The sequence below is a fragment of the Thalassomonas sp. RHCl1 genome (assembly GCF_947387555.1).
Classification (GTDB): Bacteria; Pseudomonadota; Gammaproteobacteria; order Enterobacterales; family Alteromonadaceae; genus Thalassomonas.
In genome coordinates, this window is record NZ_CANDNZ010000002.1 from 173015 (window position 1) to 403700 (window position 230686).

At 47.1% G+C, this 230686-nt stretch carries 195 protein-coding genes, 4 tRNA genes and 1 riboswitch (2 of these 200 cut by a window edge); of the genes, 126 read left to right on the forward strand and 73 right to left on the reverse strand.

Going from position 1 to position 230686, the window contains the following annotated elements; translation table 11 throughout:
* A protein-coding gene (locus QL234_RS06830) for a GGDEF domain-containing protein (RefSeq protein WP_281557096.1) crosses the window boundary here: on the forward strand, positions 1-666 show its 3' portion. The gene continues 1152 nt to the left of window position 1, outside the view; only the last 666 of its 1818 coding nucleotides appear in the window; the start codon falls outside the window, past its left edge; the stop codon is at positions 664-666.
* Between the two features lie 105 nt (positions 667-771).
* On the opposite strand, the gene rne is transcribed toward QL234_RS06830, so the two are convergent.
* Positions 772-4470, reverse strand: coding sequence for a ribonuclease E (gene rne, locus QL234_RS06835; protein WP_281557097.1), 3699 nt, complete (start codon positions 4468-4470; stop codon positions 772-774).
* Positions 4471-5116: 646 nt separating this feature from the next.
* On the opposite strand from rne, the gene rluC reads away from it, so the two are divergent.
* Positions 5117-6079: a 23S rRNA pseudouridine(955/2504/2580) synthase RluC gene (gene rluC / locus QL234_RS06840; protein ID WP_281557098.1), complete on the forward strand. Its 963-nt coding sequence runs from the start codon at positions 5117-5119 to the stop codon at positions 6077-6079.
* Positions 6079-6729, forward strand: coding sequence for an HAD-IA family hydrolase (locus QL234_RS06845; RefSeq protein ID WP_281557099.1), 651 nt, complete (start codon positions 6079-6081; stop codon positions 6727-6729). Before rluC ends, QL234_RS06845 begins: the two co-directional genes overlap by 1 nt.
* A 75-nt stretch (positions 6730-6804) precedes the next feature.
* Here the strand turns inward: QL234_RS06845 and QL234_RS06850 are convergent, their stop codons facing one another.
* Positions 6805-7401: a nucleoside triphosphate pyrophosphatase gene (locus QL234_RS06850; protein ID WP_281557100.1), complete on the reverse strand. Its 597-nt coding sequence runs from the start codon at positions 7399-7401 to the stop codon at positions 6805-6807.
* Positions 7402-7519: 118 nt separating this feature from the next.
* Here QL234_RS06850 and yceD point away from each other — a divergent pair, with 118 nt between their 5' ends.
* The 30 genes from yceD to pyrD all read left to right on the forward strand — a co-directional run bounded on the left by yceD (position 7520) and on the right by pyrD (position 44937).
* Positions 7520-8032, forward strand: coding sequence for a 23S rRNA accumulation protein YceD (yceD, locus tag QL234_RS06855; protein ID WP_281557101.1), 513 nt, complete (start codon positions 7520-7522; stop codon positions 8030-8032).
* A 23-nt stretch (positions 8033-8055) separates the two neighbouring features.
* A complete protein-coding gene (rpmF, locus tag QL234_RS06860; protein ID WP_084692570.1) occupies positions 8056-8226 on the forward strand; it encodes a 50S ribosomal protein L32 in 171 nt (56 codons plus the stop codon).
* 11 nt (positions 8227-8237) lie between these two features.
* On the forward strand, positions 8238-9266 hold the full coding sequence (plsX, locus tag QL234_RS06865) for a phosphate acyltransferase PlsX (RefSeq protein WP_281557102.1): 1029 nt from the start codon (positions 8238-8240) through the stop codon (positions 9264-9266).
* Between the two features lie 190 nt (positions 9267-9456).
* Complete coding sequence (fabD, locus tag QL234_RS06870) at positions 9457-10398, forward strand: ACP S-malonyltransferase (protein ID WP_281557103.1); 942 nt, start codon at positions 9457-9459, stop codon at positions 10396-10398.
* A gap of 2 nt (positions 10399-10400) precedes the next feature.
* Entirely contained in the window at positions 10401-11135 is a 735-nt protein-coding gene (fabG, locus tag QL234_RS06875; RefSeq protein WP_281557104.1) for a 3-oxoacyl-ACP reductase FabG, read from the forward strand.
* Positions 11136-11312: 177 nt separating this feature from the next.
* Positions 11313-11546: an acyl carrier protein gene (gene acpP / locus QL234_RS06880; RefSeq protein WP_044831639.1), complete on the forward strand. Its 234-nt coding sequence runs from the start codon at positions 11313-11315 to the stop codon at positions 11544-11546.
* Between the two features lie 139 nt (positions 11547-11685).
* Positions 11686-12918 (forward strand): beta-ketoacyl-ACP synthase II, encoded by a 1233-nt coding sequence (gene fabF / locus QL234_RS06885; RefSeq protein ID WP_281557105.1) that lies wholly within the window; start codon positions 11686-11688, stop codon positions 12916-12918.
* Positions 12919-13008: 90 nt separating this feature from the next.
* Complete coding sequence (gene pabC, locus QL234_RS06890) at positions 13009-13800, forward strand: aminodeoxychorismate lyase (RefSeq protein ID WP_281557106.1); 792 nt, start codon at positions 13009-13011, stop codon at positions 13798-13800.
* Positions 13797-14795, forward strand: a complete 999-nt coding sequence (mltG, locus tag QL234_RS06895) for an endolytic transglycosylase MltG (RefSeq protein ID WP_281557107.1) — start codon at positions 13797-13799, stop codon at positions 14793-14795. Before pabC ends, mltG begins: the two co-directional genes overlap by 4 nt.
* A 141-nt stretch (positions 14796-14936) precedes the next feature.
* Complete coding sequence (tmk, locus tag QL234_RS06900; RefSeq protein ID WP_281557108.1) at positions 14937-15569, forward strand: dTMP kinase; 633 nt, start codon at positions 14937-14939, stop codon at positions 15567-15569.
* Positions 15569-16561, forward strand: coding sequence for a DNA polymerase III subunit (locus tag QL234_RS06905; protein WP_281557109.1), 993 nt, complete (start codon positions 15569-15571; stop codon positions 16559-16561). Before tmk ends, QL234_RS06905 begins: the two co-directional genes overlap by 1 nt.
* 10 nt (positions 16562-16571) lie before the next feature.
* Positions 16572-16898 carry a PilZ domain-containing protein gene (locus tag QL234_RS06910; protein WP_281557110.1) on the forward strand — a complete coding sequence of 109 codons (327 nt, stop codon included), beginning with the start codon at positions 16572-16574 and terminating at the stop codon, positions 16896-16898.
* A gap of 62 nt (positions 16899-16960) precedes the next feature.
* Positions 16961-17728 (forward strand): YchF/TatD family DNA exonuclease, encoded by a 768-nt coding sequence (locus QL234_RS06915; RefSeq protein ID WP_281557111.1) that lies wholly within the window; start codon positions 16961-16963, stop codon positions 17726-17728.
* Between the two features lie 397 nt (positions 17729-18125).
* A complete protein-coding gene (locus tag QL234_RS06920; RefSeq protein WP_281557772.1) occupies positions 18126-19355 on the forward strand; it encodes a spore maturation protein in 1230 nt (409 codons plus the stop codon).
* 573 nt (positions 19356-19928) lie between these two features.
* A complete protein-coding gene (locus QL234_RS06925; protein ID WP_281557112.1) occupies positions 19929-21545 on the forward strand; it encodes a HAMP domain-containing methyl-accepting chemotaxis protein in 1617 nt (538 codons plus the stop codon).
* A gap of 182 nt (positions 21546-21727) precedes the next feature.
* Positions 21728-22336, forward strand: coding sequence for a DUF2057 family protein (locus tag QL234_RS06930; RefSeq protein ID WP_281557113.1), 609 nt, complete (start codon positions 21728-21730; stop codon positions 22334-22336).
* Positions 22333-23094, forward strand: a complete 762-nt coding sequence (locus QL234_RS06935; protein WP_281557114.1) for an SIMPL domain-containing protein — start codon at positions 22333-22335, stop codon at positions 23092-23094. Before QL234_RS06930 ends, QL234_RS06935 begins: the two co-directional genes overlap by 4 nt.
* 90 nt (positions 23095-23184) lie before the next feature.
* Positions 23185-23643, forward strand: coding sequence for a GAF domain-containing protein (locus tag QL234_RS06940; RefSeq protein WP_281557115.1), 459 nt, complete (start codon positions 23185-23187; stop codon positions 23641-23643).
* Between the two features lie 2 nt (positions 23644-23645).
* Positions 23646-23927, forward strand: coding sequence for a hypothetical protein (locus QL234_RS06945; RefSeq protein WP_044831627.1), 282 nt, complete (start codon positions 23646-23648; stop codon positions 23925-23927).
* A 27-nt stretch (positions 23928-23954) separates the two neighbouring features.
* Complete coding sequence (proQ, locus tag QL234_RS06950) at positions 23955-24599, forward strand: RNA chaperone ProQ (RefSeq protein WP_044831626.1); 645 nt, start codon at positions 23955-23957, stop codon at positions 24597-24599.
* 15 nt (positions 24600-24614) lie between these two features.
* A complete protein-coding gene (gene prc / locus QL234_RS06955; RefSeq protein ID WP_281557116.1) occupies positions 24615-26648 on the forward strand; it encodes a carboxy terminal-processing peptidase in 2034 nt (677 codons plus the stop codon).
* Between the two features lie 285 nt (positions 26649-26933).
* Positions 26934-28385, forward strand: a complete 1452-nt coding sequence (gene nhaC, locus QL234_RS06960) for a Na+/H+ antiporter NhaC (RefSeq protein ID WP_281557117.1) — start codon at positions 26934-26936, stop codon at positions 28383-28385.
* A 123-nt stretch (positions 28386-28508) separates the two neighbouring features.
* Positions 28509-31079: an aminopeptidase N gene (gene pepN, locus QL234_RS06965; protein ID WP_281557118.1), complete on the forward strand. Its 2571-nt coding sequence runs from the start codon at positions 28509-28511 to the stop codon at positions 31077-31079.
* Positions 31080-31082: 3 nt separating this feature from the next.
* Complete coding sequence (locus QL234_RS06970; RefSeq protein ID WP_281557119.1) at positions 31083-31298, forward strand: DUF2835 domain-containing protein; 216 nt, start codon at positions 31083-31085, stop codon at positions 31296-31298.
* Positions 31299-31620: 322 nt separating this feature from the next.
* Entirely contained in the window at positions 31621-33696 is a 2076-nt protein-coding gene (locus QL234_RS06975) for a DUF1302 domain-containing protein (protein ID WP_281557120.1), read from the forward strand.
* Positions 33697-33708: 12 nt separating this feature from the next.
* A complete protein-coding gene (locus QL234_RS06980; protein ID WP_281557121.1) occupies positions 33709-35073 on the forward strand; it encodes a DUF1329 domain-containing protein in 1365 nt (454 codons plus the stop codon).
* An 87-nt stretch (positions 35074-35160) separates the two neighbouring features.
* Positions 35161-36171, forward strand: a complete 1011-nt coding sequence (locus QL234_RS06985) for a YCF48-related protein (protein ID WP_281557122.1) — start codon at positions 35161-35163, stop codon at positions 36169-36171.
* 4 nt (positions 36172-36175) lie between these two features.
* Positions 36176-38545, forward strand: a complete 2370-nt coding sequence (locus tag QL234_RS06990) for an MMPL family transporter (protein ID WP_281557123.1) — start codon at positions 36176-36178, stop codon at positions 38543-38545.
* A 304-nt stretch (positions 38546-38849) separates the two neighbouring features.
* A complete protein-coding gene (locus QL234_RS06995; protein WP_281557124.1) occupies positions 38850-43694 on the forward strand; it encodes an NAD-glutamate dehydrogenase in 4845 nt (1614 codons plus the stop codon).
* A 232-nt stretch (positions 43695-43926) separates the two neighbouring features.
* Positions 43927-44937 carry a quinone-dependent dihydroorotate dehydrogenase gene (gene pyrD / locus QL234_RS07000; RefSeq protein WP_281557125.1) on the forward strand — a complete coding sequence of 337 codons (1011 nt, stop codon included), beginning with the start codon at positions 43927-43929 and terminating at the stop codon, positions 44935-44937.
* 77 nt (positions 44938-45014) lie between these two features.
* Here the strand turns inward: pyrD and asnB are convergent, their stop codons facing one another.
* On the reverse strand, positions 45015-46679 hold the full coding sequence (gene asnB / locus QL234_RS07005) for an asparagine synthase B (protein WP_281557126.1): 1665 nt from the start codon (positions 46677-46679) through the stop codon (positions 45015-45017).
* A gap of 504 nt (positions 46680-47183) precedes the next feature.
* On the opposite strand from asnB, the gene QL234_RS07010 reads away from it, so the two are divergent.
* Complete coding sequence (locus QL234_RS07010) at positions 47184-47900, forward strand: transporter substrate-binding domain-containing protein (RefSeq protein ID WP_281557127.1); 717 nt, start codon at positions 47184-47186, stop codon at positions 47898-47900.
* 4 nt (positions 47901-47904) lie between these two features.
* On the opposite strand, the gene QL234_RS07015 is transcribed toward QL234_RS07010, so the two are convergent.
* The 5 genes from QL234_RS07015 to QL234_RS07035 all read right to left on the reverse strand — a co-directional run bounded on the left by QL234_RS07015 (position 47905) and on the right by QL234_RS07035 (position 52534).
* Positions 47905-48129 carry a hypothetical protein gene (locus tag QL234_RS07015; RefSeq protein WP_281557128.1) on the reverse strand — a complete coding sequence of 75 codons (225 nt, stop codon included), beginning with the start codon at positions 48127-48129 and terminating at the stop codon, positions 47905-47907.
* The gene (locus QL234_RS07020; protein WP_281557129.1) at positions 48122-48805 is read right to left on the reverse strand and encodes a M15 family metallopeptidase; all 684 of its coding nucleotides are present in this window, start codon (positions 48803-48805) and stop codon (positions 48122-48124) included. Before QL234_RS07020 ends, QL234_RS07015 begins: the two co-directional genes overlap by 8 nt.
* On the reverse strand, positions 48802-49971 hold the full coding sequence (gene dapE, locus QL234_RS07025) for a succinyl-diaminopimelate desuccinylase (RefSeq protein ID WP_281557130.1): 1170 nt from the start codon (positions 49969-49971) through the stop codon (positions 48802-48804). The genes QL234_RS07020 and dapE overlap by 4 nt, the downstream gene beginning before the upstream one ends.
* Complete coding sequence (locus QL234_RS07030; RefSeq protein ID WP_281557131.1) at positions 49964-50314, reverse strand: Spx/MgsR family RNA polymerase-binding regulatory protein; 351 nt, start codon at positions 50312-50314, stop codon at positions 49964-49966. The genes dapE and QL234_RS07030 overlap by 8 nt, the downstream gene beginning before the upstream one ends.
* Positions 50315-50908: 594 nt before the next feature.
* Positions 50909-52534 carry a M28 family metallopeptidase gene (locus QL234_RS07035; protein ID WP_281557132.1) on the reverse strand — a complete coding sequence of 542 codons (1626 nt, stop codon included), beginning with the start codon at positions 52532-52534 and terminating at the stop codon, positions 50909-50911.
* A 285-nt stretch (positions 52535-52819) separates the two neighbouring features.
* On the opposite strand from QL234_RS07035, the gene QL234_RS07040 reads away from it, so the two are divergent.
* From QL234_RS07040 to QL234_RS07050, 3 genes are all read left to right on the forward strand, one after another.
* Positions 52820-54622 carry a hypothetical protein gene (locus tag QL234_RS07040; RefSeq protein ID WP_281557133.1) on the forward strand — a complete coding sequence of 601 codons (1803 nt, stop codon included), beginning with the start codon at positions 52820-52822 and terminating at the stop codon, positions 54620-54622.
* A 198-nt stretch (positions 54623-54820) separates the two neighbouring features.
* A complete protein-coding gene (locus tag QL234_RS07045; RefSeq protein WP_281557134.1) occupies positions 54821-57022 on the forward strand; it encodes a nitrate reductase in 2202 nt (733 codons plus the stop codon).
* A 22-nt stretch (positions 57023-57044) separates the two neighbouring features.
* On the forward strand, positions 57045-59057 hold the full coding sequence (locus tag QL234_RS07050; protein WP_281557135.1) for a DmsC/YnfH family molybdoenzyme membrane anchor subunit: 2013 nt from the start codon (positions 57045-57047) through the stop codon (positions 59055-59057).
* Positions 59058-59298: 241 nt separating this feature from the next.
* Here QL234_RS07050 and QL234_RS07055 read toward each other — a convergent pair whose 3' ends face one another.
* The 4 genes from QL234_RS07055 to QL234_RS07070 form a co-directional block, all read right to left on the reverse strand.
* Positions 59299-60864 carry a hypothetical protein gene (locus QL234_RS07055; protein ID WP_281557136.1) on the reverse strand — a complete coding sequence of 522 codons (1566 nt, stop codon included), beginning with the start codon at positions 60862-60864 and terminating at the stop codon, positions 59299-59301.
* Between the two features lie 353 nt (positions 60865-61217).
* Positions 61218-61610 carry an ACT domain-containing protein gene (locus QL234_RS07060; protein WP_281557137.1) on the reverse strand — a complete coding sequence of 131 codons (393 nt, stop codon included), beginning with the start codon at positions 61608-61610 and terminating at the stop codon, positions 61218-61220.
* A gap of 598 nt (positions 61611-62208) precedes the next feature.
* Positions 62209-64320: a phosphate acetyltransferase gene (pta, locus tag QL234_RS07065; RefSeq protein ID WP_281557138.1), complete on the reverse strand. Its 2112-nt coding sequence runs from the start codon at positions 64318-64320 to the stop codon at positions 62209-62211.
* Positions 64320-65522, reverse strand: a complete 1203-nt coding sequence (locus QL234_RS07070) for an acetate kinase (protein WP_281557139.1) — start codon at positions 65520-65522, stop codon at positions 64320-64322. Before QL234_RS07070 ends, pta begins: the two co-directional genes overlap by 1 nt.
* 170 nt (positions 65523-65692) lie before the next feature.
* Here QL234_RS07070 and yfbV point away from each other — a divergent pair, with 170 nt between their 5' ends.
* Positions 65693-66112, forward strand: coding sequence for a terminus macrodomain insulation protein YfbV (yfbV, locus tag QL234_RS07075; protein ID WP_281557773.1), 420 nt, complete (start codon positions 65693-65695; stop codon positions 66110-66112).
* Positions 66113-66285: 173 nt separating this feature from the next.
* Here the strand turns inward: yfbV and rlmA are convergent, their stop codons facing one another.
* The 3 genes from rlmA to QL234_RS07090 all read right to left on the reverse strand — a co-directional run bounded on the left by rlmA (position 66286) and on the right by QL234_RS07090 (position 68307).
* On the reverse strand, positions 66286-67095 hold the full coding sequence (gene rlmA / locus QL234_RS07080; protein WP_281557140.1) for a 23S rRNA (guanine(745)-N(1))-methyltransferase: 810 nt from the start codon (positions 67093-67095) through the stop codon (positions 66286-66288).
* Positions 67096-67100: 5 nt separating this feature from the next.
* Positions 67101-67907, reverse strand: coding sequence for an exodeoxyribonuclease III (gene xthA, locus QL234_RS07085; protein WP_281557141.1), 807 nt, complete (start codon positions 67905-67907; stop codon positions 67101-67103).
* A gap of 223 nt (positions 67908-68130) precedes the next feature.
* A complete protein-coding gene (locus QL234_RS07090) occupies positions 68131-68307 on the reverse strand; it encodes a hypothetical protein (protein WP_160298245.1) in 177 nt (58 codons plus the stop codon).
* Between the two features lie 485 nt (positions 68308-68792).
* On the opposite strand from QL234_RS07090, the gene QL234_RS07095 reads away from it, so the two are divergent.
* The 6 genes from QL234_RS07095 (at position 68793) to QL234_RS07120 (ending at position 74765) form a co-directional block, all read left to right on the forward strand.
* Complete coding sequence (locus QL234_RS07095; protein WP_044831760.1) at positions 68793-69488, forward strand: response regulator; 696 nt, start codon at positions 68793-68795, stop codon at positions 69486-69488.
* 135 nt (positions 69489-69623) lie between these two features.
* Complete coding sequence (locus QL234_RS07100) at positions 69624-70913, forward strand: ATP-binding protein (protein ID WP_281557142.1); 1290 nt, start codon at positions 69624-69626, stop codon at positions 70911-70913.
* Between the two features lie 406 nt (positions 70914-71319).
* Positions 71320-72045, forward strand: coding sequence for a winged helix-turn-helix domain-containing protein (locus QL234_RS07105; protein ID WP_281557143.1), 726 nt, complete (start codon positions 71320-71322; stop codon positions 72043-72045).
* Positions 72046-72136: 91 nt separating this feature from the next.
* Positions 72137-72826 (forward strand): response regulator transcription factor, encoded by a 690-nt coding sequence (locus QL234_RS07110; protein ID WP_281557144.1) that lies wholly within the window; start codon positions 72137-72139, stop codon positions 72824-72826.
* Positions 72816-74111 (forward strand): HAMP domain-containing sensor histidine kinase, encoded by a 1296-nt coding sequence (locus QL234_RS07115; protein WP_281557145.1) that lies wholly within the window; start codon positions 72816-72818, stop codon positions 74109-74111. The genes QL234_RS07110 and QL234_RS07115 overlap by 11 nt, the downstream gene beginning before the upstream one ends.
* A 123-nt stretch (positions 74112-74234) precedes the next feature.
* Entirely contained in the window at positions 74235-74765 is a 531-nt protein-coding gene (locus tag QL234_RS07120) for a VC2046/SO_2500 family protein (protein WP_281557146.1), read from the forward strand.
* On the opposite strand, the gene QL234_RS07125 is transcribed toward QL234_RS07120, so the two are convergent.
* The 4 genes from QL234_RS07125 to QL234_RS07140 all read right to left on the reverse strand — a co-directional run bounded on the left by QL234_RS07125 (position 74743) and on the right by QL234_RS07140 (position 77710).
* Entirely contained in the window at positions 74743-75219 is a 477-nt protein-coding gene (locus tag QL234_RS07125; protein WP_281557147.1) for a YchJ family protein, read from the reverse strand. The two genes, QL234_RS07120 and QL234_RS07125, sit on opposite strands and share 23 nt — an antisense overlap.
* A 199-nt stretch (positions 75220-75418) precedes the next feature.
* The gene (locus tag QL234_RS07130; RefSeq protein WP_281557148.1) at positions 75419-76108 is read right to left on the reverse strand and encodes a thermostable hemolysin; all 690 of its coding nucleotides are present in this window, start codon (positions 76106-76108) and stop codon (positions 75419-75421) included.
* A gap of 117 nt (positions 76109-76225) precedes the next feature.
* Positions 76226-76636, reverse strand: coding sequence for a hypothetical protein (locus QL234_RS07135; protein ID WP_281557149.1), 411 nt, complete (start codon positions 76634-76636; stop codon positions 76226-76228).
* 279 nt (positions 76637-76915) lie between these two features.
* Positions 76916-77710 (reverse strand): PEP-CTERM sorting domain-containing protein, encoded by a 795-nt coding sequence (locus QL234_RS07140; protein WP_281557150.1) that lies wholly within the window; start codon positions 77708-77710, stop codon positions 76916-76918.
* A gap of 600 nt (positions 77711-78310) precedes the next feature.
* Between QL234_RS07140 and QL234_RS07145 the strand changes: the two genes are divergently transcribed.
* Positions 78311-80167: a DUF885 family protein gene (locus QL234_RS07145; protein WP_281557151.1), complete on the forward strand. Its 1857-nt coding sequence runs from the start codon at positions 78311-78313 to the stop codon at positions 80165-80167.
* A 167-nt stretch (positions 80168-80334) separates the two neighbouring features.
* On the opposite strand, the gene QL234_RS07150 is transcribed toward QL234_RS07145, so the two are convergent.
* The 6 genes from QL234_RS07150 to QL234_RS07175 all read right to left on the reverse strand — a co-directional run bounded on the left by QL234_RS07150 (position 80335) and on the right by QL234_RS07175 (position 91750).
* Complete coding sequence (locus tag QL234_RS07150; protein ID WP_281557152.1) at positions 80335-82167, reverse strand: hypothetical protein; 1833 nt, start codon at positions 82165-82167, stop codon at positions 80335-80337.
* Positions 82168-82171: 4 nt separating this feature from the next.
* Positions 82172-83380, reverse strand: coding sequence for an FAD-dependent oxidoreductase (locus tag QL234_RS07155; RefSeq protein WP_281557153.1), 1209 nt, complete (start codon positions 83378-83380; stop codon positions 82172-82174).
* 441 nt (positions 83381-83821) lie between these two features.
* A complete protein-coding gene (locus QL234_RS07160) occupies positions 83822-85039 on the reverse strand; it encodes a diguanylate cyclase (protein ID WP_281557154.1) in 1218 nt (405 codons plus the stop codon).
* Between the two features lie 537 nt (positions 85040-85576).
* Positions 85577-86776: a diguanylate cyclase gene (locus tag QL234_RS07165; RefSeq protein ID WP_281557155.1), complete on the reverse strand. Its 1200-nt coding sequence runs from the start codon at positions 86774-86776 to the stop codon at positions 85577-85579.
* A gap of 24 nt (positions 86777-86800) precedes the next feature.
* Positions 86801-88993 (reverse strand): ATP-binding protein, encoded by a 2193-nt coding sequence (locus QL234_RS07170; protein WP_281557156.1) that lies wholly within the window; start codon positions 88991-88993, stop codon positions 86801-86803.
* A 288-nt stretch (positions 88994-89281) separates the two neighbouring features.
* On the reverse strand, positions 89282-91750 hold the full coding sequence (locus tag QL234_RS07175) for a TonB-dependent receptor (protein ID WP_281557157.1): 2469 nt from the start codon (positions 91748-91750) through the stop codon (positions 89282-89284).
* A gap of 369 nt (positions 91751-92119) precedes the next feature.
* On the opposite strand from QL234_RS07175, the gene QL234_RS07180 reads away from it, so the two are divergent.
* From QL234_RS07180 to QL234_RS07215, 8 genes are all read left to right on the forward strand, one after another.
* The gene (locus tag QL234_RS07180) at positions 92120-92896 is read left to right on the forward strand and encodes a transporter substrate-binding domain-containing protein (RefSeq protein WP_281557158.1); all 777 of its coding nucleotides are present in this window, start codon (positions 92120-92122) and stop codon (positions 92894-92896) included.
* Between the two features lie 57 nt (positions 92897-92953).
* Positions 92954-93724 carry a transporter substrate-binding domain-containing protein gene (locus QL234_RS07185; RefSeq protein WP_281557159.1) on the forward strand — a complete coding sequence of 257 codons (771 nt, stop codon included), beginning with the start codon at positions 92954-92956 and terminating at the stop codon, positions 93722-93724.
* 44 nt (positions 93725-93768) lie between these two features.
* The gene (locus QL234_RS07190) at positions 93769-94542 is read left to right on the forward strand and encodes an ABC transporter substrate-binding protein (RefSeq protein ID WP_281557160.1); all 774 of its coding nucleotides are present in this window, start codon (positions 93769-93771) and stop codon (positions 94540-94542) included.
* Between the two features lie 144 nt (positions 94543-94686).
* Complete coding sequence (locus tag QL234_RS07195) at positions 94687-95460, forward strand: transporter substrate-binding domain-containing protein (protein ID WP_281557161.1); 774 nt, start codon at positions 94687-94689, stop codon at positions 95458-95460.
* Positions 95461-95500: 40 nt separating this feature from the next.
* Positions 95501-96277, forward strand: coding sequence for a transporter substrate-binding domain-containing protein (locus QL234_RS07200; RefSeq protein WP_281557162.1), 777 nt, complete (start codon positions 95501-95503; stop codon positions 96275-96277).
* A 592-nt stretch (positions 96278-96869) separates the two neighbouring features.
* Entirely contained in the window at positions 96870-97511 is a 642-nt protein-coding gene (locus QL234_RS07205; RefSeq protein ID WP_281557163.1) for a PEP-CTERM sorting domain-containing protein, read from the forward strand.
* 240 nt (positions 97512-97751) lie between these two features.
* Positions 97752-101750, forward strand: a complete 3999-nt coding sequence (locus QL234_RS07210; RefSeq protein WP_281557164.1) for an SdrD B-like domain-containing protein — start codon at positions 97752-97754, stop codon at positions 101748-101750.
* Between the two features lie 281 nt (positions 101751-102031).
* Positions 102032-102808 (forward strand): hypothetical protein, encoded by a 777-nt coding sequence (locus QL234_RS07215; RefSeq protein WP_281557165.1) that lies wholly within the window; start codon positions 102032-102034, stop codon positions 102806-102808.
* A gap of 86 nt (positions 102809-102894) precedes the next feature.
* Here QL234_RS07215 and QL234_RS07220 read toward each other — a convergent pair whose 3' ends face one another.
* Positions 102895-103317: a SulA-like leucine-rich domain-containing protein gene (locus tag QL234_RS07220; protein WP_281557166.1), complete on the reverse strand. Its 423-nt coding sequence runs from the start codon at positions 103315-103317 to the stop codon at positions 102895-102897.
* A gap of 216 nt (positions 103318-103533) precedes the next feature.
* Here QL234_RS07220 and QL234_RS07225 point away from each other — a divergent pair, with 216 nt between their 5' ends.
* The 10 genes from QL234_RS07225 (at position 103534) to QL234_RS07270 (ending at position 111610) form a co-directional block, all read left to right on the forward strand.
* The gene (locus QL234_RS07225) at positions 103534-103734 is read left to right on the forward strand and encodes a hypothetical protein (protein WP_281557167.1); all 201 of its coding nucleotides are present in this window, start codon (positions 103534-103536) and stop codon (positions 103732-103734) included.
* A gap of 126 nt (positions 103735-103860) precedes the next feature.
* On the forward strand, positions 103861-105447 hold the full coding sequence (locus QL234_RS07230) for an AMP-binding protein (protein WP_281557168.1): 1587 nt from the start codon (positions 103861-103863) through the stop codon (positions 105445-105447).
* A gap of 80 nt (positions 105448-105527) precedes the next feature.
* Complete coding sequence (locus QL234_RS07235; protein WP_281557774.1) at positions 105528-106202, forward strand: iron-containing redox enzyme family protein; 675 nt, start codon at positions 105528-105530, stop codon at positions 106200-106202.
* Between the two features lie 6 nt (positions 106203-106208).
* On the forward strand, positions 106209-107000 hold the full coding sequence (locus tag QL234_RS07240) for an SDR family oxidoreductase (RefSeq protein ID WP_281557169.1): 792 nt from the start codon (positions 106209-106211) through the stop codon (positions 106998-107000).
* A 9-nt stretch (positions 107001-107009) separates the two neighbouring features.
* Positions 107010-107678, forward strand: a complete 669-nt coding sequence (locus QL234_RS07245; protein WP_281557170.1) for a hypothetical protein — start codon at positions 107010-107012, stop codon at positions 107676-107678.
* Between the two features lie 2 nt (positions 107679-107680).
* Entirely contained in the window at positions 107681-108340 is a 660-nt protein-coding gene (locus QL234_RS07250; RefSeq protein ID WP_044835452.1) for a response regulator transcription factor, read from the forward strand.
* Entirely contained in the window at positions 108340-109761 is a 1422-nt protein-coding gene (locus tag QL234_RS07255; protein WP_281557171.1) for an ATP-binding protein, read from the forward strand. The genes QL234_RS07250 and QL234_RS07255 overlap by 1 nt, the downstream gene beginning before the upstream one ends.
* Positions 109754-110125: a cupredoxin domain-containing protein gene (locus QL234_RS07260; RefSeq protein WP_281557172.1), complete on the forward strand. Its 372-nt coding sequence runs from the start codon at positions 109754-109756 to the stop codon at positions 110123-110125. The genes QL234_RS07255 and QL234_RS07260 overlap by 8 nt, the downstream gene beginning before the upstream one ends.
* Complete coding sequence (locus QL234_RS07265) at positions 110115-110900, forward strand: hypothetical protein (RefSeq protein ID WP_281557173.1); 786 nt, start codon at positions 110115-110117, stop codon at positions 110898-110900. Before QL234_RS07260 ends, QL234_RS07265 begins: the two co-directional genes overlap by 11 nt.
* Positions 110897-111610: a hypothetical protein gene (locus QL234_RS07270; RefSeq protein ID WP_281557174.1), complete on the forward strand. Its 714-nt coding sequence runs from the start codon at positions 110897-110899 to the stop codon at positions 111608-111610. The genes QL234_RS07265 and QL234_RS07270 overlap by 4 nt, the downstream gene beginning before the upstream one ends.
* Before the next feature lie 20 nt (positions 111611-111630).
* On the opposite strand, the gene QL234_RS07275 is transcribed toward QL234_RS07270, so the two are convergent.
* Positions 111631-112569, reverse strand: a complete 939-nt coding sequence (locus QL234_RS07275) for a hypothetical protein (protein WP_281557175.1) — start codon at positions 112567-112569, stop codon at positions 111631-111633.
* 192 nt (positions 112570-112761) lie between these two features.
* Here QL234_RS07275 and QL234_RS07280 point away from each other — a divergent pair, with 192 nt between their 5' ends.
* The 8 genes from QL234_RS07280 to QL234_RS07315 all read left to right on the forward strand — a co-directional run bounded on the left by QL234_RS07280 (position 112762) and on the right by QL234_RS07315 (position 120031).
* Positions 112762-113616, forward strand: a complete 855-nt coding sequence (locus tag QL234_RS07280; protein ID WP_281557176.1) for a transporter substrate-binding domain-containing protein — start codon at positions 112762-112764, stop codon at positions 113614-113616.
* Between the two features lie 132 nt (positions 113617-113748).
* Positions 113749-114099, forward strand: a complete 351-nt coding sequence (gene hinT / locus QL234_RS07285; RefSeq protein WP_044835457.1) for a purine nucleoside phosphoramidase — start codon at positions 113749-113751, stop codon at positions 114097-114099.
* A 767-nt stretch (positions 114100-114866) separates the two neighbouring features.
* Positions 114867-115130 carry a SymE family type I addiction module toxin gene (locus QL234_RS07290; RefSeq protein WP_274055086.1) on the forward strand — a complete coding sequence of 88 codons (264 nt, stop codon included), beginning with the start codon at positions 114867-114869 and terminating at the stop codon, positions 115128-115130.
* Positions 115131-115634: 504 nt separating this feature from the next.
* Positions 115635-116579 carry a M48 family metalloprotease gene (locus QL234_RS07295; RefSeq protein ID WP_281557177.1) on the forward strand — a complete coding sequence of 315 codons (945 nt, stop codon included), beginning with the start codon at positions 115635-115637 and terminating at the stop codon, positions 116577-116579.
* Between the two features lie 408 nt (positions 116580-116987).
* Positions 116988-117773 carry a transporter substrate-binding domain-containing protein gene (locus QL234_RS07300; RefSeq protein ID WP_281557178.1) on the forward strand — a complete coding sequence of 262 codons (786 nt, stop codon included), beginning with the start codon at positions 116988-116990 and terminating at the stop codon, positions 117771-117773.
* A 255-nt stretch (positions 117774-118028) separates the two neighbouring features.
* Positions 118029-118196: a hypothetical protein gene (locus tag QL234_RS07305; RefSeq protein ID WP_281557179.1), complete on the forward strand. Its 168-nt coding sequence runs from the start codon at positions 118029-118031 to the stop codon at positions 118194-118196.
* A 159-nt stretch (positions 118197-118355) separates the two neighbouring features.
* Positions 118356-118760, forward strand: coding sequence for a S24 family peptidase (locus QL234_RS07310; protein WP_281557180.1), 405 nt, complete (start codon positions 118356-118358; stop codon positions 118758-118760).
* A complete protein-coding gene (locus QL234_RS07315; RefSeq protein WP_281557181.1) occupies positions 118760-120031 on the forward strand; it encodes a Y-family DNA polymerase in 1272 nt (423 codons plus the stop codon). The genes QL234_RS07310 and QL234_RS07315 overlap by 1 nt, the downstream gene beginning before the upstream one ends.
* A gap of 319 nt (positions 120032-120350) precedes the next feature.
* On the opposite strand, the gene QL234_RS07320 is transcribed toward QL234_RS07315, so the two are convergent.
* The 9 genes from QL234_RS07320 to QL234_RS07355 form a co-directional block, all read right to left on the reverse strand.
* Positions 120351-120590 (reverse strand): type II toxin-antitoxin system ParD family antitoxin, encoded by a 240-nt coding sequence (locus QL234_RS07320; protein ID WP_281557182.1) that lies wholly within the window; start codon positions 120588-120590, stop codon positions 120351-120353.
* Positions 120591-120747: 157 nt separating this feature from the next.
* The gene (locus QL234_RS07325) at positions 120748-121980 is read right to left on the reverse strand and encodes an ABC transporter permease (protein ID WP_281557183.1); all 1233 of its coding nucleotides are present in this window, start codon (positions 121978-121980) and stop codon (positions 120748-120750) included.
* A complete protein-coding gene (locus QL234_RS07330; RefSeq protein ID WP_281557184.1) occupies positions 121977-122720 on the reverse strand; it encodes an ABC transporter ATP-binding protein in 744 nt (247 codons plus the stop codon). Before QL234_RS07330 ends, QL234_RS07325 begins: the two co-directional genes overlap by 4 nt.
* Complete coding sequence (locus tag QL234_RS07335) at positions 122704-123942, reverse strand: efflux RND transporter periplasmic adaptor subunit (protein ID WP_281557185.1); 1239 nt, start codon at positions 123940-123942, stop codon at positions 122704-122706. The genes QL234_RS07330 and QL234_RS07335 overlap by 17 nt, the downstream gene beginning before the upstream one ends.
* 17 nt (positions 123943-123959) lie before the next feature.
* Positions 123960-124643: a YIP1 family protein gene (locus QL234_RS07340; protein ID WP_281557186.1), complete on the reverse strand. Its 684-nt coding sequence runs from the start codon at positions 124641-124643 to the stop codon at positions 123960-123962.
* Between the two features lie 94 nt (positions 124644-124737).
* Complete coding sequence (locus QL234_RS07345; RefSeq protein WP_281557187.1) at positions 124738-126174, reverse strand: HesA/MoeB/ThiF family protein; 1437 nt, start codon at positions 126172-126174, stop codon at positions 124738-124740.
* Positions 126171-127238: a hypothetical protein gene (locus QL234_RS07350; RefSeq protein WP_281557188.1), complete on the reverse strand. Its 1068-nt coding sequence runs from the start codon at positions 127236-127238 to the stop codon at positions 126171-126173. The genes QL234_RS07345 and QL234_RS07350 overlap by 4 nt, the downstream gene beginning before the upstream one ends.
* Before the next feature lie 260 nt (positions 127239-127498).
* A complete protein-coding gene (locus QL234_RS31890; protein WP_337993072.1) occupies positions 127499-127612 on the reverse strand; it encodes a daptide-type RiPP in 114 nt (37 codons plus the stop codon).
* A 551-nt stretch (positions 127613-128163) separates the two neighbouring features.
* Positions 128164-128529, reverse strand: a complete 366-nt coding sequence (locus tag QL234_RS07355) for a hypothetical protein (protein ID WP_281557189.1) — start codon at positions 128527-128529, stop codon at positions 128164-128166.
* Positions 128530-128650: 121 nt separating this feature from the next.
* On the opposite strand from QL234_RS07355, the gene QL234_RS07360 reads away from it, so the two are divergent.
* From QL234_RS07360 to QL234_RS07400, 9 genes are all read left to right on the forward strand, one after another.
* Positions 128651-129877, forward strand: coding sequence for a hypothetical protein (locus tag QL234_RS07360; protein ID WP_281557190.1), 1227 nt, complete (start codon positions 128651-128653; stop codon positions 129875-129877).
* An 84-nt stretch (positions 129878-129961) separates the two neighbouring features.
* A riboswitch (TPP riboswitch) is annotated at positions 129962-130106 on the forward strand.
* A gap of 72 nt (positions 130107-130178) precedes the next feature.
* Positions 130179-132326 carry a TonB-dependent receptor gene (locus QL234_RS07365; protein WP_281557191.1) on the forward strand — a complete coding sequence of 716 codons (2148 nt, stop codon included), beginning with the start codon at positions 130179-130181 and terminating at the stop codon, positions 132324-132326.
* Between the two features lie 157 nt (positions 132327-132483).
* Positions 132484-132750 (forward strand): hypothetical protein, encoded by a 267-nt coding sequence (locus tag QL234_RS07370; RefSeq protein WP_281557192.1) that lies wholly within the window; start codon positions 132484-132486, stop codon positions 132748-132750.
* Between the two features lie 14 nt (positions 132751-132764).
* Positions 132765-133415 (forward strand): nicotinamide riboside transporter PnuC, encoded by a 651-nt coding sequence (gene pnuC / locus QL234_RS07375; protein WP_281557193.1) that lies wholly within the window; start codon positions 132765-132767, stop codon positions 133413-133415.
* Between the two features lie 10 nt (positions 133416-133425).
* The gene (locus QL234_RS07380; RefSeq protein WP_281557194.1) at positions 133426-134430 is read left to right on the forward strand and encodes a phosphotransferase; all 1005 of its coding nucleotides are present in this window, start codon (positions 133426-133428) and stop codon (positions 134428-134430) included.
* A 78-nt stretch (positions 134431-134508) separates the two neighbouring features.
* Positions 134509-135576, forward strand: coding sequence for a histidine kinase (locus tag QL234_RS07385; protein WP_281557195.1), 1068 nt, complete (start codon positions 134509-134511; stop codon positions 135574-135576).
* Positions 135577-135578: 2 nt separating this feature from the next.
* A complete protein-coding gene (locus QL234_RS07390; RefSeq protein WP_281557196.1) occupies positions 135579-136415 on the forward strand; it encodes a LytTR family DNA-binding domain-containing protein in 837 nt (278 codons plus the stop codon).
* Between the two features lie 232 nt (positions 136416-136647).
* Positions 136648-138834 (forward strand): TonB-dependent receptor, encoded by a 2187-nt coding sequence (locus QL234_RS07395; RefSeq protein WP_281557197.1) that lies wholly within the window; start codon positions 136648-136650, stop codon positions 138832-138834.
* 73 nt (positions 138835-138907) lie between these two features.
* Positions 138908-139276, forward strand: coding sequence for a GFA family protein (locus QL234_RS07400; protein WP_281557198.1), 369 nt, complete (start codon positions 138908-138910; stop codon positions 139274-139276).
* A gap of 539 nt (positions 139277-139815) precedes the next feature.
* Here the strand turns inward: QL234_RS07400 and QL234_RS07405 are convergent.
* Complete coding sequence (locus QL234_RS07405; protein ID WP_281557199.1) at positions 139816-140217, reverse strand: helix-turn-helix domain-containing protein; 402 nt, start codon at positions 140215-140217, stop codon at positions 139816-139818.
* 100 nt (positions 140218-140317) lie between these two features.
* Here QL234_RS07405 and QL234_RS07410 point away from each other — a divergent pair, with 100 nt between their 5' ends.
* Positions 140318-140905 (forward strand): class I SAM-dependent methyltransferase, encoded by a 588-nt coding sequence (locus tag QL234_RS07410; RefSeq protein ID WP_281557200.1) that lies wholly within the window; start codon positions 140318-140320, stop codon positions 140903-140905.
* 35 nt (positions 140906-140940) lie between these two features.
* On the opposite strand, the gene QL234_RS07415 is transcribed toward QL234_RS07410, so the two are convergent.
* The 4 genes from QL234_RS07415 to QL234_RS07430 all read right to left on the reverse strand — a co-directional run bounded on the left by QL234_RS07415 (position 140941) and on the right by QL234_RS07430 (position 145343).
* Positions 140941-141960 (reverse strand): ATP-dependent 6-phosphofructokinase, encoded by a 1020-nt coding sequence (locus tag QL234_RS07415; protein WP_281557201.1) that lies wholly within the window; start codon positions 141958-141960, stop codon positions 140941-140943.
* A gap of 248 nt (positions 141961-142208) precedes the next feature.
* Positions 142209-142724 (reverse strand): YbaK/EbsC family protein, encoded by a 516-nt coding sequence (locus QL234_RS07420; RefSeq protein WP_281557202.1) that lies wholly within the window; start codon positions 142722-142724, stop codon positions 142209-142211.
* Positions 142725-142912: 188 nt separating this feature from the next.
* The gene (gene pyk / locus QL234_RS07425) at positions 142913-144364 is read right to left on the reverse strand and encodes a pyruvate kinase (protein WP_281557203.1); all 1452 of its coding nucleotides are present in this window, start codon (positions 144362-144364) and stop codon (positions 142913-142915) included.
* A 130-nt stretch (positions 144365-144494) separates the two neighbouring features.
* Positions 144495-145343 carry a MurR/RpiR family transcriptional regulator gene (locus QL234_RS07430; protein WP_044831399.1) on the reverse strand — a complete coding sequence of 283 codons (849 nt, stop codon included), beginning with the start codon at positions 145341-145343 and terminating at the stop codon, positions 144495-144497.
* Between the two features lie 282 nt (positions 145344-145625).
* Here QL234_RS07430 and zwf point away from each other — a divergent pair, with 282 nt between their 5' ends.
* From zwf to QL234_RS07460, 6 genes are all read left to right on the forward strand, one after another.
* On the forward strand, positions 145626-147095 hold the full coding sequence (gene zwf, locus QL234_RS07435) for a glucose-6-phosphate dehydrogenase (RefSeq protein WP_281557204.1): 1470 nt from the start codon (positions 145626-145628) through the stop codon (positions 147093-147095).
* Positions 147095-147790: a 6-phosphogluconolactonase gene (pgl, locus tag QL234_RS07440; protein ID WP_281557205.1), complete on the forward strand. Its 696-nt coding sequence runs from the start codon at positions 147095-147097 to the stop codon at positions 147788-147790. Before zwf ends, pgl begins: the two co-directional genes overlap by 1 nt.
* Positions 147791-147794: 4 nt before the next feature.
* On the forward strand, positions 147795-149621 hold the full coding sequence (edd, locus tag QL234_RS07445; protein ID WP_281557775.1) for a phosphogluconate dehydratase: 1827 nt from the start codon (positions 147795-147797) through the stop codon (positions 149619-149621).
* Complete coding sequence (locus QL234_RS07450) at positions 149621-150595, forward strand: glucokinase (RefSeq protein ID WP_281557206.1); 975 nt, start codon at positions 149621-149623, stop codon at positions 150593-150595. The genes edd and QL234_RS07450 overlap by 1 nt, the downstream gene beginning before the upstream one ends.
* The gene (locus QL234_RS07455; RefSeq protein WP_281557207.1) at positions 150592-151239 is read left to right on the forward strand and encodes a bifunctional 4-hydroxy-2-oxoglutarate aldolase/2-dehydro-3-deoxy-phosphogluconate aldolase; all 648 of its coding nucleotides are present in this window, start codon (positions 150592-150594) and stop codon (positions 151237-151239) included. Before QL234_RS07450 ends, QL234_RS07455 begins: the two co-directional genes overlap by 4 nt.
* Before the next feature lie 649 nt (positions 151240-151888).
* Complete coding sequence (locus tag QL234_RS07460) at positions 151889-152704, forward strand: trypsin-like serine protease (RefSeq protein ID WP_281557208.1); 816 nt, start codon at positions 151889-151891, stop codon at positions 152702-152704.
* Positions 152705-152915: 211 nt separating this feature from the next.
* Here QL234_RS07460 and gap read toward each other — a convergent pair whose 3' ends face one another.
* The gene (gene gap, locus QL234_RS07465; protein WP_044831404.1) at positions 152916-153938 is read right to left on the reverse strand and encodes a type I glyceraldehyde-3-phosphate dehydrogenase; all 1023 of its coding nucleotides are present in this window, start codon (positions 153936-153938) and stop codon (positions 152916-152918) included.
* Positions 153939-154187: 249 nt separating this feature from the next.
* Here gap and gndA point away from each other — a divergent pair, with 249 nt between their 5' ends.
* Positions 154188-155729, forward strand: coding sequence for an NADP-dependent phosphogluconate dehydrogenase (gene gndA / locus QL234_RS07470; RefSeq protein ID WP_281557209.1), 1542 nt, complete (start codon positions 154188-154190; stop codon positions 155727-155729).
* 228 nt (positions 155730-155957) lie between these two features.
* On the opposite strand, the gene QL234_RS07475 is transcribed toward gndA, so the two are convergent.
* Positions 155958-156764, reverse strand: a complete 807-nt coding sequence (locus QL234_RS07475) for a DUF2989 domain-containing protein (RefSeq protein ID WP_281557210.1) — start codon at positions 156762-156764, stop codon at positions 155958-155960.
* 190 nt (positions 156765-156954) lie between these two features.
* Here QL234_RS07475 and QL234_RS07480 point away from each other — a divergent pair, with 190 nt between their 5' ends.
* The 3 genes from QL234_RS07480 to QL234_RS07490 all read left to right on the forward strand — a co-directional run bounded on the left by QL234_RS07480 (position 156955) and on the right by QL234_RS07490 (position 160264).
* Positions 156955-158403: a glyceraldehyde-3-phosphate dehydrogenase gene (locus tag QL234_RS07480; RefSeq protein WP_281557211.1), complete on the forward strand. Its 1449-nt coding sequence runs from the start codon at positions 156955-156957 to the stop codon at positions 158401-158403.
* Positions 158404-158624: 221 nt separating this feature from the next.
* Positions 158625-158840, forward strand: coding sequence for a hypothetical protein (locus tag QL234_RS07485; protein ID WP_281557212.1), 216 nt, complete (start codon positions 158625-158627; stop codon positions 158838-158840).
* A 464-nt stretch (positions 158841-159304) separates the two neighbouring features.
* Positions 159305-160264, forward strand: coding sequence for a helix-turn-helix domain-containing protein (locus tag QL234_RS07490; protein ID WP_281557213.1), 960 nt, complete (start codon positions 159305-159307; stop codon positions 160262-160264).
* A gap of 71 nt (positions 160265-160335) precedes the next feature.
* Here the strand turns inward: QL234_RS07490 and QL234_RS07495 are convergent, their stop codons facing one another.
* The 6 genes from QL234_RS07495 to QL234_RS07520 form a co-directional block, all read right to left on the reverse strand.
* Entirely contained in the window at positions 160336-160668 is a 333-nt protein-coding gene (locus tag QL234_RS07495) for a TusE/DsrC/DsvC family sulfur relay protein (RefSeq protein ID WP_281557214.1), read from the reverse strand.
* Entirely contained in the window at positions 160665-160958 is a 294-nt protein-coding gene (gene tusB, locus QL234_RS07500) for a sulfurtransferase complex subunit TusB (protein ID WP_281557215.1), read from the reverse strand. Before tusB ends, QL234_RS07495 begins: the two co-directional genes overlap by 4 nt.
* A 13-nt stretch (positions 160959-160971) precedes the next feature.
* Positions 160972-161343 carry a sulfurtransferase complex subunit TusC gene (gene tusC / locus QL234_RS07505; protein WP_281557216.1) on the reverse strand — a complete coding sequence of 124 codons (372 nt, stop codon included), beginning with the start codon at positions 161341-161343 and terminating at the stop codon, positions 160972-160974.
* Positions 161340-161708, reverse strand: coding sequence for a sulfurtransferase complex subunit TusD (gene tusD, locus QL234_RS07510; RefSeq protein ID WP_281557217.1), 369 nt, complete (start codon positions 161706-161708; stop codon positions 161340-161342). The genes tusC and tusD overlap by 4 nt, the downstream gene beginning before the upstream one ends.
* A gap of 417 nt (positions 161709-162125) precedes the next feature.
* A complete protein-coding gene (locus QL234_RS07515; protein WP_281557218.1) occupies positions 162126-162791 on the reverse strand; it encodes a Bax inhibitor-1/YccA family protein in 666 nt (221 codons plus the stop codon).
* A gap of 185 nt (positions 162792-162976) precedes the next feature.
* Complete coding sequence (locus QL234_RS07520; protein WP_281557219.1) at positions 162977-163567, reverse strand: DNA-3-methyladenine glycosylase I; 591 nt, start codon at positions 163565-163567, stop codon at positions 162977-162979.
* A gap of 154 nt (positions 163568-163721) precedes the next feature.
* Between QL234_RS07520 and QL234_RS07525 the strand changes: the two genes are divergently transcribed.
* From QL234_RS07525 to QL234_RS07540, 4 genes are all read left to right on the forward strand, one after another.
* Positions 163722-163812, forward strand: a tRNA-Ser gene (locus QL234_RS07525).
* Between the two features lie 63 nt (positions 163813-163875).
* Positions 163876-163966 (forward strand) — tRNA-Ser (locus tag QL234_RS07530).
* Between the two features lie 104 nt (positions 163967-164070).
* A tRNA-Ser gene (locus QL234_RS07535) sits at positions 164071-164161 on the forward strand.
* A 104-nt stretch (positions 164162-164265) separates the two neighbouring features.
* Positions 164266-164356, forward strand: a tRNA-Ser gene (locus QL234_RS07540).
* Between the two features lie 277 nt (positions 164357-164633).
* Here QL234_RS07540 and QL234_RS07545 read toward each other — a convergent pair.
* From QL234_RS07545 to QL234_RS07555, 3 genes are read right to left on the reverse strand one after another with little or no spacing between them, the layout of a single operon-like run.
* Entirely contained in the window at positions 164634-165035 is a 402-nt protein-coding gene (locus QL234_RS07545; protein WP_281557220.1) for a lysozyme inhibitor LprI family protein, read from the reverse strand.
* Positions 165036-165068: 33 nt separating this feature from the next.
* Complete coding sequence (locus QL234_RS07550; RefSeq protein ID WP_281557221.1) at positions 165069-165371, reverse strand: YciI family protein; 303 nt, start codon at positions 165369-165371, stop codon at positions 165069-165071.
* Between the two features lie 14 nt (positions 165372-165385).
* A complete protein-coding gene (locus tag QL234_RS07555) occupies positions 165386-165976 on the reverse strand; it encodes a septation protein A (RefSeq protein ID WP_281557222.1) in 591 nt (196 codons plus the stop codon).
* Positions 165977-166229: 253 nt separating this feature from the next.
* Between QL234_RS07555 and QL234_RS07560 the strand changes: the two genes are divergently transcribed.
* The 17 genes from QL234_RS07560 (at position 166230) to QL234_RS07640 (ending at position 190290) form a co-directional block, all read left to right on the forward strand.
* The gene (locus QL234_RS07560; protein ID WP_281557223.1) at positions 166230-166526 is read left to right on the forward strand and encodes an STAS domain-containing protein; all 297 of its coding nucleotides are present in this window, start codon (positions 166230-166232) and stop codon (positions 166524-166526) included.
* A 51-nt stretch (positions 166527-166577) separates the two neighbouring features.
* The gene (locus QL234_RS07565; protein WP_044834797.1) at positions 166578-166940 is read left to right on the forward strand and encodes a response regulator; all 363 of its coding nucleotides are present in this window, start codon (positions 166578-166580) and stop codon (positions 166938-166940) included.
* Positions 166941-166946: 6 nt separating this feature from the next.
* Positions 166947-169046, forward strand: a complete 2100-nt coding sequence (locus tag QL234_RS07570) for a chemotaxis protein CheA (RefSeq protein WP_281557224.1) — start codon at positions 166947-166949, stop codon at positions 169044-169046.
* Positions 169046-169570: a chemotaxis protein CheW gene (locus tag QL234_RS07575; RefSeq protein WP_281557225.1), complete on the forward strand. Its 525-nt coding sequence runs from the start codon at positions 169046-169048 to the stop codon at positions 169568-169570. Before QL234_RS07570 ends, QL234_RS07575 begins: the two co-directional genes overlap by 1 nt.
* Positions 169571-169643: 73 nt before the next feature.
* Positions 169644-170132, forward strand: coding sequence for a chemotaxis protein CheW (locus tag QL234_RS07580; protein WP_281557226.1), 489 nt, complete (start codon positions 169644-169646; stop codon positions 170130-170132).
* An 85-nt stretch (positions 170133-170217) separates the two neighbouring features.
* Positions 170218-173571, forward strand: coding sequence for a methyl-accepting chemotaxis protein (locus QL234_RS07585; protein ID WP_281557227.1), 3354 nt, complete (start codon positions 170218-170220; stop codon positions 173569-173571).
* Positions 173572-173574: 3 nt separating this feature from the next.
* Positions 173575-174450 (forward strand): protein-glutamate O-methyltransferase CheR, encoded by an 876-nt coding sequence (locus QL234_RS07590; RefSeq protein WP_281557228.1) that lies wholly within the window; start codon positions 173575-173577, stop codon positions 174448-174450.
* Between the two features lie 2 nt (positions 174451-174452).
* Entirely contained in the window at positions 174453-175115 is a 663-nt protein-coding gene (cheD, locus tag QL234_RS07595) for a chemoreceptor glutamine deamidase CheD (protein WP_281557776.1), read from the forward strand.
* 51 nt (positions 175116-175166) lie between these two features.
* Positions 175167-176255 carry a chemotaxis response regulator protein-glutamate methylesterase gene (locus QL234_RS07600; RefSeq protein WP_281557229.1) on the forward strand — a complete coding sequence of 363 codons (1089 nt, stop codon included), beginning with the start codon at positions 175167-175169 and terminating at the stop codon, positions 176253-176255.
* Positions 176242-177516 (forward strand): methyl-accepting chemotaxis protein, encoded by a 1275-nt coding sequence (locus QL234_RS07605; RefSeq protein WP_281557230.1) that lies wholly within the window; start codon positions 176242-176244, stop codon positions 177514-177516. The genes QL234_RS07600 and QL234_RS07605 overlap by 14 nt, the downstream gene beginning before the upstream one ends.
* A 57-nt stretch (positions 177517-177573) precedes the next feature.
* On the forward strand, positions 177574-177882 hold the full coding sequence (locus tag QL234_RS07610) for an STAS domain-containing protein (protein WP_044834802.1): 309 nt from the start codon (positions 177574-177576) through the stop codon (positions 177880-177882).
* A gap of 3 nt (positions 177883-177885) precedes the next feature.
* The gene (locus tag QL234_RS07615; RefSeq protein WP_281557231.1) at positions 177886-179619 is read left to right on the forward strand and encodes a SpoIIE family protein phosphatase; all 1734 of its coding nucleotides are present in this window, start codon (positions 177886-177888) and stop codon (positions 179617-179619) included.
* A 72-nt stretch (positions 179620-179691) separates the two neighbouring features.
* Positions 179692-180630, forward strand: a complete 939-nt coding sequence (locus tag QL234_RS07620; protein WP_281557232.1) for a diguanylate cyclase — start codon at positions 179692-179694, stop codon at positions 180628-180630.
* Between the two features lie 34 nt (positions 180631-180664).
* The gene (locus QL234_RS07625; protein ID WP_281557233.1) at positions 180665-181828 is read left to right on the forward strand and encodes a response regulator; all 1164 of its coding nucleotides are present in this window, start codon (positions 180665-180667) and stop codon (positions 181826-181828) included.
* Between the two features lie 5 nt (positions 181829-181833).
* The gene (locus QL234_RS07630) at positions 181834-184437 is read left to right on the forward strand and encodes an ATP-binding protein (RefSeq protein ID WP_281557777.1); all 2604 of its coding nucleotides are present in this window, start codon (positions 181834-181836) and stop codon (positions 184435-184437) included.
* A 170-nt stretch (positions 184438-184607) separates the two neighbouring features.
* On the forward strand, positions 184608-188912 hold the full coding sequence (locus QL234_RS07635) for a response regulator (protein WP_281557234.1): 4305 nt from the start codon (positions 184608-184610) through the stop codon (positions 188910-188912).
* A gap of 28 nt (positions 188913-188940) precedes the next feature.
* Positions 188941-190290 carry a diguanylate cyclase gene (locus QL234_RS07640; RefSeq protein WP_281557235.1) on the forward strand — a complete coding sequence of 450 codons (1350 nt, stop codon included), beginning with the start codon at positions 188941-188943 and terminating at the stop codon, positions 190288-190290.
* 13 nt (positions 190291-190303) lie between these two features.
* Here QL234_RS07640 and yfaE read toward each other — a convergent pair whose 3' ends face one another.
* From yfaE to ubiG, 5 genes are all read right to left on the reverse strand, one after another.
* Positions 190304-190666 carry a class I ribonucleotide reductase maintenance protein YfaE gene (gene yfaE, locus QL234_RS07645; protein WP_281557236.1) on the reverse strand — a complete coding sequence of 121 codons (363 nt, stop codon included), beginning with the start codon at positions 190664-190666 and terminating at the stop codon, positions 190304-190306.
* Between the two features lie 44 nt (positions 190667-190710).
* Positions 190711-191841 (reverse strand): class Ia ribonucleoside-diphosphate reductase subunit beta, encoded by a 1131-nt coding sequence (gene nrdB / locus QL234_RS07650; RefSeq protein ID WP_281557237.1) that lies wholly within the window; start codon positions 191839-191841, stop codon positions 190711-190713.
* 121 nt (positions 191842-191962) lie between these two features.
* Positions 191963-194227 (reverse strand): class 1a ribonucleoside-diphosphate reductase subunit alpha, encoded by a 2265-nt coding sequence (gene nrdA / locus QL234_RS07655; protein ID WP_281557238.1) that lies wholly within the window; start codon positions 194225-194227, stop codon positions 191963-191965.
* A gap of 406 nt (positions 194228-194633) precedes the next feature.
* The gene (locus tag QL234_RS07660) at positions 194634-195299 is read right to left on the reverse strand and encodes an HAD-IA family hydrolase (RefSeq protein WP_281557239.1); all 666 of its coding nucleotides are present in this window, start codon (positions 195297-195299) and stop codon (positions 194634-194636) included.
* A gap of 2 nt (positions 195300-195301) precedes the next feature.
* On the reverse strand, positions 195302-196009 hold the full coding sequence (ubiG, locus tag QL234_RS07665) for a bifunctional 2-polyprenyl-6-hydroxyphenol methylase/3-demethylubiquinol 3-O-methyltransferase UbiG (protein WP_281557240.1): 708 nt from the start codon (positions 196007-196009) through the stop codon (positions 195302-195304).
* A gap of 227 nt (positions 196010-196236) precedes the next feature.
* Between ubiG and QL234_RS07670 the strand changes: the two genes are divergently transcribed.
* The 13 genes from QL234_RS07670 to QL234_RS07730 all read left to right on the forward strand — a co-directional run bounded on the left by QL234_RS07670 (position 196237) and on the right by QL234_RS07730 (position 210517).
* Positions 196237-196791 carry an Mpo1-like protein gene (locus tag QL234_RS07670; RefSeq protein ID WP_281557241.1) on the forward strand — a complete coding sequence of 185 codons (555 nt, stop codon included), beginning with the start codon at positions 196237-196239 and terminating at the stop codon, positions 196789-196791.
* Between the two features lie 343 nt (positions 196792-197134).
* Positions 197135-199810: a DNA topoisomerase (ATP-hydrolyzing) subunit A gene (gyrA, locus tag QL234_RS07675; protein WP_281557242.1), complete on the forward strand. Its 2676-nt coding sequence runs from the start codon at positions 197135-197137 to the stop codon at positions 199808-199810.
* A gap of 262 nt (positions 199811-200072) precedes the next feature.
* Complete coding sequence (gene serC, locus QL234_RS07680) at positions 200073-201158, forward strand: 3-phosphoserine/phosphohydroxythreonine transaminase (protein ID WP_281557243.1); 1086 nt, start codon at positions 200073-200075, stop codon at positions 201156-201158.
* Positions 201159-201240: 82 nt separating this feature from the next.
* A complete protein-coding gene (aroA, locus tag QL234_RS07685; RefSeq protein WP_281557244.1) occupies positions 201241-202572 on the forward strand; it encodes a 3-phosphoshikimate 1-carboxyvinyltransferase in 1332 nt (443 codons plus the stop codon).
* A 4-nt stretch (positions 202573-202576) separates the two neighbouring features.
* Positions 202577-203269, forward strand: coding sequence for a (d)CMP kinase (gene cmk / locus QL234_RS07690; protein ID WP_281557245.1), 693 nt, complete (start codon positions 202577-202579; stop codon positions 203267-203269).
* 120 nt (positions 203270-203389) lie between these two features.
* Positions 203390-205054, forward strand: coding sequence for a 30S ribosomal protein S1 (rpsA, locus tag QL234_RS07695; RefSeq protein ID WP_281557246.1), 1665 nt, complete (start codon positions 203390-203392; stop codon positions 205052-205054).
* 105 nt (positions 205055-205159) lie between these two features.
* A complete protein-coding gene (gene ihfB, locus QL234_RS07700; protein WP_281557247.1) occupies positions 205160-205447 on the forward strand; it encodes an integration host factor subunit beta in 288 nt (95 codons plus the stop codon).
* A 73-nt stretch (positions 205448-205520) separates the two neighbouring features.
* Complete coding sequence (locus QL234_RS07705; RefSeq protein WP_281557248.1) at positions 205521-205769, forward strand: DUF1049 domain-containing protein; 249 nt, start codon at positions 205521-205523, stop codon at positions 205767-205769.
* Positions 205770-205775: 6 nt separating this feature from the next.
* A complete protein-coding gene (gene lapB, locus QL234_RS07710; RefSeq protein WP_281557249.1) occupies positions 205776-206945 on the forward strand; it encodes a lipopolysaccharide assembly protein LapB in 1170 nt (389 codons plus the stop codon).
* A gap of 55 nt (positions 206946-207000) precedes the next feature.
* The gene (gene pyrF / locus QL234_RS07715; protein WP_281557250.1) at positions 207001-207702 is read left to right on the forward strand and encodes an orotidine-5'-phosphate decarboxylase; all 702 of its coding nucleotides are present in this window, start codon (positions 207001-207003) and stop codon (positions 207700-207702) included.
* A gap of 126 nt (positions 207703-207828) precedes the next feature.
* Entirely contained in the window at positions 207829-208128 is a 300-nt protein-coding gene (locus tag QL234_RS07720; RefSeq protein WP_281557251.1) for a ComEA family DNA-binding protein, read from the forward strand.
* Positions 208129-208348: 220 nt separating this feature from the next.
* Entirely contained in the window at positions 208349-208888 is a 540-nt protein-coding gene (locus tag QL234_RS07725) for a DUF1285 domain-containing protein (protein ID WP_281557252.1), read from the forward strand.
* A 189-nt stretch (positions 208889-209077) separates the two neighbouring features.
* A complete protein-coding gene (locus QL234_RS07730) occupies positions 209078-210517 on the forward strand; it encodes a sigma-54 dependent transcriptional regulator (RefSeq protein WP_281557253.1) in 1440 nt (479 codons plus the stop codon).
* A 9-nt stretch (positions 210518-210526) separates the two neighbouring features.
* Here QL234_RS07730 and QL234_RS07735 read toward each other — a convergent pair whose 3' ends face one another.
* The 16 genes from QL234_RS07735 to ybaK all read right to left on the reverse strand — a co-directional run bounded on the left by QL234_RS07735 (position 210527) and on the right by ybaK (position 230217).
* Entirely contained in the window at positions 210527-211237 is a 711-nt protein-coding gene (locus QL234_RS07735; RefSeq protein WP_281557254.1) for a hypothetical protein, read from the reverse strand.
* On the reverse strand, positions 211234-213492 hold the full coding sequence (locus QL234_RS07740; protein ID WP_281557255.1) for an SLBB domain-containing protein: 2259 nt from the start codon (positions 213490-213492) through the stop codon (positions 211234-211236). Before QL234_RS07740 ends, QL234_RS07735 begins: the two co-directional genes overlap by 4 nt.
* The gene (locus tag QL234_RS07745; RefSeq protein WP_281557256.1) at positions 213485-214297 is read right to left on the reverse strand and encodes an OmpA family protein; all 813 of its coding nucleotides are present in this window, start codon (positions 214295-214297) and stop codon (positions 213485-213487) included. The genes QL234_RS07740 and QL234_RS07745 overlap by 8 nt, the downstream gene beginning before the upstream one ends.
* Positions 214298-214551: 254 nt before the next feature.
* Positions 214552-215637, reverse strand: a complete 1086-nt coding sequence (locus QL234_RS07750) for a glycosyltransferase (protein WP_281557257.1) — start codon at positions 215635-215637, stop codon at positions 214552-214554.
* Complete coding sequence (locus QL234_RS07755; RefSeq protein ID WP_281557258.1) at positions 215634-217124, reverse strand: GNVR domain-containing protein; 1491 nt, start codon at positions 217122-217124, stop codon at positions 215634-215636. The genes QL234_RS07750 and QL234_RS07755 overlap by 4 nt, the downstream gene beginning before the upstream one ends.
* Positions 217121-218248, reverse strand: a complete 1128-nt coding sequence (locus QL234_RS07760; protein WP_281557259.1) for a glycosyltransferase — start codon at positions 218246-218248, stop codon at positions 217121-217123. Before QL234_RS07760 ends, QL234_RS07755 begins: the two co-directional genes overlap by 4 nt.
* A gap of 67 nt (positions 218249-218315) precedes the next feature.
* On the reverse strand, positions 218316-219038 hold the full coding sequence (locus QL234_RS07765; RefSeq protein ID WP_281557260.1) for an acyltransferase: 723 nt from the start codon (positions 219036-219038) through the stop codon (positions 218316-218318).
* 202 nt (positions 219039-219240) lie between these two features.
* On the reverse strand, positions 219241-220593 hold the full coding sequence (locus QL234_RS07770; protein WP_281557261.1) for an O-antigen ligase family protein: 1353 nt from the start codon (positions 220591-220593) through the stop codon (positions 219241-219243).
* A 30-nt stretch (positions 220594-220623) separates the two neighbouring features.
* On the reverse strand, positions 220624-222072 hold the full coding sequence (locus tag QL234_RS07775) for an oligosaccharide flippase family protein (protein WP_281557262.1): 1449 nt from the start codon (positions 222070-222072) through the stop codon (positions 220624-220626).
* Complete coding sequence (locus QL234_RS07780; RefSeq protein ID WP_281557263.1) at positions 222066-223217, reverse strand: glycosyltransferase family 4 protein; 1152 nt, start codon at positions 223215-223217, stop codon at positions 222066-222068. The genes QL234_RS07775 and QL234_RS07780 overlap by 7 nt, the downstream gene beginning before the upstream one ends.
* The gene (locus QL234_RS07785) at positions 223214-224521 is read right to left on the reverse strand and encodes a glycosyltransferase family 4 protein (protein WP_281557264.1); all 1308 of its coding nucleotides are present in this window, start codon (positions 224519-224521) and stop codon (positions 223214-223216) included. The genes QL234_RS07780 and QL234_RS07785 overlap by 4 nt, the downstream gene beginning before the upstream one ends.
* 129 nt (positions 224522-224650) lie before the next feature.
* Positions 224651-225718: a glycosyltransferase family 4 protein gene (locus QL234_RS07790; RefSeq protein ID WP_281557265.1), complete on the reverse strand. Its 1068-nt coding sequence runs from the start codon at positions 225716-225718 to the stop codon at positions 224651-224653.
* A gap of 251 nt (positions 225719-225969) precedes the next feature.
* Positions 225970-227826 (reverse strand): ATP-binding protein, encoded by a 1857-nt coding sequence (locus QL234_RS07795; protein WP_281557266.1) that lies wholly within the window; start codon positions 227824-227826, stop codon positions 225970-225972.
* A 17-nt stretch (positions 227827-227843) separates the two neighbouring features.
* Positions 227844-229097, reverse strand: coding sequence for an ABC transporter substrate-binding protein (locus tag QL234_RS07800; RefSeq protein WP_281557267.1), 1254 nt, complete (start codon positions 229095-229097; stop codon positions 227844-227846).
* 141 nt (positions 229098-229238) lie between these two features.
* Entirely contained in the window at positions 229239-229703 is a 465-nt protein-coding gene (locus QL234_RS07805) for a methylglyoxal synthase (RefSeq protein WP_281557778.1), read from the reverse strand.
* Between the two features lie 40 nt (positions 229704-229743).
* Positions 229744-230217: a Cys-tRNA(Pro) deacylase gene (gene ybaK / locus QL234_RS07810; protein WP_281557268.1), complete on the reverse strand. Its 474-nt coding sequence runs from the start codon at positions 230215-230217 to the stop codon at positions 229744-229746.
* Positions 230218-230513: 296 nt separating this feature from the next.
* Between ybaK and sbcD the strand changes: the two genes are divergently transcribed.
* Positions 230514-230686, forward strand: partial view of an exonuclease subunit SbcD gene (gene sbcD, locus QL234_RS07815; RefSeq protein ID WP_281557269.1) — the 5' portion only. Its footprint extends 1078 nt past the window's final position; 173 of the gene's 1251 nt are visible here — the first part of the coding sequence; its start codon is at positions 230514-230516; the stop codon falls past the right edge of the window.

Here is a 230686-nt window from a genome sequence, read left to right on the forward strand (position 1 = left end):
GAGCGTACCAGAGAAAAAGATCAGCTCTTGATCCTGTCGCTTATGCTGATTGTTGCGATCTTGGCTTATTGGACCTATAAGTCAAAACTCACCCAGCGAAGGCTGAAAAAAATGGCGGAATACGATGAACTGACCGGTATTCTCAATCGTCGCTGCTTTAATGAACTTTCCGATACCGCTATTAAGTATTGTCACCAAAGCGGCCAGCCTATTAGTTTGATTCTATTTGATTTAGATGAATTTAAAGCCATCAATGATACTTATGGCCATCAGGTAGGGGATTGGGTCCTGAAAAATACCATCATGACCTGCCAGAAACTTTGCCGTAAAAATGACATTTTTGGCCGTTTTGGCGGGGAAGAATTTACCATTCTCTTGCCTGGTTGTGATAATGACAAAGCTTATGAATTAGCGGAATCATGCCGCAGCGTGATCAGTGAAATTTCAACGGTTGAAACCGGCTATGATTTTAAGATTTCCGCCAGCTTTGGTATCTGCTCGTCGGAAAATGGCTCTTATAGTTTAAATGAAATTGTTAAAGCGGCAGATGAGGCCATGTATCACGCGAAAAGCTCGGGACGCAACCGGGTCAGTATTTATGGCATAGATATGCCTAATACCGTTGAAGAGCCTTGCTTGAGTGAAACGGCAACAACATTGGACTAGGAAGTCATCTCGCGCATATAAAAAATCCCTGACTGAATCAACAGTCAGGGATTTTAATTCTACCTTAAAACTTATTTGGCTGTTTGCCTGAGCTCCAAATGCTCTTTAAGGTTTAGTCGGGCCGGCAGCACTTCGGCTGGTGGCATCCGCAGCAATGGCGTTTTTACCCGAAGTTAATGCTCTTTTTCTGTCTTCGGCGGCGAAGAAGGCCGTGGGCAGCTCATTAACGGTATTAATGGTCACCGGTTTGGCCATGGGTGAAGAGGCTTTGCCTTTCAAACGAATGCCGCCATTGGCTTTAAGACGCTTTTTCTTCGCTTTGGCCGGTTTTTTCACTGCTTTCTGCTCGGCTGAGTCCGCTTTTTTCGCTTGTTGCTCGCTTGCTTGAGCTTCACTCGCTTGTGGCTGCTCAGTTGCGACTTCTTCAAGCGGCAGTTGCTGTTGTACTTCTTGACCGGCCGACTCTGGGCTTGCAGTATCTGCCTGGACTTCAACTACCGGTGCAGCATTGTCTGCGGCTTCATCTGCTTGAGCTTCAACTACCGGCGCAGTGTCTGCAGCTTCATCTGCTTGAGCTTCAACTACCGGTGCAGTGTCTGCGGCTTCATCTGCTTGAGCTTCAACTACCGGTGCAGTGTCTGCGGCTTCATCTGCTTGAGCTTCAACTGCTGGCGCGGTTTCTGTTGCTTCATCTGCTTGAGCTTCTACTTCCGGCGCAGTGTCTGCGGCTTCAATTGCTTGAGTTTCAACTACCGCTGCAGTTGCTGGTGTCTCATCTGTTTGAGCTTCAACTTCCGGCGCACTTTCTGCAGTTTCATCTGTTTGAGCTTCTACTTCTGGCGCCGTTTCTGTTGCGTCAACAGCTTGAGTTTCAACTACCGGCGTAGTTTCTGCTTCAGCTGGCTGAGCTTCAACATCCGGGGTAGTTTCTGTTGCTTCAACAGCTTGAGCTTCAACTTCCGGCGCAGTTTCTGTTGCTTCAACAGCTTGAGTTTCAACTACCGGGGTAGTTTCTGTTGCTTCAACAGCTTGAGCTTCAACTTCCGGCGCAGTTTCTGTTGCTTCAACAGCTTGAGTTTCAACTACCGGGGTAGTTTCTGTTGCTTCAACAGCTTGAGCTTCAACTTCCGGCGCAGTTTCTGTTGCTTCAACAGCTTGAGTTTCAACTACCGGGGTAGTTTCTGTTGCTTCAACAGCTTGAGCTTCAACTTCCGGCGCAGTTTCTGTTGCTTCAACAGCTTGAGTTTCAACTACCGGGGTAGTTTCTGTTGCTTCAACAGCTTGAGCTTCAACTTCCGGCGCAGTTTCTGTTGCTTCAACAGCTTGAGTTTCAACTACCGGTGTAGTTTCTGCTTCAACTGCTTGAGTTTCAACTTCCGGCGCAGTTTCTGCTGCTTTAACTACCGGAGCAGTATCAGTTGCTTCAGCTGTTTGCTCAGGGTAGCGGGAAACGACAGGATCTTCACTCACTTCATTGCTTGTTACGGCTTCGGCGTTGCCGGCTTGCTGCTCGTTATCGCTATTGGCACGACGACGACGTTGGCCATGGGAACGCAAATGCCTTGGAGAACGACGGTTTCTTGGTCTTTCTTCACGGCCGGCTTTTTCCACATTTTCTTCCGACTGAACCTCAACACCGGCTTGCGTTGTCACGACAGCTGAGCTCTCTTCACTTTTCGCTGCGGCTTTGTCCTTAGCTGTTACTGCCTCAGGAGCCGGGTGAGCGGTGAGATTTTCAGTGCTGGCCTCTGCAGCATTTTTGATGCGTATCTTTTTACGGTTACTGCGACGCTGACGGCGCTCGGCCACTTTTTCTTCTTTTGGCTTCTGCGTTTTGCTTTGCTCAGCCTTACGACCTTGTTGTTTTGCCCTGTTGCTGTCGCGGGAATCGCGGTTATCACGGCTTTCCCTGTTGTCACGGGTATCACGGTTATCGCGAGACTCTTTGCTATCAGCTCTGCTGTCGGCTTTATCGCCGCTGCGACGGTTCTTACGCTGTGACTGACGGTTACGGCGAGGGCGTCTTTCCTGTTGCTCTTGTGCCTTGGCCGGTTTTTTCTCTACCGGGGCAGGCTCTGCTACCGGTGTTTCAGGCGCAGAAAACAGGTTTTTCAGCCAGTTGAACAGGCCGGAAAAAACACCTTCCGATGCTTGTTCTTTGGCTTTTGCCGCTGGTGCTTTCTCTGCAGATGCCGGAGCCCGTTTCGGGGCAGAGAGTCCCTGAACAATAGGTTCATCTCTTTTACTGGCTTCTTTATTAAATTTAGGCATCACCGCTTCTTCGGTTTTCGCCTGTTGGATCGGCAGCTCATAGCTGGCATCATCAACGGATTCATCCTTACGGACCCTTAATACTTCGTATTGCGGCGTATCCATATGAGGATTAGGAATGATCAGCACATGCACGTTGTGGTGTTTTTCAATATGAAACACAGAACGTCGTTTTTCGTTTAACAGGTAGGTGGCAACCGGTACCGGTACCTGGGCCTGTACATGCAGGGTATTTTCCTTAATTGCCTCTTCTTCCATTAAGCGAAGAATAGACAGCGCCAGAGATTCTATGCCGCGCACATGTCCGGTACCGTTACAGCGCGGACAAATGCCCTGGCTGGTTTCGCCGATGGACGGGCGTAGACGCTGACGGGACATTTCCAGTAATCCGAAACGGGAAATGCGTCCCAGCTGGATACGGGCCCTGTCCTGATGCACGGCTTCGCGCATGCGATTTTCAACTTCCCGCTGATGGCGTACCGGTGTCATATCGATAAAGTCGATCACCACCAGGCCACCTAAATCCCGTAGTCTTAATTGACGGGCAATTTCTTCTGCCGCTTCTAAGTTGGTATTAAAGGCGGTTTCTTCGATATCGCCGCCTTTGGTTGCCCGGGCGGAGTTGATATCGATAGAGGTCATGGCTTCGGTGGGGTCAATCACGATGGAGCCGCCCGATGGCAGTCTCACTTCCCGTTGGAACGCCGATTCTATTTGCGTTTCAATTTGGTAGTGGGTAAATAACGGCACGTCGTTATTATAAAGTTTTACCTTGCTTAGAAAGTCGGGGCGCACCACTTCAATGTGCTTTTTCACGCTTTCATAAATTTTTGGACGGTCGATTAAGACCTCGCCGATATCGCGGCGCAGGTAATCGCGGATCGCCCGTAAGATCAGGTTGGTTTCCTGATGGATCAAGAACGGGGCAGGGCGGCTTTTGGCGGCATCGTCAATGGCTTTCCAGTGATGCAGCAGCACGCTTAAATCCCATTCCAGCTCTTCGTAGGATTTGCCTACGCCCGCGGTACGCACGATAAGGCCCATGCCTTTGGGCAGGTCAAGCTTGCTTAAAGAGGCTTTGAGTTCGGTACGCTCATCCCCTTCGATGCGGCGGGAGATGCCACCGGCTCTTGGGTTATTGGGCATGAGTACCAGGTAGCTGCCGGCGAGGCTGATAAAGGTGGTTAACGCCGCGCCTTTTTGGCCGCGTTCTTCTTTATCGATCTGAACAATGACTTCCTGGCCTTCACGTAAAACTTCTTTGATATTCGGGCGCCCCTGGAAGGTATAACCTTTAGGGAAGTAGTCGCGGGCAATTTCTTTCATCGGTAAGAAACCGTGCCTTTCGGCGCCGTAATCGACAAAAGCGGCTTCTAAGGAAGGCTCAATACGGGTGATTTTTGCCTTGTAGATATTGGATTTTTTTTGTTCATGGCCGGGGCTTTCGATATCAAGATCGTAAAGACGCTGACCATCAACTAGGGCTACACGTAATTCTTCCGACTGTGTAGCGTTAATTAACATACGTTTCATAGTGTGCGTGACTCTTTTTTTAGTCACAGCATGCTACTTGCTTAATACACAAAGCAATCTTTCGCCATGGTAACAGCAGCTTGTCAGCCTCACGGTTGTCAATCTTACCCGGCCCTTGTTGCCGGGTAAGCTGTTAGTATAAATTCTGATTGTATTTTCCCACGCTCACCGAATCTTGGGCGGGCGTGATTAATTGTCTTTATGCACTCAGCAAAGATAATATGCTGTGCCTGCTATTCAGCGGCGCTTGACTCGTTAAAGTGACTAACCTTGGCGGACACTGTTTTTATGTCGATAACTTTGCCAATAAATTACTCACCCGGGTAAAGATAAGTCTGTCTGCTGAATATGATTACAAAATTGCTTTCTTGCGCGGGACAAGCTGTTTATGCAGCTCATTCGACAGGTTACATACGTCGAACTTTGCAACAGGTCTGACTGTTAATATGTCGCAGATATTTCAATGGCGCATATTAATGTGACCGCATTTTGCCTCTTACGTTTCGCTAAAAGCTTCCTAAATTCATGTTACGGCGATACTTTTGCCTGTAACACCTTTATTATCCCATTATATTATTGTATATAGCAATGAATTCCCGGTTTTTATTCTCCTAAAAGTGAAATTAATTGTGTTAAACTGCCCGGCATGAATGAAATTAAAAAACCTCAGGTCAGATTTATCACCATTGACAGTGAAGATGCTGGCCAAAGAATCGACAACTTTTTATTGAAAACCCTTAAAGGGGTGCCCAAAAGCATGATTTACCGTCTGTTGCGTAAGGGGGAGATCAGGGTCAATAAAAAACGGACTAAACCTGAATATAAACTCGTAGATGAAGATGTGCTGCGCATTGCCCCAATCCGTGTCAGTGAAAAGACCAATGAGGTCTCTACTCAGCTTAATGTGGTGTCCAACCTGGAAGCACAGATCTTATATGAAGATGAGATCCTGATCGTCATCAATAAACCTTCCGGTATGGCGGTACATGGCGGCAGCGGTGTCAGTTTCGGCGTGATTGAAGCCTTGCGGGCACTGCGTCCGGAAGCGAGAATGCTGGAGCTGGTGCACAGGCTGGATCGGGATACCTCCGGCTGCCTGGTGGTTGCGAAAAAACGTTCGGCGTTGCGTAATTTACACGAGCAGTTACGCAATAAAAAAGTGCAGAAATTCTACCATGCGCTGGTCAAAGGGCGCTGGTCGCCGAAATTAACCCGGGTGACCGAGTCGCTGAAAAAAAATGACCTCAAATCCGGCGAGCGGGTGGTGGTGGTTGATAATATCAACGGTAAGGAATCGGAAACCCGCTATAAGGTGATCCAGCATTATAACAATGCCACCTTGGTACGGGCTTTTCCCGTGACCGGGCGTACGCACCAAATCAGGGTGCATTGCCAGGTTAAAGGGCACCCTATCGCCTGCGATCCCAAATACGGTAATGAAGACTTTGATGGCGATATGAAAGGTATTGGTGTGAAGCGGCTGTTTTTGCATGCCGCCAGCATAGAATTCACCCATCCCAGAACAGAGCAAAAGTTAAAAATTGAAGCGCCTTTGGACAAAACCCTTGCCAAGGCATTAAAACAACTGACTGTGGCTAATAACGGATAATGCAAGATTACCAGCTGATTATTTTTGACTGGGACGGTACCCTGATGGACTCCGTCGCCAGAATTGTGTCGAGTTTGCAGGGGGCGGCCAGGGCAGCTTCTTTGCAGGAGCCCTGCTTTGACAGTGCCAAACAGATCATAGGGTTAAGCCTGCCTAAAGCGATGCAAACTCTTTTTCCCGAAGATAACCATTTGCATGAGCATCTGATAGGACAATATAAGCATCACTACCGGGAGTTGGATAGGATACCCACCCCTTTGTTCGATCATGCCGATGAATTACTCAGTGGCTTGAAATCGGCGCAGAAACTTCTCGCAGTTGCAACGGGCAAAGGCCGTGCGGGACTGGAAAGGGTGTGGCAGCAAAGCAATAGCGGGCATTATTTCCATGCCTCACGCTGCGCCGATGAAAGTGAGTCAAAACCTCATCCCGATATGATACACAGTTTATTGTCTGAGCTGGCTATTGCGCCTGAGCAGGCACTTATGGTCGGAGACACCAGTTTTGACCTGGAAATGGCGCAACTTGCCGGGGTGGACAGCGTCGGGGTGACCCATGGCGTGCACCCAAGTGAAATACTGGCGCAGTATCAGCCTAAAGCCATCGTGAATTCTTTGCCTGAACTGGCTCAGCTGCTGTTGCCTCAGTAAGGTTTCACTGCAGCCGACTACCTGTTATCTGAGTCGGGCATTTTAATCGTTAAATGCCCGCCTTACTGTTGTTGACTATGATTGAACCTGGTTGGCCAGAACGTCCAGTCCCTGGGTCTTTAACATGGTCACCAGCTGGATCAGCGGCAGGCCTATTAAAGTATTGGGATCTTCCCCTTCGAGTTTTTTAAACAGGCAAATACCCAACCCTTCACTTTTAAAGCTGCCGGCGCAGTTATAAGGCCGTTCGGCATGCAGGTAATTTTCTATGTCCTGTTGGCTCAGGGGATTAAAATGTACGGTAAAAGGCACCACCCGGGTCTCGGTTTGCCCTGTGCTGCTATTATAGAGGGCCAGTCCGGTATAAAAAGTCACGGCCTTATTGCTGAACTGACTTAACTGTTTTACGCCGTTTTCAAAGGTATGGGGTTTACCCAGGATTTGTCCGTCGCAAACCGCGACCTGATCTGAGCCTATGATCAGGGCGTCGGGAAATTGCGCTGCAACCGCGCGGGCTTTTTCACCGGCCAGGCGCTCGACCAGGGCCTGAGGGCTTTCATCGGCCCCGGCGGTTTCATCGATATCGGGTTTACCGCATTCAAAGGGCAGGTTCAGTTTGGCCAGGATACTTTTACGAAAAGGAGAGGTGGATGCTAAAACCAGGGTTTTCATTCTTTATACTCAAAAAATAATCAGATAAATGCTAATATTGGGCCTATCATGCGTTTTTAAACAAATTTCTCTAATTTCTTTTGACACATGCCTTTGCTGGCTTTATGATGCGCGCCTTATGAAAAAACTTAAACTTCCGATCACGATAGACCCTTATAAAAGTGCCCAGCGTCGGCTGGAGTGCGAAGGCATCTTTGAAATGTCGGGGATGAACAGACTGCTTGCTGCATGTGAACCATGCGACGGGCAAGTTACAGTTAATGTAGATTTTAATGTGGATGAACTTGGACTGGTGGTTATATCAGGCAAAGGCTCGGCATCAGTTGCATTAACGTGTCAGCGGTGTACTGAGGTATATGAGCAGGCACTGGAGGTAGATTTTACTTTCAGTCCGGTGAAAAATGCCGAAGCGGCAGCTGAATTGCCGTCATATTATGACGCAATTGAATTAGATGAAAATGGTGAAGTCAACTTGCGTGAATTGGTGGAAGATGAGCTCCTGCTCGCCATTCCCCTGATTCCCAGGCATTCCCTTGAAGACTGTCAAGCGCCTGCAGACAGTGTTTGGGGAGAATTGCCGGAAGAGCTAGAGAAGCCGAATCCATTTGATGTATTAAAACAACTCAAGTAATTAACCGATTTTAGGAGTAGACTATGGCAGTTCAAAAGAGCAAAAAGTCTCGTTCAAGACGTGGCATGCGTCGTTCACATGATGCATTAACTGTAGAAAATTTATCAGTTGACGCGGTTTCCGGTGAGACTCACCGTCGTCACCACGTAACAGCTGATGGCTTTTACAAAGGCGTTAAAGTAATCGCTAGATAAGCGACTTTGCGTTGAAAAATCTAACCATAGCGTTAGATGTTATGGGGGGGGACAAAGGCCCCCTTATAACAATCTCTTCTGCGATCATGGCAATCGAGCAACAAGCCAATCTGCATTTGATCCTGTGCGGCGATGAAAATATCATTTTAGCCGAACTCAAAAAGCAAACCTTCAGCAAACACCCCAGACTCTCCATTTTCCCGACCACAGAAGTGGTGGAAATGACGGATAAACCTTCTTTAGCGTTAAGATATAAAAAAAATTCATCTATGCGCAAAGCCGTTGACCTGGTACATCAGGGCAAAGCCCAGGCCTGCGTCAGCGCCGGTAACACCGGGGCCCTGTTTGCCATCGCCCATTTTGTCCTGAAAACCTTGCCCGGGGTTGAGCGCCCGGCGCTGATTACTTCGCTGCCGACACACAGGCAAGACAAGCATGTGTTTATGCTGGATCTCGGGGCTAATGTTTTTTGTGATGCCACCGTGTTATATCAGTTCGCCGTGATGGGCTCTGTGCTGGCGGAGCAGGTGGACGGATTAAAGCATCCCAAGGTGGCTTTGCTTAATATGGGGGAAGAAGAGATCAAGGGCAGTGATCATATCAAGTTGGCCGCCTCTGAGTTGACCGCCAACCCCGAGGTGAATTATATCGGTTTTGTTGAAGGCAGTGATATTTTTACCAATAAAGCGGATGTGATTGTCTGTGACGGTTTTGTCGGTAATGTTGCCCTGAAAACCTGTGAAGGGGTCGCCCGATTAGTTTATGAAAAAGCAAAAGTTTTCTTTAATCAGAGTTTTTTTGCGCGATTATTGGGCAAACTGTTGACACCGGCCTTAAAAAAACTGCTTAAATCCCTGAACCCCGACCAGTACAACGGGGCAAGTTTGATAGGATTGCGGGGAATTGTTGTCAAGAGCCATGGTAATGCCAATGCCAAGGCCTTTTATACTGCGATTATGGAGGCAGTCAAAGAGGTTGAAAGGCAGGTACCGGAGAAGATAAAAGCTAAGCTCGAACAGGGGTTGTTACCCAAACCCTAGACCCTGCCCGGGGCAAGTATGTTGCGGGTATTTTTACGGGCAATAGAGAAGATAAGCACTATCGACCGGTTTGCTATTTTATATTTTTTTTATATATCATGGCCGTTTGTTTCTGAACAGATTCTTTATCACTGATCCCAAAGTTTATTTGCGGATTGGTTTTACTTTAAAATTCATTAGGTTTTAAAAAATGCAAAATAATTTAGCGTTTGTTTTTCCCGGACAGGGATCTCAGGCTGTTGGTATGCTTGCAGATTTTGCTGAAAACGATATCGTCCAGGCAACTTTTAGCCAGGCGTCACAAGCTTTAGGTTATGACTTATGGCAGCTGGCTGCCCAGGGACCTGCGGAAAAATTAAACCAAACCCAATTTACCCAGCCGGCGTTATTAACTGCCAGTGTCGCTTTATGGCGCTTATGGCAGTCACAAAGTTCAGCTACACCTGCTGTACTTGCCGGTCATAGTTTAGGTGAGTATTCTGCGCTGGTATGTGCGGGCGTGCTCTCACTTGAAGATGCGGTGAAACTGGTTGAAAAACGAGGCTTATTGATGCAGGCCTGTGTGCCTGAAGGTGTCGGGGCCATGGCCGCGATTATCGGCTTAGCCGATCAGGCCATTATTGATGCCTGCGCCGAGGCAGAGCAGGGAGAAGTGGTTGCTGCCGTAAACTTTAATTCTCCGGGGCAGGTGGTGATTGCCGGCCATAAAGAAGCCGTCGCCAGAGCCGGTGATTTATGTAAAACTGCCGGTGCCAAGCGGGTGATGCCTTTACCTGTGAGCGTGCCTTCTCATTGTGCCTTAATGAAAGATGCCGCAGATAAGCTGGCACTTGAATTTGAAAATATCACCTTCAATACGCCAAGTATCCCGGTGATCAATAACGTCGACGTTAAGGTTGAAGACGATGTTGACGCCATTAAGCTGGCCCTGGTTAAGCAGTTATATCATCCGGTACGCTGGACTGAAACCATAGAGAAAGTTGCCGCCCAGGGCGTCACGGATGTGGTTGAAGCTGGTCCGGGTAAAGTGTTGCAGGGGTTACTCAAACGTATTGATAAATCATTGACTTGTATTGCTGTCAATGATTCCGACACATTAACAAAAGCGTTAACGTCATTTAAACAGGATTAATTATGATTTCATTAGAAGGTAAGGTTGCCTTAGTCACAGGTGCCAGCCGCGGCATAGGTAAAGCCATTGCCAGTCAACTTAAAGCGCTTGGCGCTACGGTGATCGGCACGGCAACATCCCCTAAAGGCGCTGACAATATCAGCGAATATCTCGGCCAGGGCAACGGCCTGGTGCTTAATGTCACCGATGATAACTCCATCAGCGAGATGTTTACCACCATTAAAGAACAGCACGGCGGCATTGATATCCTGGTAAATAATGCCGGTATTACCCGCGATAACTTGTTTATGCGCATGAAAGATGAAGAATGGCAGGATATTATTGAAACCAACCTTTCTTCTGTCTTTAAGCTCAGCAAAGCGGTGATGCGTCCGATGATGAAAAATCGCCATGGCCGTATTATCAATATCGGCTCGGTTGTCGGTACTATGGGCAACGCCGGCCAGGTCAACTACGCCACTGCTAAAGCCGGCTTATTAGGTTTTACCAAGTCGCTGGCAAGAGAAGTGGCTTCACGCGGTATCACAGTCAACACCGTTGCCCCTGGCTTTATCGATACCGATATGACCCAGGAATTGACGGATGAGCAAAAAGAGGGCATTTTTGCCCAGGTACCTGCTAACCGCTTAGGTAAGCCGGAAGAAATTGCGACTACGGTGGCGTTTTTAGCCTCTGATGCCGCCGCCTATATCACAGGTGAAACTATTCATGTCAATGGCGGCATGTACATGGTTTAGTTATTTTATTTAAGGGCTTGTCTTTAACGCTTGCTCTTAACATAAAATAAGTATAAATATAAGACAGGCAACAGGTTAGACCAGCATAAAAAGTCAATTAGATGCTTGCATGGGGCGCTGTTGCCGAATACACTACACGCAATTTGTAAAATTGCATTTTCTAGCAAAGGAAGAAAAATGAGTACAATCGAAGAACGCGTAAAAAAAATAACTGTTGAACAACTGGGTGTGAGTGAAGCAGAAGTAAAAACTGAATCATCTTTTGTTGATGATTTAGGCGCCGACTCACTTGACACAGTTGAGTTAGTAATGGCGTTAGAAGAAGAATTCGACACAGAAATTCCTGATGAAGAAGCTGAAAAAATCACGACTGTTCAAGCTGCCATCGACTACGTTACTGCAAACCAGTAATGTGAATAGCCCGGTGATTATAGTCCTGTAAACAGGTGCTCGACCGGGGTTTATTTTCAATAATTTTATATGCTTTACCCTGAGGGTAAAGCATAGATCTCCATCCCGTTATTCAATTCTATCGGAGGCAACTCATCCTATGCGACGTGTTGTAGTTACCGGTCTTGGAATGCTTAGCCCTTTAGGCAATTCTCCAGAAACGACTTGGCAAAATTTACTGCTTGGCAAAAGCGGTATCGGTTCTATTGAGCATTTTGACACCTCGGAATATCCAACCCGTTTTGCCGGTTTGGTTAAGGGCTTTGATGCCCAGGATTATATGGCAAAAAAAGATGCCAAAAAAATGGATCTTTTTATTCAGTATGGTGTTGCTGCCGGGGTGCAGGCTGTAAAAAATTCCGGCCTCGAAATTAATGAGGAAAATGCTTCCCGTATCGGGGTTGCTGTTGGCTCAGGCATAGGTGGTTTAGGCTTAATCGAAGAAAACCACGAAAAAATGCTGAAAACCAGCCCGCGCAAATTATCACCGTTTTTTGTGCCTTCTACTATTATCAATATGATTTCCGGCCACTTGTCGATTATGTTCGGCTTAAAAGGCCCGAATATCTCAATCGTTACCGCCTGTACCAGCGGTGTGCATAATATCGGTCATGCCGCCCGTATGATCGCTTATGGCGATGCTGATGCCATGGTGGCCGGTGGTGCAGAAAAAGCCTCTACCACTTTAGGTATGGGAGGCTTTGGTGCCGCACGCGCCATGTCTACCCGCAACGATGAGCCGCAAATTGCTTCACGCCCCTGGGATAAAGACAGAGACGGTTTTGTCCTCGGAGACGGTGCCGGTGTCATGGTGCTGGAAGAATATGAGCATGCCAAGGCGCGCGGTGCGACAATTTACGCCGAATTAGTCGGTTTCGGCATGAGCGGCGACGCCTATCATATGACCTCGCCGCCGGCGGACGGTGAGGGCGCTGCCCTGGCGATGGCTAATGCCATCAAGGATGCCAAGCTGGATAAATCACAAATCGGTTATATCAATGCCCATGGTACCTCGACGCCGGCCGGCGATATCGCAGAAAGCAATGCGGTAAAATCGGTTTTTGGCGAACATGCCTATAAGCTCATGGTCGGCTCGACCAAATCCATGACCGGGCATTTATTGGGAGCCGCCGGTGCGGTGGAAGCCATTTTCTCTGTCCAGTCGCTGATGCATAATGCCGTGCCTCCTACCATCAACCTGGACAATCCGGGTGAAGGTTGTGATCTGGATTACATTGCCCATACTGCGCGTGATGTTAATTTAGATTATGTTTTATGCAACTCGTTCGGCTTTGGTGGCACCAATGGTTCATTGATCTTTAAGAAAGTTTAATTAATCAATAAATTGACTTGAAGTCATCAGCTTAAGCCTGAATACTAGTGCAGTATTCAGGCTTTTTTATTATCTTGGTATTCCAATTATATGCTTTATTGTCAGGTCAACGGCGAACAGACACCTGTTTTGTCAGTCAGCGACAGGGGATTTGCCTATGGTGACGGCATTTTTACCACGGGAAAAATCAATGCAGGCTGCCTTGAACTGCGTGCCGAACATCTCTCAAGGCTTAAGCTCGGCTGCAGTAAGCTGCAGATAACAGCGCCCGACTGGTCAGCCCTGGGTGACGAACTTAAGCAAATTGCTGCTCAATATCAAGAGGCGGTGATGAAAGTGATCATTACTGCCGGACAGGGGGGACGGGGCTATTCACGCCTTGGTGCCGGGGAGCCTAATGTGATCATCCAGGTACATGCTTTTCCCGGGCATTATGCTTTGTGGGCACGCCAGGGGATCACCCTGGGTATAGCTGAGCAAAAACTGGGCTTAAATCCTATGCTGGCGGGGATCAAGCATTTAAACCGCCTGGAGCAGGTGCTTATCCGTCAGGAGCTGGATCAGCGTAAAGAAGACGATCTCTTAGTGATGAACCTCAGGGATGAAATTGTCGAAACCAGCTGTTCAAATGTTTTTTGGCAACAGCATGGCCACTGGTATACCCCTGAGCTTAGTGATAGCGGGGTTGAAGGTCTGGCCCGGGCCGCTATGCTGGCAAAACTTGGTCAGGTAGAGATAATAAAAGCCGGTTTGTCGGCGCTTGATGATATTGAAGCCATGTTTATTTGTAATACGGTGATGGGGGTCGTGCCGGTGCGGGTATTTAACCGCCGTGAGCTTGATATCTCCCGGGTATTGACCCTTGAGAGTAGTTTTTCGTGATCAAAAAAGTTCTTTTATTTCTGCTATGTCCCTTATTGCTGGTGCTGGCTTTGGTTTACGCCTTAATTGAATATCAGGTCAGGCAACCCCTGGCGTTGGCAGAAGATACCTTGCTGACGGTTAAACCCGGTACCCATGCCGGTTCTTTTTCCCGCTCGCTGGTTAAAAAGGGCTGGCTTGATACCCGATTTTACCTTCGCAACTATATCCGTTTGCACCCCTCGCTTGCCGGGCTTAAAGCGGGTACCTACCAGGTAGAGGCAGGCATGAGTTCGCTGGCATTGGTCCACCGTTTGGTGCAGGGAAAAGAGCATCAGTTTAGCGTCACTTTTATCGAGGGTTCCACCTTTAAGCAGTGGCTTGAACTCTTGGCCAAACAGCCAAGGTTAAAGCAGACTTTAACAGGGCTTTCGCTAAAACAAATTGCAGCACGACTGTCGCTAGATGCTGAAAACCCCGAAGGCTGGTTTTTTCCGGAAACCTATGCCTATACCTCGGGAACCTCAGATTTGGTGATCCTGGCGCGAGCACATAAGAAAATGCGCAATACCCTGGATGAGTTATGGCAAAAAAGAGCTGAGCATTTACCTTATCGCTCGCCTTACCAGGCGTTGATCATGGCATCGATTATTGAAAAAGAAACCCGTCAGTTGGCGGAGCAGCCACTGATCGCCTCAGTGTTTGTTAACCGTCTGCACAAGGGCATGCGTTTACAAACCGATCCCACGGTGATTTACGGTCTTGGGGAAAGGTATAAGGGAGACATAAAACGCTCCCATTTACGGGAAAAAACCGCCTATAATACCTACCGCATTAATGGGTTGCCGCCAACGCCGATTGCCATGCCGGGTTATACCTCGCTCAAGGCGGCATTAAATCCGGCAAGCAGCGATTATTTTTATTTTGTCAGCAAAGGCGATGGTTTTCATGTCTTTTCAAAAACGCTGGCGCAGCATAATCGCGCCGTTAGCCGCTATCAATTGGGAAAACACTGATTGTTAAGGGCTGCAAGGTCAAGAAGTCTTCTGCTTTCCCATCCGGATTTATCCCGGATGGGAAAGCAGGGGCTGAAATTTTTAAAGAGTCGAGCGAAGCCAATGTGTTTCGTTGCTCATGCTAAGTTAGGTAAGAAGTAAATGAAGCGTGGAAAGTTTATTGTTGTCGAAGGCATGGAAGGTGCCGGAAAATCATCGGCGATAAAGGTCATTGAAGAGCTGCTTAAGCAGCACAAGATTGATTTTATTAATACCCGCGAGCCCGGCGGTACTCCCCTGGCGGAGTCGTTGCGGGACATGGTCAAATCTGCCGAGCATGAAGAAAAGTTAACCCAGGAAACTGAGCTGCTACTAATGTATGCCAGTCGCAGTCAGTTACTGGAAAATCGTATTTTACCCGCCCTTGAGCGCGGCCAGTGGGTCATTGGAGATCGCCATGATTTATCTTCCCGTGCCTACCAGGGAGGCGGCAGAGAATTTGATGATAAAGTGATCCAGGCGATTGCCGATGTCACCCTTAAAGGTTTTACCCCGGATCTGACCCTGTATCTGGATATTGACCCCAAACTCGGCTTATCCCGCGCCCAGGCCAGGGGAGCCCTTGACCGCATCGAGCAGGAAAAATTTGATTTTTTTACCCGGGTGCATGACAAGTACCTTGAACTGGTCAGCGGGGACAGCAGCATTAAAACTGTCGATGCCAGCCAGAGCATGACGGATGTGCATCAGCATATTGCAACGGTTGTTGGTGATTATCTGCAGGAAAATACTTAATGCAAACCTGGTTAGTACAGCATCAGCAATTATTGTCACAGCAGTTAGAACAAGGCAGGTTAGCTCATGCCATCTTGCTGGCGGGCGTCGCCGGTGCGGGAAAGTTATCTTTGGCAAACTGGCTGGTGCAGGTGGTTTTGTGTCGCCAGCCGCAAAAAAGTAAAGACCAGGGCATTCTATCGCCCTGTAACAACTGTAAATCCTGCCGCCTTTACCATCAGGGGAGTTACCCTGATTTTCTGAGCGTGACCAGCGAGTCGAAAAATATCGGTGTCGATGATATCAGGCGCATCAGTGCTTTTGTCGAAACTACAGCGCATATAGGCAAGAATAAAATTGTTTTGCTGCCTATGGCCGAAAAAATGACCACAGCAGCCGCTAATGCTTTATTAAAAACGCTGGAAGAGCCTGGGTTATCCTGCATACTGATCTTGGTTTCAGATGATCTGGATATGTTATTGCCCACCATCACCAGTCGTTGCCGTTTATACGATATCAGGCCTTTATCGGGGCAGGCTTTGCTTGAAAGCCTTAACCGGGGACAAACACAAGAGAATCTTTTTGCCAATGTCAGTCAGTTACCTGAGCTGACCGATGAGCAGGTTCATGAACAGTTTCGGCAATTTACCGGGTCTTTACTCGATTTTCTCATTAAAAGACAAAACCGGGGGGCGTTACTGGCCCTGTTAAATGAAAATACTTATGCTTTTCGCTGGCTGGAGTATATGCTTGTGACTATGGCCAGGAGCCAATATAATTGGCTTACTTGGTCTGCACTGACGGTCAATTTAGTCAGTGCAGAGGAAAAAAGCGCTGCAACAGGCACTGCACAGGGCGATGCTATCGGGCAGCTTCCCGATAGTGAGACGATTTGGCACATTTATCAGCTTGTTATTGGCTGCATTAAGCAGCTAAAGTCTATGGTGCAGGTAAATGCCGCTTACCTGAGCGAAAAGCTGCTGGTCGATATCGAGACCAGGCTAGATAAATAAGGAGGCTGATATGACAGAGATAAGTTTAGAGTTTGTTAACGACAAAGACTTGTACCTGGCCTATATGCCGTTTTTAAAAGCCGGCGGTTTGTTTGTCCGTACCACGGAGGCCTATGAATTGGGGGCCGATATCATGCTTGAAGTGGCCTTACCGGATTCACTGGAAAGTTCGCAGGTAAAAGGAAAGGTTTGCTGGATAACCCCGGTGGGAGCACAAAACGGCACGCCTCCCGGGATAGGGATCAGTTTTGTCGAGGATCCTGATAATTTACGCAACCAGATTGAAAAAGTCCTGGGGCGTCACTTGAATTCGTCCGAGCCCACCTTAACCATGTAAGTTTTTTGTCTGACTTACATCCATTTTTTATTTCTTAGTTTATTCACTTAAGGGGAATATTTTTGTTTATTGATTCTCATTGTCACTTAGATCGCCTGGATCTGGCTGAATTTGACAATAACCTGGACAATGTCGTTAAAGCCGCAGAACAAGCTCAGGTTAATGAGCTTTTATGTGTCAGTGTCACCCTGAAAGACTTTCCGGCCATGGTCGAAAAAACCCGGGATTATGCCAATGTACGTTTATCTTGTGGCGCACATCCCCTGAACCAGGAAGAAGCAATTGATGAGCAGGAGTTACTGGCATTAGCGCAACATGAGCGGGTTATTGCCGTAGGGGAAACCGGTCTTGACTATTTTTATGCGCCGGAGACCAAGGCATTACAGCTTGATGCTTTTAAAAAGCATATCCGGGTGGCGAGAAAAATAGCGAAACCCCTGATCATCCATACCCGGGATGCCCGTGAAGACACCTTAACCATTTTAAGGGAAGAGCAGGCGGAGCAAGTGGGGGGCATATTACACTGTTTTACCGAAAGCTGGGAAATGGCGGAGCAGGCGATGGCAATGGGGTTTTATATCTCTTTTTCCGGCATAGTGACCTTTAAAAATGCCAGTGCCCTTCGGGATGTCGCGAAAAAAGTGCCGGATGATAAATTCCTTATTGAAACCGATGCTCCTTATCTGGCGCCTGTTCCCCACAGAGGCAAACAAAACCAGCCGGCATATGTAGTCGAAGTGGCAAAACACCTGGCCAGTATCCGCGGTCAGTCGGTAGAAGACATTGCCCGGTTATCGAGTGAAAACTATAAGCGGCTTTTTTCCCTTTAACTTTTCCTGCATAGCAGATAAAAAAATGGCCCGAAACCATATCAGTTTCGGGCTCAGGGTAATGGCTCAATGGGGTTGAGCCTTGCGCTAATAAACTTGTATTAACAAAAGATATTAAATGATCCGGTAAAATTAAGTGTAGTGGAAACCTAAAGTATTGCGAACTTATTGCAAATAAATTTCATTTATATTTTTCAATGTTGTTAACTTTATGTTTTCCTTAGCTTTAATGGATAGGTTTTATCCTCGGCTTTTAGGTGTTATCAACAAGCTCTAACCGGGATATCTACGGTTAATCCACTAGTTATTCACATGTTTGGCAAATGTTTTTTGCTGGGCAGCCTACATCAGATATGGCATGATCATTTTCCTGACGTCACCACAGGTAACTTTGTTCGTGCTAAACCGGATCTGGATCAGCTTTTTTCTTATTGCTTTTATTTCTGCCCTTTATCAATGGCTTTTTGCCGGTAATGCCTTGGTATTTGAACAAATTATCAACGCTATTTTTGATATGGCCAAGTTGACGGTAGAAATCGCCATAGGTTTGCTCGGTATTCTCAGCTTTTGGCTAGGGATGATGAAGATAGCCGAACATGGCGGGATTGTGGCGAAATTAGCCGAGTGGATCTCCCCCTTGTTTAGCCGTTTAATGCCGGAAGTTCCCAAAGGACACCCTGCTATGGGCTCGATGACCATGAATTTGTCGGCAAATTTTTTAGGCCTGGATAATGCGGCAACCCCTTTAGGGTTAAAGGCAATGCAGGATCTGCAGCAACTAAATCCCAAAAAAGATACCGCCAGCAACGCACAAATTCTATTTATGGTGCTTAATACCTCATCGGTGACCCTTTTCCCGGTATCGGTTTTTGTTTACCGGGCCCAACAGGGGGCGGTCAATCCAACAGATGTGTTTGTGCCTATCTTGCTGGCAACCTTTGCTTCAACCATGACCGGCTTAATGGCGGTGGCTTTTGTACAACGTATTTCCTTAGTGAATCGTGTGGTGCTGGTTTATTTGTCTTGTGCCATGGCCTTGGTTGCTGCGCTGGCGGTTTATTTTGCCGGCTTAGGCTCGCAGGCATTGGCTGCGCAATCATCTTTGCTTGGCAATTTGCTGATCCTGTCCACTTTAGTGACTTTTATGCTGGTGGGGATAAAGCGTGGCATTAATGTCTATGACAGTTTCATCAGCGGGGCCAAGCAGGGCTTTGAAGTCAGTATTAAGTTGATCCCATACCTGCTGGCGATGTTATGTGCGATTGGCGTATTCAGGGCCAGTGGCGCCCTGGATCTGATTGTTGATGTTATCCGCAGCTTAGTTAACGGCCTGGGCTTTGACAGCCGCTTTGTTGATGCTTTGCCGACGGCTTTTATGAAGCCTTTAAGCGGTTCGGGGGCCCGGGCTATGATGGTTGAAACCATGAATAACTTTGGCGCGGACTCGTTTGCCGGGCGCTTATCTTCAATTATTCAGGGCTCTACCGAAACGACCTTTTATGTTCTGGCGGTTTATTTTGGTTCGGTTGGGATAAGACACAGCCGTCATGCCGTCAGTTGCGGATTAATCGCCGACCTTGGCGGTATTCTTGCCGCTATGTCTGTTTGTTATTGGTTTTTTGGTTAACAGCTCCTTCCTCTGCTTCGAGTATGAGAAAATGTGGATATTTCCCAATCCAGCCGGAGAATATTTCCGGGGCAGAATTTTGTTATAACAGGAAAATATTCTTATTTTATCTATACTAGAAAACACCGCTTTTTCTTAAAGCGATGTTTTTTGTTATTAGCTGTCGTCAATATTTGATCGAAGTGAGTTGAACATGGCCAGAAGCAGGTTTTTTATTCGCATCGGGCAGCAGGTATATCACCGGCCTTTGAAATTTTTGCTTTTACCTGTGGTGGGGAACATGGCTTTGATGATAACCGTTCGCCGCACTTTACCCGTCATAAGGAAATCCCTTTTCGTGTTTGCTTTTTGTGATGACTAATCCAAAAGGCTTATTCTTATTTTTCCTGCCAAAAGTTTTGCTCTGGCAGATTACTCCTTATTTTTGCTTGTTCAGACATAAGTTAGATATCAAATGTCCTGATTTGAGCCGTATAGCGGTTAATTAAGCCTTAGCCTGTGCATTGGCAATTATCTTAGTGGCTTGATTATCGTGAAAGTAGAATTAGTAAGATAGATCATTTGGAGGTGTGAATGCTGTTTTTCAAAAGGTTGCGGATATTTCATAAAATAATCGCCATTCTCGCTATCGCGGTATTAATTTTTGTGGTCAACCTGATCATAAATATCAATGCGATAGCAAAAAACCAGGTATTGCTTGAAAGGGTGGCCCAGGTATCCATTCATTTAGTTAATTTAACCAGTGAGAATGTTACCTTATGGCAAAGGCTGGATGAAATTTACACCCAGAGCGTTTCTTTTTCTGATGAAGACTTACTCACTGATGCCGGCACAACCTATCAGTTGCTCAGTGCAAATGTTAAAAAGATCAGCGAGCTGGCGCCTGAGTTAACGGCTTATCGGGGCATTAAAGACAATATGGGCAAATATAATGCGCTATCGGATGAAATAACCCGGGGTTTTATTGAAGGCAGTGCTGATTTTGAAGCCCTGACGCCAAAAATTGAAGTGAAGTCAACCTTGTTTAGCCAGGTGGAAAAAAAACTACAAGCAGAAAAAAAGGCAGCGTTATCTGATTTTCAAAAGAATATCCAAACCACTATCAATAACTCGGATCAGTCCCGGGATTTGAGCATCATTGTCGGGTTAATATTACTTATTTTGATGTCTGTGCTCGGTACTTATATTGCTAAAGCCATCAGCCATTCCGTGGTTTCTATTGAGGCATCATTAAAAGAACTGGCAGAAGGCGACGGTGATTTAACCAATCAGTTACATGTGACCAGTGAAGATGAGCTTGGCAGTGTGGTGAAGTATTTTAATAACTTTACCCAAATGCTGCGCGGCATAGTGCAGGAAATTGTGAATGTTGTTAATCCGCTTGCTAATAGCGCCCAGGAGCTTTCGGCGAAGGTACAGCAAGTTGAGTCAAATGTCGGTGAACAAACCAGTGTGGCCGAGACCACCAAGCAGTCCATGGAAGAAATGCAGTTAAGTGTGGCTGATATTACCAAGTCGGCTTCACAAGCCGCCGATGCCGCCAATGCAGGAGAAATTGAAGCCAATGAAAGTATGGCAAAAGTAGAGCAGTCTTTGGCTGTTTCTACCGAATTGACCAAGGACATAGAAACCGCCTCAGATGTCGTTAATCAGCTGGCGCAAGACTCACAAAATATGAACAAAATTCTTGATGTTATCAATGGTATTGCCGAACAAACCAATTTACTTGCCCTTAATGCCGCTATTGAAGCGGCAAGGGCGGGAGAGCAGGGACGGGGTTTTGCCGTGGTTGCCGATGAAGTCAGGAGCTTGGCATCAAGAACCGCTTTATCTACCACGGAAATTCGTGAACTGTTAGATAAATTAATCTCAGCAGCGAGTTTATCGGTAAAGTCCATGAATGAAGCCAGTGAAAAAGCCAATAACAATGAAGTGATTTCCCGTGAAATGGGGGAGTCGCTGGATAAAATAAAACATCAAATTGAACATATCAGCTCTATGAATGGTCAGATTGCCGCTGCAACCGAGCAGCAATCTGTGGTGGCTGATGTTGTGGTTAATAATATCGAAGAAATGTATTTGAAGTTTAGCCAGACCTCTGAAGCCGTGAATGAAATGCGTAATGTGGCATCCGGCCTGGATAATAATGCGGTGAAACTGGATCAGGCAACATCAAAATTTATTATTTAGGTGAACAGGTTAGGGAAAAACTTTAAACTAAAGATGTCGGTGATAAAATCAGCAAGCAAGCGCTTAAGTCTTTCTGAAACAGGGAAAATATTTTTCTTAGCGGGCGGGAATGGGTTTACAGTTTATGGTGAAAGGTTTATAACACAATAACTATCTGTCATTGAGCAATCAGGGAAATTGTTTTGCGCCTAAGTTTTTTATTTTTATTGTTTTTTTCTGGAACTGTTTTTGCCGGTAATTTGCACTTGCCCAAAGAAATCAGTATTGTCAGTATTAACGGGCAACCTTACCAAAATTCATTCTTTGCTTCTGATAGCAATATCCGGCTAACGCCGGGTCAGCAGCTGCTGGTGCTGGAATATAAAGATATTTTTGAAAACTATGAAGATGATGATCATACCAAGATAATCTCTGAGCCATATGTGGTTATTTTTACTGTTGGCGAACAGGATGAGCTTACCCTTAAGCTTCCCAGGATCGCAGATGAAGAGCAGGCCCGGGGGTTTGCCAATAAATTTAATGTCACTTTCCTTGATGCGTCAAACCGTGAGCACCCGGTATTTATTCAAGATTTAATGAAGTATAAAGCCGGGCTTATGGTTAATCACCCGGTATTTGAACCTCATGGTCAAGATCCGGAAAAACCGATAGCAGGACAGGGGGAAAATGCCTTAATTCACCTTAAGCACTGGTGGCTGCTTGCCAGTGAAAAGCAAAAAAGGCAATTTATGCAGTATTTGTTGTTAGAAGAGCAAATGGACTCGCTGGCACAGGGAGAAGTAAAACCATGAAATTCCTACTCTTGTCTCTCTGCTGCTTGATTTTCTTGCCGTCCTGGGCGGAAGAGCCCCAAAGAGAAAATATTATTGAGGTTATGGGGGATGGCGTAATAATGCTAAGCCCTGACAGGATGAAAGTGAACCTGGTGCTTAAAGAGGAAAGCCGTCATATCGGCAAGGCTAAAATGCTTATTGAGCAACAGAGCAAACAAATAGAGCAAATAGCAGCCGGTTTAGAGATAACAGGGGCTAGTATTCAGTGGCAGCCGGTGAATATCCGGCCAATATATAAAGATGATGCGGTGCAGGTTCATGCACTTGAAGTACCGCACACTTTATACCAGGGACAAGCTGCCCAGGTTTTCTTATCTGCGGCAGCGGGCAACAAGAACAGTGAATTTGAGAAATTTGAGTTGTCCCGAGAACTTAGCATTGACTTTTCTGATCCCGGCCTCTACCAGCAGTTTTTGCAAAGAGCTCTGAGTCACGGCATCAAGCATTTCTTTCCCGCCCCGATAAACCCCGATGAATACCGCCAGTACTATCAACAAGCTTTAGATAAAGCTGTGGTTAATGCCAAAACCAAGGCCGAACATCTGGCCCGGCAAACCGGTACTAAACTGGGAGCTTTGTTTTCACTTAGGGAAGTGATATTGCCGAATAGTATAGCCGGGCAAGGAAGTGCTTTATCAAAGGGGAGTACGGCTTCCGATGATCCCCGGCAAGAGATCCGGGCACGGGTTATCGTCTCTTTTAGAATAATTCCTTAATTTATTCTGTTCTCGTACCGGATAATGCTTTAATTTATAGCATGAACAGGGTATGTTATGCGCTTTTTGACTCTGACGGGGTTTTTATAGATGAGTAAAGCTGACTTTTATCAAACGCTCAACGCGCAAGTGAGCGCTATTATTGCCGGAGAAACCGACAGCATCGCCAATATGGCCAATATCTCCGCTTTATTGTTTGATGCCCTGGATGAGGTAAATTGGGTCGGTTTTTATCGCCGTTTCGATGAAGAATTAGTGCTGGGGCCATTCCAAGGCAAGGTCGCTTGTATTAGAATACCCTTAGGAACGGGGGTTTGTGGTACCGCGGCTAAAACCGGAGAGGTTCAGCGTATTGCCGATGTCCATCAATTTTCAGGTCATATTGCCTGTGATGCCGCCAGTAATGCTGAAATAGTACTGCCGGTGAGAAAAGAAGGTGAAGTAGTGGCAGTATTAGATATTGACAGTACCCGATTTGAACGTTTTGATGCTGACGACCAATCAGGCTTAGAAGCCCTGGTGAAGACCTTTGAGTCGAGCCTGGTATAACGATGAAAGAATTTGTTGTCATTCATGATTTTTTGGTCTCAGAAGCCGTTGTCGGGGATTGGGAAGGAAATGAAGAGCAGGTAGCAGAGAGGTTAAATGAAATTTATCATACCCTTTATGCATGTGCCGAAGAAGATATAGAACCTAATGTACTTACTCAGCTGTTAGAGCGAGTATGGGATACTTGGATCGGGCAGGAAGAATTGCCCGATTTAGAAACGGATGATATTTATGACTGGTGCCAACATGTTTTGGAAAACCGGGATCAGTATCTTCAGGATTAAATTTTTATTTTGAGTTAAATTGTATTTATGGAAACTAAACGTACTAGCAGTAAAGAATTAATTGCCTATTTAGCAGAAAAATTTCCCGCATGCTTTTCTGTAGAAGGGGCAGCGAAACCATTAAAAATTGGTATTTTTCAGGAATTGGCACAAAAGCTAGCTGATGACGAAACTGTCAGTAAAACCCGTCTTCGCCAGGCGCTTCGCCATTACACCAGCAGCTGGCGCTATCTAAAGTCGATTAAAAAAGGTAGCTTCCGTATTGACTTGGAAGGTAATCATGCTGAAGAAATCGATCAGGCTCAGGCAGATTATGCCAGCAAAACCTTAAAAGAAAGCCAGGAAAAATTTGGTAACAAAAACCGTAAAGACAAAGAAGGTAAAAAACCTTATAAAGGAAATAAGCCTGCTGCGAAGGAGTCTGCGTCTGAAAAGCATAAGGCTAAATTTAAAGCGGTGAAAGCGACTAAACGTGAACCTGTAAAAAAAGAAAAGGTTACGCTGAAACCGGTAGAATCGGCTACTATTAGTGTAGGTAAGAATGTAAAAGTGCAATTAGGCAATGCGCCGATGGATGCGACAATCACCGAAATTGCAGGTAATGACATCAGTGTACAACTCGGTTCAGGAATGGTCGTTAAAACACAAATCCAAAATATATATTCTGAATAATATGGAGTAACAGGCATGCAAAAATTTTGTCGTATCGCACTTGCCGTATCCTTGTCATTAACAAGCATGCATTTATTTGCTTTTGATAGCAAGAACCAGGCTGACTCACTTCCCGTTCTCGCACCAGAAAGTCAACATGCAACAGCTACCAAGCGGATAACGGCGCAATTTACGCGTGCCCATTATAAACCTGTTGAAATAAACGATAATTTATCCGAGCAGATTTTTGATCGTTATATCAAGCAACTCGATTATGCCCGTAATGTTTTTATAGCCTCTGATATTGCCGCGTTTGAAAAGAACCGGCATGACTTTGATACTATGATCACCCGCGGGCAACTTGATGTTGCCTATGATATTTATAACCTCAATATGCAGCGCCGCTTAGAGCGCTATGAATATGCATTAACCCAGCTGGAAAAACCGTTTGATTTCACTAAAGATGAAGTCTACAGCTTTGACCGGGAAGAGGCGCCTTGGCCGGTATCTGAAGCCGAATTAAATGAATTGTGGCGGTTAAAGGTCAAATACGATGCCCTTAACCTGACCCTGGCGGGGAAGGAATGGCCGAAAATTCAGGAAATTTTATCTAAGCGTTATAAATATGCCATTAAACGTTTGAAGCAAAGTGAAAGCGAAGATGTTTTTCAAATTGTGATGAACAGCTTTGCCCGCGTCGTTGAGCCTCATACTTCTTATCTTTCTCCCCGTAATGCCGAACGTTTCCAGATGGAAATGAACTTATCCCTTGAAGGCATAGGGGCGGTGCTTAGGGCTGAAGAAGACTATACCGTGATACAAAGCGTGGTCTCCGGTGGCCCTGCCGATAAATCCAATGAGTTAAAACCAAAAGATCGCATCGTGGGGGTTTCCCAGGATAATAAAGAATTTGTCGATGTTATCGGCTGGCGTCTTGATGATGTGGTTGAACTGATCAAGGGGCCTAAAGGCAGTAAAGTACGCTTGCAGGTATTACCCGGAGAATCAGATGACGATGCCAGTACCAAAATCGTTTCTATTATCCGCGATACCATTAAACTTGAAGACAGGGCGGCCAAGTCTGAAGTTTATTATGAAAAAGCCGGTGATGTGAACAGTAAAAAACTGGGGGTGATCACTATCCCAAGTTTTTATAATAACCTTTCCCGTGATGTTAAAAAAGAACTGGATTCACTAAAAGCCCAGCAAGTAGAAGGTATTATTGTTGATTTGCGTGGTAACGGTGGCGGTTCATTAACCGAAGCGACCTTGCTTACCGGTCTTTTTATTGATAAAGGACCTGTGGTTCAGGTAAGGGATGGCGCTAACCGGGTATCGGTAAACAGCGATAAAGACGGTTATAGCTATTATGACGGGCCGTTAACTGTAATGGTGGACCGTTACAGTGCATCGGCCTCAGAAATTTTTTCTGCCGCTATTCAAGATTACAGCCGCGGTGTGATTGTCGGTGAACATACCTTTGGTAAAGGAACCGTTCAGCAGCACAGGGGGCTGGGCCGGGTTTACGATCTTTATGATAAACCTTTTGGCAGCATCCAGTTTACTATTGCCAAGTTCTACCGTATCAATGGCGGCAGCACTCAACACCGGGGAGTCCTGCCTGATATTGAATATCCGTCAGCGGTTGACCCTGAGGATTGGGGAGAAAGCCGGGAAGAAAATGCACTGCCCTGGGATCAAATTGCTCAGGCCAAGTATACCAAGCTCAACGATCTCAGTTCGGACCTGGCTTACTTGAACTCCCTGCATAAAGAGCGGATTAAAAGCAATAAAGAGTTTAACTATCTGTTAGATGATATCTTGGTCTATCAGGCCGAAAAAGATGATAAAACAATCTCGTTAAACTTAGCCAAGCGTAAAGCGAAAAGGGAAGAGCGCAAGGTGAAGCAACTGGCGCGCACTAACGAAAGGTTAGTGGCGATGAAGATGGAAAAAGTGAAATCTTTAGATGATTTGCCGGATGAGCTTGATGAGTTGGATCCCTTCTTAGATGAAACCGCCAAAATCACTTTTGATCTGGTTTCGTTAGGGAAAGTTGCTAAAAAATAACGGGCGTAATAGCGTATAAAGCCGCCGGCCATGGCGGCTTTTGTTTATCTGCATCATAAGAAATATCCACAAAAGAAGAATAGTTATTTACCAAATCTTGCATTAACCACCTGAGCTGCGAAGTAAATAATAAAGAAAGCACTTGCACTCTTTAAAGAGACTAGGCATGTTAAGCAGGCTTTGATACCAACACATACAAGAAAAGGCTCACTGACAGAGCATTTCCTTATGTGTGCTTGCTATGACTTCAATAATAATTAAGTATAAGAAGGTTTCAATATAACCATGACAGACACTCCTTTGAAAAAATCTCCCAGTATGGTCGATACCTTGATCCCGGTATTAGCCTTGGTGGCCATGTTGGCTACTGCAGTAGGTTACTTTGGTGATAATTCATCTTATGGTCCCAACCAGATTGCCTTATTGATCAGTATGGGCCTGGCGATGGTTATAGGGATAAAGAACGGCCACAGCTGGCGTGAAATGGAAAAAGCCGTAGTGAACGGTATTTCATTGTCCCTGGGGGCTGTGCTGATTTTACTGTCCGTTGGAGCACTAATCGGCACCTGGTTATTATCCGGCACTGTCCCGACCATGATCTATTATGGTTTGAAAATCTTGGATCCCAGCTGGTTTTATGCTGCCGCCTGTATTATTTGTGGCATAGTGGCCATGAGTATCGGCAGCTCCTGGACGACGGCGGCTACCATAGGTGTTGCTTTGCTCGGCATAGCACAGGGCCTGGGATTATCACCGGCCATTACCGCGGGAGCCGTTATTTCCGGGGCGTATTTTGGCGATAAAATCTCGCCGCTTTCTGAAACCACCAACCTGGCCCCGGCTGTTGCCGGCAGCGAGTTATTTGCCCATATTCGCTATATGTTATGGACCACAGTGCCTTCGATTTCAACGGCAATTGTGATATTTCTCATTCTTGGTTTTTCTGAAACCTCCAGCGCCGATACCAATGCCATTGATATGATGAATACCCAACTGGCGCAGCAGTTCAACCTCAGTATTTTTAACCTTATTCCCCTGGTGGTGCTGTTGGCGATGGCGATTAAAAAAGTTCCGGCTTTTCCCGCGGTCTCTATCGGTGCGCTGTTGGGGGGGGTATGGGCGGTATTGTTCCAGCAAGACCTGATCATGCGCCTGGCCAGCGAGGGCACAGAAGCGTTTGCCGGGAATCTTATGGTGGTATGGACCGCTTTTTTTGACGGCGTAGCGATTGAAACCGGCGATGCCGAGCTTAACAAGCTGTTAAGTGGCGGCGGCATGTCAAGCATGTTGACGACCATTTGGTTGATCATGTGTGCTTTAAGTTTTGGCGCTGTGCTTGAGCATTTAGGCATGTTGCGTAAGCTGGTGGAGTCTATTCTTGCTGCTGCGAAATCAACCGGCAGCCTGATTGCCAGTACGGTTGCTACCTGTATCGGTACTAACCTGATCACCGCAGATCAATATATGGCGATTGTGATGCCCGGGCGTATGTATAAAGAAGAATACCAGCGCCGGGGACTGGATCCTGTGGTGTTAAGCCGTACCTTGGAAGACTCGGGCACTATTACTTCGCCGCTTATTCCCTGGAATACCTGTGGCGCCTATATGTCGAGCGTGTTGATGGTCAATCCGCTGGAATATATCTTCTATTGCTTCTTTAACCTGATCAACCCGATGCTGGCGATAGTTTATGGCATGATCGGATTTAAGATAAAAAAATTGGTGAAAGGCAGCTAATTTTTTTAAAGTAAATATTTATTCAAAAACCTGTGTTATGCAGGTTTTTTGTTTTTCAGCTTGTTTATTTATAAAATAATATTCATCAAGGCCAACTGACTGGCCGTATTCAGGGACCTATTTATGAGTGAATTTACCCCACGTTATCTGGCAGATTACCAAGTTTCAGCTTTTACCGTTGCCACTATCGATTTAACATTTGAATTAGATGATACCGCCACTAAAGTCACCAGTGTGATGTCGGTGAAACGCCAGGGCAGTGGTAAAGAGCCGCTTATCCTTGATGGCGAGCATCTGACTTTACTTTCGGTAAAACTCGATGATTGCTTGCTGTCAGCCAGCGATTATTATTTATCGGATACCGGGCTGGAAATTCCGGTACAGGCGGATGAATTCCAATTAACCATAGTCACTGAAATAAATCCACAGGATAATACTGCCCTGGAAGGGCTCTTTAAGTCAGGTGATGCCTTTTGCACCCAGTGTGAAGCAGAAGGCTTCAGGCGGATTACCTATTATCTGGACCGTCCGGATGTGATGGCTGTTTTTACCAGTAAAGTCATCGCCGATAAAACCAAGTATCCCTATTTACTTTCAAACGGCAATAAAATTGCCTCGGGAGAGCTGGATAACGGCAAACATTTTGTCCAGTGGCATGATCCTTTTCCCAAACCCAGTTATTTGTTTGCCCTGGTGGCCGGCGATTTCGATTTGCTGCAAGACAGTTATCTGACATCAGAAAACCGAGAAGTGGCGCTGGAAATATTTGTCGATAAAGGCAACCTGGCCAAAGCCGAGCATGCCATGGCCTCTTTAAAAAATGCCATGGCCTGGGACGAAGAAACCTTTTCCCTGGCCTACGATTTAGATATCTATATGATAGTGGCGGTCGACTTTTTCAATATGGGAGCGATGGAAAACAAAGGACTGAATGTTTTTAACAGTAAATACGTGCTGGCGGATACGGAAAGCGCCACCGACGTGGATTACTATAATATTGAAGCTGTGATCGCCCATGAATATTTCCATAACTGGACCGGTAATCGCGTGACTTGCCGGGACTGGTTTCAGCTGAGTTTAAAAGAAGGTTTAACGGTTTTTCGCGACCAGCAGTTCAGCGGGGATATGAATTCTAAAACGGTGAGCCGTATCCAGAACGTCAGGGTACTGAGATCGCAGCAGTTTGCCGAGGATGCCGGCCCCATGGCGCACCCGATCAGGCCGGAAAAAGTGATGGAAATGAATAATTTCTATACCTTAACCGTGTATGAAAAAGGCTCTGAAGTTATCCGCATGATCCACACCCTGCTCGGGGCAGAGGGCTTTGCCAAGGGCATGGCATTATATTTTGAACGTTTTGACGGTATGGCCGTGACCTGCGATGATTTTGTCAATGCTATGGCAGATGCCTCCAAGGTTGATTTAACTCAGTTCAAGCGCTGGTACAGCCAAAGTGGTACACCGCACCTGAAAGTCAGTGAAAGCTTCGACCCCGAAGCGAACTTATATCATTTGACCATCAGCCAGCATAACCAGGCGGGTGAATTGTCTTCACCGCTGAGTTGCTTGCACATTCCGGTGAAGATGGAGCTCATTGATGCCGATTCAGGCATTGGCCAGCGGCAGTTACTGGAATTAACCGAGCCGGAGCAAACCTGGACCTTTGAGCATTACCAGGCAAAACCTGTGGTGGCTTTGCTGGAAGACTTCTCTGCGCCGGTGAAAGTGGATTTTGAACAAACGGACCTGGCGCTGGAAGTGTTGATGCTGGCAGCCAGCGATGGCTTTTGTCGCTGGGATGCAGGACAAAAACTGTTAAGCCGTTATCTGCATAAGCTGGTGTTAGAGCCGGGTTATGCACTGCCGGCGAGCCTGATCACTATCTTCAGCAAAATCTTACAAAATGATTCAGATCCGGCTTTTACCGCCGAACAGTTGACTTTGCCCGCGTTTGGCGAGGTCGTCGACCAAATTCACCAGGTAGACCCGCTTGCCCTGGTCAATGCTTTGAAAACGTTAAAAAGCTTTTTAGCCAATGGCCTGCAGGAGCAATTAAGTGCCTGTTATCACAGCAGCGTAGAAAAAACGGGCCTGAGCCATCAACAAGCTATCGGTAATCGGGCACTGAAAAATATCTGCTTATCCTATCTGGCGGTATTACCCGGGGCCGATACCCTGGTCGAGGCTCAGCTGAGCAGTGCCGCCAATATGACAGATACCTTAGCGGCGCTTAATGCTTCGGCATATAACAACTTGCCGGCCTTTGACAGCCAGATGTCCGCTTTTGAAAGTAAATGGCACGATACGCCCCTGGTGGTGGATAAATGGTTTACCATCAATGCCAGCCTAAATAGTGACGATATCTTTGAACGGCTGGTGGCCTTGCTTAAACATCCGTTATTTAGCATTAAAAACCCGAACCGGGCGCGGGCCTTGATCGGTGCCTTTGTCAGCGCGAATCCGCAATATTTCCACTGTGAAAGCGGGCGGGGATACCAGTTCCTGGCAGAGCAAATAAAAAGGCTTAATGAAATCAATCCGCAGGTGGCATCACGTCTGATCACGCCGCTTATCCAGTATAAGGAATATGATCTCCCGCGCCAGCAGCTGATGCTGGAGCAGCTAAAAGTACTGCGCGCTTTGCCGCAATTATCCAAAGATCTGCTGGAAAAACTGGATGCGGCATTAAATTAAACAATGAAGTATTATTTTTCCATTAATATGACCAGCGAGGAGTTTCTGCCCTATTATCAGGGGCAGATCCACTCGCTGATCGTTACCAGCACACAAGGACAAAGAATCCAGTTTCCTGCGATGCATATCAGAAAATACCTGACCAGATCTGGGGTTCGGGGTTATTTCTGTATGGAAACCCAGAATAATAAGTTTTTATCTTTGACCAAACTGAGATAATTAGAGTATATGCTTTAAACGGTGGTCAGACCATCATAGAAATAATATCAGCCGTTGTTTCAGCAGAAATAGCGGCTAATTCCTTCACTTAATCGTCCTGAAACCAGTAAAAGCTATATTGTTTTAAACGGGTGTTTTAAACAGTGTTTTAGCTTTCCGATTAATTTCAATGCAAGTCATTAAAATACAGTGCCTTAACAAATGTGTTTTGGTCTTGCCTCATGACGCAAATGATGCAATTATTGTTTAATCCACAAAAGTGGGATAGAAAAATAAAAAGTAAGAACTAAGAATAATTGTTTCGGGACTGGGGAGAGAATGAATGAAACATCATCCGCGCGATAAGTTTTATAAAAAGCCATTGGCTTTGAGTATTACCGCCGCTTTAATGTCTTTCGCGGCGAGTCAAGCATCCGCGGCTAATTTCCAATTGGGCGACTTTGACATCAGTTTTGACTCTACCTTTACGGCAGGCTCAAGTTGGCGCGTAGAAGACAGGAATTGGTCAGACAATGTCGCTAAGTCAAACAACCTGAAAAATGGTTTTGATTTTAGCAGTTACAATGCCGCCTTTAATAACGAACCGGGCGGGCTGAGCCAAAGAGATATCTGGCTCGGATCAGGGAACTACTCCAACAACGGTGATAACGGTAACCTCAATTACGACTCCGGTGAAACCTTTTCAAAAATGATCAAAGGCAGCCACGAGCTGGATATCCGCAATGGTGATTTTGGCCTGTTCGTGCGCGGTATGTATTTTTATGATTTTGAGATGATGGATGAAAGCCGTGCCTGGGATAACCCTATTAACGGCAATACCAACGATCCTTGTCGTGACAAGGAAGCGCGTGAGCAAATCTGTCGCGATGTCCGTTTACTTGATGCCTTTGTTTACGGCGATTTTGAAATTGGCGAGATGCCGTTATCGGTGCGTCTGGGTCAGCAGGTGATCAGCTGGGGTGAAAGTGCCTTGATCTCCCACGGCTTAAGTGAAATAAACCCGGTAGATTTTGCCCGCCTGAAAGCGCCAGGGGCAGAGCTTAAGGAAGCCTTTATTCCTTTTGGTGCTTTATGGGCTTCACTTGGGGTCACGGAAAACTTCAATATTGAATTGTATTACCAGTATGAGTGGGAAAAAACCGTATTGCCTGCACCGGGCAGTTACTTCTCCACCAATGATTTTGCCGGTGACGGCGGTCAGTACAATAATATCCAGTTAGGCTTTGGCGGTCGCCCTGACTTAGATCTGGATTCTTTACTTGAAGGCTTAAATGAAATCGGCGATATGCTTCGCTCAGGTGATCCCGAGCAGATGGCGGCTGCACAAGCAGCTTATGTCCAGTATCCTACCAAGGTAACCTTACGGGCGCCGGGCTCAAAAGCTGAGTTAAAACCTAAAGACGGCGGCCAGTACGGTTTACGTTTATCCTGGTATCTGCCTGAATTTAACGATACCGAATTAAGCCTGTATTATGTTAACTATCACAGCCGCCGGCCGTTATTCTCCGGGATAACCGCAGATTTCTCCGCTGAAACCATGGGCGCAGATTTGGCGACCATTGCCAGCGGCCCTGTGACGATTGATAACTACAGTGATTTAAATACCTTCTCTCAGGTACTGTTATCCTATCCTGAAGACATCAATATGTATGCGTTAAGCTGGAACTCAACTTTAGGCACCACAGCCTTCTCCGGTGAGATCACTTATCGTCAAGACGAGCCGCTGCAAATCGATGATGTAGAACTGTTATACGCCGCTATGCCGCAACAACTCTACAATGCCGGTCTTAGAGACGATACTAACTATGTTTCACAAATGGTAGACAGCACAGGTAATCCATACGGCTCAGGCGTACAAGCCAATGGTTTTATTTTATCTGATACTATACAGGCGCAAATGACCTTTGCCCATTTGTTCGGGCCGACCTTAGGTGCCAGTCAGTTCACGACCTTATTAGAAGTTGGTGCTATCAGCATTGAAGATATGCCGGATAAAGATGAACTGCGTCTTAATGGTCCGGGCACCGGACGAAGTGGTGTGATTGCAGCGGCACCGGGGTTAAATGATGCCCTGCAGGGCGGCGTGGAAACCAATCCTTTCCCGGATGATTTTGCCTGGGGTTACCGCGTAGTAACTAAGCTTGAATATAACGATGTTTTTGCCGGGATTAATGTTTCGCCGAAAATGGTGTTCTCTCATGACGTTCAGGGGATCACACCCGATCCTATCTTCCTGTTTGTCGAAGATCGCAAGTCTGTATCCCTTGGGGTAACGCTTGACTATCAAAGCCGCTGGTCAGCGGATTTCAGCTACAACAGCTTCTTTGATGGCGTAGGCACCACCAACCAGATGGAAGATCGTGATTTTGTTTCTTTTAGTGTTAAATATTCTATTTAAGGGCATCCAACAATGAAAAATATTTCCCTTTTATCATTAGCCGTATCGCTTGCCTTTACCAGTGGCGCAGCCTTGGCCAAGATATCGCCTGAACAGGCGGCAAAGTTAAATAAAGAATTAACGGTTTTTGGTGCCGAGCGCGGCGCTAATGCCGACGGTTCGATTCCTGCCTGGGACGGTGGTATTAAATCAGCACCGGCCGGCTTTAAACCCGGCGACCACCACCCGGATCCGTATCCTGGGGATAAAGTACTTTATGCGGTAACTTCGAAAAACCTTGGCCAGTATAAAGATTTGCTGACTCCGGGACAGATCAAGTTATTTGAAACCTACCCTGATAGCTATAAAATGAATGTCTATCAGACACGTCGCTCAGCCTCGTATCCCGAGCATGTTTATAAGGCGACACTTGATAATGCCACCCGTGCCGAGCTGGTACAGGAAGGTAACGGTATCAAACAGGCGTCAGTCGGTATTCCTTTCCCGATCCCCGCCAACGGCTTAGAAGCCATCTGGAACCATATCCTGCGTTACCGCGGTGAAGCCATTACCCGTCAGGGTGGACAGGCGGCGCCAACGGCTTCGGGTGATTATACCTACATGGGCTTTGATGATCGTTTATTGGTGCCTTATGGCGTAAAAGATGCGTCACCGGAGCAGCTTGAACAAACCAATATCTTGTTTAAGTTTAAGCAAAAAGTGACCGAGCCTGCCCGTTTAGCCGGTACTGCCTTGCTGGTTCATGAAACCATGGATCAGATCAAAACCCCTCGTCAGGCCTGGACTTACAACACAGGTCAGCGCCGGGTACGTCGTGCGCCGAATGTTGCTTATGATGCACCGGGTACAGCGTCTGATGGCCTGCGCACCACAGATGACTTTGATATGTTTAACGGCGCGCCGGATCGTTATACCTGGACTTTAAAAGGGAAAAAGGAATTACTTATTCCTTATAACGACTACCGCCTGCACAGCGACCAAATCAAGTATGATGATGTGTTAAAAGCCGGTCATATCAATCCTGATCTGGTGCGTTATGAAAAGCACAGGGTTTGGGTGGTTGAAGCTGACTTGAAAGCCAATACCCGCCATACCTACAAAAAACGTGTGTTCTTCATCGATGAAGACAGCTGGCAAATTGCGGTAACGGATATTTACGATAACCGTGATGAGCTTTACCGCGTTGGTGTCGCCCATGGCATCAACTATTATGAAGTTCCGACCCAATGGTCTACACTGGAAGTCTTCCATGACTTGCAATCTCGTCGTTATATCGCGATGGGCTTAGATAATGAAGCCAATATGTATGACTTCTCTGCAGAAATGAAAGAGAAATCCTTCACACCGGCGGCATTAAGAAGAGAAGGGCGCCGCTAAAATCGCGCCCGATGGAAACGGTTGGCAACTGCCAACCGTTTTTTTACCTTTTTTATTAATCGTTTATTATTTTTATTCTGGATTTTCATGAAGCGTTTTTTAGCCCTTTCCCTGTTTTGTCTTAGCAGCTTTTTATCCCAAGCTTCTGCTGCGCCTATCGCCTCGGAGCCGGCGCCTTTGGCCAGCCAATCGCTATTACTTGATATTGTCAGTGCCGGAGCTGATAAACTGGTGGCCGTGGGTGAGCATGGTCATATCTTAACATCAACTGACGGCAATAACTGGCAGCAAGCCCAGGTGCCGGTGCAGTCCACTTTGACCAGCGTTTATTTCGTTAACGAACAATCAGGCTGGGCGGTCGGTCATGATGCCAGTATTTTGCACAGTAAAGACGGCGGTTTAAGCTGGCACATACAACAATATTTACCCGAGCGGGAAAAACCTCTGCTCGATATCGTTTTTAAAGATGAGAATCACGGCCTGGCAGTCGGGGCTTACGGCCAGTTGTACCGTACCCAGGACGGCGGTAAAAGCTGGACCTTTGAGTTTCATGATGAATTTTTACATCCGGACGATGCGGATTATATCGAAGAGTTGAAACAGGAAGATGAAGAAGCCTATCTCGATGAAATCTCCAGCATCCTGCCGCATTTTAACCGTATTTTTATGGACGGCCGCACCTTATACCTGGTGGGGGAAATCGGGCTGATCGCCAAAAGTAATGACTTTGGTGTCTCCTGGCAAACTTTTGAAGAAATTTACCAGGGATCATTTTTTGATTTAACCCGCACCCAGCAAGGCAATCTTTTAGTGGCGGGCCTGAGGGGCAATGTGTTTCGCAGCCTGAAAAACGGCACGCCGTGGCAGCATGTCGATACCGGTACTACCGCTTTGATCAACTCTATTGTCCTGGCAGGAGAAGAAAGTATTTTACTGCTCGGTAATAACGGCGCCTTGCTTGAAAGCCGGGATGACGGGGTGAGCTTTACCCTGAGGCCGCAAGCAGACGGTAAGGCCCTGATCGCCGGTGTCTGGTTTAAAGGCAAGCTGGTGGCGGTCTCAGACGTAGGCATCAAAACAATCACAATTATGAAGTAGAGACATGAGTAAAATAACTATTTTCAATCGTTTAGAAGTTGGTATTTTTCGCCATCGTTTAGCTGTGTTATGTGTTTTTCTTGCCGCCACCGTATTTTTATTGTTCCAGGCGACACAAATAAAACTTGATGCTGCCTTTACCAAGAATATCCCATTAAACCACAGCTATATGAAAACTTACCTCAAACACAGGAAAGATTTCGGCGGCGCCAATAATATCTTGATCTCTGTTTGCGACACCCGGAGGGATATTTTTAACCCGGAGTTTTTTTCCGCCCTTAAAGGGGTGCATGACAAATTATTCTTTATTCCCGGGGTTGACCGTATCCAGGTAAAATCCCTGTTCTCCCCCAGCACGCGTTTTGTTGAGGTGGTCGAAGACGGTTTTGCCGGCGGCCCTGTGATCCCCGCCGATTTCCAGCCCACCGAAGCGGGCCTGGCAGTGGTGAAAGCCAATATCGAAAAGGCGGGTATCGTCGGACGTATCGTGGCCGATGACTACAGCTGTGCCATGGTCAAATCTGCATTGATGGAAATCGACCCGCAAACGGGTGAGAAACTCGATACGCTTAAATTTGCCGAGCAGCTTGAGCAGGAAGTGCGTCAGGAGTTTGAAAAAGACAATATCAGTGTCCATGTCATCGGTTTTGCTAAAATGGTCGGTGATGTGGCCGAAGGCGCCAAAGGGGTGGTCACTTTCTTTGGGATCGCTATCGCCATAACCGCGATTATGGTGTATTTCTTCTGCCATAGCGTCAGCTTGACCATCTTACCTATTGTCTGCTCGCTGATTGCCGTGATTTGGCAAATGGGTATGTTATCCACCTTAGGTTTTGGCTTGGATCCGATGTCGATTCTGGTGCCGTTTTTGGTTTTTGCCATCGGGGTCAGCCATGGGGTGCAAATGATCAATTCCGTGGTCAAACAGGTGGCCATGGGTTATAGCTCTAAAGATGCGGCGCAAAACAGTTTCCGCGCCTTACTTATTCCAGGCGGTGTGGCGCTGTTATCCGATACCGTAGGTTTTATGACCCTGCTGGCCATTGATATCGGCATTATCCGTGAGCTGGCGATCACTGCCTCCCTTGGTGTGGCGATGATTATCCTGACTAACCTGATTTTACTGCCGCTATTGGTGTCTTACCTGAAAATACGCCAGCAGGCAAATAAGCAGCCTGAAAACAAGGACTCTGCCGTCTGGACTGCGATGGCAAAATTTGCCAGCAGGGGACCGGCAACGGTAATTCTGGTGCTGGCGACAGTTTTATATGCCTTTGGTTATTATTATGCCCAAAACATGAAAATCGGCGAGTTGCATGCCGGTGCGCCTGCATTGCATGAAAGCTCGCGTTATAACCAGGATACCTTTTTGATCACGGATAAATATGCCATCAGTGTCGATTATATGTCGGTGATCGTGGAAACCAAGGCGGATGCCTGTACCTATCATAAAAACCTCGATGTGATTGACCGCTTCCAGTGGCGTATGGAAAATGTCGCCGGGGTGCAATCGGCGGTTAGCCTGGCATCGATCGCGAAAATCGTTAATGCCGGTTACAACGAAGGCAACCCTAAGTGGCGGGTATTGTCCCGTAACCAGCAAAGCCTGGTGCAATCTATTGCCCGGGTACCCACCAACAGCGGTTTACTCAATACCGATTGTAGCGTGATGCCGGTGATTTTATTTTTAGAAGATCACAAGGCCGAAACCATTAACCGTGTAGTAGATGCGGTCAAGCTTGCCTCAAGTGAATTAGGCCATGATGAGCTGAGCTTCAAACTGGCTTCGGGTCCGGTGGGAGTCATGGCGGCCACCAATGAAGCGGTGGAAGCGGCGCAAATCCCTATGATGTTATATGTCTATGGTGCGGTGATCTTATTGTGTCTGATCAGTTTTAGAAGCGTTCGGGCAACAATTTCCGTGGTGGTGCCTTTGTATATAGTATCGACACTGGCACAGGCGCTGATGACATCCCTGGATATTGGCCTGACGGTTTCTACCTTGCCGGTGATCGCTTTAGGGGTCGGTATCGGCGTGGATTATGGTATCTATATTCTTTCTACCATGAGTATCAGGTTGAAAAACGGCGACAATATTCAAACGGCATATCTCGAAGCGCTCAAAGAGCGGGGCAGTGCGGTGCTTATTACCGGTATTACCCTGGCAATAGGCGTTTCTACCTGGTTCTTCTCGGATCTGAAATTCCAGGTGGATATGGGTATTCTGTTAACCTTTATGTTCCTGGTGAATATGCTGGCGGCGGTTATCGTCTTACCTGCCATTGCCACCTTCTTGTGGCCGGATAAAAAACTGGCCGCACCCAAACAAAACAAGCAGGACGGGGGAGAAGTAGAGCAGCAGGTGGTCGGATAAGTTACCGGCGTTTTGCCTGTAATTGCGGCAGTAACTTTTCAGGTGATAAGAAAAAAAATTTTTAATCACTTTCCTGCATAAATAAACAAGAAAATGGCCGAAAGGCCATTTTCTATTTATTACAGATGAATAAACAATTAAATTTATTAACCCCAGGCATAGCCCCGATACCGCTTTCTTCGTACTGCCCTAAAAAAACACTCGCAATAGCCTAACTTTCTTAATAAAATCGCACCCATGGTCTATCTTGATAGACGAGTTTCATAATAATTATTTTAAGCGTTTTATCCAAAAGGAAAACGGCATGGCGTTAGTAGACGGTTTACCCTCAGTAATACTTAACAACGTAGCGAAATTAATACAGCAAAAAGTCCCCGAAGAATCCTCTTCTCTGGTAGAGCAGTTTTCAGATCTCCTATATGGAAATATCTCGAACCTTGATCTGGCCCATCGCAATGACAGTGATATGTATGGCGCCACATTAAGTTTATGGAATTCACTCAATGGTCATGAAGCCGGCTCTCCTGTGATTAAGGTGTTTAATCCCCAGGTTTCAAAACATGGTTGGAAGTCCAGCCACACCATTATCGAAGTTATCGTTGAAGATATGCCATTTTTGGTTGATTCCATGCGTATTGCGCTAAATCGCCTGGGCGTGTCTCCGCATTTAATGCTTAATTGCCCGATGAAAGTCGTGCGCGATAAAAAGAATCAAATTACTACCCTGGCCCCGGCATCGAATAAATCCTTGAAGTCGGCCGTGGTAGAAACGGTGTTTTTCATTGAAATCGACCGTCAGACCGAGCAGGATGTTATCGATAATATTGCCGCCGAATTACATTCGGTAGTGAGCGATATTTCCCTGACAGTGACCGACTGGCAGCCAATGCTCAAGCGCCTGAAAGAAGTGACCGCAGAAATTAAAAAAGGCAAGCAGCCTTGCTCCAAGCAAGAGCGTGAAGACGCGCTGGAGTTTTTAAACTGGATTGCCCAGGATCACTTTACCCTGATGGGTTACCGCTCTTATGATGTTACCGAGCTTAAAGGGGATACCGCCCTGGAAGCCAATGTCGAGTCCAGCCTGGGCTTGATGAAAAACTCCAACGGCACTAAGCAGCGCTTGATTTCGACTTTAAGCGAGTCTGCCCGTGAAATTGCCCTGGGCAAAAATTTACTGATTTTAACCAAAACCAACTCCCGCTCGCGGGTGCACCGTCCGGCGCACCTTGACTATATCGGTATCAAGCGTTTTGATGCCAAAGGTAAAGTGGTCGGTGAAGAGCGTTTTGTCGGTTTGTTCGGCTCGGCTTATTACACCAACAGCGCCCTGGACTTACCGCTAATTAAGTCTAAAGTCACCGCTGTTTGTGCGGCATCGGGCTTTGCCGAAGGCACGCATGCCTACAAGTCGTTGATCAATATCTTAGAAACTTACCCGCGTGATGAAATCCTGCAAGCCAATACCGATATCTTGCTGCAAAATGTCCTGGGTATTTTGCAAATGCAGGAGCGTGATTATTCCGGCTTGTTTATCCGCCGTGATGATTTTAACCGTTTCTACTCCTGCATGGTCTATGTGCCGCGCGAACGTTATAACACTAAGTTACGTATAGAAACTCAGGCCTTGCTGCAAAAAGCGTTTGGCAGCGATCAGGAAGTTGAATTTACTACTTACTTCTCTGAATCGGTACAGGCAAGAACCCACTACATAGTCCGGGTCAACAATACTAAAGCAGATATTAATGTGAAAGAAATTGAAAAGAACCTAAACGAAGCTGCCCGCAGCTGGGATGATAAACTGGCGGATGCCCTGAACTCCCATAAAGGGGAAGCAAAAGGGAAAGCATTAAGCCGTAAATATGTCAGCTTCCCGCAATCTTATAAAGATGAGGTTCTGCCGGGCACTGCTATAGTCGATATTGAAAAGCTTGAAGCCTTATCTGCCGATAATGCCCTGGAAATGTTGTTTTACCAGCCTCAGGAAGAAAAATCCGGCAGCCGCTTTGTTAAATTAAAACTGTTCCATAAAGGCGAGCCGCTGCATCTTTCCGATGTGCTGCCTATGCTGGAAAATTTTGGTTTACGTGTGATCGGTGAAAGCCCGTACGCGGTGCGCACCTCAGAAGGGGAAACCTGCTGGATCCTGGACTTCTCTATGTTGCTGACCGGCGATCGCAGTTTTGATCTGCAAAAAGTCCAGTCTCTGTTCCAGGATGCTTTTGCCCGGGTATGGAGCGGCGCGCTGGAAGATGACGGCTTTAACCGCTTGATCTTAGGCGCCGGTTTAGGCGGCCGTGAAGTTTCTATTTTACGTGCTTTTGCCAAATACGAACGCCAGATCGGCGGTACCTTCAGCCAAAGCTATATTGAAGATACTTTTGCCCGTTACCCGAACCTGGCAGAGCTTTTGATCACCTTATTTAACAACCGTTTCGATCCGAAAGCGAAAGTAAGCGCCAAGGCGGAAACCAAGCTGGCGGAAGAAATCGAGTCTTCCTTAGATAATGTTGCCAACCTGGATGACGACCGCATCATTCGCCGCTTTGTTGAAATGATCAACGCCACCATACGCACCAACTACTTCCAGCAAGATGCGCAAAAACAGGATAAGTCTTATATTTCCTTTAAGATCTTGCCTGAGCAAATTTCTGAAATCCCTCAGCCTGTGCCTGAATTTGAGATCTTCGTTTATTCTCCTCAGGTAGAAGGTGTTCATTTACGCGGCGGTAAGGTTGCCCGTGGTGGTTTGCGCTGGTCCGACAGACGTGAAGATTTCCGTACCGAAGTATTAGGCCTGGTAAAAGCCCAGCAAGTTAAAAATACCGTGATTGTACCTGTGGGCGCCAAAGGTGGCTTTGTTTGTAAACAACTGCCTGCCGGCGGTAGCCGCGCTGAAATTTTTGAAGCGGGTAAAAAGTGTTACCAGACCTTTATCCGTGGCCTGCTTGATATCACAGACAACATTGTTGCCGGCGATATAGTACCGCCGCAAAATGTGGTTCGTCACGATGAAGACGATGCCTACCTGGTTGTTGCCGCCGATAAAGGCACGGCAACCTTCTCGGATATTGCTAACGGTATTGCCGAAGAATATAACTTCTGGCTTGGCGATGCCTTTGCTTCCGGCGGTAGTGTCGGTTATGACCATAAAGGCATGGGTATTACCGCAAAAGGTGCCTGGGAGTCGGTGAAACGTCATTTCCGTGAAATGGATATCGACTGTCAAAGCACAGACTTTACTTGTCTAGCTATCGGTGACATGGCAGGGGACGTATTTGGTAACGGCATGTTGCTTTCCAAGCATATCCGCTTGCAAGCCGCCTTTAACCATATGCATATCTTTATCGACCCTGATCCGGTTGCCGCAACGTCTTATGTAGAGCGTGAGCGCTTGTTTAACCTGCCGGGTTGTACCTGGGAAGATTACAACAAGGACTTGATCTCTGAAGGGGGCGGAATTTTTAGCCGCTCGGCCAAGTCGATTAAGTTAACGCCGCAGATCAAGAAAATGATCGGCACGCAAAAACAAAGCATGGCGCCAAACGACCTGATGCAGGCCTTGTTGAAAATGCAGGTGGACCTGTTATGGAACGGCGGTATCGGCACCTATGTTAAAGGTTCTGCGGAAAGCCATTTAGAAGTGGGTGATCGCGCCAACGATGCCATCCGTATCAACGGTAATGAACTGCAGGCAAAAATTGTCGGTGAAGGCGGTAACTTAGGTTTAACCCAGCTTGGACGTATCGAAGCGGCCGCCAACGGCACCCGCTTAAATGCCGACTCAGTGGATAACGTCGGTGGTGTTGACTGTTCGGATAACGAAGTAAATATCAAAATCTTGCTTAACGGCCTGGTACAAAGCGGTGATTTAACCACTAAGCAGCGTAACCAGTTATTGTTTGATATGACAGATGATGTTTCTGAAATCGTCCTGGAAGACTGTTACCGTCAGACCCACTCATTGTCTATTACCGCGATGCGTGGTGCGACTCAGTTAAAAGAGCAAACCCGTTTTATCCATGAGCTTGAAAGAGCCGGTAAATTAGATCGTGCGTTAGAGTTTATCCCGAATGATGATGAAATTGCCGAGCGTCTGGCACAAGGTAAAGGTTTCACTCGTCCTGAGCTGTCGGTATTACTTGCCTACAGCAAAATGGTGCTTAAAGAGCAGCTGGTATGTCCGGAAGTGACCGACAATGCCTACCATAACCGTTTATTGATCCAGGCGTTCCCGAAACTACTTCAGGACAAATACAGCGAGCAGATGCAGGATCACCCGCTGCGTGCCGAAATCATCGCCACTAAACTTGCCAACAAAATCGGCAACGACATGGGCTTTAACTTTATTAACCGCATGCACGAAGAAACCGGTGCTACGGTTGCTGAAATTGCCAACTGCTATGTGATGGCCAGTGAAGTCTTTGACTTACCGGCTTCCTGGGAGTTGATTGAAGGGCTGGATAACAAGATTTCGACCTTAGTACAGACGGAAATGTTGTTCCAGCTGCGCCGCACCGTGCGCCGGGCAACCCGCTGGTTCCTGCGTCACAGAAACAAGGCACTGGATATTGCTGAAACTATCGCTTTCTATCAGCCGACCTTCGAGAATATGACGAAGAATCTGCATAAGATGATGATAGACGACGAAGTAGCCCAGCTGAAACGGGTTGAAAACGATCTGGTACAGGCGGGTGTGCCGAAGAAGATTGCCGTGCGCATTTCTCAGTTAAGCACCTTGTTCTCAGTTATGGATATTGCCGAAATTGCTGCAGCAGATGGCCGCTCTATCGAATTTGTTGCCGAGCTTTACTTTAAACTTGGCGCACGCTTGCAGCTGCACTGGTTCCTGGATCAAATTACCCGTCAGCCGGTTTCCAACCACTGGCAGGCACTTGCCCGGGCCTCGTTCCGCGAAGAGCTGGACTGGCAGCAGCGCTCACTGACTTCTGTGGTGCTGCATATAGACAAAAAAGGCAAAGACTCAAGTGCTATGTTGGATCTGTGGTTTGAGCAAGGAGCTCAGCCGCTTGAGCGCTGGCAAAGCATTCTGGCTGATTTTAAAACCAGCCAGACCCATGAATTTGCCAAGTTCTCAGTTGCTCTGCGTGAACTGATGCTATTGAGTTTACACGGCGATACCATTAATTAAAGAAAACTAAAAATCCCCGCATTGCGGGGATTTTTTTTGCCTACAGGGATGTATTTATCCTGCGATTACATAGAGATGAAAAAGCAGGTTGTAAAACTTTTTATAAAAATAAAGGCCGAAAGTCCGGCCGGAATATTTCATATCAGGAAATACCCTGACTTTGATTTATTTTGTAGCAAAGGAATTGCTACACTAAAACTGTTCAACTTATTTATGCTGTTAAAGGAGCACCATGTTATATCCCGCAATCCGCAAGTTACTGTTTAAATTTGATCCCGAAACCATTCATGAACTTACCATTAAAAGCCTGAAATCTACCGGAGCGACGCCGTTAAATAACTTCTATAAGCAAGCGGTAGCCGATAAACCCGTTGAGGTGATGGGGCTAAGGTTTCCCAATCCTGTAGGCTTAGCGGCTGGATTAGATAAAAACGGTGAATGTATCCGGGCCTTTGATGCCATGGGCTTTGGTTTTGTTGAAATAGGGACAGTAACGCCGAGACCGCAGCCGGGTAATGACAAACCGAGAATTTTCCGTCTTGAGCAGGCCAATGCCATTATTAACCGTATGGGTTTTAACAACAAAGGTGTGGATTACCTGGTTGATCAGGTGCGCAAAGCCGATTTTAAAGGCGTTCTGGGCATAAATATCGGTAAGAATAAAGACACGCCGGAAGAAAAGGCCAAAGATGATTACCTTTTCTGTATGCGCAAGGTGTATCAGCATGCCAGTTATATCACCATTAATATCTCTTCACCGAATACCCCGGGGCTGCGCTCGCTGCAATATGGTGAAGCACTGGATGAATTGTTGTCTTCCTTAAAAGACGAGCAAAAAGTCTTGGCTGAGCGCTATGGCAAATATGTACCTGTTGCCGTGAAAATTGCCCCGGATTTAACCGAAGAAGAAATTGTTTCTATCGCCGAAAGCCTGATGAAAAATAACATTGATGGCGTGATAGCAACCAATACTACTTTAGCCCGGGATCAGGTCAGCCACCTGGAGCATGGCAATGAGCAAGGGGGCTTAAGCGGCGCGCCGGTTAAGGATAAGAGCACAGAAGTTATCGGCCAACTGGCCAAGGTGCTTGACGGTAAACTGCCTATTATCGGCGTTGGCGGTATCGCCAGCGGCGCGGATGCCGCTGAAAAGATCAGGGCAGGGGCGTCATTGGTGCAGGTTTATACCGGTTTTATTTACCAGGGACCTGAGCTGATCAAAGATATTGTTCAGTCTTTATAACCAAGCCAGTTATTATTACTAAATAAAAAGCCGGTTACTTATCAGTAACCGGCTTTTTTTATTCGGGAAATATGCGATTAGTAGCTGTCGTTGTGTACGCTCAGTACCGCACGGCCGGATGGATCTGCCATCTTGCTGAAACTTTCATCCCAGGCTAAAGCTTCTGCCGTGCTGCAGGCCACTGACTTGCCGCCGGGCACACACTCTGCTGCCGAAGGCACAGGGAAGTGCTCTTCAAAGATGCTGCGGTAGAAGTAGGCTTCCTTGGTATCCGGGGTATTGACCGGGAACTTAAAGGCGGCACTTTCCATTTGCTGATCGCTGACCTGGGCTTCGACAAATTCTTTTAAGCTGTCAATCCAGGAATAGCCGACGCCGTCGGAGAACTGCTCTTTTTGACGCCACAAGATTTCTTTGGGCAGGTAACCTTCAAAAGAAGAGCGTAAAATGCCTTTTTCCATTTTGCCGTTACCGCACATTTTATCCGCCGGATTCAAGCGCATGGCGACATCCATAAAGTGCTTGTCCAAAAACGGTACCCGGGCTTCTACCCCCCAGGCTGACATGGCCTTGTTGGCGCGCAGACAGTCAAACATATGCAGTTTGCTCAGTTTACGGTTGGTTTCCTCGTGGAATTCCTGGGCATTTGGCGCTTTGTGGAAGTAGAGGTAACCGCCGAAGATTTCATCCGCCCCTTCACCGGATAACACCATTTTAATACCCATCGCCTTGATTTTACGCGCCATCAGGTACATAGGGGTTGATGCCCTAACTGTGGTCACATCATAGGTTTCCAGGTGATAAATGACTTCTTTTAAGGCATCGATACCTTCCTGCTCGGTAAAGTGGATGCTGTGGTGCACTGTGCCGATACTGTCGGCGACTTTTTGTGCCGCTTCCAGATCAGGTGAGCCTTTAAGGCCTACCGCAAAGGAGTGAACTTTCGGCCACCAGGCTTCGGACAAGTCGTTTTCTTCCACCCGGCGGGCGGCAAATTTCTGGGTGATGGCCGAGACCAGGGAAGAGTCCAGGCCGCCGGATAATAACACGCCGTAAGGCACGTCTGTCATCAGGTGGCTTTTTACCGACTCTTCTAACGCATGACGTAAGTCATCTTTGCTGGAACTGTTGTCGGCTACCGCGTCATAGTCATGCCAGTCGCGGACATAATACTTTTTCAGCTCGCCATCTTTACTGTCCAGGATATGTCCCGGAGGAAATTCACTGACGGTTTTACAAATCGGCATCAGCGCCTTCATTTCCGATGAAACATAAAAGTTACCGTCTTCGTCGTGGCCGGTATATAAGGGAATAATCCCCATATGGTCGCGGGCCACCAAATAGCTGTTGTCGGTTTCATTGTACAGGACAAAGGCGAACATGCCCTGGAGGTGGTCGACAAACTCGCTGCCGTATTTTTCATACAGCGGCAGGATCACCTCGCAGTCGGAATGGGTCAGGAACTCATAATCGTCGGTATGAAGTTCTGCGAGTTGTTTGTGATTGTAGATTTCACCATTAACGGCCAACACGTGATTTCGATTTCTATTGTATAAAGGTTGCGCGCCGTTTTCGGTATCAACAATCGCAAGACGTTCGTGAACTAAAATTGCGTTGTCATTATTGTAAATGCCGGACCAGTCGGGTCCGCGATGTCTAAGTAACCGAGAATACTCTAATGCTTTAGGCCGAAGGGCCGCGGCATCAGTCTTTATATCTAATACACAAAATATGGAACACATTGAAGTGTTACTCCTTTATACAATCATTTAATCGAAATCATGGTCCGCAGAAAAACTGAGTGGTACTGCGGATTTTGGCCACTCAGGGGTTTAAAGAGGTTTTTAAGTTGAAAGTTTTCAGACAAAAAAACAACGGACAGCTAGCCGTCCATTGAATTCACTTTGCCAGTTCTGTCGGAAAAATCAATAGCAATTTGTACTATTTTTACAGAAATTAGTTAAAAAGCTCTATTTTTAAAAAATTAAGTAAGGTTAAGTAAATTGCGGGTGATCAATGGTATTACTTTTGTCGTTGTCATGGCATGGCTTGTCCGGCTGTGATGGTAATCATCCGTTTTGAAAGAAAATAACAGGTATTTATCCATCTAAAGCCGGGGCAGGCGACAAGCAATGCTTGTAATAATGACCCGGGTATATCAAGATATTTATCAAACTCAGTTTGCCGGCATCATGCCTTATTAGTACAGCTATTCATCACCTCAGCAGAAGCGGGAGAGCAGTATAATGACAAGGGGTTTTATCTTATTATTGTGTGTTGCTCCCTTACTGGTTTATTCGGCGACTGAGCAAGCATTGCCGCGCTTGCAGGTGGTAACAGAAATATTACCGCCTTATCAGTACTTTCAGGAAGATAAACAAATAACCGGGCTGGCTACACAAAAGGTGAAAGCCCTGTTTTCCGCCCTGGAGTTATCTCCCCGCATCCTGGCAATGCCCTGGGCCAGAGCCTATAAGATAGCGCAAACCAACCCCGACACCCTGATTTACTCTATTGTCAGGACGCCTGAGCGGGAGCCGTTATTTCAGTGGATAGGGGTGTTGCTCTCGACCAAGACCTTTTTAATAAGCCTGCAAGAGCGCAGTGATATCGTTATCAATAGCCCGGAGGATTTAAATAAATACCGCATAGGGGTCAAACGTGACGATGTGGTGTATCAGCACCTGAGTCAATATCCGTTATCCGGGCAAATGGTCTTTTTGCCCGAAACAGAAACGACCCTGAAGATGTTAATCAAACAAAGGATCGATGTCATAGCCGCATCTCCCGTACATCTGGATTTTATGTGTAAAAGATTGAACTGCGACCCTTCGGATTTTCGCCAGCTGTACGAATTAAAAGATCTCAATAATGACTTTTATTTGGCGGCCAGTAACGCCACTTCAAAAGAGACAGTACAACTGCTAAGGCAGGCGCTTGCTGATCTTGAAAAGGTGGAATAACGGCTTAATGTCCAACCTCTGATGAGTCTTTGCTCTCTGAGTGTGGTTTGCTTTGCCCCATGCTCGGCATCTGATGCGATGTTTTATTGCTGCGGGGCAGGGTTTCCTGCAGATCATTTAAGCTTTTTTTGCGCAGCGGCGTTTTGGCATTTCGGCGCACGGTACTGAAATTACCGATAATAATAATAAAAACGATGGCAATAATGCCGATAATCAAGTAATTATCCAAAATCTACCTCGGTGACGTTAGTAATATATTGTTGATAAAGCTGCGGCAGCAGATCCAGTATGGTTTGCTGGCCTGAAATTTCTTGCCCGGCAAGTGCTTTTGTAAGTAATTCCAGGGTGAACATTTGCTGAAATTTGCTTGCCAGCGGCGCATAGGACAAATGCCAGGGCTCGGTGGCGACGCCCCCCCTGTCTTTATCGTAGGGGAAATAGAAACCATAATGCCTGCTGTTCTGCTCAAGCCATAGCGTTAACTTGGCAAAAGGACCATGCTGCTGATATTCCCAGGGTTCCAGTTGTAGCTTTTGCCCCTGAGCTAACAGGTTATCGGCATAGATGTCGATATCTGTGCCCCAGTGATGACGGCTGGCGCCGGGCAGGGCGGAAAAGCGCATAATGGCATCAATACGCGCTTCATCACTGAGATCTTGCACCGACACGATATTATTGTCATCGTCTTTAACCGGTAACTCTCCGGCAAACTTACGGTTCCAGATGCTAAGCTGGCGAGAGAAGTCCCGAAAACCGCTGGCAATAGTGAGATTAAAGCCGACCTCTTTTGCCGCCTGCTCAAGCGATAGCCAGGCGGGCAGCATTTCTTTGTGTATACCCGGGCCTTGCTCAAGGAAATGTATATGTGAGTCGGTTTGTCCGGTAAGCTGTTTTTCGTTCATCATGATGCCAGGACATTTACCAGGGTCTGATAATAGATCTCGGTCAGCTGTTTTAAGTCTCGGCAGGACACACATTCATTGACCTGGTGTATGGTGGCGTTAAGCGGTCCCAGTTCTATCACTTCGGCGCCTGTGGGGGCAATAAAACGTCCGTCTGACGTGCCGCCAGAGGTGGACAGCTCAGGTTCCCGGCCGGTAGTGGCTTTAATGGCAGCGGTTACCGCATCAAGTAAAGCGCCCGGCTTAGTGATAAAGGGCTTGCCGTTAAAGGTCCACTTAATGTCATAATCAAGCTGGTACCTGGTTAAAATGGCATTTACTTTTTCCATGATCCGGTCAAAATCAAGCTCGGTACTGAACCTTAAGTTAAACCAGGCGGTTAATTGCCCGGGCACGACATTAGTAGCCCCGGTACCCGATTGGATATTGGTTAACTGAAAACTGGTTTCGGGGAAATAATCATTGCCGTCATCCCAGTGGCTCTCGCTGAGCTCGGCCAGGGCCGGCATTGCCTGGTGGATAGGGTTATCGACATGTTCGGGATAGGCAACATGTCCCTGTTTGCCGCGGATCACCAGTTCTCCAGAGATGGAGCCGCGGCGGCCGTTTTTCACGACATCGGCAATTTGTGCTGAGCTTGACGGTTCGCCGACGATACAATAAGTAATTTTCTCGTTGCGCGCTTCCAGGGTATCGATGACCTTAGTGGTGCCGTTAATAAAGGGGCCTTCTTCATCACTGGTGATCAAGTAGGCAATGGAGCCCTGATGATCCGGATAGTCCCGGACAAAGCGCTCGGTGGCAATCACCATAGCCGCCAGGGAGCCTTTCATATCTGCAGCGCCACGGCCATAGAGTAAATCCCCTTTAATGACAGGCTCAAAAGGCGGGGTATGCCATTGGGCTAACTCACCGGCGGGTACGACATCGGTATGACCGGCAAAGCAAAAGACCGGGTCGGTATTGCCCCGGCGTGACCAGAGGTTGGTGGTGTCATGAAACACCATGGTTTCATTGGCAAAGCCCAAAGCGTGCAGGCGCTCAGCCATTAACTGCTGGCAGCCGGCGTCATTGGGTGTTACCGATTCTCTGCTGATTAACGTTTTGGTTAATTCAATCACCGCCTCAGATGTTGTTTCTTCTGCAGCTGTCGCCCCTGTTTTAGGCATTGTCAAACAGTTCCTGATAGCTGGCGTCTTTAAAACCTAAGTGCAACTGGCCGTTAATGGCCAGCAGCGGACGTTTCAACAGGGTAGGCTGCTCCATGACTGCTTTAAACATATTTTCTTCGGTGAGGTTGTCTTTAATTTCTGCAGGCAGGTTACGAAAAGTGGTGCTGCGTTTATTAAGCAAACTGCCCCAGTCACTTTTTTCAACGAATGAGGTTAACAATTCAGGCGTCAGCTGCTGTTTTTTAAAATCATAAAAGCTGTGTTCAACATTGTTTTGATTTAACCATTTCAGGGCTTTTTTCACGGTGTCGCAGTTGTTTATACCGTATATTACTGTCATTTTTTTACCTTTCTATTATTCAGTTTTTATTGTTGTTGCCGGGGGATAAGCTATGTGGCCACAACATTGATTTTAGTCTGTGAAAAATTACACTTAAGCGCGATGCATATATGGCTGGCATACTAGCATAACTTTGATTTTCCATAAATCAGCAAAGTTAATAATCCAGATAATTCATTTTGGCGAGTTATTTAGCCCAGGCAAGCCAGGAGGCGAGTTGTTGCAAATCGATAACCGGTGTTGTCAGTTTAACAACTCCTTCAGTTTTTAGTTTGTCGTGCAATATATTTTTTATGCTTACCTGGTTTGCGATGAAAATCATAACGGATATTGGCTGCTTGGTGCCTCAACGGTAATGATTTTCAGGGCTTTGGCGGTTTATCTTTTACTGTTGAAAACCTGATGGATAAGAATTATGTCGGTTATTCTAGCCTGATAAGCTTTTGGCTTGGAGGATTGAGGGGAGTTAGTATTAATCAGCTTTTATGTTTGTTCAGTAAGACTGTTTAAAAATACTTTAATTCTTGGCAATATCTTCAGTTGGTAGCTATATAGCCCGCACTATTATAATGCGGGCTAATGCCTGTTTAGCAATTACTGACGTTTAAACTCAGAGGTTTTACTCCAGGTCGGCCACTGGCCGTCGACAGAGAGCTCGTAACCAATATCAAAGAATAATTGCATATCTTGCACGGCACCGGATAAATCCCAATCGCTTGAGTATTCATCACATAGGTTGTGATAACACTTCTTCAATTTAGCATCTAAGGTTTCGCGCAACTTTGCTGTTGCTTCATCGGCTGGCTGTGCGCCGCCTTTGGCGTATAATGCCGGGATACCGATATTGGCGAAAGCGAAATGATCAGAGCGGTAGTAGATGCCGCTGGCCGGACGCGGATCGCCGGAGATGATTCGGTCTTGCTTAACCGCGGCTTTGCTCAGGTAATCATCTAGCTGGGATTGCCCCAGGCCGTACACGGCGACATCCTTACTTTTACCGTTAACATTCAGGGCATCCATATTGATGTTGGCTACCGTGTTTTTAGCCGGGATCACCGGGTTGGCGGCATAGAATTTAGAGCCTAACAAACCTTGCTCTTCAGCCGTTACCGCTAAAAAGGTAATGGAACGCTCAGGAACCTTGTCCAACTTGGCAAAAGCTTCCGCCACTTCAATCAGTGCCGCGGTGCCGGTAGCATTATCTACTGCGCCGTTATAGATTTGATCGCCTTCTTTGCTTAAGTCTGTGCCCAGGTGATCCCAGTGAGCGCTATATAAAATATGCTCTTGTGGTTTTTTCGAGCCGGGCAGGGTGGCAATGAAGTTATTAGACACCGACTTTTTGATGGTGTTGTTTACCGTGACCGAAGCGGTCAGCTCGCCCATGTCAACATTAAAGCTGCCTTTGGCGGCTTTGGCTTTGGCGTCAGCAAAGTCTAAACCGGCCTTAGTGAATAATTCCTGTGCCACTTCAGTGGTCACCCAACCTTCAACGGCGACGCGGTTCATGTTCAAATCATCACGCTGGAAACCGAACTGCGGGCCAGACCAGGAGTTTTTAACCACGTTCCAGCCGTATGAGGCCGGTGCGGTTTCATGGATGATAATAGCGCCTTCAGCGCCCTGGCGGCTGGCTTCTTCGTATTTATAGGTCCAGCGGCCGTAATAGGTCATGGCATTACCGGTAAACAGCTCCGGGTTTTGTGTGGCGTAGCCGGGATCGTTTACCAGGATCACCACGGTTTTCCCTTTAACATCCAGCCCCTGGTAATCATTCCAGTTATATTCCGGAGCGTTAATACCGTAACCGACGAATACCAGCTCAGAATCTTTTAACTGGGACAACTCAGTGATGCGGCTGCTGCCCATCACCATATCGGTGCGGTATTGATAATCTTTACCGCCGATAGACAATACCATCTCAGGCGAGGCTTCAATCGAAACCAGCGGTACCTGCTGCAGGAAGCTGTCGCCGTTGCCCGGCTTAAAACCTATGGCTTTAAATTGCTCGGTCAGGTACTCAAGGGTGAGTTTTTCACCTTCGCTGGAAGGGGCGCGGCCGCCGAATTTGTCTGAGGCCAATACTTTTACATGGTCCGCCAGTTGCTGGGCGTTGATGCTGTTGTAACTGTTGTCAAAAGCGTTTGTCGGCTCTGTGCCGGACATGCAGCCGGTTAATGCCGCTGTGCCGATAAGCACTAATCCTTTTATTTTATTCATGGAAATAATTCTTATTAGAAAAATTGAGGGCTGAAGTATAAAACTTCTCTGTGAAGCTGACCAGCATGTTTTTATCAAGTGAAGGCGAAAGGGGGCCGTTCTTTTATTTCTTTCGCCGGGCTGCAAAATTCCTGCTTGTTCTTTTACCCCCCGAATAGCCGAACAGGCAGTTTTAGCGCCTGCTATATTGCAAACCTGGTCAGCTCCGGCTATTACTTTGGATACAAGGATAAGATGGGTTATTGCTAAGCCGTCTTATGGCAAGTAAAAAGTATGGAGACGGCAATGACAGGGATGCTAGAGCAAAGGTGCATACAGGCTCGTCAGAGAAAGAATCACGGACTGAAAATACTGTTTAGTGGCATTGTTGGGGGAGTATGTTTGTTGCTTGGCAGTTGTCAGTCCGGAGAGGGACTTGTGGCGCAGGGCAATTGCCAGCAAACCTCCCGTCTCAGGACCGCTCCCGAGCTGCTCTCCTCAAGCTGCCTCTATCGTGATATCAAAAGCAAAGCGATCTCACCGGAATTTACCGCATTCACCCCCAATTACCAGTTATGGAGCGATGGTGCCCTTAAGAGTCGCTGGATATACTTGCCGCCGGACAGCCAAATCGATACCAGTAATGCCGATCGCTGGGTATTTCCCGTAGGCACTCAGGTGTTTAAAGAGTTCCGTCATTTCAACCCTTCGCAGCAGGAAATTTGGGTTGAAACCCGTCACCTGCAAAAAATCACCCCGGGCACCGGCCTGGATTCCTGGCTGCTCAGTACCTATCGCTGGAATAAACAGCAAACTGAGGCTTATTATCTTACCGAAGGGGACAGGCAGGCCTTAGAGACCAGCCATGATATTCCCCCGGAGCAGGAATGCAGCGACTGCCATCAGGGCAATACCGATCTTATTCTCGGGTTTGATGCCATTCAGTTAAGTGACAAACAGGCACATCACGCTTTTGGCCATGGGCCTAAGCGGGGAGAGGGGGAATGGACCCTGAGTAAGCTTAACCAGACGGGGAAACTCACCGAGGAGATCCCTTTGCCGGTATTGCCCGGCAGTAAAGTGACCCAACAGGCGCTGGGCTATTTACACGCCAATTGCGGCAATTGCCATAACCCTATGGGGTATGCGGCTGAGCATGAAGCCGATCACTTAAGGTTTCGTCATAAACTTGCCATGAATACCCTTGAAAGCACGGATGTTTATCAAACGGCGGTCAATAAACCCACAGAAAACTTTACCGCAGCGCCTTATATTCTCCTGGGGGCCGAGGATGAGGAATTGGCGATATTTAAAAGTGCCGTGTTAATGCGTATGCTCAGCACAGATGAAAACTACCGTATGCCGATGATGGCTTCCGAGCAGGTAGATTATCACGGGGTATCACTGATCCATCGCTGGCTGAAATCCTTGCCGACACCGGCGGATGCGGATTTTGACTTTAAAAAAGCCTCCCTGGCGGCAAAAACGCCCCTGAAACATCAGGCGTACCAAGAGAGGTCGCAAACCTTAACCGGTAAAGGTTTACAGCTTGAAGTACAGTTTTTCCACGATAATTTCGTGCCCCCGGTGATGGCGGTTTACTGGCCGGAAGACAAGAGTTTAGCCAACCAGCCCGTGATGGACCATCAAGCAGGCTATTTCACGGAAAAGCTTATTTTGGGCAATAAAGGCGATACCTTAAGTTTGCGTAATTCTGATGAGGTCGGCCATACCATATTTGTCAGGGACAAAAAACAGGATGTGAAATGGCAGCTCAGCTATATGCCGCCCAATTCCGAATTCGAGCAGGAATTATTTTGGGACAACGACACTTTTGTTGAAATGAAATGCCGCCTGCATTTGTATATGAGTGCCTGGGTCGGCTCAATCAGCAGCCAGTATTACCTGACCTCGACCTTTGATAGTAATGAAGCCTATAAACGCTTGAGTATGCAAGATTATCCGGAGGACTTTACCCAGGTCAAAGTATGGCTGCCCAAATTTGAGCCGATAGACACCCGGATTGAGATCGGCGAAGAGCAAAGTTTTCCTCTGACTAAAGGGGGGAAAATACAGGGGAAACTCAGAATAAAAAGGTTTGCTCAATAAACTTATTTCACGCAAGCAACAGCTTTGCTGATGTGTTAATGATGTGCTCAAGGCGCACCAAAACGGCGCATACGCACTTTAATAAGGCAAGCAGCCAGGGCACCGCTTTTCTAATAGGTTGATCTTTAGTCATATTTTATTGGGCACAGTTTATGCCTTGTAAAATCAACGGACAATGACGTTTATTAGGAATCGGCTATGCTGTTTGGACGTAAAAATAGAAAACCCATCTCAATTCCTGCAAAAAAAGTTTCAACCTGGAAATACACCACCTGCAATTACTGCTCTACCGGCTGCTCTATCGAAATTGGTCTTGATGACGAAAAGCGCATTGTGACCACCAGGGGACATGCCGGCGCCGATGTTAACCGCGGCAAGTTATGCATAAAAGGCATCTTAGAGCATGAACTTTTTGAAAGTCCCGGCCGCGGTACTGAGCCGCTGATCCGCGATAAACACTATGAAAAGTTTGAGAAAACCAGCTGGGATCATGCCCTTGATACCACAGCGGGCAAAATTAAGGAGATCCAGGAAAAATATGGCAGAGATGCTTTTGCGGTTGTCTCTACCGGACAATTATTGACGGAAGAGTTTTACACTTTGGGTAAATTAACCCGGGGTTGTATCGGCACCAATAATTACGATGGTAATACCACCCTTTGCATGGCCTCGGCGGTCAGCGGTTATAAACGTTCATTTGGCTCGGACGGCCCACCCGGCTGTTATGGCGATTTTGAGCATACCCACTGTTTTATGGCCTTTGGCTCCAACTTACCGGAGCAGCACCCGATTATTTATTGGCGGTTAAAAGAAGCGCTGGAGAAACGCAAATTCCCGCTGATAGTGGTTGACCCGCGTGTGACTATGCTGGCGCAGTTTGCCGATATCCATTTGCCCATTACCCCCGGCACCGACTGCATTTTAATTAATTCCATGATGCATGTGATCATTAATGAAAACCTGCAGGATCAAGCTTATATCGACGCCCACACCCAGGGTTTTGAACAGATCAAAGCCCTGGTGCAAGACTATAATCCTAAGGAAGCACAGCATTTATGCGGTATAGATGAAGATACCATTCGCAATGTTGCCCGCATTTATGCCAAAGCTCCGGCGGCCATGAGTATCTGGACCATGGGTATCAACCAGTCGACCCATGGCTCAGACGGCGTGGCCAATATCAACAACCTTAACCTGATCACCGGTAACATAGGCAAACCGGGGGGCACAAGCTTATCCATTACCGGTCAATGTAATGCTATGGGCACACGTGAGTGGTCATCCTGCTCGGGGCTACCCGGTTATCGTTATTTGGAAAATGAAGCTGACCGCCAGGAAATCGCTGATTTTTGGGGCATAGACCCTGAGTTTTTCCCGAAAAAACGGGGCTTGGCGCAAACCGATATTTTTCCTGCCATAGAAACCGGTGAAATCAAAGGTATGTGGTTGGTCGCCACCAACCCTATGACCTCGATGCCGAATACCAACCGCATCAGAAAGGCATTGGAGAAACTCGATTTTCTGGTGGTGCAGGATGTTTATGAAGATGTTGAAACCAACCAATATTCCCATGTTTATTTTCCTGCGTCGGTATGGGCGGAAAAAGAAGGTTGCCATACCAATACCGAACGCCGTGTTAACCTGATCAGCAACGCCATCGAGCCTTATGCCAATTCCAAACCCGATTTCTGGATTTTCAACCAGATGGCGAAACGCTTTGATAACGGCAAAATCATTCACTTTCCCGACACGGCGGAAGGTGCTTTTAATGAAATGAAGCAGCTGTCAAAAGGCAGCACTTATGGTAGGCCGCGCAACCTCGATATTTCCGGCATGAGTTATGAAAAGCTGATCGAGGCGCGCGGCATTCAATGGCCGTACCGTGAAGGCGATGAAGGGCTTAAAGGCGCTCCCCGCCTGTATAGCGACGGCGTATTTCCCACCCCAAGCGGCAAAGCCAATCTGATTGCCGTCAATTTTTACAACAACAACGAACAGCCGTGTGCCGATTATCCCTTCTGGTTAAACAGTGGCCGTGTAGTTGAACATTTTCATACCCGCACCCGTACCGGAAAAATAGGCAACTGTAATAAGTTCAGCCCGACGCCTTATATGGAAATGAACCCGGATGCCGCGAAAGAACTGGGGATTGAGCATCAAAGTTATGTGCGTTTAACCAGCCGCCGCGGCGATGCCGTGGTGATGGTACAGCTTACCCAAAGGGTGTCGCGCAATATGGTCTTTATCCCTTTTCATTTTCATGACTGTGTAAACCGTTTAACGCTGGGCTTGCTTGACCCTTATTCGCGTCAACCTGCTTTTAAACAAGGTTCGGTACGTATAGAGCCGGTAGACCAGCTTGAAGCCGCTCGCCTTAATGCTGAACGCAGAACCTTTTAGACGCCTGATAGAGGACAATATCATGATAGAAGAAAATATTACTCCGCAAAAAACCGCGTCAACCAAGATCCCGGCGGCCGACGATTCGGGGGTAGAAAGTTTTGACCCTGCAAAAGAGGCGGTAGGCCAAGAACAAGAGGGGCGCTCTAATCATTGGGAAGTGCGCACCCAGGAGCAAAGTTATGCTTTTTTACCGGATCAGGAGGTGAAAGAAGAAAATCGCTACGGCCAACTGATTGATCTGGTCGAGCTTACCGGCCTTCCCAAAGAGCGCCCCATGTACATCAATGAAAATCCGGAAGTGGGCAGTAATCCTAACCGCAATAAACAACACGGATTTTTCTTTACTGCAGATAACTGTATCGGCTGCCATGCATGTGAGTCTGCCTGTGCGGAAAAAAATGAAACGCCGGCACATCTAGCCTTTCGCTCGGTAGGTTATGTGGAAGGGGGGTCATATCCGGATTATAAACGTATGAATATTTCCATGGCATGTAACCATTGCGACGACCCGGTGTGCTTAAAAGGCTGTCCGACACGTGCCTATACCAAACATGCCGAATACGGCGCTGTGCTGCAAGATCCTGAAACCTGTTTCGGTTGCGGTTATTGTACCTGGGTATGTCCTTATAATGCACCGCAATTGGATCCGGTTAAGGGCAGGGTATCAAAATGTAATATGTGTGTTGACCGGCTAGAGGTTGGCTTAAAACCCGCCTGTGTTTCAGCCTGTGTCGGTAATGCCCTGGACTTTGGCGTGATTGAAAACACCCCGGAAAACCGTGAGCAATGTAAAACCGAGATCCCCGGTTTCCCAACCCCTGAAATTACCCATCCCAACATACGTTTTCAGCAAACCAAAACCTTGCCCAATGAAATGACACGTACCGACTCCATGCCGGTTAAGTATCATCGCAACGAGAAGGGGCAATACAAGCCGGCAATAGACCAAAAAGCTGGTAAAGCCAAACATTGGAACTTCAAGCGCCTTAACAGCAGGGAAAATCCGCTGGTGTTATTTACTTTATTTGCCCAGGCAGCTTTTGGTGTCTTTTTAATTCCATTTTTAGGCGCTTTGTTAGGCATTGAAGCGTTAAGCGGTTTTGTCGCGTCAGATATGTTTTTACCGCTGACGGTAACATCTTTAGCAATGACCACCTTTGCCTTATTAATGAGTGTGACCCATCTGGGTAAACCGATGCGGTTTTATCGGGGGTTTAACAATTTACGCTACTCACCTATGGCACGTGAAGGTTTTGGTTTAGCACTTTTCTGTACCGGTTGTGCATTAACTTCACTGTTTTTATTGCCCGGTAACGAATACCTGGTGACAGCTGTTAATAATGCCACCTCAATAGATTTAGCCGTGCTAACTCGGGGGATCCCTTTAGACACCTTAGTAACAGGCTTTGGTATTTTTACTTTGCTGGCGGGGGCTGCAGGTCTCTTTTACATGAATAAGTGTTATCAAATTAAAGCGCGTCCGTTTTGGAACCATATACAAACCAGTACCGCATTTGCCGGTAATAGTTTGTCTTTAGGGGCATTTATTGGCGGTATTATTGTGCTGTCGACGTTAACGGCTCAGGGTAAAGCCATCGATACGGCAACGGCGGTATTTGCCAGTGTCTTTATCTTCGGCATGCTCATTGAGGCATTAGGCTTAATAAAGCACAGCTATGATTTAAATCGCAGTGAAAATGAAGGAGGGGCAGCACATTACATACAGTCAACCACCTTTGGAAAAACCTATATATTCCGTAATAGCTTATTAGCTTTTAATATTATTGCGGCAACAAGTTTACTTGCCCTGCATTTAACCGGCACTAATGATGCCAGCTTATTGGTGGCATGGGCATTGTTGGCGCTGGTAAATTGTTTTACCGCTGCTATCGGGCGGGCCTTATTTTATGTTTTGGTTATACCGACAACGATGCCGGGTGCCTTCTTCTGGAGAAATAAAGGTTTTGAACAACATGCACGTGATATTGGTTTGGCGGATAACCCCAGTAGCGGGGTAGCTCCATTGCATTAATTGCGGCACTGCATTTTCAGGCCAGGAGTATTGGTACCTGTTAATAACTTAACTTTAGAGAATGGGACTCCTCTTCACCTTAGGTGTTGGGGAGTCCCATTATTTTTTTATGAGAGCGATATAAGATAAGCTGATAAAGATATTTAAGTCGTGACAGCTAAAGCGAGTCTTGCTTTGTCGTGACCATGTTTAACAGCTTTGTCCGGCTAGTCTCTTTATTAGTGAATAGCAGCTGCTTTTATTACTCGTTTGTTGTTAAGCTGCCGGCATTATTATTAAACGAGAAGGTCAGCTGAGTGCCTTGTTCACAAGATTGCCCGTCGAAATAGCGGCATACTTGTATGTGATCCCTGTTAAAGCTTAATAACTCATATACCTGCGTTTGCTCATCTTGGGTGATATGGAGTTTGCCATCAAGCACCTGATAGCGACCATAGAGGTTGCCGGGGGAATCTTTATAGACAATATGCTGCTCAGTGCCGTCTGCACCGAACTCAGGAGCAAAGATAAGTGAAGTCTGGCTATTAACATCATTAAGTTGCATCCTGGCATAATCAACCCAGCTATGGCCAAATTGTTCAACCCCGGGTTTTTCACTGTATTTTGCTGTCAAAATAGTAGAGCCTTGATAAAAAATCGGGCCCTGATCATAAAATTCGGAGTCTAATCCGCTTTCAAAATATAGGGTATCGCCTATTTTGGCGATTAAATTCCGGGTAAAGGTGCAAGATAAATAACATTGTTCATCCGGACACTCCACCACGGGCCCAAGTTCGGGGTGGACGATTTTATCCCGCAACAGGATACCGGAATCTGATATTGTCCATTTTGATGCCGGGTGTGCAATATTTGGCACGTGTATTTGATCGGCATAATAGTCAAATTGTGCATTTGCCCTTGACCAGCTCCCGACAACATTTTCAGGCGTAAAACGGCTATCTTGTTGTATCAACATATAACCATTACGTGTGCGCCAGGCATTTGCATCTTTACCCCGTACATTGGCGACAAATTTTACGCCTATGTCCTCGATAAACTCAGTGATCCAAAATGAATAGGTGACTTTTTTGCTCTCGGACAGGGTCTTGATCTCTAACTTACGCCCTTTTAACCGCCATTTAAAATCACTGATGGTTTGGTCATGGTGGGTAAACATACCCAGGCCATTGTCAAAGAAAGCGGCTCGGGCGGCGCTCAGTCCCTGAAAATAAGGCTGCTCAGGGTAAGTGAGCAGGTCGATATCCTCAATGACCCATTCTCTGCCAACCAGATCTAAAGGCCATCTTTCAGTATTTTTTCTATTGAGTAACTGAATAACTCTTTGCTCTTGATAACTGTCGATAATCTCACCGGTTTCGTTATGGACTATGCGTTGGTGCGCCACATAGTCATAAAGAGCGGACTGATCAGGCTCTGTTGATGGCGTAAGGGTGATTGATACTAACTCCCCCCGGTAACTGTCTGTTTCTGAGTCTGCAAATTGATATAAAACCAGCGGCTCTAAAGCCGTTACTTCGGTAGTGGTACCATTGTTATGCCAAGTGATATTGACAGCGGAGCGTTCTTTAATTTTACCGCTGCCATCGGCTGCCAATTTAAGTTGCAAGGCATTGTATCCATCGACAGGATCAATGAGGAAGTAGTTCCCGGAGTTGAGGTCTATTGCCTGGTGCGAGCTCGACTGAATTTGTTGAGCCCCGGTGGACATTTCTGTACCTTTCGCGCTGGCCTTGTTAGCCGCAGCCAGTATTATTCCCGATGTGAGTACAAAAATGATCAGATATAAGCGTGTGATGTTTTCTTTCATTATGTTCCCTCAATTAAATGATGTAGTTATGGAAGTACGTATTATCTGACTTAAGAAACTGTCAAATATCACTTTGTTAACAGAATTGTAACATTAGAGCATACTCACAGCGATTTCAAATACTAGATGGTTTTTTGAGCGAATAAGGGAAAGGAAACTCTATATCACGGATGGTTTCATTAGGCACTGTTTAGGCAGCACGACTCTGCGTAATCTCTGGCAAGCCGTATTATCGGATACTAAAGAGAGTGGAGCTAAGAAGGCTGGCGGCGAAGACAACCGCCATAGATTTTATCAAATGAGTTAATGAAAGCCGGTAATAATCATTTGTTATGTGTTAATAAATAACCACTTTATAAATTAGGGGCACTGATCAGGTAGTTATTGGCCTGCAGCGCCGAGGTGGCGGCTCTGACGGTATTGTTTTTCACTAAGATATAGTCGGTATCAAAGGTAGAAATGGCAAAGATGCTGATTTTTTCTTTGGCAAGTACCGCAGAAATATTGGACAGTATGCCGGTCAAGGTAAAGTCTAACGGGCCGACTACTTCCAGGGCGCGCCAGTCTTTTTCCACATCATCACTGGCCAGTTGTACATGCTGGGGCAGTACAATCGAGACTTCTTCAAAGGTTTTGGCAATAAAAAAGACTTTTGCGGCAAATACCTGTTCGGGGATCTCGCTGTTCGCCGGCAAACTGTGTATGGCAAAGGTTTCATCCATTAATCTAAGCGTCAGTTTTGACATGATTTCTCAATATGCAGAGTTAGTTATGATCATACTATAACGTTAAATAACGTTTAACTCTATGTTTGAGCATGGCAAAAGCGAACTGTTTTTTAAGGCCTGGCTGAAGGGAAGAAGGCAAAGAAAAAATATAATGTACAATAATGCAAGCTATTTCGTTAAAAGTTTTATTGTTAGTTATAAAATGATGCTTTCTTTAAGGTTATCTCGCCGTGAACAGAGTCTTGTTGCAAAAATGATATCCACAAAAGCTGTGGATAACATTGTGAGCAAACTTGTGATAGCAAGTTATGTTGTTGTAAAGGTTAGTAAAAAGTGTTGGTACGTTTTTTGAGTCATTGTTGTGTTTTTACTGATAAATACAAAACATATAAAAATAAAGCACTAATGGTGAATTAGGCTTGAATTTGTATTTAAAACGTTTTTATCTTACTTTCACCGGTGCAGTACTTTGCCGTATCTCGTTTTTTCTCGCCTTTTCTAATTTTGGCAATAAAAGAAAACCGCTAACTCCAGCTGGAGTGCAGGGGATAGCGGTACCTTTTTCCTGCTCTGTTATGCTGATCCTGAAGTGATTTATCAGCATAGGCAGCAGCGCCTATTTTACCTGGATCGCGGTTAAGGCTATGGTGTAGACGATATCATCCACCAGGGCGCCCCTTGAAAGGTCATTTACCGGCTTATTCATGCCTTGGAGCATAGGACCGATACTGACCAGATCTGCCGATCTCTGCACCGCTTTATAGGTGGTGTTGCCGGTATTGAGATCCGGGAAAATGAATACCGTGGCTTGACCTGCCACCGGGCTGTCGGGGGCTTTCTTACGGGCGACATTTTCCATGATCGCGGCATCATATTGCAGCGGACCGTCTATTACCAGATCCGGGCGTTTTTCCTGTGCCAGCCGGGTAGCCTCGGCGACTTTCTCGACATCGGCGCCGTGCCCCGAGGTACCTGTGCTGTAGCTTATCATTGCCACCTTGGGGGTAATGCCAAACTGGGCGGCGGAGTCTGCCGATTGGATAGCAATATCAGCCAGCTGCTGAGCATTAGGCTCGGGGTTGATGGCACAATCGCCGTATACCAGGACCTGATCCGGCAGTAGCATAAAGAAAATAGATGACACTAATGAGCTGCCAGGGGCGGTTTTGACCAGTTGCAATGCCGGGCGGATAGTATTGGCGGTAGTATTGACGGCACCTGAGACTAAGCCGTCTACCTGGCCGAGCTGTAACATCATGGTGGCCAGCACAACATTATCTTTTAACTCTTCCCGCGCCACCACTTCCGTCAGGCCCTTATGTTTTCTCAGCTCAAGCAGGGGAGCGACATAATTCTCCCTGATGGTGTCGGGATCTGTGATCATTAACCCGGGGGGCAAGTCTATGCCTTGCTGGTCGGCGATGCGGCTGATTTCATCAATGTTGCCCAGTAATTGGCAGCGGGCAATTTTTCGTTTTGCGCATATTGCTGCAGCTTTAATGGTTCTGACATCCGTGCCTTCGGGTAAGATGATCAGCTTGTTGGCATTGCGGGCAAGCTCGGTCAACTGGTGCCTGAACGCCGGCGGCGACAACGGATTGACCTGGGACGCTTTCTCTGACAGGTGCTTTAACCAGTCGACATTGAGGTGATCCGCGACATATTGTCTGACCCTGTCATGGCGCTGGCCATCGTCTTTGGGTACTTCCGGGTTAAAATTCATTAAATGTCGTGAGGTCTGCCAGGTATCCCAGGGTACGGATAAAATAGGCAGGCCATTGTCCAATGCCTGGCGGCATAAGCTTAATACTTCGCTGTTGGGCTCAAAGCCATTGGTGAGCAGCAGGGCGCCGACTTTAGTGCCGTTGAGGGCAGACAGGCAGGTGGCGATGATAATATCGGTTCTGTCTCCCGGGGTGACAATTAAGCGCCCGGGAATTAAATGGCTGACCAGGTTGTCGACACTGCGGGCGCAGAAAGTGACACTGCGGATACGTCTGTGCTGCATGTCCCCTTCATTGATCACCTTGGCATCAAGGTAATGGCAAATATCGATCACCCGGGGGGCAACCATGTCGATTTGCCAGGGCACCAGCCCCAATAAGTCGAAATAGCGGTTGTTAAACAGGGACAAATTGATAAAGGCATGCAGATCTTTTTTCGGGTTGATTTCACTTTCCCGCGGCAGCAAGCCGTGCTCGTCCTGATCAGGGGAATTGACCTTATTTAAGATACAGCCGATCAAACGTTTGTTTTTGATGCCGCCATAGGTGTCGGCGCTGACTTCTAACCGGTCTTCAAACTGGGCGATATCATCGTTTTGCGGATTGGCCACCAGGACAATATCTGCGCCCAGTGCCTGGGCAACATCATGGTTGATGCGTCCGGCATAAGGCTGGCGGGTGGTGGGGATCAGGCCTTCGATGATCATGACCTCGTCCCCCTCGCTAAAAGCATTAAAGTTGGCGACGATTTCTTCAAGTACTACGTCATGCAGGCCGTCTGCGATTTTTTCTTCGACATCCGCCAGCGGGATGGCATGGCTAAACTCTAACGGCTCTGCTTCGCCGTTTTTCGGATGTTTCAGCACATTCCTTGCCGGTTGGCTGATAGGTTTAAAATGAGCGGCTTTGATGCCTTTTTGCTGGCAGGCATGCAGCAGCCCCAGGGCTACGCTGGTGAGGCCGACACCGAAACCGACCGGTACTAACATAATACGGTAAGACATTATAAAGCCTCCTGCAGTACTTGGATGCTTTGGGATGCAATCACCCCTTCTTCATTGGTGGGGATCACCAGGGCATATCTTGATGACGGCGTTGAGATATCATCACTTTTGCCGAAGCGGGTTTCCTGGTTTTTGTCCTGATCCAGATGGAAATTGAGCAGGCTGAGCTGGTTTATTATCTGCTCACGTACATAGCTGGAGTTTTCCCCTATGCCGCCGGTAAAGATGACACCGTCAAGACTGGTTAAACTGGCTGAAAGGGCAGCGATGTATTTGGCGATGCGGTAACAGAAAATTTCCAGGGCAAGTTTGGCCCTGTCATTGTCCTGTGTTAATGCCGCCTGCTCCAGCTCCCGACAGTCGTTGCTTAATCCCGAGAGACCAAGTAAACCGCTGTCTTTATTGAGCAAGTTTTGTACCTGGTCGGGTGAATAACCTAAGTGTTCGATAAGGTGAAAAATAATGCCTGGGTCGAGGTCGCCGCTGCGGCTGCCCATCATCACCCCTTCAAGTGGGGTAAACCCCATGCTCGAGTCAATACTTTGTCCTGCTTTGATGGCGGTGATGCTACAGCCATTGCCTAAGTGGGCGCTGATAAAGCTGCATTGCGTTAAGGGTTTACCGATAAAGCTTGCTGCCTGCTCTGCGACAAAGCTGTGGCTGGAGCCGTGAAAACCATATCGGCGGATATCGTGCTCTTGATATAACGCGTAGGGCAGGCCGTAAAGATAGGCTTTTTCCGGCATGCTCTGGTGAAAGGCGGTATCAAAGACCGCAACTTGTGGCAGATGTCCCAGGGCTTTTTCTGCGGCATTGATACCGGTGAGGTTCGCCGGGTTGTGCAGCGGCGCCAGGTGGGCTAAATCCGCTATGGTCTGTTTAACTTCTTTGGTGATCAGGCTTGGCTCGGAAAAATGCTCACCACCGTGTACCACCCTGTGGCCAACGGCGCTGAGGGTATCGAGCAATTCCAGCCGAGTTAACTGCTGTACCAGTTCTGCGATGGCCGCTTCATGATCAAAAGGCGCTTTCAGGGAGAATTGCTCGTTTTGCTGCTGATACGTTAATTTAAAGCTTGCTTTGGCGGACAGTAAACGTTCGGCGATGCCGGTTAAAATGGCCTGCTTGGTGTTGCTGTCGATAATGGAAAACTTAACCGACGAACTACCGCAATTGATTACGAGCACATGAATTTGAGACATAAATACTACTGAATAAAAATAACAACTTAGGCTGGCTATTATAAAGAAGTGCTACAGCGGAGTTTTGATATGGGACATAGAGTGGGGCATTAATTGCGATCTATTGTGGGAAAATGAACAATATTATACTGTCTTGATAGCAGACTCCTGCTATAGTGTTATCTATGAATATGAGTGTTGTTGAAATAATCAAGCTGGGTCAGAGATATATGAAGCTCTGGCCGGAACGCGCAGAATTAGGTCAGTATTTTGCTGATTACCGGGCCATCCAGGTGGGCCGTTTCGTTTATCGTCATTTCCCTGCTTTAGCCGTGACTTCTGTGATCTTACAAGTGTATTTTGGCTCTGTGTCGATCTTGCCTCAGGCACTGGTTTACGGCTTGTTTATTGCCAGTATACCGGTGCAGGCGCTGGTGATGCTGGGGGTTAAGGCCGATAAGCATTTACCGCCTTCGCTGGCAAGCTGGTACCGGGAAGGGGTCGCCAGAATCAATGAGCAGGGGGGAAATATCAAACTCTCTGTCCACAAACCCAGGTATGTGGATCTTGCCGGTTTACTCAACCTGACCTATCAGCACAAAAAACAGTAGCAGATTGGGTTTTCACCTTATCTCAACAGATACTAAAAAGCAGCACATGAAATATCTTGTGCTGCTTTTTTATGTTCAAGATGAACGGTATATCACGATCACCTGGATGTGAAGGAGTGATTTATGTTCAGGATGAACGGTATATCACTATCACATGGACGTCATGGAGAGATTTATGCCTTTTTATACAGGCGAATATGAAAATCGGCCTGGCAGCTGAAGGTTGTCATCGCTTTTATCTGCTCAAGTAAAGCCTCGCTGGTCTTAAAGGCAAAAGGTGTCATTGCCAGTAAGTTAATAACATCATCTGGTCCGGTAAAGTCCATTTGGTAATTTAACTTTTCTTCATGCACCAGGGCCAACTCCGTTATTTGGCTTTTCCCGGTATCGTGTTTTTGGGGGTCACGATAAATCAGCGATTTTAACTCAAATAAATGGTTTTCAGCCGGGGTAACCGTCAGCAAATAAGCGCCGCTTTTTAAAACCCGGGTAAATTCCGGTTCTAAAATCGGGGCGTAAATGGAGAATAACCAGCCAAAAAACGCATCCTCAAAGGGTAAATGAGATAAAGTGCCGACACTGAAGTGACAGCTTTTATGGCGCTTGGCGGCAATTTTTACGGCATTTTTTGCGATATCCACCCCGTAAACCGAGTTGTTGTTGGTTTTATGCTGGTGGGTATAGTAGCCTTCACCGCAGCCGGCATCTAATACCGGCAAATTTGTATCACCGTGCGCCTGATATAAGCTGGTGAGTTTGTCGATCAGCGGCTGATAGTAGCCCTGTTCCAGAAAAGCACGGCGGGCAAGCACCATGGCTTTGTTATCCCCGGGATCTTTGGAATGTTTATGCTGTACCGGCAATAAATTCACATAACCTTCTTTTGCCCGGTCAAAATGATGGTTATTGCTGCAATGAAACCCCGATGCCTGGCTGCTAAGCGCCGAGCGGCAGATGGGGCATAAATAATGTGGCAAACTCATTTGGCTTACCCGAACGTTGACCAGATAGGGGCATGATCTGAGGGTTTTTCTATGCCCCTTAGCTCATAATCGATACCTGATTCATTACAGCGCTCCGTCAGCTCTTTTGTTGCCAGTACCACGTCTATGCGTAAGCCGCGGTTGTCATCAAAACCTTTTGAGCGGTAATCAAACCAGGAATATTGCTCGCCCGTTTCCGGATGTAATTTGCGGAAGGTATCGGTAAAGCCCCAGTCTAATAATTTCGCCAACCATTCGCGCTCTTCCGGCTGGAAGCTGCACTTGCCGGTTTTTAACCAGCGTTTGCGGTTGACTTCGCCGATGCCGATATCCAGATCTGTTGGTGAAATATTAATGTCACCCATGACCACCAGGTGCTCATCCGGCTGGTGATGCTCGTCGAGGTAACCCATCAGGTCTTTATAAAACTGCCTTTTATAGGGGAACTTGGTTTCATGGTTGATATTATCTCCCTGGGGGAAATAGCCGTTTAATACGGTTACCTTTTCACCCTGATCGTTGGTGGTGGTCACCATGATCATACGTTTTTGCGCGTCTTCGTCATCTGAAGGGAAGCCCAGCTGTACCTGGTCAGCTTCCTTTTTACATAACATCGCCACGCCGTAATGGGCTTTCTGGCCATGAAAATAAACGTGGTACCCCATGGCTTCAACGTCTTCGAGGGGAAAAGCATCATTATGAACTTTGATTTCCTGCAACCCGATAATATCCGGCTGATGCTTGTCGATTAATGCTTGCAGTTGATGGAGTCTTGCCCGCAGGCCATTGATATTAAAAGAGACTATTTTCATAGGAAGATAACAACCTTAAAGGTGGAAATTATTATTTTGCTTGCAGTCACCGGACCGGGGATTGCTCCCTGCCTGGCTGACGTCGTTGATTGCGGGCAATAATAGCATTAAATATGATTGAACCCCAACCGATTTAGCGAGGCAGGCAAGAGGATATGAGCGCAAGAAAAAGCCCGGCAAGGTTGGGGGTTGCCGGGCAGAAACTGGATATCTGGGAAAAGTGTTATTTTTTCTTGCCTTGTTTCAGCAAGGTAAAGATGGAAACGGTTACGGCTAATAAAATCAAAAGGTTGGTTTCAACGGCGGACATGCCGTGGGCGCTGGCGTGTACCAGGTTGTATTGGCAGAGGAGAAAAGCTAAACCGAGTAAAAAAACAGATGAAATCTTAGCGTTTTTCATAAAGTTACTCCTGATTGTTACGGCTAAGAAAAGTCAGTTATGATGATGTTGCCCACACCGGCTTTTCTCTTAGGGGCTTTTAGGGCATATTTCAGGCCATATAGACTATTTGCTTGATTTTTATACGTTTCATAAGTGAATGGGATCGGCAGTTGTAAAAATATCGGACAATACGTGACAAATTGTCGATGAGCGCTGTTAAAACAGTCAATTTTTCCCGGGTTTATACCTGTTTGTAACTAAATGTAATCAACAGGTAAAAACTTGTAATTTACCCCTTGGCAAACATTAAGCTTTGTTAGAATAAGTGTCATAAATACCTTTGATTGTCTTGGCTTTCCTGCGTTAGGGTTTATTTATCGTTTCAGGATTGAAACTTATTGTCTGCCGATAGGTCTTTAATAGCTTATTGGTCGTCTTGGCAAGCATAGGGTAGCGGTGATGGCTACTGTTGGAGTAAATGAATGTCTGATAATACTTTGTCAGTGAAAAAAATTTTATTGGTTGAAGATGACCGCCAGTTATCTGGTTTAGTAAGTGAATTTCTTATTTCTGAAGGCTTTGATGTCAAGCAGGAGTACCGGGGGGATGTGGTGGAAAAAACCGTACTCTCATTTGCACCTGATTTGATCCTTTTGGATGTGATGTTGCCGGGTAAGGACGGTTTTAGTCTTTGCCGGGACTTAAGGCCCAATTATACCGGGCCTATTTTGATTTTAACCGCCAAAGGCACTGACTTTGATCAGGTATTAGGCCTGGAAATCGGCGCTGATGATTATGTGATTAAACCGGTTGAACCCAGGGTGCTACTAGCCCGTATCAATGCCTTACTGCGTCGGGGACAGTTTGCGCTTAAACCCCAGGAAAGCTCGGCGGTAAGTTATGGCGGTTTGAGTATTAATAAAGGATCGCGTCAGGTGAGCCTGGACGGTGAAAATATTGTCTGCACCAGCCAGGAATTTGATTTATTATGGCTGCTGGCCAGTAAAGCCGGTGAAGTACAAAACCGTGATTATATATACAAGTCTGTGGTGGGCCGTCCTTATGACGGGTTAGACCGCAGTATTGATGTCAGGATTTCCAGGTTAAGAAAAAAATTACGTGACAGCAATGAAACCCCGTTTAGGATCAAAACCATCTGGGGGCAGGGTTATCTGTTTGTACCCGATGCCTGGGTGTAACTGCTCCGCTGATTTGTCACAAAAGCCGGGCCTGTTGTCAATTAAGCCCGGTATGCCATTCGTTTTACACACTTTTCCGCTAGTTTTCTGCCATGTCCCGGGCTTTGCTTATATTTGAGAATATTTGAGGTTTAAATGAAATTCGGTAGTACTTTTATCAGTCTTTACCTGATGATGATCCTCACCTTTACCGGGGTTTCCTGGGTCTTGGATGAATATTGGGCCCAGGAGCTGGAGCAGGATATTGAGTCTTATACCGGTTATAAATCTGTGCTTTTTGCCCTTGGCGATCTGCTTAACCACAGGCCGCGGGAGCAGTGGCCAATTGTCCTGAGCCAGGCATCGGCTAAGTTGAAATTACCGGTGAATCTGATCGAAAGAAATGCCGATAGCCGCTTTAAACCCGAGCACCAGCAGATGCTGGCCAGCGGTGAAGTGGTGGTCTATTACGAAAGCACCAGTATCCGGCTATATCACTTACTCGGTGATGATACTACCTTGATCACTTTAGGGCCGGTGAAAGTGCCGACCCGGCCAAAACAAAAGGCCTTTATCCGGATCTTTTTCCTGCTGGTTACTGCTGTGGTAATTCTACTCTGGTTATGGCCCTTGTCCCGGGATCTCGATGCCCTGCAAAAATCCACCCGTTTATTCGGTAAAGGCAATCTGGATATTAAAGCGCCGACGGCATTTACCCCCACCATAGCCCCAGTGGTGAAAACCTTTAATATGATGGCTGAACGCATTAAGGCGCTGCTGGCGGAGCAGAAGGAGTTAACTAATGCGGTTTCCCATGAATTAAGAACCCCGCTGGCGCGCACCAAGTTTGCCCTGCAAATGTTGGAAAAATCCGAAGACAGGGAGAAAAGTCGTCAATACATTCGCCAGATCAGCAGTGATGTCACCGAGTTGGATGAACTTATCAATGAAATGCTGGTTTATGCCGCTTTTGAACATGATAAGCCGGTCTTGGATTTTAACGCGCATGCCATTGCCGATATTATCGAGCAGCAGATAGAAAAACACAGCTGTTTTAGCGGTGAGCTTAGTTTTATCAATCAAACGGATGAATTAATGCTGGTTTGTGACCGCCACTTTATCGACCGGGCGATAAACAACTATCTGGTTAACGCGGTGAAATATGGCAACGGAGAAATTTGTGTCCGTTTAACTGCAGATAATGATTATTGCTATATCCGGGTGGAAGACAATGGCGACGGGGTTTCCGATGATTTTAAGTCCCTGGTATTTGATGCCTTTTCCCGGGGAGATGAAAGCCGCAGCCGGGAAACCGGTGGTTTTGGCCTGGGGCTGGCGATCGTCCAAAAAATCATGCTCTGGCATCAGGGCCGGGCCTATGTCGAAGACAGCGACTTAGGCGGTGCGTGCTTCGTGCTTTGTTTGCCGTTAAATCCCCACTGGTAAAGGCAGGATAAAGATTAAAGATGCTCGGCTGATGATGCCGGCAACAATCGACGGTTTAAATGATTACCTTTAACGCCAGCCAGCGCCGTTAATCCATAGCCGGGATAGAGATATTTTCCCGGCGTCTCTTTTGTGTTTTCAATTTTATCGGCAGTTAACCCTTCTTAACCTTGCCTTAACCCCGCACATTTTATACTGGCTGCAGAAGATAAGGTGCCTGGCGTAAGACTGTTTTCTTCGGATTTTTTTGTTTTGAAGTAAACCTGTTGCTCCCTGGCACGTTATTAGCGGTGATAATAACATTAGTGAGAGTAAAATCATGTTGCCTGAGTCTTACCCTGTTAATAAAACGGATACGGATCTATATCTACGCCCGCAAAGTACACTCGGGGCCCTGGCAGGCAAAATGGATAATCATAACACTTGGCAAAAGCCGTTAAAAAAAGTGCTTGTGGTGCAGCAAGATCGGCAATTCTCCCGGATTATTGCCGATATGTTAACCCTTGAAGGTTTTGAGGTTTTACAGGAGTTTCAGGGAGTGCATGTTAAGCGTCAGGTCAATCATTATCAGCCTGATCTGGTGATCCTGGATGTATTATTGCCGGATAATTGCGGCTTGGCTCTGTGCCGGGAATTACGCCGCCAGTATAACGGGCAATTGTTGTTTTTGTCAGCAAAAGCAAGTGATATCGATCAGGTGATCGGTCTGGAGGTAGGTGCAGATGCCTATTTGGCAAGACCCGTGGCCTTAAGGGTGTTGCTGGCAAAAATCAAGGCCATGTTCAGGTGGCAGTACCAGCAGCAAACGGCAATGCCTGCGCAGCAAGTCTCCTGCGGTGAGCTAACCTTGTGCCGGTTATCGCGCCAGGTCAATTTGTACAGTGAGCCAGTTGACCTCACCGGACAGGAGTTTGATTTGTTGTGGCTGCTTGCCAGCCGGGCAGGTGAGGTACAGGACAGGAATGTGATTTACCAATTGGTGGCGGGGCGTGAGTATGACGGCCTGGATCGCAGTATTGATGTCAGGGTGTCCCGGTTAAGGAAAAAGTTGCATGATGACCTGAAAAGGCCGTTTAGGATCAAAACTGTACGTGGTCAGGGTTACCTGTTGGTGCCGGATGCCTGGAATTAGTTTTTTAGGGGAAATTGAATATAATAGCAAACCTGCGCGGCAGCTGGGTTTTCCCCGCAGGCTTTTCCCCCGAAGTGAAATGGAGTAAACCGTGAATAATGTAAAACGCAATATCCTGCTGGTGGAGGACGATCTCGATCTGGCGGCAACTGTGGTTGACTACCTTGAACTGGAAGGGATCAGTTGCGATCATGCGGCAAACGGTGTCCAGGGGCTGGGGCTTATCCAGTCTCAGCGTTATGATATGGTGATTTTGGATGTTAATATGCCGCGCATGGACGGTTTACTGGTTTGCCAGAACATGCGGGAGCAGGGCATAGATACGCCGGTACTGATGCTGACCGCCCGGGATACTTTAGATGATAAACTCGCCGGTTTTAAAGTGGGCTCGGATGATTACCTGGTAAAACCTTTTGCCATGCTGGAGCTGGTGGCGCGTATTCATGTGCTGGCCAACCGCCGAAGCGGGCAAACCACCAGCACTGAGCTTTATGATCTACATATAGATTTTAACCAAAAGACCGCCAAGCGCGGACAAAGGGTTTTGCAGCTCTCACCCACTGGTTGGATATTGTTGGAAACCCTGGTGCGCAAGTCAGGACAAATAGTCACCCGGGATCAGCTATGCCATGCCGTTTGGGGGGATGAATTACCCGACAGCAACAGCTTAAAAGTACATTTATTTAACTTACGCCAGCAAGTCGATGCGCCGGGTGAAAGCAAACTTATTCATACCGTGCCGGGACAGGGGGTCGCTTTGCGGCAACAAGATGAAGATTAAACAAGCGCTGAAAAAAGGCTCTTTGCGTCGTTATGTGTTCAGGGTGGCGATGATCCATGCCCTGATAGTGGTGCTTTGTTATAGTCTGCTGCTGCACTGGTTCTTTATCCGTGGTCTGGACGAGTCCAATTATATGTACATGACCATGGAAGCGCAGAGTTTTTCGAAGAATTATGATGCCGGTTTACAGCCTCAGGTGCCGCGCTCCATTCATTTCAACGGTTACCTGGGCTGGCAACAATTGCCCCCCTGGCTGCAGCAACAATTTTCTTCATTGCAGCAGGTCACTGAGCTAGAAATGCGCAACCTGAAACTAACCAATGACAGCTCGACCCGGGAGCAGGAAGAGGTGGTGGTGTTTATGGTGGCCCAGCCGCTTAAAGACGGCAACATCTTTTATCTGGTGCGCCGCATTACCCTGGAAGATCACAGCGGACAGGTGCGTACCCGGATGATAGAGACGGTATTATTGACCTGGCCGCTGGCGATGGCATTTTTACTGACGATTCTGGCCTCAGTGTATTTTACCCTTAGCCGGCTGACCCGGCCTATGTCGGCTCTGGGCAACTGGAGTGCCGCGTTGACTTTGGATGATGTCAGCAAATCGCCGCCTGATTTTGCCTTTAATGAGCTTAATACCATAGCGCAGCAGCAACAGGATGCTTTTTGCCGCCTGGCGGCCATTCTTGAAAAAGAGCAGGACTTTTTACGCTTTTCCAGCCATGAGCTCAGAACCCCGATTGCCGTGATCAAATCCAATACCGAGCTGCTGACCCGGGTACTGGCGGGGCAAAAAGGCAGCACGTCGCTTGAGCGTATCCAGCGGGCGGTGCTTAATATGCAGCATATGACGGAAACCCTGCTATGGCTAAGCCGCGAGCAGGAAGCAAAAGTGCAGGGGCAAGCGCTGGATTTGAGCGAGATGCTGACTACCCTCAGCGACGATAACCAATACCTGTTGCAGGGGAAAAATGTTGAAGTAAGTTTTGACTGTGATCACAACCTGGTAAAGCTTGCCGAGACCCCTTGTCGTTTGATCCTCAATAACGTTATCCGCAATGCCTTTCAATATACCGCCGAAGGGAATATTGAAATTACCTTGTCGCAGGGACAAGTGGTGATCACTAACGTTAACCACAGCCAGGAGGATATCGACCATCACGGGGCCGATTATGGCTATGGTTTAGGCCTGATGCTGGTGGAGCGAATCGTGGCCAAGATGCACTGGTCTTATCAAAATAGCGAGATCCCGGGGGGAAGAAAAGTCAGTATCGATTTTTCCTGAGGTCATGGTTTGAAGCAGTCATCCGGAGCAATATTTATTTAATTGAAATTATTTCAAAAAAAGCCTCAAGTTTTTTTTTAAACCACCGATAACCTAAGTAATCTAAGTATATGGGTGGTTACTGTGGTAGCAAAGGTCGAAAATAATCTGCTGGTTCATGAGTTACAGTTAGGCGAGCAGCTTGGCGAATGCGTACATAGCGCGCGCCGCTCTGACTTCTCGTTGATGCTGGCCATGCTGACCGAAGATGTGCGCGATCACAGCCAGTTTGCCTTGCCGGTAGTGGAAGACGAACCGCGCGATATCACCACAGAAACCTTAAGAAAAGAATTTCACTTGCCGGATGAAGCGCCGCTGGCACTAAAAAATGACACCCAGATCCAGGACTTCAATCAGGCAGAGCTGGTGCAGGACAATCAGTTGGCAAGTTTACAGCTGCAAAATGCCATCAATCCCAAACCTTTGGCTTTTCGCGATGACAAAAGCCATGTGCCGCACCAGATCATGACCAATACCAGCACCCACTGCCAGAAAAAGCATCAAACCGGTACCGGACAGTTATCACGCATGGCTTTTAATGCCAAAGGCTGGCTCGATGCGGTACAAACCTCAATCGTGAAATCTTCCCTGGTTAACGTCCACAGCATTGCTTAAACTTTTTCTTGCTGCGGCAAGGACAAGGCTCATTGCGCTTAATTTCCCTGACTTCATCAAACTCACTGACATCGCCGTCCAGATAACGCCACTGGCCGTTTTCCAGCACAAAACGCGACGTTTCCGTCATTTTATGGTACTTGTTACCTAACAGGTAATGGGCTGAAAATTTAACCACCGGCAGTTCATCCGCGCTTTGCGGGATGGCTGAGCTGTGATGAATCTCTAAAAACAGCCATTTGGTCATGGCCGCCCACTGGACGATTTCCTCGAGGTTTTGCTGCGCCTGGCTGGCCTTGGCATAAGTACGGTAAATATAATCCGCATCGGCGGTGGCATAGGCGCTATAACGCGAGCGCATCAATTGCTCCGGGCTGTTGGCTGTTTTTTGTCCGGTAATTAAAGGCTGGCAACAAAGGGTATATTCAAGTTCAGAACCGCAGGGACAGAGCATAAAAATAAGGTATGTTAATTATTGGGGCGGCTATATTAACACGTAAAAACGCGCTAAAGCCACGAAACAGGAATTTGGCGTTTAGTTATATGAAATGTCCGGGTTTAGTCTTTTATGTCCGGGAAACATGGTTGATCCGGCACCTGAGTTTTGGGTGCCGGTATTAAGCGAATATAAGCCGGGTTTCAGCAAGAAGCCTTCACAGACTGCCGAACATCTGCTCCTTTAATGCCGCGATTTGCGGGGTTTGCTGGTTAAACATGGCGGAGTATTTGGCATTATTATTAATCACACACATGATTTGGAATAAATCGACGGCAACCACCTCCGGCTCTGCCTGATAATAACTGCCCCAGCTGTTTTGTTCGTTTTGCAGGGCGTCTTTGTCGGCATGACATAAGAAATGCGTTTCGCTGCCGGTAGAATTTAACAAGTCTACCACTTGTTTGGTGCCGGCAAACACCAGATGTGAATAACCGTTTAAGTACAAAGAAACCCCCATGGTTAAAAATAACGAGATGGTAAAGCGCGAGGAGCTGCTGTAGAGGTTGCCGATTTCGGCAATGCTTGAGCGCTTGACGTTATTTTGTTTGAAAAAGGCCAGCTCCTGCACCGGCGTTTTAGTGTATTGCTCGATAAAAAGCGGTGTCCGCGCGCTTCTTATCCCCAGTGCGGCTTTGATATCCCCCTTTCTCTTGATGGTGATTATTGCCGGTAAGAAGTTGTCGATTTGTGCGTTGAACGTCTGCCTGAAGCCTTCGCTGATAAAACGCTCAACCTTATTGCGTTCACTGTTTGCCCGCGTGATCAGCTCGGCGGTAAAGGGCAGGGAGCTGTCTTGGCGTTTCTCATTCCTTTCACCGGTAACTGCTGGTGTGATAGTGATCATATATTGTACTCCGAGGCGTTGCTTGCTTGAGTTCAATATATAAAGTGAATCTTAATGAAATCTTAAGAAAAGGTAAATTTATGCAAAATTGCAGACCATCGGTGAAAATAGCCTGCTTTATCTTGGATACGTCTTTTTTAATAAATGCTCGGCAGGGGTTGTGATAAAGGCCTCTTTTGTTGGCGCGTTAATCATTTTGCCGGAGTGAAAGGAAGTTGTTGTCAGCCTGAGCGGCTTGTTTGCTTGACCTCCCGGTGAACTTTGCAATTTTTGGCTGTGCCTGGCAAGTGTTTTACTTAGCTTGTTGACGGTTTTGCTGATCTCGGTTAATTCCTGTGATAACTGCTCCAGGCGGCTTTCAAGCTCAGCTAACTTATTTTTTTTTGTGGGCTGTTGAAAAGCCGTTGTTAGTTGGCTGGCAATGGCGACCGATTGCCCCGGTGCCGCAGCACCATGGTGTTCGCAAAAAAAGCCGCTATTGGCCAGTAACAGTGCACATAATATGATGACCAGATAAATGTTTATCATTTTTCTTCCCCTCGTTTGTGGCCCTCGGGCCGGTGAGTACGGGTGAGCAGGTCATCCTGATTGACAGTTGTCTTTATACTGATTAATCGATTTCACTTACATTAGTGTGCTGAAGGGGAGAATTGTCTCATAGGTTATGAAAAAAAGTTGCTGACTACGGGGGCACTACAGCTTACGATGATTTCGTCGATGAAAATGTTTCTCTGGATGATAAGTTCAGAGAAAAAGGCACCGACGACAGTGTCAATGCCATGTTTAAAGTTGGTGACTAAAGTGTTGCTATTTAGCCGTTTTTTTCCTTGCGTTAAAATGCAGGCCAAAGAGAGCTAAGGCCAATAAAGCGATGGTGTTTGGCTCAGGAACAGCAGTAGCAACATCAAAACTTGCTACCGCACTACCTAAGGTTTCCAGCGTAGCTGAAGCTAAGTAGAAATCACCCGAAATCGCACTGACATCAAATTCAAGCATACCGTTGAGTAAACTGGCATCGATTAATGACTTGGGAAGGAAAGTTTCATAAGTAAAAAAACCGGTATAACCGGAAGTTTCAACACTGTGATCAAGCGTATATTCCTTGCAGGTAGGCATACAGCTGGCAGGAACAGAATCCCAGTGATGGCCGTATTCATTATGTTGATGCTCATACGCCGTATGTGTTTCCATAAAGCTGGTGCTGGTATTGCCGCTGACAATATTACCGATACTGATGCCTGCGGTTTCAATAATATCTTGCGAGCTATAAGTTAAGTGCTCGTAGTCATGGGCAAACCATGAGGAGCCATAACCGTCGCTACGCAAGTAGGGGTAATCTCCTCTGCTATTATCCAGGTCTCCGCGATCCCAGGGCCGGTCATCATCAAAAAAATAGGTGTCGTCGACAAAAGAAAAAGTTACTTTGGCGTAATCATACACCTGTCCGGTTAAATCAAACTGACCCGAGGTGGTATTGGTTGAGGAGCTTAAGTAAAAATTATCAAGCAGGTTGTCTTCAATAATGCTTGCCTGTGCGGCACTGGTAAAGGCCATAACAGCTGCAAAAGCAAGTAGGCCGGTAAACCGTTTTGTATCCATCATAATATCCTTTTATAAAGTGGTGGTGATATACATCCCCTTACATCACATATTACTTATTGGCACTGTTGCCTTAGCCATCATAAGCAATATTGTATAACTCGGTGACTTCCTTTTTAAACTTCCTGATTCTTGCTACAGCCGGTCACAGCAAAGCATATACCATAAAAAAATAACCTTAAAATACAAAAGACTGCAATTCGTTGTTTGAGCGGGATAGAAAAAGTGTAAATAAATCAGACGCCTGGATATTGATTTACTTAAAGAAATGGCACTTGTGAGAAAAATTACTGCTTAACGCACTGCAGACTGAAAAAGTCATCGAAGTTGCAAGCTTATCTATGCGCAAATGTTATCAAAGGCGTTAAGTCCGGCGTTTCTATTGGTCGCAAAAACAGTCGATTCATCGTACAGCTCTTGCTTTTCTTGTGATTTTTTAATAGCGTTGTCGCCGGTTTTATGGCTTTGTTGAAGTTGATTTGTTTTCTGCATCATTTCTTCAACAAGGTTTTAATAAAGAAAGCATATAATTACGATAAATTATCGAATATACAATATATCATTAGCCTGAAGTGAAGCAGGCAACAAGCTTGGACCCATAACATGAAAAAAAGCATTATCGCCCTTACGTTACTGGCGGCCTTATCCGGTTGCAGCCATGAAGCCAGTCAGCCGAGTAAAACTGCTGATGAAATAAATACTTATAGCCAGGCAGCCATTGATAACGCTGTTGAGACTTATACTCAGCAATTTATTAAGCAGCAGCCGGCATTGGCGACTTCGCTAAACTTGTCATCGGATGTGGCGGGCAACTACCAGGGTACATGGCCGGATTATTCCACTAAAGGCATGCTGGCGATGCAACATAGCATGCGAGATGCGCTAGTTTCATTAAAGGCTTTTGATCTTGATGCCATGTCGGACAAAAACAGCCTGCACCTTGGCGTTAATCAGGTGATTGCTGCTTATTATCAGGGAGATTTGGCTTTTCCCGGCGGTTATATCGATACCTGGGGCGGGCACCTGCCTTATGTCGTCAGTCAAATTTCCGGACCGTTGATCGATATTCCTGCGGTATTGCAGGATCAGCACGGGATAAGCTCGAAAGCCGATGCCCTTAACTATCTGCAACGCTTGGCGGCTTTTGAGCTGTTAGTTGACGCGGTGAAATCTAAAGTGCTGGACGATGCCGGTAAAGGCATCATTTTGCCTAAGGCTTTGTTCCCGAATACCTTAAGTTACCTGGATAACTTTGTCGCGCCCAAAGCGGATGAGCATGGCCTGGTGACGCATTTCGCTAAAAAACTGGATAAGCTTGAGCAACTTAGCGCGCAGGAAAAACAAGCCCTGGTAGTACAGGCGGCAGAAACGGTGGCGACTAAGGTTTACCCGGCTTATCGGGATATCAAACAAACCATGGTAGCACTGCAAAAGCGGGCGCCAAGTGAAGACGGTATCTGGGCCCAGCCTGGCGGGGAAAGTTTCTATCAGCATGAGATCCGTTACCTGGCAGACTCGAACTTATCTGCCGATGAAATCCACCAAATCGGTTTAGATGAAGTGACGCGTATCACCGCGGAAATGGATGCTATTTTAGTGTCCCAGGGCATGAAGCAGGGCAGTGTCGGCGAGCGCCTGATCAAGCTGGTGGATATGCCGCAATTTGTTTATGAAGACTCGGACCAAGGGCGTGCGCAGCTGCTGGCAGATCTGAATAAAGAAATCGATAAGGTGATGGCAAAAGCCCCGGAATTATTTGCCACTATGCCAACCCAGGAAGTGGTGGTTAAGCGTGTACCCGTGGCTTCACAGGCGGGTGCTCCCGGCGGCTCTTATATGCCGCCGGCGCTGGACGGCTCACGTCCCGGGGTCTATTCCATCAACTTAAAGGATATGAAGGCGCAGCCAAGTTTTGGCTTAAAAACCCTGACTTACCATGAAGCGGTGCCCGGACATCATTTTCAGATTTCTTTGAATATGGCGCAAAAAGGTATCGGTATGATGCGGCAGAATGCCCAGTTTAATGCCTTTACCGAAGGCTGGGCCTTGTATTCGGAGCTGGTGGCTTATGAGATGGGCATGTATGAAAACGATCCCTGGGGTAACCTGGGACGCTTGCAGGCGGAAGTTTACCGCGCGGCACGTCTGGTGGTCGATACCGGTCTGCATCATAAACGCTGGAGCAGGGAGCAGGCGATAAGCTATTTCCATAACGCTACCGGTACCGCCATGAGTGATGTTGAAAGTGCCATTGACCGTTATATGGCCTGGCCGGGACAGGCCCTGGGCTATAAATTAGGCATGCTGAAAATTGTTGAACTGCGCGACTGGGCGAAAGCCGAGCTTAAAGAGCTGTTTGATATTAAAGCCTTTCACGATTTAGTGCTGTTACCGGGGGCCCGTCCGCTGACCTTGCTGGAGCAGGATGTTAAACGCTGGGTAAAACAGCAAAAAGCCTGACGCAGCTTTGTGTACTAAAAAGGAATAGCAGAGGTATCACAGGGGAATATTTTCTTTGTTGGTGGCGGAGATACGGGCAAATACCGCCTGGTTTTGCCCGTTAACCGATATTTCGCCGGGAAAAGCTTTTCCCGGCGAAAGCTGAGTGACTCAGCAGCTAAGACATCTTAGTTTTTTCTGTTATTGCTTTTGTCGGCTTTCTGGCCGGTATTGCAAGCACAAATCAGCGGATAGTCAACAGGATCTGTTGCTATGGTGCTGACCCCGAGATAATCCACCAGTACTGATTCTGCGGTGCAAAATGCGCCTTCCACCCAGGCCTGATCGTTGGAAAAGGCAGAGCCGATAATGAAGATGTTTTCATTGCTGTCGCCTGCCATTACCGCCGGTGTCCTGATCCGGTTCATCACATCACAGATATCGTAATGGGCGGCCCAGGCGTGGTAACCGGCGCCAAAGGGGTTGAGGCCCCAGTCCATAAACACGGTTTCCAGCGGCGCCGGGATGGTACCGGCGGCATTGGGATCGCCGTAATGGACTTTGGCCAGTTGCAATAACAGCATTTTTTCCATGGTATCGCTGGCAGTCCCTGCGCCATGCAGCGGCTGGTAATCTCGGCTGAGCGGCGTTTCCCGTCTTTCATTTACCCCCAGCTCCATTTCCTGCCAGAATTTGGTGAAACGCATATCATCGTATGACGCCAACATGCCGTAAACCGGCGATGCCTGGCTTTCGGGGGCATTATCGCCAAAGTAATATACTTGCCGCAGCGGCAGATCGGTAATGGTGGGGCCAAAGGTATTGTTGGCCAGATCTATGCTTGGAGGATAAGTGGCGTTTTCCCACCACTGGCTATCAAAAAACATCGCCACTTTAAAGGAAGGCTGCTCAATTACCGACTGCAGGTAATTTTGTACGTCATTATGGTTAAGGAAGTCATTGATACCGGGTCTGTCTGCCAGGTAGCGGCTGGCGCCGGCTACCAGCTCTAAGGCATTGGGAGACATGGCTAAAAAGGCATAATCTGTGGTGAGCGGTACCCCGGAAGGTTTTTCCGGTGAGAGGGAGGTTGCCAGATGATATTCTGTGCTGCCGTTATTGCTCCAGATGGAATGCAAGCGGATATTCTTGCGCACGGTAAATGCCGCGCCGCTGTCCTGTGCTGCTTCGACACATTTATTATGCAGGGCGACGAATAAGCTGGAAAAACCGCTTGAGAGGGTTTTAAAGCTGCCGCCGGGGGCAAATTCGCCATTGTAAACGGCGGCATTGGCGGCGTTCCAGTTAATGACATTCGAGCTGTAGCCCCCGGCATCGGCGGCGTATTGAAAACCTTCGTTGCCGGCCTGATCGTAAAAGACATTCCAGTAGCCTATATTGCCGGCGGTATCCCCGGGGGAATAGACAAACGAGTTAAACTCGCTGGTTAAGGTGCCAGAGGCATAAAACTGGCATTGCTCGGCCCGGGTGGTTACCGGGTTGCTGCCGGTGATCAGATTGGAAATATTGCCAATTAAGACGCCGGCGGCTTTTTCATTGTTGCCCGGTGTTTTGTACGGGGCAACCGTAGTTTCGGTGTTGCAAAGGTTAGGATCATATTCTCCCACTAAACACTTTTGATAAAAATGCTCGCCCCGTAAAAAGAACAGCGGGTTGTCTGTTGTTTGAAAGTCCACCACGACATTGGTGTCGCCGCTGTCCAGCCCTAATTGGGAGATGGTGGTGGTGACCAGCTGGTGGCCTTCTTTTTTAGCCGGATCCCATTGAATGTAGCGCATACCGCCGACTTCAATATAGGATTTGCCGGTATCGTTTTGATAGTGGTGGGAACAAATCCGTCCCGCCGGCAGTCTGTCGCCGGCACCTTCTGCGCCGTAATCGTAATTGCCCCATTCGATAATTTCAACGGTGTCGCTTGCTGTTGCCTTGCCGCTCGTGAGCAGGCGCCATGCGGTATAAAGTCCTGAGGGGCCGCCGCCAAAAATCGTATATTTAGCCATGTTATTATTCCTTTATTAACCAGTTAATGGAGAAGTTGTCGCGTGAGATGGTGTATTGTCCATAGGTGAAGCTGTCGGTATCCGTTTCCAGCATCTGGCAGATCATATCGCCGAGGATAGGGATAAACTTGGCCGCCCAGCCCGCGGTATAGGTGACTATGCTTTTGTTATTGGCAATATGCTCCGGCATATAGTCAAGCAACAGCTGTTTATTGCTGTCTTGCGCCAGGGCAATTAAGCAGGTATCGGTAAAGTAGGGCGCATCGCTCAGCCCGGTCATATGCTCGCGTACCCATTGCGAGTCCAGCTGCAGACTTTGCTCACTGGGCTCGCTCGGACGGTCATCCGGGTCTGTCAGGATAATGCCGTCATCGGGAAAGTCGGTGGCAACGCGGATATAACCCGGGTTCGACCAGTCCACTTCTGGGAAACCGTAAAACTGGGCGCTCTCAACCGGCTCCTGGAACACAAACCAGGAAGGATACTGGATATCATGCTGAGTTTTTTCAAAATACGCCGACGACATCGGCCAGATGATAATCGGCACTTCCAGCGACAGGGACTCTACCGTGTGATTGACATAAGGCCCGGTGGTAATGGCAAGTTTAGCGGTTTGATAGGCTCCCTTGTCGGTGGTGACGGTGATCACCCCGTTAGCCGCTGAGTCGATGTTGGTGACTTCTTCGAGTTCATGAAAGTCTGCCAGGCCAGAATTAAGCGCCTGATCATACATGACCTGCTCGGTGGCTTTGAGGTTGATGGTACCGCCGCCGGCCTGGAAAAAACCTTCGTAATCCGGCGGCAGGTTTTTAAATTGATATTGCTGCTCTATTTGCGCTGCCGTCAGCGGCGTGTAGGGGATGCCAAGGGCGTCCATGGTGGCCTTGGCTGCATCTATGCCGCCTTCCTGGGAGTTTAATTTTGGATCGCCAAACCATAAGCTGCCGTCATCGCCAAGCAAGGTTTCCTGAGTCAGTTGGTCCAGCTCCCGCCAGAAGCTTTGCGAGGCGATACACAGCTCGGCCATATAATCTTGTGCATATTGCAGGCGAAATTGCCGGGAATGCCCGGCGGAACTGCCCTGGTCATTAAAGTAATTGTTTTTCTCTATGACTAAGGTTTTAAGGCCACGTTTTGTGCCGTGATATGCACAAGAGAGGCCTACGGCGCCACCACCGATAATGATGAGATCGTATTGTGAGTTTTGTTCCACTGTATATCCTTGTTGTTAGTTATTTTTATAGTGGATCTTGGGAGGTTTCTTTGAAGAACTGCTATTAGGGATAAAGCCGGGATTCGCTAATTTATCTGCAAGAGGACATGCCAGATCCTGTATTTATTCCGAGCCCGGGGGTTATTGATGAGGCATGGCTCCTTATTGAGGCTTAGCGCATTTAACAGCTGCACTTTGCATGAAACAAGAAACACCAAACAATAAACCATCAGGAGCTGATTAAAATCGGTGAAGATTTCAGGGCTAAAGCAAAGCACAGCCAGGTGCCAAAACTAACAGGCAAAAAACGCAAACCCGAAACCAATATAGGCGATCTCTTGTGCTGCGTCTATAGCAGAACAAGATGAAGTCGTTTGATTTTTATACTAAAAAGAGACGGGAAAATGGCTTGTATAATTTACAGGTTTGCTAGTCTCTGCGTTAACCGTGTTTTATGGCATTAAAAGTGATATGGCTGCCCGGATGAGTGCTATGGTAGGAGATAAGGTTGTTGCCAATTAAGGTTTGTAAATTGTTCATGATATTTTCATATAAGTGTTCATCCTGGGTCAGATGGGCATTAAATAAGCTGACCCAGGTATTTCTGCCGTTATTTTTCGCCTGATATAAGGCAAGGTCCGCCAGGTTTAAGGTTTGCTGCCAACTTAAGGCATTAAAGCTGTTTTTTATAAAAGGAAAGCAGACCAATCCCATAGAGCAGGTTTTTAGCAATTTTTGCCCGCAACCTAAGTCAAACTCTTTTGACGCTACCTTAGCCCTGAGCCTTTCGGCTAAGCATTGTTGACCTTGCAATGACAGCCCTCTGGTAACAATGACGAACTCTTCACCGCCCCAACGCACCACCCAGTCTTCTTCCCGGCAGTTTTGTTGCAGCATTTTAGTAAAGCCGACAAGTAATTTGTCACCGGCATCATGGCCATAGTTGTCATTGACGGCTTTAAAATGGTCTATGTCTATCATCATGATGCCAAAGTAACCTCTTTTTCCCAGGTGCCGTTTATATTTTCGTTTAAACTGGTTAATTTCCTGGGGCATAAATTTATCCAAAAAGTACCGGTTGTAGGCACCGGTTAGCTGATCGCTCAAAGTGAGCTGTTCTAAAGCGTGTAATGCCTGGCTGAGCTCTTCATTTTTCTGGTGCAGCTCCTGGGTTCTTTCGGCAACTAACTTTTCCAGATGGGTGGAATACTTGAATAATTGCTGCCGCATTTGAAAGGCTTCAACGCCTCTTTTTACCGTGAGGGACAATTCGCCGGGATCGAAAGGCTTGGTCATGAATTTGTAGATTTCAGCCTTGTTAATGGAATCAATGACAACCTGAGTGTCAGAGTATGCGGATAGTATGATGCGAATGGTATCCGGTATTTTATCTGCAACCAGCTCCAGGAACTCAACACCGGACATTTTTGGCATTCTTTGATCGCTGATGATCAGTTGTATTTTGCCGGCATCGTCCATATTGTTGATGATTTTGATGGCTTCATGGCCACTGAGTGCGGTGATGACCTGGAAATCAGCTGCCAATAACTGGCGCATCACATTAAGGTTTTCAGTTTCATCATCAACCAGCATGATCAGGGGCTTTTCCGGAGGGCGGCTTGATTTGGAAGGAATATTTTTCATATCAAAAATAGGCATGCATCACTCCTGCGCCTTATATTACTTGCCTAAGTTATAGGCAGATATATGGATACTTTTGTTCCCTCATCTATAGTATAAGCTACCTTGACAGTACCTCCGTGTGCTTCAATAATGCCGAATGAAATTGCCATGGCCAACCCGGTACGTCGCCGACATCTTTCGTGCTGAAAAACGGGGTAAATATTTTCCTGAGTCACTTCATCCATCCCGCAGCCATTTTCTCTCAAACTCATGATTAACCGATACTTCTTTTCGACTGAGGCGAGGGTAAACTCTCCTGTTCATCGGTTATTTTTATTTACTGGTCGCTATCACCCGGCAAGCATTTACGACAATGTTCATAAATACTTGACTAAGTTTGTCAGGAAAGCAAGTTAACAAGGGGAAGGAAAAATCTTATTTTATGGTGGTGTCATTTTCCAGGTAGCTGACCAGCTTAATGGTTGATTTTATTAAACCAGCTTATTGGATAGTCTCTGGTTTGCATACTGAGCCGTGGTGAGAGTAAATGCCTGCATAAATAATGGAGTATGTTTAAACCTTAAGCTGCTTTGGCATTAATGATGTTCTGTAGGCAATGGCATTATTTTCAACTAAGGTTTTTAAGTTGGCCATGATATTGTCATAGAAGTCATCATGGTAGTTGATTTCTCTTTCAAACAAACTAACCCAGGCATTTCTGCCGTTGTTTTTGGCCAGGTATAAGGCAATATCCGCCAGGTTTAAGGTTTGCTGCCAACTTAAGGCGTCAAATTGATTTTTGATAAAAGGAAAAGACACTATCCCCATGGAGCAGGTTCTTAATATACGTTGCTCGCATCCCAAATCAAATTCATGTAATTCAACGTTTTGCCTGATCCTTTCTGCCAGCTGATGCAGCCCCTCGAAAGAGAGTCCGCGGGCAATTACCACAAATTCTTCGCCGCCCCAGCGCACTATCCAATCGGATGTCCTGCAAGTGGCTTTGAGAATTTGGCTAAAGCTGATAAGGACTTGGTCTCCTGCATCATGGCCATAGGTATCGTTGACCTGTTTAAAATAGTCGATATCGATCATCATCATGCCAAAGTAACCATCATCCTTGGGGTGTAGCTGATGCTCTCGCCTGAACTTTGTCAGCTCCTGCGGCATTAATTTTTGCAGGAAGTGTCTGTTGTGGCTGCCGGTTAATTGATCATTGAGACTACGCTTTTCCAAGGTGTTTAATGCCTGAACCAGCTCCCGATTTTTCCTTTTTAGTTCTTCTGTTCTTTCAATGACTAACTTTTCTAAATGACTGGAATAGGCCAGTAGTTTTTGCCGCATTTGAAAGGCTTCAACGCCTCTTGTTACCGTTAACAACAGTTCAACAGGATCAAAAGGTTTGGTGATAAATTTATATATATTAGCCTTGTTGACCGAGTCGATAATGACTTGAGTGTCAGAGAATGCGGTTAAAATGATACGTATGGTATCCGGTATTTTATCGGAGACTTTCTCTAAGAATTCAACGCCGGTCATTTTCGGCATTCTTTGGTCGCTGATGACCAGCTGGATTTTACCCGGATCTGCCATGTTATCTATGATATCAATCGCTTCACAGCCATTGAGTCCGGTGATGATTTGAAAGTTAGCGGCTAATAACTGGCTGAGGACATTAATGTTTTCAATTTCATCATCCACCAGCATGATCAGGGGTTTTTCGCGGGTATCGTCTGTTCTTTCCTGTACATTTTTGATATCAAAAACCGCCATGGGCAACTCCCGTGCCATTAAATATTATGCTTCATCTAACGGCAAATAAATGGATATGTCTGTTCCCTCATCAACACTAGAAGCGACCTTGATCGTACCTCCGTGTTCTTCAATAATGCCGAACGATATTGCCATGCCTAACCCGGTACCGCTGCCGACATCTTTGGTGGTGAAAAACGGGTCAAATATTTTCTTCTGAGTCATTTCATCCATGCCGCAGCCATTGTCTTGAAAGGTTAGCTTTAGCTGATGATAATCCTCGTTTAAGGTGATGGTTAATTTCCCTGCTAAATTGCTATTTTTACGTGTATTTGTTTCTATCGCCTGGCAAGCGTTGACAGCAATGTTCATAAATACTTGACTAAGTTTTGCCGGAAAGCAAGTTATTAGCGGGTCACGAATAAAGTTTGTTGTTATGTCTATTTCAGTATATTGGGTGCTGACCAGGTTAATGGTTGATTTAATTAAGGTAGACAGGTAAGTCTGTTCTTTTTGGGTGTCATCGAGGCGGGAAAATGATCTGAGATCACTGACGATCACTTTAATACGTTTCGTTCCCTCTCTGGCGGTATTGGTTAATTCAATTAATTTGGTAAATTTATTCTCAAGGGCTGCTATTACCTCGGGGTCGGCATCATCGCCGCCGGCGAGCTGCTTTAAAAAGGCCTTTATTTCTTTTATTTCATCCTGCATCAGATACACCGCGGCATAGGCAAAGTTATTGGGGTTGTTGATCTCGTGTGCGACGCCCGCCGTTAATGTGCCGATAGAGGCCAATTTTTCCGACTGCACCAGCTGTTGCTGGGTAGATTTCAGCTCAGAGTGCTGGCTGGCTAATTTTTGAAAGGCTTCGATGAGCTCGCCGCTGCGTTCATTGATTTTGCGCTCCAGTCCCTGGTTCATTTCTATTTTTTCAATTGTTAATGATAAAAAATGTGCCAGGGTATCAATGAAGGCCAGATACTCCTCACTGAGCACCGAAGTGTCTATATCCTGTATTGAGATCACGCCCCGTAACTCCTCCCCCTGGCGGACAATCAAATCAAGCTGGGTGTCTGTTAAACAGTACCCTGTTTCCGGCTGGATATCTGTGGGTAAGGTGGGGTTTTCGGAAAGTGTTTTGTTGAACAGCAACTCGCTGCTGTTCATGGTATTGACTTGAGCCAGGTCGTCATCAAGGGGCTCGGCAGTGGATGACGGACAGAATGAGATAAAAACTTCCTTATCGCCGGTATCAATATCCTGATAGACGATGTTGATTTTTGGAAAATGGCTGAAAGGAATTTCCTGCAGCAGGGTATTGGTGGTGAGCAGCATTGCCGATTTTTTATCACTGACTTCACCTAGTGCCTTGGTATTTTCTAATATGGTGGTTAACCTGTGATTGGAAAGTTTGAGCTCGGTTGATAAATTTGATAACTCTTCATTACGCGCCGTTAATTGCCGTGCTTTGTCGACTATCTCCTGTTTGGCGCCGTTTAATTTCCCGATCATGGCATTAAAGGCTTCTTCTAATATTTTCAGTTCATTGCGCCCCTTAGTGTCGATAACAATTTCTAAATTATCCAGTTTGTCTAAATCGATTTGCTGTGTGGCCTCGGTTAATGACGCCAGGGGGCGGCTCAGTAGTTTTCTTGAAATGATCAGGAACAAAACCCATAAGGCGATGGTTTTAATAATGGCGTTAATGATGATATAGAAGAAGCCCCATTTGACTTTTTCAACGACAACGCCGGAGCTTGAGTAGATGGTGGCCTGGCCCAGAGTGACGGTTTCTCCTTTATTAATATGTTTTATTGAAAATGAATGCTGAAATAATCCGGAGAAATGGGAATAACCCAAAACCGGCTGTTGGTTCCCCTTTGAATCGAAGTCGATAATTTGTCCATTTTTATTGATGATGCGTCCTTTACCTGAAATGTTTCCCCATTCATCTTCGATCTTGATGCCTTCAACATCCGGGGATTCAACCATGCCTAAAAAGACCGGTTGCAGCTGTTCGGTATTATAGTCCCATAATGCTTTAGCGAGCCCGGGTGCAAAGGTATTGCCGATCACCTGCAATTCATTTTTCACTTTTTCTTTCGTGTCGGAAAATTCCACATAGATATGGGCAAGGGTTACGGCAATCGTCAGCACAAGATAGAAGGAAAAGACAACTTTAAGCAGATGTGTTGCGATAGAGTCTTTGACGTCAACCAGGGATGGAGGTCTCATACCGCCTCCTCATAAATTGAAATGGACATTCAACTTAAAACCTTTATTCGTCACCTCTATAATCCACCGCATGTTATAACCGGATGTTCTTTTTTATGGCGGTGAAAAAGATCGCCATATCCGTGTTTTTTTACTTTAAGTAACAGTATAACTTTAGTTTCACTTTTTATCTGGCATCACTAAATGCAATGTTATCGGTCATTTGCTTGAAATATTGCTAATTTTGGCCAAAACCTGAGTGATATTGCGCTTGCATGATTTGCTCTGAGCTTACCGTTGTTATTAAATCTAGTTGTAGTCATAGGAGAAACTTAAGCCAAAAGTTCTTGGCCTGTTAGTGGTAATGCGGGTGACAAAATCCTGGTTGTTGATAAATAGATCGGCACGTTTATCGGTTAAATTATCTCCATAGAATTTCACCGACCAGTTATCTTTTTTCACACCGAGGGAAAAATTAATGATGGTATAGCTGCTTTGACGCTTTCGCTCCTGGGAAACAACTGAGCTCCATGACTTGCCGGCATACTGGAGGCCAAGCTGCCAGTTGGCCTCATATTCCCCCTGCTGCCAATAATAATTAGTACGGATATTGGCTTGTATTTTAGGGGTTAAGGGTAACTCACTGCCGGTAGGGGCTATTTCTATGATGCGCGCTTTGACATCGGTCAGCTCGGTATGGTTATAGGATAAGGCGCTGTTAACGGTTAAATTTTCATTGATATCCCAGGCCAGGTCCATTTCGACGCCAAATATTTCGGCATTGGCGGCATTTTCAATAAAAGTCAGCCGGGAGACATTGATGGGATCAAAACGGGAGACCTGCATATTCTCCCATTCGATAAAGTAGATATTGCCGTTAAAGAGCAGTTGGCGCTCTAATAATAAGGTTTTCCAGCCAAGCTCATAGTTATAGACATCATCAGATTCATAGGTGAGGTTAATGTCGGGAAAGTCCGGGTTAAAGGAGCTGAATCCCCCGGTGCGGTTGAAACCGCCGGGCCTGAATCCTTCGGCATAGGTGAGGTAATAAAGGCTGTTTTTGTCTCTTTGGTAACTTAAACTGATTTTAGGAATGATACCGTCGGCTTCAAGGGGCTCTTCACTGTGTCCGCCGGAGACATCATAGTCGCGTCCGCGATCGGTATTTTGAGAGCCCTGGAAGATGCCGTCGCCAAAATTACTGGAACCGGTAAAATCAGATTCAATATCATACCAGCGCAGCCCCAGGGTCAGACTAAGCTGCTGTGAAAAGTTATATTTGAGTTCGCCAAACAGTGCCATTTGCTCTTCTGTGCGGGTGATATCATTAAAAAAGGTGATATTGGCGGCGCGGGTATCGTCATTGATATTATTTGCGGCGGCTATCGGTGCATTCGGGGCAAAGCCGAGTTCGGTCGCTGCGGCATACCACCATTCGTCCTGGGTTTTTATTTCAAAATCATCATAGAAAATGCCGGCGATGGCGCTTAATGTCTCCTTGGGATCTGTGGCAACCCTGAATTCATGGGTGAACCTGCGATGTTCTTGTATACCGATAAAACCTTTGGTCGGATCTTTACATTCGCGCACCGGGGTAATGACGTCGGGAGAAATGCCATAAGTCGCGATATAATCCGGGTTGGTATAGGTACAAGTGTAATAGGCAATAAAGGCGCCTGAGTTATTATAACTGGTAAAATCTGATGATTGATCTATATCCCTGTCCAGGTAGGCACCGGTATAGAGTAACTCTAGGCGGTTAAGCCTGCCTTCAAGTGTCCATGAGGTTTGTGAAAACTCATCTTCTAAATTATCCGGATAAAAGCGTGCCACTTCAAGATCGCCAATTTCGGGATCGTAATCAAAGACACCGTCAGCATCAATTTTTTGCCCGGCATGTTGCAGCAGCAACTGCCAGTTGTCATTAATGGTATAATTGAGTCCCAACCTGAACCCGGTATAAGCGCTGGAGTTAAAATCATCTTCAACAAACGCCTGGTTGTTGACGGTTTCAAAGGTTGAGTTGTCCGGTACATTGGCAGCTGAATCAGGGTTAATTGACGGGTCTAAGGTAAATTCGCCATAAACATTATCTATATAACCGCCCCGGTTGACGTTATAAAGGGCTGCTCTTAGCGCCAACTGCTCGTTGACCGGCAGGTTGAGATAACCTTCAATGGAGTTGCTGCTCTCTCCCTTGTGGGTATCGGTAAGTGAGGCATTAAAGCCGGCGGAAAAATCATCAAAAACCGGTTTGTTGGTGATATAGCGGATAGTGCCTGCCTGCGAGCTGGCGCCAAACAAGGTTCCTTGCGGGCCCGGTAAGACTTCAATGCGCGAGATATCGGTGGCGTAAACATCCATATTACGTCCCGGCGCCGTGACCGGTTGCTCATCAATATATAAGGCGACATTTGGCATCACCCCCTGGGCGCCGGAAATCCTGAAGACGATAGGCTGGATGGCCATGCCCCGGATAAAGATATCTGCTTGTCCCGGACCGCGCCCCCCTAAGGTGACGTTGGGCATATAATTGACAAAATCGTCAAAGTTACCGATATTTTGCGCTTTTAATGCTTCGCCGCTCATCGCATGTACCGCGATAGGGGTCTCTTGGATATTCTGTCTACGTTTGCTTGCGGTGACGATAATCGTTTCAATTTCATCATCATCGGCCTGGGAAGAGGTTTGCGTTGATTCTTGGGCTAGGGAGTGGCTGACAACACCTGTGGCGAGTGCATATAAAATAGCCTGGCAAACCAGGTTTCTTTTAAACATAGTGACTTACCTAATGTGTTTGCTATGTGGCTAACAGCCTGTAGTCCTGATATTTTCCCTGCTGTTTGAGCTTACCTTATACCAATGCAAAACGTTGGAAAATTGTGATAAGTATAGTCGCTTTATGTGAAAACAAATGAGCTGGTGCAATGCATTGATTTTTCAATCTTAAGCCTGAGGTCTTATTTTTTCGTTATCCGCTTAATATTGGTAAATCAGTGCTTTTCCGCTAGCGGTATGAAGCATCTGCTGATTTTTATTTTGGCATGCCTGGTCTCCGCTATGCTCTTGATGTGTTTAATTGCCAGCTTTTTACCTACAATTGAATTAACTGGGTGAAAACCATGTTATGGCCAGGTGAATAAGCGCATGAAGCATACAACAAGTTTGTTGCTCCTGTGGTTGCTATTAGTTTCGCTTAGCGCTGCTAAAGGCTTCACACAGGAAACTATTCGTATTGCGACCGGGGAGTATCCGCCATTTTTTTCTGAAAATGCCAAAAATTATGGACAAGTTCTTCATCTTGTCAGTGAGGCATTTGCGCAAATGAATATTAAAGTGGAATATGGCTTTTTTCCCTGGAGCAGGAGTTTAGAGCTGGCCAAACATAATAACTGGGATGCTGCTTGCTGCTGGGCTAAAAACCGTGCGAAGCAACAATACTTTTATTTTTCGGATGTTGTTAATTCAGCTGAGATTGTCTTTTTTCATTTAAAAAGTTATCCGTTCGATTGGCACAGTTATGATGATTTAACCGGCATAGAGATAGGGGCTACGGTTCGATATAATTATGGTGGAGTATTTATTGATGCCGATAACGCGGGTAAGCTGTCGCTAGAAATTGCGGCAACAGATGAAATAAATTTTCGGAAGTTATTAGGCGGGAGAATAAAAATTTTTCCCATTAGCCGCAAGGTCGGGTATACACTACTAGCCGATTTATTTAATGCCGAAGAAACTGATTTGGTCACTCACCATCCTAAAGTACTTGTTAGTAATATTACCAGGTTGCTGATACCCAAGAAAAACCCTAAAAGCCAATATTTCGTTGACATGTTCAATAAAGGGTTAAAGATGCTTAAAGCAAGCGGCGAGTATGAACAACATTTCACAGAAGCTAAGTCTGATGACTATATCAGTAAATAAAACAGAGGTAAGTGTTCAGGCAAACAGGAGTTGTTTGAGTGTATTACAATAAAGGTGATGATGAAAATACAGCGCCTGTTTCTTGGTTTGTTATTGGCTATATCTGCGGCTTTTAATTGTTTGGCACAAGAAACCATTCGTATCACGACCGGAGAATACCCGCCATATTATTCTCAAAAGTTCGCAAATTATGGACCCATCCCAGATATTGTGAGCCAGGCTTTTGCTCAAGTCGATATTAAGGTTGAATTTGGTTTTTTCCCCTGGAGCAGAAGTTTGGAACTGGCCAAAAGTAATCATTGGGATGCCAGCTGTTGCTGGTTTGATAGAGCAGAGTGGCATGAGTATTTTAATTCTTCAGACGTGCTGACATCACGAGATAAAATATTCTTTCATTTAAAAAGCTATCCGTTTGACTGGCAATCTTATGAGGATTTAAAAGGTATCAAAATAGGTGCTACCGCCAGGCATGGCTATGGAGAAAAATTTGCTGCGGCAAATAAAGCAGGCAAATTATTGATAGAAGATGCGCCGACTAATGCCATGAATTTAAAAAAGCTATTTGTCGGTCGCATCAAGATTTTTCCAATTGAGCGTCTGGTGGGATATCAATTATTAGCCGATTTATTTACACCCGAAGAAATTCAGTTGTTCACCCATCATCCTAAAGTGCTCTTTTCCGGTCGGGTAAAACTGCTGATATCTAAGAAAAACCCCAAGGGTCAATACCTTATGAAAAAGTTTAATCAGGGCTTAAAAATACTAAAAGAAAGTGGCGAATATGAGCAACTTTTTCTTAAAGCACAATATGGGGGAAATAAGCAATAAAGGGGGAAATAGCGCTGTAGGGCTGGTGTATTACAATAACTAGTATGATGAAAAAGTTATTGCAGTCACTTTGTTTGTTCATTGCGCCTATAGGATCTTTTAGTTGCCTCGCTCAGGAAGTTATTCGCATTGCGACCGGAGAATTTCCGCCATATTATTCTCAGCGTTATGAAAATTACGGACCGACCCCTGCCATTGTCGTTCAGGCATTCGCTCATGTGAATATCAAAGTAGAATTTGGCTTTTTTCCCTGGAACAGGAGCCTGGAGCTGGCTAAAAACAATATTTGGGACGCTACTTGCTGTTGGTTTGAGACGCCGGGCTGGGAGACGGATTTTTATTACTCGGATGCTGTGAGATCAAGAGAAAAAATATTCTTTCATCTAAAAAGCTATCCGTTTAAATGGCAATCCTTTGATGATTTAAAAGGCATAAGGATAGGGACTACGGTTAAATACTCTTACGGAGCCGCATTTGATGCGGCAAATAAAGCGGGAAAATTACTGATAGAACCAGCACCGACGAATGAAATGAACTTAAAGAAATTACTGGTCGGGCGCATTGATATCTTTCCCATTGATCGTTTGATGGGATATCAATTATTAGCCGACCTCTTTACACCTGAAAAAATTCAGTTGATTACCCACCATCCGAAAATTCTTTTCTCCGACAGTGTGAGGCTGTTGGTATCGAAAAAGAACCCCAAAAATCAATATTTCATTGATAAGTTTAATCTGGGCTTAAAAAGGCTGAAAGAAAGTGCTGACTATGAGCCTTTTTTTATAAGGGAACAGCAAGATAAAAAAATTAATCAGTGAAAGCTGGCTACCAGGAGGCTAAAACGCGATAAGCAGGGGCTAAATATAAACGGTATTTTCCCCAAACGCCTGGAAGCATATCTCGAATCCATAAATAAGGGCTTAGCCGGTACAGAATAAGTTTTAGTATATTAGAATGAAACTATGATGAAAAATAACTTGTTCTCCCTTGGCTTATTCGCTGCTGTTGGTAGTTTTAATAGCACTGCACAAGAAACCATCCGCATATCAACCGGGGAGTACCCCCCTGTTTATTCTGAAAAACTTCCAGATAACGGCAAAATCCTGCATATTGTCAGACAAGCATTTGCCCAAATGGATATTAAAGTGGAGTATGGATTTTTTCCCTGGAGCAGGACACTTGAATTGGCCAAAAACAATGCCTGGGATGCCACTTGCTGTTGGGGCCTTACCCCTGAGCGAAGTCAGTACTTTAACTATACCGATGAAGTAACGACAAGGGAGTATGTTTTTTATCATTTAAAAAGTTATCCATTTGACTGGCACTCTGTTGATGATTTAACCGATATAGAAATAGGCATAACGTATAACTATAGCTATGGGCATGAATTGAATAGTGCCGTAAGGGCAGGAAAGTTATTGGCAGAATATGCCTCTTCGGATGAAATCAATTTTAGGAAGTTATTGGGGGGCCGGATTAAGGTTTTTCCTATCGATCGTAAATTAGGGTATCAATTATTATCCAGTTTATTCAAACCCGCAGAAGTTCAATTGCTTACCTATCACCCCAAACCTATTGTTTTAACTATTGTAGGGCTCATGGTGTCTAAGACGAGTAAGCAAGTTGATTATATTATTGAAACATTCAATGAAGGATTAAAACGTTATAAAGCAAGTGGTGACTATGATCGATATATTGCTGAACTTGAAAGAAGTGAAAATCAATTAAATCAATGAGGTGTCAGCACCAAAGGTGCACAGATGCCTGACAGTTTTTATGATGAAAAGATTATTATTGCTTATTTATGGCTTTATTGCTTCGCTGGTGGCATTTAATGGTTTTGCTCAAGAAACTATTCGAATTTCGACCGGGGAAGATCCGCCCTATAGTTCAGAAAAATATCCGGGTTATGGGCAAACCCTTAATATTGTCACTCAAGCATTTGCTCAAATGAATATTAAGGTGGAATACGGTTTTTTCCCCTGGGGCAGAAGCTATGCGCTGGCGAAAGAGAATAACTGGGATGCCACTTGTTGCTGGACAGTTACCCATGAACGAAGTAAATATTTTGATTATACTGACGCCATAAGAAGAACCGACATCGTATTCTTTCACTTAAAAAGCTATCCATTTGACTGGCAGTCTGTCAATGATCTAAAAGATATCGCGATAGGAGCTACGGTGCTATTTACCTATGGAGAAAAATTTGATGCCGACGCTAAGGAGGGGAAACTCCTGGTGGAATATGCGCCATCGTATCAAATTAATTTGACTAAGTTGTTGAGGGGGCGAATTCAACTTTTTCCGATGAATCGGGCGATGGGGCTTCAACAAGTGGCCGATTTATTTACAACAGAGCAGGCGAAATTATTCACCTATCACCCCAAACCACTTACCTCCTTTACAGTAGGGCTTATGGTCTCGAAGAAGCACCATAAAGGACAATATTTCATTGAAATGTTCAATAAGGGCTTAAAGCGCCTAAAGGCAAGCGGCAAATATGACCTGCATATTCCTGAAGATTTTAAAAATGAATACCAAGTCAATGAATAAGGTGTGAGTCGCGCGCTAGCGCTGGAGAGGTACCCGTGTACTAGTATGAATATTATTCTGAATAATTATTGCTAATAGTGCCATTCTATTGGCAAATCCTTTGCCGCCAAAGCTGCTATTTTCGTAATAATAGTGCGCTTAATAGTAATGTGTTTGCGACAAATCGGAGGTAAGTTTTTATGCTGTTGCGGGTGATAACAGCCAACTTCCCCTAATTCCAAATATCCTGTATTTAGGCCGATAACACCTGTACGCCTTCAATGAAAACCTTACCGGACAAAAATAAGGAAAATGACTTTTTTGTCGCTTCTGTTTATCGCTTATCTGGTTATTAATGAATGTCAGATTTTTTTACTAACCATATCGTGGTTTATTTGTCAAGGGTTTTATTGTCTTTAATTATAAGGTTGAATTTTAAGTTTAAAATATCTCTCTCGCTTGGCTTGAGTAAATTGGCATAAAACCTGAACTCCGGTGCGGGTGCGCACTTCGTTAATGTGTGCATTCATGATTTATTGCCTGGTTTTAGCCGGGTTAATGAATTATCACCACGGTTGAATTTATCAACTATGACAAAAGAGTAGGTTTTATTATGAGTTATCTACAAGTACTGAAACTGTTTAAAAGTAAGCTTAAAAAGGGACTGGCCATAGTCATCGCTACGGCCGGTCTGTTTGCGGCAAGTTCTGCCAATGCGGCTTTGCTCGGGCTTACCCTAGAACCGGCCCCGGATATTTTCTCAAGCTTTATCACTGTTGATTATGATATGGGCACTGAAATGTTGACTGCCGACGGCTTTGCATTGAATTTTTTTGATGGCGCAAATAATGCCATTGCCGGCGGCACCTTTTCATTGAACGCGTCAATTGACAATAGCGGTGTATTAAGCGGTGGTAGTTTTACTATTACCGGTACCACTGCAGGTTTTAACTCGGGGATTTTGTTAACGGGTTTATTGACCGATTTAGGTTTTGACGATTTAGGTGGTGATCCGCTGGAATTTATGGTGGATTTTACCGGCGGAGATTTAGTGGGCATGTACGGTCCTGTTGGCGGCATCATCATGACAAACACCGGGTTTAACGCCAACCTTTTCACTAACGACTTTTCCAGTGGTTTAATGGCCGCCAGCTCTGATACCGGGGTACCCATGACCGTACCTGAGCCCGGGGGGCTCTTGCTGTTTGCTGTTGCTTTGATGGGCTTTGTGGCATCAAGGCGCCGTAGTCATTAGCAGCGGAGTTTTTATAGACGTGATTAAGTGATCGCTATACACAAAAAGGAAGCAGGGTGTCTGGCAAGTCCGCTATGCGGGCAGATGGATTTGAAAATTCGAGCTATCCAGGGAGATGGATGCTCGTTTTCAAGAGTAAATAAGGCGCAAAAAATGTTCTTATCAAGATTTTATTGTTTGGTGGGTATAACACTTGCGGATGTGAGGAGAGTTATAAAGGCAGCTGTGATATCAGCTGCGATGACAACTTCTGCACAGGCTGATTTGTTGGATAATACCCTTGATTTTCCTCTGATTTCTTTTAACAGCACTACTATAGGTGCAACCTCTTATAATGCCGCGACTGATGAATTCAGCCTGAATTCGGGGCTAACGGCATTACTTGAAAATTCTTCATCAGTGCCGGTATTTATCAGCAATGGTCAATTGAATTTACAGATCATGGTAGATGATAGTGGCGCTTTGCTTGCCAATGCTGCGGCAGAAGATGTCCAGATCAGCGGTACCTTGACCCTTAACAGCGTGGTTTATTCCGGTACGCTTATCTCAGGCAAGGTAACGGCTTTTGGCTTTAGAGATTCTACCAGTAGTCTTGACCTGTTTGACTTTAAATTTACCGTTACCGGGGGGGCTTTAGCTTCATTTTACCCTGGTAATATGGGAATAGATCTGACCAGCGAAAGCTCAAACTTTAACGGAGATTTTGGCGTAGATTTTAGCGGCAAAGCTAAAGGACTTATCGGTGGAGTGAAACTGGCAAAAGATCCCGCCAGTTTGGGGGACCTTGTCTGGGAAGACCTTAACAGAGACGGTATTCAGGATATGGGAGAGCCGGGCATAGAAGGCGTGACGGTTAATCTGCTCGCTCCCGGCGATGACGGGGTATGTAATACCTCAGATGAGCTTATGCTCGATATGACGACAACTGATGCCGATGGTCTTTATGGCTTTAGCGAACTCGATCCCGCAGACTACTGTGTCGAATTCATTATCCCCGATGGTTATATCGTCAGCCCGCAAGATGCCGGTGGTGATGATGCCATAGATAGCGATGCCGATCCGGTAACCGGGCAAACGGAAACTATTACCCTGGACTCGGGTGAAAATGATCTGACCTGGGATATGGGGCTTTACCGGTTAGCTGCGCTGGGAGACTTTGTCTGGGAAGACTTAAATGCCAATGGTGTTCAGGATAACGATGAGCCGGGCATAGAAGGGGTTACGGTAAACTTGCTCGATCCCGGCTCTGATCTTGAGTGTAATACCGGTGATGAGTTTATTCTGGATAATACCGCGACTGATGGCGACGGGCTTTATAGTTTCAGTCAACTTATTCCCGGCGATTACTGCGTAGAATTTGTTGCCCCGGCAGGATTTGTTATCAGCCCGCAGGATTTTGGCTCTGATAGCAGTGACAGTGATGCTGATCCGGCAACCGGACAAACGACCACTATTTCTCTGGAGGCGGGGGAGACGGATCTGACCTGGGATGCAGGGCTTTACCGCTTAGCAGCGCTGGGAGATTATGTCTGGCTTGATCTGGACAAAGACGGCTTACAGGCGAGTAATGAGCAGGGGAAAGCAGATGTTAAAGTGAACCTGCTTGACTGCTTAGGTGAGCCGGTGCTTGATGATGTAAATATGCCCATGAGTGCTTTAACTGATGCCGATGGCTTATATTTATTTGATAACTTACTGCCCGGCGGTTACCTGGTTGAGTTTGAATTGCCCTCGGGATTTGTGTTCAGTCCGGCTAATGTTGGCAGCAATACAGAGATAGACAGCGATGCCAACCAGTTTACAGGTCGCAGTGCCTGCACCAATTTGTCATCCGGTGAAACTGATCTGACAATAGATGCCGGGGTTTACCAGCCGCTGGCTTGTGATATTTCTGTAAGCAAGAGCTGTGATATCCTTCCGGTGAAAACCAATCCTTTCGTTTGTAAAGATGCCAAGCCGATTGACGAGCTTACCATGATCTGGAATGGCAGTAAGAATATCGATGTAGTTGCCCATTACGGCAAACTTAAGGATCCTGTACTGGCCAGAGTTGATAATATCGCCCCGGGTGATGAGGTTACTATCAGTGGTTTTGCCGGCGCCAAAAATGATGTCGAATGGGAAATATTTAAGGCAGGTACCCATTATCGTTTGGGCATATCAAGTTTTCACTTGTCGTGCTCTGATGAGAATATGAACGGACCCGAGGATTGCGGTAGCCCGCAGGGTAAAAATGGTTCGCATCATGGTTGCGATGATGACGATTGTGATGACGACGACCGCGATGATCACGGCTGTGATGACGACGATTGTGATGATGATCGCGATGATCACGGCTGTGATGACGATGACTGTGATGACGACCGCGATGATCACGGCTGTGATGACGACGATTGTGATGACGACCGCGATGATCATGGTTGTGATGATGACGATTGTGATGACGACCGCGATGATGATCGCAAGCATCGTGCTTATGCCTATACCTTCACTTATTCAGGTGACTATCGTAAAAACGACGATGACGACGATGACGACGATGACGATGATGATGACCGAGATGACGATGATGGTGACGATAAAGACCACGATGACCGAAATGGTCATGGTATCGGCAGTTGGTTGCTTGAAGGAATGGCTGGCAGCAATGGTGTAACACTTGATTGTAGTGCGCCAACACCACCACCAACCCCCACCAATAGCTGTTCATTTGAAGTACCTTCCGGACCCCATTGTAAAGGTAAGATCAAGTCAATGGACTTGCACTACCTTGGCGGAGACTGCGAGATCACGCCGAATAAACAGTGGGGCAAAGCCAAATGTTACGGTATAAAACCCGCTCAAGAACCGGTACGTATCCGGGTGAGTGATGGCGGTCATAAAGTCTATTTGGATCAGTCTGATGTGATGATAGGAGATGTTGTCACGGCTTCGGCTTCAAATGCCGGGCGTCATGAATTTGGTTCCTGGAGCCTGATTGAAATCTTCGATGCTAATCACAAGCGGGTGCAAAAAGTTCAGTTGCATACTTCCTGCTCTAAACCATTAAACCTGGCAGATAAATTCGGCAGTGTTAAGCTGGTTTCACTTAATACCAGCAAACGAGGCAAGCAATCACTCGGAGCTGATGTCAATTACGGTTATGTGATCACGAACAACAGCACGGAAACCTTTACCGGCGTTGCCCTGGATGATGTCCTGGGTACCATAGCCGATCCCCTGGTACTTGACCCGGATGAGGTCTTTACCACCAGTGCTGAACAGTTTGTGCTGCCTGATAGCACCAATGTTTTTGCCAATACGGTAACCGTCAGCGGCGGATTGGCGCCTTCCGGGGTTGCCTGTGAGGCAAGTGCTTCGGCAACCGTTACCCGCAAGGAGCCACTGCCGGATTGCAAAGCCAAAGGGGAAAAGAAACTGACCATAAAAGAGTATAAAGTTAAGTGGAAGCTCTTTAATAAAGGTCACGACCCCCTTACGGTGAAACGTATCGAAGTTGCCTTCCCGGGAGAGCGTGGCATCAAGAAAATAAAACTCAACGGTGATATTTTCAAAGATGGCAATGTTTCATCGCCTGCGGTATTTGATAGCTTTATCAATGACGTTAAAAACCGCCAGATCAAGCCGGGAGAGTACAGACGGCTGGAGATTGAGTTTACCAAGAAACTTAAATATACCTTACCCAAGGACTACACGATCAAGGTATTTTTTGTCGGCGGCTGTATGGTCAAACTGGATATCAGCTCAGATCCGGGTCATTACAAATGCACTAAGCCCATAGATGAACTGACCATGCTTTGGAGCGGTGACAAGAGCGTAGAGGTTGAAGCTTTTAAAGGGAATCGCCATGCTCCTTCTCTCGGTAAACAAGTTGTGGCACCGGGTGATGAAATCAGCTTTTCTGGTTTTTCCGGCTCGCCCAATGATGTCTACTGGCTGCTTCGTGACGTTGCCACAGGACACCTTCTTGGCAAGTCTAAGTTCCATTTATCCTGCTCAGACAAGCATATGAATGGACCAGAAGACTGCGGTAAGATGCAAGGAAACGGTAAAGATGGCGGTAAGGGAGATGACGACGATCATGATGATGACGATGGCAAGGGAGATGATGATGAAGACGGTCATCACAGGTATTATGGAGGAGACGATGATGACAAAGGAGATAAAGGTTCTTTGATTAATCTCTGGAAACTCGAAGGCATAGTTGATGCTGGTGGAACACTAAACTGTACCCCTTGATTATTGAGTTTCATTTTTTTACAAAGCCGGCTTAGCCGGCTTTTTTTGTTATTGAGGTCATGAGAGGTTGAGCTTTTAAGCTTAGGTTATTTATCAGGTATTTATTTATCTGGCTATATAAGGCTTGCAATTTTTCCACTGGAGGCAGGCGTAATGTTGAAAATTTTTACAGTATGATGAAAGTATATTTATAAACCAATGAAAAAGAACGATAAATCAGCTTGTTAGCGTATTGGAGCAAATGTTGCCTTTATTCCTTTGAAATTAAAGAGGGTATAAATATGAAACGAACGAGTTTATTTCTTATTTGTGGTTTATTTGCATTATCCACGACAAATGCTTTGGCGAGCATGATAGTGTTGGATTTTGATAGTTTTCAGGATGGCCAAATCATAGATGATGAGTACTTTAGTCCATATGGAGTGACCATCAATAGCGTTAATTATATTGATGGCGTGGTAGGCAACGGCAATGATGTCAGCAACCGCCAGGTTGCTTTTGATACCTTAAATGACGCTTCGCATGATAATGATCTTGAATATAATAATAACAATAATGATTACAACGATCCGGGCAGTGCTTTTAGTTATAGTGCGCTCAATTTACCCGGTTATAGCGGGGCGAGTAACCCGGGTAATATCTTGATCTTACAAGAAAACGGCAATGGCTGTAGCGATGGTATTTGTGACGACCCCGATGATGAAGGCAGCAGGGCTGCGGGTTATTTCGAATTTGTTTTTGCCGATTTGGTTTCGATTCTAAATCTTGATTTTTTTGATACCGAAGACACCAACAATATGAACGGTTTTAATGCCATTCAGTTTTTTGATGAAAACGACAACGAAATTCACGCCGGTATGTTTGTACCTGAAGTGGGAGATGGTCAGTTTATCCGGCAAACGTTTAGCAATATTACCGATGTAAAACGAATGGTCGTTAATATGCCCGGCTCCGGGGGCATAGATAACTTAGTGTTCAGCACCGCAGAGGTACCAGAGCCACAAAGCTGGTTACTTTTGGCATCAGCTTTATTGTTATTATCTCGCCGTAAGGCTTAAATGATTAAATGAAACATAAAGGCGCTAAAATCAGCGCCTTTTTTATTGCTGAATATTTGAGTGTTCGTTGCTGGCGCCTGTCTATTTTAATGCAAAGTATGGGAGCTTTTTAAAATAAAGCAGGGGGTCTTTCCTTTTCGAGCGCAATCGGCCAGGTGTGACAGCTCTGCTTGTGCCAGGCTGGCGTTAGATAAGATCACCGCCGCACAGTTTCCCTTACTCAGGGCTTTTTCGATATTTTCCAGGTTTACTTTTACTTTATTGGTATTGACCTGCAATATTTTTGAGGTATCGAGCCAGGTACTATCCGACAAACATTCTAAAGCATTTTTCTCCGGGTTAATCACTAAAATCCATTTCTTTTGCTGGTAATGCTGCTGACAAATATCTGTGTATTGTTTTGAGCATTGTTGCTGACTTTCAATGTTTTTAATATTTAACCAGGCATTTCCAGGGGGCAGCTGTTTTGAGTTTAAATGATTGATATCAATATTGTTAGATTCAAGCATAGCTATATTCCCGGGTTGATTAATGGGTGCTGTATTTTTATACAGTATATCGATTTAAAACAAATAATCAAGGCTAGTTTTGTTTATTTATTGACAAATTTGCTAAATTTTTCGACTATGAAACAGTGCAGGTCAGATGAGTTATCTCAGGGATAAGCTAGGAAGCATACTTATACAAAGTTGGCCTTAACTACCACAAGATTAAACGGATTTAATATGACAGCAACAAGCAGCAAAGGTTTTAACCTGCAACGCTTTAATGCTTCCCTTAAGCCGCTGGAACAGGCGCTAGCAGAAAAGCAGCAATCCCAGGGGCATTTGATGGCATTAACGCATGCCTTAACCGATCTCCAACATCAGCTGGATGTTTTACAGCAAGGGGCTCTTCCCGGAAAATCCTGGCTGAATAACCGTTAGTTATCCTGAACTTTATCCCCTGAAACAGGAATTTATTAATATTCTTAAGATAAAAAGCATTTCTTAAGATTGAGTTAAGATTTGCTTGTTAACTTTAACCCCAAGCAGTAACCAAGGGGTAAAAAGATGACAGAGCAGGAAATCAAAACAAGATTAGCGGATATCTGGGACAATTTATCCGGACAAGCGTTATTAACTGACGGTAAAACCTCATTAACCTACCAGGCCTTTATTAAAGAAGTTGAGCTGCTAACGCTTTGCTTAGCGCAGCATAAGGTCACCTCGGTCGCCCTGTTGGCGGACAATTCCTTACAGTGGGTAATGGTAGACTTTGCCTGTCAGCAATTGGGCATAGCGTTATTGCCTTTACCGGCTTTCTTTTCAAAACAGCAAATTCAGCACAGCGTGAATACCGCGGGTTGTCAGCTGCTTCTTACAGACAATCCGGCTTTGCTTTCAGGTAAATTACTTTCCGGTAATGTTACAGCTGGTAATCAAGATGCCGGGCAAAATACTTTTACGGTGCAAAGAAGCGAGCACTCCAGCTTATATTCGAGTGTATTAACGCCATTATCTTTCTATCAGATCACCAATAAAGGCGCATCGGCGCAGGGGGAGCAGTTACCTGAAAATACCAGTAAAGTGACTTTTACTTCCGGCACTACCGGTGCGCCCAAAGGGGTTTGTCTGAGTCTGGAGCAGCAGTGGCAGGTGGCAATATCACTTAAAAATGCCGTGGCGCCTATATTAACCAACAAGGTTAAGCGCCACTTATGTCTTTTGCCTTTATCGACCTTACTGGAAAATGTTGCCGGCATTTATGCCGCCATGCTTGGCGGAGCCACTGTGATAGTGCCTTCATTAACCGAGTTGGGCTTTAGCGGCAGTTCTTCCTTAGACTTTCCGGCGTTATTAAAACAAATCAGCCGCCATCAGCCGTCAACTCTTATCACCACGCCGGAAATACTCAAAGGTTTGGTGATGTCTGCGGGGCAGGGCTGGCAGGTGCCTTCAAGTTTGGCATTTGTTGCCGTCGGCGGGGCCAGGGTGTCATCCAGCCTGATCAGCCAGGCGCAGCAGGCAGGCATCCCCGCCTTTGAAGGTTACGGTTTATCTGAATGTGCCTCTGTGGTCAGCCTCAATAGCGGCTGGGATCATCTGTCGGGCTCTGCCGGAAAACCTCTGGCGCATGTCAAGGTAACTCAGGTGGATGGCGAAATATTCGTCAGCGGCAATACCTTCTTAGGTTATGCCGGAGACCGCAGCTCCTGGGGACAAACAAGTTACGCCACCGGAGATATCGGTCATATCGACAGACAGGGTTATTTACATATTACCGGGCGCAAGAAAAATACCCTGATCTCAAGCTTTGGCCGAAATATCAACCCCGAATGGCTGGAGTCAGAGCTGAATGCCTGTACCGGCATCCGCCAGGCGCTGGTGTTTGGCGACAGCCAGCCTTATTGCATCGCCGGTATTTTACCCCAGACGATGGCCGGGCAGGCCCTGGTCAGCGACGAACAAATCAGCGCCATGCTGGCAAAAATGAATATTCATTTGCCCGATTATGCCCAGGTTAAAGACTGGTTTTATCTTGATGAATCCCTGTTTGCGGACCCTGAGTTAAACACCGCCAACGGCCGGGTAAAAAGAAAGCAAATGACGGCGTTTTTACAAACACAAATTGAGCGTATGTACCGAAAAGCCTCTTAAGTATTGCCCAGGCTGATCACCAACTAACAAATGAATAAACAACAAATTAACGACATTTCACCAGTATTTATAGGAAGATTATCATGAACTTTTTCCAGCGTTTAAAAGAAGAAACCACAACAGAGCAAAACTACTTATTATCCGCCCCTATTATTAATCGTTGCATGCAGGGAGATATTTGCCTGGATGACTATGTTGCCTTTTTAAAAGAAGCCTATCACCACGTAAAACACACCACGCCGCTGCTGATGAACGTCGGCGCGAAATTAACCGAAGAAAAGGAGTGGCTGCGCGAAGCGGTAGCCGAATATATCGAAGAAGAGCTGGGTCACCAGGAATGGATTTTAAATGATATCGCCGCCTGCGGTTATGACAAGGAAGAAGCGCGGGCCAGTGAACCGAATTTTGAAACCGAAGTGATGGTGGCCTATACCTACGACGCCATTAACCGCAAAAGTCCGCTGACCTTTTTTGGCCTGGTACATGTGCTTGAAGGCACCAGTATCGCCATGGCCGACAGTGTCGCCAAAACCGTCGGGGATAATATCGGCTTACCGAAAAAGGCCTTCTCCTATTTAACCTCACACGGGGCAATTGATATTGAGCATGTGAAATTTTTTGAAACCCTGATGAATAAGATCACCGATGAGCAGGAGCAGCAATTGATCATCAAGTCCGCGAAAAGGTTCTACACCTTATACGGCAACATCTTAAGGGGTTTACAGGTCAATCACGGTGTGCCGGCGGCTGCTTAGGAGCAAATGATGAAACTCTCTGATGCCAAAGTGGTGATCACCGGGGCTACCGGCGGAATAGGCCAATCAGTGGCCTATCTGCTGGCCGAACGCGGGGCACGCTTATTACTTGTGGGCAGGAACAGCGATAAGTTAATCAGCCTGGTACAACATTTGGGCAGTGAGCATTCGTGGCTCAGCGCAGATATCAGCAGCGCACAGGGCAGGGCGGATGTCATGCTCCAGGCGAAAAGGTTTGAGGCCAATATGCTGGTCAATAATGCCGGTATCAGTGAATTTAATGAGTTTGTCCAGCTCTCCGATGCCCGATTGGCACAGGCAATGAACATCAATTTGCTGGCGCCGATGTCGTTAACCCGGTCATTTTTGCATGAACTGGGCGACAGCCCGAAAGTGGTGCTAAATGTCGGCTCGGCGCTTGGCAGCATAGGTTATCCCTATTATGCCAGTTACTGCGCCACTAAGTTTGGCCTCAGGGGCTTTACCGAGGCGCTGCAACGGGAGCTTACCGGCTCGCGCCACCAGGTCTTGTATTTCGCCCCCAGGGCAACTGACACCAGCATCAACTCGGATGCGGTAAAGCAGATGAACCGGGCATTGGGCAGTAAAACCGATACCCCGGTGGAAGTGGCCCAGGCCTTGGTAAAGCAGCTGGAGCAGGGCAAAAAACGCCTGGCTGTCGGTTGGCCGGAAAAATTATTCGCCCGTCTTAACGGCTTCTGGCCTGAGGTGGTGGATAACGCACTGGCAAAAAAATTCACTAAAATTCAAAAGTTTGTAAAAATGGTTAATAGTTGAGGAAGACACATGAACAGATTAATGAAACGCAGCCTGATCACTTTAAGCCTGGCATTAAGCACGCCTTTGCTGGCCAATGCCGCTTCCATCGATGAAGAGATCACTAAACTGCAACAGCAGTGGGCCCATGTCAATTATGAACTAAAAGATGATGCCCAGGAGCAGGGCTTTAAAAAGCTGGTGCAGCAGGCACAGGCGGTGACGGAGCAATATGGTGATAATGCCAAGTCCTGGATCTGGAGTGGCATCATACAATCGAGCTTTGCCGGACAAAAAGGCGGCCTGGGAGCCTTGTCGCTGGCGAAAAAATCGAAAAAAGACTTTGAAAAAGCCATTGAGCTTGATGCCAATGCCTTAAATGGCTCGGCCATGATGAGTTTAGGTGTCCTTTTTCATAAGGTACCCGGCTGGCCGATTGCTTTCGGCGATGACGACAAGGCCGAGGAATTGATGAAAAAAGCCCTGGCAATCAACCCTAAGGGCATCGATGGTAATTACTTTTACGGCGAATATTTGTATGATGAAGGCAAATATCAACAAGCCAAAGATTATTTGCAGCTTGCCCTGCAGGCAGCACCTCGTCCTAACCGGCCGCTGGCGGATAAATACCGCCAGGAAGAAGTCAGGCAGGTACTGGAAAAAGTCGAAAAACGCTTAAACAAACGTTCGAAGAAATAAGCATGCGTATTTTATTAGTAGAAGATGATATGCCCTTGGCCCAGGGATTACAGCAATCCTTGCGTCATGAAGGCTTTGTGGTCAACCATGTTAATACCGGGCAGCTGGCGCTTAATGCGCTGGCGGTGCCGGATCAAGACATGGTGATCCTCGATTTAGGCCTGCCGGACATGGATGGTTTGTCGGTACTGAAAAAGCTCAGGAATAATAAAGCCGATATTCCGGTGATTATTTTAACCGCTCGCGACTCTATCGAGCACAAGGTCAAAGGCCTGGACTTCGGCGCCGATGATTACCTGGCCAAACCTTTCGATATTCATGAACTCTTGGCCCGTCTGCGTGTGATTGAGCGCCGTTTGGGCACGGCAAAAACCTCTGTTATCCAGCTTGGCAGCGTACAGCTGGATATTGCCGCCCATAAGGTGGGGATTGACGGGCAGGACATTAACCTGTCGAAAAAAGAGTATATGGTGCTCAAAGCCCTGATGGAAAATGCCGGGCGTATCCAGTCGCGCGAGCAAATAGAATCCCGTTTATATGATTGGGGAGAAGAAGTCGCCAGTAATGCGGTTGAGGTGCATGTACACAACCTGCGCAAGAAATTACCGGAGAAATTTATCCAAACGGTACGGGGCGTGGGTTATACGGTGAATAAAAGCTGATGTCGATTCGCCGCTACCTGGTGCTGATCCTGCTGTCGGTGATCACCCTGGTGACCTTTATCGCCGCTATCGAGGGCTATAACGCCAGTATGCAAAAAGCATCGAGTATTTTTGATGCCGAGCTGAAAATACTGGCCAATACCCTGATAGCCATCGAAGCCGCGCCCGAGCAGCAGGACAAAACCTTGCTGGAGGCAGGCGCCCAGACCAACCTTGCCTTTCAGTTATGGCAAGGCAACGATTTAGTATTAAAAAGCAATAATGCTCCCGACAGGCGCATGAGCCAGAAAAAAAGCGGTTTTACCGAAAATAATTTTCTCGGCCAGCGCTGGCGTACTTATGTGAAATCCTCAGGCTCTGACGGAGGCCGTATGGTGATCCTGGCCCAGCCGGTACAAAGGCGTTTTGAATTAGCCGAAGACGTGATTTTATCGGCGGTGTTGCCTATTATTTTGGCGATGCCGTTATTGGCCCTGTTTATCTCCTTGACCATACGCCAGGCGCTCAAACCCCTGACCCATTTAACCAAAGAATTAAAAAGTAAAAAACCAAACGATCTCAGCCTGCTGCAAACCCATACCAAAACCAAAGAGCTTGAACCTGTGGTTTATACCTTAAACCACCTGTTTGAACGCTTAAGCGGGGCATTTGAACGGGAACGGCATTTTGCCTCGGATGCCGCCCATGAGCTGAGAACCCCGTTAAGTGTATTAAAAATTAATGTCCACAATGTCAGAAACGAACTTGGCCACGAAAGCCAGGCCATGAGCCATCTGACCGAAAGTGTTGACCGTATGGCGCATGTGGTGGATCAAATTTTAATGCTCAACCGCACCAGCCCGGAGCAGGTGAGCCTGGACAGTACTGAGGTTAATTTAACTTCTCTTATTCAGCAAACCATCAGTGATTTATATCCGGAAATTGCCCAGCGCGAGCAAACCATTTCACTGGAAAGCGAAGAGCAGATAATTCGCGGCAATGAATTTTCCCTGCGTATCCTCATTCAAAACCTGATCTCCAATGCCAGTAAATACACGCCAGACGGCGGGGCAATCCAGGTCAGTACGGCGCGGGTGCAGGAGCGCCTGGTGCTGGTGGTAGAAGATTCGGGGCCCGGCATAAAACCCGAGGAATATCAAAGAGTCTTTAACCGTTTTTACCGGGTCGGCGGCGATCAGCACAACTCGAAAATAATTGGCTGCGGCTTAGGTTTATCCATAGTAAAACATATCGCAGTATTGCATAATGCCGACATTGAACTCTCTCAATCTCCCGAGCTTAAGGGATTAAAGGTTAGCGTGAGCTTTACACAAGAGAATAACAAGGTAGCCCGGTTAGCTGCCAATCAAACAACCAACCAAGCAATTAATAAGGTAAGTAGCACAGCAAATGCCCTTTTGCCCGAGGATAGCGATGGATAAGTATATTAAAGGGATTTTGCTGCTGACGACCCTGTGCTGGAGCTGTGTTTCCTGGGGTAAACGTCCGGAATATAAGCTGGAGCTAAAAGATCACCTGTTTTATCCGGCGGAAATTGAAATACCCGCAGGCCGTAAAGTCAAGCTGGTGATCCATAACCATGACAGCACCCCGGAAGAATTCGACAGCTTTGATTTAAATCGGGAAAAAGTGATTTTTCCCAAGAAAAAAGCAGTGATCTTTGTTGGTCCGCTGCCGCCGGGCCGTTATGGCTTTTTCGGGGAATATAACCCCAACACGGCAACAGGCACTGTGGTGGTAACAGACACGCCAGGCGATGATAACAGGGACAGTAATGCTCATTAATACCGTGATCCTGTTTTTACGCGACGGCCTGCCGATTTTTTTGATGCTGGTGTTATTGCTGCTCATTAACAATCAGCTGGCGCTGGGGCGTCAGTGGCTTTATGGCGGCATTGCTGGTGGAATTGCCGGCAGTATCCTTTTGGTGTCTCAGGTGGATGTGGTGGCGTCAACTCTGGAAGGCACAGGTTTGGAGTGGTTTTACTCCCTGGGATATATTTTTATTTACCTGGGTATTTTACTGGCGCTTTATGCCCAATATACCCGGCATACACGGCTCTGGTCGGCTTTAACCGGGTTGCTGTTGCTGGCGGTATTAACCCTGCACAGCAGTAATTTTTTGGTGTATATCACCGGCTACTGGTCGCAATCGAATACCCTGAAACCGCAACTTATCGGCATAGTGCTGGGGTTGGGGATCTTGCTCAGCATCAGTATTTTAGTGTTTTTTGCCCTGGAATTTAGCGACCGTCAGTTATATGCCTTTACCTCAAGCTGGCTGACGCTGTTCTTTGGCGCCGGGCAGTTATTGCAGGCGTCTAAATTGCTGCTGCAAATAGATATGTTGCCCGGTCAGTCGCCCCTGTGGGACAGCAATCATTTGCTGGACGAAAGTTCGGGCATGGGACATTTTTTCACCGCCTTATTTGGTTATGACGCCTCGCCGTCGTTTATTCAGGTAAGCATTTATCTGGCGGCGGTGATTTTACCGATTTCATATTTGCTGTTAGCAGAAGCTAATAAAAGAAAAGTTAATCAGAAGGAAGAACTCTTATGAAGAGTTTCACGGCCAGAGGTTTTATTCGGCTAGTATTGCTTGTGTTGGCCCCGGTACATCTCGCCTATGGCGACGGTGTGGTGGTGGATAAGGTGTATCACCCTTATGTCTTGCCCAATGAAACCGAGGTGGAATGGCGCCTATTGTCCCACAGGCAAAAAAACTCAAACAGTTTAGGGCAAAGGTTTGCTTTTGGTCATTCTTTATCCGAAACCATCATGGCAGAGTTTTACGTGGTGGGAGAGCGCGATGATACCAATGATTTCGGCTTGCAGGCCTATGAAATTGAAATTCGTCAGATGCTGACCCAACAGGGGCAGTACTGGGCGGACTGGGGCATGTTATATGAAGTGGAAAAACAGCATGACCGGGATAACTGGGAAGTTTCCACCGGGGTATTATTTGAAAAAGAGTTCGGTAAAACCAGTTTAACCATGAACCTGTTCGGTGTTTATGAATGGGGGCAGGATCTTAAAGACGAGTTTGAAACCGAATTTCGCCTTAAGTACCGTTACCGCTGGATCCCGGCGTTTCAGCCGGCAATCGAGTTTTATACCGGGCAGGACTTTACCGGAGCAGGGCCGGCCTTTATGGGGATCCACAGGTTCAGCGGCCAGAAACAGTTAAAATGGGAAGCGGCCTTTATCAGTGCTTTAAATACCCACAGTAAGAATCATACCTTCAGGATGGCGATTGAATATGAGTTTTAGTGTGAAACCTGGTGTTGGCACTAGGGGCTTTGCTCGCTGGGGCTAAACCAGTAGGCAGGAGGAATATCCCGGGTTTGCGGTGATAAATGATGATTTTCCAGCCACAGCCAGGTTCGTTTGGGGTCGTTCAATAATTTTATGGCGTTGTCTACCGCCGGATGGTTATTAAAATAAGCTAAAAAACTGCCGTCCCGGTAGGCCTGTTCCAGCCCGAAGCGAATGGCATCTGCCAGTGCCCGGTTATCGGGAGCAACAAAGAAAAAAGTTGCCAGGCGGTATGCCAGTACCAGGTGGTTATCTATTACCAGGTTAGTTTTGGTTTGTTTGAGGATTTCATATTCTCCCTTAACTTCGTGCGCCCCCCGGGAAACCCCATGAAAACGTCCGCCGGCCAGGGCATTAAATAATCTGTGATAGGGCAAAGTGACTACATTTAATCCCGCCTCTTTCATGATCACTTCATCCGGCCAGTTCAGTCCCAGGCCGATCACCGCATTTTTAAATGCTGTTACCGAGGAAATATCGCTAAAAACAGCGGCGTTTTCTGTGGTGGTCATCATAATGCGGTAACCGACCAGGCCGCGAAAAAGTGGAATACGTACCGGCAGCAGTTTTTCTTCCATCTCCTTGCTCGTACCCATGAAAATGATATTGACCGGCCCTTTATTTAGCAGGTTGCTGACCAGGCGGGCATGGGGCACCCCTTTGGCGCTGACGGGGGAGAGTTGATAGTCTCTGCCGCTTTTCTCAAGCGCCAGCTTTAACAGGCCAATCCAGTAACTTTCATAGTCTGACAGCTGGGCGTCCAGGGTGCGCTGATAATATCTCACCTGCAAGGGAGATGAATGGTTTTGCTGTTTGGGGATTGTTGTTTTCTCTTGAGGACGGGCGACAGTGGCCGGGAGTAATACCAGGGTTAACAGCAAGCTAAAGCATATCTGGGTAAACAAAGACAGCAAAGGGATGATCCGCAATATACAATGATTAAGTAAATTTTAAATCATAGTGAGATTTTAGTCATTAAATGAAGGTATTATGATAAAGAACGGCAATCAGGGTATAATGCACTCACTTTGCTCGCGCGCAATATTGCGAGAAAAATTATCAGCTATTATAAACGGCATTGATTGCCATGAATATAAAATGGAAGTATGTTAATTTTTTTATCTGCCAAGGATAAACAGCGCCGGAATATTTTGTCTTTAAGTTGGTATTTCAGCCCTTTTTTTGTTGTCCTGTGTTTGCTGTTTATTCCGGTGCAGGTGACTGGAAAAAGTCTCCCCCTGAAAGCAGCACAGGCAGATTTAGTAACTCTGAGCGCCAGTGTGCCGCCATTTCCGCCTTTTGTGCTAAAAAATCCTAGTATTTTATGCCAGGGAGTGACTAAAAGGCTGTTAAACCTTATCGGTCATCAGGCCAATATTAATTTTTTTTATAAAGATTACCCCTATGCGAGAATTTTGCACTCACTGACCGTGGGACAGTTAGATGTGGCGCTGATTTTTAAAAACCAGAGTGTTAAAGAGGCGGTGCAATATATAGGCCCGGTGGCCAGCTCTCAGGTGATAGTACTGAGTAATAAAAAATACCAGCTAAAACAATACCGGGATTTACAAAAGCTCAATGCGATTGCCGTGATCCGCAAAGCCCAGTTTGAACCGAGATTTGACCGGGACAAGCGGCTGAATAAAGTAAATGTAGAAAACTATGTGCAGGGATTACATATGTTTATTGCTGGGCGGGTAGATGCCGTTGTTGGCTCCAGGGAAGGGTTGGAGTATGCAATGATACAGCTTGATTATGATACCCGTTTGCTTGAAGGTGCCTTTCATTTGGGAAATAAAAGTTGGTGGCTGCATGTCTCAGAAAAGTCAGCGGGGCAGGCGTTTATTCCGGTTTTACAGGAGGCGGTGAACAGCTTTCCCCATAACGACCGGCTCTATGATTTATTTAATGCTGAAAAAAGCAACGGTTGCTACGACAGGCAGGAAGCTAAAGCCGGATAAGCGTGCATTATTGCTATTATTAACAGATTTTTATCGGCCCCTTGTCTTGGTATTCATCTGTTATTCACGGTAGACTAGGGCAATATTAACTCGTTATTTTTTAACTTATTTTACGAACATTAAGGAACAATTATGGCTGAAGAAACCATTTTCTCAAAAATCATCCGCCAGGAAATTCCCACTGAATTATTATTTCAGGATGATCTGGTGACGGCTTTTCGTGATATTTCTCCCCGGGCGCCGAGCCATATCCTGATTGTGCCCAATAAATTAATCCCAACGGTGAATGACGTTACCGAAGATGATGAATTAACTTTAGGGCGTATGATCACTGTGGCTAAGAAGCTGGCTAAGGAAGAGGGCATAGACGAAAACGGCTACCGTTTGATCATGAACTGTAATAAACATGGCGGGCAGGAAGTTTATCATATCCATATGCACTTACTTGGCGGACAGCCGCTGGGGCCTATGCTGGCTTATTAGTTTTTCTGAGCAGATAACGGTAAGTATGTTAGCTTGACTTGTTTGAGAAAAACTCTAGCTAATATACTGAAAAATATGATGAACCAAAGTTGAAACAGTGCTCTGGATATCTGTTTCAACTTTGAAAAGCTTATAAGTATTGTAACCAAGTCACACGTTTTAGATGGCAATTTCGAGTAAAACTTGAATCGTAGGGGAGCTCTTTCTCCCATCATTTTAGGTTAGGTTTTACCACGTTAAGCAAGAATTTGCCAAGCTATGTTTTTGTCTGATGGCCGAATCCCAAATATCAGCAGTAACCTCATCATAAAGATTTCATAACCTCAACTTGTATGGCGAGTTTTTCGGGCAGGAGCCTCGAAGATAAATCCCATATTTGAATCTTGTGTATATTAAAGCCCACCTTCTGCCTAATAGAACAAGTGCCTATATCACAATAATATTTTTACTTGTTATTTTAAGTTTTAAATATCAGTTACTTAATTTTGTTTTGTTCTGGTTGTTTAGGTTTGGTGGTTTTTAACTGCTTTACATCTAAAAAATAGTAAATATTTCATCCAAAAAAGCCCGTTTTCTGTGGATTTATCCTACCTTTTTTACTATATATTAATAGTGGAATTTCAACCAAAGGAGGTGCTTAGCCCCCAGCTCTGAACGGGCAAATAAAGAGTGAGTACATAAAGAGTAAATGAACAACAAGCGCTACCCCTGAGTGCACGAACACCCAGAGATAGCTAACCAAAACAGATACTAATGAGGTATCCATCATGGCTGAATATCATCATACGCCAGAGTCTGTCTCGGCAAAAGTAAAATATCCCCGCTACCGCCAGCTAACCGTACAGGAAACCATTTGCGACTCGGCAGTGAAAATCCGTGGCACAGGCATTAACTATGTACCTGTTAATCTTGAACCTTGTATTATTCTCAAGGGGAAATGGCTGAAAAAGGCCGGTTTCTCTATCGGGCAAAAAGTCACTTTGCTCATTAATCCGGATGAAGTGATCATTACACCGAAGCATTCTACCTAAGGTAAGAACAGTCTAAACAACTGTGCCTGTTGGCAGGCGCGGTTGTTTTACATTGTTGCTATGTAAATAATATAACGGGGCAGAATATAACGGCTATCAGGAGGCCTAGCTGGAACTTCTCGATGATGGCTACGAGGAATAAGAAAACCCCTGCATTTTCACTTTATATCGCTTTTATGTTCTGTAGCGGGCACTTGCTCCCACATTAACTTTGTATATTCTTTTTTTGCTGAAAGAGCAATAAGCGTGAATACCTAAAACTTGGCTACTGCTGGTTTTACCTATCAAGATTCTGTTTTTTTATACAGCTTTGTGTTGTCTGCAAAATTGCTTTATTAGACGGAAAAATTCCGTATTTCTCTTGTTTGTTTATTATTCAAAACATACGAAAAGGTATTGATATAATTGGCTAAATGTTCATTTTACATTTTATTAAAATCTGTAAAAATTAAACATAGTTTTTTGCGTATACTAAACTGTTTTCTGATGAAGGAGAAATAGACTATGAAAGCAGCATATATGATCGCGGCCCTGCTTCTCGCTTGTACTTCAACGGCTATTGAAGTCCAGGCAGAACAAACAATTCAGCTAGACAATGCTTGCAGCTATTTTGGTGAGCAGACTCCCAAATCAACCATCGCCTTCGCATCTCAGAACGAAGCGGTAGCTGAGGTGGCTCGGATTGTAGATGCATCAGGCCTAAAGCCCAATTTCGCCGTTCGAGAAGCAGCAGTCCCAAATGCTATGGCGGCAATCAATGGATGGAAGAGATATGTTCTCTACAACAGAGGGTTTATTAAGGCGATCAAGCAGCGAACACAAGACGAGTGGGCATCCATAAGTATTATGGCTCACGAAATCGGCCACCACCTCAATGGACATACGCTTGAGAAGATTGGTAGTCGGCCGGATATTGAACTTGAGGCTGACTACTATTCCGGTTTCGTTCTTCAAAAAATGGGTGCGCCGTTAAGCTCCGCGCAGGCGGTAATGGAGAAGCTTGGTAGTCCCAGAGCATCTGCTACCCATCCAGCAAAACAAGACCGACTAAGAGCAATAGCAAGCGGGTGGAAGAAGGCTACAACGACTGAATCGATTCCTGGGCGTTCTTCCTGGCCCGAGTACGTTCCATACGAAGGTATTCATGTTGAAAATGACTGTAAGAGAGGAGTCGTCTCTGGTTGGGCGTGGCACCGAGACCAGCGCGACCAATCCGTGGTCCTTCAGATCTATGACGCAATCTGGTCAGAACTACTCGACAACCACGTTACTGCAGACCAACCCTCGGAAGCTGTTCGTCTTATAGATCCAAACTACCCGAATCACGGATTTACTTGGAAGATCCCAGAACGGCTTATGGATGGAAAGCGACATGTCATCCGTATCAGGTTCAAAGGTACGAAGTACTATCTGAACGAAACGGATAAAGAGTTTCTGTGTGAGCGATGAGGTTCGGCGCAAGCGCGGTGGAAGACTTCGTGTTAAGCAGGTGAAAACAACAATGCGGGTCACCCAAAAACTGGCTAGTGACTTATCTTGTTTAAAATTTAATGCTCGTCTTTCTTTTCACACAAACACCTCAATTTAAGGGAAATTATTATTTTCTCCTTATCTTTGTCGCAGTTCATGGTACTGTCATTGGTATAAATAAGTTTTTGTATATTGGCTGTCCATGACTGACACACTAAGAAAATAGATTTTTCAACTATAACTAAGAAATAACTTCAGAAAGTTGCAAATATAATAAATAGTCGGGCAAGATAGATTAAATTACCGTACGCCAGAAGAAGCCTTTATCACTTACTGTTTTAGCTTCGCTGCACTGGGAGCATGAATGCGCGCTTTATGGAAGTCATTATGTCTGGGCTTATAAAAATGATGAAAACGCTGTCTCTCATACAGATTCGCATTGGTATCATTTTTCTCGTCTGCCTTTCCGCAACAGTATCTGCCGAGAACAGGACAGCCGTCATTGTTGTTGAGCACTGGCCGCCCTGGGAAATAGCTCGCGACACAAAAAAAGAACATGTCACAGAGGGATTGGCCGTTGAACTTGTCAGGATATTGGCTGACAGGCTTGATATCAAAATAGCATTGAAAAATGCCCCCTGGGGCCGGGCTCAGCATATGATAAAAACCGGACAGGCGGATGTCATTCCGATGATTATCAAAAACTCTGAACGAGAAGCCGATATGCTTTTCACAGTACCGGTTTATAAAGACAGGCTGCTTTTTACATATTCGACAGATAAATTTGCAACATTTGAATGGCAGCGGTGGGAAGATTTGCGACCTTATAAGATAGGAATAACAAGAGGATATAACTATGTTAGTGAAATAATCAAAGAGAAGGTGTCTTTCGAGCAGGTAACAACTGACAAAATGAATATTCTGAAATTATTGCATGGGCGAGTTGATATCATTCCCCTTTATTATGTCAGCGCTATCGCCATATTCAAAGAGGTTCCGGGACATGAAAAACTGCGCTTTGCCGAAAAGCCTTTAGCGACAAAAGTATTCCGCTTAGGCATCTCCAAAAAATCTTTTCTTGCCGAAGAAATTGGAGAAATCAACAAAACCCTTCAGGAAATGCAGAATGACGGCACTTTTAAGAAAATTCTTGGGGAATACTATTTGCAATAGATAACCTTTACAAAAATCAAGCAACATCACAGCAAACAGTAAAGTGAGATAGCCAGCCAACACTCGCTTTTATCCCTTCTCCACAACATTTTCTTATCTCAGCTGAGACATTTTATCTACTTACCGCACTAATATCCGTGAAACGCTACGGCTTCAGGTTTTTATTACGCCATTACCCGTACCTAAAATGTATTCTATATTCAAACTAAACCTGCTTGGGCCTGGCTTATCAGGCAGGATAAAGTGGAGCGCATTATGACTATTGAGAAAAGCTTAAAAACAGGTTACTTATTTATTGCCAGCGGTGCTGCCTTTGTTGCCGCAGCAGTTATCAGCGAGCAAAGGCCGTTTTATGGCGTAGCGATAGTGTTTGCGGTATTGGGCATCGCTTATATCCGTAAATCCATGAATAGCCGCCGGTAATGCTACTTTAGCGATAACCCTTGATAGCGTTTATTTTCTAAGTAGTGTCGTCTGTCACCCGGCTGCAGTTATTGCGGTTGTGCTAAGCAGCTCGTTGTTATTTGCTAATCCTTCCAAGATGAATTAACATTAACCTGTATAAACATACAGGTTAATGTTATGCTTAAAATCATTCCTTTTTATGCGCAGGCAGGTGTTACCGGCTTTGAATCTCCGGCAGCGGAGTATAGCGAGCTTGCGTTGAATTTAGATCAGTTGTTGATTGATCACCCTTCGGCCACTTTTATCGGACAGGCGCAGGGGCATTCCATGGAAGGTGATGGTATTTTTAGTGGCGATCTGCTGATTGTTTCCCGGGCAGTACAGATACAAGATCAAGACATTATTGTTGCCAACCTCAACGGCGTTTTTGTCTGTAAAAAAATCGATCGGGAAAAAGCCCGGTTACTTTCTTCCTCGCCTGGTTATTTGCCTTATCAATTACAGGAGGGGGACGACTTCCAGGTGGAAGGGGTGGTGATCCGTTCTGTCCGGCTGCACCGCCCGCTGGAGAAAACCTTATAATGTATGCCCTGTGTGATGTAAATTCCATGTACGCCAGCTGTGAAAAGGTTTTTGACCCCAGTATTCGCCGCCGCCCTGTGGTGGTGCTGACCAATAACGACGGCTGTATTTGTTCGGCATGCGGCATTGCCAAAAAAATGGGCATAGGGAAAAAGTTTACCCCTTATTTCCAGATGAAAGATGAGCTGGCCCGCATTGGCGCGGTGATCCGCTCCAGCAATTATGAGTTATATGCCGATCTCAGCCAGAAACTGATGGATACCTGCAGCCGTTTTGCGCCCCACAGCCATATTTACAGCATAGATGAACTGTTTTTGTATTACGGCAAACACCAGGCTTATCTACCGCAAGAGGGCTGGCTGGCCCACGGCGAAAAAATCAGAAAAACCGTGTGGAAAGAAGTGCGCCTGCCGGTTTCTGTCGGACTTGGTACCACCTGCACGTTAGCAAAATGTGCCAATCATGCCGCTAAAAAACTGCCCGGTTTTAATGGGGTTGCCGTGATTGACAATGACAAGACTCGTGAGGCGGTTTTAGCCCAAATGACAGTGACTGATGTCTGGGGCATAGGCTCCAGGCTGGGTAAGCGCTTAAACGAGTCGGGTATTTATTCGGCGCTGCAACTGGCTAAAGCACAACCGGGTTGGATCAGGAAACAATTTTCAATTGTGGTTGAAAACACGGTGCATGAATTAAATGGTGTGGTGAAATTAAACTGGGATGAAGTACGCTCACCGAAAAAAGAAATCTACAGCACCCGCAGTTTCGGTCAACACATTACCGAGCTTGAGCAGCTAAAATTTGCGCTGGCAACCCATGCCGGTATTGCCGCTGTTAAGTTGAGAAAGCAGCAAGGTTTAACAAAATCCCTGGCGATTTTTGCCAACAGCTCACCTCATGATGAGGCTGGATATTACCGGAAATCGGTTTATCACCATTTTGCCGTGCCTACCAATGACAGTTGCCAGATCATGAATGCCTGCTCGCAGGCGGTGGATAAGATTTTTCAAACCGGAGTGCGGTTCTATCGCTGTGGTGTCGGCCTGCTGGAAATCTCCGATGAAAGCTGCTATCAGCAGGATCTTTTTGATGTTGCTAAGGATAATGTTAAGTTAATGTCATGTATGGACAAAATTAATGCCCGCTTTGGTCGGGATACCACGATATTGGCCGGGCAGGGCATAGCGCAAAAGTTTGCCATGCGCCGTGAGTTTTTATCGCCGCAATATACCACCCGCTGGCAGGATATTCCGAAAATTCAATGTGAGTGATATGTTCAAGGTGTGGAGATAGTGTTTATCAATATTGGTTTTTGAATTTGCTACAACAAGCAGGAATGTTTTATTGCGATGTAGTTGAGGGCATCAATTCTATTGGCTAATCCAAGTTAATCTATGACATGTTTTGATGGCTCCATTGACTGGTGTAAGCACATCAATAATTTCTATATTGGAATTCTTAATTCGATAATAAATTGTATGTGACCCTATAAAAGCACAGCGATATCCTACTTTTAAGTCCTTTCGAATTAATCCGCGTGAATGCTTTTCAGACTTTTTTGAGTTGCAGGTGATAATAAATATTTTACCATTACCCGATTAATTCTTGCATAAAGGCATCACCATCTGCTCCTTCCCCTTGATCGAGTTGCTCTTCACCAACCGAGAGTTTCTTTCTCAAAAGGTCAAGTTTAGCTTCATATTCTTCAAGTAGTCGAAGACCCGCTCTTACTGCTTCACTGGTAGATTCAAACCTTCCTTGTCTGACTTTACTTTCAACAAATTTTCCAAAGTGTTCATCTAATGTTACGCTGGTATTTCTAGCCATCATTCACCTCTGTTTCTTGTATTACATTCTAATACTGGCTATGTGCCCAGACAAGAAGGTTTATCTTGTACCGAGTGCGGTGCAAATGTTCCTTAGCAAGCCTCATCATCTTTAAAAGCAGGAGTTGAGGTTTAATTTTATCGTGGCTCCGGGCGTATCCTTATTCATAACGTAGCGCGGTGATCGGGTCGAGATCTGAGGCCTTGGCCGCGGGCACTACGCCAAAAATCAGGCCAATAAAACTTGAAAATGCCAGCGCCAGGGTTACCGCCCACAAGGGGATAATCGGCTCCGGCAGCCCGGGAATAAGCAGCATGGCCAAAAAACCACACAGCCAGCCACAGAGCAAACCCACCACGCCGCCGAGGAAGGATAAAATTACCGCTTCTATCAAATATTGCAACAGGATCACATGGCGCTCAAAGCCCAGTGCCTTACATATGCCTATTTCTCGGGTGCGCTCGGAAACCGACATCAACATGGTATTCATAATGCCGATGCCGCTGACAATTAAAGAAATACCGACCACGCCGCCGAGCACTAGAGTAATAGTATCCATAATGCTGGTGATGGATTGGGTTAACTGCTGTGGCGTCTGTACCCGAAAATCATCTTCCTGATCCGGTGATAGTTCATGGGCTTCCCTGAGCAGGTCTTCAATTTCCACCTGCAAGGTGCGTAGCCTGGAGATATCATCGACATTAAACAGTATGGTGATGTCCTGCATGTTTTCATTCGGCAACAGCCGCTGGCCTATGGTAAAGGGCACCACGATATAATCGTCCTGGCTTAAGCCGAAGATATCACCGCGCTTTTCCATCACACCGACCACTTTAAGCGAGGTGCCGCCGACCTCAATAAACTCGCCGATTGGATTCTCCGGCAGTTTTAAATTTTTCCTGACCCGGTCGCCGATAATACATACTTTGCGTGACGAGGTATTGTCGCTGTCGGTGATAAAACGCCCTTTGGACGGAAAAACCTGGGTCGCTTCTTTGTAGGAGGAAGTCACCGCCACCACCCGGGTCTGGCTTTCCTGACCGTTGCTGGAAATTAATGCGCCGAATTGCCCGAAGGGGGAAAAAGAGGGGATGATGCGCCCGGCGCCGTTAAAGTGCCTTTTGATGCGGATATAGTCGGCCATGGTCAGGCGGTTAAACTCCCCCAACAATCTTTGCTGAAACGGGGTATCCGATTGTATGGTCAGTACATTGGCCCCTAAACCGTCAAAGTTTCTCATGATGGAGTAGGACATGCCCTGGATAATGGAGACAACCGTGATAACAGAGGCGACACTGACCACTATACCTATCGAAGTGATCAGGCTGCGTGATACCCGCGAGCGGATGCTGTTTATCGCCTGGATAAAGCATTGATAAAAAACGTGTATCATAATAATACCGCCTGAACCGTTTCTGTTTCTGGCTCCCGATGAAAGGAGCAGGGCTTGTCTTGTTGTTCATCCCGGGCAATCTGGCCGTCGACCAGGGTAATGCTGCGCCGGCAGCGGCTTGCGATATCCTGATCGTGTGTGACCAGGATCACGGTTTGTCCTTCACTATGCAGGCGGTCGAACAGTTTCATGATATCTGCTGTGGTTTTGCTGTCCAGGTTGCCGGTCGGTTCATCCGCCAGCAGCAAAGAGGGGCGGGTGACCAGTGCCCGGGCAATGGCAATACGTTGCCTCTGGCCGCCGGACAATTCGCTCGGCAGGTGCATTTCCCGGTTACTGAGGCCAACCCGCGCCAGTTCCGCTTGCGCCATGGCAATTTTTTCTTTTTGCGGTAAACGCCAGAACACTAACGGCTGCATCACATTTTGCAGTGCCGTCAGGTTAGGAATTAAATTAAAACTTTGAAAAATAAAACCTATTTTACGGTTGCGTACCCGGGAAAGGGCATTGTCCGACATCTGGCCGATATCTTTGCCGTCTAAGGCATAAGCGCCGGAAGATGGCCGGTCGAGGCAGCCCAAAATATTCATCAAGGTCGACTTTCCGGAGCCGGAGGCGCCGATAATGGCGAGATATTCATTACTTTGAATCTGCAGGTCCAGCTGGTTAAGGGCAAAAATATCACGCCCGCCGAGGTGGTATTTCTTGGTAATCCCCGAGAGATTAATTAAGCAGGGCATAGCTTTCCCCTTGGGCGTTAATTTCGGCAATAGGTGTTTTATCTTGCAGCGAGCTGAGAATACGCGATGGCCCGACAACAATTTTCTCATTTGCTTTTAAGCCGGTTTTAACTTCCTGGTATTCGTCATCGGCAGCCCCGGTAATAACGGTGCGTTTTTCTGTTTGGCCGTTGCTGGCAACAAAAACATATTTTTTGCCTTTGCTGCGCTGGCCCCTGGGCAGGCTGACACCGTCATCATCCGTTAAGCGCTCGCTCATAATGGCCTGTACTGGCACGGTTAACGCCGGATCTGGGTTGTTGGTATATATCTTGGCCCGGCACGACATGCCGCTGCGCAGTTTAGCCGGGCGGTTTTCCAGCAGGGCGACTTTCACCGAATAGGAGCGGCCGGTGGCATCGTTGGCGGCGAAAGCCTGTGAGGCATTGCGCGGTGCTATGGCAATTTCGTTGATGCGGCCTTTTAAACCGCCTTCGGGTAAGGTCGGGCAGCTGATATAGGCTTCGCCGTTGATGGACAGGTTGCCGATATCGTTTTCATCAACGTTGAGATCCACCACAATCGAGGCTTCGTTTGCTATGGTGATCAAACTTGAGCCGGGAATACCTGTGGTGCTGGGCACCGCCGTTTCCCCGGGTTTGATGCTTACCGCGACTACGGTACCGGACATAGGCGCTTTAATTATAGTTTGCCGCAATCTTTGCTCGGCCTGTTTTAAAGCGGCCCTGGAGCGTTTGACATTGAGCTTGCTGGCCTCAAGATCTGACTTGGCAGCTTTTAGCTGATAGTAGGCGTCGTCATAGTTTTCCCGGGTGATGATGGCTTTATCAAGCAGGCGGGCGATGCGCTCAAACCGGGCCTGCAAGTTTTTGACATTGATTTGCTGGCGGTCGACATTTTCAATATCGATTGCCACCTGGGCCTGCTGTAAAAAGATCACCTCTTTGAGATCTAAGTCTTCCAGGTAAATCAGCGGCTGGCCTTTTTCTACCTTGTCTCCTTCCACTACCTGTACCGCAGTTACCCGGGCGATAATTTCCGGGGTCAGCCGGGCTTCTTCGTTATAGATTAAATTGCCGGAAGAGAGCACCGAATCGCGGATCACCCGGCTGGTTACCCGGTCTACTTCAACATCAACCTCGTGGGCCTGGCTAAAGACACGCAGCAGTAAAGGGGATGCCAGAATAAAGATCATGGCCAGGCTCCAAAATAGCTTACTCATGAGTCAATTTCCTCACTTTATAACAGCAAAGCCGTTACCCAAAGCCCGTAGATAACGAGCTCAGGAATAAGGGCGATGGTAAAAGATTGTTTGATGGACAGCGAGGTCGCCAGTTTCAGGCCGATGATGATCAAAAAGATCTCCCAGATATTGATCAAACTGAACGTCGACAGCAGCTGGCCCCAGTCCGAGTCTCCCGAGAGCTTAAAGAACAACTGGTTCAGCGATACCGGGTTAACGTCGTTTGGCAGCAGGGCCTGGCCTGCACTCAGGTAAATATTTAACATCCCGGCGGGCAATATCAGCAGCAGCGGTGCGGTAGACCACATGACGATGGCGAACAGGCGGACAAAGCGTTGTGCCTCTCCTTTGACTTTGAGTACAAACCAATAGATAAAGGCCCGGAATAAATTAATGGACACAGTCAGGAAAACCACCCCCACCAGGCTGACGCCGAGCAGACGGCCTTTTGACAGCGAGTCTAATACCGTTTGTTTCTGGTCGTCGGGAATGTCTGCCACCATGCGCTCAAGCAGCCAGGGCATATCCACGGCGGCATAATAATAGGTATTGAGCAGGGCGGTGATCACTAAGGCGGCAGCCAAAGGGAAAAACAAGGTGATAACCTTTAACCGCAGGGCTTGGGCAAATGCCTGCTGGGGTGAAAACAACAGGCCTGTGTATATATTGATAATGTTCATGTTCTGATCTCTGTCTTTACTTGTCTTTATCACTGCAATTACGGCCTGATGCAGTGACCGGGTTATAAAATATGTTTTTACCTGACGGTAATTGTTATAAATCCTCATTCAGGAAATTAACGACCTTGGGGGCATATTCCATCACGCCGCACAGGGATAAAAAGATGATGGCAATACTGATCGTTGCCTGAATAATAGTGGAGCTGACCAGCTGTATGGTTTCGAACACGCCCCTGAGACTTGTCGGCAAGGCAAAGCTGTCATCGCTGATATTGCCGATAACCAGGCCGATCAGGCTGAAACCTATATAGATGCAGGTCATGACAAAAAACTCGCGCCGAGTTTTTAACAGGTTGTCGGCGTGAATTTTTTTCACTACCGGGATAGCGATAAAAATGCCGAAAAAGGTCATGACGCCTACCAGGGGCTGCTGGTAAATTTCCCCTAAGATCACGGTAAGCACCAACACGGCAACAAACAGGCTGCGGAACATCACCAGGGGGTTGTTGACCAAAGGCGCGGTATCTTCCGCCGGTTTTGCCGGGGCGGTGCCGCATACCTTGCATGTTACCGCCGGGGTGACCTGTTCCATGTCCCAGCTGCCGTTATCGGCATTGTACATATAGACCTTGTTGGCGTAGCCGTCGGCTTTGCCGATTAATATTTTAAAGGCGATCATCGACAGCATAGAAGTGACCAGGGTGGTCAGCGGGCCAAATGTCGGCCCGGTACCGTGTATCCGCTTGACATCGCCGGCATCCCCCTGGCAGGCAAAACAGCTGGACTTACCCGGGATATAATTGGGACCGGCCACTGCGGTATAGTCTAAAAAGCCGCCGGTGACATAGGGCACTTCGGCTTGGACACAAGCGGCGTTGACCCAGGCCATGGACTCTTCCGGGCTGTCGATGGCTTTTACCACCAGGTTGACGTCGGGCAGCAGGGCTTCGACGTCGGCCTGACAGGTAATTTTCCGGTTCAGGGTCACGACTTCTATTTCCGGGTTAAATTCCCGTATTCTTTGCGCCAGCACTTCCACTTTTACCCGGTCGATATCTTTGGGGGTATACATCAGCTGACGGTTGAGGTTGCTTTCTTCTATGGTGTCAAAATCCAGCAGGGTAATTTTACCGACTCCTATGGCTGCCAGGTTCCAGCAGATATGGCTGCCGATGGCGCCGACGCCGAGGATCAGGGCATGGGACTGCTGCAGTTTTTCCTGTACCGCCTCCGGCTGCCTGGAAATCATAGTGAAATAGCCGTGCTGGCGCGAATAGCGGCCTTCGAGCTTTTGCGCCGGGCCTTCAAGCAAGATGCGTTTTGACACTAGCTCTTCCAGGCGCGAAGGGGCTATGCATTTTAATATCTCCGCTTCACTGAGTTCTTCTTTTTGCAAAAAGAAGTCGATGACCGGTTGGAAATCCGCCGAAAAGGTGACCCGGTTGTGGGGCACGGTATTGATCAAGATTTCATCGTTGATCCGGGTGACAAAGGAAAAAGGATTAAAATGGTAACTTTTGGCGCTGCTCATTTTGCGCTCCTTATTTTAAACGCCATCAGCGCCGGATAGGCGGCCACTATCAGCATGAGGAAAAGCACATCAACCCATTGGGCATCCCACAAAAGCAGCACGCCGTCGTGTATCAGCACCAGCATGGAAACGATGAGGATAAATTGAAAAAGCTGGCTGATGAAAAAATAAGCCGTATATTCAATTTTTTTGTTTTTCCGGGTGAGCTGGCTTACCAGAGCGTTGCGGGCAAACCTGGGTTCGCCGAGCAATTCCTGGAAAATATAGTAGCCGTCGTATTCGACAAAGGGGATAAGGTTAATAAACATCAGCACAAAGTTGATGGCGGTGAAAAACAGCAGATACGATAACGCGGTTTCCCCCATGGGAATAAAGGTCAGCATCAGGCCGAGAAACATCAAGAGATTGTTGCCCTGAACACCGGCAATCAGCACTTTTATGCGTTTTTTACGGTCCGACATCAGGTTGATGCCGCTGACATCAGCGTAAAAGGAAGGATGCAGGAAAAACAGCATCATGCCGACCTGGGGCACTTTGACATTAAAAGATTTTGCCACCAGGGCATGGGCGCCTTCGTGCACTATGCCAGTGACTAAAATGGCAAAAAAGTAAAAAATTACGGTAAAGGTGTCAAAGGTCAGGGTTTCCCGGATGTTTTGTACCTGGGGCACCAGCAGGGCGACCATAAGTACATTGATGACCAGCAGCGGCAGGCTGCACCAGTTCAGAAAGTGGCTGAAATAAAGGGCAAACTTACCGCTGTTGTCGATAAACCTGGACGGGTCGAGGTTAAACACCTTGATTTTAAGCGGTGAAAACGGCTCTTTTTTACTTTCCCCTTCGAGTAAATCCAGGTGCTGTACCGTCTTGATAAATTTATCGAAGTACTCCAGCGGAATAAGGCCTCTTAAGGCTTCCACCGTGTTTTTGCCGTCGAGTAATTTAAGCCAGTTAACTTCCTGCTCGCCTAATTTGAAATGCCGGGAAGTTGAGGCATCGTAGACATGGTATATACCTTGTTCGAGCGGATAGAAGTTAATGGATTTTTTTAATGCTAAGTTCAAACCGTCCCCCTTAATTTATGTGCTGCTAGCTAAAATTAAGGGACCAGAGCAAACTGCGCTAAGGCCCCAGAATGTGCTTTGCTTAGCTGATGAACATAAGTCCAACGAGGGCTAAGCCAATACCAATACCTGTGGCGACACCCGCTGAGGTATCGGATACTGGTGCTTCAATGATTTCGATTTCTGAAAAAGTCATAATACTTTCCTTCTAAAATGAATAAGTTAATTGGTTAAATTAAGTTGTAGTTATGGTGCTGTGGTTATGAAACAAACAGTAAACCAACCGCTACCCCGACCACTACGCCACCGGCGACACCGCCCCAAAATTCGGCATCAGATGGTGCATCTACGATTTCAATTTCTTCAAAAGTCATGGTTCTTTCCTCTTGCTTTAATCAAGTTTAAATTAGCTGACGATACTCAGAATCCGGCGTCTCAAGCGCTTGCTCCGGCATCGAAATAAATATTATGTTTATGTGTTTATATGGCACTGTGTAAGCCTTGTACTTCTTCTTAACAAAGGCTTGATGAATATCACCCCCTTACATCTATAAGCTGTTGTTTTTATTCGCTTGCCTGATCAGCTGGTGCGAACTGCTAATGGCTTTTCATTACATATAAGATGTAGGGAGTAACCGTGTATCGGGGTTTGGGGCTGTTATTGTTGACTTGCCAACGCATTCTATTTCTCCTGCTTTAATTGTGTTCATGTTGGAACACTTAGTTAGTGTTGGCAGCGGGTAGACTATCTCACTCGTTTTGCTAAAACTTTTTTGCTTTATTTGCAAGCCAGCAAGTTTTCTTTATTAACGTATTGAATATAAAGAATTAAAAATTGTAAAAAAAATACAGGCATAGGGGATAGGACATAGGGCAGGACAATAGTCGTGCAGGCGGGAGCTAGAGGTCATTAATGGTGATATCGTTATTTATCGGTTACTAAATGAATGATATTAGACGGGCTGCTGAGCCAGAAAGCGTTGAGGTCATCAGGCAGCGGTTCGATCTCGTTTCTGATGCTGCAACCGGCTTGCTCAAGGTGTTTTTTTGCCGCGGGTATATCGTCTGAGATAATTTCCAGCCAGATTTCCGACTGACTGATGCCGGTTATTTTATCTATCCAAAGCACTTTATCGCCAAAGGCAAAGCAGACTGACTCAAAGGGATCGGCAGCGTTGTGGGGTAACTGCTTGAAACCCAGTATATCCTGATAAAAATGAATCACATCTGCGTATTCATGTGCTGGTGTTTTTATTGCAATATTCTTTCCCGGGCTAAATTCTGGTTTCATTAGTCACTCCAAGTTACCTGTTATATAGAGCAATGTTTACCTTGAATAAAATGAAAGTATTTATATTTTTATGATGTTGGCCTAAGTTTAAGTTATGCCATAGTTCATAAGGTTTTACTGCATGTTAATAAACCTAGATAAAAAAGCTCTCCAAGTTTCTTTTATAGCAGGACTGAGTATTATTTTAGTAAGTTATTTAGTGACGTGGGGGGTTGCGAATACCCTTGCAGGAAGGTATATGGACGATATCTTTGATAAATCTGGAGTGGCAAACTTTTTTGGGATCATTTGGTTTTTATGTCTGATTACAGGAATATATTTTACCTTAAAGGTTTATGAGCCAGGTAGGCGCCTATTTAAAAAAGTGACTCTTGAAGAGAAGATTGGCCGCTCCCCGTATAGCATTATTGAAGATACTTGCTCTAAAAATTTAGCTTATGAAATGTTCGTTCGTTCTAGGAGAGCGCTGCTACGTGCTGTGTTAATTATGGGAGGAATTACTTTTCTCATATTAGTTTCTGTTTTGATTATTATTTATGCTGGTAAACTCTCTGCTATGGACTTTCTTTCTGCTACAGATTTAGAAGCGCAGGAGCAAGAGATAACGCTTATTACATCTTTTCAAAATAAACTAAATGAATTCTTGGTAGTTATATCAGTAGATTATTATCAAAAGTCGCCACTTAATAGACTCGCAGATCTTGAAGACAAATTAAAATATATTCAATTTTGGAGTTCTGGTTCTACATACTCCGATGCTGAGGTTGGTTTAATATTATTGGAGACAAAAGCTCAACGAGAAAAATTGGCTTTAATGTTGAAAGATGTTAGAGAACATTCAATTATTAAGCTTCATGATGAAAATACTCCTAAAAAAGAGAAGCAAGAGCGTGATAAGAAGCACCAAGAAGAAATGGAACAGTATTTTGATAATATTAATAAAAACATAGAAGTTCTTAAAAGTTTTTTAGATTCATCTTTAGGAAAGTTAGGTCGTATAAAAAAAGAAAAAGTTGCGGTTAGAAATAAATTAATGTCTGATACTTTATTAAATTTCAATCAGGGAAAGAGTATTTTATCGACTAGTGTTATTAGGTTTGGAGTAACATTAGTATTATTGTTTTTTATCCATGTTTTAGTTTCCCTATATCGATATAATATTAAAATATCAACATATTATATTGCTTTAGCAGATGGCTTATTGATAGGAAATGATTATAAAAAAGTAGATTTTGAATGCAGGATAAAACCACTTTATCCGTCACATATTGATTTTTCACCCCCGCCTAAAATATCAATTGATTCGATTGTTGATGCAGCAGTTAAAACCGCCGCTAGCTCCAAATAGAGAATGTTGCTTTATTCCGGTTATTTATAGATAAAATTATTCATCTTCTATGGTGGACATTTAGCAATAAATTGCTAATATGCCTGCCGAGCCAAGGGGTGCCTGGTTGCGATGGTTTTTTATACGTTACGCGGATAAGAAAACATCAAAACTGTGCTGAGACGAAAGATTCGAACCCTTAGAACCTGAACCGGATAGTACTGGCGTAGGAATGGTTGAAAAATAGCCTGGTGATCACATAAACCGGCGTTATAACTTCCCAAATTTCCTTGCGTCAATTCCCAAAAGAATTGAAGTAATTATGTTTAAATCTCCACTGGTTATCGCCATAAGCGCGGCCTTGTACCAACCCCTTGCTTTTTCATTTGAAAATGATCTTGAGCACATTACCGTCACCTCCGATTTCCGTCAGCAGAGCCTGGCCGAGGTACCTGTGAGTGTCGCGGTGATCGATCAGCAGCAAATTATCGATGAAGGCGGCCAGCACTTTGAAGAAGTGATCAATAAGGTGGCCAACCTTAATTTTGCCGGCGGCACCTCCAGGCCCAAATATTTTCAGATCCGCGGGGTAGGGGAACGCTCTGAATATCGCGGCGCGCCTAATTCATCTGTTGGTTTTATCCTTGACGATATCGACATGTCCGGTTTAGGGATGGCGGCGAATATGTATGATGTAGGTCAGGTTGAAGTTTTACGTGGTCCGCAGGGCACGCGTTATGGCGCCAATGCCCTTGCCGGGCTGGTTTATATTCAGTCAAATGCCCCGACCGAAACCTTTGAACACGGTGTGCAAACCACTTTGGGCGATGACGACTTGCAAACCTATAGCGGTTATAGCTCGGGCCCGCTGACCGATAAATTATTTTACCGGGCCGTATTTGAGCAGCATAAACAAAACGGCTACCGGGACAACAAATACCTGGGCCGTGATGATACCAATGGTATCGATGAATTTACCGGTAAGTTAAAACTGCGCTACCTGGCCTCAGATGAGCTGACTTTGGACTTTACTTACCTGCATGCGGATTTAGATAACGGTTTTGACGCCTGGACCTTAGATAACAATGGTTTTGATACTTTAACGGATCAACCGGGCGTGGATAACCAGCAGTCGGACGGGTTGGCAGTAAAAGCCCAATATACCGGATTTACCCAGTTTGCCTTAACGGCAATCACCAGCATGAGCGATACCGAGCATCAACACGCCTACGACGGCGACTGGGCCAACCCCGAGTACTGGCAGAGCAAACCCTGTGTGGATTATTACGATGAAAACGGCAATGGCGAGTCTGACGATATTATCGGTTGTACCTACGACTACCTTTGGGACAAGCGGGCAGAGCGCACCAGTTACAGCCAGGAAATAAGGCTAAGCTCCAACGAGTCGGGACGCATATTTAACGGCAGCACCGACTGGCTCGGCGGTATCTATTTCAGCAAACTCGATGAAGAAAATGATCTCGATTCCAGTTATAACGGCTGGCCGGATGAAATACTGGACTCTGAATACCAGGCGAAAAATACCGCTATTTTTGGTCAGCTCGACAGTGAGTTAAGCCAGGATTATCAGTTGTCTGTCGGCCTGCGTCTTGAGCATCGCAGTACCGATTATGATGACAGCCAGGGAGATGAATTCTCGCCTTCTGAAACCATGTGGGGGGGCCATATTGCCCTGAGCAAGCAGCTCAACAATGCACATGGCGCTTATGGCCGTATTGCCAAGGGTTATAAGGCCGGTGGTTTTAATATGGGACTGCCGGGCGAACTGAGCCGCTATAAAGAATTTGATACCGAAACCCTGATCAACTATGAGCTGGGATTAAAAAGCCAGTTTGCTGAGCTGGGCTTAAATACCAATGTTGCGGTGTTTTATATGGACAGGCAAGATCAGCAGGTCAATGCCTCGCAGCAAAACCCGGACGAGCCGCAGCGTTTTATTATCTATACCGCCAATGCTGCCAGTTCAACCAGTTACGGGGTGGAGTTTGACCTGGACTGGGCAATCAATCAGCAACTGAGTTTTGATGCCAGTATCGGTTACTTAAATGCCAGTTACGATGATTATGCCTATCAGGATAAATACGGCAGCGAAGTGGATATTTCCGACCGTGAACTGGCCCATGCCCCGGAATATACCTACAGCGCCGGGCTGACCTACCGCGCGGATAACGGCTGGTTCAGCCATGTCAGCTTATCCGGCAAGAGTGATTTTTATTACTCCGACAGCCATGATGAGAAAGCCGACGGCAGTAATTTAATCAATGCCCGTATCGGTTATGAAGCAGACCAATGGGCGGTTTATCTTTGGGCCCGTAACCTGACCGATGAAAAATACGGTACCCGCGGTTTTTATTTCGGCAACGAGCCGGACCTTGACTGGGCCAATAAAAAATATGTCCGTTACGGTGCGCCGCGTCAGTTAGGAATAACCGCGAGTTATGAATTTTAACTTGAGTTAATTTAATTCACTTGTTGGACATATCCGCATAAAATGCCACTTTCGTGATGAAAGTGGCATTTGCGTGTCTGGCGGAGCTTGGATGAACCGGACAAGCACCGGTATAAACCTTATCTAGTGAGAGTAATATAGGGTAATGAGGAGATAAATGATGAAAATATCAATTGAGATCAGCTTGTACCCCCTGGCCGAGCTTAAATTTAAAGATGAGATCTGGGCCTTTATTAAACGCCTGCGGGGCATCGATGGCCTTAAAGTGGTGACCAATGGCATGAGCACCCAGGTTTTTGGCGATTATGATCTGGCGGTAAGCCATGTGATGGCTGAAATTAAGCAAGTGCATCAAAGTGTCGATGCCGCAGTGTTTGTTTGTAAATTTATTAACGGCGATCGCTCTGTAGTTGAAGCAGAATAGGGTTGATAGTAATAATGACTGAAGCTGTATTTGTGGAAACGGTAAATTATTTTACTTCCCTGCCTTTGCTGGAGCTGGCGGCGGTATTAACCTCCTTGCTTTATGTAGTGTTGGCGGCAAAAGGTAATGTCTGGTGCTGGCCGGCGGCTTTTATCAGCACCGCGATTTATACCGCCATTTTTTATGATGTTTATTTATTTATGGACTCCCTGCTGCAGGTGTATTATTTGCTGATGGCGGTCTATGGCTGGTTTTGCTGGCAAAAGAGCAAGAATATGCCGATTAACAATGTCAGCTCTGCCGAGCAGGGAGGCGAGGGGATCCAAAGCTGGCCGCTGGTTTTACACCTTAAGGTGATTGCTGTACTGGCACTTGTCAGCCTGGGTCTGGGTTATGTGATGGCCAATTATACCCAGGCACACTTTCCCTACTTTGACAGTGCGACTACGGTGTTTGCGGTTTTTGCCACATACCTGGTGGCACAAAAAGTACTGGAGAACTGGCTGTACTGGGTGGTGATTGATCTGGTATCGATTTATCTGTATCTGGAAAAAGATCTGACCCCGACGGCGGTGCTTTTTGGCTTATATGTCGTTATTGCCGCTTATGGTTATTATCATTGGAAACAAAGCTTCTCCGCTGAAGCTAAAGTTGCCTTAAGTTAGTTTATCCCCTATGGCCTTACCTGTTATACAAGATGCTGCCCCGGCTTATGATGCATTAAGCAACTTGCCTTGTTTTCATCACATTGAAAGCATTACCCCGATCACTTCCGGTTATAGCCAGGCCTGCGTTAAGGTGATTGACAGCGGGCAGGCTTTTTTTGTGAAGAGCTTTGTGAAGAGCTTTGCTACGCACTCTACCGGCGGCGGTGATGGCGAAGCCGATAAAGAACAATCGCTCCCGGGGGCTGGCAATGAAGTGCTGTTTTCTTTGGCGGCGGGTAAGGCTGGTATTTCTCCGCCTGTGGTTTATCAGGATCCTGATTACCTTGTTTGTCGCTATATTGACGGTGAGCCGTTATCGCAAAGCCCTCTTAAAATTCGGGAAAAAACGGCTTTAGCCCTGGACTTGATGGTCTCTTGTCATCCACTGGATGTAGCCTTGCCTGTGCTGGATATGACGCTGGTAATAAGCGAATTGACCGCTGCCTTATCCGGCGAATTAACGGCGGCACAGGAGGCGCAGGTGAATAAGCTGACGGGGAAAATCACTGCCGGGATCACACCCGGTCCTTTGGTCCCCTGCCATGGAGATATCAACTTCTCCAATATTCTTTTGGCAACACAGGCAAGGGATACAGATAAGGCAATTGAGACAAGCACAGCCTGGTTAATCGATTTTGAATGTTGTGCCCTGGCAGAAAAAGAGTTTGATTTGGCGATGCTGATCGCCGTCAATGAGATCCCGCAGCCGGATATGCTGGCACTGCTCAAACAAGCCCCGTTGAATACCTTTTTGTTTAATGGCCAATACAGCGACAAACTTTGCCATTATCTGGCATTTTGTTATTTGATCAATGCCTTGTGGTATCTGGTGTATCAGCATGAAACCGGCGACAAGCAATTTATGGCGCTGGCAAGCCGCCAGTTTCTCCTGCTGGATGAGCTCGCCCTGGCCGATGGCAGCTTTCATCAACTTTTTGCTGATTTTTACCCGGATAATGAGATAAGCTGCTGAGAAGTTACGATTAATGGTAGTGCGCCACCAGGTTAAGCGGCGCATAATATCGTTAGGACATGTTATTGGTTATTTTGTGTGAATTGGAAAGATTTAGTCGAAAACAATAACCGCTTTTTTTGGTTATTACATACAGCTGGCTGGTTTGGTTTTGCCTTAGTACATTATCTCGGGTCATTGTTGCATGACTCCCGAGATATCTTTGTCATCATCATTTTTCTCAATGCCTATGCCGGCTGGTTATTCACTGTGCCTCTGCGTTATATTTATCGCCGTGCCTGGAATCTGTCGCCGCTTAAAATTGCCATCGTGGTGATTTTGGCCTCTTATGCCACCGGTGTCCTGTGGCAGGTGGTGAAAAATTTCAATTACTGGGAAATCTATAAACACGGCTACCGGCCTGATTTCTGGCTCTTGTATACTAAATCCAGTGTCTGGGCGTTTTATATTATTCTTAGCTGGAGCGGTTTGTATTTTGGCATCAAATATTACCAGATGCTGCAAAAAGAGCGGCAGAATGTGCTTAAGGCCAATACTGTCGCCCATCAGGCCCAGCTGAAAATGCTGCGCTACCAGCTTAATCCGCATTTTCTCTTTAATACCCTCAACGCCATTTCCACCTTGATTTTGGTGAAAGAGAATGACCTGGCCAATGGCATGGTAACGAAACTCAGCGAATTCTTACGCTACTCCCTGGATAAGGATCCGATGAAGCGGGTGACGCTGCAAAGTGAAATTCAGGCGCTGACCTTATACCTGGATATTGAAAAGGTGCGTTTTGAAGAACGTTTGCAGGTACATTTTAATATTGATGAAGAATGTCAGCAGGCGCTGGTGCCGAGCATGATTTTACAGCCGCTGGCGGAAAACGCCATTAAACATGCCATTGCCGTGCAGGAGCAGGGAGGCAGCATTACCGTCTCGGTCAGCCGTTTTGGCAATGATCTCTTGATAGAACTGGCAGATGACGGCCCGGGGGCAGAGATTAAAGACGGCAACTTATTCCGTGAGTGCGGGGTCGGCTTAGTGAACAGCCGCGAGCGGTTACAGGCGCTTTACCGGGATAATTTTTCCCTTGTGGTCTCCAATAATCAGCCTTCAGGTGTTAAAGTAAATATCCGCATCCCGTATGAGTTAGGACAGTAGTAATGAACAGCCCACTATCAACCATCATAGTTGATGACGAGCCCCTTGCCAGAAAAGGCTTAGCGGTACGTTTGCAAGCCCACAGCGATATTGATATTCAGGCCCAGTGCAGTAACGGCCGTGAAGCAATTGAAACCCTTACTGGCGGGCAGGTGGATCTGATGTTTCTCGATATCCAGATGCCGGGGTTGGACGGGTTTGGCGTGATCGAGCAAATTATCGCGCAGGGATTGCCGATGCCAATGGTGGTGTTTGTGACCGCCTTTGATCAATATGCCATTAAAGCGTTTGAAGTGCATGCAATAGATTACCTGTTAAAACCTGTGGATGAGCAAAGGTTAACTCAGGCGCTTGATAAAATACGCCAGCATAAACAAGTCCAGCAGGACAGCGATCATAAGTCTAAGCTGGTACGCCTGGTCAGTGATGTGACCGGCAACGACTGCGAAAAAATTCTGGAACAGCTGGCCAATAATGACGGCGATAAACTGAGCGAAAACTTGACCCAATATACCGATGTGCTGGCCATTAAAGATGGCGGCGAAGTCACCCGGGTAATGGTCAAAGACATCTTATGGATAGATGCGGCGGGAGACTATATGTGTGTTTATACCGGCGAGGGCACCCATATATTGCGTAAAACCATGAAGCAACTGGAAGAGATCTTAGATCCGAAAGTTTTTATCCGCAGTCACCGCTCCAGCATGGTCAACAAAAACTATATCGAAAAGTTTTGCAGCCAGTTAAATGGTGAATACTTTTTGGTGATGAAAAACGGCAAAGAGCTTAAAGTCAGCCGCAGCTATAAAGAGAAGGTAAAACAGGCGATTAACTGTTAGCAGCTTTCAATCGCTAAGTTTCTACTACACTCAGGACCAAGAGCGGGATGGCAAATAACCCTTGTTGCTATCCCGGATAAGGGGGATTTAGCTGTAAAAAATCCTTTGCAAAAACCACCCATAGCCCTGCCTGCCCCTGTGATCCGGGCGTGCATTTGTCCCGTCCCCGCCAATAGGCTCTATACTAGAAAATAAACCTGAATATTATTATCACTATAACTTAGGGGACGTTATGTTTTTTTGCTCCCGACGGGTTTACTCTATTGTCCTGTTCCTTATTGGCTTAACCCCTGCGACAGCCCAAGAGCCGATAGATGAATATATGCAGGAATTATCGTTAAAGGCATTGCTGGAAATTGATATTGCCGGAGCTGCGGTACGCGATCTTGGCCTGGGGCAGGCGATTAAAACCGCCAATCCCTTTGAGCTCAGCGCCATGCAATTGCCGTTATCGGTGGAAGTGATCAACAGCCGGACCATGCGCGCCAGGGGATTAAAAACAGTTACCGAAGCGGCCGAACATCTTGTTGGGGTGATTTCCGGGGAGTCACCGGCAGAGCCGTCGAGTTTTTCCATGCGCGGTTTTATCCGCGACTCTGTTATCGTATTGCGCGACGGTATCCGCCTGGGCCCGGCATCTATGACCATGCGGCCGCATAATACCTTTAACCTGCAGCAGGTGGAGATTTTAAAAGGGCCGGCTTCTTTACATTTTGCGGCGCCAACGGCTTCCGGCATTATCAATATGATCACCAAAAAACCTGTGATTGGCCAGGAAAGCGCCACCGAGTTGTTTGGCGCCTATAGCCGCTTTGACAGCAGCGAATGGGGCATTGGCCGCTCCGGACCTGTTACCGATAAACTGGCCTATCGTTTTGATATCAACCGTGCCGGCTCTAATGGCTGGGTTGATGATACCGACTCTTATTCTTTCAATATTACAGCCTCCATGCTGTGGCAGGTGTCGCCATCATTGGACATGATGCTCAGTTTTGATTATTTAGACGATGATTTGCCTGCTTATTGGGGGACCCCGCTGGTGCCGGCATCTTTTTCCCGGGAGCCGATTTCGGGGATCATCAACACCGATAATGGCTCGGTACTGGATCAGCAGTTAAGGTTTAACAATTATAATGTTGGCGATCAACGCTCGGACTCTGAGCATTTATGGAGCAAAATCACGGCTAACTGGCAACCAAGCAGCATGGTAAAAGTGAAAAATACCCTGTTTCATTTTAGCGCGGACCGGGCATGGAAAAATGCCGAAAGCTATGTTTTTAACCCGCAAACCTTATTGCTCGATCGGGACCGGTTTTTTGTTTTCCATGATCATCAATTTTACGGCAATCAACTCGACATCAATATCGAACATTTGCTCGGTCAAGTTGAGCATCAGCTGACGATCGGACTGGACTATGCCCGTACAGATTTTGAACGTGCCCGCGGATTTCCCGACGGCGACAGTGTTGATCCGTACCAGCCCGTTGCCGGTATGTTTGGTCCGCTTGATAAGCGGCTCAGCCCGACCAAAATAGATGAGTTTGCCATCATGGTTGAAGATACTTTGTTTCTCAACGATGACTGGCATCTAACCCTGGGAATACGAAAAGACTTTATTGATACTACCCGGGATAACTTTGATGAAAACGGTATTTTTATTGCCGAAGACAGCTTTAAAAGAACTTTTAAACCCATTTCTTACCGGCTGGCATCAAGTTATCAGCTGACAGAGAACCTTGCTGTCTATGGCCAGCTCAGCACCGGCCATGATCCCGTCGGTTCCAATATCTATCTGGTTAACGCCAATGAAAACTTTGATTTTACCGACATCAGCCAGGTTGAGCTTGGTGTTAAATCGGTGTCCGCCGACGGGAATATTGAAATGACCTCGGCTATTTATAAAACCAAGCGGGAAAATATTTTATTGCTGGTGACCCATGATAGTGTCGGCAACTCAGGCAGCCAGGTGGCGAAAGGAATAGAGTTTGCCGCTTCCGGGCGTTTATCGAAAAATTGGCGGCTCGGGGGGAATTTTGCCTATACCCGGGCGAAGTATGAGGATTACATGGATCCGGACTTTGGCGTCGATGCTACCGGCAATACCCCGCCGAATGTACCCAAGTGGGTGGCCAATGCCTGGTTCAGTGTCAATAATATTGCCGGGTTGCCGCTGGAGCTGGGCGCTGGTGTGCGTTACATAGGCAAACGCCATACTAACTTTGAAAATACCGTCACCTTACAGGATTATGTGGTGGTGAATGCCTTTGCCGCCTATACCCTGGATAAGTTACGCATCTCTATCAATGTCCGTAATATACTGGATGAAGACTATGCCCCCTGGGGGGATATTTTTTATCCCAATCAGATAGGCATTGCCCCGCCAAGAGCGGTCGAATTAAGCTTCCAAACCAAGTTTTAATCTTTTATGCCTTTATTTACATTAACTATCAATGGCTTGTATAGTAAGGAAGTGATGAGTCAAGGAATTAAAGATGAATAAAGCCAGTTGCCTTTGTGGTGCGATAAAACTTCAGATCGATGCCGAGCCGGTCAAAGTATCACATTGTCATTGTACTATGTGCCAGAAGCAGCATGGCGCGGCTTACGCCACCTATGCCCGTTTTAGGCGAGATGATGTTAACTACCTGCAGGGGGAAGATAAGTTATCCGTTTATAATTCCTCTGAGGATGTCTTACGTAAATTTTGTCGTATCTGTGGCTCGAATATTGAGTGGGGCTGCAGTGAGCGTTTTCCCCAATGGGTGTCGATAGCCTTGGCAGCTTTTGATACTGAGTTGTTGTTAACCGAAATTAAAGAGCTTCACTCAGACTCAAAAGTTTGTTGGCTATCAAAAGCCTAACCTTTTACTTGTCTCTGCCTTTACCTGACTGTCCGGGCGGTCATTATAGTATCAGGGGAAGATAGTATAGATTTTACAGCCCGGCATAAAGGTTTTGCCGGAAACCTATCTTAGGCTGAAGGGGCAAAACAATAAATGAGGTTAGATTTGTTGATGCAGATCAACAAAGTCAGGTTTTGTCCGGTATCTTGCCCTTGCTGCTTGATTTTCATACAGTCACTTGTATTATTGAACGGCATTTTTGCACTTTATTAATAAAAACAAATAATAATCATTAACTTAAGGATTTAGTTATGAAGATGAATAAAAAATGATCAGTGCGTTATTAGGACTAGGTTTAGGGGCTGTTTCTGCACCTGTAACAGTCAGTGCCGAGACTTGCCGTGAAGCGTTTCACCGGTGTATTGCATACGATGATGGTTTAAATGAACGTTACTGTGAATACCAATATAAAAAGTGCAGAGGTTATATCTAAGCGCTGATGACTTTGCAGGCACTGCCTGCAAAGTCGCCTGTCTGGCTGTGTTGCCTGCTTGTGTTTATGCTTTATTTTTTATGGGGCGTTTTTTCGGAGCAAGGTTTAACAGCCTGAGAAATTTCGGACACTGAAAATGATTTTCTGCCTTGCAGGCCGCGGCGTGGCGCAGCCCGTCGCGCATTGTGGTTAGCTCTTTAATTTTCTTGTCCAGCTCATCCGCCTTTGCCAGCAACAGTTCCCTGTCTATATCTGCTCCCTTGGCGGTTAGCATGCCACCAATATCTTCGAGTGATAACCCTGCATTTTGCCCCAGAGAGATAAGGGCTAACCTGTCAATGACACTTGGATGGAAAAGTCTGCGTAAACCGTTCCTGCCGGTTGATTGAATCAATCCTATTTCTTCATAATATCTCAACGTTGAGGCTGGTAATCCGCTGGCTTTGGCGACTTTGGCAATATCCACAGCTCTTCCCCTTAAATATGCGCTTGACTTCAAGTTAACTTGAACTTGTATCATAGTTTTAAAGTTAATTGGGTACAAGATAAAGCAAAGAGGAAAACTTATGTGGGATCAAAGATATGCGACAAAAGAATATGCATACGGCACCGAGGCCAATGAATTCTTACAGGAAAATGTTGCTGTTATGCCAAAAGGTAAAGTGTTGAGCCTGGCTGAAGGGGAGGGGCGCAATGCTGTTTTTCTGGCTAAGCTCGGTTACAGCGTGACGGCGGTGGACTCGTCACAGGTTGGCTTGGACAAGGCGCAAAAACTAGCGCAGGCGCACGGGGTCAGCATAGAGTGCATTCATGCTGATTTAACGGACTATGATCCCGGGCTGTGCCAATGGGACGGCATCGTTTCAATTTATTGCCCCTTGCCTGCTTTACTCAGGCAAAAGATGCATAGCAAAGTGATGGCGGGCTTAAAGCCTCACGGGGTTTTCCTGTTGGAGAACTACACCCCCGAGCAGCTAGGTTATGGTACCGGGGGCGGGAATTCAGCAGAGACCATGATAACAGCTCAGGCGATTCGCCGCGAATTGCCTGAGCTGAGCTTTCTGCATTTAAAAGAATTACAGCGCAGTGTTGTTGAAGGGCGATACCATACCGGGCTTGCCGCTGTGGTACAGGCGATTGCTGTGAAAGCCTGAGTGCGCCGTGCTGATAAGTTTATTTGGCGCAAGGCTCAACACTGGTTTTGCGCGGTGAGTGCCAGAATATTTTCATGGGCGGCCACCAGGTTGGGGTTGACCTTTTTCTGGTGTTGGATCGCCTGCTCCAGGGGCACAGAGCAAATGCGGCTGTTTTGCTCGGCGATCATCACATCGCTTTCATTATTTATCAGCGCCTGGACGGCCGCTACCCCCATTTTGGTAGCAATTACTCTGTCCTTGGCATCGGGTGAGCCGCCGCGCTGAATATGCCCGAGTACACAGGCGGTGCTGTCGATAGCAAACCTTTCTTTGAGCTCGCGGGCAAGGGCGGTAGCGCCGCCGGGCCAGACATTTTCTGCAATCACCATAATATAGCTGTTATGGCGGGTTTGCTGCAGGGAATTAATTTCTTGCGCCAACTGCTCGAGTTTTTGCTCCTGGTTGTCGGCAGAAAAGTTTTCAAACGATAATACCTGCTCGGCGGCGCAGGCGACCCCGACATTAAAGGTGATATGGCCGCTGTGCCGTCCCATCAACTCGACAATAAAAATGCGTTCGAAAGCATTGGCAGTATCGCGGATTTTATCTATGGCGTTAATGGCGGTATTGACCGCGGTGGAAAAACCTATGGTGGCGTCACTGCCGTCAATGTCATTATCTATGGTGCCCGGAATGCCGATCATTTGGCCAGGCCAATATTGCTTTAATGCCAGCATGCCGGTAAAAGAGCCGTCGCCGCCGATCACGATCAAGGCATCGCAATGTTGTTTTACTAAAGTGTTGGCCGCTTGTTTGAGCCCGGTTTTTGTTTGAAATTGCGGGCAGCGGGCGCTTTTTAAAATAGTGCCCCCCAGGCGGATAATGTCATTGACACAGGATAAGTCCAGCAGGGTGGGGTCATTGTCCAGCAGGCCGTTATAACCATGGAGAAAACCCAAGACCTCAATATGCGAATGATGGGCGGCCAGCACCACCGCCCTGATGGCGGCATTCATACCCGGGGCATCGCCGCCGCTGGTCAGCAAAGCCACCCTTTTGAGTTGATTATTCATATAAACTCCCTGCGCGAATCACTGTTATTGCTTTACCTTAGTCAGTTTATCAAATGTTGTTATATTCTAAATCAAGCATCAGTAAATAACGTGTTGTTATTATTGTTATAATATCGCCGACCGGGTTCCCGGCCGCTATTGGCTAAGGTGGTGTACAGCAAACTTTTGTTGCCAGTACGCGACCAGCTTAGATCTTAACAGTTCATATAAGATGTGAAATCGCCGCCATATTTTACTGCGGTAACTTTTTATTTTTCTTGGTGAAGGATTTCTGTTTGTCTGGGCATACCAAGCGCTTCACCGCAAATATTGCCATGGGGCATATGTTCAACCATTTGCAGATATTGCTGCTGCTCCAGTTTTACTAAAGAATGATGATCTCCGGCTTCGAGATATACCCGTTCACTTTTTAGCAGGCCATCATCAATAAGGTTGTCAATGGCAAAGGCCTGGCCTAGCCCCGGAATGGCGCCCTGGGCGCAGTCGGGAAACAGATCCCGTAGCCTGGCTTCACTGACGACATGATACTCCTTATCCATCAATTCGTTGACCCGGGTGATGTCCAGGCGGTGATCGGCGGCCAGGGTAGCCATCAGAAATTTATCGTCCCGGCTTTGTAAAATGACCGCTTTTGCCACCTGGGAGCCGGGCAAATGGGCGGAGCAGGAAGAGTCAAGGGAAGACTGGGTATGGCGATGTTGTACTAATTCGTAGTGGATTTCATGGCTGGACAGATAGTCATTTAAGGTGTTGGAAATAGCCATTATTGCACCTCTGCACTGATAGAGATTTGCTGCAACAAGTATAGCAAGCAAGGCGCTTGACGGCATATTTTACGACGGCTTATGTGGCGTTTTTATGACATATGTCAAAAGGTGAAAGGGGGGCTGATAAATGAAAATGCCCCTGCTTTTGCGCTGAAAAGCAGGGGCATGAATTTGCTTAATAATGCTTAGCTTAAATGTGCCTTAGTCACTTTAAGTACTTTTAAGGTATTGGAAGCACCTACGGTTTCCATGGCATCACCGTGAGTGAAAATCACCTTGTCATTGACGCTTAACTTGGCCTGTTTGATCACTTGCTTAAGCACATCCTGGGAAAGGCTGTCGTTGTCGCTTTGGGTGGAATCAAAGGCTACCGGATAAACACCGCGGTAAATGGCGGTTTTATTCAGGGTTTTATCATGACGTGATAAGGAATAAATCGGTAATCCCGAAGTGATACGCGACATGATTTTCGTGGTATGTCCCGACTCGGTCAGGGCAATGATCGCCTTAACGCCGTCTAAGTGGTTTGCCGCATACATGGCCGACAGGGCGATGGTTTCGGAAATTTCACTGAACATTAATTCAATACGGTGGCCTGAAGTATGAACCGAGCGTTGTTTTTCGGCGCCCAAACAAACATTGACCATAGCTTTAACGGTTTCCACCGGGTATTTACCGGCGGCGGTTTCAGCAGAGAGCATCACAGCATCTGTGCCGTCGAGTACGGCATTGGCAACGTCCATGACTTCCGCACGGGTAGGCATAGGCTGTGAGATCATGGTTTCCATCATTTGCGTGGCGGTGATCACGATACGGTTTAACTGGCGGCTGCGGGCAATAATATGCTTTTGCTTGCCTACCAGCTCGGCATCGCCGATTTCAACACCAAGATCGCCACGGGCCACCATTACCACATCTGAGGCCAGGATAATTTCATCCAATACCTTGTCATCGTTGACCGCTTCTGCACGTTCGATTTTAGAAACCAGGCGGGCATCACAGCCGGCTTCCTGGGCTAGCAGGCGAGCTTCGCGCATATCGGCGGCATCGCGCGGGAAAGAAACCGCAAGGAAGTCGGCATTTAATTTAGCTGCAAGTTTAATGTCTTCTTTATCTTTATCGGTTAATGCCGCGGCAGACAGACCGCCGCCCTGACGGTTAATCCCTTTGTTGTTCGACAGCGGGCCGCCTACGGTAACTTCGGTAAAAACCGAGGTATCAGTGGTAGAAAGCACTTTAAGTTGTACCCGGCCGTCATCAAGCAGCAGAATATCGCCTTCACTGACATCCTGAGGCAATGCCTTGTAGTCGATACCAACCTTTTCCTGGTTACCTTCACCTTTACCCAGGGTGGCATCAAGTTCAAACTTGTCGCCGATAGCCAGCTGGATAGGACCGTCTTTAAAAGTAGACACCCGGATCTTTGGTCCTTGTAAATCACCCAGAATCCCAACATAGACGCCTAATTCCCTGGCCAGTTCGCGCACTGTATTGGCACGGTCGATATGATCTTGCGGCTCACCGTGAGAAAAATTAAGTCTTACCACGTTAACACCGGCTGCTAGTACCTGTTTTAACGTCTCTCTGTCATCAGTTGCCGGCCCTAAAGTAGCAACGATTTTTGTTCTTCTAAGCATTTTAATCCTTACTTTTAAAAAGTATTGAGGTTATTAAATTTCTTTATTCAGACAGCTCTGCTAAAGGGCTGTCTGTTATTGTTTTTATTCCAGGGGATCGCTTTTCCCGCTTGGGGCGTGCGATAAGCCCTTAATCTTTGCGCTCGAACCTGGAGCTTCGTAAACTGTCTTTGACTTTTTTCAGGTTATCCCTGAATTTCGTGCCGCGGCGCAGGGTAAAACCTGTGGCGAGTACATCAATCAGTGCCAGCTGGGCGATACGTGAAGACATCGGCATATACAAGTCGGTGTCTTCGGCCACATCCACGGTTAACACGATATTACATTCCTTCGCCAGCGGTGAGTTGGCGGAGGTAATGCCGATCACTGTGGCATCGTTTTCCTTGGCAATACTGGCCACTTCCACCAGGGATTTGGTACGGCCGGTATGGGAAATGACGATCACGACATCTCCTTGCTGGCTATTAATAGCACTCATGCGTTGCATTAATATGTCATCGAAATAGACCACGGGCACATTAAAACGGAAAAATTTGTTTTGTGCGTCATGGGCCACCACGGCGGAAGCGCCTAAGCCAAAAAAGGAAATTTTATTGGCCTGGGTCAGTAAATCTACCGAGCGGTTAATGGCGGCTGTATCTAAACTTTTACGGCCCAGTTCAAGACTGGCCATGGTCGATTCAAATATTTTCGCGGTGTATTCTTCGGCGGTATCATTCTCATCGACATGCCGGTTAACATAGGGTGTACCGTTGGCTAAACTTTGCGCCAGGTGTAATTTAAAATCAGGATATCCTTTAGTATCCAAACGCCGGCAAAAACGGTTTACCGTAGGCTCGCTGATATTCGCCTGTTTGGCTAATGCCGCTATACTTGCATGGATAACAGTACTAGGGGAGGCCAATATGACTTCTGCCACTTTACGCTCAGACTTACTAAATGTGTCCAGTTCGTTGGCGATCTTTTCTAATATATTCATAAATGCATGATCCCAGATCTTTTTACTGTAATTTATTTTCTGCTAAAACGACAGAATAAATGAAATTTTCTTTCATTTTGACACATAATATAAATCAAAACAGAGAAAATTAGCAAATGTTTAATAATTCACCGCTAGTATTTTCGGCAAAAGGGTAATAAAAGCCATTACCGCAAAAGATGTAGTAAAATTACAAAAAGTTCTTTACTGATGAAGGATCAGACGCTAAATTAAGGCTAAATGTAGTTTAGTTACAATGAGTAAACTAGAGAAAAATACCATATGAAAAATTTAGATAGTCAGTCTGCCAGTGAAATTGTTTTGTTTGGTGCGCTCGGGGACCTTTCTCGTCGTAAGTTACTACCGGCGTTATATCAGTTAGACCTTGCCGGTTTATTGCATCCTAAAAGCCGCATCCTCGGGGTAGCCCGCACTGACATGGATATAAAAGGATTTAGCGATTTTGTTGAAACCAATCTAAATGAATTTGTCAGTGAAGGCCTCGACAGCGAGGTCTTGGATCGTTTTCTCAGCCGCCTGGTGTACCAGCAACTTGATTTCAGCGACAGTGCTGCTTTTAAAAATCTCGCCCAGGCACTCAAGCAAGGGCATAAAACCCGTATTTATTATTTCTCGACCCCGCCGGCGATTTACGGCGCCATCTGTGACGGATTAAATCAGGCAAAACTGATTAGCGCAGCAGATCGCGTGGTGATGGAAAAACCTATCGGCGACAGCTTGGAATCATCCAAGGTGATCAACGACCAGGTATCTCGCTTCTTTAAAGAAAACCAGATTTACCGCATTGACCATTACCTGGGTAAAGAAACGGTATTAAACCTTTTGGTATTACGCTTTGCCAACTCATTGTTTACTTCCAACTGGGACCGCAACAGTATCGACCATGTGCAGATCACGGTGGCAGAAAGCGTCGGCATCGAAGGGCGCTGGGGCTTCTATGATGAAGCCGGACAAATGCGCGATATGGTGCAGAACCACTTATTACAGATTTTATCCCTGATGGCGATGGAGCCGCCGGCGGATTTAAGCGCCGACAGTATCCGGGATGAAAAACTTAAAGTCCTCAAAGCACTGCGTCCCATCAACCATTTAAATATCAAGGAAAAAACCGTACGCGGTCAGTATACCGACGGTTACCTTAACGGCGTGCCTGTACCCGGCTATCTGGCAGAAGAAGGTGCTAACGAAAAAAGCAGTACCGAAACTTTTGTCGCCATCAAAGCGGAAATCGATAATTGGCGCTGGTCGGGCGTGCCTTTTTACTTACGTACCGGTAAGCGTATGCCTGCCAAGCACAGTGAAATTGTTGTGCACTTTAAAGAGCAGCCCCACAATATTTTCAAGGACAGCTACAGCGATCTGCCCGCCAACAAACTTACCATCCGCCTACAGCCGGATGAAGGGGTTGAGCTGCAGATGATGAATAAGATCCCGGGAATCGCTTCACAGCTTAAAATCCACGAAAACAAGCTGGATTTGAGTTTCTCGCAAACCTATCGCGATGAGCGGGTAATCGATGCCTACGAGCGTTTGATGCTGGAAATTATCAACGGCAACCAGTCGCTGTTTGTGCGCCGCGATGAGGTTGAACAGGCCTGGGCCTGGGCCGATGGCATTATCGAAGCCTGGGAAAGCACCCAGGAAAAACCTAAACCTTATGCCGCAGGCTCCTGGGGACCGGTTTCCTCGATTTCTTTAATTGCACGTGACGACAGGCAGTGGGTTGAATAATGTATCAAATCAATGAATTTAATGAAAAAGCAGCGCTGGATAATGCCTTGGCCGATAAGGTGGCAGCGCTTTTAAGCCAGGCCATCGAAGCCAAGGGCAAAGCCAGTTTGGCAGTCTCCGGCGGCTCTACCCCGAAAGGTTTTTTTAAGGCCTTGTCGCAAAAAGATCTGCCGTGGAAAAAAGTCACCATAACCCTGGCCGATGAGCGCTGGGTCAATATTGACGATGATGCCAGCAATACCAAATTGGTGCATGAACATTTGTTGCAAAATAACGCCAGTGAAGCAAAATTTTTCCACCTTAAACAAGGGGAAGCATTAACGGATGAGACCTTAACGGATCTCAACCTGGCGGCGAAATCATCCTTATTGCCTTTGGATGTATTGATTTTAGGCATGGGTGAAGACGGGCATACTGCCTCCCTGTTCCCGTGCAGCGATGAAATTGAGCTTGGCCTGGCACAGGATAACCCGAATGCCTTGCTTAAAGTTCAGCCGAAAACCGCCCCCCATCAGCGTATCAGTTTTACCTTCAGTAGTTTGATCGAAAGTGAAGCCATTTTCCTGCACATTGCCGGGGCAGGTAAGAAAACCGTGTTAAACAAAGCACTTGGCGAGCAGAATATTTTGGAAATGCCGATCCGGGCATTTTTGCAGCACCCACAAGTGAATACGCAAGTATTTTGGGCGGAGTAGTATGATGAATAAAGATATTATAGCGATAACCGAGCGCATCAAAGCGCGAAGTAAAGACTCGCGTAGTGCCTACCTGGAAAAAATAGAACAGGCCAAATCAGAAACGGTACACAGGGCAAGCCTGTCCTGCGGTAACCTGGCCCATGGCTTTGCAGCTTGCGGTAAAGAAGATAAGCAAGTCTTGCGCGGTATTAACCATAGCGATATTGCCATTGTTTCCGCCTATAACGATATGTTGTCCGCCCACCAGCCTTATGAAACTTATCCGCAAATCATTAAAGCGGCGATAAAAGAAACCGGCGGTGTTGCCCAGTTTGCCGGCGGTGTGCCTGCCATGTGTGATGGTGTTACTCAAGGCCAGCCCGGTATGGATCTTAGCCTGATGAGCCGGGATGTGATTGCCATGTCTACGGCAGTTGGCTTATCCCATAATATGTTTGACGGCGCTTTGATGCTGGGGATTTGCGATAAAATCGTCCCCGGCCTGCTCATTGCCAGCATGACTTTCGGCCATTTACCAACGGTATTTGTACCTGCTGGTCCTATGCTTTCAGGTATTCCCAATAAAGAAAAAGCCCGTGTTCGCCAGCAATTTGCCAAAGGCGAGATCGGTGAAGATAAGCTATTAGAAGCCGAGTCTGCCTCTTATCACAGTGCCGGTACCTGTACCTTCTTCGGTACGGCTAACTCCAACCAGTTAGTGGTTGAAGTGATGGGCTTACATCTGCCGGGAGCTTCTTTTGTTGCCCCCAATACCGAACTTAGGGAAGAATTAACCAAAGCGGCTGCCCGTCAGGTTACCCGCTTAACCCAACAAAACGGTCATTATATGCCTGTGGGCAAGATGATAGATGAACGCTCTATTGTCAATGCTATTGTGGCCTTGCTCGCTACCGGCGGCTCAACCAACTTGACCATGCATATTATCGCGTTTGCCAGGGCGGCAGGCATTATCATTAACTTCCAGGACTTCCATGATTTATCTGAAGTTGTGCCGCTGATCACCCGTATCTATCCTAACGGTCATGCCGATATTAACCACTTCCAGCAAGCCGGCGGTATGGCGTTGTTGTTTAAAGAGCTGCTCGGCAATGGTTTATTACATGAAGACGTTGAAACCATCTGTGGTAAAGGTTTAAGCCGTTATACCCAGCAACCGGTATTAGCAGACGGTCAGTTGAAATGGGTTGACGGACCGGAGGTCTCCGGCGATGACCAGGTGATTGCCACTGTCGCCAAACCTTTTAAAGTTGATGGCGGCTTAAAAGTCTTGGAAGGTAATTTAGGGGTCAGTGTCTTAAAAACCTCTTCCATGCGTGAAGGCAGTTTGGTTATTGAAGCCCCGGCAGTGGTGTTTGAAGATCAGCATGATCTTGACGCCGCCTTTAAAGCCGGTGAACTGGACAAAGATTTTATTGCCGTGGTGCGCTTCCAGGGGCCTAAAGCCCGCGGTATGCCTGAGCTGCATAAGTTAACCCCGCCGCTTGGCGTGTTGCAGGACAAAGGCTTTAAAGTGGCCTTGGTTACCGATGGCCGTATGTCGGGGGCTTCGGGTAAGGTACCGGCGGCGATTCATTTATGTCCGGAAGCCTTAGATGGTGGTCTGATCGCGAAAATCCGCGACGGCGATATCCTGCGTCTTGACGGTAAAACCGGTGAGCTGACCTTAAAAGTGAGCGAGCAAGAATTGGCGCAAAGAGAAAATGCCCAGTTCCAGGTCAATGGCCATCACCAGGGCATGGGGCGTGAGATCTTCGGCTTTATGCGCCGTAACCTAAGCTCGGCCGATACCGGCGCCTGCTCCTTGTTTGATGAAGGTGGTGTCGCTTAATGAGTGAATCTATGGTTAATGTGGTCGCCGATATCGGCGGCACCAATATTCGCCTGGGGATCAGTGATGAGCAGGGTAAGATCAGTGAGTTGGAAGTTTTCCAGTGTAATGATTTTGCCAGTTTGGCGGATGTGCTTAAGCATTATTTCAGTGAAAAGGCGATAACCGGCAAATCAATTAATGCCTGCCTGGCGATTGCCTGTCCGGTGGAAAATGATCTGATTTCCATGACCAATTTGCCTTGGCAATTTTCAAAATCTGCGCTTAAAGCAACCTTAAATCTCAACAAGTTATTATTGATCAATGATTATACCGCCATTGCCCATGCGGTGCCGTTTTTAAGCGATGAGCAAAAAGTGCAAATCGGCCAGGGCAGTGCGGCAGCGGATAAACCCATCGCCATTTGTGGCCCGGGTACCGGCTTGGGGGTTGCCCATGTGGTGCCAGCCAATGGCCAGTGGCTCAGCCTGGGCGGCGAGGGCGGCCATGTGGATTTTGCCCCGGTAGATGAAGATGAAACGCGTATTTTAGCTTATCTGTTGTCTAAATACCCAAGGGTGTCTTATGAGCAGGTGTTATCCGGTTTAGGTTTAGAGCAGATTTACCAGGCGCTGATGTTTGATAAAGGGGAAGCTCCCCAGCCTTATAGTGCCAAGGATATCAGCGAAAGGGCGCTCAATGAAAGCTGTGATGTGTGCCAGCAGGCCCTGGCACAGTTTTGCAAAATTTTAGGTAGCTTTGCCGGTAACCTGGCGCTGACTATGGCCGCCTTTGGCGGAGTTTATATCGCCGGCGGCATAGTGCCGCGTTTTATTGAATATTTTAAAAGTAGTGAATTTAGAAGTCGCTTTGAAGCCAAAGGACGTTTTGTCGAATTTAACAAAACCATCCCGACCTTTGTGATCACCGAATCACAGCCGGGCATTATCGGCGCTTCAGCTTATCTTCGCCAACACAATACAGAGGAATTATGACGGTATCAAAAAACTGGCAAATATCGCCAAAAGAGCTTTTTGCCATGGGCCCTATAGTGCCTGTGCTTGTGATTAAAAATGTGGAAGATGCCTTGCCGATCGCTAAGGCCCTGCTGGCCTCAGGTATTAAGGTGCTTGAAGTGACTTTGCGTACGCCGTCGGCACTTGAGGTGATCAGAACGATTGCCAAAGAATTGCCGGAAGCTGTTGTTGGTGCGGGCACGGTGACTAACCGTGAAATGCTGCAGCGCTGCGCCGATGCCGGCGCCAAGTTTGCCATCAGTCCCGGCTTGACCAAAGATTTATTAAAAGCAGGTAATGAAGGCGATATCGCATTAATTCCCGGTATCTCTTCGATTTCTGAAATGATGGATGCGATTGATTTAGGTTATGACCACCTGAAATTCTTCCCGGCAGAAGCTTCGGGCGGGGTTAAGGCAATACAGTCTATCGGCGGTCCTTTCCCGGATATCCGTTTTTGTCCCACTGGCGGCATTAATCCGAGCAATGTCCGCGATTATCTGGCCTTGCCGAATGTTGCCTGTTGCGGCGGCTCCTGGCTGGTGACGGATGATATCGTTAAGCAAAAGAACTGGGCTGCAATAACGGATCTCGCCACCCAGGCGCTTAATCATGTAAAATAATTACAGCAGTTGATGTTGTTAAAAAACCAGGTTTAACCTGGTTTTTTTATACCCGCAGCTTTCGGGTTTGTGATTTAGGTTCACGCCTTGGCACCTATGGTGTGAAACTAATTTTTCTGGTCAGGCCTGTTGCGACAGCCTAGTTATTACAAGGGCTGCTCCATGTTTCTGAAAGGTCTGGGAGAATATTTCCTTTTCGGTCGTCAATGTTTAGCTTCATCTTCACTATACTGGAAAGTGGTTTCTTGAGAATTTTGTAAACCATGATTATTGCTTTGGTTTAGATAGCTGGTATTTAGATAGAAGCAGGAGGACCCTACGGGCTTGCCTTTTATTATCTGCCTCAAAGCAAAGCTTATTAATGTTAATATCGTCAAGGGAGGGAAACAAGCAGTATGACAATAGCGTATTAACACCAGAGCAAGGGGAAGCCTGGAAGGTTTCACCTGATCCCTGCTAAAACAAGTGCAAATCTTGTTTTAAGATATTTAAGGAAGCTTTAACCCGCAGAATATGACATGTCTCATAAGGTTAATACACCTGATCCGAACAATTGATTATTAGTTCCGTTAAAAATCTCAACAGGTTTTTAATGTTTGACCATATTTCAGGCCATAAGGCCTGCTGTAATGAAATACTGGAGAGAATTATGAAGATAATCGACGTGATGAAAAAAAACACTTTAGCCCTGGCCTGCTCTATGATGAGCTTATTGCCGTTAAGTTTTCCCGCCCTGGCGATTACTGACGGCGAGCTCGATGGCGATAACCATCCGGCGGTGGTAATGCTGTTGATGGAAGCTGGCGGTGTTCCGGTTGGCCGCTGCAGTGCGACTTTATTGTCGCCAACAGTTGTGCTTACCGCCGGCCACTGTACCGGGGAGCCGGGAGATTTTTCCGGGATGCGGGTATTTACCGAGTCTAACGTTGATGAAGGTAATAACTATTACCCCAATAAAGGGCCTAACAGTGTTGAAGCGGTCAGTTGGGCATCACATCCAAGCTTTAGCCATGCGGTCTTTGCCCGTTATGATGTTGGCGTGGTGATCCTGCAAGAACCCGGGGTCGTGCTTGATTCCTACCCCAGCTTGCCTGAGGCGGATCAATTTGATGAACTTACCCGCCGCCGTGGCAAGCAAGAGACTTCATTTACTGCTGTCGGTTATGGCTTACAGCAAATAAACCCTGTGTTTATGGAGGCTAAGCGGGTACGAATGTTTGCAACCCCACGCCTTGTCCAGATAAATGCCTTGGGCGCTAAAAATGACTTTTCTATGTTGCTGTCTAATAACCGTAGTACCGGCGGGGTGTGTTTTGGTGATTCAGGAGGGCCTAACTTTCTCGGGCAGAGCAGTGTTATCGCAGGTGTGACTTCTTTTGGTAAAAATGGCAATTGTGCCGGGACTGGCGGGGTGTTCCGTCTGGATCGCATCAATGTACTCAATTTCATTGAAAGCTACCTTTAACCGACAGATTGGCACTAGGGTGCTGTGATCAGGGAACAAACCGTAGATATGTTTTAGCCTAGATCGGCTCTTTCGGATAATAAAAAAACCAGCAAGCTTAGCTTGCTGGTTTTTTGTGTTCAGGTATAAAGTGAAGTTGCTTACATGCTAAGATGGAAGCGCGGCAATCTGTTATCGCCGATTTACCGGGCCATCAGCATTAACTAATGGCTTAAGCCGACTTTAGTACCGCTTGCTCGTAACTGGCAATATAAGACACCAGATCCAGTACCTTGTTGGAATAACCGATTTCATTATCATACCAGGAAACCAGCTTCACAAAGCTGTCGGTTAAAGCGATACCGGCCTTAGCATCAAAATAAGAGGTGCAGGTCTCGCCGACAAAGTCATTGGAGACTACCTGATCTTCGGTGTAGCCTAAAATACCTTTGAGCTCGCCCAGGGAAGCTTTTTCCATGGCATCGCAGATCTCCTGGTAGCTGGCCGGTTTTTTCAGGTTGACGGTTAAATCGACCACGGAAACATTCGGGGTAGGGACCCTGAACGCCATACCGGTAAGTTTACCGTTAAGCTCAGGAATAACTTTACCCACGGCTTTAGCCGCGCCGGTGGAAGAAGGAATAATATTCTGGCCAGCACCGCGGCCACCGCGCCAGTCTTTGGCTGAAGGGCTATCGACGGTTTTTTGTGTGGCTGTGGTAGCGTGGACTGTGGTCATCAGGCCATCGGCGATGCCCCAGTTATCATTTAATACTTTGGCGATTGGCGCCAAACAGTTGGTAGTACAGGAAGCATTGGAAACTATATCTTCACCCTGGTAGCTGTCAAGGTTAACACCACAAACAAACATGGGGGTATCATCTTTGGACGGGGCAGACATGACCACTTTCTTGGCGCCGGCTTCGATGTGTTTGCGGGCAGCTTCATCGGTGAGGAAAAGTCCGGTCGATTCTACCACGACTTCGGCATTGATCTCGTTCCATTTTAATGCCGCCGGATCACGCTCTGCGGTGACTCTGACGGTTTTACCGTTAACTACCAAATTACCGTCAACCACGTCTACTGTGCCATTAAAGCGGCCATGGGTTGAATCATATTTCAACATATATGCCATATAATCGACATCGATTAAATCATTGATACCAACGACTTCAATATCGTTACGTAATGCTGCTGCTCTGAAGACAAAACGACCTATGCGGCCAAAACCATTGATGCCTACTTTAATAGTCATAATAAACTCCGGTAAATATTTTATGTAGTAAAATTACATCATTTTTAAGAAACTGCAAGTAAAAGATCATCTTTTAGCTGTTTTGAATCAATTTTTAAGCATTAATTACGTATGATTACTATATTATAGGTGTTTTATTGGTTTTATCGCGGTAATTTTGTAGGATTTACACCATTTTGCGTGTTACAATGACGCTCAATTTAAATCGGAGCCCCTGGCTTCTTCATCTTTCACAGTTGGAATAAATTGATGACACGAGATACGGTTTTGTGTGACATAGGCTTTATCGGCCTGGGTGTAATGGGTAAGAATCTGGTCCTTAACCTGGCAGATAATGGCTATAAAATTGCGGCGTTTGATTTAAGCAGCGAAAAAGTAAATGATGTTATTTTACAGGATCAGCAAGAAAATAACGCAGACATTCCCCGGGTTCATGGCTGCTCCTCTTATACCGAACTTCTCTCCCAGTTAAAACCTCCCCACCTCATTGTCTTATCCGTACCCGCCGGCGCTCCCGTTGACCAAGTTTGTGAAAACCTGATTGGTGCAGGCATAGGCGCGGATGATATCGTTATAGATACCGGTAACAGCTTATGGATGGATACCGTTGCCCGTGAGCAAAAGTATAAAAATAACTTTATTTTGTTTTCGTCGGCGGTGTCCGGCGGGGAAGTGGGGGCGCGTTTCGGGCCTGCATTAATGCCCAGTGGCTCTGCGTATGCCTGGACCCGGATAAAACCTATTTGGGAAGCGATTTCCGCGAAAGTGGATCCGCAAACCGGTAAGCCGCTGGAACGTACCAAACCCGGACAAGTGATCAATGAAGGCGATCCCTGCGCCGCCTATATCGGGCCTGCCGGTGCCGGTCATTATGTGAAAATGGTCCACAACGGCATTGAATATGCGGATATGCAGATCATTGGTGAAGCCTATCATATCCTGCGCGCCGGCCTGGGATTGTCTACCGATGATATTGCCGATATTTTCGAAAAATGGCACCAGGGTCCATTGGACAGTTACCTGATGGAAATTACGGTGGAAGTTTTACGTCAGAAGTCTTCTGATACCGGTACTTCCCTGGTTGATCTTATTCTGGATAAAGCCGGACAAAAGGGAACCGGCTTATGGACCGCGGTCAGCAGCCTGGAAGTAGGTTGTCCGGCGCCGACCATAGCCCAGGCGGTTTATGCCCGTTCTATTTCTTCTTTTAAAGATTTCCGTGTTCAGGCGGCGCAGAAGTTATCCGGGCCACAAACCGCGACTTTTAGCAAAGAAGAGCAAACGGCCTTTATCGATCGTTTGCATGACGCCATCTACAGCGCGAAAATTTGTGTTTATGCCCAGGGCTTCCAGCTAATGAAACTGGCGGCAAAAGAGCATAACTGGACGCTGAACTTTGCCAGTATCGCCAAGATATGGCGGGCGGGCTGTATTATCCGCGCGGTTTTCCTGCAGCCGATCACCGAGGCGTTCGAGCGCAATGAAGATTTGGATAACTTGCTGCTGGATGACTTTTTTGCCGGGCAGTTAAACGAGCACCAGGGCAACTGGCGAAAATCGGTAGCGGATGCTACTTTGCTTGGTATTCCTGTCGGTGCTTTGTCTTCGGCGTTATCTTATTATGATTCGATGCGGGCCGAAGTGTTACCGGCGAATTTATTGCAGGGACAAAGAGATTTCTTTGGCGCCCATACTTTTGAGCGGGTCGATAAACCGGCGGGGAAAAAATACCATGTGCAGTGGTCTTCACCGGAGCGTAAAACCTTAGAAATACCGCCGGTGCAAAAATAAGGCACTAGTCGGGTAAAATCATGTTTTAGTAAAAAGGCACTTCACTTTAGTTAGTGAAGTGCCTTTTTATATACAGGATGTATGGTATGGCGCAAAGCAGGGATGCTAAGAGCGCCGATATTCAGGATGTATGGTATGGCGCAAAGCAGGGATGCCAGGAGCGCCGATATACAGGATGTATGGTATGGCACTTAGAACTGAAGGTAAAAGCAAGGAGTGAGAAAATACTCACCCCTTAAGGTTAGGAGAGTGAAATTGTCCGGCTTTAATTTTATCTAAGGTGGTATCGGCCACCTGGTCGAGAAAATCACTGTCGAGCTGGAACGCCTCCTGATAGTTCTTCAGCGACTTTTCCGTTAAATCGGTATCTTCCGGATCGTAGAGCCTCATGATCTTCAACCAGATATAAGCTTGTTTGTATTCTTTTTTATCGGTGAAAATTGTCGTGAGGGATTTAAATATTTCACTGTCGATCACATCCCCCGCCTGATATAACTCCAGGGCGTGAAATAACAGGTTCAGGGTTTTGTCCGGGTCGCGTTTGGCATAATAGGTGGCTAGGTTTAACTGCGATGCCGGTGTTTCCAGTTCCGGGCTGCCTTCGAGTCTGAGAAATTTTTCCAGTGACCGCTCATTTAAATACCGGGTCCAGTGAAAATACAGCAGCTGGGGATGCTCCGAAGAAGCGGTTTCCTGCGAAAGCTGTTCAATTCTTTCTTTGGCTTTGATGTAGTTGTTAATTCTGCGGGTTTTCTTTTCTTTTAGCTTGATGTGCTCGATTTGTGAGGCAAAACTGACGCATTCCGCGTAGCTTTCATAGGCGATCAATAAATTATATTTATGTTGATCGCTGGGATTATCTTGTAAATCTGCACCGGCAAAAATGGTTTGGGTGCGCTCCTTTTTACACCAGTTATCTTCCTTAAACTCCTGACAAATCAAGGGGTGAGAATCACATACTTGAGCTAAATTAGGACCTTTATCACAGGCTGATAAGGCCAAAGCGCTAATTGCAGCTAATAGGTGTAATTTCATTCTTTTTCCAATATAAGAGATAAATAATTCTGTAACCGGTGGCGTAAGCTTTCATAGTCGACTACAATAGGCGCCGCTTTAAGGTATCCACGAGTATTATTTCGTAAAATAACGCTGGTGCCCATATATTATATTAACTTTATTGATAATAGACTATCGTTCAATCGACTGAAATAAAAAGGTTTATGCAATGACTTCTCATCTTGAGGAAAAATATCAGACTAGCTGGCAAGAACGTCAAACATTTGCTGAAAATATGCAACCCATTATTGGGCAACTCTTCAGAAACAAAGGCATAGAAGTATCGGTTTATGGTCGCCCTCTGGTAAATGCTTCTGCTATCGATATTATCAAGGCCCACAAATCTGTGGCTTTACATGAAGAAAGCAAATTACGTTTACGTGAAAGTTTTCCCTTTGTTGAAGCCCTAAGCAAGATGCAATTATCACCGGCGCGTATTGATGTCGGTAAGCTGGCTTATCGCTATTTATTTTGCGGCGGCGCCAATGGCCTGTCGATTGAACAATATCTTGAAAAAGAATTAGCCGATATCGTTACCGGCGGCAAAGAGCAGCCGGAACAAGATGTTGTGTTGTACGGCTTTGGCCGTATCGGACGTTTACTGGCCCGTTTATTAATTGAACGTGCCGGTCCTAGTGCCAAGATGAATTTACGTGCCATCGTGATTCGTCCGGGTAAAGAAGACGACTTGGAAAAACGTGCCAGCCTGTTGCGTCGTGACTCGGTACACGGTGCATTCAACGGCAGCATCACCATAGATAAAGAAAACAACGTCATTAAAGCCAATGGCGCCTTTATTAAAGTGATCTATGCCAAGTCGCCTGCGGAGATTGATTACACTGAATATGGTATTAACAACGCTTTAGTGGTTGATAACACAGGTATCTGGAGCGACAGAGAAGGTTTAGGCCAGCACCTGCAGTCAAAAGGCGTGTCTAAAGTGTTATTGACGGCTCCTGCTAAAGATGACATCAAAAACATTGTTTACGGCGTAAACCATGACATGATCTTGCCGGAAGACAGAATTGTTTCTGCCGCCAGCTGTACCACCAATGCCATTACCCCGGTATTAAAAGCGGTGAACGACAAGTTCGGTATCCGCAACGGCCACGTTGAAACCATTCACTCTTATACCAATGACCAAAACCTGATCGACAACTACCACAAGGCTCCAAGACGTGGCCGCAGTGCGCCGCTGAACATGGTGATCAGTACCACGGGCGCGGCTAAAGCGGTATCAAAAGCCTTGCCTGAGCTTAAAGGTTTGTTAACCGGTAATGCTATCCGGGTGCCGACCCCGAATGTTTCTATGGCGATCATGAACCTGAACTTAAAAGAAGCCACGGATAAAGATGGTTTAAATGATTACCTGCGTTATATTTCATTAGCTTCAGATCTGCAAAACCAGGTGGATTATACTGCTTCCAGTGAAATCGTTTCTACCGACCTGGTAGGTTCACGTTACGCCGGTGTTGTTGACTCGCAGGCGACCATAGTGGATGAAGACCGCGCAGTATTATATGTCTGGTACGATAATGAATTTGGTTACAGCTGCCAGGTTGTGCGTGTGATGCATGAAATGGCCGGTATCTATGTACCTACGCTACCGATGAAATAAGCATTTTGCTTGTTTTGATAAAAGGCGCTTTTTGCGCCTTTTTTTATATCTGAAATAGCAGCAGGGCAGAGCGAAGGAGCTGTGTGCCAGCCTTAGCTTGTGTTTTTACTGCGTGATGATAAGCCCGGTTAAAAAAGATCAAAATAAAACTTAAGAAATTTTTTTCCTGGCCGATACTATAGTGAATATCTTTTTTGACGCTGTTAGGCCAAGGAGAAACTATGTCGATTTCAATTAATGGATCAAGCCCCGGGTTACAGACAAATATGACCAATTCCGTGACCGAGGCAAAAACCGAAGCTAAGGTCGCTTCACTTGCGAAAACTCAACAGGAGCTGGAAGGGCACATGGTTAATACTTTGCTTGATTCCAGCGCACAAACTGCCGCGCCAAGTGCAACACCTGGTGTCGGACAAAGTATTAATATCAAAGTTTAATTTCCGCAATAGTGTAAAAATTAACGGGCAGAGATGGTATTGCCTCTGCCCTGATATCATTTCGAATAACGGCAAAGCTGGCGTTATTTTCCTTACCCTATAAAAGCAATCCCTTACCCTCAGCGCAGCTGCCATCAAGGTGGGGATAAATGTGGCGTGAACTTTACTGTTATTGTTGCTTTTTGTTTACGATAAAGTTAATAATAAGCCATAAACGGTTTTCAGCCAGAGTATTCGCCTGTCTTTAAAATGCCTTTTAACCGTGATAGCTTAGTAGTATATCTGTTACTGAAGTGTTATTATTGAGCCGTTGAAGAAGGGATCTTTAACCGCTTTATTTACTTAACCAAGTATTGAGCAGCGTATGTAGAAATAAGACAATGATGCAGCTTTGTTCGTTGTTTTATCTTGATGGAAAATTGGTTACAAATGGATGTAGCCTTATGTATTAAAAGGGAGTTTTAATGTCTAATTTTGATCCGTACACTAGCCGCAGACCCAGCATTACTTTCCTTTCTTATAACGAAAAACCTTCGTTTAGTCTCGGGTGCGCCCACGAACTCTTTACCAATAATATCGCGAATGTCGCCAATTGGTATGACTCTGACGTGCAATTGTGGACCTCCTGCATCAGTAATGCCAGCGCCAAGCAGCGTTTGTTTGAACGCGACTCTGTGCTGATTTCCGATGCTATCTTGCCGTTATGTGTTGAAGAGCAGCCTTTACTGGAGTTGATCATCGACTTGTATCAAAGCGGGAAGAGGTTGATCGCTTTTGGTACAGGTATAGATCTGTTGGCGAAGACTGGGCTGCTGGACGGAAAAACCGTTGCCACCGATCCCCGTTATATCGACGAACAGCTAGAGCAGTATCCGGCGGTCAATTTCAATGCCGAGATGTTATTTAGCGGCGAGGATAATATCTATTGTGCGCCTTCGTCGGTGGCGGCATTAAAACTAGGGATCCATTTGATCAGCCTGGATTTTGACCAAGTCACGGCGACTAAGGTGGCCAAAATACTATCTGTGCCGGCTATCCAGTTGAAAAACCCGCCGAAATTAACCAAATCCTCCAATGCCAAGGGTATTAAAAGGTTGTTGTTGGCCATGGAATGGGCAGAGAAAAACTTAAGTAAAATCGATAGCCTGGATCAACTGGCCAATAAGGCTTTTATGTCCAGGAGAAGTTTTGACCGCCAGTTCCGCGCTTCTTTTAACCAAAGCCCGAAGGAATGGCTCACGGCAAAACGCTTATCTTTGGCGATCAGCTATCTTGAAGGCGGCGAGCTTTGCATTGAAGAAATTGCCGGGGTATCCGGTTTTGGCAGTGCGGTTAATTTCCGCAATAACTTCCGCAACAATATGGGGATTTCACCGACGGAGTATCGCTCGACTTTCTCCAGCCAAATGGTGAAAAGCGCATAAATCCCGTTCAGTAAAAAAGGCGCCTGAGCTTAGCTCTGGCGCCTTTTTTGTTGCTGTACTTTTTAAAGCGACTAAATACAACGTGCCGGTTTAGGTAAACCGGCATATTTGGTTGCCTGTTTCGCCGGCCCTTCGGGAAATAACCGGTATAAATAGCGGCTGTTGGCTTTCTCTTCACCGAATTGTTCTTTCATTGCTTTGGTGAGGGCACGAATGGCCGGGGAAGTATTGTATTTTAAATAAAATTCGCGCACGAAGCGGATCACTTCCCAGTGGGCCGGGGTGAGTTCCAAGCCGTCCTGCTGGGCCAGCACCGGGGCCAGGGCTTCACTCCAGTCCTGGTGCGCCAGCAAATAGCCCTGTTCGTCTGTATCTATGGTTTTATCTTCAAAAACTATGCTCATTGCCAGGTCACCACACTGTCGTTGTTAAAGGTAAGGTGTACAAGTTCTGTCATGGAAATACCTGTGATGGTTTCGGGTAGGGTGACAGCCCTGGCCTGTGCATGGCTGGTCACTACCGCTATTTTTTGGGGGAATAATTTTTCTTGCGCCGCTATCAGCAGGGGATGGTGCAGGTTATAGCAGGCATCATCGAGTAATACCAGTTGATCACCGGGTGTTAAAACCCCGATACATTGCAAAAAGTCTGAACTGTTAAATTGTGAGCTGCGCACCAGATGTAAAATGGACATAATAAGCTCCCGGTTAAAACCTGAAAATAACCTGAAAACCGGCCAGGGTCTGTGCAAACTGCGCCGGTTCAAGTAGGGTGGTGTTTTCAATGTGGAACTTATCTGTTAACCCCCTGTCTTTGAGGGATTGCGCGCAGACATATACCTGTTCGATATCGTAAAACTCAAAAGCCGAAAAAGTTTTCAGGTAATTTTTCTGGTTAATTAATTCCGGGTTTTGTTTGTCAATAAGCTGATAGACGCCATCTCCCATAAAGAAGAGGGCGATATTCTGCTCATAAGAGCCAAAAATTAAGGCAGTATCCAAAGCATCCTTACCGCCGGGAGATGAAAACGGCGCCTGTGAGTTGATAATGGCAACCGTTTTATTCTGTTTCTCTGTCATAGCTGTATCACCCGATCGGCTTTATCTGTCAGTTCAACCAGTTCGCCGAGTCCGGAGACGGTAAACAGTGGGTTGATATTTGTTGGCGTGATATCGTCGCGCAGACCGCGTTTTTCTGCGGCGGTAATGCACAGGTGAAGAGGCAGCTGGTATTGCTGGTGTAATTGCTGCCACTTAGCTACTGCCTGAAATTCATCGCTGGCGATACTGAGGTTGCTATCTGCGTGTAACACGCCTTCCTGGTAAAAGAAGATACCGATAACTTCAAAACCGGCTTTAAGGGCGCTTTCGACATAATCCAGCGCCGTTGCCGTCAGGTTACTGTAAGGAGGGGTTGTGATCACAACCGCAAGTTTTTGTCCCACAAAAATTCACTTATCAAAATATTTCCCCAGCCGGGCATTCGCGCCTGGTTATGTTGAGACGGGTGCTGCGTGATGGGGCTGTGTTTTAAATTGCGGTTATTGTACTTAAAAATGAAACGTTTCTGTATAACTAAGTTAACTCTTTTGCGGGCGGAATACCCTAGCGATGTTTTTGCTCCGGGTGAGGGCAAAAGACTTTTCTTTCTGAACATCTTTGCTCTATGACATCCTGTCACCGCAAAATACTTTTCTTCCTGAACATCTTTACTCTATGACATCCTGTCATCGTAAAATACCTTTCTTCCTGAACATCTTTACTCTATGACATCCTGTCATCGCAAAATACCTTTCTTCCTGAATATAAAAAAGCCCCGACTGGCGGGGCTTTTGTTTTATTTGTACTGCTAAACTCGCATATTAGTCGTCGTTCAGGGCGCCTAACAGGTGCAGCAAGCTAGTGAAGATATTATAAATATTCAGGTAAAGTGATACGGTTGCGCGAATGTAGTTACGCTCGCCGCCGTGAATGATACGGCTGGTATCAAACAAGATTAAACCTGACATGATCAAAATAATCGCTGAGCTGATTGCCAGAGACAGTGCCGGGATAGCGAAAAAGATGTTGGCGATGCTGGCAATGATGGCCACGATCAGACCAACCATTAAAAAACCACCCATAAAAGAGAAGTCTTTTTTAGTGGTCAGGGCATAAGCCGACAGCGAGAAGAAAATTAACGCTGTACCGCCAAGAGCTTGCATGATTAACGAGCCGCCGTTAGGCATGGCTGCATACATATTAAGCATTGGCCCTAAAGAAGCGCCCATCAAACCGGTGAAAGCAAAAATCCAGAAAATTCCGTTGGCTTTATCCGCCTGTTTATTAACGACAAACAATAAACCAAAAGCCACTAAGGTCATCACCAGCGCGGCAATATGGGATAATCCCATTGCCATAGAAACACCTGCGGTGACCGCACTGAAGGCCAATGTCATAGACAGCAGCATATAGGTATTACGTAATACCTTGTTAATTTCCAGTGCTGAGCTTTGACTTGCCGCATTTAAACTCATATTTGATTGCATAAACTTTCCTTTAAGAACTCAGTTATAGTTTTTAGATAAGGGCTGTTTGCCGAAGTTCAAGTCTACATTGTAGATATTTAACTATGCAACACCAGCTTGTTAGCTCTCTCTAAAGCCTTGTGACATATTATGGCACGAAGATAATGGAATTGCTATTCCTTGTTTTATTGTTAACTATCAATTGTTTAGTTTGTATCCTCCAAGATCTGCTTGCGCCGAAAACAATCCATACTGTGATCATTGACCATGCCGCAGGCCTGCATATGGGCATAACAGGTGGTCGAGCCGATGAATTTAAAGCCGCGTTTTTTTAAATCTTTGCTAAAGGCATCGGACTCAGGTGAGGTGGCTGGGTAGTCGGATAATGCCTTGAACCGGTTTACCTTGGGCTTATGGTCGACGAATTGCCACATATATTTGCTGAAACTGCCGAATGCTTGCTGGATCTCAAGAAATCTTTGCGCATTATTCACCGCCGCCTGAATTTTTAGTTTATTTCTGATGATCTTGTCATTTTGCATCAGCGCTTCTATTTGTTGTTGGCTGAATTGGGCCACCGCTTTGACATTAAAATCGGCAAATGCCTGGCGATAACCCTGGCGCCTTTTTAATATGCTGTACCAGCTCAGTCCTGCCTGGGCACTTTCCAGGGTCAGATACTCGAATAATTTATCATCATCATAAACGGGCACTCCCCATTCTTCATCATGATATTGAACATAGTCGGGCTTACTTGTGTCTAACCAAGGGCAACGGCAAAGCTGGGGATCGGGCATTTTTTCTCCTTTAGCGGATGAACTTGGGTTAAATCCATGCAAAATGATTAATTATTTAGCAAATGAACAGCTTTGTTAAATTAATACTTTACAAGCGTTTTATGACACTTTAATATTCGCTCCGTCTTCAGGCAAGCATTGCTTTTAGACATACGGAGAGATGGCTGAGTGGTCGAAAGCACCGGTCTTGAAAACCGGCAAGGGTTTGTAGCCCTTCTAGGGTTCAAATCCCTATCTCTCCGCCATTTTTTAGTTTGTAGATGTTTTTATCTGCAAACCGCTTATTTTTTTGATAAGCAACAGTTTATGGTGAGATGGCTGAGTGGTCGAAAGCACCGGTCTTGAAAACCGGCAAGGGTTTGTAGCCCTTCTAGAGTTCAAATCTCTATCTCACCGCCACATTAAGTCTTGTATAAGTATTTACTGCTAATATAAGCAACAGGGAAAGCTGAAAGAGGTTTTTCTTGTATAGATGCTGTTATTGGCATCTTTAAAAGTTCAATGGTGAGATGGCTGAGTGGTCGAAAGCACCGGTCTTGAAAACCGGCAAGGGTTTGTAGCCCTTCTAGAGTTCAAATCTCTATCTCACCGCCACATTAAGTCTTGTATAAGTATTTACTGCTGATATAAGCAACAGGGAAAGCTGAAAGATGTTTTTCTTGTACAGATGCTGTTATTGGCATCTTTAAAAGTTCAATGGTGAGATGGCTGAGTGGTCGAAAGCACCGGTCTTGAAAACCGGCAAGGGTTTGTAGCCCTTCTAGAGTTCAAATCTCTATCTCACCGCCACATTAAAAAACCCGCTGCTTAGCGGGTTTTTTCTTTTTATCTTTCATCGTCTTTTACTTTCCCTTTAATTAAGCTTATTGTTTAGCTGTTATTAGCCCTTTGGCTGGATTAACATCTTAAGCGAAGCTTCTATTGTTTGTCAGAAAGATGGCTGGCTTGGCTGTATTAGTGATTATTAGTGCGGGTCAAGGAAGGGGCAAAGAAAAAGCCCGTTAAACGGGCTTTACTCAGGCAGAATAGGGGGCTCTGGTTTCACCTGGCAGGTGAACTTAAGTGATTAATCGAAGCGGCTTAACTCAGCGATCCGGGTTTTGCTGACATCAATAAAACACTTTTTATAAGCCGGTGCGGCTTTTTTTCCCGGTGATAATGCCAGGTATTGCCACCGGCAATTGTTTTCCCTGAAGGTGATAAAGTTGCTCTGGGAGCGCTTGAACATGGTCAGCGCCGACTCGCGCCCGGTAACCAGTGCCAGCTCTTCCAGTTTAAAAACCTGATTATTGATCCAGGTCTGTAATTCCCGCTCTACCGAGTCTTTTACAATATCCAGGCATTGCAGGTACTCGCTGTCATCGTCTTTGACTTTTTCGCACTGTGCCAGGGTTTTTGCGGCAATTGCGCTGTTTGGCAGCAGACTTAGCAGCAATAAGCTGGCGCAGGTAGTAATTGCTTTGTTCATGTTATTTCTACATTATTAAATATAAGTGAATGCTCAGGCCGGCAGCACTTTCTTATAGGGTTTGACGGTGATCTTTTGATATACGCCGGCAGCGATATAAGGATCATTGTCGGCCCACTGTTTGGCATCCTCTAAACTATTAAACCGGGCAATAATCAAAGAACCGGTAAAACCGGCTTCGCCGGGATCTTCACTGTCAATGGCCGGGCAGGGACCGGCAACCAACAGCCTGCCTTCATCCTGCAACGCGCTTAACCGGGCTAAATGTTGTTCCCGTACCGTTAAACGCAGGGGTAAACTGTTAGGGACATCTTCACTGTAAATTAAATAAAACATACTGTTTCCGTTTATTAGTCTTTCGTTAGCTCAACGTTTTTTTGTTTGTCTTGAGCTTCTTCCGTGGCCGGCAATCCGTCCTCGGGCAAGTGTTTGTGCAGGGAGATAATGGAGCCAATGGCAAAAACAAAGGTGAGGCCGGTTAAACCGAAGACCTTGAAGTTTACCCAGGTTTCCTGTTCAAAATTAAAGGCGACATAAATATTGAGTATGCCGCATAGGGCAAAAAACATCGCCCAGGCAAGATTGAGCTTATTCCAGACGCCTTCAGGCAGGGTCAGGGCTTCACTGAGGAACTGTTTGATCAGGTTCTTTTTAAAAACATACTGGCTGACAAGTAAGGCCAGAGCAAAAAAACCATTGATCAGAGTAACTTTCCATTTTAAAAAGGCATCATCGTGCAAAAAGATGGTCAAGCCGCCAAAAACCGCAATTAAGCCAAAAAATACCCAGTTCCTGGTAGGGACCGGTTGTCTTTTGACAAAATAATATAAAATCTGCAGTGCAGAGGTTGCGATAAGGGAAGCTGTTGCCCAATAGATATCAAATACTTTGTAAAAAATGAAAAAAATAACTAATGGCAAATACTCGAAGATTGCGTGCATAAATAACCAGAGCAGAGAAAATAATCATTAATTCTAACGAAACTGTCTTCAATAGCCAATCAATTATCTTTGCATTATCTGACTAAATGAGCGAACGCCAGTTTTCCGGCAAGGTAAACTTGCCTGCAGGCTAAGGTATACGGGGCTGTGATTATAACTTTAATGCCATAAATTCCCCTGTGGTTTTCTTGATTTACCTAAAATCTAACATATAGTTAAAAACAGTTGATCAAAATACTACTGAGATATTAGCATGGAAGCGTCTGCAGTTGCCGTATTTAAGTTACCCGCTGAATTAACCATAGTTCAGTTAGAGCAGTGCAAAGCCGATATCTTGGAGCTGATCGAAGATAACGATGCCATCACCCTTGACGACAGCGAGGTTGTCAGAATTGATACCTTAGGTATTCAGTTTTTACTCGCCACAGTTACCCAATTATCATCATTGAATAAACAGCTTATATGGCAATCCCAATCTTCTGCCGTCCAGGCGAGCGTAAAGCAGCTTGGCTTGAATGAACCTATTTTAAATCAATACCTTAATGTTTAGCTGGAGTCTAGTGCAGACGATTACTGTACCTATTTAGGGAAGGAAGAAATTATGACCAAAATATTGGTTGTGGATGACTCAAATTCTATCCGAGACATGGTGAGCTTTACCCTCAAAGGGGCGGGTTATGAGACGGTTGAAGCAAGAGATGGCCGGGAAGGACTCAATACCGCGCAGGGAGGGGGGTTTGACCTGGTGATCAGTGATGTCAATATGCCCAATATGGACGGCATTTCTTTGTGCCAGGCCCTTCGGGAGTTACCCGCCTTTAAATTTACCCCTATTTTAATGCTGACCACGGAAAGCTCCGGAGATATGAAGCAGCGGGGCAAGGCGGCCGGGGCAACCGGCTGGCTGGTGAAACCCTTTAATCCTGAAAAATTGTTAGCAACCATTAAAAGGGTTGTTCGGTAACTTATTATGAGTGTCGACCTGTCACAATTTATTCCGACTTTCCTTGAAGAAAGCTTTGAGGGATTGGCGTTAATGGAGTCCAGCCTGTTGTCACTTGAGGTGGATGATAATGAAACCATCCACAGCATTTTTCGGGCAGCGCATTCAATCAAGGGAGGTGCCGGAACTTTCGGTTTTGATAAAGTCACCGAATTTACCCATCTGGTGGAAACTTTATTGGATGAAATGCGCGATGGCCGCCGGGTAATCGCCTCAGCAGACATAGAATTATTACTTGAGTCGGTTGACTGTATACGCCTGCTGATAGAGTCCGCCCGGGATCAATCCGGTTATGATGAAGCCAAGGTGGCGCAAACCTCACAGGCCTTGTCAAAGAGCCTGTCACAGGGAGCAAGTTTACCCGGCGCCGAAAATACGCCCGAATCAGAAGGGGAAGCTGAACCGGATGCGGTGCAATGGCAGATCAGTTTTATACCTGGCCATCATTTGGTGAAAACCGGCAATGATCCCTTATTGCTCTTTAATGCCTTGGCAGATCTGGGGCCGCTTGAGCTCAGCGCCCAGGCCAGTGAACTGCCGTCCCTGTCGGATATGGATCCGCAAGAGTTATATTTGAGTTGGCACCTGGTATTAACCTCGGCGGCGAGTGAAGCTGAGATCCGGGAAGTGTTCGAGTGGGTGGAAGATGAATGCCAGTTAGAACTGGCCCAGTTAAGCGGGCAAGGAAAACAAGATAAGGAGAGTTGCAACTCTCCTCCTGACGTAACCACAAGCGGTGAGCAAGTCACCGCAGAAGAACTTGCCGAACCGACAACCATAGCTGCTGCAGATAAAAGTCCGGAGAAAAAGCCGGAGAAGGCCCAGGTTAAAAATAAGCAAGATGCCGGCTCCATTCGGGTCGGGGTCGATAAGGTGGATAACCTGATCAATCTGGTCGGGGAGTTAGTGATCACCCAGTCAATGTTATCCGAGTTAGGCAATGACTTTGAGCTTTCCAAGCTTGAACGTTTAACCTCCGGCCTTGAACAACTGTTGCAAAATACCAAAGAGCTACAGGAAAGTGTGATGCGTATCAGGATGTTGCCTATCAGCTTTGCCTTTAACCGCTTTCCACGTCTGGTGCATGATTTATCGAAAAAAACCGGTAAAGCGATAGAACTTGTTATTAATGGCGAGCAAACCGAACTGGATAAAACCGTGATGGAACAAATCGGCGATCCCCTGGTGCATCTGGTGCGCAATGCCGTAGATCACGGCATAGAGCCGGCGGAGATCCGCAAGGCCAAGGGCAAGCCGGAGCAAGGGACGATAAAACTCGATGCCTATCATTTAGGCGGCAACATCGTTATCGAAATCAAGGATGACGGCGGCGGCATCAATAAAGAGGTTGTGCTCAATAAAGCGATAGATAAAGGCCTGGTGGAAGCAAGCAGCAACCTGAGTGAAAGCCAGATCTTTGATTTGATCTTTGAGCCGGGATTTTCAACCGCCAAGGAGCTTAGCGATATTTCCGGACGCGGCGTTGGCATGGATGTGGTGAAAAAGAATATCCAGTCGCTGGGGGGAAGGATCCAGATAGAATCTGAGCAGGATAAAGGTTCGACCTTCAGGGTCAACCTGCCGTTAACCCTGGCGATACTCGACGGCCAGCTGGTCAGGGTAGGCAGTGAAATTTATGTGATCCCGCTTATCGCTATCGTGGAGTCCTTACAGGCAAAAGCCGAGCTGATTAACCGGGTTTCCGGTGACATGCTGTTATATCGCCTCAGGGAAGACAATGTTCCGGTATTACCGATTTATCAATTGTTCAGTTTACCCGCCGATACCACAGAAGTTGAAAATTCACTACTGGTGGTGGTCGAAGCCGACGGACAAAAGGTGGGGTTAATGGTGGATGATTTGTTGGCGCAGCAGCAAGTGGTGATCAAAAGCCTTAAAGATAATTATCAGCAGGTGGACGGGATCTCGGGAGCAACCATACTCGGGGATGGTTCGGTCGCCATGATATTGGATATACCGGGCATGATCCAGCTGGCTATGAAAAGCGCGCAAAAAAACCAGGCACAGCATTATTCCGCTAACGTCCTGGCAGGAGAAACGGTGTAATGAATATACAAGAGCTGGCCCAGGATGTTCCCCGGGTAGGTGATAACGATATCGAAGGCATAGATTTTATTACCAGTGGTGAGCAATATCTGACCTTTATCCTGGAGCAGGAACAATATGCCGTGGATATCTTATGCGTGGAAGAAATCAGGAGTTGGGAGCCGCCGACAAAAATTCCCAATTCACCGGAATATGTTAAAGGGGTGATCAATATGCGCGGCATTATTGTCCCCATTTTGGATTTAAGGCTGAAGTTTAATATCGGCCAGCCCAGCTATACCGAAGTGACGGTAGTGATCGTCCTGACCCTGGAATCCGAACAGCAGTCCCGCACCATAGGTTTTGTTGTCGATGCGGTTTCGGATGTATTAAACGCCGATGAAAGCGATATTAAAAAGGCACCGGCCTTTGGCGGTTGTGTGCCCCAGCATTATGTCGAGGGGCTGGTAAATGTCGGGGATAATGTGGTGACTTTGCTTAATGTCCAGTCATTACAGGCACTGGAGCCGCACCAGCTGAACTAAAAAGTATTGTATCTTGTCGGTAGGCACAGATGAGCCGGTATTGACATAAACGCAATTTGATAAAGGACATGTCATGATGGAAAAAGAGCAAGAATATCTGACCTTTGTGCTGCATGGGGAAGAGTTTGGCGTTGATATTTTATGTGTCCAGGAAATCCGGGTATGGAGTGCATTAACCCAGCTGCCTAATAAACCCGCTTATATTAAAGGGGTCATTAATTTACGCGGTGTCATTATTCCCATCATAGATTTACGCCTGCGCTTTGGTAAGGAGCCGCTGGAATATAATGATCAGACAGTCACCATCATTTTAAGTAATCATGACAAGCAAAACCCTATGGTGGTGGGGATTGTCGTAGATGCCGTTTCTGAAGTGTATAAATTTAACAGCCGGGCGATCCGTCCGGCACCGTCCTTTGGTCAGGTGGTTGATAATTGTTTTTTAAAGGGGCTGGCATCAATAGATGACAAATTGATTATTTTATTGGACTCGAAAGCCTTGCTTGATCATGAAGAATTATATTGTACTGAAAAGGTAGTGCTTGGCCCGGTTGCAGGTTAAGCGTAAATAAAATAATAAATGCTGGTGAAGTCGTACAGTAAGGACAGAGCTTACCGTAATCATTAATGTGTAAGGAATACAGGTTATGACTCCCAAACAGATGACTTTAGTCCGGCAGAGCTGGAAAAAAGTACTACCTATGGCCCCTAAGGCGGCAGATCTTTTTTATCAAACCTTGTTTGAATTATCGCCTACTCTTAAATCCTTGTTTAAAAATGATATTTCTGAACAGGGAGGGAAATTAATGGCGATGCTCGACAGCGCGATTAAATTACTTGATAAGCCGGATAAGTTGCTGCCGGCGGTACAAAAACTAGGTCAGCGCCATTTAGCTTACGGTGTTGAGCCCCGGCATTATGACCTGGTTGGCGAGGCCTTATTAACAACACTTGCCACAGGCCTTGGAGATGAGTTTACCCCGGCGGTAAAGAAAGCCTGGATTGAGGTGTACCAAACCCTGTCTTCGACCATGATAGCCGCGGCCGAGGCCTTAAAAGCACAAGAAGCGCAAGAATTAGCAGAGGTGGAAGCCGCAGCGGACAGGCAGAGGGTGAAAGCGGCCAATAGTGCTGAATCTGCCGGGGACAGCTCAGCGACTACCGCCGTGAAAGAGCGAAAAACGGTTAATACGGGAAAAGCGAAAACCACTAAGCCCAAGAGGAAGGCGACTTCTTCTGCAAAGAAATCTGCGCAATCTTCTAAATCAACTCAGCATAAAGAGCCAGCCATGGACAGCCAAACCAACGAAACCGAAGAACTGGCGGAACGCCTGCAAGGCGCGCTGGAGCAGTCAACTACCGCTATTGTTATGATTGACCGGGACTTTATCATCACCTATGCCAATCAGGCGACACTGGATTTATTGAGCCGGCACGAACAGGTTTTTGCCCAAAAGTGGCCGGGCTTTAAAGCCGATAAATATGATGTCATCGGCTCCTGTATTGATGGCTTTTTGTCCCGGGCCGAGCATCAGTGTCAGTTGCTTAACGATATCAGCAATTTACCCTATCAAACTGAAATTGAGATTGGTGAGTTAACGTTTGAGCTTAATGTCACCGCCATTGAAGACGGCAAAGGGGTGTATATAGGTAACTTATTGGAGTGGTGCGATATTACCCAGATCCTGGCCCGGCGCTCTAAAGCCGTGCAACTGCAGGGGGCGGTTGATCAAAGCGGTACCGCCTGTATCATGATCGACCGGGACTTTACTATCACTTATGCCAATGACGCCACCATCAGGTTATTAAAACAACATGAAGCGACTTTTGCGAAAAAATGGCCGGGCTTCAAAGCGGATGCCGATGCCCTGATCGGCAGTAATATCGACGGCTTTCATACCAATCCGGCGCACCAACGTAAGTTACTGGGTGATGTCAACAACTTACCCTATCAAACAACTATCACCATAGAAGATTTAAAGTTTGAGCTTAATGTCACCGCTATCCTCGATAATGGCGGCAATTATATCGGCAATTCACTGGAATGGCAGGATGTAACAGAGGCTTTGGCCCAGAAAAATAAAGCGGTGCAACTGCAAGGCGCCGTGGACCAAAGCGGCACCGCCTGTATCATGATCGACCGGGACTTTACCATCACCTATGCCAATGAGGCGACCCTGAGATTATTAAAGCAGCATGAAGCCACTTTTGCGAAAAAGTGGCCGGGTTTTAAAGCGGATGCCGATGCGCTGATCGGCGCCAATATCGACGGCTTTCATGCCAATCCGGCACATCAGCGTAAGTTACTTGGTGATATCAATAATTTACCTTATACCACAACCATCACCATAGAAGATCTAAAGTTTGAACTTAATGTCACCGCGATTATCAATAGCGACGGCGATTATATCGGTAATTCCCTTGAATGGCAGGATGTCACGGCGGCTCGGCAAAATGCCGTGCAGGTTGGTCGCCTGACTTCTGCGGTGGAAGGCATGACCACCAATTTGATGATGGCAGATATAGACGGCAATATCGTCTATGCCAATCCCGCGGTGACCGCCATGTTAAAACGTAGGGAAAGCCAGCTACGCAGCGTGTTGCCTTCCTTTAATGTCGATACCCTGATCGGCACTAACTTCGATACTTTCCATAAAAATCCGGCGCACCAGAAAAACTTGTTGGCGAATCCGGCAAACCTGCCATATGCCACAGAAATAACCGTCGCGGGGCTAACCTTCTCCCTGACCGGTATAGCTTTGCTCGATAGTGAAAATAACCATTTGGGCACGGCAGTACAGTGGCTGGATTTAACCGAACAAAAAGATGCGCAAAACCAGGTAGAAGGCTTGATCAGTGCTGCCATTAACGGTGAGCTGGACCGGCGCATCGACACCGATGCCTACGAAGGCTTTATGAAAGCCCTCGGCGATAACATCAATAACTTGATGAATGCCATCGTCGAGCCTGTCACCGATGCCATAGATGTAGCTCAGGCGCTGGCCAACGGCGATCTCACCAATGCCATGGACGGTGAATACCAGGGAGAATTCCTGGCGCTGGCCAATGCCATGAACGGCTCGATTGAAAACCTGAGCAAGATGGTAGATGAAATCCGCAATGCCTCCACCAGTGTGTTTGAGGCCGCGCGGGAGATTGCCGCCGGTAATAATGAATTAAGTCACCGCACCGAATCCCAGGCATCGAGCCTGGAAGAAACCGCTTCGGCGATGGAAGAGCTCACCAGCACGGTACAGCAAAATGCTGAAAATAGCACAGAGGCCAGTAAGCTCTCGGGCTCGGTGATGGCAAAAGCCAGTAACGGCGGTGCTGTGGTGAAAAATGCCATCGAAGCCATGAGTGATATCAATAAATCCAGTAAAAAAATTGCCGATATTATCAGTGTTATTGATGAGATTGCTTTCCAGACCAACTTGCTGGCCCTTAATGCCGCGGTTGAAGCGGCTCGCGCCGGTGAGCAGGGACGCGGTTTTGCCGTGGTCGCCGCCGAAGTGCGTAACCTGGCGCAGCGCTCTGCCGGCGCCGCCAAGGAAATTAAAGGCCTGATCAATGACAGTGTTGAGGCGGTGGGCCAGGGCACTAAACTGGTGGACGAAACCGGGCAGACCTTTACCGAGTTGGTGACCGCCATCGAAGAAGTCAGCAATATGATCGGCGATATCGACAGTGCCGGTAAAGAGCAGAGTGCCGGTATCGGTGAAGTCAGTGCAGCGGTGAGTCAGATGGATGAAATGACCCAGCAAAATGCCGCACTGGTGGAAGAAGCGACCGCCTCGAGTAAGGCGATGGAAGAGCAGGCGCAATCATTACTCGAACAGGTCGATTTCTTTAATAACGGTGAACAACCAAGTGCGGATGTCGGCAGAAGCCGTGTTGGGGAAGTGGTAAGAAAGCCTCCGGCAAAAGCCGTAGTGAAACCGGACACCCGGCACAGGCAGCGCCCGGTGACACAAACCGATAAAGAGTGGGAAGAGTTCTAATATATGTTGTGCGATGAACCACGTGATAATGCATTAACACTAAATCAGCAAGAATTTGCTTTTATTTGCCGGTATGTGCATGAGCATGCCGGCATAGTGCTGAGTGAAGGTAAACGGGAAATGGTCTACCGGCGCTTTTCTCGCATTATCCGGGAGCGCCGGTTATCTTCTTTTAGCGAGTATTGCCATTTATTGCAGCAAAACCCTTTGCAGGAGCAAAATTATTTTATTAATGCCATTACCACAAACCTGACCAGTTTTTTTCGCGAACAGCATCATTTTGATTACCTGCGCCAGCATGAACTGCCGGCGCTGATCCGAAACGGCGGCCATGAAAAGCACATGCGCATCTGGTCGTCGGCATGCTCTACCGGTGAAGAGCCCTATAGCATCGCCATCACCTTAATCCAGGCAATGCAAGGGCTGTTGTCGCAATGGGACGTGAAGATACTGGCCACCGATATCGACAGTAATGTCTTGGCCAAAGCAAAACAGGGGATATACGCCAAGGATAAGCTCGACGATCTGAGCAGTGACATCAAAGGGCAATATTTTAAACAAGGCACAAGAGAAAACTCGGGCAAGGTCAGGGTGGCCCAATGCCTGTCGAAACTTATTACCTTTAAGCAGCTGAACTTATTGCATCAATGGCCGATGAAAGGGCTTTTTGATGTGATTTTTTGCCGTAACGTCATTATTTATTTTGATAAGGATACCCAGCAAGACTTATTTGCCCGTTATTACGACTATTTAAAACCCGGGGGCTTATTGATCCTCGGTCATAGCGAAAATTTAGGCTCGTATCAAAGTGATTTTGACAATGTCGGTCGCACTATTTTTCGTAAACCCGCGTTATCAGAACAGGCTCAAGTGGTGTAGTGATTGTGGCGAGTGCGGCGAGAGTGGAAGTAGAGGAATGTTTACATAAATGTTTGCCAGAATTCACCCATATTAATCATTATTGGGATCGACAAAGGCAAATGGTGGTAGCGAAAATATTACCCGGTGAGTTTTACATCACCACGGAAAATATTGCCATCGCGACCACCTTAGGCTCTTGTATTGCGGCCTGTATCTGGGATATGCGCACCGGGGTGGGGGGCATGAATCACTTTATGCTGCCCCATACCCAAAAGGAAGCGGCGGAGGTCGATTGGGGACAAAGAAAGCGAATCGGTGATGCCACCCGCTATGGCAATTATGCGATGGAGCATTTGATCAACAAAATTTTAAGGCATGGCGGGCGAAGGTGTAACTTTCGCGCCAAGGTCTTTGGCGGCGGTAAGGTGTTAAAGCAAATGTCGGATGTCGGGCAAAGTAATATTGATTTTGTCCTGGGTTATCTCAAGGATGAAAATATCCGCATCGATAATGCCGATCTCGGGGGGGGTTATCCGCGCAAAGTCATTTTTGAGCCGGGTACGGGTAAGGCTTATATGAAACGTCTGGATAATTTACATAACGATACCATAGTGCGCCGGGAAAGAGACTATAAATATAAAATCGACCACCAGGCAGTGGGTGGAGATATTGAACTGTTTTAGTGCCCGGGTAAACAAACCGGCATTGAGCATTTTAGTAAAGGACATTACTAAATGAACAAGATCAAAGTGTTAGTAGTGGATGATTCAATTACGATACGCAATATCCTCACCTCGATATTGGCACGGGAGAGTGAGATTGAGGTGGTCGGGGAAGCTGAAGATCCCTATGATGCCCGGGAGAAAATCAAGCAACTCAATCCCGATGTCTTAACCCTGGATGTGGAAATGCCGAAAATGGATGGCTTGACTTTTCTTGCCAATCTGATGCGGCTGCGCCCTATGCCTGTGGTGATGTTATCGACCCTGACCACCAAAGGGGCCGATACCACGTTAGCTGCCCTGGAAACCGGCGCGGTAGATTACATCACTAAGCCCGATGCCGAGGCGTTAATGGCAGAGCAGGATAGTTTCAGGAAAACCCTGGTAACCAAACTTAAAGATGCGGCAGGTATTAATTTAAAAAACCTGAAACTGAGTAAGAGTTTAACGGTAAAGCAAGATCTTCGGGAGCTGCCTTTTGCCGGCAGTGGACGCCGAAATCACCTGATTGCCATCGGGGCTTCTACCGGAGGTACGGAAGCCATTAAAAGTATTTTGATGCGTCTGCCGCCAACATCCCCTGCCGTGGTGATCACCCAGCATATTCCCGTGACCTTCAGTGCGCGTTTTGCCAGCCGCCTCAATGCCTGTTGTCCAATGGCGGTACAGGAAGCCCGCCATGGACAGAAAGTGCATCCGGGCAATGTCTATATTGCGCCGGGGGATAAACATCTGAAAATAGAGCAAAGAGGCGGGGTTTTATTTTGTTTGCTTGAAGACTCTCCCGAAGTCAACCGGCATAAGCCGGCGGTGGATGTTTTGTTTGACTCCCTGTTGCCTGTTGCCGGCAATGTCCAGGCGGTGTTGCTCACCGGTATGGGGCAGGATGGTGCCCGTGGCATGTTAAATTTAAAACAGCAAGGGGCGAGGACCTTGATCCAAAATCAGGCGAGCAGTTTGGTATGGGGTATGCCGGGAAAAGCGTATGCCCTTAATGCCCATACCGAGCAATATCCGCTGGGGGACATCGCCGCTACCTTACTTGATTTTGCTGCGCTTAAACGCGGTCAGATGAAGGAGGTATTAAATGTCAGTGAATAAGTTATTACCTCAAGTACCGTTTTCTACCCTGTCTTTATCCGTTGTCGGGATTTTTGGCGTGGTACTCGCTTTGCTCAATATTTTTTTTATCGAACAGATCTTTCTTGATATTTTATTGTTAATCAGTTTGTTAGCCCTGTTTGCTCTGACATTGCGTAACAGTTTGCTGCAAAAAGTGTTATCGCCCGAATCGCTTGGCCAGGGGATGAAAACCGCAGGTGAACGGCAGGATATCGGGGGGCAAACGGCTAAACAGGTAAATCAGCAGCCGAGCCAGCAGCTAAGGATACAGTCGGTGTTGGCGGATCTGAATAAATCCCTGTCGCAGGAAGTAGAGATCATAGGCAACGAAGTCAGGCGTACCAGTAGCGTGCTCAGTGACGCTATTTCCGGGGTCTCCGGCAGTTTTAAGGGCTTGCAGGAAATCAGTGATGAACAGCAGCGCTTGTTTAATGAAATCGTCGACTGTAAGCATGACCCCGATGGCGGTCAGGTCAATGTTTTTGAGGCCTTTATTGATAATTCATGTCAGGTGCTGGATGATTTTGTCGAGGTGATAGTAAAAACCAGTAAGCAGAGCCTGGAAACCATGTACTTTATCGATGAAATGGCTAAGCAGTTTGAGCAGGTGTTTAATTTTCTCGGCCAGGTGGAGAACCTGGCAAGTCAGACCAATTTGCTGGCGCTAAATGCCGCCATCGAAGCGGCGCGTGCCGGTGAAGCCGGCAGGGGCTTTGCCGTTGTTGCCAATGAGGTCAGGGCGCTTTCCCTTAACTCCAGTGAATTAAACAACAATATTCGCCAGTCGATTAATCAGGTCCAGGGCATTATCGGCAAACTCAGGGGGTCGGTTGAAGTGATTGCCTCTGCCGATATGAGCTCAACCCTGGAAGCCAAGGACAGGGTCAAGGACATGATGGTGCAGGCAGAAAGTGTCAGCCAGCAAACCCATGACACAGTCGATGAACTGGCGTCGCTCTCCCCTAAGCTCAATGAAAGAGTCTCTGTCGGTATACGCTCTTTGCAGTTTGAAGATTTAACCCACCAGATCCTCGATTCCGTCGGTGATAATCTGGGGCGTTTACAAGCCATTGCCGGGGAAATGACTCAAGTAGAGCACTCGGCTGAGCATAATATTGACAGCCAGTTAAAGAAATTACAGTTATGTTGTCAGCAGGTATTTGAGCAAACGAAATCTGCAGACAAGCACCGCACCGTCGAACAGGCATCAATGGAGGAAGGGGCCATTGATTTATTTTAACAGCGCTAACTTTTTTGTTAGGTAAGTCAGGTAAGTAAGGTAAGGCAGGGAGTTTTTATGTCGATTGAAAAAATTGTTTCAGCAGATAATCAAAATGTTTCTATCGCGATTGAGGATAGGTTCGATTTTTCGTTACACCAAAAATTCAGGGAATCGTATGCCGATTGCGATACTAACGGCACGACTTTTACCCTCAAACTGGATAAAACCAGTTATATGGACAGCTCTGCGCTGGGCATGATTTTATTGCTTAAAGATCATGCGGATAAAATCTCCGGCAAGGTGATCATTAATAAGCCCAATGAAACCGTGAATAAAATCCTTGAGATTGCCCAGTTTCATCGCCTGTTGACCATAGAGCTGTAAAGCATGAATGCCATGGTTGAAAACCCGGATGCCAAACTTGCCCTGGTAGTCGATGACTCCGAGATGCAGTGTATGATATTAAAAAACCTGCTCATGGAGGAAGGTTATCGGGTGTTAACCGGCAATGACGGCGCCAGGGGGGTAGCTTTATATATTGAGCATTTACCGGATCTGGTGTTGATGGATATCAATATGCCGGTGATGGACGGTTATGAAGCGGCAAAACGTATTAAAAGCTTGTCGCCGAACAGCTTGGCCCCTTTGATCTTTATCACCAGCATGGACTCGGATCAGGCTTTTGTCGACAGTATTGAAGCCGGCGGTGATGGGATTTTGACCCGGCCATTTTCTCCGGAGGTGTTTAAAGCCAAGATCAAATCCATTCAGCGGATCAGTAATTTGTATAGCCAGGTGAAAAACTTGCAGCAAGAGCAGCAGCAAGATGCCGAGCTGGCAGAGCAAATTATGTCCGGGGTGATCGAGGCGAGAAATTTTGCCCTTGACCGCATCGGCATTATCAAGCAGGCAGCGGCTCTGTTTAGCGGTGATATCCAGTTAACGGCGTTATGCCCCGGAGGCAATGTTAACGTGTTGCTGGGGGATTTTACCGGTCACGGCCTGCGCTCGTCTATCGGCGCTATTCCCCTGGCTGAAACCTTCAGGGTGATGACAAAAAAGGGGTTTTCCCTGCTGGAAATCATTGAGCAGATCAACCGGCAGTTATATGAGTTATTGCCGGTGGATTTATTTTGCTGTGTTTGTTGCGTCAGTATTTCCAGCCATGAGCGTTCTGCCTATGTGTTTAATGCCGGGTTGCCGGATACCTATATCTTCAACCACGAAGGAAAAATCAAGCATAAAATCACCTCTAACCATATTCCTTTAGGGGTGATGCCAAATCTCTTGCCGCAGGCCCAACTGCAGGTCTTTAGTGTCGCAAGCAACGACAGGGTGGTACTGATCAGTGACGGTATCCTGGAGGCGAGAAACCACCAGGGGGAAATGTATGGTACCCGGCGCTTTGAATTTGCCGCCAAACAAGGCTTTTACCACGGAGATATTCCCGGCAAGGTCTTTGATGCCGTTGATGAGTTTTGTCAGGGCAGGCCGCAGGAAGATGATCTTTCCCTGATAGATATTCCCTGTCATGGCTGGGAGCAAGCGCCGGCACCGGATGAGGCTGCCCAAAGTATTGCCATCAGTGAAATGCATGATTTATATCTGGAGTCCGAGCCAAGCTGGAAATGGCAATTGAAGCTCACCGGCCAGCGCCTGGCGCTGGTAAATCCTGTGCCTATGGCGATGGGACAAATCCAGGAAATAGAAGGAAACGGCGAGCACTGGAATAACATGTACAGTATTTTAACCGAGCTTTATGTCAATGCCCTGGATCACGGCATTTTAAGGTTAAATTCCGATCTGAAAAACTCGGCGGCCGGTTTTGCCCATTATTTTATGGTCAGGGAGTCGAGGCTGAAGAATTTAAGTAGCGGCATGATAGATATCAGCTTGAGTTATCACCCGTTGCAAAGTGGCGGCAAGATGATCATCACCATAGCCGATGATGGTGCGGGGTTTGACCTGGCGGCCTTTTATGAACACCGCCTCAAGCTTAAACAAGCGGACAAGGTCATGTTATGTGGCCGTGGTATAGATCTGGTGCATCAACTGTGTGAAAAGCTTGAATATCTGGACGGTGGCAATAAGGTGCAGGCCACTTATGTCTGGGCGAAGTAATGCCTGAGTGGCTGCGGGGAGATTTCACCGGCTATTGAATTTAAAGCATCTATTGGGGTTTATTAAAAAACGATGAACATATTGGTGGTTGATGACAATAAGTGTATCCGGGATGTGATCGGGGCCATGGTGCTGGCCAATGATCATCAGCCTATCGTTGTTGACGGCCATGTAGCTGCGCTGGAGAAATTAAGACGCCAGGTTATCGATGTTATTTTAATGGATATTGAAATGCCTGAGGTGGACGGCCTGACCCTGACCCGTATGGTGAGAAAGGAATTTAGCCAATGGATCCCGATTATTTTTCTCAGCGCCAATGACAGTGCCCGTTATCTGGCCGAAGGCATCGAAGCCGGTGGCGATGATTATCTGACCAAACCGGTGAAAGAAGAGATCTTAAATGCAAAAATTTTGGCGATGGCGCGTATTGCCAAAATGAAGCAGCAGCTGGACGAAGCCAATAAAAAACTGGAAATGCTCAGTTGTATCGACCCGTTAACGAATGTGCTCAACCGCAGGGGACTGGAGCAAGAGCTGGATGCGATGTGGCAAAAAAATATCCGGCAAAGGGGGGAGTTATCCTTGCTGATGCTCGATATCGATTTTTTTAAGGCCTATAACGATAACTATGGCCATCCCCGGGGAGATCAATGCCTGCAGCAGGTGGCTTCGGTACTGGGGGCAACTTTACTTAAAGGCGCCGAGCTGATCGCCAGGTATGGCGGCGAAGAATTTATCATGCTGCTACCTTCGACTTCGCTGTCACAGGCAAGAAATCGGGGCCGGAACATTATAGCGGCGCTAAATCAGGCGGAGATAGTGCATGAATATTCTGATGTTGCCCCCAGGGTAACCGTCAGTATCGGCATATCTAACAGCACGCTGGGGGCAAAAGACCCCCGGGCGCTGATAGAGCAGGCGGATCAGGCTCTGTATCAGGCAAAACGCCTTGGCCGTATGCAATGTGTGTTGTTTCAGAAAACGACGACAGTATGGTGTTTGGATAAATGAACGCGGATCTCATTCATAACTCACAGGAAGTAAAATGGCTATGTCACAACCTAAGGTATTAATTATTGATGATGACAGAGAATATCTGGAGTTATTAACCGAAGCCCTTGAAGGGGATTTTGTGGTGAAATGCGCCCATAATTTTTCCATGGCGGAAATGATGATCAGTGATTTAGCGCCTTTTGATATCGCTTTGGTGGATGAACATCTCAAAGAGGCAAAAGGCTCCGTCTGGATAAAGCAGCAAACCCGGGGCGGGACCTCGGTCAGATCGTTTGTGCTTTATTCGGGCATGGCAACGGAAGAGGCTATATTAGCCGGATTAGAGTGCGGCGCCGATGATTTTCTTTGCAAACCCATCTCTTTGCTGGCGTTAGCCAATAAACTTAAAAAGCTCATTGCCTACCAGCATAAGATCAAAGACTTTGAAGCCGAGCTGCACTCTAAAGATAATGTCATCAATATTTCCATGGCACAGGCCTCTAAATATGGCGCCTGTATGCAGCTAAGCTCCCGTCTTAACCATTGCGACAGTTATGAAAAGATCCGCGATGAAGTGTTTCATTATTTTTACAATATGAACTTACATGGCTGCCTGGCGTTTTATCCGTTAAATGAAAGCGCTATTTTTTATCATTCGCAAAAAGGCTGCTGTTCGCCGGTTGAAGTGGAAGTGATGGAGATTTTAAAAGCCAAACCCCGCTTATATCGCTTTGGTCCCCGAACCATTTTTAACCATAGCCTGGTCTCTATTTTGATCCTCAACCTCGAAGAAGGCCATATCGATACCGATATTTATATTGATGCCCTGGCATCGGTGATCGAGTGTATCGGCGCGAGAATGGAATTTATTACCTACAAACATTCTTTACAGCAGGTGGAACAACAGATCCAGGAAGCGGTTTTTAAAACCAAGAAAATGCTGGGCATTTCAAAACTTCACCAGCAGGAGGTGATGTCGGAAATCGTACAAAACATCGGTATGAGTTTCCATGTCCTGGACTTAAATGAAGAGCAGGAAAGTTATTTGACCAGCCTGGTACACAGCGCCCTGAAAAAACATACCCAGGATGATATTAACTTTTTGGAAGTCAGTCAGTTATTGGATGTGGCGCTGGCCAGTGTCGATAAACTGCAAGCGCTCAATACCGGCCAGCAGCTTTCCTGTGAACTTGATGAAGAGGATGAGTTATTTTGAAGTCCGTGCCCAGCCTTGCGCTTAAGGATATCCCCTTACCGGCATTTGTGCTGGGAAGCGCCTTTGACATTGTCTCGGTTAACGATGCCTTGGTGGCCTTGAGCGGCTACCGGGACCATGAATTACTGGGGATGGCGGTGCAGGTATTACTGCCGGCTTACCCGGAGCATAAATTGCCCGGGGCAGCAGGTACTGGCGGGACAAGGGAAGGTAGCGGCGATGAAAATGGCAGCATCAAGCGCTCAGGTAACTCCCGGGAGAAGCCTTTGCAGCACAGCAGAGCACCGGGAGAGGAAAAGGCCGGCCCCGCCCATTTAGCCTTGTTGGCAAAAGACGGACAAAAACACTTGATGGAGTTGCGCGCTCAAACCATTGACAGCCAGGTCTTTGTTTTTCTGACTCCCAGAGGCGGAGGCGGAGGCGGAGGCGGAGGCGCTGCGTTGGCGGACAATAACCCACAGGAAAGTGAACAGGCGTACTGGGAATGGCAAGGGGATAAAGAAGAGGTTTATTATTCTTCCCGCTTTATGGCGTTGCTCGGTTATGAAAATCGTGCTTTTAGCGGACCTGTTTCTTTTTGGGAAAAACATATCAATAAAGCCGATGTCAGCTTATTTAACCAACAGTTGGCGCAGGCGACTTCAGGCAAACGCACTAAGGTCAACTTCAGTCTTAAGCTGGTGGATAATAGCGGCCAGGAAAAGTGGGTCAATATCCAGGCGAAAGTCCGGCAAAGCCAGTCCCGGCAAAATAAAGGGCAGCAAGTGTGCCATTTGGTGGGGATGATGAAGGATGTCAGCAAAACGCAGTTTTTGCTCAGTCCGGGGCAAGAGCAAGAGCGTTATTTGGGCCTGGTAGAGCACTTGAGTATTTGCGGGCACTGGCGCTTTAGCCCCGACGATGAGAAGTTTTTCTGGTCCAGCGGCGTGTTTAAAATTTTTGGCATCCGCCCCTCGAACTACCGGCCAAGCATTGAAGAAAGTGCACACTTTTTTGTGCCGTCGCAGCGGGAATTGTTGAAAAAACATCTGCTAACGGCGGTAAGCAGCGCCAAGGGCTTTTATTTTAAAACCTGTATTAAGCGGCCTTCGGGGCAAAAGGTAAAAATTGAAACCATAGGGGAAGTGGAGCTGGATCAGCAGGGCAAGGTGATTTCTATCTTTGGTTTGTTCAGGGATATCACCCGCACCGAGGAAGTATTTGAAAAGCTTAAGCTGCTTGCGATGGTCAATTATACCATCAAGGTGCCGATATTTTTTATCGATGATAATGATAATGTCGTTTATCAGGACTTGTCGCCGCAGGGGGACAGTGAGAAATCGACCCTGTTTAATTACATTAATTTTAGTATTACCGACTACCTGGCGCTGAAAAAGACCACGAAATTAAAAGGACAGATCAAAAGAAATCATATCAGCTTTGACAAGTTCAATAGCGTTTTTAACTTGTGCGTGACCTATGAAGCACAGGAAGGGATCTATATCTGGATCGTGGAAAATGTCACGGATAATTTTCGTAAGGAGCAGCAGCAGATCATCAGTAACCGTTTAGCCTTGCTGGGCAATACTTTTGGCAATGTCTCCCATGATATCAATAATGTCCTGGGGGTTGCCCTGGGGGCCATTGAAATGCTGGAGTTAAAATATGCCCAGGGAGAGCGGGAGATATCCGGTTATATTGACCGGGTGAAAAATGCCATAGATAAAGGAAAAAGTGTGACCGAGCGTTTATTGGCGTTTACCCGTAAACCGCCGGTTAAAGTGGTGGAATTTGATCCGATTCGTGAGATCAAGGAAAACAAGTACCTGTTTAAACAGTTGTTGCCCAGCTCTATTGAGTTAAGCTTTGCCTTTGCTCCCGTGCATTGTTTAATCCACTTTCCGCAGGGGGAGTTTATTAATATTTTGCTCAATATTGTCTTAAACGCCCAGGATGCCATCAAGGAAACCGGGGAGGGGGGGCAAATTGAGCTCTCTGTGGTCTTAAATCAGGAAAAGCACCTGGAAATTCATGTTAAAGACAGCGGCACCGGCATAGCGCCGGAAAATATTTCCCGGATATTTGATCCCTTTTTCAGCAGCAAGTCCATCAACAAAGGTAATGGTATCGGCCTGGCCAATGTCTACAGCACTATGTACAAGCATAACGGCCAGATCCAGGTGCAGGGTAAATGCGAACTCGGAGGGGCGCACTTTACCCTGATCTTCAATTGCCAGCTGGAGGAAGAACAGGTACAGGAATATGCCGCACTTCTGCCGGGGCTCAATATCAAAGATAAAAATGTCCTGATCCTCGATGACGAAGTCAGTATCAGCGAATTTATTGCCTTATATCTTGAAAGTGAAGGGGCATTTACCACCTATGCCAATAACAAGGAAGACCTGCTGGCACATCTGGCAAGCGGGCAGGATTACGATATTTTTATTACCGATATGATCATGCCGGATTTATCGGGTCGTGAAGCGGTAAACCTGGTTAAAGCAAAATTTCCCGAGATCAAGATCTATTCTATCAGCGGTTATATCACCCATGAAGACAGGAAATGGCAATATCCTGTATTGAGAAAACCATTTAATTCCAAAGAGTTGGCGGATTTTTTGATGCGTTAGCAAAGAAAGTAACTTGATGGCCGGGGATTGACACAATAACAAAGGACAAGTTTGGATGACGGTAATGGCAACAGTGAAGGAAATGTTCCCGGTAACGGCGCTTAAGGGCGTCTGCCCGGCTGTGAGCTTGCTTTCCCTGGTCAAGCCCGGGGCCTGGTGTGGAGGTGCAAATGAATAAACCGGTTGCCGCAGATATAGCCGGGCAAAATAGCGGGCAGGGGCTCTCCGGTGTAAAGCGCTATGGGATACAATCTTTGCTGGTTAAAATTGTTTTGGCGGCGGTGTTATTTTGCCTGCTGGCCCTGCTCGGTATTGGCGGCTTTCTCTATCAGCAAACCAATCAGCTTCAGCAGGAGCAAAGGTTAAAGGAACTTGAGCAGCACAGCCAGCTGGTGACCCCTGTTTTACGGGATTTTTATTACAATGCCCGTGCGGATGTACTGATGCTTGATAACGGCCTTACCTTGGCAGAAAAAGGTCTGGAAGAAAAAAGCTTACCAGAAAAAAGCCAGCATCCGGAAATACCAGAGACAAAAAAATTAACCGCAGGCGTAGCGGACAAAATGGAGCACATGTTCCGTGTGTTATTAATGCGCAGCCGCATTTATCATAAAATCAGTTATTTTGAAGTGGCGGAGGCGATCACGGAGAAAATTAGCCTGACACGTGAAAAAGACAAAGTCGTTAAGTCAACGCTGCCGCTACAAACCTTAGGGTTAAATTTTATCTCAGACAATGAGCTGTTGTTTTATCAGGGAACCGAGGCCGATGTTTTTCAGGGACGCCAGGCGTATTTTTCCCAGATAGCCTTGAAGCAGCAAAAAAAGCAAGGTCTCAGGCCTCCTAAAGTGGTTATGAAGGTTATCTTGCCCAGGTACGACAGTCAATCTCTGGTGTTGGGCCGCGCCGGAGGTAAAGAAGGTTTGCAGGGGCTGATTTTACTTGAGCTTGATTTTAATGCTTATATGCAAGTACTGGTTGACGGTCCCCTGGCTGATTTGGACTTTTATCTGGCCAATGCCGACGGTGATTACCTCTATTATGCCCAGTCCCCTGATTCATTAAGCTTCAGGCCGGATGGTTACCGGCTACAGGATGAGTTTCCCCAGCTAAAGACGGTGATGGATAAGCATCTGCTCTTTAAGAAATTAAGGCAGCTCACTTTAGCCACAGGAAGCGGCGAAAGCCAGGTCACAACAGACATGGCTTATTACAGCCGTATCCCTTTGGCTGATCTAGGCATTGCCGGGCATCTTAATTTCTTACTCAGATCCCCCCATCACGGTTACCAGGTAGTGGTCAACTGGATACAGCAGCAGGGGTTTTTCCTGATGTTAGCCTGGCTTATGCTGGTGCTTGGACTCGTGATTTATGGTGCCCGCAAGCTGCTGGCGCCGTTACAGACCCTGACCGAAAGCATACAAGGATATGACATTGCCGCCAAGGTGGATTTGCCCGGTGGCAGACGGGATGAAATTGGCGAGCTTAGCAGTAGCCTCTCCCGGGTATTTGCTACTTTTAGCAAACAGCTGTTTGCCCAGGAAAAAGCGCTTAGCCAGGCAAAAGATTTTTCCGCGGGCTTGCAGGGGGTGCTGGACTCGATTGCCGATGCCGTGGTGAATATCAACCCCGAAGGTAAGATCCTTTCCTTAAACCAGGCGGCCCAAAGAATGTTCGGTTATAAGGAAGAAGAAGTTAAAGGGAAAAGTATCAGGGTGTTGATGCTCGATACCAAGGGCAGGCAAGGGGCCAATGCGGTGTTGGATTATCTGCGCTCGGGCATTAATTGCGTCGGCGGTAAGGGGGAGGAATTGACGGGACTTCGCCACGATGGTGATGACTTTCCCATGTACCTGGTACTGACGGAGGTGATGACCCGGGAAGGTAAACTTTATACCGCCATGATCCGGGATGTGACCGCCAATAAACTGATGGAAGAAGAGCGGGTCCAGGTGCTGAAAAAAACCAAGGAGCTGGCCTGGCGGTTGGACTTTGCCCTGGCGGCTCCCGGCATTGGCGTCTGGGATTATCATGTCCTGAGCGGCAAGGTGACCTGGGATGAGCGTATGTACCATTTATACGGGGTTGAAGCCAATTGCGGCCTTGATCCCGCCGATTTATGGAAATCCAGGATGCACCCGGATGACCTTGACGCCGTTGAAGCTAAGGTGGCGGCGACGGTAGAGACAGGCAAGGCCCTTAATACTACCTTCAGGATCTTGCTGCCCGGGGGAGTGATCAAATATATCGAGGTCCATGCCAAAGCCATGTCTGATGGTTATGGCGGCATTATCCGCCTGGTGGGCACCAATATCGACGTTTCCGAGCAGCAAAACTTACAAAATCTCAAACAGGAGGCCCTGGAGCTGGCGGAAGAGTCTTTGCGCTTGAAATCTGAATTTTTAGCCAGCATGAGTCATGAGATCCGCACCCCCATGAACGGAGTATTGGGCATGTTGGGCCTGCTTGAACATACCGAATTGTCCAAGCAGCAGCAACATTATATCGAACTGGCCAGTAGCAGCGCCCAGTCCCTGCTGTCCCTGATCAATGATATTCTCGATTTCTCTAAAATCGAAGCCGGTAAACTTGAGTTGGAGATCATTGATTTTGATCTGCGCACCCTGCTCGGTAATTTTGCCGAATCTATGGCGGTACGCTCCCAGGAAAACAATACCGAGCTTATTCTTGATGTCTCGGGATTAGACCTTTACATGGTCAAAGGGGATCCCGGGCGCATCCGCCAGATATTATCTAACCTGGTGGGGAATGCCATTAAATTTACCAGCGAAGGGGAGATAGTGATCAAGGCATCCATTGCCGAACCGGAACAAGACCAGTCGCTGATGCTGCATTGTTCGGTGACAGATACCGGGATCGGTATTCCCAAGGATAAAGTGGGCCAGCTGTTTGACTCCTTTACCCAGGTGGATTCTTCCACCACGCGAAAATATGGCGGTACCGGGCTGGGACTGGCGATAGTGAAACAGCTTTGCCAGTTAATGGATGGGGATATCCGGGTATCGAGTGAATTGGGACAGGGCAGTACCTTTAGCTTTGATATCAGAGTAAGGGCCTGCGAGCAGAAAAAAGTCATGATGCCGACTGTCGATATCAAAGGCACCAGGATTTTAATTGTTGATGATAACAGCACCAACCTGGAAGTGTTAAAAACCCAGTTGGAGCAATGGGGGGCTAAGGTGACCCAGGCAAAAAGCGGTTATGAAGCAATGGCGCTGGTGGAGCAGACGCCGGCGAACTTTTTCCGGGTGGCCATTTTGGATATGCAGATGCCGGGCATGGACGGTGCCACTTTGGGAGCCAAGATCCATAACCACAGCAACAGCCGTGAAACTAAACTGATCATGATGACCTCTATGGGAGAGCGCGGAGACGCCAGTTATTTCGCCGAATTAGGCTTTTGCGCCTATTTTCCCAAACCTGCCACCACCTCTGATTTATTTGATGCCCTCACCGTCGTGGTTGAAGGTAAGGAAGCACTGGAAGTGGCGCAACCTTTAGTGACCACCCACCATTTACAAAGCCTCAAACGCAATACCAACGAGGGAGAGATCACAGCAGATGCCCGTATCTTGCTGGTAGAGGATAACCAAATTAATCAAACCGTGGTTCAGGGGATATTAGCCAACCTGGGGATACAGGCAGATGTTGCCAATAACGGCCTTGAAGCTATTGCCAAGCTCAACGCTTCAAAAAGTGATCGTTTGTATCAGGTGATTTTTATGGATTGTCAAATGCCTGAGATGGACGGTTATGAAGCCACCCGTAAAATTCGTCACGGGGCTGGCGGAGAAGCCTATTTACATGTGCCTGTTATTGCCATGACCGCCAATGCCATGAAAGGCGATAAGGAAAAATGTTTAGCGGCGGGCATGAGTGATTATACCACCAAACCGATTGACGGCGATATTATCGAGCAAAAGCTGATTTACTGGCTTAAAGAAGAAAGGAAGTTAGACATCAATCAATATTTGACCGCCAGCCGGATCATGGCCGCACAAACCCAGGCCGAAGAAGAGCAAGGCGAGCAGCAAACGCCGGCGAAAACTGCACAGGAAAAAGCGGTACAGGAAGAAACGGCTCCGGCGAAACAGGGCCCCAGTGTCTTTAAAGACGAGCCTCAGGATGAAATCTGGGACAAGGAAGGCTTTTTGAAGCGCATCCGTAACAACGAAGAAATTGCCCGCACCCTGGTGAATATGTTTTTAGAGGAAATGCCCGAGGTGATCGAGTCCTTATACCTGGCTATCGCCGAGAAAAACTTTGCCGACGTCGCCGCATTCGCCCATAAAATGAACGGCACCATGAAAAATATCGGCGGCATCAGCTCATCAAAAATTGTTGCGAAAATGGAAGAAGTCGCCAAAGCCGGGGATATTAACCAGTTAAACGAAATGCAGCCCCAGCTCAGTAGCGAGTTTGATAAATTTATGACGGTGCTTAATCAGTATTGATCGGCGCCAAAGGGATGGAAACAATACCATGTATAAGATATTAGCGGTAGATGACGCCAAGGATACCTTGTTGCTGCTTGAGTTTGATCTCAGCGCCGAAGGCTACCAGGTCATGACCACAGATGCGGCAGACAGCGCGCTGAGACTCCTGGAAAAAGAGCACTTCGATCTGATTTTACTGGATATGTATATGCCCGGCATCACGGGGATGGCAGCGTTGGAAGTGATCAAAAAGAAGGAAGCACTGCAGCATATCCCGGTGATCATGTTATCGGCTGCCGACGGTGAAGATGAAATTGTTTCGGCGCTGGAGCTGGGGGCGGATGATTATGTCACTAAGCCTTATATTGCCAAAGTCTTGCTGGCCAGGATACGGACTTCTTTGCGCTTGATGGAAAAAAACCGCGAGCTGGAAATTCTGGCCACCACAGACTTTTTAACCGGTATTAATAACCGTGGCCGCTTTTATGAGCTGGCAAGTAAAGCTTTTACCGAATCCATGCGGCAAAAGTCCGGCCTGGTACTGGCCATGTTTGATATTGATTTATTTAAACAGGTTAATGATAACTACGGTCATGAAGCCGGTGATAAGGTGCTGGTAGAATATACCCAGCTGATGGGCAAGGTTTTCAGGGAGTATGATATTCTTGGCCGTCTCGGGGGAGAAGAATTTGCCGTGTGCTTTCCCGATACGGCGATAGAAGAAGCCATCAATGCCTGTGAGCGGTTCCGCCTTTGCCTTGAGCAGCACGCCATCTTGCCCGGCAAACAGGAGCAAGAACCCTTGTTTGTTAGCGTCAGTATCGGGGTGGCGTCAACGACCCTTGCTTCCCCCGGGTTAGATGATCTGATCCGCCGGGCAGATCTGGGCTTATATGAGGCAAAAAACACCGGCCGCAATAAAATTATTGATGCCGACAAGCTGCAGCAAATTAATGAAACACAAGCGCCGTTGATCGATTATATTGATACTATGAATGATGAAGAACCTGCGCCGCAAGTACCCCAGTCACAGGAATTTCCCGGCATAGATCAGAAAATCGGCCTGGGTAATGTGCTTGGCGATAAAAGCCTGTTTAAGGAGATACTGGTGATGTTTTACCAGGATCATCATGACGATAAGGAAAAGCTGCAATCGGCCCTGTCAGCCAAAGACAATGCCACGGCAAAACATCTGGCTCATACCTTGAAAGGGGTTGCAAGCTCGGTTGGCGCCATGGCGCTGTTTGAACGGGCCAAAGCCCTGGACAATGCCATCAGCGGCGGAGAAAAAGATCAATACCAGCTGTTGTTTGAGGGGGTGGCGGCAGAATTAATCAAGGTGATGGCAGGTATCGAGCAGGAGCTGGCAGAGCAGCTGCATAAGGTCAGCAGCTAGTTGCCGCCGGATTTTAGTCGAGCTCTATTTTGATATCGGTGACCGGCAAGGAGCAGCAGGTTAATATTTCTCCTTCGCCGACAAACGCCAGCGGCTCCCCCTGAGGGTAAACCACCTGGCCCCGGTGCAGGGTGACCCGGCAGGCGCCGCAAAATCCGTCGCGGCAATGATAATGTACTTCCAGATCGGCATCCTCAAGGCACTCAAGGATGCTGGGGTATTGCTCGGTGCAGGCGATGTCCTTTCCTTCAACGCTGATCACCGGCGCTTTTGGCTCTTCTGCTTGTGCCCGTACCTGGGGTTTTGCGCCGTGCAGTTGCCCGCCGGCGTCAGGTGGCTTTGCTTCGCTCAGGCAAAGTGTTTCCGGTTTACTCATGATGATCGCGGCTGCCCCGGTGTTTGCCCGGGCGGGACAGGCACTTAGAGATCAAAATCATCAAAATCATCGGAAGACACCGCAGAGTCTACTTGTCCCACCAGGTAGCTGGAAATTTCCGTTTCCTGCGGCGCCACCTGGACATTATCGCTGACCAGGTAAGCATTCATCCAGGGCAGGGGATTGCTCTTGATGGTAAAGGGGCTGGTCAGGCCGATAGCCGCCAGGCGCTGGCTGGAGATGTATTCGATATACTGGTTTAAGATTTCGGCGTTGAGGCCGATCATAGAGCCGTCTTTAAACAGGTATTGGGCCCATTCCTTTTCCTGGTCGACAACATCAAGGAAAATCTGCAGCGCCTGATCTTTCATTTGCTCTGAGATTTCCTGCATTTCCGGGTCGTCTTTGCCCGACATCCAGTTATTAAGGATATGCTGGGTGCCGGTCAGGTGCAGGGCTTCATCGCGGGCAATGAGTTTAATGATCTTGGCATTGCCTTCGAGTAGTTCCCGCTCGGCAAAAGCAAAGGAACAGGCAAAGCTGACATAAAAGCGTATCGCTTCCAGGGCATTGACCGAACAAATCGCCAGGAATAACCGCTCTTTGAGTTTACGCTCTGAAACCTCAAGGGTTTTCCCGTCAACTTTATAGCTGCCTTCTCCCTGGGATTGCAGCAGCTGAGTGGTGAGGATGACGTCATCAAAATATTTGGCGATGCTGGTGGCTCGCTTTAATATCGCAGGATTAACCACGATATCGTCAAATACTTCACTGGGATCGGTAAACAGGTTACGTAAAATATGGGTGTAGGAGCGCGAGTGAATGGTTTCACTAAAAGCCCAGGTTTCCACCCAAGTTTCTACTTCCGGCAGGGAAACCAGCGGTAGCAGCACGGCATTGACGGAGCGGGCCGCCATGGAGTCGAGCAGGGTCTGGTATTTCAGGTTGGAAATAAAAATATGTTTTTCCGAGGCGGTCAGGCTTTGCCAGTCGGCCCTGTCTTTGGAAACATCGATTTCTTCCGGGCGCCAGAAAAAAGAAAGTTGTTTTTCAATCAACTTTTCAAATGCCTGATACCTTTGCTGGTCATAACGGGAAACATTAACGCTGTTCCCCATAAACATAGGCTCTAACAAGGCATTGTTGGGCGTTTGATTGAATGTGGTGTACGACATTAAATACTCCTGGAAATCTCCCCCGGGGGAGATAGAAAAATCAAAAAATTGCGTAACGTTTGCAGCTTATGGTCTCTTTAGCGTGTAAAACCCGCAACCTGAGTTGCGGGTTTTCGCTGGCTTAGATCTTACACGCACCGCCTTCACAGCCGTCGTCTTGTCCCTGATCGCTGGCGCCGTCCCGGGTATTGTGATAATACATGGTTTTCACCCCAAGCTTGTAGGCGGTTAAAATATCCTTGAGGATCTGCTTAACCGGTACCTTGCCCCCTTCGAAACGGGCGGGATCATAATTGGTGTTGGCGGAAATAGTCTGGTCAACAAATTTCTGCATGATGCCCACCAGTTCCAGGTAACCTTCATTGCTGGGGATATTCCATAACAATTCATAGTTATCCTTCAGGCGCTGATACTCAGGTACAACCTGCTTTAAGATCCCGTCTTTACTGGCCTTGATGCTGATCAAGCCTCGCGGCGGCTCGATACCGTTAGTGGCATTGGAAATCTGCGACGAGGTTTCCGACGGCATCAGTGCCGATACGGTAGAGTTTCTTACTCCGTGCGCTTTAATGCTCTCACGCAGGCCTTCCCAGTCAAGGTGCAGCGGCTCATTGGTGATGTTATCGATATCTTTCTTATAGGTATCAACCGGTAAGATGCCCTGGGACAAGCGGGTTTCGTTAAACTTAGGACAGGCACCTTGCTCTTTTGCCAGTTCATTTGATGCTTTGAGCAGGTAATACTGTATCGCTTCAAAAGTGCGGTGAGTCAGGTTGTTGGCACTGCCGTTGGAGTAATACACGCCGTTTTTCGCCAGGTAATAGGCAAAGTTAATCACACCTATACCTAAGGTACGGCGCCCCATGGTGGCATTTAACGCTGCCGGTACCGGGTAGTCCTGGTAGTCGAGCAGGCTGTCCAGGGCGCGTACCGCCAGATCTGCCAGGCCTTCTAACTCATCGAGGGAGTCGATGGCGCCTAAGTTAAAGGCGGACAGGGTACATAAGGCAATTTCGCCGTCGGGATCGTTAACATCTTCCATCGGTTTGGTCGGCAGGGCGATTTCCAGGCATAAGTTACTCTGGCGAATCGGGGCTACTGTTGGCTCAAACGGCGTGTGGGTGTTGCAGTGGTCGACGTTTTGCAGATAGATACGGCCGGTGCTGGCACGTTCCTGGGCAAACAGGGTAAACAATTCAATCGCCTTGATACGCTTTTTACGGATGGAATCATCCTGTTCGTACTTGCAGTAAAGTTCTTCGAATTTATCCTGATCGGCAAAGAAAGCTTCGTAAAGGCCGGGTACATCGCTCGGGCTGAACAAAGTGATAGATTCCCCTTTGATCAGGCGCTGGTACATCAGCTTGTTAAATTGCACGCCGTAATCTAAGTGGCGGACACGGTTTTCTTCAACACCGCGGTTGTTTTTCAACACCAGCAGGCTTTCGACTTCCAGGTGCCATAACGGGTAGAACAAGGTGGCTGCGCCGCCGCGAACACCGCCTTGCGAACAGCTTTTTACTGCCGTCTGGAAATGCTTATAAAACGGGATACAGCCGGTGTGGAAGGCTTCACCGTTACGGATATTACTGCCCAGGGCACGGATACGGCCGGCATTAATACCGATCCCGGCACGCTGCGACACATATTTTACGATCGCACTTGAGGTGGCATTAATCGAGTCCAGGCTGTCGGCACATTCAATCAGCACACAAGAAGAGAACTGACGGGTCGGGGTACGTACGCCGGACATAATAGGGGTCGGCAATGACAGCTTAAAGGTGGAAATGGCGTGATAGAAATTTTCCACATAAGTTAACCGGGTGTCTTTAGAGTATTTGGCAAATAAGCAGGCGGCAACCAGGATATAAAGAAATTGCGCGCTTTCATAAATTTCACCGCTGACCCGGTTTTGCACCAGATATTTACCTTCAAGCTGTTTAACAGCGGCATAGCTGAAATCAAGATCCCGGCTATGGTCGATAAAGCTTTCCATCTGGGCAAATTCAGCTTCGGTATAATCGCTGAGCAGGTGCTGGTCGTATTTGCCAGCTTCCACCATTTTCACTACCTGATCGTAGAGTTTAGGCGGTTCAAACTGGCCATAGGCTTTTTTACGCAAGTGGAAAACGGCAAGGCGGGCGGCCAGGTACTGATAATCAGGGGCTTCTTCGGAGATCAGATCGGCAGCTGCCTTGATGATGGTTTCATGAATATCTTCGGTCTTGATACCGTCATAAAACTGAATATGTGATTTTAATTCAACTTGTGAGACTGATACCTGATCCAGGCCTTCCGCCGCCCAGGTGATCACCCGATGGATTTTTTCTAAATCAATGAGTTCTTTTTCACCATTTCGTTTCGTTACAAAAAGATTACTGTTCATGAAATACCCGTAAAGCCAATTATTGTTTTAATTACCCGTTTATAGCGGCGAAAAAAAGTCTTCTGCGAATTTTTTGAATAAATTTGCTGAATAACTAATGCACAATATATAGGGGTGTTTGAAAAATTCATCACAAGATAATGAGGTTTTAAGGCTATTGCAAGCCTAAAAATCCCTTGCATTTTTCTAAAATGTTGCTCTCAAAAAACATGTTAGTAGTAACTAACTTAGCACATCTGTTTTATTTTGATATTTAGTAAACGCAACGATTATTTTGTCTTAATTTCTTCTCTATAATTATTTTGAACTAAGTTCAGTTATTTTTTATCACTTGTTGAAATAAAAATGTTAAAACACCTATTTTACAAAAGCTTACTTTTAATTGTTCTTTGTTTAACCAACCTGGTTATAAAATAAACGCCAGAATTTGTGCCGGATCTTCGGCGAGTAAATCCGCCTGCCATGAACGGCACACACCCGTGTCGGCAATATAACCCCATTGCGCCACTATAGTGGCCATTTTAGCGTCATTTCCTGCCTGGATATCCCGCAGGGCATCACCGACATAGACGCATTGCTCTGGAGGGAGGGCAAGCTGCTCGCTGGCATATAATAACGGCGCCGGGTGCGGCTTACGCTGCGCCAAACTGTCGCCGCCTACCGTCACGGCGCAATGTGCGAACAGCGGATAATGGGGCAGCAGTTTTTGTGTCAGGGCGATAGGTTTGTTGGTCACTACGCCCCAGGGAATGTCATGCTCGTTTAAAGCCGTTAATAACGGGGCTATGCCCTGGTAAAAGCAGGTATGTTTGGCAATGTTTTCACGGTAATAGCGTAAAAACTGCTGGCGCAGCTGCTCGTAATCTAATTCGGTCAGGGCATCGCCGAAACCGAGTTCGAGCAAACCTTTGGCGCCGTCGGAGGCCACCGGGCGAAAAGCCTCTGGCGGGACCTTGGGCATGTCATGCTGTTCAAGCACATGGTTTAGTGCTGCGCCTAAATCATTGGCGGTATCGAGCAGGGTGCCGTCGAGATCAAACAGCACCCCTTGGTAGCGGTTGTTCTTGGTCATGATCACAGCTTCCTACAGCACAACAGGTAGTTAACATCCAGTCCCGGGGCCAGCTTATGGTTTTCCGTCAGCGGATTATAATGGATGCCGGTGGCATCGATACATTTTAGTTCGCTAGCCTCTGCCCAGGAAATCAAGGTTGAAGGGCGGATAAATTTATCATGGTCATGGGTGCCGTCCGGCACCAGCTTGAATAATTTTTCTGCTGCGACAATCGCCAGTAAATAGGCTTTAACGGATTTATTTAAGGTGGAGAAAAACACCAGGCCGCCGGGTTTGACCATATCGCTACAGGCTCTGACAATGGAAGCGGGATCCGGGACATGCTCGAGCATTTCCATACAGGTGACCACATCATAGGTTTCTGGCTGGCTTTGCGCCTGGGCCTCGGCGGTAATTTTCTGGTAATTAACGGTAACGCCTCCTTCCAGGGCATGTAACTTGGCGACCTTAAGGGGCTCTTCCCCCATATCGATACCGGTAACATCACCGCCTAATTTGGCCAGGCTTTCGGCGAGTATGCCGCCGCCACAACCGACATCAATGATCTTTTTGCCGAAGATATCACCCAGATGTTGCGTAATAAACTGCAGGCGCAGCGGATTAATTTGATGCAGGGGTTTAAAATCTCCGCTTAAGTCCCACCACTGGCTGGCAACTTTTTCAAATTTCGCGATTTCATCCGGGTTTACATTGATTGATTCTGACATGTAGGGTTTAGCATTTATTGATAGATGAGAGGATTCTAAACCAAACTTGTCGGCAAACCTAGTGATTAACATCAAGAAATTGTTATCTAGTGGCGAAAGGGTTTTATTCGTTTGCTTTGCTGTATTGCGGCACAAAAACCAATGGATTTGGGGTGAATTTACCATTGCTTTTATTATAGGGGGCTCATAAATTAATATGCAGACTCACGAACATAAGTTTATAGATAATGAAAACAATCACAGAGCAACTGGCCAATTATAAAAGCGTCCATCTTAACCGCAACAATATCATTACCCATTTTATCGGTATTCCGCTGATCATCTTCGCGATTGCCCTGGTGCTGAGCACGGTCACCTTTGAGGTGTCATTAGATGCCGCTAGCCTGCCTGATTTTATCAACGGCGATTATCGCTTTACCCTGGCCTTAGCCATTGCAGCAGCTGTTATGGTGTATTACTTTATTCTGCATATTCCCCTGGCGCTGATGATACTGGTTTGTTTCTTCCCTATTTTTTATGGTGCGCACCAAGTTGCTCAAGGGGAGGGCAGCTACGTGCTGGCGGGAGTTACCTTTTTTGTCGGTTGGGTTTTTCAATTTATCGGCCATGGTTTTGAAAAAGCCAAACCCGCTTTTATTGATGATTTAAATCAGCTGTTGATAGGGCCGCTGTTTTTAATTGCCGAAATTTATTTTATCCTGGGACTCAATAAGGCGATGGCGAAAGATATTCATGAGCAGGCGGTGGAGAAACGTCACCTGCTGGAGCAGGCAAAAGCATAAGTTTATAGTCGCTGTTCCCGGCCGGGCTATGCTTTGGCCGGGTAAGAGCACAGCTCCCGCAGCCCATTGCGGTTAAATTCTAACCTTTTCCTGCTTTTTATCGCAGTATCGTCATATAAAGAGCAAAAAAAACTTTCCTACCCTCTTAAGGTTTATTCCCTTTTTTATCAGTGAATTATGTTTGTGCCTTGCCGATAAAACCAGCGATTTTTCCACCGGGAAACCAGAGTTAAAATTATCCCTCACAAAGCAGTATTGCCGACCAAACTTTTGTGCTAATATCCCCAGTCGATTAAGAATAATAAGTTCGAAAATTTTCTGATTTAAGGGATACCGTCGATTTATGACCGATCTGGCTAAAGAAATAGTTCCAGTTAATATTGAAGATGAGCTTAAAACCTCATACTTAGATTACGCCATGAGCGTAATTGTCGGGCGTGCACTTCCAGATGTACGCGATGGCCTCAAACCCGTTCACCGCCGCGTATTATACGCCATGAACGTCTTGGGCAACGACTGGAATAAAGCATATAAAAAGTCTGCCCGTGTAGTTGGTGACGTTATCGGTAAATATCACCCGCATGGTGATACCGCTGTTTATGACACAATCGTCAGGATGGCGCAGCCATTCTCTTTACGTTACATGTTGGTTGACGGACAAGGTAACTTCGGCTCGGTTGACGGTGATTCTGCCGCGGCGATGCGTTATACCGAAATCCGCATGGCAAAAATTGCCCATTCCATCCTGGCGGACTTAGATAAAGAAACCGTTGATTTCGTGCCTAACTACGACGGCACCGAACATATACCGGCGGTAATGCCGACCCGCATTCCTAACTTGCTGGTAAACGGTACTTCGGGTATTGCCGTGGGCATGGCGACTAACATACCGCCCCATAACTTAACCGAAGTAATCAATGGTTGTCTGGCGCTGATTGATAACAGTGATATTTCTATTGAAGAAATTATGGAGCATATCCCGGGACCAGATTTCCCGACCGCGGGTATCATCAGTGGCCGTGCCGGCATTCAAGAAGCCTATCGCACCGGCCGCGGTAAGATAAAAATTCGCGCCCGTGCTGAAATTGAAGTCAACGAAGCTTCGGGTAAAGAAACCATTATTGTTCACGAATTACCTTACCAGGTGAACAAGGCACGCCTGATTGAAAAAATGGCGGAACTGGTTAAAGAAAAACGCATTGAAGGCATTTCCGCCCTGCGCGACGAGTCGGATAAAGACGGCATGCGCATGGTGATTGAAGTTAAGCGCGGCGAAGTTGGCGAGGTGGTATTAAACAACCTTTATAAGCTGACACAAATGCAGGTTTCTTTTGGTTTGAATATGGTGGCACTGGCAAACGGCCAGCCGAAACTGTTCAACATCAAAGAAATGCTCGAAGCTTTTGTCTTGCACCGCCGTGAAGTGGTGACCCGCCGGACCATCTTTGAATTGCGTAAAGCCCGTGAGCGCGCACATATCTTAGAAGGTTTGTCGATTGCATTAGCGAATATCGATCCGATTATTGAACTCATTAAAAACTCACCGTCGCCAAGTGATGCCAAGGAAGCCTTGGTTTCCCGTGGCTGGGCCTTAGGTAATGTTGCCGATATGCTTAGCGCTGCAGGTAATGATGCCGCACGTCCTGAGTGGCTGGAGCCTGAATTTGGGATCCGTGACGGTCAGTATTACTTAACCATTCAGCAAGCCCAGGCGATCCTGGACTTAAGGCTGCATAAGTTAACCGGCTTAGAACATGAAAAAATTCTAAGTGAGTACAAAGCGTTATTAGACCTTATTGCTGAATTGATGCATATTCTTGCCTCTCCTGAGCGTTTGATGGAAGTTATTCGCGAAGAGCTGGAAGTGATCCGTGATGATTTTGGTGATGAGCGTCGTACCGAGATAAGCTCTGCTTCCCATGATCTTTCCATGGAAGACTTGATCAACGAAGAAGATGTTGTGGTGACCCTGTCCCATGAAGGTTATGTCAAATATCAGGCATTAACCGATTATGAAGCCCAGCGCCGTGGCGGTAAGGGTAAGGCAGCCACTAAGATGAAGGAAGAAGATTTCATCGAACGTCTGCTGGTAGCTAATACCCATGATACTATTTTATGTTTCTCCAACCGGGGACGCATGTACTGGTTAAAAGTGTTCCAGTTGCCGCTGGCAAGCAGAACGGCCCGTGGCCGTCCGATTGTTAACATCTTGCCGTTAGAAGATAACGAACGCATTACCGCCATCTTGCCGGTACGCGAATACGAAGAAGATAAATATATCTTTATGGCAACGGCATCGGGTACGGTGAAGAAAACCCGCTTGACGGAATATTCCCGTCCGCGCGCCAACGGTATTATTGCCATTAACTTACGTGAAGACGATACCCTGATCGGGGTCGACATCACTAACGGCGACAACGATATCATGTTGTTCTCCGATGCCGGTAAGGTGGTACGTTTTACCGAAGGCAAGAAAAATCCGGATGATGAGAACTTCGTTGTTAAACCGGTTGGCCGTAATGCCACCGGGGTACGCGGCATGAAGCTTGAAGGTGACGAGAAAGTGGTCTCACTTATCGTGCCTCATAACGAAGGGCCGGTACTGACGGTAACCCAGAACGGCTTTGGTAAACGTACCGAGCTGGAAGAATATCCGGCCAAGAGCCGTGCCACTAAAGGTGTGGTTTCCATTAAGGTCAGTGAACGTAACGGCCCTGTTGTCGGCGCGGTGCAGGTGGAAGAGCAGGATGAAATTATGCTGATCACCGATAACGGTACTCTGGTACGCACCCGGGTGAATGAGGTCAGCGTTATCGGCCGTAATACCCAGGGGGTACGTTTGATCCGTACCGCGGACGACGAACATGTGGTGGCCTTGCAGCGCATCGATGAAATCGAAGAAAGCGAGCAAGCGGGTGAAGAAGCTGCCCAGTCTTCAGCCGAAGTCACAGATGTTTCAGCCGAGCAGGGCGCTGCTGAAAATGACGGTGAAGCGCTCAGCGGCGGTGAAGAGGAATAATCACCGCAACGAAGAAGGATTAAGGGCGGATTACCGCCCTTTTTTATTTACAGGAGGTAATGTATGTCATGGCTTCACGGATGAAGAGGGATGACACTTTCATCTTTGCTGTTATCGCTGACTTGACAGCATTAGCTGAGTAAGATGATAAGTGAGATAAGTGGTATTTAGCTTTGGCGAAAATTTTGGTAACTTTTTTAAGACTCTTTTGAAGATAACGAAGAAAAAGCAAAACACTATTAACAGAGGATAATTGCGTTATATGTCTGGTATTTTTAATTTTTGTGCGGGGCCGGCCATGTTACCCCATGAGGTGATGACTAAGGCTCAGCAAGAGTTTATTAACTGGCAGGACACAGGCTGCTCGGTGATGGAATTAAGTCATCGCAGTAAGGAATTCGTTGCCCTGGCCAGCCAGGCTGAGGCAGATTTACGCCAGTTACTCAATATCCCTGAAAATTACAAAGTACTCTTTTGCCATGGCGGCGGCCGCGGGCAGTTCTCTGCCGTACCTTTAAACCTGCTTAAGCCGGGAAAATCGGCAGATTATATCGTTTCCGGCTCCTGGTCTAAAGCGGCGGCGAAAGAAGCAGCCCAGTATGGTGAGATCAATATTCTCGATATCACCCAAGAGCAGACAGACAGCAAAAGCGTACTGGCGCCGCAAGACTGGCAATTAAATCAGGATGCTGCTTATGTGCATTTTTGTCCCAATGAAACCGTAGACGGTATTGAAATTTTTGATTTGCCCGAAACTCACGGTGTGCCGATTGTCGCCGATATGTCATCGACCATTTTGTCTCATGAAATTGATGTGACAAAATTTGGCCTCATTTATGCCGGAGCACAGAAAAATATCGGTCCGTCGGGGTTAACCTTAGTCATTGTCCGTGAAGATTTACTCGGCAATGCGGCTAAAGGTACACCGGCTATCATGAATTACCAGCTGCTGGCAGAAAATGATTCCATGTATAATACTCCGCCAACTTATGCCTGGTATTTAGCCGGCCTGGTATTTCAGTGGCTTAAAGACTTAGGCGGCGTGGCGGAAATTGCCAAGCGCAATCAGGCCAAAGCGAAACTATTGTATCAATATATAGATAACAGCGGCTTTTATTATAATAACGTTACCCCTGAGCAGCGCAGCTTAATGAATGTGCCGTTTTGGCTTAAAGATGAAAGTCTCAATAGCCAGTTTTTAGCGCAAGCCGAAAAACACGGTTTGCTGGCCCTTAAGGGGCACCGTATGGTGGGGGGAATGCGTGCCAGCATTTACAACGCCATGCCGATTGAAGGGGTTAAAGCCCTGGTCGCCTTTATGGATAAATTTGCCGCAGAGCAAAGTTAAAGGCAGTAAACGACAAAAAATAATCAACAAGCAGCAACAAACAAGAGTAAACAGTACTTATAAACAATAATCTGGAAAAAACATGTCACAAGAATCAACATCGCTTAGTTTTATCGCCACCCCCGCTAATGTCGTCAACGGAGAGATCACTGTTCCCGGTGATAAATCGGTTTCTCATCGCTCTATCATGTTCGGCGCACTGGCCGAAGGCACAACCCATATTTCCGGCTTTTTACCGGGACAGGATTGTCTTGCTACCATGAACAGCTTTAAAGCCATGGGCATTGAAATTGAAGGGCCGGATGCTGAGCAAAATGTGACGGTTTACGGTAAGGGACTGCACGGCTTGACGGCGCCTGAACAGCCGCTGGATATCGGCAATTCAGGCACATCTATTCGCCTGTTATCGGGAATTTTGGCCGGTCAGCGATTTGGCACCAGCATGGCCGGTGACAGTTCGTTGAACAAACGTCCTATGGGCCGGGTGATCACGCCGTTAAAGCAGATGGGCGCCAATATTGATGCCGCCAGCGATGGTACCCCGCCTGTGGTTACCCAGGCGCTGGGGCAAGATCAGCAGTTAAACGCGATTCATTATGACTTGCCTATGGCCAGCGCCCAGGTGAAATCCTGTGTCTTGCTTGCCGGTATGTACGCAAACGGTACCACCAGTGTTACCGAGCCGGGCATTACCCGGGATCATACCGAGCGTATGCTGACCGCTTTTGGTTACCCGGTAACCGTTGAAGGCAATAAGATTTCTATCGAAGGGGGTCATAAGCTTAAAGCCTGTGATATCCAGGTACCGGGCGATATTTCATCGGCTACTTTCTTTATGGTAGCGGGCCTTATTGCCAAAGAAGGTCAAATAACCATCAAAAATGTTGGCATGAACCCGACCCGTATCGGCGCGATTAATATTTTGAAACAAATGAACGGCGATCTTAGTGTGATGAACGAACGTATGGCGGGTGGGGAGCCGGTCGCCGATATCCTGGTAAAAGCATCGAATTTACAAGGTATTGACATCAATGAAAGTGATGTTCCTCTTGCCATTGATGAATTCCCCGCTATATTTATTGCCGCGGCTTGCGCGAGCGGCACCACACGTTTGCGCGGGGCAGAAGAATTAAGAGTTAAAGAAAGTGATCGCATACAGGCGATGGCTGATGGTTTAACCATTTTAGATATAAACTGTACGGTATATGACGATGGTATTGATATTATCGGTGGACAAATCACTTCTGGCACAGTGGACAGCCAGGATGATCACCGTATCGCCATGTCGTTTGCTATCAGCTCATTAAGAGCGACCGGTGCGGTCACGATATTGGATTGTGATAACGTCGCCACTTCATTTCCAAACTTTGTAACTTTGGCAAATCAAGTTGGCCTGTCGCTAAATCAGGAATAATCAAATGAACGAACAAATCCCCGTAATTACCGTTGACGGTCCCAGTGGCGCCGGTAAGGGCACGGTTGCGAAAATTATCGCCGACCAGCTCGGCTGGCACCTGCTTGACAGCGGCGCCATCTACCGGGTGCTGGCGGTTGCAATCCAGCACCATAATGTCAGTGTCGAAGAGGAAGAGCCCCTGATCCCGATGGCGGCGCATTTAGATGTGCAGTTTGAAGTCACCGGTGAAGAGGTCAAAATCATCCTTGAAGGGGAGAATGTTACCCACTCCATCCGTACCGAAGAAATTGGCGAACTGGCCTCTAAAGTGGCGGCGTTTCCACGGGTGAGGGAGGCATTGCTCAGGCGCCAGCGCGCTTTTAAGATGTCTCCGGGTCTTGTAGCCGATGGGCGGGACATGGGCACTGTGGTTTTCCCCGATGCCCCGGTGAAGGTTTTTCTCACCGCCAGTGCGGAAGAAAGAGCGGAGCGGCGATTTAAACAGTTGAAAGAAAAAGGCTTTGATGTTAAAATCGGGCGCCTTTTGGATGACATACGTCAGCGAGACGAGCGGGATCGTACCCGTCCGGTTGCGCCGTTAGTGCCGGCAGAAGGTGCGTTAACAGTTGATTCTACTAGCCTTTCGATACAAGAAGTGGTGAATAAAATCCTCTCATTTACCAATGAGAAATTAACGCAGGACAAAGCCTCTTAATTTTAATTGTATTATTAAGAGTACAAACATACGCCTATTGTAAGGATGCATAAGGCTTTATCAATAACCCCATGACACAGGCAAGTTGATTGGATTAATAACTGAGTATATACACAGGTTATGACTGAAAATTTTGCACAACTTTTTGAAGAAAGTTTAAAAGAGATCGAAACACGTCCAGGTTCTATTATCAAAGGAACCGTGGTAGCCATCAACAAAGACAATGTTATTGTTGACGCCGGCTTAAAATCTGAAAGTGTTATTTCTATCGACCAGTTCAAGAACACGGCTGGTGAAGTAGAAATTAACATCGGTGATGAAATCGATGTTGCATTAGATGCAACGGATGACGGTTTCGGTGAAACTATCCTTTCTCGTGAAAAAGCAAAACGCCACGAAGCTTGGCAAGTGCTTGAAAAAGCTTACGAAGAAAAAGAGACTGTTATCGGTGTTATCAATGGTAAAGTTAAAGGCGGTTTCACTGTTGAAGTGAGCAACATCCGTGCTTTCTTACCTGGTTCACTGGTTGATGTACGTCCTGTACGTGACACAGCTCACCTTGAAGGTAAAGATTTAGAATTCAAAGTTATTAAGCTTGATCAAAAGCGTAATAACGTTGTTGTTTCTCGTCGCGCTGTTATCGAAAACGAAAGCAGTGAAGAACGTGATCAATTATTAGAGTCTCTGCAAGAAGGTCAAGAAGTTAAAGGTATCGTTAAGAACCTGACTGACTACGGTGCGTTCGTAGATCTTGGCGGCATTGACGGCTTATTACACATCACCGACATGGCTTGGAAGCGCGTTAAGCACCCAAGTGAAATCGTTAACGTTGGCGATGAAATCCAAGTTAAAGTACTTAAGTTCGACCGTGAGCGTACCCGTGTATCTCTGGGTATGAAGCAGTTAGGCGAAGATCCATGGGTAGCTATTGCTAACCGTTACCCGGAAGGTTCTAAGCTTTCTGGCCGTATCACTAACCTGACCGACTACGGTTGTTTCGTTGAAATCCAGGAAGGCGTTGAAGGTCTTGTTCACGTTTCTGAAATGGATTGGACTAACAAAAACATCCACCCATCTAAGGTTGTTAACCTGGGTGACACTGTTGAAGTTATGGTGCTTGAAATTGACGAAGAGCGTCGTCGTATTTCTCTTGGTCTTAAGCAATGCATCCCGAACCCTTGGGAAGAGTTCGCTAAGAACTTCAACAAAGGTGACAAAGTTAGCGGTAAGATCAAGTCAATCACTGACTTCGGTATCTTCATCGGCCTTGACGGCGGCATTGACGGTCTGGTTCACTTATCTGATATTTCTTGGAACGGCGGTGAAGAAGTTGTTCGTGAATACAAGAAAGGTGACGAGATCACAGCTGTTGTCCTTCAGGTTGACCCAGAGCGCGAGCGTATCTCTTTAGGCGTTAAACAAGCCGAAGACGATCCGTTCAATATGTATCTGACAGATAACAAAAAAGGTGCTATTGTTACTGGTAAGGTCATCGAAGTAGATGCCAAAGGTGCTAAAGTAGAATTAGCCGAAGGCGTTGAAGGTTACTTACGTGCTGCTGATATTTCAGTTGACCGTGTTGAAGATGCCACTACAGAATTATCTGTTGGTGACACAGTAGAAACTAAGTTTGTTGGTGTAGATCGTAAGAACCGCACTATCAGCTTATCTGTTAAAGCGAAAGACCAGGCTGACGAACGTCAAGCTATGGAAAGCCTTAACAAGAGCGAAGACGCTGGTTTCTCAAATGCTATGGCCGAAGCATTCAAAAACGCTAAAAACTAATTTTTAGCGGGCAGGTGAGGGGAAGGTTTCACAACCTTTGAGAAGTGCTTCCCCTCAAGTTTTAACTCCATTGGCGCGAAGCTAAATGAATCACTGGGAGGTCGAATGACCAAGTCAGAACTCATTGAAAGATTGGCAGAGAAATTAAATCATTTATCTGCTAAAGATGTCGAACAAGCTATTAAAGAAATTCTTGAAATGATGGCGCAATCTTTGTCAAAAGGAGAGCGGATAGAAATAAGAGGATTTGGTAGTTTTTCGCTACATTTTCGTGCTCCTCGAGTAGGCAGAAACCCTAAAACGGGCGATGCCGTAGAGCTATCCGGGAAATATGTTCCACATTTTAAACCCGGTAAAGAATTACGGGAAAGGGTTAACTTTTCCCATGCTTAATTTTTTAATTTAGCTAATCAACGGCATGCTACGGCATGCCGTTTTTTTTAATCATACTTTTATGGGGGTTGGTTTGCGTATTGTTCTCTTGTCTTTCTTCATCTTGATCCTGTTTGCTATTGCTTTTATCTTCGCCACTCAGAATAACCAGGTTGTTGACCTTAACTATTTGATCGCAGTAGCAAAGCCAACAGTTGCACAAATGGTGAGCCTGTTTACCGGCATAGGTTTTTTCTTAGGTTTGCTCACCGCTCTGTTATGGAAGTTTGTCTCTGCTTTAGGCGGTAAAAAATCATCCTCTGAAGACATTAAGGTTAGCTGATAAGATATGCTAGAGCTTTTATTTCTGTTGTTACCCATTGCCATGGGCTATGGCTGGTTTATGGGGCGCAACAGCATTAAACAAAAAGATCAAAGTGCCAAGCAGGACTTGTCGATCAAATATTCCACCGGTTTAAATTACTTACTCTCCAACCAGCAGGATAAAGCGATAGATTACCTGATCGAGGCGTTGAAGGTAGAAGATGATACCGTGGAAGCTCACTTTGCCATGGCCAATTTATTTCGCCGTCGGGGTGAGCTTGACCGGGCATTAAAAGTCCATGAATTCCTGGTCAGACAAAGCCACCTGCCAAGCCAGGATAAGCAGCAGGCGGTGTTTGAACTGGGTAAAGATTTTTTAAGCGCCGGTTTATATGATCGCGCTGAAAAAATGTTTACTAAAGTATTAAAATCCAAGACCTATGGGTTGAAAGCCCTGACTTACCTGATGCAGATTTTTCAGTCCACCAAAGACTGGCAGCAAGGGGTTGCCTTAAAAAAAGTCATCGTTAAAACCAAAGATAAACGCTTGCTGCATACCCTGGCAAATTTCTATTGCGAGCTGGCGACAACCGCGCTTGAGAAAGATGAATTTATTGAAGTGCTGGAGCTTTTGGAAAATGCCTTAAGTTATGACCCCAATTCCTGCCGTGCCAACTGGCTGATGGCGCAGATTTATGAGAATCACCGGCAATACCGGGAAGCGAGCCAGTGCTACCGGGATATTTACCAGCAGGACAAGGATTTTTTCCCCGAGGTTATCGAACCTATGCATGCCTGTTATCTGCATCAGGGTATCGAAGAAGAGTTTTTTACTTTTATCCGAAAAGTCTATGAAGAGACCGGCAGTTCCAGCGCCTTGCTGAAATATCTGACCCACCTGGAGTCAAAATACGGCGTTAATAAAGCGAAAGAATTTTTATTGTCGGCACTCAAGCGCCGGCCGACCATACGCGGTTTTAAGCATTTCGTGAAAATGCAGATGACAGATTCAGAGGATAATCATGCCAGTGAAGGCCTTGATGTGATTAAAGAGCTGATCTCGGCTTATTTAAATATGAGACCCCGTTATACTTGCCATACCTGTGGTTTTAACAGCAGCACCCATTACTGGTCTTGTCCTTCCTGTCATGGTTGGGAGCAGTTAAAACCGGTGCGCGGGCTTGAAGGTGAGTAGGTTTCGCCCGTTTGAGCGATGTTTTGTTTAGTTTTTAGGATACACAAGGGTAAAAATGATGAATGATGCAAAAGTCCTGGTTGCGTTGGATTTTGATAACAAAGCGCAGGCTTTGTCTTTTGTCGATAAAATTGACAGCAATGATTGCCGGTTAAAAGTCGGTAAGGAAATGTTTACTTATTTTGGTCCTGAATTTGTACGTGAGCTGGTGGACAAAGGTTTTGATGTTTTCTTGGATCTGAAATTCCATGATATTCCCAATACCGTAGCCAAAGCGGTGGCCGCAGCAGCAGATTTAGGGGTATGGATGGTGAATGTCCATGCCAGCGGCGGTAAGGAAATGATGGTTAAGGCAAAAGAAGCCTTAGTCCCTTATGGCGATAAAGCGCCGTTATTAATTGCCGTTACTGTGTTAACCAGCATGGGCGGGGAAGACTTACAGGGCATAGGCATAGATGTTTCCCCTGAGGAGCAGGTCATGCGCCTGGCGGGCTTGACCAAAGAATGCGGTCTGGACGGTGTTGTTTGCTCTGCCTGGGAAGCCGAAAAGTTAAAAGCCGCTTTTGGTCAGGAGTTTAAATTGATCACTCCCGGCATTCGTCCCGCAGGGGCTGCCAGCAATGATCAAAAACGTATTATGACACCTGAGCAGGCGGTTGCCGCCGGGGTTGATTATTTGGTTGTTGGCCGCCCGATCACTAAAGCCGCCGACCCGCATCAGGTGCTGTTAGATATTAATCAATCCCTCAATAGTTGATGCCGGATTAAAGTTTCACTTCTTTTTGACATAGGCAATAAATACTTCTAAAAATAATAAGTGGCCAATTTCACCGGCCACTTATTCAACCCTCTTTGAGCATATTTCAAATACAAGGATTTAGTTATGAAAAAGATTTCTTCATTGCTGTTGATCGCTCTGTTAACCTGTTTTAGTGCACTATCCATGGCCGATAAAATGCCGGAACAGGCCAAAGTTATGGATGTTGCCAGCCAGACGGTAGATATCAACCAGGCCAGCCTGGATGACTTGATTTCCTTAAAAGGTGTCGGAAAAAAACGGGCACAAGCCATTATCAGCTATCGGGAAATGAACGGAAAATTTGCCAGTGTTGATGATCTGCTCAAGGTCAAAGGCATAGGGGCCAAGGTGCTGGCGGATAATATCCAGCGTTTAAAAATTTAGTGAGCCGTAAATCTTTGACAATGAGTTTTGCGCAGGGCATAAGCTGTTAAATCTTATTTGTATATGCCCCGCACTTACCCGATGAATACCCCTAGTGCCTTTGTTGTGCTCTTCCTGTAAAAACTTCCCTTGCTATTAAAATAAAAATATAAACCGGAGGCGCTTTTGTGGAGAAAAATGGTAAAATACTGCTTATAAGCGCATGTTATGGAAATGGTTTATGTCACTGGAAAAAATATCTTCACAACTTAAGGACTCGGATGCAGAGCAAAAATTGCCGCCGGTTGAACTATGGGATCCCCCGTATTGCGGTGAAATTGATTTAATCATCAAACAGGACGGTAGCTGGTATCACAATGGCACTGTTTTTAAGCGCCTTAATTTGGTGAAACTCTTTGCCTCGGTATTAAAAAAAGAAGGGTCTGACTATTTTTTGGTCACCCCGGTGGAGAAAATTAAAATCACCGTTGAAGATGTGCCCTTTATCCTGAGCCAGTGGTCCTGGGAGCAGGGGGGCGAATACGGTGAAATGCGCGTTGCCACCAACCTGGGGGATGAATTTATTCTGGGGGAAGAGCATCCCTTACATATCAGTGATGACGGCTGTTTGTATGTGACCGTGCGCCGCAACCTGCTGGCGAAAGTTCACCGCAATGTTTTTTACCAGTGGGCAGATATCGCCAAAGAGCGCAAGACCCCCGAAGGGACTGAGTTGGTGTTGCCTTGTGGCGGCTATGAAATTGTCCTTGGCCGTTTTTAATCGGCTTATCGTGCTTTTCCTTCATCTTGATACCTACTCGGCGTTGAGGCTATCCGGTTTTAAGGGCTAGACCGGGCTCAGGGAGCAACATTTTGCAAAATGCAAAAAAGCTCTCAATTTGCACATCCGGGCGATTTTTAGACTATGCTTTGCTTATATCCGTTTGATAATCGAAGGAATTGAGCTGAAATGTCTGTTCAAAGCCAGCAAAATAGCAATACCTTACCCACCTTATTGTTACTCGATGATGAAGAAGGGATCCTGTCCAGTCTAAAAAGGACCTTAAGGGGCTTAGAAGCCAATATAGTCGCGTTTGATTCTGCACTTGAAGCCTTGCAGTACAGTGAACAGCATCCGGTGGAGATCGTGATTTCAGATCAGCGGATGCCGGAAATGGACGGTTGTGAATTTCTAACCAAGATCAGGAAAGACTGGCCCCATTCGCAGCGCATTATTCTGTCGGCGTATCAGGATTTTGGCAAAGTCTCCGCCGCGTTTAATTCCGGGGTGGTGGAGCGATTTATCTGCAAACCCTGGGACAATAAAGAGCTAAGGTTTATTGTCAATAAGGCGCTGGAAGTCCTGGTAACCGACTCGGACAGTAACGATGAAAGGGAAAACCTACTGCCGGGGACACCGGTGAACTTTCACGGTATAGTGGCGGCTGATGACAGCATGAATGAATTATTCACCAGTATCCGCCATGCCGCCACCACCAATGCCCCGATATTTATCACCGGGGAAACCGGAACGGGGAAAGAGCTGGTGGCCAGGGCCTGCCATCTGGAAGGCTTTCACCAGGGAGAGCCTTTTATCGGGGTTAATTGCGCCAATTTCACCGAGCATTTGATGGAATCCCAGCTTTTTGGCCATAGCAAGGGGGCTTTTACCGGGGCGGTGAGTGCCCAGGAAGGCCTGTTTGCGGCGGCAAAAAACGGCACCTTGTTTCTTGATGAAATTACCACCTTGTCCAAGCCGCTGCAGGCGAAACTGCTCAGGGTTATCCAGGAGCGGGAGTTTACCCCCTTAGGCACTACTAAGGTCCAGCAATTCCAGGCGCAGATCATTTCGGCTTCTTCAACTTCTATCGGCGAAGCCGTGATGGCAGGGGAGTTTCGGGAAGATTTATATTACCGCTTAAATGTGATCACCTTCGGTCTGCCGCCGCTTCGGGACCGGGGAGGGGATATTTTGCTGCTGGCGCGTTTTTTCCTGAAAAAATATGCCCGGCTTGAAGGCAAACATTTTCATGACTTTAACCGCGATGCGATCCAGATCATCTGCGGTTATGACTGGCCCGGCAATGTCAGACAACTGGAAAATGTTATTCATGGCATGGTGGTGCTTAACACCGGCAAGAAGATCACCTCGGAAATGATCATTAAGGCGTTATCAAATATGGTGGGGGGCTTTACCGCACCGGTGAAAACGCTGCAGGGGGAGGCGGTGATGGCAACCCAAGACAGCAGCGAAAAGCCGGGACAGGAAGGGATACTGCCTTTATGGCAGGTTGAAAAGCAGGCGATAGAGCAGGCTATCGCCTATTGCCAGGGCAATGTCCCCAAGGCGGCAGCCTTGCTCGAAGTCAGTCCGTCCACCCTTTACCGGAAAAAACAAACCTGGGAATAAGCCCTGGCTTTAGAGCTCCAGCGACAGCAGGTGTGATTTGTTCAGCCAGCGTTTTAGCCGGGCGGCAATCGCGGGAAAATAGCGGCTGAGCTTATCGGCTTCCCGCAATAACTCCTGTTTTAATCCCGGATTATACCTGTCATTAACGACCGTACCCAAAAGCAGCGCCTGTGCCTGGTTAAGTTTGTCGATTGTACTTTTGATACTGGCCCGTGGGGTAACACCGGCCAAAACCGTCAGGATGCAGGCATCACAGGCACTGGCGGCATATTCTCCGGGTAAGTTGCCGCTGTTGTGTAATCCAATCGGTGAAGTATCTAAGAGCACGGTATCAAAGCTTTTCAGCCATTCCCGGATATGGCTTTCCAGCACTCCCGGCTCCCGCAGTTGCATAATAAGCTCGCGCCTGGCGGGGGCGGTAATAACGGCCATGTTAACTTCTTCTTGTGTTGTCAGCATATGGGGCTCGGCAAGCCCGGTTGTTGGCTTGGCCTGTTTTGGCAAATCTAATGCCTGGCTCAGGTGGGGGCTGTGCAGGTTTAAATCTACCAGCAAGGTGGAGCGGCCTGCATTAAGGTTACGCCTGGCCAGCGCCCGGATCACTGTGCTGACGCCTTCTTGCGGTTGGCTGGAGGTGACGGCGAGGGAGCGGATTTTGCCCGCCATCACCGCGGCATAAATGCGTTCAACTTCAATATAACCATCTGGGATCTGCATCATAAAAACCCCAGTAAAGCGGCCAGGGAAACCAGCTCGAAAGTATTTTGTAAGCCGCTGCGTAATTTGGCAATAGTACTTTCCCCCTGATCCGGTACATAAACCGTATCCCCGGCACGTATTACCGGCAACAGGCTAAAGTCGGCGTTTTTGGCAAAGTCGGAGAGATCAAATACCCTGGCCTGATCGCGGCAGCAGGAAAGGTTGATCACAGTGATTTTTTCGATATGGGCGTTGTCGCTGGTGCCGCCGGCCTGGGCCAGCAGGTCTAAAATGGTCATATTATCATCAAAGGCATAACGCCCGGGTTTATTGACTGAGCCCAGTACCCTGACGGTGGTTTCTTTGGCTTTTTCCAGCCAGTGCCGGTTTTGCTCCGGCAGGTAAATGGTATCCCCGGTGTTTACCTGAGGCAGCAAATTTTCATCGCCGGTTTCAAAATATAATGCCAGGTTGACCTTAGAGATCTTGGCGGTTTTCTGGTTGCGGTGACTGATGCGGATATTGCGCAGGTCCGCCTTATCCGTCGGCCCGTCGGCGGCGGCGAGAATATCTAAAAAGTGCATGTCATCGGTAAACATATAACGCCCGGGGGCACCGACCTGGCCAAAGACATAGATAGATTTATCCGATGATTGCCGGACCCACTGGGACTTGTTATCGGTGGGATCTGTGGGTAAGTCGTGCACCCGGATGGTGGCGCCGGCCACTATGGTCGGCAATTCGTGCTCGGCCCGCCCCTGTTTGATAAAACTGTCGAGATCAAAGCGGTAACTGAGTAATTTTCCCTGTTTATTTTTAGAGACTATGTCTATGGAGGAAGTATCTGCCCTTGAGGTCGGTCCGCCGACATGGGCGAGTAAGTCCAGCAGCGACATTTCATCGGACCATTCTATCCGGCCGGGCCTGACCACTTCCCCCAGTACCCGGACGGCACGGCCCGGCGCCACCTTAAGCCAGGACTTTTCATTGATATCGGTTTTTTCCGGGACAAAAATAGCATCACCCGCTTGAATTTGAGGCAATCCCTGACTGGAGGTGCCTTCGGTATAAGCGGACAGGTCAAAAGGGCGGACCTCGCCGTTTGCCTTAATGATGCGGATTTGACGTGACTCGGCAAAACGTGTCGGGCCGCCGGCATTGGCGAGGATATCCATAAAACTGGCTTCAGCCTGTCCCTGGTAGGCGCCGGGTTTAAAAACTTCTCCCATCACATAAATCATATTGGCGCCGGCATTGATCTGCTCCTCTTTTTTTGGGACAAAGATGGTGGTGCCGGCGGCAATGTTCGGCAATAAGTTCAAATCGCCGCTGTCGAGGTAACGGGTCAGATTGAAAAGCACAGGTTTACTGTCGATGATCACCCGTATTTGCTCGACCCCGGCATAACGGGTGACGCCGCCGGCTTTCATCAGGTATTCCACCAGGTTGGATTTTTCATCAAAAACAAAGCTGCCCTGGCTGTGGACTTCGCCGAAAACCTTGATCGCCAACCGGTCTGTGGCATCGCCGCCGGCGGCAATTTTACTTGGGTCAAACTCCATTTCAATGTTACCGATTTTCGATGAAGCCGGCACAAACAAGGTATCCATGGAGCTTAGCCGTGGCAAAAGATCGGACTCGCCACTGTCCAGATAGCGTTTATAGTTAAAGCGCTTCGGTGTTTGCCCGCTTTTGCGCAGTTGCAGTTGATCGAGCTGAGCTCCGGCCCTTAAGCCGCCAGCCGCCTTTAACGCCATTTGTATATCGGCATCGCCGGGTAATAACACTTCCCCCGGGGTATGGACGTATCCGAGGACAAACACCAGTTTTTGCTTTTGCGCCAGGTAGACTTTGGCGCCATTAAGATCTTTAAATACCCGGGAAAGCGCCGTCAGTACCTTGTGCTGCAGCTCTGTCCGGGTTAAACCGGCCACCTCAAGCACGCCGATTTCCGAGAGCATGATCTGCCCCTGTTTATCGACGGTAAAACCCCGATTCAGGCTTTCTTCACCGGGCAGGGCAATATGAATCTTATCCCCGATATGGATGCGGTAGCTTTGCTCACCGGCACTGTCCCGGGCAAATAGTTCACCGGTACCTGTATTAATGGTTTTGCTGGCAGCCAACTCCTCAGCGGCAAAGGCCAATACAGGGAAAAGGCAGGCAAGGCAAAGGAAAATGCCGAATAAGCTGCAGGCCTTTCCCCCTGGGCCTGTTAGCACAGAACTCTTTAAGATGGGGGTCTTTAATGGGGTAACCTGGGTTGTATTACTCATCTTGCCAATCTCCACTTTCTTGTGCCGGAGAATTTTCAATCAGCTCGATACTGACCCGGCGGTTTACTAACCGTATTTGTGCTTCTTTGCCAACAAACAGGGGATCGTTTTCCCCGACGGCACTGACCCGGATGCGCTTTTTGTCTATGCCGAAAATATGTAAGTAACGGGCGACCTGTTTGGCCCTGTTGTTTGACAGTGTCTGGTTGTCGTTTGGGTTGCCGCGATCGTCGGCATGACCTGTGATCAGCAAATGATAGGCGGGGGCCTGTTTCAATAAGATCGCCGCCTCGGCCAGTTGCGCCATATATTTGGGGTTAAGGGCAAAAGAGTCGGTGGCAAACTGATTATCGTGGTTGAGCAGGGTCTGAATTTTCTCCCCCAGCTCTCCCGGGCTGTTTAAAGGCAAGGTTTGCGGCAAAGCGCAGATATCATGCTCGTTGACATACTCAAGCTGATGCTCAAGACGGGCAATTAACCGGCGCTGGATAATAATATCATTGGCGGCATCATAGACTAAGCCGCCGGCAATTTCCCGGGCGATACGATTTTGACGGGTTTTGGCTTGTACCACAGTGGCGGGGAAACATAATTCAGCCCCTTCGAGCACCAGAATATCAAGCTGCTGGCTTAACAGGCTAAAGTCAAAGCGTAAGCCATGCGCCGATGTTAACGGCTGGTCGGCTTCAACCGGGTAATTGCTTGTTAAGGTGTGCTCGGCGAAGCCGCCGCGTCCCTGTGGCGGACTGGTGCTGCAAGCCGATAATAACATCAGGATCAAAAAGCATGCGTGTCTGTGCATCATTACTACTCCCGGTTACGCCATAGCAAAACCTCTGCTTTACTATAACTGGTGCTTTTTCTTACTGGGGTTAGCAATGCACACTTCGCGCCAGGCGTTCTCCTGATTTTATATCGATGAAAATCAAGTGGTTATTATCTCCTCTTATTCTGGCTTGCTGGCAAATTGCAATAATTCCCAGATTGCAATGCTATTTGCCAAACCTGAGTTTGTCTCTGTCTAAAACCGTAGCCGGCATATGCGATGCTCTAATTGCCTTATGAAGGCTCGCTGGCCAATTGATCATAAGCCAAAACCGTGTCTTTGATATTACCCTGTTGCTGGACGAAGGCCCGGGGAGTTTGCCGGTAGGATAATACGTTAAGATCTAAAATGGCCTCGGCGATAGAAAAGGGTTTTTCCGGCGGTACCAGGACACTGCTTTGGCGGCAAACCACCTCGCTGCTGCCGCCGACGTTCGTGATCACCGAGGGGATGTTGCAGGCCTGGGCTTCAAGGGGACTTAGCGGCATGCCTTCAAAGCGGGACGGCAGGCAAAAAACATCCAGTGCCTGATAAAAGCTGGGCATATCGTCAACGACACCGAGAAAATGTACCCGCTTGCCCAATCCTGCCTGCCTGACCTGGTGTTTCAGGGCGCTTTTAGCACTGCCGTCACCGGCAATGGCCAAATGGTAACTGGGGGGCAGGCATTGTAATGCCTTGATCAAGACATCCTGACCTTTGACCGGCTCTAAACGGGCGGCGCAGCCGATCAAACTGGCTTTTTCCGGCAGCTTGAATTGTCGGCGGGCTTTTTGCCGGTCACCGGGAATAAATTTATCTATGTCTATGCCGTTGGTGATCACCTTAACATCAGATGTTTTCAGGTAGTCGCTGATTTTCACGGCAACGGCTTTGGCATCGGCGACCCAGAGAGGTTTAAGGTAGCTTATCAGGCATTTTTGCAACAAGCGGCGTTTTTTATCGGCGAGGTGCCAGGCATCATGCTCGGTATGGATCAGGGACTTGATGCCGCTAAACCGGCTTGCCAGCCCGCCGTAAAGCAGGGGACCAATATGATGGGTATGGACACTGGTGATCTTATGCCAGGAAAATAACCTCATCAGCACCTTGATCAGTTTGGGCTGAAAGCCGGGTTGCTTGTTGAGAAACACCAGGCGCTCGGCAAAGGGTTTTAATACCGGCCACTTTTCCATGGCCTGCTCCCGGGTGCCTTCAAGGCTAAAGATCAGGGTTTTATGTTTGCTGTGACGCATTAAATCCAGTACCAGGGTTTCTATGCCCCCCGGACACAGGTGTTGTACTATTTGTGCGTTTACTCTTGCCTTGGATGCTTTCATGATATTTCTCCGGCTAAGGACTGGATGTTAAAGGGATCTGTTTCTTGACTGTTTGACAGCTGGGCTGTTAACGGCGGAATGCGGCTTAAAACCGGCACCCCGGTGAGTTGTTCCAGGTTGTCGCGGCGATGGATACAGGTGCTGGCAAGCTCAAGCATAATTGCCGTTGAAATCCCCGTGAACAGGCCGCCGATAACTCCCGCCAGCACAAACACGATTGTCGGCAGGTTCACCGCCGCGTTGGGGGTGTAGGGGCGGTCAATCACCTTAATACGTTTACTTTGTTCGAAAATACTTAGCGCGCCGGTGATATTGGCCATTTCGTGGCGGCTGAGCAGGTCTTCGTACAGGGCTCTTTTGACCCTTAGATCCCGCTCCAGTTTTAAGCGCTCCTGCTCATAGACGCCAAATTTTTCACTGGTGTGCTCTAAATCGCTGATCATGGTTTTAAGCACGGACAATTCTTCCTTCAGATGCTCCAGGCGGCCGCGACCCTGTTGCAGGTTCTCCAGTTGGGTCAGCAGCAAGGGATGGTTATTGCTGTTATCTCCCGAGCTTGCCGCGCTGGCGATATCCCATAATTGTTCCGGTTTCATCCGCTTCGGCGTTTGACTGAGCAGCAACTGGCGCTCGTTTTCCAGGTGCCTTAACTGGCGCTGTTTGGCCTGTACCTTGGAATGATTATCGGTATAGCGGGCTTTGAGCAAGGTCAAATCTCCCCGGTAGCGAATGATTTGCTCTTCCAGGCGGCCTATTACCGGGTTGGTTTTACTCAGTTGCAGCTGCAGTCCGCCGAGGCTTTTTTCTACCCCGGCTTTTTCCGCCTCCAACTCGGCTAATTTTTCCCTGAGTTTCGCCAGCCGGGTGATGCTGCCGGCGTGTAATTCCGGAATGTTTTCGGCATTGAGGTCTTTAAATCTGGCAAGGGCGGCTTCCGACTCGTCCAGTGCCTGGCGGCGCAGTTCGAGGTGGTTGCTTAAGAAAACTACCGAATCTGTCATGCTTGAGCGCTCCGGCGCCAGCAACTGTTCAACGAAATGCTTGCTGACCGATTCAAGGATTTCCTTCATGCCTTCGGGACTCGATGAGCGGTAGTCAATGCGGATCAGATCTTTACCGGACATCATCATGGATAAATTGCCGGAGAGCTTATTGATGACCCTGTCCTGTTCTAACGGCGTGGCATCAACAGGGAACAAGGCCATTTCCGCGGCAACGCTGGACAGGATATGGCGCGAATGCAATAAGGTTTGCAATGAGTCAAGCCTTTCTTTGAGCATGGAGGAGACGGCGAGATCTTCCAAAAAGGGATTCATTTTCGCCGTTTCCTGGATCAACATGCTGGTATGGGCCTGATAGTGCTTAGTGCTGAAACTTGAGATCATTACCCCTAATACCGGCATTACCAGTGCAGGTAAAACAATCACATAGCGCCGGCGCCAGGCGCCGATGAGGATATAAAGCAGGCGGTAGCTGAGATCTGTCATAAGGTATCCACCAGTTCGGAGACCTCATCGGCCCTGGCGGCCCAGGTATCTTTGAGCACGGCATTCTGGCTGGCCCGGGTAACATCCCGGTCCAGGGCCCTTCTCAAGGCCTTAACCATGGCCGGCGCGCTGTGGATGACATCAATCAGCTTGCCGTAGGGTTTCAGGGCGGGAAAGGACGTACTGACCACCGGACGGCCCGCGGCCAGGTATTCGCGCAATTTTAACGGGTTGCAGGCCCTTATTTGGGCATTATCACAAAAGGGCAGCAGGGAAACCGTCCAGTGCTGGCAATAGCCCGGCAGCAGGTGGTGGGCCCTGGGGCCGAGAAAGTGGACATTTTCCAGGCATTGCAGGCGACTGATATCAATATGGATTTCACCTATGAAGACAAAATGCCAGTGACTTAACTGCGAGACCACTTTTTCCAGCAACTCGATATCCAGCCAGGGAGAAATGCTGCCATAAAAGCCGGCAATGGGTCTGCCGTCATCGGGTAAGTCGGCGGCCCGGGGGGCCGAGGTGGCGAATAAATCAAAATCGACGCCATGGGGTAAGGCACGGGTGATCTTTGACGGGAACTTGGTGCTGAGCAGTTCGCTGGCGGTGAGGATGAGTTGTGCCCGCTGTACCAGTTCACTTTCCCTTAAGCTGACGGTATCATGATCGACTCCGGCCAGGGCGGAAAAATCATCGCCGCAATAATAGACCACGGAAGACTCCCCCAGCTTGCCGACAACGTCTACCGCGGTGGGCAGTGAAGTCCATAATACCGGCTCGGTAACCTGATGCAAGGCCATGATTTTTTTCAGTTGACGTACCAGGAAATAAGCACCGATCTTACGTGTCAGCAGATGTCTGGGCGCGGGCAGGGTTTGCGGGTTAACCAGTACAAATTGCTCGCTCGGCAGGCTTTGGGGTTTCGCCTGTTTGTCACAAAAGACAAGTTTGACAAACTTGTGCAGCAAACGCTTAAGGTCTTTGCATTTCAGTTTCGGGTGACGCAGGCCGATGGAGTTTACCCAGATCACTTTGCGCTCCTTGGAAAGGTGGCGGATGATATGTTGGGTACTGCTTGGCAATGCGCCCCAGTCTTCACCAAAAACGATAATATCGCGTTTCATAAGCCTATCCCCTTTTTATCAATAAAAGTTAATGGGTTAAAGTTGATGGATACATGTAAATACTGAGCTAGAGGGTCTTAACAACCACCGCAGGTACGCCCCCGGCCAATACGCCGGGGGGAATGTCCCGGGTGACCACGCTGCCGGCGGCTATGATGCTGCCTTTGCCTATGCGTACCCCGGCCATGACCGAAACCCCGGTGGCGAGCCAGACATCGTCTTCGAGTACGATATCTTTCACCTGGTCTTCGGTATCAGGGGCACCCTGCGCCCGCAGTGCGGCATTAACCGGATGGCCGGGATAACCCGCCAGAAATGCCCGGCCGGCGATGCGGACGTTATTGCCTATGATAATTTTTTTGCCCACGGCGATTGTCGTCATCCAGCCGATATCGCAGTTGTTGCCGATAAACAGGGTCGGGTTTTTGCCTTGCCCGTTTATCTGGCTGCTGCGGCCGCTAAAGGTCGTTTGCGCGCTGATGCGGCAATCATGGCCCAGGCTGATATGCAGCGGCCCCGAGAGGTGAGGTAAGCCGCCATAAAGATAAAGGCCTTTGCCGTAGCGGATCAGCTGGCTTTTAAACAGCGGTGTCCAGTAAAAACAACGCAGTAAAAAAGCCATGGCGCCGCTCAGGCTCTGGTGCAGGAAATAAATCAGCTGGCATAAAAACTTGGGGGTGGGAATTTCAGCGATGCGCAGTTTTTTGAGCAAGCGGCATAATGCTTGTACTGAGGGGTGCTTATTGTGCTTAAGCCATTGTTTACCTGTTTGCAGCAGTAATATGGTCATTGCCGGATACCTCTTATTCAAAAGCAGGAAACACGCTTTATTTGCTGAGCATTAATGCTGGCCGGTTTACAAGTGTGTTTACTGTTTATAACCTTGGTTTATCCTTGTAATAGCATTTAAAGTGCCAGTTATTTATTTCTTAAATTACAATCAGTTATGGGTTTTGTTTTTAAAAGGCTGTGCAAATTGCAGAGTAATTCGCTTAAGTTTTTGCTTTTTGCGAATCAATTTGACGGGCCAGGGCGATGATCAGGGCCGCCTGGATATAGATGGGCCAGGTGAACCCCTGGGTCAGGAAAGTGCCTGAGACTATGGTACCGAGCAAGCCGGCATAAACCGCCTGGGCGCAGGCAAGCATATAGCCGGGGGCCGAGGTTAATGCTGACAGCTGGCGAATATTGTTACTTGCGGTTTTGAATAAAATCACAATCAAGGCAATAAAACAAAACAGGCCTAAAAATCCCGTTTCTGCCAGCACCCCGAACCAGGTGCTGTGTACCGCATGATTCAAGCCGTCCCAGTGGGGGCTGTAATAAAAATAGTTGGCATAGAAATTATCCAGGCCGACCCCGGTAAAAGGATTCTCCAGCGCCATCTTATAGGCGGCTTCCCAGGCATACAGGCGTCCTTTGGCCGACGCATCCAGGCCGGCTTCGCTGCTGCCGCCGGAGGCGCGGTCGGAAATACCGGCAAGGGCATAAATCAAAACGGCGCCTGTGATAGATAAAAGGACAAACAGTAATTTGTTGTGCATGCGCCGGTAAATAAACACGGCAAAAACCGCTAAGATGCCCAGCAGGCCGCCGCGGCTTTGGGTGGCGATCACCGCAAAAAACAGCAGGGGCACACTGACAATGCCCAGCAAGCGTGCGGATCTGGCTATGTTGGGAGTCAGGGCCAAACTCAGGGCGAATGCGGCGGGAAACATCAGCACCAGGGCAAGATCATTGGGATCCCCCAGTACCGATCCCAATGCCCGTCCTATGGTGACCCGGGTTTCTTCCACCAAATCTATGCCGGCGGTTTTATTATAGAGCGCGGTAAGGGCAACTATGCTTCCGGCAACCGTAATGGCCAATGATGCGAAGGAGAAATCTTTTTCGCTGCGGGTCAACCAGGCCAGGGCAAAGGTCATCAGGGCGATTTTCCAATACACTCCCTGAAAATAGGTCAGGGCTACCGGGCGGTTGCTGGCCATGAGTACGCCGATAAAGACCAGCAGGAAAAAAATACTGATACAGGTCAGCTCTTTTCGCCACCATAAGCGGATGTTACCGCTGATACCGATATGCCAGCCTAATGCGGCCAGAGAGGCCAGCGACAGCAGCAGAGGAATTTTCAGGGAGTAAAGGGGCGGAAAGACTTCATGAAGGCGGAAGAAGGAAAAGATCACAAACAGCAGCACCACCTGAAACGGCAGAGCCAGCACCACGACTATGGCAAGTGGCAGCAAGGGCAGCACCAGGGGCACAACCGGGTGGGGCAGGCTCCACCACAAGGCGGCGATAAACAAACACACCGAGCCTGCCAGCAGATATTGATCTTTTTTTATCATAAGCCCTCCGCCGCCGCGTGCGAACCAAAGTTAAGAAAACCGGGGTAAAAACGCCACCGGGGCGGGAAACAGGCGCAAATAGCGGGCAAGGGCACATAAAGTCACCGGCACGGCGACAGCGGCCAGCAAGGGGCTCATGAGCTGAGGCAAGTGCGGGAAAAGTCCCGGGGTTGACAGTAGCATCAGTAAGCACACCAGCGCCATCAGCATTAATTTTTTGCCGGGGTAGGGCAAGGGCAGGTGATATTGGCTAAGCAGGTAATAGAGCAGTGCCTTGCTGATATACGCCAGGTTGAGGGCAAGGATCACCCCCCAAATCGCCAGATAAGGGATGCTGATCAGCATTACGATTGTGCCCAGGGCGGCACTGATAATATTGACCACCAGCTGTCCCCGGGTGGAATGGCCGCTGAAACAGCCGATATTGACCAATTCGGCAATTTCTTTAAAGGTCATTGCCAGCACCAGGGCACAGATATAACCCAGGATCCCCTGATAAGGCTCGGGCAGTAAATAGCGGATCAGCAGCGGGGCAAGATAACACATAAAAACGGCAATGATCATCACCACAGTGATCCCCAGGGCGATATAGTTGGCGACTTTACCGGCGCCGTTTGCCTGTTGCAAGACACTAAACCTGCGCGGCAGCCACCACATGCCAAACGGCTGGATCAGGAACACGGTTGCCAGGGCAAGTTTGGCGGCAACGCCGTAGACGGCGACCTGCTCCACCGTGGTCATTTGCGCCAATAACCAGCGATCGAGTCCCATCAGCATAAAAGCCAGCACCCCGCTGCCGGCAATGGGTAAAGTGTAACTGAGATATTTTCTGACCTGGCAAAGGTTGAGCAGCAATCCGTCGGCATCTTTTTGTATCATAAGCAATACCAGGGCCTGTAGGACCGCGACCAGGGCAGTGGCAAGCAAAACGCCGTTAACGCCCCAGTGCCAGTGTAAAAACAGCAAAGTCAGTCCCGCCTGCGTTAAAGCCCGGGTGGTGGTGAGCATAAAAAATGCCGTGGCCTTGTCCTGAATACGCAGCCAGGCCAGGGGAATGGCGATAATGCCTTCAAGGGCAAATACCGTCCACACCAGGCGCAGCTGGTAGGCCGAGACTTCTGCCGGCAATAAGGCGGCGATTTGCGGTGCAAATAACCAGCCCACGAGCGCGGCAATCACGGCGAGTAAAATAGCCAGGGCCAGGATATTACCGCCGCAGCGTCTTTTGCCGGCTTGTGTGTGTTCATGGGCGCAGAAGCGAAAGAAAGTGCCTTCAAAACCCAGGCCCACCAGGATGCTGCCGATAATAGCGACCGAGGCCAGCAGCTCCAACTGACCAAACTGCTCGGGGGTCAGGTAGCGGGTGGTCAGGGGCAGCATCAGCAGCGAAATCCCTTTCATTAATGCCAGCGACAGGCCGTATAACAGTGCCTGGCTGATTGCCGAGGAGTTCATCCTATGGGATAAGGCCTTTAACATACTTTTTCCAGTGCCGCGTTGTCGGTGGCTGGGGAGCGGGTGATGGCGTCTATCTGCTTTTTGATGCCCTGATATTGCTTCTCTGCCCGGTAAGTTTGGGCAAGCTGCTGGCCTTGCCCGGCAATGCGTTTGAGCAGTGTCATATCCCGGCTGACATGGCGGATCAGGTTGGCCAGCTGCCGGCTGTCTCCCGGCGGATATTTGAAGCAGTTGACATTATGCTCAAGCACCTGATCCCAATAGGCGCCGTCGGCGGGAATAAGCACGCAATGACCGGCGGCCAGGGCTTCGAGGATAGATAAACCGAAGGGCTCACTGATACTGGTTGAAACAAAAATATTGCAGCCGGCGCGAATTTGATCGAGGTTTTTCGGGGCCTGGTGCCAGCTGACTTTCTCTATCGCTTGCGGCGCCGTGGAAATTTCTTGTTTGATGTCTTTGGGTTTAATATAACAAATTTCTGTTTGTGGCCTGTCCTCAAGCGGCAGCGATTTGATCGCCGATAACATAAACTCCAGTCCTTTCCATCTTAAAAGGGAAGCGGCCCAGAAAACTTTAACCTTTTCATAGCGACAAGATGAAGGCCAGCTGGGGCGGGGCAAACCGTTAACAAGCTCCTCAAATGTCCTGCTGCGGATGTGCTCCTGTGCCTTTTGCTCGCCTGTGATGCGCTTTAACGCAGCCAGGATTGAAGCACGGGCGGAGCTGAGATAATAAACTTTTTTCGCTTTGACCAGGCACAGGGCGATGGATTTGGACGGCGCCACAGGGCCGTGGATAAACTGCAATATCGGGTATGGGACCAGGTATTTTGCCAGGTATAAGGCCAGATCTACCCCAGGCCCGGAAGGGGCGATGGCAAGGTCGATTTTGCCATATTTAAGGCGGGCGCCGATCACGCTTATCACCAGCAGCAATTGGCGTATCAGGTAACCCCAGCCCTGTTCGCAGTTGGAAAACCAGGGGAGTTGCCATAAAGGCGAAAAGCGTACTTTTTTGCCGGGCCAGCTTTTGCGATCTTTGCTGATCACCGTATAGCGTATGTTCTCTTGCGCTAGGGTCGCTAAAATATGGTTAGTCGCAATTTTTGAGCCGCCGGCAAAGGGAATGGCATCTAAAATTAAGATATGTTTGGGACGGTTCATGAACGGCTCCTTAACGGCTTGGCTTTAATCGTTGTGCACAGGTGTTTATGGGTCAATTTCCCCAGAGCTTTGAAAAGACTTAACAGCGGTTTAGTGATCACCCAGTGCGAGTACCAGTTAAGCTTGCATTTCGGGTTGGCGATAACCTTAAGGTAACAGGCCTGGATATTGGCAACATAACCGGCGATCAGAAAATTATCCCGGGTGTGTTTTTTCCCGGCCAGGCCCAGGGTTAACCTCAGGGTCGGATCCCGGTAGAGCTGGATAATTTTCTCCGCCATGATTTGCGGGTCTTGTGGCGGGATCAACAGCCCGGTTTGTTTATGGCGAATGACAAAAGGAATGCCGCCCACAGCGGGAGCGATAACCGGTAAGGCGTTAAGGCCGGCTTCGGCCAGCACCAGGCCAAAGGCTTCTTCACGGGCCCCGGAAACAAAGATATCTATGCCGCCCTTTAATAACGACGGCAGATCCTGGCGCTCCCCCAGTAAAAAGACGTCTTTTTCCAGTCCCAGTTGCTTTATCCATGCGCTCAGGTTGGCCTGCTCGCTGCCGCCGCCGGCAATGATGAGCTTAACCGGCACCCCGGATTTTTTTACCAGATCTGCTGCTGCGATCACTATGTCCATGCCTTTTCGCTTGATCAGTGAACCGGTGGAAAAGAGCAGGAAATCCTTTTTATCCAGTTTGAGCATAGTGCGCAGATCTACGGCCCTAGCGCGGTTGAATTTTTGTCCGTCAATCCCGTTGGCAACCGTGACCACGCGATTTTCCGGCATGCCGATATCGGTCACTTGTTTGGCAACCGGCGGGCTGACGGCAATGACTTTTGATACCTGACACAGTCCCAAAGTGAGTCTGTCCCTAAGGGGATAGCGGCTGTGCAGGTGGGCGACCAGCGGCAGATGCCGGCTTCTGGCAACTAAATTAAGCCATTGACACGGGGCGCCGCTGTTGCTGTGGATAAGGCGGATATTGTAATGATCCACCAGGGTTTTTCCCCTTTTGACCAGGCGCATAAAGCCATTGACATCAAAAAACGGCGCTTTCCAGCCGAATAATAACGGGAAAGGTTCACAAATGGCCTCTATCTTTAAGGCCTGTACCGCCTGATACATACGCTGGCTATTGCACCAGACCACGGGAAAGAACTTATCGCGGTTCAGGAACGTCAAGAGATCGAGCAGGCATTGCTCGCTGCCGCGGATCCACTCGTCGCCGTAATGGACAAATAATACCGGACATTGCTTGACGGGGATGACCGTTTCGTTTTTGCGGGGATTCTCACACTTGCCTTGTTGCATCTTGCTACCACCTTATGCCGGATGTTGAGCCTTTCGTGATTAAGAGCAAAGGCCAGGCCAAAAATAAAACTGTTATTTTTCATGTGGTTGTTTTTCTTGTTATTGAAGTTATTGCAAGTTGCAAAGCATTTATCGCAATTTGCATAAGTGTTTCGCCTGGATTGACTCATGGTAAATATCCAGCAGGCGTGGCAGGACAGCATGGTTGCTGAATTTTTCCAGGACAGTATTTCTGGCTTGCCGGCATATCTGCCTGCGTGTGAGGCTATCGCAGCTGAGATAGCTGAATAAGGCGTTGCTTAAGCCGGTAAAATGCTCTGGCGGGATCAAGTAGCCGTTATCATTTGTGATCAGTTTGTCCAGGGAGCCGACCCGGTAGGCCAGGACGGGAATGCTGTTGGACATTGCTTCCAGCGCTGACATAGGTAAACCTTCGAATCTTGATGGCATGATCAATAACCTGATCTTGGGCCATATTTCGGACATGCTCTCTTTGGCGCCGTGAAAGATAACATTGTCGGTGGCGAGCGCTTTTAGCTCCCTTTCCATAGGGCCGGAGCCATAGAGGTGAAACTTGTGGCCGCGGTAAAAACGGGCCAGGCGAATAAAGCTATCCGGACCTTTTTCATGGCTGAGGCGGCCGACAAAAGCCAATTGTTGCCCGGTGTTTTCCCTCTGCTTGCTAACGGTGACGAAATTATTGAGGACCCGGGCTTTTGCCGGCAAGGTCTTTTTGATCGGTTCGCTCACGGCAATAAGTGACTGGCATAACACTGAGCTTTGCCGGTCAAGAAAATGATAAAAGGCCAGCCTGCCGCTCAGTTTTTCACCGGCATGGAAGCTGCTGACTACGGGCAAGCGGTTCAATAAGGCGGTAAAGCGCCCCAGCAATCCCGCTTTGTAACCATGGGTATGGAGCAGCAAGGGTCTTTCCCGGATCGCCAGGGAAAGTAACGAGCACCAGCCGTGTGCCAGGCAGGTAAAGGGGATATTGGCCTGTGTCAGGCGGGATTTGAGGGCATGCTCGCCATAATCGGCCAGAAAGATCACTTTTACCTTGAGTTCCTGCGCGGCAAGGGCCGATGCTAGTTGCAATACATGGCTTTCGATGCCGCCGAAATGGCGGCTGTCGAGCAGCAGCCAGATGGCGGACCGGGGTCTGGATAATTTGCCTGCAAGGCTGTTATTGGCGTACATAAGCGGGCCTTTTTTCGGATAGCGGGTAAGCATAAGCAGGCAAATTTGAGACCAGAATATTATTTGTTATATTTCAATTGATTAACCTGTTGCTTGATGTCGCAGGCAATGATTTATTGGTAATATTTGCAAAATGCAATGCAGGATAGGGCGGTATGGGCTGAGCGCAAAAAACGGATGCCGATAGCGCTAAAAGGGAGCAAACGAATACAGGTAAAATGAAGACAAGTTAAAACTAAGGCAAGTCAAAACTAAGGGGCGGTTGCTGCCGGACAGCTTGCCGGCGGCTCTATGGCGGGGTTGTCCTGATCCGGTATCGGCAAATAGATGGTAAAACAAGTACCGTCACCGGGTTTAGAATTGACTTCGATGCGGCCCTTGTGCTGTAAAATAATGTCATGACTGATGGACAGGCCCAAGCCTGTGCCCTGGCCAACGGCTTTGGAGGTATAAAAGGGGTTAAAGATCTGGTTGATATTTTCCGGTTTGATGCCGCATCCGGTATCCCTGATTTCGATAACAATATTCTGGTTAAGCTCATAGGTACGGATAAAAATCTCCCCCTTATCTGTTATCGCCTGGCCGGCATTGATCAGCAGGTTCATAAATACCTGGTTGAGTTTTCCCGGATAGCCTGGAATTTGTGGCAGCCGTCCGAATTCCTGATGCAATTGGCAATGATATTTTAATTCGTTCCAGGCCATGGTAATGGTGGCCTTGATCCCCTCGTTGATATCACACAGGCTTTTTTGCGGCTGGTCGACCCGGGCAAAGGTTTTCAGGCTGTCGATAATGGCAATAACCCGTTCGACCCCGGTTAATGAACTTTGCAGCAAGGGGGCAATATCGCTAAAGATATAGTCGAGATCATATTTTTCTGCCAGCAGGCTCAGGTTTTGTTTTTGCCGTTCGTCGGTTGGATGTGCGGTGATTTCTTGATGATAGGCCTTCAGGCTTTGCGCATAGTCCTGTAAGACATCAAGGTTGCTTTTGATAAAACCTACGGGATTATTGATTTCATGGGCGATGCCGGCGGCCAGGGTGCCTAGGCTGGCCATCTTTTCTGCCTGTACCAGCTGGGATTCACTTTGTTTTAACTCTTCTATGGTTTGGGACAGCTGATCGTAACTCTGCCTGAGGGCAACTTCCCTAAGGTTTACCTGGGCGGTCATATGATTGAATTTTTTGAACAGTTCGGAAAACTCCTTGATGCGGAATTCTTCCTTGAGTTTGAGGTAATTGCCTCCTTTATCCAGCTCATCCGTAGCCCTGGCCACCATAAAGACAGGTTTGACCAGGTAGCGGTAGCCATATAAATAGGCGAGTAGGGTGGTCAGGGCGATGGCGACAATGATCAGCAGGCTCAGTTGCAGCACCAGGGTAAAGACTTGTTGGTTCTGCGCTTCATCGTCGACGGTAAAGCGTAGCGACAGTTGTGAAAATGGCCAGGGGATCAACAGGCTGTGCCCTTTAAGCTGTTCACCAAAACGGATCAGGCTTTGTTTATCTTTTAATATTTCAATGGCCAGGCCTTTAAAGCGGGTGTCCGGTGTTTTTTGCGGGTAAATTTCACCCAGGGGCAGCAGGGTGGTTAGCACCCCCTCTATGGTTTGCTGATAGTTTATCGGCACTGCCAGGCACCAGTAATGTCTGCCGTTTATCGTCTCTACCCCGGTATAATGGGGGATTGTTCCCGAAAGCAGGCCAGCGAGCCAGGGGGTTTGTTTAAAATCTACCACCCGGGTGTGATCTGTGGCATGCAAGATATTGCCCTGAAAGTCTAACAGGCTCTGGGGATATTTTTTGCCCAATATTGAAAGATCTGCCATATGATCCTGGATTTTGCCGATATTGGACTCCGGCTGCATCAAGGTTTGTAGCATGATAGGTGTACGTGCCTGTTCGCTGAGCAAGATTTGTCTGTGGCTGAGAAAAAGCAGGAAATTTTTGCTGATGCTGGCGATTTCCCGGTTAATCACTTTATCCTGCTGCTGGCTAAAGGAAGTGACCACATGGCTGACCACTAAGATGCTGGTAAGCAGGGCCAGGGTTAAACAGCTTAAAAAGACAAAGCGGGCCAGGGCATAAGAAATGGAAATATGTTTCATCTTATTGTGCTTTTGCCTCAGTGATTGCCGGTTATTGGTTGTGTCAGCAGGAGCACTTCATTGTTATCGCCGTAATAACCCATGGTATAATCCTGCCGGCCCAGCGCTTCATGGGCATTGGGGCTGTTTTTATCATAAGGTTGAAACGGCCGCCGGTAAGTTTTTAGCAGCCCGGTGACATCCTGTGATAAGTGCTCAAGGGCATAATGTATTGCCTGTCTGTCTTGGTGAGCATCGCCGGTTAATCCCGCCTGACGGATGGCGGCTATCAGTAACCGGGTTAAGTCGTAGCCATGGACAAAGCCCGTTTGTGCCTTGATATCATAGGGGGTTTTGATCCCCGGCAACTTAGCTTTGGCGTTGCTGAGTACCTTTTGTGCAAACGTTGATAATGAGCGGTTCAGAAATGAAAACCGGGTTTGGATAAATTGCAGATCTATCTCTTTGCGCATCTCGGCATTGATGACCTGGGCAAAGTCCCCGCCAGTGATCCCCCAATGGCTGCGGATCGGCAGGCGTGTTTTTTCCGGTAAGTCGATCATCGCCTGAACAAAGGTTTTGCCCTCCGGGGCATTGCCGACAAAAAAGATCACATCTGCGCCGGATGACAGCACATTGCGTAATAACAACCGGGCATGGTTTTTTCCTATGCCCCAGTTAAACCATTCGATGCCGACGGGTTTAATGCCTTTATCGCTCAGGGCACGGGTCATGGTTTTCTCATTTGACCGTCCCCAGCCGGTATCCTCCAGTAACAGATAAGGTTTTTTAAAGCCTTGTTTGAGTGCATACGTGCTGATGGTGTAGCCGGCTTTATAATCGTCAATGGATAGGCGGAAAATCCAGTTTTCTTTGTCTTTGCTCCGGGTGATAGGCCCTGCCGCCGCCCAGGGGTCTAGCAGTAAAATTTGCTGGTTGTTGATATAAGACTGGTTGGCCAGCAGGGGAGGAGAATGCAGGCCGGAAAACACCGCCAGTGCCCGGGGATCGGCTAAAAAGCTCTCCAGGTTGCTTTTGCTGCGCAGCGAGTTACCCTTGTGATCTTTTAACACTAATTCAAAACGATAGTCTTTAATTTTATAATCGCTTTCAGCCAGGGCCAGCATGATCCCCTGCTTGATGGCGTAACCTGCCGCCTTGGTATGGGTGAAATCGGCATCGAGATAGAGTTTGTAAAACCTGCCAGACTCGCTGCTATGGACGGAAAAAAGCAGTGCCGGGATAAAAAAAAGCAGCAGCAAAGTATAAAAGCAAGAGCGATATGGCTTCATAAAAACTTATCCCGGGCTTATTTGGGCCTTATTTTAGCTTGGTATTGTTATATCAACTTGTTACTCAGGGATGCTTTCACCGATCCTTGTATTTATTATAGTAAAAATAAGCGTTTAGTTGCGGTTATCATCAAAGCGGCATTATTTTTTTGTCACCCGGCTATCGATATAGTGTTGGTAATCCGGGATGGTTTTGTCATATGCGCGGTCAAATAACGGCGAATTGACGATAAAGTCGGCACTGGCCTGGTTGCAGGCAACCGGAATATTCCATACTGCCGCCAGTCTTAATAATGCTTTGACATCGGGATCATGGGGCTGGGCTGCCAGGGGATCCCAGAAAAAAATCAGGAGGTCGATTTTTTGCTCCGAGATCAAAGCACCGATTTGCTGATCGCCCCCCAAGGGCCCGCTGATGAGTTTTTCTACCTTAAGTGAGCTTTGCTCTGCCACCAGGTGTCCGCTGGTACCTGTGGCAAAGAGTTTATGCGCGGCCAGTTTCTGTCTGTGCTGCTGGCACCAGCGGATCAGTTCGTCTTTGCGGTTGTCGTGGCCGACCAGGGCAATGGATTTTGTTTTTGCTGCGGTGACGGTTTTATACTGCATCATTTGTCTCCTTCAATAAGGTTTTTAAATCAAGTGCCTGTTAATTTTCAGTGCTGATGGCGAAAAAAGCTCCCCGGGTTAATCTGGTGAGATCTTTGGGGGCGAGTTCAATTTCCAGCCCCCGTTTGCCGCCGCTGACAAACATAGTGGCCAAGGCTTCACAGCTTTTATCTATCACGGTGACCAGGCTTTTTTTCTGCCCAAGCGGGCTGACACCTCCGAGCACATAACCGGTGCTTTTCTCTACCTGCGCCTTGTCTGCCATGGTCACTTTTTTACAAGCGAGTGCCTTGGCCATGGCTTTGAGATCTAATTGCAACATTACGGGGACTATTGCCACAGCCAATTGTTTGTCCTGTGTACTGACTACCAGGGTCTTAAAAATTTTTTCCGGCGCCACCGCCAGTTTCTCCGCCGCTTCCAGGCCAAAAGAAGCCGAGCTTGCTTCATGCTGGTACTGGTGCAGGGTGAAAGCGATTTTATGTTTTTTCGCGCTGTTGACGGCCGGTGTCATGGCAACTCCTAAAACAGGTTAATAACCTGTCTTGTATGGCAAAAGGGAATGAAAATAACGATTAACTGGTGCCGTCACTATGTGTTATTCGGGCAAAAGTTGCAATGGCCTTGCCGCCTTATCTGCTGCCGGGGTAATTTTTTCGGGATAAAAATGAAGAATAATGAAAATTAACAAATTTTCCTGCGTCTTGTCCCGGCTTGGGGTAGAATCAGCGTTTTGTTATCGGGCTTGATGATCGCCGCAGGCACAAGGGCGAATAATGGCCAGCAGTTCTGACAGGACTTTTCACTTTTATGCGTATTCTTCACACCTCAGACTGGCATCTGGGACAATATTTTTATGGCAAAAGCCGGGCCGCCGAGCACCAGGGCTTTTTATCCTGGCTACTGGAGCAGGTCAGCAGTTTATCGGTGGATTTAGTCCTGGTCGCCGGTGATATTTTTGATACCGGCACGCCTCCCAGCTA

What these genes read in the sequence shown, in the direction of transcription:
- QL234_RS07490 (WP_281557213.1), top strand. Translation starts at nt 159,305, where the DNA reads ATGTCTAATTTTGATCCGTACACTAGCCGCAGACCCAGCATTACTTTC.
- QL234_RS07355 (WP_281557189.1), bottom strand. Translation starts at nt 128,529, where the DNA reads ATGAAACCAGAATTTAGCCCGGGAAAGAATATTGCAATAAAAACACCA.
- QL234_RS06940 (WP_281557115.1), top strand. Translation starts at nt 23,185, where the DNA reads ATGAGTAAAGCTGACTTTTATCAAACGCTCAACGCGCAAGTGAGCGCT.
- QL234_RS07325 (WP_281557183.1), bottom strand. Translation starts at nt 121,980, where the DNA reads ATGATACACGTTTTTTATCAATGCTTTATCCAGGCGATAAACAGCATC.
- QL234_RS07190 (WP_281557160.1), top strand. Translation starts at nt 93,769, where the DNA reads ATGATGAAAAAGTTATTGCAGTCACTTTGTTTGTTCATTGCGCCTATA.
- QL234_RS07205 (WP_281557163.1), top strand. Translation starts at nt 96,870, where the DNA reads ATGAGTTATCTACAAGTACTGAAACTGTTTAAAAGTAAGCTTAAAAAG.
- QL234_RS07020 (WP_281557129.1), bottom strand. Translation starts at nt 48,805, where the DNA reads ATGATGAACGAAAAACAGCTTACCGGACAAACCGACTCACATATACAT.
- QL234_RS06850 (WP_281557100.1), bottom strand. Translation starts at nt 7,401, where the DNA reads ATGAAAACCCTGGTTTTAGCATCCACCTCTCCTTTTCGTAAAAGTATC.
- QL234_RS07300 (WP_281557178.1), top strand. Translation starts at nt 116,988, where the DNA reads ATGTCTGGGCTTATAAAAATGATGAAAACGCTGTCTCTCATACAGATT.
- QL234_RS07260 (WP_281557172.1), top strand. Translation starts at nt 109,754, where the DNA reads ATGGATAAGTATATTAAAGGGATTTTGCTGCTGACGACCCTGTGCTGG.
- QL234_RS07745 (WP_281557256.1), bottom strand. Translation starts at nt 214,297, where the DNA reads ATGATGCACAGACACGCATGCTTTTTGATCCTGATGTTATTATCGGCT.
- pabC (WP_281557106.1), top strand. Translation starts at nt 13,009, where the DNA reads ATGCTTTATTGTCAGGTCAACGGCGAACAGACACCTGTTTTGTCAGTC.
- QL234_RS07565 (WP_044834797.1), top strand. Translation starts at nt 166,578, where the DNA reads ATGACCAAAATATTGGTTGTGGATGACTCAAATTCTATCCGAGACATG.
- QL234_RS07725 (WP_281557252.1), top strand. Translation starts at nt 208,349, where the DNA reads ATGTCACTGGAAAAAATATCTTCACAACTTAAGGACTCGGATGCAGAG.
- QL234_RS07270 (WP_281557174.1), top strand. Translation starts at nt 110,897, where the DNA reads ATGAAGAGTTTCACGGCCAGAGGTTTTATTCGGCTAGTATTGCTTGTG.
- pta (WP_281557138.1), bottom strand. Translation starts at nt 64,320, where the DNA reads ATGTCTTACCGTATTATGTTAGTACCGGTCGGTTTCGGTGTCGGCCTC.
- QL234_RS07790 (WP_281557265.1), bottom strand. Translation starts at nt 225,718, where the DNA reads ATGTACGCCAATAACAGCCTTGCAGGCAAATTATCCAGACCCCGGTCC.
- yfbV (WP_281557773.1), top strand. Translation starts at nt 65,693, where the DNA reads ATGAGTGTTGTTGAAATAATCAAGCTGGGTCAGAGATATATGAAGCTC.
- lapB (WP_281557249.1), top strand. Translation starts at nt 205,776, where the DNA reads ATGCTAGAGCTTTTATTTCTGTTGTTACCCATTGCCATGGGCTATGGC.
- QL234_RS07750 (WP_281557257.1), bottom strand. Translation starts at nt 215,637, where the DNA reads ATGAAAGCATCCAAGGCAAGAGTAAACGCACAAATAGTACAACACCTG.
- QL234_RS07265 (WP_281557173.1), top strand. Translation starts at nt 110,115, where the DNA reads ATGCTCATTAATACCGTGATCCTGTTTTTACGCGACGGCCTGCCGATT.
- QL234_RS07200 (WP_281557162.1), top strand. Translation starts at nt 95,501, where the DNA reads ATGATGAAAAGATTATTATTGCTTATTTATGGCTTTATTGCTTCGCTG.
- QL234_RS07775 (WP_281557262.1), bottom strand. Translation starts at nt 222,072, where the DNA reads ATGTTAAAGGCCTTATCCCATAGGATGAACTCCTCGGCAATCAGCCAG.
- pgl (WP_281557205.1), top strand. Translation starts at nt 147,095, where the DNA reads ATGTATCAAATCAATGAATTTAATGAAAAAGCAGCGCTGGATAATGCC.
- QL234_RS07460 (WP_281557208.1), top strand. Translation starts at nt 151,889, where the DNA reads ATGAAGATAATCGACGTGATGAAAAAAAACACTTTAGCCCTGGCCTGC.
- QL234_RS07400 (WP_281557198.1), top strand. Translation starts at nt 138,908, where the DNA reads ATGAATAAAGCCAGTTGCCTTTGTGGTGCGATAAAACTTCAGATCGAT.
- QL234_RS07140 (WP_281557150.1), bottom strand. Translation starts at nt 77,710, where the DNA reads ATGATGGATACAAAACGGTTTACCGGCCTACTTGCTTTTGCAGCTGTT.
- fabF (WP_281557105.1), top strand. Translation starts at nt 11,686, where the DNA reads ATGCGACGTGTTGTAGTTACCGGTCTTGGAATGCTTAGCCCTTTAGGC.
- QL234_RS07105 (WP_281557143.1), top strand. Translation starts at nt 71,320, where the DNA reads ATGGATAATCATAACACTTGGCAAAAGCCGTTAAAAAAAGTGCTTGTG.
- QL234_RS07610 (WP_044834802.1), top strand. Translation starts at nt 177,574, where the DNA reads ATGTCGATTGAAAAAATTGTTTCAGCAGATAATCAAAATGTTTCTATC.
- rne (WP_281557097.1), bottom strand. Translation starts at nt 4,470, where the DNA reads ATGAAACGTATGTTAATTAACGCTACACAGTCGGAAGAATTACGTGTA.
- QL234_RS07480 (WP_281557211.1), top strand. Translation starts at nt 156,955, where the DNA reads ATGACTTCTCATCTTGAGGAAAAATATCAGACTAGCTGGCAAGAACGT.
- QL234_RS07175 (WP_281557157.1), bottom strand. Translation starts at nt 91,750, where the DNA reads ATGTTTAAAAGAAACCTGGTTTGCCAGGCTATTTTATATGCACTCGCC.
- QL234_RS07625 (WP_281557233.1), top strand. Translation starts at nt 180,665, where the DNA reads ATGGCTATGTCACAACCTAAGGTATTAATTATTGATGATGACAGAGAA.
- QL234_RS07310 (WP_281557180.1), top strand. Translation starts at nt 118,356, where the DNA reads ATGCTTAAAATCATTCCTTTTTATGCGCAGGCAGGTGTTACCGGCTTT.
- QL234_RS07410 (WP_281557200.1), top strand. Translation starts at nt 140,318, where the DNA reads ATGTGGGATCAAAGATATGCGACAAAAGAATATGCATACGGCACCGAG.
- yceD (WP_281557101.1), top strand. Translation starts at nt 7,520, where the DNA reads ATGAAAAAACTTAAACTTCCGATCACGATAGACCCTTATAAAAGTGCC.
- rluC (WP_281557098.1), top strand. Translation starts at nt 5,117, where the DNA reads ATGAATGAAATTAAAAAACCTCAGGTCAGATTTATCACCATTGACAGT.
- QL234_RS07430 (WP_044831399.1), bottom strand. Translation starts at nt 145,343, where the DNA reads ATGAATATATTAGAAAAGATCGCCAACGAACTGGACACATTTAGTAAG.
- xthA (WP_281557141.1), bottom strand. Translation starts at nt 67,907, where the DNA reads ATGAAAATAGTCTCTTTTAATATCAATGGCCTGCGGGCAAGACTCCAT.
- QL234_RS06910 (WP_281557110.1), top strand. Translation starts at nt 16,572, where the DNA reads ATGACAGAGATAAGTTTAGAGTTTGTTAACGACAAAGACTTGTACCTG.
- QL234_RS06845 (WP_281557099.1), top strand. Translation starts at nt 6,079, where the DNA reads ATGCAAGATTACCAGCTGATTATTTTTGACTGGGACGGTACCCTGATG.
- rlmA (WP_281557140.1), bottom strand. Translation starts at nt 67,095, where the DNA reads ATGAGTTTGCCACATTATTTATGCCCCATCTGCCGCTCGGCGCTTAGC.
- QL234_RS07050 (WP_281557135.1), top strand. Translation starts at nt 57,045, where the DNA reads ATGATAGAAGAAAATATTACTCCGCAAAAAACCGCGTCAACCAAGATC.
- QL234_RS07670 (WP_281557241.1), top strand. Translation starts at nt 196,237, where the DNA reads ATGAAAACAATCACAGAGCAACTGGCCAATTATAAAAGCGTCCATCTT.
- QL234_RS07250 (WP_044835452.1), top strand. Translation starts at nt 107,681, where the DNA reads ATGCGTATTTTATTAGTAGAAGATGATATGCCCTTGGCCCAGGGATTA.
- QL234_RS07305 (WP_281557179.1), top strand. Translation starts at nt 118,029, where the DNA reads ATGACTATTGAGAAAAGCTTAAAAACAGGTTACTTATTTATTGCCAGC.
- QL234_RS07475 (WP_281557210.1), bottom strand. Translation starts at nt 156,764, where the DNA reads ATGAAATTACACCTATTAGCTGCAATTAGCGCTTTGGCCTTATCAGCC.
- QL234_RS07760 (WP_281557259.1), bottom strand. Translation starts at nt 218,248, where the DNA reads ATGAAACGCGATATTATCGTTTTTGGTGAAGACTGGGGCGCATTGCCA.
- QL234_RS07090 (WP_160298245.1), bottom strand. Translation starts at nt 68,307, where the DNA reads ATGAAAAACGCTAAGATTTCATCTGTTTTTTTACTCGGTTTAGCTTTT.
- nrdB (WP_281557237.1), bottom strand. Translation starts at nt 191,841, where the DNA reads ATGTCGTACACCACATTCAATCAAACGCCCAACAATGCCTTGTTAGAG.
- fabG (WP_281557104.1), top strand. Translation starts at nt 10,401, where the DNA reads ATGATTTCATTAGAAGGTAAGGTTGCCTTAGTCACAGGTGCCAGCCGC.
- tusC (WP_281557216.1), bottom strand. Translation starts at nt 161,343, where the DNA reads ATGACAGAGAAACAGAATAAAACGGTTGCCATTATCAACTCACAGGCG.
- QL234_RS07735 (WP_281557254.1), bottom strand. Translation starts at nt 211,237, where the DNA reads ATGATGCAGATCCCAGATGGTTATATTGAAGTTGAACGCATTTATGCC.
- QL234_RS07240 (WP_281557169.1), top strand. Translation starts at nt 106,209, where the DNA reads ATGATGAAACTCTCTGATGCCAAAGTGGTGATCACCGGGGCTACCGGC.
- acpP (WP_044831639.1), top strand. Translation starts at nt 11,313, where the DNA reads ATGAGTACAATCGAAGAACGCGTAAAAAAAATAACTGTTGAACAACTG.
- QL234_RS07215 (WP_281557165.1), top strand. Translation starts at nt 102,032, where the DNA reads ATGAAACGAACGAGTTTATTTCTTATTTGTGGTTTATTTGCATTATCC.
- QL234_RS07635 (WP_281557234.1), top strand. Translation starts at nt 184,608, where the DNA reads ATGAATAAACCGGTTGCCGCAGATATAGCCGGGCAAAATAGCGGGCAG.
- QL234_RS07130 (WP_281557148.1), bottom strand. Translation starts at nt 76,108, where the DNA reads ATGATCACTATCACACCAGCAGTTACCGGTGAAAGGAATGAGAAACGC.
- QL234_RS07600 (WP_281557229.1), top strand. Translation starts at nt 175,167, where the DNA reads ATGAACAAGATCAAAGTGTTAGTAGTGGATGATTCAATTACGATACGC.
- QL234_RS07315 (WP_281557181.1), top strand. Translation starts at nt 118,760, where the DNA reads ATGTATGCCCTGTGTGATGTAAATTCCATGTACGCCAGCTGTGAAAAG.
- QL234_RS07390 (WP_281557196.1), top strand. Translation starts at nt 135,579, where the DNA reads ATGAACAGCCCACTATCAACCATCATAGTTGATGACGAGCCCCTTGCC.
- QL234_RS06925 (WP_281557112.1), top strand. Translation starts at nt 19,929, where the DNA reads ATGCTGTTTTTCAAAAGGTTGCGGATATTTCATAAAATAATCGCCATT.
- QL234_RS07605 (WP_281557230.1), top strand. Translation starts at nt 176,242, where the DNA reads ATGTCAGTGAATAAGTTATTACCTCAAGTACCGTTTTCTACCCTGTCT.
- QL234_RS06945 (WP_044831627.1), top strand. Translation starts at nt 23,646, where the DNA reads ATGAAAGAATTTGTTGTCATTCATGATTTTTTGGTCTCAGAAGCCGTT.
- rpmF (WP_084692570.1), top strand. Translation starts at nt 8,056, where the DNA reads ATGGCAGTTCAAAAGAGCAAAAAGTCTCGTTCAAGACGTGGCATGCGT.
- QL234_RS07055 (WP_281557136.1), bottom strand. Translation starts at nt 60,864, where the DNA reads ATGAAAGAAAACATCACACGCTTATATCTGATCATTTTTGTACTCACA.
- QL234_RS07520 (WP_281557219.1), bottom strand. Translation starts at nt 163,567, where the DNA reads ATGCCCGATCCCCAGCTTTGCCGTTGCCCTTGGTTAGACACAAGTAAG.
- QL234_RS07780 (WP_281557263.1), bottom strand. Translation starts at nt 223,217, where the DNA reads ATGAACCGTCCCAAACATATCTTAATTTTAGATGCCATTCCCTTTGCC.
- QL234_RS07115 (WP_281557145.1), top strand. Translation starts at nt 72,816, where the DNA reads ATGAAGATTAAACAAGCGCTGAAAAAAGGCTCTTTGCGTCGTTATGTG.
- QL234_RS07185 (WP_281557159.1), top strand. Translation starts at nt 92,954, where the DNA reads ATGATGAAAATACAGCGCCTGTTTCTTGGTTTGTTATTGGCTATATCT.
- hinT (WP_044835457.1), top strand. Translation starts at nt 113,749, where the DNA reads ATGGCTGAAGAAACCATTTTCTCAAAAATCATCCGCCAGGAAATTCCC.
- QL234_RS07195 (WP_281557161.1), top strand. Translation starts at nt 94,687, where the DNA reads ATGATGAAAAATAACTTGTTCTCCCTTGGCTTATTCGCTGCTGTTGGT.
- QL234_RS07330 (WP_281557184.1), bottom strand. Translation starts at nt 122,720, where the DNA reads ATGCCCTGCTTAATTAATCTCTCGGGGATTACCAAGAAATACCACCTC.
- QL234_RS06935 (WP_281557114.1), top strand. Translation starts at nt 22,333, where the DNA reads ATGAAATTCCTACTCTTGTCTCTCTGCTGCTTGATTTTCTTGCCGTCC.
- QL234_RS07125 (WP_281557147.1), bottom strand. Translation starts at nt 75,219, where the DNA reads ATGCTCTGTCCCTGCGGTTCTGAACTTGAATATACCCTTTGTTGCCAG.
- ubiG (WP_281557240.1), bottom strand. Translation starts at nt 196,009, where the DNA reads ATGTCAGAATCAATCAATGTAAACCCGGATGAAATCGCGAAATTTGAA.
- tusB (WP_281557215.1), bottom strand. Translation starts at nt 160,958, where the DNA reads ATGTCCATTTTACATCTGGTGCGCAGCTCACAATTTAACAGTTCAGAC.
- QL234_RS07230 (WP_281557168.1), top strand. Translation starts at nt 103,861, where the DNA reads ATGACAGAGCAGGAAATCAAAACAAGATTAGCGGATATCTGGGACAAT.
- QL234_RS07770 (WP_281557261.1), bottom strand. Translation starts at nt 220,593, where the DNA reads ATGATAAAAAAAGATCAATATCTGCTGGCAGGCTCGGTGTGTTTGTTT.
- QL234_RS07135 (WP_281557149.1), bottom strand. Translation starts at nt 76,636, where the DNA reads ATGATAAACATTTATCTGGTCATCATATTATGTGCACTGTTACTGGCC.
- pepN (WP_281557118.1), top strand. Translation starts at nt 28,509, where the DNA reads ATGAGTGAATTTACCCCACGTTATCTGGCAGATTACCAAGTTTCAGCT.
- QL234_RS07720 (WP_281557251.1), top strand. Translation starts at nt 207,829, where the DNA reads ATGAAAAAGATTTCTTCATTGCTGTTGATCGCTCTGTTAACCTGTTTT.
- fabD (WP_281557103.1), top strand. Translation starts at nt 9,457, where the DNA reads ATGCAAAATAATTTAGCGTTTGTTTTTCCCGGACAGGGATCTCAGGCT.
- pyrD (WP_281557125.1), top strand. Translation starts at nt 43,927, where the DNA reads ATGTTATATCCCGCAATCCGCAAGTTACTGTTTAAATTTGATCCCGAA.
- QL234_RS07755 (WP_281557258.1), bottom strand. Translation starts at nt 217,124, where the DNA reads ATGACAGATCTCAGCTACCGCCTGCTTTATATCCTCATCGGCGCCTGG.
- QL234_RS07180 (WP_281557158.1), top strand. Translation starts at nt 92,120, where the DNA reads ATGAAGCATACAACAAGTTTGTTGCTCCTGTGGTTGCTATTAGTTTCG.
- QL234_RS07280 (WP_281557176.1), top strand. Translation starts at nt 112,762, where the DNA reads ATGTTAATTTTTTTATCTGCCAAGGATAAACAGCGCCGGAATATTTTG.
- QL234_RS07555 (WP_281557222.1), bottom strand. Translation starts at nt 165,976, where the DNA reads ATGCACGCAATCTTCGAGTATTTGCCATTAGTTATTTTTTTCATTTTT.
- QL234_RS07035 (WP_281557132.1), bottom strand. Translation starts at nt 52,534, where the DNA reads ATGAATAAAATAAAAGGATTAGTGCTTATCGGCACAGCGGCATTAACC.
- QL234_RS07010 (WP_281557127.1), top strand. Translation starts at nt 47,184, where the DNA reads ATGACAAGGGGTTTTATCTTATTATTGTGTGTTGCTCCCTTACTGGTT.
- proQ (WP_044831626.1), top strand. Translation starts at nt 23,955, where the DNA reads ATGGAAACTAAACGTACTAGCAGTAAAGAATTAATTGCCTATTTAGCA.
- QL234_RS07320 (WP_281557182.1), bottom strand. Translation starts at nt 120,590, where the DNA reads ATGATGGCTAGAAATACCAGCGTAACATTAGATGAACACTTTGGAAAA.
- QL234_RS07730 (WP_281557253.1), top strand. Translation starts at nt 209,078, where the DNA reads ATGTCTGTTCAAAGCCAGCAAAATAGCAATACCTTACCCACCTTATTG.
- QL234_RS07795 (WP_281557266.1), bottom strand. Translation starts at nt 227,826, where the DNA reads ATGAAACATATTTCCATTTCTTATGCCCTGGCCCGCTTTGTCTTTTTA.
- QL234_RS07060 (WP_281557137.1), bottom strand. Translation starts at nt 61,610, where the DNA reads ATGTCAAAACTGACGCTTAGATTAATGGATGAAACCTTTGCCATACAC.
- QL234_RS07210 (WP_281557164.1), top strand. Translation starts at nt 97,752, where the DNA reads ATGACAACTTCTGCACAGGCTGATTTGTTGGATAATACCCTTGATTTT.
- QL234_RS31890 (WP_337993072.1), bottom strand. Translation starts at nt 127,612, where the DNA reads ATGACTTTTGAAGAAATTGAAATCGTAGATGCACCATCTGATGCCGAA.
- QL234_RS06905 (WP_281557109.1), top strand. Translation starts at nt 15,569, where the DNA reads ATGCAAACCTGGTTAGTACAGCATCAGCAATTATTGTCACAGCAGTTA.
- QL234_RS07045 (WP_281557134.1), top strand. Translation starts at nt 54,821, where the DNA reads ATGCTGTTTGGACGTAAAAATAGAAAACCCATCTCAATTCCTGCAAAA.
- QL234_RS06995 (WP_281557124.1), top strand. Translation starts at nt 38,850, where the DNA reads ATGGCGTTAGTAGACGGTTTACCCTCAGTAATACTTAACAACGTAGCG.
- QL234_RS07450 (WP_281557206.1), top strand. Translation starts at nt 149,621, where the DNA reads ATGAGTGAATCTATGGTTAATGTGGTCGCCGATATCGGCGGCACCAAT.
- QL234_RS07615 (WP_281557231.1), top strand. Translation starts at nt 177,886, where the DNA reads ATGAATGCCATGGTTGAAAACCCGGATGCCAAACTTGCCCTGGTAGTC.
- prc (WP_281557116.1), top strand. Translation starts at nt 24,615, where the DNA reads ATGCAAAAATTTTGTCGTATCGCACTTGCCGTATCCTTGTCATTAACA.
- tmk (WP_281557108.1), top strand. Translation starts at nt 14,937, where the DNA reads ATGAAGCGTGGAAAGTTTATTGTTGTCGAAGGCATGGAAGGTGCCGGA.
- QL234_RS07040 (WP_281557133.1), top strand. Translation starts at nt 52,820, where the DNA reads ATGACAGGGATGCTAGAGCAAAGGTGCATACAGGCTCGTCAGAGAAAG.
- QL234_RS07360 (WP_281557190.1), top strand. Translation starts at nt 128,651, where the DNA reads ATGTTAATAAACCTAGATAAAAAAGCTCTCCAAGTTTCTTTTATAGCA.
- QL234_RS07485 (WP_281557212.1), top strand. Translation starts at nt 158,625, where the DNA reads ATGTCGATTTCAATTAATGGATCAAGCCCCGGGTTACAGACAAATATG.
- zwf (WP_281557204.1), top strand. Translation starts at nt 145,626, where the DNA reads ATGAAAAATTTAGATAGTCAGTCTGCCAGTGAAATTGTTTTGTTTGGT.
- rpsA (WP_281557246.1), top strand. Translation starts at nt 203,390, where the DNA reads ATGACTGAAAATTTTGCACAACTTTTTGAAGAAAGTTTAAAAGAGATC.
- QL234_RS07800 (WP_281557267.1), bottom strand. Translation starts at nt 229,097, where the DNA reads ATGAAGCCATATCGCTCTTGCTTTTATACTTTGCTGCTGCTTTTTTTT.
- dapE (WP_281557130.1), bottom strand. Translation starts at nt 49,971, where the DNA reads ATGCCTAAAACAGGGGCGACAGCTGCAGAAGAAACAACATCTGAGGCG.
- QL234_RS07570 (WP_281557224.1), top strand. Translation starts at nt 166,947, where the DNA reads ATGAGTGTCGACCTGTCACAATTTATTCCGACTTTCCTTGAAGAAAGC.
- QL234_RS07805 (WP_281557778.1), bottom strand. Translation starts at nt 229,703, where the DNA reads ATGCAGTATAAAACCGTCACCGCAGCAAAAACAAAATCCATTGCCCTG.
- QL234_RS07290 (WP_274055086.1), top strand. Translation starts at nt 114,867, where the DNA reads ATGGCTGAATATCATCATACGCCAGAGTCTGTCTCGGCAAAAGTAAAA.
- edd (WP_281557775.1), top strand. Translation starts at nt 147,795, where the DNA reads ATGAATAAAGATATTATAGCGATAACCGAGCGCATCAAAGCGCGAAGT.
- pyrF (WP_281557250.1), top strand. Translation starts at nt 207,001, where the DNA reads ATGATGAATGATGCAAAAGTCCTGGTTGCGTTGGATTTTGATAACAAA.
- pyk (WP_281557203.1), bottom strand. Translation starts at nt 144,364, where the DNA reads ATGCTTAGAAGAACAAAAATCGTTGCTACTTTAGGGCCGGCAACTGAT.
- QL234_RS07740 (WP_281557255.1), bottom strand. Translation starts at nt 213,492, where the DNA reads ATGAGTAATACAACCCAGGTTACCCCATTAAAGACCCCCATCTTAAAG.
- QL234_RS07550 (WP_281557221.1), bottom strand. Translation starts at nt 165,371, where the DNA reads ATGTTTTATTTAATTTACAGTGAAGATGTCCCTAACAGTTTACCCCTG.
- QL234_RS07370 (WP_281557192.1), top strand. Translation starts at nt 132,484, where the DNA reads ATGATGAAAATATCAATTGAGATCAGCTTGTACCCCCTGGCCGAGCTT.
- QL234_RS06980 (WP_281557121.1), top strand. Translation starts at nt 33,709, where the DNA reads ATGAAAAATATTTCCCTTTTATCATTAGCCGTATCGCTTGCCTTTACC.
- QL234_RS07255 (WP_281557171.1), top strand. Translation starts at nt 108,340, where the DNA reads ATGTCGATTCGCCGCTACCTGGTGCTGATCCTGCTGTCGGTGATCACC.
- QL234_RS07415 (WP_281557201.1), bottom strand. Translation starts at nt 141,960, where the DNA reads ATGAATAATCAACTCAAAAGGGTGGCTTTGCTGACCAGCGGCGGCGAT.
- QL234_RS06985 (WP_281557122.1), top strand. Translation starts at nt 35,161, where the DNA reads ATGAAGCGTTTTTTAGCCCTTTCCCTGTTTTGTCTTAGCAGCTTTTTA.
- QL234_RS07170 (WP_281557156.1), bottom strand. Translation starts at nt 88,993, where the DNA reads ATGAGACCTCCATCCCTGGTTGACGTCAAAGACTCTATCGCAACACAT.
- QL234_RS07545 (WP_281557220.1), bottom strand. Translation starts at nt 165,035, where the DNA reads ATGAACAAAGCAATTACTACCTGCGCCAGCTTATTGCTGCTAAGTCTG.
- QL234_RS07365 (WP_281557191.1), top strand. Translation starts at nt 130,179, where the DNA reads ATGTTTAAATCTCCACTGGTTATCGCCATAAGCGCGGCCTTGTACCAA.
- cmk (WP_281557245.1), top strand. Translation starts at nt 202,577, where the DNA reads ATGAACGAACAAATCCCCGTAATTACCGTTGACGGTCCCAGTGGCGCC.
- QL234_RS07220 (WP_281557166.1), bottom strand. Translation starts at nt 103,317, where the DNA reads ATGCTTGAATCTAACAATATTGATATCAATCATTTAAACTCAAAACAG.
- QL234_RS07575 (WP_281557225.1), top strand. Translation starts at nt 169,046, where the DNA reads ATGAATATACAAGAGCTGGCCCAGGATGTTCCCCGGGTAGGTGATAAC.
- nrdA (WP_281557238.1), bottom strand. Translation starts at nt 194,227, where the DNA reads ATGAACAGTAATCTTTTTGTAACGAAACGAAATGGTGAAAAAGAACTC.
- QL234_RS07585 (WP_281557227.1), top strand. Translation starts at nt 170,218, where the DNA reads ATGACTCCCAAACAGATGACTTTAGTCCGGCAGAGCTGGAAAAAAGTA.
- nhaC (WP_281557117.1), top strand. Translation starts at nt 26,934, where the DNA reads ATGACAGACACTCCTTTGAAAAAATCTCCCAGTATGGTCGATACCTTG.
- QL234_RS07335 (WP_281557185.1), bottom strand. Translation starts at nt 123,942, where the DNA reads ATGAGTAAGCTATTTTGGAGCCTGGCCATGATCTTTATTCTGGCATCC.
- pnuC (WP_281557193.1), top strand. Translation starts at nt 132,765, where the DNA reads ATGACTGAAGCTGTATTTGTGGAAACGGTAAATTATTTTACTTCCCTG.
- QL234_RS07590 (WP_281557228.1), top strand. Translation starts at nt 173,575, where the DNA reads ATGTTGTGCGATGAACCACGTGATAATGCATTAACACTAAATCAGCAA.
- QL234_RS06970 (WP_281557119.1), top strand. Translation starts at nt 31,083, where the DNA reads ATGAAGTATTATTTTTCCATTAATATGACCAGCGAGGAGTTTCTGCCC.
- QL234_RS07580 (WP_281557226.1), top strand. Translation starts at nt 169,644, where the DNA reads ATGATGGAAAAAGAGCAAGAATATCTGACCTTTGTGCTGCATGGGGAA.
- serC (WP_281557243.1), top strand. Translation starts at nt 200,073, where the DNA reads ATGTCTGGTATTTTTAATTTTTGTGCGGGGCCGGCCATGTTACCCCAT.
- ybaK (WP_281557268.1), bottom strand. Translation starts at nt 230,217, where the DNA reads ATGACACCGGCCGTCAACAGCGCGAAAAAACATAAAATCGCTTTCACC.
- QL234_RS07660 (WP_281557239.1), bottom strand. Translation starts at nt 195,299, where the DNA reads ATGACCAAGAACAACCGCTACCAAGGGGTGCTGTTTGATCTCGACGGC.
- QL234_RS06975 (WP_281557120.1), top strand. Translation starts at nt 31,621, where the DNA reads ATGAAACATCATCCGCGCGATAAGTTTTATAAAAAGCCATTGGCTTTG.
- QL234_RS07620 (WP_281557232.1), top strand. Translation starts at nt 179,692, where the DNA reads ATGAACATATTGGTGGTTGATGACAATAAGTGTATCCGGGATGTGATC.
- asnB (WP_281557126.1), bottom strand. Translation starts at nt 46,679, where the DNA reads ATGTGTTCCATATTTTGTGTATTAGATATAAAGACTGATGCCGCGGCC.
- QL234_RS07340 (WP_281557186.1), bottom strand. Translation starts at nt 124,643, where the DNA reads ATGAACATTATCAATATATACACAGGCCTGTTGTTTTCACCCCAGCAG.
- QL234_RS07070 (WP_281557139.1), bottom strand. Translation starts at nt 65,522, where the DNA reads ATGTCTCAAATTCATGTGCTCGTAATCAATTGCGGTAGTTCGTCGGTT.
- QL234_RS06990 (WP_281557123.1), top strand. Translation starts at nt 36,176, where the DNA reads ATGAGTAAAATAACTATTTTCAATCGTTTAGAAGTTGGTATTTTTCGC.
- QL234_RS07455 (WP_281557207.1), top strand. Translation starts at nt 150,592, where the DNA reads ATGACGGTATCAAAAAACTGGCAAATATCGCCAAAAGAGCTTTTTGCC.
- QL234_RS07380 (WP_281557194.1), top strand. Translation starts at nt 133,426, where the DNA reads ATGGCCTTACCTGTTATACAAGATGCTGCCCCGGCTTATGATGCATTA.
- yfaE (WP_281557236.1), bottom strand. Translation starts at nt 190,666, where the DNA reads ATGAGTAAACCGGAAACACTTTGCCTGAGCGAAGCAAAGCCACCTGAC.
- QL234_RS07765 (WP_281557260.1), bottom strand. Translation starts at nt 219,038, where the DNA reads ATGACCATATTACTGCTGCAAACAGGTAAACAATGGCTTAAGCACAAT.
- QL234_RS07515 (WP_281557218.1), bottom strand. Translation starts at nt 162,791, where the DNA reads ATGCAATCAAATATGAGTTTAAATGCGGCAAGTCAAAGCTCAGCACTG.
- QL234_RS07165 (WP_281557155.1), bottom strand. Translation starts at nt 86,776, where the DNA reads ATGGCGGTTTTTGATATCAAAAATGTACAGGAAAGAACAGACGATACC.
- QL234_RS07145 (WP_281557151.1), top strand. Translation starts at nt 78,311, where the DNA reads ATGAAAAAAAGCATTATCGCCCTTACGTTACTGGCGGCCTTATCCGGT.
- QL234_RS07560 (WP_281557223.1), top strand. Translation starts at nt 166,230, where the DNA reads ATGGAAGCGTCTGCAGTTGCCGTATTTAAGTTACCCGCTGAATTAACC.
- gndA (WP_281557209.1), top strand. Translation starts at nt 154,188, where the DNA reads ATGACACGAGATACGGTTTTGTGTGACATAGGCTTTATCGGCCTGGGT.
- ihfB (WP_281557247.1), top strand. Translation starts at nt 205,160, where the DNA reads ATGACCAAGTCAGAACTCATTGAAAGATTGGCAGAGAAATTAAATCAT.
- QL234_RS07420 (WP_281557202.1), bottom strand. Translation starts at nt 142,724, where the DNA reads ATGGCTATTTCCAACACCTTAAATGACTATCTGTCCAGCCATGAAATC.
- QL234_RS07245 (WP_281557170.1), top strand. Translation starts at nt 107,010, where the DNA reads ATGAACAGATTAATGAAACGCAGCCTGATCACTTTAAGCCTGGCATTA.
- QL234_RS07160 (WP_281557154.1), bottom strand. Translation starts at nt 85,039, where the DNA reads ATGCCTATTTTTGATATGAAAAATATTCCTTCCAAATCAAGCCGCCCT.
- QL234_RS07785 (WP_281557264.1), bottom strand. Translation starts at nt 224,521, where the DNA reads ATGCAACAAGGCAAGTGTGAGAATCCCCGCAAAAACGAAACGGTCATC.
- QL234_RS07100 (WP_281557142.1), top strand. Translation starts at nt 69,624, where the DNA reads ATGAAATTCGGTAGTACTTTTATCAGTCTTTACCTGATGATGATCCTC.
- QL234_RS07345 (WP_281557187.1), bottom strand. Translation starts at nt 126,174, where the DNA reads ATGAGCAGCGCCAAAAGTTACCATTTTAATCCTTTTTCCTTTGTCACC.
- gyrA (WP_281557242.1), top strand. Translation starts at nt 197,135, where the DNA reads ATGACCGATCTGGCTAAAGAAATAGTTCCAGTTAATATTGAAGATGAG.
- QL234_RS07640 (WP_281557235.1), top strand. Translation starts at nt 188,941, where the DNA reads ATGTATAAGATATTAGCGGTAGATGACGCCAAGGATACCTTGTTGCTG.
- QL234_RS07150 (WP_281557152.1), bottom strand. Translation starts at nt 82,167, where the DNA reads ATGGCTAAATATACGATTTTTGGCGGCGGCCCCTCAGGACTTTATACC.
- QL234_RS07030 (WP_281557131.1), bottom strand. Translation starts at nt 50,314, where the DNA reads ATGACAGTAATATACGGTATAAACAACTGCGACACCGTGAAAAAAGCC.
- QL234_RS07495 (WP_281557214.1), bottom strand. Translation starts at nt 160,668, where the DNA reads ATGAGCATAGTTTTTGAAGATAAAACCATAGATACAGACGAACAGGGC.
- QL234_RS07225 (WP_281557167.1), top strand. Translation starts at nt 103,534, where the DNA reads ATGACAGCAACAAGCAGCAAAGGTTTTAACCTGCAACGCTTTAATGCT.
- QL234_RS07295 (WP_281557177.1), top strand. Translation starts at nt 115,635, where the DNA reads ATGAAAGCAGCATATATGATCGCGGCCCTGCTTCTCGCTTGTACTTCA.
- aroA (WP_281557244.1), top strand. Translation starts at nt 201,241, where the DNA reads ATGTCACAAGAATCAACATCGCTTAGTTTTATCGCCACCCCCGCTAAT.
- QL234_RS07395 (WP_281557197.1), top strand. Translation starts at nt 136,648, where the DNA reads ATGTTTTTTTGCTCCCGACGGGTTTACTCTATTGTCCTGTTCCTTATT.
- gap (WP_044831404.1), bottom strand. Translation starts at nt 153,938, where the DNA reads ATGACTATTAAAGTAGGCATCAATGGTTTTGGCCGCATAGGTCGTTTT.